General features: G+C 74.5%; 198 protein-coding genes, 2 pseudogenes and 2 riboswitches (2 of these 202 only partly in view). Of the genes and pseudogenes, 102 read left to right on the top strand and 98 right to left on the bottom strand.

Translation table 11 applies throughout. The features are described from left to right. From ACFXMG_RS05790 to ACFXMG_RS05770, 5 genes are all read right to left on the bottom strand, one after another. Positions 1 to 415, bottom strand: the start of a protein-coding gene (locus ACFXMG_RS05790; protein WP_383823952.1) for a cytochrome P450. Its footprint begins 899 nt before the window's first position; 415 of the gene's 1,314 nt are visible here — the first part of the coding sequence; it begins with the start codon at positions 413 to 415; its stop codon lies off the left edge, out of view. After that, positions 415 to 2,067 (bottom strand): FAD-dependent monooxygenase, encoded by a 1,653-nt coding sequence (locus ACFXMG_RS05785; protein WP_383823950.1) that lies wholly within the window; start codon positions 2,065 to 2,067, stop codon positions 415 to 417. The genes ACFXMG_RS05790 and ACFXMG_RS05785 overlap by 1 nt, the downstream gene beginning before the upstream one ends. An 88-nt stretch (positions 2,068 to 2,155) precedes the next feature. Next, positions 2,156 to 5,374 (bottom strand): ferritin-like domain-containing protein, encoded by a 3,219-nt coding sequence (locus ACFXMG_RS05780; protein ID WP_383823947.1) that lies wholly within the window; start codon positions 5,372 to 5,374, stop codon positions 2,156 to 2,158. Then, entirely contained in the window at positions 5,371 to 6,897 is a 1,527-nt protein-coding gene (locus ACFXMG_RS05775; protein ID WP_383823945.1) for a flavin monoamine oxidase family protein, read from the bottom strand. Before ACFXMG_RS05775 ends, ACFXMG_RS05780 begins: the two co-directional genes overlap by 4 nt. Before the next feature lie 251 nt (positions 6,898 to 7,148). After that, complete coding sequence (locus ACFXMG_RS05770; RefSeq protein ID WP_383823943.1) at positions 7,149 to 8,810, bottom strand: FAD-dependent monooxygenase; 1,662 nt, start codon at positions 8,808 to 8,810, stop codon at positions 7,149 to 7,151. 434 nt (positions 8,811 to 9,244) lie between these two features. Between ACFXMG_RS05770 and ACFXMG_RS05765 the strand changes: the two genes are divergently transcribed. Together ACFXMG_RS05765 and ACFXMG_RS05760 are read left to right on the top strand one after the other, a co-directional pair. After that, entirely contained in the window at positions 9,245 to 9,697 is a 453-nt protein-coding gene (locus ACFXMG_RS05765) for an SSI family serine proteinase inhibitor (protein WP_383823941.1), read from the top strand. Between the two features lie 238 nt (positions 9,698 to 9,935). Next, complete coding sequence (locus tag ACFXMG_RS05760; protein WP_383823939.1) at positions 9,936 to 12,005, top strand: SpoIIE family protein phosphatase; 2,070 nt, start codon at positions 9,936 to 9,938, stop codon at positions 12,003 to 12,005. A gap of 31 nt (positions 12,006 to 12,036) precedes the next feature. Here the strand turns inward: ACFXMG_RS05760 and ACFXMG_RS05755 are convergent, their stop codons facing one another. After that, a complete protein-coding gene (locus ACFXMG_RS05755; protein WP_383823936.1) occupies positions 12,037 to 12,672 on the bottom strand; it encodes a DinB family protein in 636 nt (211 codons plus the stop codon). A 169-nt stretch (positions 12,673 to 12,841) separates the two neighbouring features. After that, positions 12,842 to 13,336, bottom strand: coding sequence for an Lrp/AsnC family transcriptional regulator (locus tag ACFXMG_RS05750; RefSeq protein WP_383823933.1), 495 nt, complete (start codon positions 13,334 to 13,336; stop codon positions 12,842 to 12,844). Positions 13,337 to 13,697: 361 nt separating this feature from the next. On the opposite strand from ACFXMG_RS05750, the gene ACFXMG_RS05745 reads away from it, so the two are divergent. The 4 genes from ACFXMG_RS05745 to ACFXMG_RS05730 all read left to right on the top strand — a co-directional run bounded on the left by ACFXMG_RS05745 (position 13,698) and on the right by ACFXMG_RS05730 (position 18,020). Further along, a complete protein-coding gene (locus ACFXMG_RS05745) occupies positions 13,698 to 14,255 on the top strand; it encodes a heme-binding protein (protein ID WP_383823930.1) in 558 nt (185 codons plus the stop codon). A gap of 205 nt (positions 14,256 to 14,460) precedes the next feature. Beyond that, positions 14,461 to 15,087 carry an ankyrin repeat domain-containing protein gene (locus ACFXMG_RS05740; RefSeq protein ID WP_383823927.1) on the top strand — a complete coding sequence of 209 codons (627 nt, stop codon included), beginning with the start codon at positions 14,461 to 14,463 and terminating at the stop codon, positions 15,085 to 15,087. Positions 15,088 to 15,355: 268 nt separating this feature from the next. Then, positions 15,356 to 16,858: an FUSC family protein gene (locus ACFXMG_RS05735; RefSeq protein WP_383823924.1), complete on the top strand. Its 1,503-nt coding sequence runs from the start codon at positions 15,356 to 15,358 to the stop codon at positions 16,856 to 16,858. Positions 16,859 to 16,958: 100 nt separating this feature from the next. Further along, complete coding sequence (locus ACFXMG_RS05730) at positions 16,959 to 18,020, top strand: lactonase family protein (protein ID WP_383823921.1); 1,062 nt, start codon at positions 16,959 to 16,961, stop codon at positions 18,018 to 18,020. Between the two features lie 87 nt (positions 18,021 to 18,107). On the opposite strand, the gene ACFXMG_RS05725 is transcribed toward ACFXMG_RS05730, so the two are convergent. Beyond that, entirely contained in the window at positions 18,108 to 19,025 is a 918-nt protein-coding gene (locus tag ACFXMG_RS05725) for a sirohydrochlorin chelatase (RefSeq protein ID WP_383823918.1), read from the bottom strand. A 172-nt stretch (positions 19,026 to 19,197) separates the two neighbouring features. Beyond that, a complete protein-coding gene (locus ACFXMG_RS05720) occupies positions 19,198 to 20,193 on the bottom strand; it encodes an N-acetylglucosamine kinase (protein WP_383823915.1) in 996 nt (331 codons plus the stop codon). Positions 20,194 to 20,281: 88 nt separating this feature from the next. Between ACFXMG_RS05720 and ACFXMG_RS05715 the strand changes: the two genes are divergently transcribed. Beyond that, positions 20,282 to 20,959, top strand: coding sequence for a uracil-DNA glycosylase (locus ACFXMG_RS05715; RefSeq protein ID WP_383823912.1), 678 nt, complete (start codon positions 20,282 to 20,284; stop codon positions 20,957 to 20,959). 34 nt (positions 20,960 to 20,993) lie between these two features. Here ACFXMG_RS05715 and ACFXMG_RS05710 read toward each other — a convergent pair whose 3' ends face one another. Continuing rightward, a complete protein-coding gene (locus tag ACFXMG_RS05710; protein WP_383823909.1) occupies positions 20,994 to 22,076 on the bottom strand; it encodes a WD40/YVTN/BNR-like repeat-containing protein in 1,083 nt (360 codons plus the stop codon). 149 nt (positions 22,077 to 22,225) lie between these two features. Next, on the bottom strand, positions 22,226 to 23,305 hold the full coding sequence (locus ACFXMG_RS05705; protein ID WP_383823906.1) for an NADH:flavin oxidoreductase/NADH oxidase: 1,080 nt from the start codon (positions 23,303 to 23,305) through the stop codon (positions 22,226 to 22,228). 159 nt (positions 23,306 to 23,464) lie between these two features. On the opposite strand from ACFXMG_RS05705, the gene ACFXMG_RS05700 reads away from it, so the two are divergent. Beyond that, positions 23,465 to 23,857, top strand: coding sequence for an ArsR/SmtB family transcription factor (locus ACFXMG_RS05700; protein ID WP_383823903.1), 393 nt, complete (start codon positions 23,465 to 23,467; stop codon positions 23,855 to 23,857). On the opposite strand, the gene ACFXMG_RS05695 is transcribed toward ACFXMG_RS05700, so the two are convergent. Beyond that, positions 23,835 to 24,506, bottom strand: coding sequence for a DUF305 domain-containing protein (locus ACFXMG_RS05695; protein ID WP_383823900.1), 672 nt, complete (start codon positions 24,504 to 24,506; stop codon positions 23,835 to 23,837). The two genes, ACFXMG_RS05700 and ACFXMG_RS05695, sit on opposite strands and share 23 nt — an antisense overlap. A gap of 175 nt (positions 24,507 to 24,681) precedes the next feature. Here ACFXMG_RS05695 and ACFXMG_RS05690 point away from each other — a divergent pair, with 175 nt between their 5' ends. Beyond that, complete coding sequence (locus tag ACFXMG_RS05690) at positions 24,682 to 26,238, top strand: LVIVD repeat-containing protein (RefSeq protein WP_383823898.1); 1,557 nt, start codon at positions 24,682 to 24,684, stop codon at positions 26,236 to 26,238. A 10-nt stretch (positions 26,239 to 26,248) separates the two neighbouring features. On the opposite strand, the gene ACFXMG_RS05685 is transcribed toward ACFXMG_RS05690, so the two are convergent. The 4 genes from ACFXMG_RS05685 to ACFXMG_RS05670 form a co-directional block, all read right to left on the bottom strand. Then, positions 26,249 to 26,866 (bottom strand): TetR/AcrR family transcriptional regulator, encoded by a 618-nt coding sequence (locus tag ACFXMG_RS05685; protein ID WP_383823896.1) that lies wholly within the window; start codon positions 26,864 to 26,866, stop codon positions 26,249 to 26,251. A 133-nt stretch (positions 26,867 to 26,999) separates the two neighbouring features. Continuing rightward, on the bottom strand, positions 27,000 to 27,668 hold the full coding sequence (locus tag ACFXMG_RS05680; RefSeq protein WP_383823893.1) for a phosphatase PAP2 family protein: 669 nt from the start codon (positions 27,666 to 27,668) through the stop codon (positions 27,000 to 27,002). Positions 27,669 to 27,756: 88 nt separating this feature from the next. After that, complete coding sequence (locus ACFXMG_RS05675) at positions 27,757 to 28,701, bottom strand: M56 family metallopeptidase (protein WP_383823891.1); 945 nt, start codon at positions 28,699 to 28,701, stop codon at positions 27,757 to 27,759. Positions 28,702 to 28,812: 111 nt separating this feature from the next. Then, positions 28,813 to 29,430 (bottom strand): DUF5134 domain-containing protein, encoded by a 618-nt coding sequence (locus tag ACFXMG_RS05670; protein ID WP_383823888.1) that lies wholly within the window; start codon positions 29,428 to 29,430, stop codon positions 28,813 to 28,815. A gap of 170 nt (positions 29,431 to 29,600) precedes the next feature. Here ACFXMG_RS05670 and ACFXMG_RS05665 point away from each other — a divergent pair, with 170 nt between their 5' ends. The 6 genes from ACFXMG_RS05665 (at position 29,601) to ACFXMG_RS05640 (ending at position 34,990) form a co-directional block, all read left to right on the top strand. Then, on the top strand, positions 29,601 to 30,176 hold the full coding sequence (locus ACFXMG_RS05665; RefSeq protein WP_383823886.1) for a GNAT family N-acetyltransferase: 576 nt from the start codon (positions 29,601 to 29,603) through the stop codon (positions 30,174 to 30,176). Positions 30,177 to 30,332: 156 nt separating this feature from the next. Next, the gene (locus tag ACFXMG_RS05660) at positions 30,333 to 31,736 is read left to right on the top strand and encodes a DUF6421 family protein (RefSeq protein WP_383823883.1); all 1,404 of its coding nucleotides are present in this window, start codon (positions 30,333 to 30,335) and stop codon (positions 31,734 to 31,736) included. Between the two features lie 35 nt (positions 31,737 to 31,771). Further along, the gene (locus tag ACFXMG_RS05655; protein WP_383824011.1) at positions 31,772 to 32,530 is read left to right on the top strand and encodes an SDR family NAD(P)-dependent oxidoreductase; all 759 of its coding nucleotides are present in this window, start codon (positions 31,772 to 31,774) and stop codon (positions 32,528 to 32,530) included. Then, entirely contained in the window at positions 32,527 to 33,606 is a 1,080-nt protein-coding gene (locus ACFXMG_RS05650) for a threonine aldolase family protein (RefSeq protein ID WP_383824008.1), read from the top strand. The genes ACFXMG_RS05655 and ACFXMG_RS05650 overlap by 4 nt, the downstream gene beginning before the upstream one ends. A gap of 84 nt (positions 33,607 to 33,690) precedes the next feature. Beyond that, a complete protein-coding gene (locus ACFXMG_RS05645; protein WP_383823880.1) occupies positions 33,691 to 34,287 on the top strand; it encodes a transglutaminase family protein in 597 nt (198 codons plus the stop codon). A gap of 10 nt (positions 34,288 to 34,297) precedes the next feature. Then, entirely contained in the window at positions 34,298 to 34,990 is a 693-nt protein-coding gene (locus ACFXMG_RS05640) for a B3/4 domain-containing protein (RefSeq protein ID WP_383823877.1), read from the top strand. 42 nt (positions 34,991 to 35,032) lie between these two features. Here the strand turns inward: ACFXMG_RS05640 and ACFXMG_RS05635 are convergent, their stop codons facing one another. Next, entirely contained in the window at positions 35,033 to 35,758 is a 726-nt protein-coding gene (locus tag ACFXMG_RS05635) for a lysophospholipid acyltransferase family protein (protein ID WP_383823875.1), read from the bottom strand. 275 nt (positions 35,759 to 36,033) lie between these two features. On the opposite strand from ACFXMG_RS05635, the gene ACFXMG_RS05630 reads away from it, so the two are divergent. The 5 genes from ACFXMG_RS05630 (at position 36,034) to ACFXMG_RS05610 (ending at position 40,605) form a co-directional block, all read left to right on the top strand. After that, positions 36,034 to 36,402, top strand: coding sequence for a TlpA family protein disulfide reductase (locus ACFXMG_RS05630; RefSeq protein ID WP_383824006.1), 369 nt, complete (start codon positions 36,034 to 36,036; stop codon positions 36,400 to 36,402). 228 nt (positions 36,403 to 36,630) lie between these two features. After that, complete coding sequence (locus ACFXMG_RS05625; protein WP_383823873.1) at positions 36,631 to 37,155, top strand: flavin reductase family protein; 525 nt, start codon at positions 36,631 to 36,633, stop codon at positions 37,153 to 37,155. A gap of 198 nt (positions 37,156 to 37,353) precedes the next feature. Beyond that, positions 37,354 to 38,139: an electron transfer flavoprotein subunit beta/FixA family protein gene (locus tag ACFXMG_RS05620; protein WP_383823870.1), complete on the top strand. Its 786-nt coding sequence runs from the start codon at positions 37,354 to 37,356 to the stop codon at positions 38,137 to 38,139. Positions 38,140 to 38,195: 56 nt separating this feature from the next. Next, a complete protein-coding gene (locus ACFXMG_RS05615) occupies positions 38,196 to 39,158 on the top strand; it encodes an electron transfer flavoprotein subunit alpha/FixB family protein (RefSeq protein WP_383823867.1) in 963 nt (320 codons plus the stop codon). A 154-nt stretch (positions 39,159 to 39,312) separates the two neighbouring features. Beyond that, the gene (locus tag ACFXMG_RS05610; protein ID WP_383824670.1) at positions 39,313 to 40,605 is read left to right on the top strand and encodes a DUF6986 family protein; all 1,293 of its coding nucleotides are present in this window, start codon (positions 39,313 to 39,315) and stop codon (positions 40,603 to 40,605) included. A gap of 63 nt (positions 40,606 to 40,668) precedes the next feature. Here ACFXMG_RS05610 and ACFXMG_RS05605 read toward each other — a convergent pair whose 3' ends face one another. Continuing rightward, positions 40,669 to 41,718 carry a LacI family DNA-binding transcriptional regulator gene (locus ACFXMG_RS05605; protein ID WP_383824673.1) on the bottom strand — a complete coding sequence of 350 codons (1,050 nt, stop codon included), beginning with the start codon at positions 41,716 to 41,718 and terminating at the stop codon, positions 40,669 to 40,671. Positions 41,719 to 41,878: 160 nt separating this feature from the next. On the opposite strand from ACFXMG_RS05605, the gene ACFXMG_RS05600 reads away from it, so the two are divergent. Further along, a complete protein-coding gene (locus ACFXMG_RS05600; RefSeq protein ID WP_383824676.1) occupies positions 41,879 to 42,838 on the top strand; it encodes an ROK family protein in 960 nt (319 codons plus the stop codon). Positions 42,839 to 42,881: 43 nt separating this feature from the next. Here the strand turns inward: ACFXMG_RS05600 and ACFXMG_RS05595 are convergent, their stop codons facing one another. Next, positions 42,882 to 43,082 carry a hypothetical protein gene (locus ACFXMG_RS05595; RefSeq protein WP_383824678.1) on the bottom strand — a complete coding sequence of 67 codons (201 nt, stop codon included), beginning with the start codon at positions 43,080 to 43,082 and terminating at the stop codon, positions 42,882 to 42,884. Between the two features lie 139 nt (positions 43,083 to 43,221). Here ACFXMG_RS05595 and ACFXMG_RS05590 point away from each other — a divergent pair, with 139 nt between their 5' ends. Further along, complete coding sequence (locus ACFXMG_RS05590; protein WP_383824681.1) at positions 43,222 to 44,259, top strand: NUDIX domain-containing protein; 1,038 nt, start codon at positions 43,222 to 43,224, stop codon at positions 44,257 to 44,259. Positions 44,260 to 44,299: 40 nt separating this feature from the next. Here ACFXMG_RS05590 and ACFXMG_RS05585 read toward each other — a convergent pair whose 3' ends face one another. Together ACFXMG_RS05585 and ACFXMG_RS05580 are read right to left on the bottom strand one after the other, a co-directional pair. Next, positions 44,300 to 45,001 (bottom strand): MBL fold metallo-hydrolase, encoded by a 702-nt coding sequence (locus tag ACFXMG_RS05585; RefSeq protein ID WP_383824684.1) that lies wholly within the window; start codon positions 44,999 to 45,001, stop codon positions 44,300 to 44,302. Between the two features lie 134 nt (positions 45,002 to 45,135). Further along, the gene (locus ACFXMG_RS05580) at positions 45,136 to 46,503 is read right to left on the bottom strand and encodes a dipeptidase (RefSeq protein WP_383824687.1); all 1,368 of its coding nucleotides are present in this window, start codon (positions 46,501 to 46,503) and stop codon (positions 45,136 to 45,138) included. Between the two features lie 387 nt (positions 46,504 to 46,890). Here ACFXMG_RS05580 and ACFXMG_RS05575 point away from each other — a divergent pair, with 387 nt between their 5' ends. After that, positions 46,891 to 48,222, top strand: a complete 1,332-nt coding sequence (locus tag ACFXMG_RS05575; protein WP_383824806.1) for a geranylgeranyl reductase family protein — start codon at positions 46,891 to 46,893, stop codon at positions 48,220 to 48,222. 74 nt (positions 48,223 to 48,296) lie between these two features. Here the strand turns inward: ACFXMG_RS05575 and ACFXMG_RS05570 are convergent, their stop codons facing one another. Beyond that, positions 48,297 to 48,767 carry a nitroreductase/quinone reductase family protein gene (locus tag ACFXMG_RS05570; protein WP_383824690.1) on the bottom strand — a complete coding sequence of 157 codons (471 nt, stop codon included), beginning with the start codon at positions 48,765 to 48,767 and terminating at the stop codon, positions 48,297 to 48,299. A gap of 196 nt (positions 48,768 to 48,963) precedes the next feature. Between ACFXMG_RS05570 and ACFXMG_RS05565 the strand changes: the two genes are divergently transcribed. The 3 genes from ACFXMG_RS05565 (at position 48,964) to ACFXMG_RS05555 (ending at position 51,898) form a co-directional block, all read left to right on the top strand. Further along, the gene (locus ACFXMG_RS05565) at positions 48,964 to 49,680 is read left to right on the top strand and encodes a TetR/AcrR family transcriptional regulator (RefSeq protein WP_383824693.1); all 717 of its coding nucleotides are present in this window, start codon (positions 48,964 to 48,966) and stop codon (positions 49,678 to 49,680) included. Between the two features lie 170 nt (positions 49,681 to 49,850). Further along, the gene (locus tag ACFXMG_RS05560; protein ID WP_383824696.1) at positions 49,851 to 51,080 is read left to right on the top strand and encodes an ROK family protein; all 1,230 of its coding nucleotides are present in this window, start codon (positions 49,851 to 49,853) and stop codon (positions 51,078 to 51,080) included. 47 nt (positions 51,081 to 51,127) lie between these two features. Next, on the top strand, positions 51,128 to 51,898 hold the full coding sequence (locus tag ACFXMG_RS05555) for an SAM-dependent methyltransferase (protein WP_383824699.1): 771 nt from the start codon (positions 51,128 to 51,130) through the stop codon (positions 51,896 to 51,898). A gap of 71 nt (positions 51,899 to 51,969) precedes the next feature. Here the strand turns inward: ACFXMG_RS05555 and ACFXMG_RS05550 are convergent, their stop codons facing one another. Both ACFXMG_RS05550 and ACFXMG_RS05545 read right to left on the bottom strand, forming a co-directional pair. Next, on the bottom strand, positions 51,970 to 52,557 hold the full coding sequence (locus tag ACFXMG_RS05550; protein WP_383824702.1) for an ATP-binding protein: 588 nt from the start codon (positions 52,555 to 52,557) through the stop codon (positions 51,970 to 51,972). Positions 52,558 to 52,758: 201 nt separating this feature from the next. Then, entirely contained in the window at positions 52,759 to 53,076 is a 318-nt protein-coding gene (locus ACFXMG_RS05545) for a hypothetical protein (RefSeq protein ID WP_383824705.1), read from the bottom strand. 196 nt (positions 53,077 to 53,272) lie between these two features. On the opposite strand from ACFXMG_RS05545, the gene ACFXMG_RS05540 reads away from it, so the two are divergent. Then, positions 53,273 to 54,409 (top strand): PLP-dependent cysteine synthase family protein, encoded by a 1,137-nt coding sequence (locus tag ACFXMG_RS05540; RefSeq protein WP_383824708.1) that lies wholly within the window; start codon positions 53,273 to 53,275, stop codon positions 54,407 to 54,409. Here the strand turns inward: ACFXMG_RS05540 and ACFXMG_RS05535 are convergent. From ACFXMG_RS05535 to ACFXMG_RS05525, 3 genes are read right to left on the bottom strand one after another with little or no spacing between them, the layout of a single operon-like run. Continuing rightward, positions 54,366 to 54,869: an SRPBCC family protein gene (locus ACFXMG_RS05535; RefSeq protein ID WP_383824711.1), complete on the bottom strand. Its 504-nt coding sequence runs from the start codon at positions 54,867 to 54,869 to the stop codon at positions 54,366 to 54,368. The genes ACFXMG_RS05540 and ACFXMG_RS05535 overlap by 44 nt on opposite strands. Positions 54,870 to 54,919: 50 nt before the next feature. Further along, positions 54,920 to 55,378: an SRPBCC family protein gene (locus ACFXMG_RS05530; protein WP_383824714.1), complete on the bottom strand. Its 459-nt coding sequence runs from the start codon at positions 55,376 to 55,378 to the stop codon at positions 54,920 to 54,922. Then, positions 55,375 to 56,193, bottom strand: a complete 819-nt coding sequence (locus ACFXMG_RS05525; RefSeq protein WP_383824717.1) for a DeoR/GlpR family DNA-binding transcription regulator — start codon at positions 56,191 to 56,193, stop codon at positions 55,375 to 55,377. The genes ACFXMG_RS05530 and ACFXMG_RS05525 overlap by 4 nt, the downstream gene beginning before the upstream one ends. 135 nt (positions 56,194 to 56,328) lie before the next feature. Between ACFXMG_RS05525 and ACFXMG_RS05520 the strand changes: the two genes are divergently transcribed. Beyond that, positions 56,329 to 58,689: a hypothetical protein gene (locus tag ACFXMG_RS05520; RefSeq protein ID WP_383824719.1), complete on the top strand. Its 2,361-nt coding sequence runs from the start codon at positions 56,329 to 56,331 to the stop codon at positions 58,687 to 58,689. Here ACFXMG_RS05520 and ACFXMG_RS05515 read toward each other — a convergent pair. From ACFXMG_RS05515 to ACFXMG_RS05495, 5 genes are all read right to left on the bottom strand, one after another. Further along, positions 58,659 to 61,082 (bottom strand): right-handed parallel beta-helix repeat-containing protein, encoded by a 2,424-nt coding sequence (locus tag ACFXMG_RS05515; RefSeq protein ID WP_384900185.1) that lies wholly within the window; start codon positions 61,080 to 61,082, stop codon positions 58,659 to 58,661. The genes ACFXMG_RS05520 and ACFXMG_RS05515 overlap by 31 nt on opposite strands. A 166-nt stretch (positions 61,083 to 61,248) precedes the next feature. Then, positions 61,249 to 61,857, bottom strand: coding sequence for a hypothetical protein (locus ACFXMG_RS05510; protein WP_383824725.1), 609 nt, complete (start codon positions 61,855 to 61,857; stop codon positions 61,249 to 61,251). A gap of 142 nt (positions 61,858 to 61,999) precedes the next feature. Then, positions 62,000 to 62,824, bottom strand: coding sequence for an MOSC domain-containing protein (locus ACFXMG_RS05505; protein WP_383824728.1), 825 nt, complete (start codon positions 62,822 to 62,824; stop codon positions 62,000 to 62,002). A 53-nt stretch (positions 62,825 to 62,877) separates the two neighbouring features. Beyond that, entirely contained in the window at positions 62,878 to 63,408 is a 531-nt protein-coding gene (locus ACFXMG_RS05500; RefSeq protein ID WP_383824731.1) for a DUF6643 family protein, read from the bottom strand. A gap of 316 nt (positions 63,409 to 63,724) precedes the next feature. Continuing rightward, on the bottom strand, positions 63,725 to 64,945 hold the full coding sequence (locus ACFXMG_RS05495; protein ID WP_383824734.1) for a glycosyltransferase: 1,221 nt from the start codon (positions 64,943 to 64,945) through the stop codon (positions 63,725 to 63,727). A 58-nt stretch (positions 64,946 to 65,003) separates the two neighbouring features. On the opposite strand from ACFXMG_RS05495, the gene ACFXMG_RS05490 reads away from it, so the two are divergent. From ACFXMG_RS05490 to ACFXMG_RS05465, 6 genes are all read left to right on the top strand, one after another. Further along, positions 65,004 to 65,801: a glutamate racemase gene (locus ACFXMG_RS05490; RefSeq protein WP_383824736.1), complete on the top strand. Its 798-nt coding sequence runs from the start codon at positions 65,004 to 65,006 to the stop codon at positions 65,799 to 65,801. A 92-nt stretch (positions 65,802 to 65,893) separates the two neighbouring features. Continuing rightward, positions 65,894 to 66,454, top strand: coding sequence for a hypothetical protein (locus tag ACFXMG_RS05485; RefSeq protein WP_383824739.1), 561 nt, complete (start codon positions 65,894 to 65,896; stop codon positions 66,452 to 66,454). Between the two features lie 116 nt (positions 66,455 to 66,570). Then, positions 66,571 to 68,184: an apolipoprotein N-acyltransferase gene (gene lnt, locus ACFXMG_RS05480; RefSeq protein ID WP_383824742.1), complete on the top strand. Its 1,614-nt coding sequence runs from the start codon at positions 66,571 to 66,573 to the stop codon at positions 68,182 to 68,184. 40 nt (positions 68,185 to 68,224) lie between these two features. Further along, entirely contained in the window at positions 68,225 to 68,707 is a 483-nt protein-coding gene (locus tag ACFXMG_RS05475; RefSeq protein ID WP_383824745.1) for an NUDIX domain-containing protein, read from the top strand. Between the two features lie 55 nt (positions 68,708 to 68,762). Then, positions 68,763 to 69,629, top strand: a complete 867-nt coding sequence (locus ACFXMG_RS05470; RefSeq protein ID WP_383824748.1) for a 3-hydroxybutyrate dehydrogenase — start codon at positions 68,763 to 68,765, stop codon at positions 69,627 to 69,629. A gap of 85 nt (positions 69,630 to 69,714) precedes the next feature. Further along, positions 69,715 to 71,601: a helix-turn-helix domain-containing protein gene (locus ACFXMG_RS05465; protein WP_383824751.1), complete on the top strand. Its 1,887-nt coding sequence runs from the start codon at positions 69,715 to 69,717 to the stop codon at positions 71,599 to 71,601. A gap of 64 nt (positions 71,602 to 71,665) precedes the next feature. On the opposite strand, the gene ACFXMG_RS05460 is transcribed toward ACFXMG_RS05465, so the two are convergent. Next, positions 71,666 to 73,033 carry an MFS transporter gene (locus tag ACFXMG_RS05460; protein WP_383824755.1) on the bottom strand — a complete coding sequence of 456 codons (1,368 nt, stop codon included), beginning with the start codon at positions 73,031 to 73,033 and terminating at the stop codon, positions 71,666 to 71,668. A gap of 306 nt (positions 73,034 to 73,339) precedes the next feature. On the opposite strand from ACFXMG_RS05460, the gene ACFXMG_RS05455 reads away from it, so the two are divergent. The 4 genes from ACFXMG_RS05455 to ACFXMG_RS05440 all read left to right on the top strand — a co-directional run bounded on the left by ACFXMG_RS05455 (position 73,340) and on the right by ACFXMG_RS05440 (position 79,220). After that, a complete protein-coding gene (locus tag ACFXMG_RS05455) occupies positions 73,340 to 75,106 on the top strand; it encodes a CoA transferase (protein ID WP_383824758.1) in 1,767 nt (588 codons plus the stop codon). 334 nt (positions 75,107 to 75,440) lie between these two features. Continuing rightward, positions 75,441 to 77,162, top strand: a complete 1,722-nt coding sequence (locus ACFXMG_RS05450) for a class I adenylate-forming enzyme family protein (RefSeq protein WP_383824761.1) — start codon at positions 75,441 to 75,443, stop codon at positions 77,160 to 77,162. 160 nt (positions 77,163 to 77,322) lie between these two features. Further along, a complete protein-coding gene (locus tag ACFXMG_RS05445) occupies positions 77,323 to 78,579 on the top strand; it encodes a nucleotide sugar dehydrogenase (protein ID WP_383824764.1) in 1,257 nt (418 codons plus the stop codon). A gap of 116 nt (positions 78,580 to 78,695) precedes the next feature. Beyond that, positions 78,696 to 79,220 (top strand): EF-hand domain-containing protein, encoded by a 525-nt coding sequence (locus tag ACFXMG_RS05440; RefSeq protein WP_383824767.1) that lies wholly within the window; start codon positions 78,696 to 78,698, stop codon positions 79,218 to 79,220. A gap of 74 nt (positions 79,221 to 79,294) precedes the next feature. On the opposite strand, the gene ACFXMG_RS05435 is transcribed toward ACFXMG_RS05440, so the two are convergent. The 5 genes from ACFXMG_RS05435 to ACFXMG_RS05415 are packed head-to-tail and all read right to left on the bottom strand — an operon-like array spanning position 79,295 to position 85,184. After that, the gene (locus ACFXMG_RS05435) at positions 79,295 to 79,747 is read right to left on the bottom strand and encodes a DUF6917 domain-containing protein (protein ID WP_383824770.1); all 453 of its coding nucleotides are present in this window, start codon (positions 79,745 to 79,747) and stop codon (positions 79,295 to 79,297) included. Next, entirely contained in the window at positions 79,744 to 80,760 is a 1,017-nt protein-coding gene (locus ACFXMG_RS05430; protein ID WP_383824773.1) for a Gfo/Idh/MocA family protein, read from the bottom strand. Before ACFXMG_RS05430 ends, ACFXMG_RS05435 begins: the two co-directional genes overlap by 4 nt. Next, entirely contained in the window at positions 80,757 to 81,908 is a 1,152-nt protein-coding gene (locus tag ACFXMG_RS05425) for an Ldh family oxidoreductase (RefSeq protein ID WP_383824776.1), read from the bottom strand. Before ACFXMG_RS05425 ends, ACFXMG_RS05430 begins: the two co-directional genes overlap by 4 nt. After that, positions 81,905 to 84,163, bottom strand: coding sequence for a M20/M25/M40 family metallo-hydrolase (locus ACFXMG_RS05420; protein ID WP_383824779.1), 2,259 nt, complete (start codon positions 84,161 to 84,163; stop codon positions 81,905 to 81,907). Before ACFXMG_RS05420 ends, ACFXMG_RS05425 begins: the two co-directional genes overlap by 4 nt. Next, positions 84,147 to 85,184, bottom strand: a complete 1,038-nt coding sequence (locus ACFXMG_RS05415; protein WP_383824782.1) for a Gfo/Idh/MocA family protein — start codon at positions 85,182 to 85,184, stop codon at positions 84,147 to 84,149. Before ACFXMG_RS05415 ends, ACFXMG_RS05420 begins: the two co-directional genes overlap by 17 nt. Before the next feature lie 335 nt (positions 85,185 to 85,519). On the opposite strand from ACFXMG_RS05415, the gene ACFXMG_RS05410 reads away from it, so the two are divergent. From ACFXMG_RS05410 to ACFXMG_RS05365, 10 genes are all read left to right on the top strand, one after another. Beyond that, entirely contained in the window at positions 85,520 to 86,602 is a 1,083-nt protein-coding gene (locus tag ACFXMG_RS05410; protein WP_383824785.1) for a DegT/DnrJ/EryC1/StrS family aminotransferase, read from the top strand. Further along, positions 86,599 to 87,774 carry a DegT/DnrJ/EryC1/StrS family aminotransferase gene (locus tag ACFXMG_RS05405; protein WP_383824788.1) on the top strand — a complete coding sequence of 392 codons (1,176 nt, stop codon included), beginning with the start codon at positions 86,599 to 86,601 and terminating at the stop codon, positions 87,772 to 87,774. The genes ACFXMG_RS05410 and ACFXMG_RS05405 overlap by 4 nt, the downstream gene beginning before the upstream one ends. Positions 87,775 to 87,832: 58 nt before the next feature. Then, positions 87,833 to 89,185, top strand: coding sequence for a protoporphyrinogen/coproporphyrinogen oxidase (locus ACFXMG_RS05400; RefSeq protein WP_383824791.1), 1,353 nt, complete (start codon positions 87,833 to 87,835; stop codon positions 89,183 to 89,185). Further along, positions 89,182 to 90,795: an AMP-binding protein gene (locus ACFXMG_RS05395; RefSeq protein WP_383824794.1), complete on the top strand. Its 1,614-nt coding sequence runs from the start codon at positions 89,182 to 89,184 to the stop codon at positions 90,793 to 90,795. Before ACFXMG_RS05400 ends, ACFXMG_RS05395 begins: the two co-directional genes overlap by 4 nt. Then, on the top strand, positions 90,792 to 91,652 hold the full coding sequence (locus ACFXMG_RS05390) for a class I SAM-dependent methyltransferase (protein ID WP_383824797.1): 861 nt from the start codon (positions 90,792 to 90,794) through the stop codon (positions 91,650 to 91,652). The genes ACFXMG_RS05395 and ACFXMG_RS05390 overlap by 4 nt, the downstream gene beginning before the upstream one ends. Further along, positions 91,649 to 92,638 carry a UbiA family prenyltransferase gene (locus ACFXMG_RS05385; protein WP_383824800.1) on the top strand — a complete coding sequence of 330 codons (990 nt, stop codon included), beginning with the start codon at positions 91,649 to 91,651 and terminating at the stop codon, positions 92,636 to 92,638. The genes ACFXMG_RS05390 and ACFXMG_RS05385 overlap by 4 nt, the downstream gene beginning before the upstream one ends. A 186-nt stretch (positions 92,639 to 92,824) precedes the next feature. Next, positions 92,825 to 93,028 (top strand): cold-shock protein, encoded by a 204-nt coding sequence (locus tag ACFXMG_RS05380; RefSeq protein ID WP_007502648.1) that lies wholly within the window; start codon positions 92,825 to 92,827, stop codon positions 93,026 to 93,028. 91 nt (positions 93,029 to 93,119) lie between these two features. Next, a complete protein-coding gene (locus ACFXMG_RS05375; protein ID WP_384900170.1) occupies positions 93,120 to 94,841 on the top strand; it encodes a DEAD/DEAH box helicase in 1,722 nt (573 codons plus the stop codon). Between the two features lie 220 nt (positions 94,842 to 95,061). Further along, the gene (locus ACFXMG_RS05370) at positions 95,062 to 96,225 is read left to right on the top strand and encodes an ROK family protein (RefSeq protein ID WP_383830283.1); all 1,164 of its coding nucleotides are present in this window, start codon (positions 95,062 to 95,064) and stop codon (positions 96,223 to 96,225) included. Between the two features lie 132 nt (positions 96,226 to 96,357). After that, positions 96,358 to 98,271: a glycoside hydrolase family 5 protein gene (locus ACFXMG_RS05365; RefSeq protein WP_383830304.1), complete on the top strand. Its 1,914-nt coding sequence runs from the start codon at positions 96,358 to 96,360 to the stop codon at positions 98,269 to 98,271. 70 nt (positions 98,272 to 98,341) lie between these two features. Here ACFXMG_RS05365 and ligA read toward each other — a convergent pair whose 3' ends face one another. From ligA to ACFXMG_RS05350, 3 genes are all read right to left on the bottom strand, one after another. After that, on the bottom strand, positions 98,342 to 100,450 hold the full coding sequence (gene ligA, locus ACFXMG_RS05360; RefSeq protein ID WP_383830286.1) for an NAD-dependent DNA ligase LigA: 2,109 nt from the start codon (positions 100,448 to 100,450) through the stop codon (positions 98,342 to 98,344). 78 nt (positions 100,451 to 100,528) lie between these two features. Next, positions 100,529 to 101,533: a nucleotidyl transferase AbiEii/AbiGii toxin family protein gene (locus tag ACFXMG_RS05355; RefSeq protein ID WP_383830289.1), complete on the bottom strand. Its 1,005-nt coding sequence runs from the start codon at positions 101,531 to 101,533 to the stop codon at positions 100,529 to 100,531. A gap of 58 nt (positions 101,534 to 101,591) precedes the next feature. Further along, positions 101,592 to 102,254 (bottom strand): hypothetical protein, encoded by a 663-nt coding sequence (locus ACFXMG_RS05350; protein ID WP_383830292.1) that lies wholly within the window; start codon positions 102,252 to 102,254, stop codon positions 101,592 to 101,594. A gap of 146 nt (positions 102,255 to 102,400) precedes the next feature. Here ACFXMG_RS05350 and ACFXMG_RS05345 point away from each other — a divergent pair, with 146 nt between their 5' ends. Further along, a complete protein-coding gene (locus ACFXMG_RS05345) occupies positions 102,401 to 103,333 on the top strand; it encodes a hypothetical protein (RefSeq protein ID WP_383830295.1) in 933 nt (310 codons plus the stop codon). A gap of 61 nt (positions 103,334 to 103,394) precedes the next feature. Next, positions 103,395 to 107,705: a HEAT repeat domain-containing protein gene (locus ACFXMG_RS05340; protein ID WP_383830298.1), complete on the top strand. Its 4,311-nt coding sequence runs from the start codon at positions 103,395 to 103,397 to the stop codon at positions 107,703 to 107,705. A 121-nt stretch (positions 107,706 to 107,826) separates the two neighbouring features. Here the strand turns inward: ACFXMG_RS05340 and ACFXMG_RS05335 are convergent, their stop codons facing one another. From ACFXMG_RS05335 to ACFXMG_RS05320, 4 genes are all read right to left on the bottom strand, one after another. Further along, positions 107,827 to 108,615, bottom strand: a complete 789-nt coding sequence (locus ACFXMG_RS05335) for an ABC transporter permease (RefSeq protein ID WP_383830301.1) — start codon at positions 108,613 to 108,615, stop codon at positions 107,827 to 107,829. Then, a complete protein-coding gene (locus ACFXMG_RS05330) occupies positions 108,612 to 109,631 on the bottom strand; it encodes an ATP-binding cassette domain-containing protein (RefSeq protein WP_384339063.1) in 1,020 nt (339 codons plus the stop codon). The genes ACFXMG_RS05335 and ACFXMG_RS05330 overlap by 4 nt, the downstream gene beginning before the upstream one ends. 95 nt (positions 109,632 to 109,726) lie before the next feature. Beyond that, the gene (locus ACFXMG_RS05325; RefSeq protein ID WP_383827699.1) at positions 109,727 to 110,569 is read right to left on the bottom strand and encodes a DUF4097 domain-containing protein; all 843 of its coding nucleotides are present in this window, start codon (positions 110,567 to 110,569) and stop codon (positions 109,727 to 109,729) included. Between the two features lie 85 nt (positions 110,570 to 110,654). Next, positions 110,655 to 111,179, bottom strand: a complete 525-nt coding sequence (locus tag ACFXMG_RS05320; RefSeq protein ID WP_383827701.1) for a hypothetical protein — start codon at positions 111,177 to 111,179, stop codon at positions 110,655 to 110,657. 401 nt (positions 111,180 to 111,580) lie between these two features. Here ACFXMG_RS05320 and ACFXMG_RS05315 point away from each other — a divergent pair, with 401 nt between their 5' ends. The 5 genes from ACFXMG_RS05315 (at position 111,581) to ACFXMG_RS05295 (ending at position 115,736) form a co-directional block, all read left to right on the top strand. Next, complete coding sequence (locus ACFXMG_RS05315) at positions 111,581 to 112,660, top strand: chitinase (protein WP_383827703.1); 1,080 nt, start codon at positions 111,581 to 111,583, stop codon at positions 112,658 to 112,660. A 138-nt stretch (positions 112,661 to 112,798) separates the two neighbouring features. Then, entirely contained in the window at positions 112,799 to 114,208 is a 1,410-nt protein-coding gene (locus ACFXMG_RS05310; RefSeq protein WP_383827705.1) for an amidase, read from the top strand. Between the two features lie 105 nt (positions 114,209 to 114,313). Then, positions 114,314 to 115,138, top strand: a complete 825-nt coding sequence (locus tag ACFXMG_RS05305; RefSeq protein WP_384339061.1) for a hypothetical protein — start codon at positions 114,314 to 114,316, stop codon at positions 115,136 to 115,138. After that, positions 115,135 to 115,521 (top strand): hypothetical protein, encoded by a 387-nt coding sequence (locus ACFXMG_RS05300; RefSeq protein WP_384339059.1) that lies wholly within the window; start codon positions 115,135 to 115,137, stop codon positions 115,519 to 115,521. The genes ACFXMG_RS05305 and ACFXMG_RS05300 overlap by 4 nt, the downstream gene beginning before the upstream one ends. Next, positions 115,518 to 115,736, top strand: a complete 219-nt coding sequence (locus ACFXMG_RS05295) for a hypothetical protein (protein WP_383827709.1) — start codon at positions 115,518 to 115,520, stop codon at positions 115,734 to 115,736. The genes ACFXMG_RS05300 and ACFXMG_RS05295 overlap by 4 nt, the downstream gene beginning before the upstream one ends. A gap of 28 nt (positions 115,737 to 115,764) precedes the next feature. Here the strand turns inward: ACFXMG_RS05295 and ACFXMG_RS05290 are convergent, their stop codons facing one another. From ACFXMG_RS05290 to ACFXMG_RS05270, 5 genes are all read right to left on the bottom strand, one after another. Next, the gene (locus ACFXMG_RS05290; RefSeq protein ID WP_383827765.1) at positions 115,765 to 116,703 is read right to left on the bottom strand and encodes an ABC transporter ATP-binding protein; all 939 of its coding nucleotides are present in this window, start codon (positions 116,701 to 116,703) and stop codon (positions 115,765 to 115,767) included. A 62-nt stretch (positions 116,704 to 116,765) separates the two neighbouring features. Next, positions 116,766 to 117,809 (bottom strand): ABC transporter ATP-binding protein, encoded by a 1,044-nt coding sequence (locus ACFXMG_RS05285; RefSeq protein WP_383827711.1) that lies wholly within the window; start codon positions 117,807 to 117,809, stop codon positions 116,766 to 116,768. Continuing rightward, entirely contained in the window at positions 117,809 to 118,795 is a 987-nt protein-coding gene (locus ACFXMG_RS05280) for an ABC transporter permease (RefSeq protein ID WP_383827713.1), read from the bottom strand. The genes ACFXMG_RS05285 and ACFXMG_RS05280 overlap by 1 nt, the downstream gene beginning before the upstream one ends. Further along, entirely contained in the window at positions 118,792 to 119,724 is a 933-nt protein-coding gene (locus tag ACFXMG_RS05275; RefSeq protein ID WP_383827715.1) for an ABC transporter permease, read from the bottom strand. Before ACFXMG_RS05275 ends, ACFXMG_RS05280 begins: the two co-directional genes overlap by 4 nt. A gap of 14 nt (positions 119,725 to 119,738) precedes the next feature. Beyond that, complete coding sequence (locus ACFXMG_RS05270; RefSeq protein ID WP_383827717.1) at positions 119,739 to 121,490, bottom strand: ABC transporter substrate-binding protein; 1,752 nt, start codon at positions 121,488 to 121,490, stop codon at positions 119,739 to 119,741. Positions 121,491 to 121,685: 195 nt separating this feature from the next. On the opposite strand from ACFXMG_RS05270, the gene ACFXMG_RS05265 reads away from it, so the two are divergent. Next, the gene (locus ACFXMG_RS05265) at positions 121,686 to 122,963 is read left to right on the top strand and encodes an alpha/beta fold hydrolase (RefSeq protein WP_383827719.1); all 1,278 of its coding nucleotides are present in this window, start codon (positions 121,686 to 121,688) and stop codon (positions 122,961 to 122,963) included. A gap of 81 nt (positions 122,964 to 123,044) precedes the next feature. Beyond that, positions 123,045 to 124,058 (top strand): LacI family DNA-binding transcriptional regulator, encoded by a 1,014-nt coding sequence (locus ACFXMG_RS05260; protein WP_383827721.1) that lies wholly within the window; start codon positions 123,045 to 123,047, stop codon positions 124,056 to 124,058. A 51-nt stretch (positions 124,059 to 124,109) separates the two neighbouring features. Here ACFXMG_RS05260 and ACFXMG_RS05255 read toward each other — a convergent pair whose 3' ends face one another. From ACFXMG_RS05255 to ACFXMG_RS05245, 3 genes are all read right to left on the bottom strand, one after another. After that, entirely contained in the window at positions 124,110 to 124,361 is a 252-nt protein-coding gene (locus ACFXMG_RS05255; protein WP_383827723.1) for an EF-hand domain-containing protein, read from the bottom strand. Positions 124,362 to 124,922: 561 nt separating this feature from the next. Further along, a complete protein-coding gene (locus ACFXMG_RS05250; RefSeq protein ID WP_383827725.1) occupies positions 124,923 to 125,822 on the bottom strand; it encodes a DUF817 domain-containing protein in 900 nt (299 codons plus the stop codon). A 52-nt stretch (positions 125,823 to 125,874) separates the two neighbouring features. Continuing rightward, positions 125,875 to 126,588, bottom strand: coding sequence for a DUF2470 domain-containing protein (locus ACFXMG_RS05245; protein WP_383827727.1), 714 nt, complete (start codon positions 126,586 to 126,588; stop codon positions 125,875 to 125,877). 161 nt (positions 126,589 to 126,749) lie between these two features. Between ACFXMG_RS05245 and ACFXMG_RS05240 the strand changes: the two genes are divergently transcribed. Beyond that, entirely contained in the window at positions 126,750 to 130,142 is a 3,393-nt protein-coding gene (locus ACFXMG_RS05240; RefSeq protein ID WP_383827729.1) for a DUF4132 domain-containing protein, read from the top strand. A gap of 107 nt (positions 130,143 to 130,249) precedes the next feature. Beyond that, a complete protein-coding gene (locus tag ACFXMG_RS05235) occupies positions 130,250 to 132,046 on the top strand; it encodes a BCCT family transporter (protein ID WP_383827731.1) in 1,797 nt (598 codons plus the stop codon). 60 nt (positions 132,047 to 132,106) lie between these two features. Here the strand turns inward: ACFXMG_RS05235 and ACFXMG_RS05230 are convergent, their stop codons facing one another. From ACFXMG_RS05230 to ACFXMG_RS05205, 6 genes are all read right to left on the bottom strand, one after another. After that, positions 132,107 to 132,697 (bottom strand): TetR/AcrR family transcriptional regulator, encoded by a 591-nt coding sequence (locus ACFXMG_RS05230; RefSeq protein ID WP_383827733.1) that lies wholly within the window; start codon positions 132,695 to 132,697, stop codon positions 132,107 to 132,109. Between the two features lie 109 nt (positions 132,698 to 132,806). Next, complete coding sequence (locus ACFXMG_RS05225) at positions 132,807 to 133,052, bottom strand: metal-sensitive transcriptional regulator (RefSeq protein ID WP_383827767.1); 246 nt, start codon at positions 133,050 to 133,052, stop codon at positions 132,807 to 132,809. Between the two features lie 93 nt (positions 133,053 to 133,145). Further along, on the bottom strand, positions 133,146 to 134,033 hold the full coding sequence (locus ACFXMG_RS05220; RefSeq protein ID WP_383827735.1) for a sulfite exporter TauE/SafE family protein: 888 nt from the start codon (positions 134,031 to 134,033) through the stop codon (positions 133,146 to 133,148). Then, entirely contained in the window at positions 134,030 to 134,611 is a 582-nt protein-coding gene (locus ACFXMG_RS05215) for a rhodanese-like domain-containing protein (protein WP_383827736.1), read from the bottom strand. The genes ACFXMG_RS05220 and ACFXMG_RS05215 overlap by 4 nt, the downstream gene beginning before the upstream one ends. Positions 134,612 to 134,734: 123 nt before the next feature. Continuing rightward, a complete protein-coding gene (locus ACFXMG_RS05210; RefSeq protein WP_383827738.1) occupies positions 134,735 to 136,129 on the bottom strand; it encodes a rhodanese-like domain-containing protein in 1,395 nt (464 codons plus the stop codon). 257 nt (positions 136,130 to 136,386) lie between these two features. Next, positions 136,387 to 137,175, bottom strand: a complete 789-nt coding sequence (locus ACFXMG_RS05205) for an IclR family transcriptional regulator (protein WP_383827740.1) — start codon at positions 137,173 to 137,175, stop codon at positions 136,387 to 136,389. 157 nt (positions 137,176 to 137,332) lie between these two features. Between ACFXMG_RS05205 and bla the strand changes: the two genes are divergently transcribed. Further along, entirely contained in the window at positions 137,333 to 138,295 is a 963-nt protein-coding gene (bla, locus tag ACFXMG_RS05200; protein WP_383827742.1) for a class A beta-lactamase, read from the top strand. On the opposite strand, the gene ACFXMG_RS05195 is transcribed toward bla, so the two are convergent. Beyond that, positions 138,292 to 138,771 carry a GNAT family N-acetyltransferase gene (locus ACFXMG_RS05195; protein WP_383827744.1) on the bottom strand — a complete coding sequence of 160 codons (480 nt, stop codon included), beginning with the start codon at positions 138,769 to 138,771 and terminating at the stop codon, positions 138,292 to 138,294. The two genes, bla and ACFXMG_RS05195, sit on opposite strands and share 4 nt — an antisense overlap. A gap of 178 nt (positions 138,772 to 138,949) precedes the next feature. On the opposite strand from ACFXMG_RS05195, the gene ACFXMG_RS05190 reads away from it, so the two are divergent. The 10 genes from ACFXMG_RS05190 (at position 138,950) to ACFXMG_RS05145 (ending at position 150,750) form a co-directional block, all read left to right on the top strand. Next, positions 138,950 to 140,410, top strand: a complete 1,461-nt coding sequence (locus ACFXMG_RS05190; RefSeq protein WP_383827746.1) for a tetratricopeptide repeat protein — start codon at positions 138,950 to 138,952, stop codon at positions 140,408 to 140,410. 241 nt (positions 140,411 to 140,651) lie between these two features. Next, positions 140,652 to 143,000: a collagenase gene (locus ACFXMG_RS05185; protein ID WP_383827748.1), complete on the top strand. Its 2,349-nt coding sequence runs from the start codon at positions 140,652 to 140,654 to the stop codon at positions 142,998 to 143,000. Between the two features lie 105 nt (positions 143,001 to 143,105). After that, entirely contained in the window at positions 143,106 to 144,281 is a 1,176-nt protein-coding gene (locus tag ACFXMG_RS05180) for an NAD(P)/FAD-dependent oxidoreductase (RefSeq protein ID WP_383827750.1), read from the top strand. Next, positions 144,278 to 144,595, top strand: a complete 318-nt coding sequence (locus ACFXMG_RS05175) for a (2Fe-2S)-binding protein (RefSeq protein WP_169093358.1) — start codon at positions 144,278 to 144,280, stop codon at positions 144,593 to 144,595. The genes ACFXMG_RS05180 and ACFXMG_RS05175 overlap by 4 nt, the downstream gene beginning before the upstream one ends. Next, positions 144,576 to 145,970 carry an NAD(P)/FAD-dependent oxidoreductase gene (locus ACFXMG_RS05170; protein ID WP_383827752.1) on the top strand — a complete coding sequence of 465 codons (1,395 nt, stop codon included), beginning with the start codon at positions 144,576 to 144,578 and terminating at the stop codon, positions 145,968 to 145,970. The genes ACFXMG_RS05175 and ACFXMG_RS05170 overlap by 20 nt, the downstream gene beginning before the upstream one ends. Before the next feature lie 83 nt (positions 145,971 to 146,053). Then, on the top strand, positions 146,054 to 146,953 hold the full coding sequence (locus ACFXMG_RS05165) for a dihydrodipicolinate synthase family protein (protein ID WP_383827754.1): 900 nt from the start codon (positions 146,054 to 146,056) through the stop codon (positions 146,951 to 146,953). A 23-nt stretch (positions 146,954 to 146,976) separates the two neighbouring features. Next, on the top strand, positions 146,977 to 147,981 hold the full coding sequence (locus ACFXMG_RS05160; protein ID WP_383827756.1) for a proline racemase family protein: 1,005 nt from the start codon (positions 146,977 to 146,979) through the stop codon (positions 147,979 to 147,981). Next, the gene (locus tag ACFXMG_RS05155) at positions 147,978 to 149,024 is read left to right on the top strand and encodes a proline racemase family protein (RefSeq protein WP_383827758.1); all 1,047 of its coding nucleotides are present in this window, start codon (positions 147,978 to 147,980) and stop codon (positions 149,022 to 149,024) included. The genes ACFXMG_RS05160 and ACFXMG_RS05155 overlap by 4 nt, the downstream gene beginning before the upstream one ends. Next, positions 149,021 to 149,983, top strand: a complete 963-nt coding sequence (locus tag ACFXMG_RS05150; RefSeq protein WP_383827760.1) for an ornithine cyclodeaminase family protein — start codon at positions 149,021 to 149,023, stop codon at positions 149,981 to 149,983. Before ACFXMG_RS05155 ends, ACFXMG_RS05150 begins: the two co-directional genes overlap by 4 nt. Positions 149,984 to 150,033: 50 nt before the next feature. Then, positions 150,034 to 150,750, top strand: coding sequence for a GntR family transcriptional regulator (locus ACFXMG_RS05145; RefSeq protein ID WP_383827763.1), 717 nt, complete (start codon positions 150,034 to 150,036; stop codon positions 150,748 to 150,750). A gap of 73 nt (positions 150,751 to 150,823) precedes the next feature. Here the strand turns inward: ACFXMG_RS05145 and ACFXMG_RS05140 are convergent, their stop codons facing one another. Continuing rightward, on the bottom strand, positions 150,824 to 152,269 hold the full coding sequence (locus tag ACFXMG_RS05140) for a glyceraldehyde-3-phosphate dehydrogenase (RefSeq protein ID WP_383819113.1): 1,446 nt from the start codon (positions 152,267 to 152,269) through the stop codon (positions 150,824 to 150,826). 199 nt (positions 152,270 to 152,468) lie between these two features. Between ACFXMG_RS05140 and ACFXMG_RS05135 the strand changes: the two genes are divergently transcribed. Continuing rightward, complete coding sequence (locus ACFXMG_RS05135; protein ID WP_383819115.1) at positions 152,469 to 153,704, top strand: cytochrome P450; 1,236 nt, start codon at positions 152,469 to 152,471, stop codon at positions 153,702 to 153,704. Positions 153,705 to 153,715: 11 nt separating this feature from the next. Here the strand turns inward: ACFXMG_RS05135 and ACFXMG_RS05130 are convergent, their stop codons facing one another. Both ACFXMG_RS05130 and ACFXMG_RS05125 read right to left on the bottom strand, forming a co-directional pair. Next, the gene (locus tag ACFXMG_RS05130) at positions 153,716 to 154,753 is read right to left on the bottom strand and encodes a serine hydrolase domain-containing protein (protein ID WP_383819117.1); all 1,038 of its coding nucleotides are present in this window, start codon (positions 154,751 to 154,753) and stop codon (positions 153,716 to 153,718) included. Between the two features lie 109 nt (positions 154,754 to 154,862). Continuing rightward, positions 154,863 to 156,602, bottom strand: coding sequence for a VanW family protein (locus ACFXMG_RS05125; protein ID WP_383819119.1), 1,740 nt, complete (start codon positions 156,600 to 156,602; stop codon positions 154,863 to 154,865). 189 nt (positions 156,603 to 156,791) lie between these two features. On the opposite strand from ACFXMG_RS05125, the gene ACFXMG_RS05120 reads away from it, so the two are divergent. The 8 genes from ACFXMG_RS05120 (at position 156,792) to ACFXMG_RS05085 (ending at position 164,961) form a co-directional block, all read left to right on the top strand. Further along, complete coding sequence (locus tag ACFXMG_RS05120) at positions 156,792 to 157,649, top strand: IclR family transcriptional regulator (RefSeq protein WP_383819121.1); 858 nt, start codon at positions 156,792 to 156,794, stop codon at positions 157,647 to 157,649. 46 nt (positions 157,650 to 157,695) lie between these two features. Next, positions 157,696 to 158,025, top strand: a complete 330-nt coding sequence (locus tag ACFXMG_RS05115; protein WP_383819123.1) for a putative quinol monooxygenase — start codon at positions 157,696 to 157,698, stop codon at positions 158,023 to 158,025. 86 nt (positions 158,026 to 158,111) lie between these two features. Then, the gene (locus tag ACFXMG_RS05110) at positions 158,112 to 159,146 is read left to right on the top strand and encodes a LacI family DNA-binding transcriptional regulator (RefSeq protein ID WP_383819125.1); all 1,035 of its coding nucleotides are present in this window, start codon (positions 158,112 to 158,114) and stop codon (positions 159,144 to 159,146) included. 120 nt (positions 159,147 to 159,266) lie between these two features. Continuing rightward, positions 159,267 to 159,554, top strand: a complete 288-nt coding sequence (locus ACFXMG_RS05105; RefSeq protein WP_383819127.1) for a hypothetical protein — start codon at positions 159,267 to 159,269, stop codon at positions 159,552 to 159,554. A 71-nt stretch (positions 159,555 to 159,625) separates the two neighbouring features. After that, positions 159,626 to 160,696 carry a phosphatase PAP2 family protein gene (locus ACFXMG_RS05100; protein WP_383819129.1) on the top strand — a complete coding sequence of 357 codons (1,071 nt, stop codon included), beginning with the start codon at positions 159,626 to 159,628 and terminating at the stop codon, positions 160,694 to 160,696. Between the two features lie 43 nt (positions 160,697 to 160,739). After that, positions 160,740 to 162,959 (top strand): NADP-dependent isocitrate dehydrogenase, encoded by a 2,220-nt coding sequence (locus tag ACFXMG_RS05095; RefSeq protein ID WP_383819130.1) that lies wholly within the window; start codon positions 160,740 to 160,742, stop codon positions 162,957 to 162,959. 96 nt (positions 162,960 to 163,055) lie between these two features. Further along, positions 163,056 to 163,346 (top strand): hypothetical protein, encoded by a 291-nt coding sequence (locus ACFXMG_RS05090; RefSeq protein ID WP_383819131.1) that lies wholly within the window; start codon positions 163,056 to 163,058, stop codon positions 163,344 to 163,346. A 76-nt stretch (positions 163,347 to 163,422) separates the two neighbouring features. Further along, positions 163,423 to 164,961 carry a sigma-70 family RNA polymerase sigma factor gene (locus ACFXMG_RS05085; RefSeq protein ID WP_383819132.1) on the top strand — a complete coding sequence of 513 codons (1,539 nt, stop codon included), beginning with the start codon at positions 163,423 to 163,425 and terminating at the stop codon, positions 164,959 to 164,961. 7 nt (positions 164,962 to 164,968) lie between these two features. Here ACFXMG_RS05085 and ACFXMG_RS05080 read toward each other — a convergent pair whose 3' ends face one another. The 4 genes from ACFXMG_RS05080 to ACFXMG_RS05065 all read right to left on the bottom strand — a co-directional run bounded on the left by ACFXMG_RS05080 (position 164,969) and on the right by ACFXMG_RS05065 (position 169,014). Continuing rightward, complete coding sequence (locus ACFXMG_RS05080; protein WP_383819134.1) at positions 164,969 to 165,778, bottom strand: CAP domain-containing protein; 810 nt, start codon at positions 165,776 to 165,778, stop codon at positions 164,969 to 164,971. A 200-nt stretch (positions 165,779 to 165,978) separates the two neighbouring features. Beyond that, complete coding sequence (locus ACFXMG_RS05075; protein ID WP_383819135.1) at positions 165,979 to 166,932, bottom strand: universal stress protein; 954 nt, start codon at positions 166,930 to 166,932, stop codon at positions 165,979 to 165,981. 181 nt (positions 166,933 to 167,113) lie between these two features. Then, positions 167,114 to 168,397 carry an acyl-CoA dehydrogenase gene (locus ACFXMG_RS05070; RefSeq protein WP_383819137.1) on the bottom strand — a complete coding sequence of 428 codons (1,284 nt, stop codon included), beginning with the start codon at positions 168,395 to 168,397 and terminating at the stop codon, positions 167,114 to 167,116. Positions 168,398 to 168,558: 161 nt separating this feature from the next. Further along, a complete protein-coding gene (locus ACFXMG_RS05065; protein ID WP_351852514.1) occupies positions 168,559 to 169,014 on the bottom strand; it encodes an Rrf2 family transcriptional regulator in 456 nt (151 codons plus the stop codon). 557 nt (positions 169,015 to 169,571) lie between these two features. Here ACFXMG_RS05065 and ACFXMG_RS05060 point away from each other — a divergent pair. Together ACFXMG_RS05060 and ACFXMG_RS05055 are read left to right on the top strand one after the other, a co-directional pair. Beyond that, positions 169,572 to 169,694, top strand: coding sequence for a hypothetical protein (locus ACFXMG_RS05060; RefSeq protein WP_383819139.1), 123 nt, complete (start codon positions 169,572 to 169,574; stop codon positions 169,692 to 169,694). A 256-nt stretch (positions 169,695 to 169,950) separates the two neighbouring features. Continuing rightward, a complete protein-coding gene (locus tag ACFXMG_RS05055; RefSeq protein WP_383819141.1) occupies positions 169,951 to 170,832 on the top strand; it encodes a glutathione S-transferase C-terminal domain-containing protein in 882 nt (293 codons plus the stop codon). Positions 170,833 to 170,863: 31 nt separating this feature from the next. Here ACFXMG_RS05055 and ACFXMG_RS05050 read toward each other — a convergent pair whose 3' ends face one another. Next, the gene (locus ACFXMG_RS05050) at positions 170,864 to 171,904 is read right to left on the bottom strand and encodes an NAD-dependent epimerase/dehydratase family protein (RefSeq protein WP_383819143.1); all 1,041 of its coding nucleotides are present in this window, start codon (positions 171,902 to 171,904) and stop codon (positions 170,864 to 170,866) included. A gap of 142 nt (positions 171,905 to 172,046) precedes the next feature. Here ACFXMG_RS05050 and ACFXMG_RS05045 point away from each other — a divergent pair, with 142 nt between their 5' ends. Further along, positions 172,047 to 172,286, top strand: a complete 240-nt coding sequence (locus tag ACFXMG_RS05045; protein ID WP_383819144.1) for a DUF5133 domain-containing protein — start codon at positions 172,047 to 172,049, stop codon at positions 172,284 to 172,286. Positions 172,287 to 173,286: 1,000 nt separating this feature from the next. Here the strand turns inward: ACFXMG_RS05045 and ACFXMG_RS05040 are convergent. Then, positions 173,287 to 174,489, bottom strand: a complete 1,203-nt coding sequence (locus tag ACFXMG_RS05040; protein WP_383819146.1) for an MFS transporter — start codon at positions 174,487 to 174,489, stop codon at positions 173,287 to 173,289. A gap of 57 nt (positions 174,490 to 174,546) precedes the next feature. On the opposite strand from ACFXMG_RS05040, the gene ACFXMG_RS05035 reads away from it, so the two are divergent. Next, positions 174,547 to 175,119: a CGNR zinc finger domain-containing protein gene (locus tag ACFXMG_RS05035; RefSeq protein ID WP_383819148.1), complete on the top strand. Its 573-nt coding sequence runs from the start codon at positions 174,547 to 174,549 to the stop codon at positions 175,117 to 175,119. A gap of 56 nt (positions 175,120 to 175,175) precedes the next feature. Here the strand turns inward: ACFXMG_RS05035 and ACFXMG_RS05030 are convergent, their stop codons facing one another. Then, positions 175,176 to 176,435 carry a D-alanyl-D-alanine carboxypeptidase family protein gene (locus tag ACFXMG_RS05030; protein ID WP_383819150.1) on the bottom strand — a complete coding sequence of 420 codons (1,260 nt, stop codon included), beginning with the start codon at positions 176,433 to 176,435 and terminating at the stop codon, positions 175,176 to 175,178. 271 nt (positions 176,436 to 176,706) lie between these two features. Here ACFXMG_RS05030 and ACFXMG_RS05025 point away from each other — a divergent pair, with 271 nt between their 5' ends. Beyond that, entirely contained in the window at positions 176,707 to 177,990 is a 1,284-nt protein-coding gene (locus tag ACFXMG_RS05025; protein WP_383819151.1) for a cytochrome P450, read from the top strand. Positions 177,991 to 178,008: 18 nt separating this feature from the next. Here ACFXMG_RS05025 and ACFXMG_RS05020 read toward each other — a convergent pair whose 3' ends face one another. The 5 genes from ACFXMG_RS05020 to ACFXMG_RS05000 all read right to left on the bottom strand — a co-directional run bounded on the left by ACFXMG_RS05020 (position 178,009) and on the right by ACFXMG_RS05000 (position 182,827). Further along, positions 178,009 to 178,284: a hypothetical protein gene (locus ACFXMG_RS05020; protein WP_383819153.1), complete on the bottom strand. Its 276-nt coding sequence runs from the start codon at positions 178,282 to 178,284 to the stop codon at positions 178,009 to 178,011. Positions 178,285 to 178,346: 62 nt separating this feature from the next. Further along, on the bottom strand, positions 178,347 to 178,823 hold the full coding sequence (locus ACFXMG_RS05015) for an NUDIX domain-containing protein (RefSeq protein ID WP_383819155.1): 477 nt from the start codon (positions 178,821 to 178,823) through the stop codon (positions 178,347 to 178,349). Positions 178,824 to 178,893: 70 nt separating this feature from the next. Continuing rightward, the gene (locus tag ACFXMG_RS05010) at positions 178,894 to 179,922 is read right to left on the bottom strand and encodes an FAD-dependent oxidoreductase (protein ID WP_383819157.1); all 1,029 of its coding nucleotides are present in this window, start codon (positions 179,920 to 179,922) and stop codon (positions 178,894 to 178,896) included. Further along, complete coding sequence (locus ACFXMG_RS05005) at positions 179,919 to 181,340, bottom strand: FAD-dependent oxidoreductase (RefSeq protein ID WP_383819158.1); 1,422 nt, start codon at positions 181,338 to 181,340, stop codon at positions 179,919 to 179,921. Before ACFXMG_RS05005 ends, ACFXMG_RS05010 begins: the two co-directional genes overlap by 4 nt. Next, the gene (locus ACFXMG_RS05000) at positions 181,337 to 182,827 is read right to left on the bottom strand and encodes an FGGY family carbohydrate kinase (RefSeq protein WP_383819160.1); all 1,491 of its coding nucleotides are present in this window, start codon (positions 182,825 to 182,827) and stop codon (positions 181,337 to 181,339) included. The genes ACFXMG_RS05005 and ACFXMG_RS05000 overlap by 4 nt, the downstream gene beginning before the upstream one ends. Before the next feature lie 318 nt (positions 182,828 to 183,145). On the opposite strand from ACFXMG_RS05000, the gene ACFXMG_RS04995 reads away from it, so the two are divergent. Beyond that, on the top strand, positions 183,146 to 184,150 hold the full coding sequence (locus ACFXMG_RS04995) for a hypothetical protein (protein ID WP_383819162.1): 1,005 nt from the start codon (positions 183,146 to 183,148) through the stop codon (positions 184,148 to 184,150). 91 nt (positions 184,151 to 184,241) lie between these two features. After that, positions 184,242 to 185,774: an amino acid permease gene (locus ACFXMG_RS04990; RefSeq protein ID WP_383819164.1), complete on the top strand. Its 1,533-nt coding sequence runs from the start codon at positions 184,242 to 184,244 to the stop codon at positions 185,772 to 185,774. A 19-nt stretch (positions 185,775 to 185,793) separates the two neighbouring features. Here the strand turns inward: ACFXMG_RS04990 and ACFXMG_RS04985 are convergent, their stop codons facing one another. Continuing rightward, positions 185,794 to 186,693 carry a GntR family transcriptional regulator gene (locus ACFXMG_RS04985; protein WP_383819166.1) on the bottom strand — a complete coding sequence of 300 codons (900 nt, stop codon included), beginning with the start codon at positions 186,691 to 186,693 and terminating at the stop codon, positions 185,794 to 185,796. A gap of 281 nt (positions 186,694 to 186,974) precedes the next feature. Here ACFXMG_RS04985 and ACFXMG_RS04980 point away from each other — a divergent pair, with 281 nt between their 5' ends. Beyond that, a complete protein-coding gene (locus ACFXMG_RS04980) occupies positions 186,975 to 188,315 on the top strand; it encodes a DUF2252 domain-containing protein (protein ID WP_383819168.1) in 1,341 nt (446 codons plus the stop codon). A 73-nt stretch (positions 188,316 to 188,388) separates the two neighbouring features. Here ACFXMG_RS04980 and ACFXMG_RS04975 read toward each other — a convergent pair whose 3' ends face one another. From ACFXMG_RS04975 to ACFXMG_RS04960, 4 genes are all read right to left on the bottom strand, one after another. Next, on the bottom strand, positions 188,389 to 189,780 hold the full coding sequence (locus ACFXMG_RS04975; RefSeq protein ID WP_383819169.1) for an NAD(P)/FAD-dependent oxidoreductase: 1,392 nt from the start codon (positions 189,778 to 189,780) through the stop codon (positions 188,389 to 188,391). An 87-nt stretch (positions 189,781 to 189,867) separates the two neighbouring features. After that, positions 189,868 to 190,407: a PadR family transcriptional regulator gene (locus ACFXMG_RS04970; RefSeq protein ID WP_383819171.1), complete on the bottom strand. Its 540-nt coding sequence runs from the start codon at positions 190,405 to 190,407 to the stop codon at positions 189,868 to 189,870. A gap of 102 nt (positions 190,408 to 190,509) precedes the next feature. Beyond that, positions 190,510 to 192,534 carry an FAD-dependent oxidoreductase gene (locus ACFXMG_RS04965; protein WP_383819173.1) on the bottom strand — a complete coding sequence of 675 codons (2,025 nt, stop codon included), beginning with the start codon at positions 192,532 to 192,534 and terminating at the stop codon, positions 190,510 to 190,512. Between the two features lie 176 nt (positions 192,535 to 192,710). Then, complete coding sequence (locus ACFXMG_RS04960) at positions 192,711 to 193,712, bottom strand: helix-turn-helix domain-containing protein (RefSeq protein ID WP_383819175.1); 1,002 nt, start codon at positions 193,710 to 193,712, stop codon at positions 192,711 to 192,713. A gap of 147 nt (positions 193,713 to 193,859) precedes the next feature. Here ACFXMG_RS04960 and ACFXMG_RS04955 point away from each other — a divergent pair, with 147 nt between their 5' ends. Then, complete coding sequence (locus tag ACFXMG_RS04955) at positions 193,860 to 197,624, top strand: S8 family serine peptidase (protein ID WP_383819177.1); 3,765 nt, start codon at positions 193,860 to 193,862, stop codon at positions 197,622 to 197,624. Between the two features lie 71 nt (positions 197,625 to 197,695). Next, complete coding sequence (locus tag ACFXMG_RS04950) at positions 197,696 to 198,217, top strand: hypothetical protein (protein WP_383819179.1); 522 nt, start codon at positions 197,696 to 197,698, stop codon at positions 198,215 to 198,217. A gap of 45 nt (positions 198,218 to 198,262) precedes the next feature. On the opposite strand, the gene ACFXMG_RS04945 is transcribed toward ACFXMG_RS04950, so the two are convergent. The 8 genes from ACFXMG_RS04945 to ACFXMG_RS04910 form a co-directional block, all read right to left on the bottom strand. Beyond that, positions 198,263 to 199,105 carry an ATP-binding cassette domain-containing protein gene (locus ACFXMG_RS04945; RefSeq protein WP_383819180.1) on the bottom strand — a complete coding sequence of 281 codons (843 nt, stop codon included), beginning with the start codon at positions 199,103 to 199,105 and terminating at the stop codon, positions 198,263 to 198,265. Beyond that, entirely contained in the window at positions 199,102 to 199,851 is a 750-nt protein-coding gene (gene cbiQ, locus ACFXMG_RS04940) for a cobalt ECF transporter T component CbiQ (RefSeq protein ID WP_383819182.1), read from the bottom strand. The genes ACFXMG_RS04945 and cbiQ overlap by 4 nt, the downstream gene beginning before the upstream one ends. 6 nt (positions 199,852 to 199,857) lie before the next feature. Further along, on the bottom strand, positions 199,858 to 200,208 hold the full coding sequence (locus tag ACFXMG_RS04935) for an energy-coupling factor ABC transporter substrate-binding protein (protein WP_383819183.1): 351 nt from the start codon (positions 200,206 to 200,208) through the stop codon (positions 199,858 to 199,860). Then, complete coding sequence (locus tag ACFXMG_RS04930) at positions 200,208 to 200,903, bottom strand: energy-coupling factor ABC transporter permease (protein ID WP_383819185.1); 696 nt, start codon at positions 200,901 to 200,903, stop codon at positions 200,208 to 200,210. Before ACFXMG_RS04930 ends, ACFXMG_RS04935 begins: the two co-directional genes overlap by 1 nt. Before the next feature lie 28 nt (positions 200,904 to 200,931). Further along, a riboswitch (cobalamin riboswitch) is annotated at positions 200,932 to 201,154 on the bottom strand. 188 nt (positions 201,155 to 201,342) lie between these two features. Then, positions 201,343 to 201,783, bottom strand: a complete 441-nt coding sequence (locus ACFXMG_RS04925) for a PTS-dependent dihydroxyacetone kinase phosphotransferase subunit DhaM (protein WP_383819186.1) — start codon at positions 201,781 to 201,783, stop codon at positions 201,343 to 201,345. Beyond that, complete coding sequence (dhaL, locus tag ACFXMG_RS04920; protein ID WP_383819187.1) at positions 201,780 to 202,388, bottom strand: dihydroxyacetone kinase subunit DhaL; 609 nt, start codon at positions 202,386 to 202,388, stop codon at positions 201,780 to 201,782. The genes ACFXMG_RS04925 and dhaL overlap by 4 nt, the downstream gene beginning before the upstream one ends. A gap of 7 nt (positions 202,389 to 202,395) precedes the next feature. Further along, positions 202,396 to 203,388 carry a dihydroxyacetone kinase subunit DhaK gene (dhaK, locus tag ACFXMG_RS04915; RefSeq protein WP_383819189.1) on the bottom strand — a complete coding sequence of 331 codons (993 nt, stop codon included), beginning with the start codon at positions 203,386 to 203,388 and terminating at the stop codon, positions 202,396 to 202,398. A 126-nt stretch (positions 203,389 to 203,514) separates the two neighbouring features. Next, positions 203,515 to 204,198 (bottom strand): SMI1/KNR4 family protein, encoded by a 684-nt coding sequence (locus tag ACFXMG_RS04910; protein ID WP_383819191.1) that lies wholly within the window; start codon positions 204,196 to 204,198, stop codon positions 203,515 to 203,517. Positions 204,199 to 204,320: 122 nt separating this feature from the next. Between ACFXMG_RS04910 and ACFXMG_RS04905 the strand changes: the two genes are divergently transcribed. Then, a complete protein-coding gene (locus tag ACFXMG_RS04905; protein WP_383819192.1) occupies positions 204,321 to 204,617 on the top strand; it encodes a hypothetical protein in 297 nt (98 codons plus the stop codon). 7 nt (positions 204,618 to 204,624) lie between these two features. On the opposite strand, the gene ACFXMG_RS04900 is transcribed toward ACFXMG_RS04905, so the two are convergent. Then, positions 204,625 to 205,854 carry an MFS transporter gene (locus ACFXMG_RS04900; protein ID WP_383819194.1) on the bottom strand — a complete coding sequence of 410 codons (1,230 nt, stop codon included), beginning with the start codon at positions 205,852 to 205,854 and terminating at the stop codon, positions 204,625 to 204,627. 140 nt (positions 205,855 to 205,994) lie between these two features. Between ACFXMG_RS04900 and ACFXMG_RS04895 the strand changes: the two genes are divergently transcribed. The 3 genes and pseudogenes from ACFXMG_RS04895 to ACFXMG_RS04885 all read left to right on the top strand — a co-directional run bounded on the left by ACFXMG_RS04895 (position 205,995) and on the right by ACFXMG_RS04885 (position 208,671). Continuing rightward, positions 205,995 to 207,011, top strand: a complete 1,017-nt coding sequence (locus tag ACFXMG_RS04895; RefSeq protein ID WP_383819196.1) for an ArsR/SmtB family transcription factor — start codon at positions 205,995 to 205,997, stop codon at positions 207,009 to 207,011. A gap of 168 nt (positions 207,012 to 207,179) precedes the next feature. Beyond that, positions 207,180 to 208,412: pseudogene (locus tag ACFXMG_RS04890) on the top strand (alkyl/aryl-sulfatase); the annotation flags it as partial. Between the two features lie 112 nt (positions 208,413 to 208,524). Next, entirely contained in the window at positions 208,525 to 208,671 is a 147-nt protein-coding gene (locus ACFXMG_RS04885; RefSeq protein ID WP_383819237.1) for an alkyl sulfatase C-terminal domain-containing protein, read from the top strand. A gap of 75 nt (positions 208,672 to 208,746) precedes the next feature. Here ACFXMG_RS04885 and ACFXMG_RS04880 read toward each other — a convergent pair whose 3' ends face one another. Further along, the gene (locus tag ACFXMG_RS04880) at positions 208,747 to 209,298 is read right to left on the bottom strand and encodes an FcoT family thioesterase (RefSeq protein ID WP_383819198.1); all 552 of its coding nucleotides are present in this window, start codon (positions 209,296 to 209,298) and stop codon (positions 208,747 to 208,749) included. 262 nt (positions 209,299 to 209,560) lie between these two features. Between ACFXMG_RS04880 and ACFXMG_RS04875 the strand changes: the two genes are divergently transcribed. Continuing rightward, positions 209,561 to 210,379 (top strand): sulfite exporter TauE/SafE family protein, encoded by an 819-nt coding sequence (locus ACFXMG_RS04875; protein ID WP_383819200.1) that lies wholly within the window; start codon positions 209,561 to 209,563, stop codon positions 210,377 to 210,379. A gap of 51 nt (positions 210,380 to 210,430) precedes the next feature. Here the strand turns inward: ACFXMG_RS04875 and ACFXMG_RS04870 are convergent, their stop codons facing one another. The 6 genes and pseudogenes from ACFXMG_RS04870 to aceA all read right to left on the bottom strand — a co-directional run bounded on the left by ACFXMG_RS04870 (position 210,431) and on the right by aceA (position 219,821). Next, on the bottom strand, positions 210,431 to 212,329 hold the full coding sequence (locus tag ACFXMG_RS04870; RefSeq protein WP_383819201.1) for an MFS transporter: 1,899 nt from the start codon (positions 212,327 to 212,329) through the stop codon (positions 210,431 to 210,433). A gap of 201 nt (positions 212,330 to 212,530) precedes the next feature. After that, a pseudogene (locus ACFXMG_RS04865) lies at positions 212,531 to 212,881 on the bottom strand (acyl-CoA thioesterase); the annotation flags it as partial. A 185-nt stretch (positions 212,882 to 213,066) separates the two neighbouring features. Beyond that, positions 213,067 to 215,385 carry a 5-methyltetrahydropteroyltriglutamate--homocysteine S-methyltransferase gene (gene metE / locus ACFXMG_RS04860; protein WP_383819203.1) on the bottom strand — a complete coding sequence of 773 codons (2,319 nt, stop codon included), beginning with the start codon at positions 215,383 to 215,385 and terminating at the stop codon, positions 213,067 to 213,069. A gap of 184 nt (positions 215,386 to 215,569) precedes the next feature. Next, positions 215,570 to 215,719, bottom strand: a riboswitch (cobalamin riboswitch). Between the two features lie 215 nt (positions 215,720 to 215,934). Next, a complete protein-coding gene (locus ACFXMG_RS04855; RefSeq protein WP_383819205.1) occupies positions 215,935 to 216,831 on the bottom strand; it encodes a 3-hydroxybutyryl-CoA dehydrogenase in 897 nt (298 codons plus the stop codon). Continuing rightward, positions 216,828 to 218,420, bottom strand: a complete 1,593-nt coding sequence (gene aceB / locus ACFXMG_RS04850) for a malate synthase A (RefSeq protein WP_383819207.1) — start codon at positions 218,418 to 218,420, stop codon at positions 216,828 to 216,830. Before aceB ends, ACFXMG_RS04855 begins: the two co-directional genes overlap by 4 nt. 108 nt (positions 218,421 to 218,528) lie before the next feature. Further along, the gene (aceA, locus tag ACFXMG_RS04845) at positions 218,529 to 219,821 is read right to left on the bottom strand and encodes an isocitrate lyase (RefSeq protein WP_383819208.1); all 1,293 of its coding nucleotides are present in this window, start codon (positions 219,819 to 219,821) and stop codon (positions 218,529 to 218,531) included. Between the two features lie 382 nt (positions 219,822 to 220,203). Between aceA and ACFXMG_RS04840 the strand changes: the two genes are divergently transcribed. Then, complete coding sequence (locus tag ACFXMG_RS04840) at positions 220,204 to 221,610, top strand: short-chain fatty acyl-CoA regulator family protein (RefSeq protein ID WP_383819209.1); 1,407 nt, start codon at positions 220,204 to 220,206, stop codon at positions 221,608 to 221,610. A 25-nt stretch (positions 221,611 to 221,635) separates the two neighbouring features. Here ACFXMG_RS04840 and ACFXMG_RS04835 read toward each other — a convergent pair whose 3' ends face one another. Continuing rightward, the gene (locus ACFXMG_RS04835; RefSeq protein WP_383819210.1) at positions 221,636 to 222,070 is read right to left on the bottom strand and encodes a PPOX class F420-dependent oxidoreductase; all 435 of its coding nucleotides are present in this window, start codon (positions 222,068 to 222,070) and stop codon (positions 221,636 to 221,638) included. A gap of 140 nt (positions 222,071 to 222,210) precedes the next feature. Between ACFXMG_RS04835 and ACFXMG_RS04830 the strand changes: the two genes are divergently transcribed. The 6 genes from ACFXMG_RS04830 to ACFXMG_RS04805 all read left to right on the top strand — a co-directional run bounded on the left by ACFXMG_RS04830 (position 222,211) and on the right by ACFXMG_RS04805 (position 226,414). Next, entirely contained in the window at positions 222,211 to 222,546 is a 336-nt protein-coding gene (locus ACFXMG_RS04830) for an ArsR/SmtB family transcription factor (RefSeq protein WP_383819212.1), read from the top strand. After that, positions 222,546 to 223,181: a cation transporter gene (locus tag ACFXMG_RS04825; protein ID WP_383819239.1), complete on the top strand. Its 636-nt coding sequence runs from the start codon at positions 222,546 to 222,548 to the stop codon at positions 223,179 to 223,181. Before ACFXMG_RS04830 ends, ACFXMG_RS04825 begins: the two co-directional genes overlap by 1 nt. Before the next feature lie 200 nt (positions 223,182 to 223,381). After that, positions 223,382 to 223,915 carry a universal stress protein gene (locus tag ACFXMG_RS04820; RefSeq protein WP_383819213.1) on the top strand — a complete coding sequence of 178 codons (534 nt, stop codon included), beginning with the start codon at positions 223,382 to 223,384 and terminating at the stop codon, positions 223,913 to 223,915. A gap of 142 nt (positions 223,916 to 224,057) precedes the next feature. Then, positions 224,058 to 224,540 (top strand): SAV_915 family protein, encoded by a 483-nt coding sequence (locus tag ACFXMG_RS04815; protein ID WP_383819215.1) that lies wholly within the window; start codon positions 224,058 to 224,060, stop codon positions 224,538 to 224,540. Positions 224,541 to 224,549: 9 nt separating this feature from the next. Continuing rightward, entirely contained in the window at positions 224,550 to 225,908 is a 1,359-nt protein-coding gene (gene lysA / locus ACFXMG_RS04810; RefSeq protein WP_383819217.1) for a diaminopimelate decarboxylase, read from the top strand. Between the two features lie 170 nt (positions 225,909 to 226,078). After that, entirely contained in the window at positions 226,079 to 226,414 is a 336-nt protein-coding gene (locus ACFXMG_RS04805; RefSeq protein ID WP_383819241.1) for a YnfA family protein, read from the top strand. On the opposite strand, the gene ACFXMG_RS04800 is transcribed toward ACFXMG_RS04805, so the two are convergent. Further along, positions 226,389 to 226,679 (bottom strand): hypothetical protein, encoded by a 291-nt coding sequence (locus ACFXMG_RS04800; protein WP_383819219.1) that lies wholly within the window; start codon positions 226,677 to 226,679, stop codon positions 226,389 to 226,391. The genes ACFXMG_RS04805 and ACFXMG_RS04800 overlap by 26 nt on opposite strands. Before the next feature lie 52 nt (positions 226,680 to 226,731). Here ACFXMG_RS04800 and ACFXMG_RS04795 point away from each other — a divergent pair, with 52 nt between their 5' ends. Continuing rightward, positions 226,732 to 227,124: the 5' portion of a MerR family transcriptional regulator gene (locus ACFXMG_RS04795; RefSeq protein WP_383819221.1), read on the top strand. Its footprint extends 339 nt past the window's final position; 393 of the gene's 732 nt are visible here — the first part of the coding sequence; it begins with the start codon at positions 226,732 to 226,734; the stop codon falls past the right edge of the window.

Below are 227,124 nucleotides of genomic sequence, written 5' to 3'. Positions count from 1 at the left end.
CGAGCGGCCCGGCCAGCTCCTCGGCGATCTCCCGCACGGCCGGCCGCAGCCCGGCGACGGCCGCCGCCCCGAGCGGCGGGTTCACCCGGGCCCGCAGCCGGGTGTGCCGGGGCGGGTCGAGGAAGACCAGCCAGTTCTCGACCACCCGGCGCAGCGTCTCGTACCCCTCCGGGACCGGCGCCGCCCGCCCGGTCACCGGCGACCGCCGCCGGTACGCCCGCTCCGCCAGCACCCGCGCCACCTCGGCGTACCCGAAGAGGTACCAGGTGGTGGACCCGGCCCCGGCCCCGTCCGCGCCGCCGGAGGACCGCACCGCGTGGACGGGGTCCCGCTCGCGGTAGCGGCGGTAGACCGGATACGGATCGGCCAGGTCGAGCAGCGCCGGATCGAACGGCGGCAGGACGTCCACGCCCATCACCCACCCCCCTCCGGCGGCGGCGTCGCACCCACGTCGGTCCCGGCCCCGCGCACCAGGTCGGCGAGCCCGCCGGGATCGGCGGGCGGCCGGTGCCCCCGCCACGCGACGTGCCCGTCCGGGCGGACCAGCACGTACGGGTACCCGTACCGCCGCCGCACCTCCCCGCCGGCCGGGGCGCTCCATCCCCGCAACGGCACCCGCCGCTCGGCGAAGGCCCGTTCCAGGGCCTCCGCGCTGCCGGGCCCCGGGCGGAGGAGGGTGAACGCGGGGCCGAAGAGGTCCAGCGTGGACCGCCCGGGCGCCAGCCACACGTGCGGAGCCCGCCCGCCGGGCACGGCCGCCCGATGCCACACGGGGTCGTCGGCACCGTCCGTTCCGTGCAACTCATCGGGTCCGGCGAGGCCGTCGTCCGTGTCCGCCTCCGCGATCACCGGGGACCGGTAGCGGTGGGCGAAGTGGGCGTCGGGTGCGTCGAACTCCCGCCGGGGGTCCGACGCGGCGATCCGCCGGCCGAGGTCCGCGCGGGCCTCCTCGCCGCGCGGTGAGTCCTCCAGGAGCGCCCGCGTGAGGTTCCGGTCCAGGGTGCGGCGCAGATTGCGGTGGCTCTCCTCCAGTCCGGCGAGGGCGACGGGACGCCGTTCGGCCTCGTACGTGTCGAGGAGGTTCGGGCCCGCCCAGCCCGCCAGTTCGGCGGCGAGCTTCCAGCCGAGGTCGGCCGCGTCGCCGATCCCGGTGGCGAGCCCGAAGCCGCCCGAGGGGGAGAGGGTGTGCGCCGCGTCACCGGCGAGCAGGACCCTGCCGTCGCGGTAGTGGGCGGCGACCCGGTGAGTGAGGTGCCACTGCGTGTCCGACAGCACCTCCACCGGCACGTCCACGGCGAGCGCCCGGCGGACCACCCACAGCGCCTCGGCCGGACCCGGGGGGCAGGTCAGCCGGTACAGGTCCCGGCCGTCCATCGCCCGCAGCGGATAGCGCAGCCCGCCCGGCTCGGTCACGAAGTGGACCAGGGCCGCCCGCCCGCCGAGCCTGCCCGCGAGGCCCGGCGCCCGGAAGAGGACGTTCCGCAGGGTGCGGGTGGCGTGCCGCTCCGGCGCGGTGATCCCGCACGCCTTCCGCACCGGCGACGCCGCCCCGTCGCACGCCACCAGGTACCGGGCGCGCACCGTCGTCCGTACCCCCGCCGTGTCCGTCAGGGTGGCCCGCACCCGGTCGGGCGTCTGGTCGAAGCCGGTCAGCCGGGTCCCGAGCCGCACCGGGCCGTCCGGACGGACGCCCAGCCGCCGCGTCAGCAGCGGGACGAGCCAGTGCTGGGGGCAGATCGCCTCGGGCTCCGGCGTGTGCGCGGGCGGGCGCCGCTCGGCGACGGTGCCGAACCGCAGCCGGTGCAGCTCGTGCCCGCCGACCGCCGTCACCCAGGCGACGTCGAGGGTGTGCCCGGACGGCCAGCCCGCGTTCCGGATCGCGTCCGCCACGCCCCAGCGGCGGAACAGCTCCATCGCCCTCGGCCCCACGGTCGACACCTTGGGGTGGGTGACCCGCCCGTCCCCGGCCTCCGCCAGGACGAAGGAGACACCCCGCCGGGCCAGGTCGAGCCCGAGCGCGAGCCCCACCGGCCCGCCGCCCACGACCAGCACCTCCGTCTCCTCCACCGTCTCCCCCCGAGCCGCCCCGGACACCGCCCCGGACACCGGGCCAGGGACCTCCCCGCGCTCCGCCCTTCCCGTCACCGCCATCGGCTCAGCTCCTCCCCTCCGCCGCGAAGTACTCCGCGTACCAGGCCATCAGTTCGGGCACCTGGTCCGGGACGCCCGGGCACTCCCGGGCCATCGCCGCCAGGTGCCGGAAGCGCATCGCGAAACCGCGCCGGGCCACGTCCGGCCGGGCGATGTGCACGGGAGGCTCCTCCAGTTCGAAGGACGGGCCCGCCGTCCGCCCCCGCCATCCCGAGTCGAGCGTGACGAGGAGTTCGGCGAGCGGCCGCATCATCCCCGTCATCACGTCGATCGAGGCGTTCATCAGCCGGGACCGGCGCAGACTCGCGTCCGGGCTCTCCCCGAAGTGCTGGACCATCAGCTGGAGCATCAGGAAGTAGCTGCGGTTGAACAGCCGCAGCACCTGGAGGGCGTGCGCGTCGAGCACGGCGGCCCGCCCCGGATGGCCGGGGTCGGCCGTCGGGTTCCGCAGGGCGGGGTACGCGGGCTCCCAGGGCGCCCCCTGCCCCCCGGGCCCGTCGGCCCGTTCCGTCATGAGGAGTTCGGAGAGCCGCACGAAGGTCTCGTGGTGCGAAGGGCCGCCGTCGCCCGGCGCGTCGAGGACCCCGCCCTCGCCCTGCTCGGTGACGAAGTCGATCGCGAAGAGCGCGCTCGACAGGTCGTCCACCTCCAACTGGTAGTCCGGGTGGACGGAGTCGACGGCCGCCCCCAGGAAGAGGTGGTGCTCCCCGCCGCCCCTGCCCCGCTCCACCAGGAACAGGTCGGGCACCCGGGTCAGCCCGTCCCGGATCGCCGCGTACAGCTCGCTCGGCGACCCGAACGGCACCCCCGCGCGCGTACCCGCCCCCGGCGGGCCCGGGGGTGCCGTCCAGGTTCCCGTCGTGCCGCCCGCGAGCCGCTCGGGCCGCTCGATCGCGACGAACCGCTGGAGACTGCCCAGGTGCAGCGGCTCCAGGGCGAAGTCCAGCGGCAGCGGCAGCCGTCCCGGCGTCCCGAAGTCGATCGCCGGGACGTGGAAGGGCTCGCCCATCGCCATCAGGACGTTGTTGACGACCAGGAAGTGGATCATCTCCTCGCGGGCCACGTCGAGGAGGCTGTCCCGGATGCCCTTCGCCAGGGTCTCCCCGCCGTCCCCGCAGGCCAGCCGGAGCTGCCGGGGCGTCCACACCCCGCTGCGGACGTACGAGAACCCCGTCCCGTGCGTCGGGACCGTGTAGGCCGCGTACAGGTACTGGAGCGAGGTCGCCAGCTCCACCGTCACCGCCTGCCACAGCGCCGCGCGCAGCTGGGCCCGGGTCGTGATGCGCGGCTCCGCCGTGCGGCGCGGCGCCGGTGCCGCCGGGGCGTGCGGGAGCGCCGCCGCCGCGCCCCGGGAGCGCAGGTACGCGAGGAGGAGCCGCGCCTTGGGCAGCGTCAGGTCCCGGGTCGGCGGCATGTAGTAGGTGCGGTCCTTGTTCACCGGGTCGCACATCTGCCAGACGAGCTTCGCGTACGTCTCCACCTTGCAGCGGTCCGCCAGACTGAACACCTCGTCCCGCATGAACGGGAACAACTGCTCGTAGTACGCGAACACCTCGCGGTGCAGCAGGTCGAAGCCGACCTCGGACGGCAGGACCGCCTCCAGGTGCCAGTCGTCGGGCAGCACCCGCACGGCGGCGCTCCCCGCCCACGCCCAGAAGCCCAGCGCGTCGTCGTGGTCGTAACAGCCCGCCGCCGAGCCGGGCGCCGCCGCGTCGACCGGCGGCAGATCCCCGGGACCCGTCGCGAACAGCAGCCGCGCCGTGCCCGCCCGCGCCCCGGACACCGTGAACCAGCCGTGCCCCTCCGCGTCCGTGACCACCCGGCACGGGGCCCCGGCCGCCTCCGCCTCGGAGACCTTCCGGCCGGCCGTCCGCCCGGCCCGGAGCCGTACGATCTCGACGTCCCCGGTCCGGGCGAGCGGGCCCGACGCCGCCGGATCCAGCGGCAGGGCGCGCGGGTTGGGGTACTGGCGCACCTCCAGCGCCGCGAGCGGCCCGGGCCGGCCGCGCAGGAAGCTCCGCACCGGCACCTCGACCGCGTGCTCGTCGCCGCGCTCGGCGTCCGGATGCTCCAGGATCAGCCCCGCCTCGTCGGTGAGCACCACCGCCTCCCGCTCCCGCAGCACCACCCGGTCCGCGCCGCCCGCCCCGCCGGGGCGCACCACCACGAGCCCCTCCTCCCCGGCCCGGAGCACCGCCTCCTCCGACACCGCCGGTACGGTCGCCACCGCCCCGCCCCGGAACTCCCCGGGCAGCACGGCGACCGTCAGCCCCGACCCCGCCGTCCGCACCTCCAGCGCGGGCCCGCCGTCATCCGTCCCCACGCGCGCGTACGGCTCGTTGACGACCACCCCCTCGGGGCCGACCGCCACCGTCGACGGCCCCGGCCGCCCGTCCGGGCCGCCGCCGTCGGCCCCGTACGGGACGAGCAGCCGGCCCGCCGGATGGCTGCGCGGCTCCCCGGGGCTCCACGGGGCCACGACTCCCCGCAGCAGCCACCGCTGCGGAGCGTCCCCGTCCCCGGGCGCCCCTCCGTCCCCGGGCGGCCCGGCGGCCTCCAGGGTGAACTGGACCAGCAGCGCCCCGCCGTCCCGCTCCGCCACGGCCGCCCGCAGCGCCCGTACGGCGGGGGAGTCCACCGCCCCGGCCGGCCAGTCGAGCCCGTCGTCCGCCCCGGCCACGCACTGGTGGAGCGAGCGCGCCACCGGCCGGAAGCCCTGCCAGCGCGGCGGCATGAAACCGCTCACCCCGCCCAGGCAGACATAGCCGGCGTCGTGCGAACGGCCCTCGCGCCCGAACGCGAACCGGCCGCCCATCAGCGTCGCCGTCCACGCGGACGCCGGATCGACGTCGAAGACCCGCGCCCGGTTCACCGTCGTCCCCAGATAGGGGTTGTGATGGCCCCACAGGTCCACCGACCGGCCCACCAGCGGATCCGACGCGTCCACGCCCCCCGCCGTCCGCTCCACGCCGGTGACCCGGGCCTCCCACACCAGATGCCCGTTCCCGGAGAAGTGCCCGCCGCGCGCGCCCCGTTCCGCCAGGTGCGCGTGGTAGTCGGCCGCCGGGCCCGCCACCCCGAACGGCCCGGCGGGAGCGCCGCCGTCCGCCCCGCGCAGCGCCGTGTTCGAGGCCAGGTCCACCAGCCCGGACCGGGGCCCGGTGGGCAGCCGGGTCAGCGCCGTACCGGCGAAGTGCACCCGGGGCAGGTCGAAGACGCTCACGCCGCCTCCAGCCCGGCCGGCGCCGCCGCGCCCCGCCACCGCTCGCCCCGGCACGGCCCGTCCCGCCGCGCCTCGTCCCGCGCGATCAGCTCCACCGCCTCCAGGGCCGACTCCACCGCCCCCTCGATCCACGCCGGTTCCGTCGCGCAGTGCTCCCCGGCGAAGTACATCCGGCCCTGCGGGCGCAGCGCGCGCAGCCGCTGCTCCTCCCGGCCCGCCGGGTCCGCGCCCCAGCGGATCGTGCAGCCGCCGCGCGTCCACGGGTGGCCGCCCCAGGCCAGGCTCGCGACCCCGCGCACCATCCCGCGCCGCAGCAGCTGCGGATGCATCCGGCCCAGCTCCTCGACGACGGCCCGGTGCCGGACCGGCGCCGGCATCCCGCCGAGCACGTCGGCGTCCTCACCGATCGTGTAGCTGGCGAGCAGGGCCGCGCCCAGCGAGGGATCCCCCGCGCCCCCGGCCCGAGCCCCGGTCCCGGTCCCGCCCGCGTCTCCGGCCACGGCCACGGGCTCGTCGACTCCGGAGGTCGGGTAGTACGTCTGCCGGATCCGGCCGCCGCTGAAGGAGGCACCGCCCCGGATGCCCTCCCGCTCCCAGAACGGCTCCCGGCAGTGCACGGCGACCTTGGTGGCCGGGCAGTAGACGACCTCGCGGACGGCGGCGAGCTTGTCCTCGTCGAAGCCCGCCAGGGGCAGCTCGCGGAGCACCGAGAACGGCACCGTGCACAGCACGTAGTCGCAGCGCCGGACCCTCGCGGCCTCCCCGTCGCCGAGCCGCACGCGCACGTGGTCGGCGGCCAGCTCGAAACCGGTCGCCCGCTGCCCGAGCCAGATCGGCCCCCTTATCCGGGCGGCGAGCCGCTGCACGAGCTGGTCCATCCCGCAAGCGAGCCGCACGAGCCGGGGGCTCGTCTCGGTCAGGATGTCGTCGAGGAAGCCGTCCAGCCGGCTCCCGCAGCCGGCCCGGATCCCCGGATGGGCCGCGAACAGGCCGTGCACGTCGATCCGGTCCTTGCCGCCGCCCCGCAGATGGGGCGTCAGGTCGATCTCGTCCACCAGACCGAGCAGCCGCCCGCCGAGGTCGGCACGGAGCCCGTCCCGCAGCGCGGGCGGGGCGACCGCGTCGACGACCGCCGCGAGCCAGGCGCCGAACACCACGGTCTCCTCCCGGAACCCGGCCAGGTCCAGCGAGGCGCGCACCTCGGACACCAGGGCGCGCGGCGCGTCCTTCAGCCGTACGTACCCGCCGCCGGTCGCCAGGAAGGCGTTCTCCTCCGACAACAGCGTGCGGAAGGGCCGCACCTGGTCGGCGAGGCCGAGGTGGGCGACGTACCCCATGGTCCGGTGGTGCGCGGTGGGGATCCGCATCGCGCCCAACTCGACGAACGGGGCGCCCTCCTGCGCCCCGAAGCGGTGGGTGTGCACCCGCCCGCCGAGCCGCAGGCTCCCTTCGAGGACCTCGACGCGGAAGCCGAGCCGCTCCAGCTCGTAGGCGGCGACGAGCCCGGCCATCCCGGCCCCCACCACGGTCACCGTGCCGCCGGCGCACGGACGCCGGCGGCGGGCGGACGGCAGGGGCAGCGGCCCGGACGGAGAGAGGAACGGAGAGAGGAAGGGCGTTGGCGGGTCGGGCGGGGACTGCGGGGCAGGGGCGGCAGGGGCGGCAGGGGTGGCAGGGGTGGTGGGCATCAGGATCCGACTCCCGATCGGTTCGGCGCGCACGGTCTGGGACGAGGAGGCAGGAGCGAGGAGAGCGAAGGCGGGGCGGCGGGGCCTCAGGCCCGGCCGACGGCTCTCGCTCCGGCGGCGAGCGCCGCCAGGTACTCCCGCAGCCGGTCCACGCGACAGAGCGGGGCGACCAGCCCCACGTACCCGTCGGGCCGCACCAGCCGCAGCTCCGCCGGATCCCCGAGCCCCGCGGCCGCCTGCGCGTCCACGGGCGTCACGGACAGCAGCCGTACGGGGACGGGGAAGGCGGCGCAGGCCGCGCGCAGCGCCCCGAGGGTGACGGCGTCGGCCCGGCCCGCGTGCAGCACCAGCGTCCACGTCCGGTACGCGAGCAGCCCGTGCAGCCGCACCGCCCGCCCGGGGCCCGCCGCGCCGGGCGCGGGCTCCGCCGTCAGCACCGAGGCGTCGGGCATCCGGTCGCCCGCCCGCGCCCCCGAGCCCCGGCCGGCACCGGCCGCCTGCACGGAGAGCGGGCTGTCACGGTGGTGGCGCCGGAGATCGCTCAGCCGCAGGTCGAGGCGGCGCTGGAAGCCGGTCCTGGCCAGCGCGGCGGGCACGGTCGCGGTGAAGGCCCGGTGGCCGAGCGGCGGCAGCGGCAGCTCCATGAAGTTGAACCGCATCTCCCGGATGTACCGCAGCGCCAGGAGCCGCTGCTCCGCGTCGTACGTGTCGAGCAGTTCCTCCCCGGCCTGGCCCCGGTGCACGGCCGCGAGCTTCCACGCGAGGTTGTGGGCGCCGAGCACGCCCACGTTCATGCCGTGGCCGCCGACCGGCGCCCACGCGTGCGCCGCGTCCCCGGCGAGCAGACCGCGCCCGTCGCGCAGTCGGGCGGCGACCCGGTCGCTGAACCGGGCGCGGTTCAGCCAGCGCGACGGGGCGGGGGCGAGCCGCAGCCCGGGCATGCGGGCGGTCTCCGCGACCAGATCGCGCAGCTCGTCGAGGGTCGGGGCCGTCCCGAGCGAGGGGTCGGGGTCGTCGCGGAAGCAGAAGAAGCGGTAGCCGCCGTCGGGCAGCGGGAAGACCAGCAGCGCCCGGCGCGGGGCCAGGAAGATGTGCCCGCGCCCCGGCTCCTCGGCCAGCGGCCAGGTCGGCAGCGCGTTGCCCTGCACCACCTGGAGGCCGGTGCGGCGGCGGCCCTCGAAGGGGATCCCGAGCCGGTCCCGCACCACGCTGCGGGTGCCCTCGCAGCCGACGATCCACGGCGCCGCGCCCGACTCGACCCGCCCGTCCGCGTGCCGCAGCGTGTACTCGGCCCGGTCGTCGTGCACCTTGACGTCGGTGACCTCGGTGTTCCACTCGACGCGGGTGCCGAGCCCGGCCAGCTCCCCGGCCAGCAACCCCTCGATGACGTGCTGCTCGATGTTGAGCGGGCGGGCGAAGGCGGACCGCGCCCAGCCGGTGGTGAGCTCGCCCAGCGGCCTGCCCCGCGCGTGCACGGTCACCGCGCCGAGCTCCACCCCGTGCGCGTCCAGGACCGCGCCGACGCCCAGCGCGTCCAGCGCCTCCCGGGCCCGCGCCCACAGCACCAGCGCACGGGCCTCCCGCTTCGTCTCCGGCGCCCGGTCGACGATCCGGACCCCGAGGCCGAGCCGGCGCAGCCCGATCGCGAGCGTCAGCCCGACCGGACCCGCCCCCACCACACAGACGTCGACGTCGCCGCCCTCACCGTGACCGTGACCGCCCGTGTTCCCGCCCCTGTCCCGCTCCACGTGCCACACCCCTCCCGTTCGCGTTCCACGGACCAGGGTGCGCTCCGGAAGATCACCTTCACCAGGGCGTACGGAAGGGCGCCAGAGGCACGCGACCAGCGGCGATTACGCCCTGTGCAACCGATGGCCTGTTTGCGTGATCGAAGACGGAATCCAGCCGCCCTGCCCTTCCCGGGAACTCCCGGGAACTCCCGCGAACCCCCCGAGTTCCCCGCGAGCCAAGGCCCCGGCCGTCGCCACCCTGCCGGAATCGGCCACTCCGGAGACCGGCCGACCCGCCCGGCGCACCTCCCCCCGCGGCGACTTCACGCCGTCCGGACCCCCACCCCGGCGGCGAGTCCTCGCCACCACCCCGTCCGGGCCCCGTCCCGGCCCGGTCCCGACACCGCCGGGACGGGCGGTGACCGCCCGTGCCCGTGCATCGTTGACCCGGCATGAACACGCACACCCCCGCGGCCCTGCTGGCCGCCCTCCTGCTCGCCGCGCCCGCGGTCGGCGCGACCCCCACCCACGGCCCCGGCGCCCCCGCCCATGCCCCGGGCGACCCCGGCGGGACCACCGTCCAGCTCACCGTCACCGGCCCCGCCCCGGCCACCACCGCCCCGTCGCCCGACGACACCACCCGGCCCGCGCCCGCCCCGCGCACCGTCACCCTCCACTGCGACCCGGCCGGCGGAGACCACCCCCGCGCCGACGCCGCCTGCGCCGACCTGGACGCCTCCCAGGGGCGTGTCGAGCGCGACTCCGACACCGCGTGCATCCTCCTCTACGACCCCGTCGAGGTCCGCGCCGAAGGCGTTTGGCGGGGCAGGACGGTCTCGTTCACCCGCCAGTACGGCAACACCTGCGAACTCAACGCCCGCACCGGCGCCGTCTTCGCCTTCTGACCCACCGCCCGACGTCCTGCCCGACCGCCTGCCCGACCCCCTGCTCAAGGACGGCGACCAGCGGTGCGCAGCCGAACGGATGCGCCGCGCAAGCCCCCCGACGGCACCTCGGCTAGGGTGATTCGATAGGGATTGCCCCCCGGGGCCAGGTCGATGCGTAGGTCGATGCGTGGACGCTCATCAGTCGTCACCGAGCAGGGTTCCGCAGCCGCCGCGAGCGGCCGTCGGGGACGCGGGCGTGCTCCGGGAACTGCTGCCGATCGCCCTGTGGCGCGAGGACGCCGAGGGCCGCATCGTCGAGTGGTCGCTCGCCGCCCAGGACCTCCTCGGGCACCGCCCGGAGCACGTCCTCGGCCTCCCCGCCTCCCCGCTGCTCGTGCCCGACGCCAACCGGGAGCTCGCCGACCGGCTCACCCGCCGCGTCCAGGCCGGCGAGACCATGGTCGGCACCCTCCCGGTCCGCCACCGCGACGGGCACATGGTCCCCATGGAGATGTGGATCGTGCCCGCCGCCGACCCCACGGGCCGGCCCGGCGCGATGCTCATCGCCGTGGAGACCTCCGAGGTCCTGCGGATGCGGGAGAACCTCGCCGCCATGGAGAGCCTCTTCACCCAGTCGCCCATAGGGCTCGCCCTGCTCGGCCCGGACCTGCGGTTCCTGCGGGTCAACGACGCCCTGGCCCGGATGAACGGCGTGGCCGCCGCCGAACACGTCGGCCGCCGCCTCACCGAGGTCGTGCCCGGCGTCAACGCCGTCTCCCTGGAGTCCCTGATGCGGCAGGTCCTCGACTCCCGTACGCCCGTCATCGACGCCCGCCGGGTCGGCCGCACCCCCGCCGACCCCGGCCGCGACCACATCTGGTCCTGCTCCTACGCCCCCCTCATCGACCGCGGCACGCGCGCGGGCCCCGAGGCACCCGGCCGCGCCGCCCCCCACGGCCCCGCCTCCGACCCAGCCCCCGGCCGGTCCGGCGCCCCCCTCGGCCTCATCGCCTCCCTCGTCGACATCACCGAGAGCCAGGAGGCCCACATCGAGGTCGAGCGGGCCCGGCACCGCTTCGCCCTGCTCGCCGAGGCGGGCGCGCGCATCGGCACCACCCTCGACCTGCGGCAGACCGCCGAGGAGGTCGTCCGTTTCCTCGTGCCGCAGCTCTGCGACTCCGCCGATGTGCAGATGCTCGAAGCCGTCCTCGAACCCGACGACCCCGCCGCCTCCTCCCGAGGCGTGCTGCGCCGCATCGCCGCCGTCTTCCCCCAGCCGCTGCCGGCGAGCCCGCTCCTCGAAGCGGGCCAGACCTTCCAACTGCCCGTCGACTCCGCGTACGAGCGGCTCGTCCTCGACGGCCGGCCCACCTTCCTCACCGACGCCGACATCCCGGTCCTCTTCCCGGGCAAGGCCGCCGAGTCGCTCCGCGACTATCTGTCGACCCGGTTCGGCTCCGCCCGTACCGTGCCGCTCGTCGCCCGCGGCCAGGTGCTCGGCGCCGTCACCGTCACCCGTCTGAAGTCCCGCGAACCCTTCGACGACCAGGACGCGGTGCTCATCGACGAGGTCGTCGCCCGGGCCGCGCTGAACATCGACAACGCCCGCCTCTACACCACCCAGCGCGCCGCCGCCCTCGCCCTCCAGCGCAGCCTCACCAACAGCGCCCTGCCCGCCGTCACCGGCCTCGACCTCACCGGCCGCTACCTCCCGGCGAGCGCGCACGACGTCGGCGGCGACTGGTTCGACGTGATCGAGCTGCCCGACGGCCGCACCGGGCTCGTCATCGGCGACGTGATGGGGCACGGCATCCACGCCGCCGCCGTCATGGGCCAGCTCCGCACCGCCGTGCGGACCCTGGCCCGCCACGACATCCCGCCCACCGAGATGCTGCGCTCCCTGGACGCCGTCGTCGCCGACCTCGGCGAGGACACCATGGCGACCTGCCTGTACGCCGTGCACTCCCCGGCCACCGGCACCTGGACGATCGCCCGCGCCGGCCACCTCCCGCCCGCCGTGGTCACGCCCGAGGGCGAGGTCTCCTTCCTCCAGGGACCGCCGGGCACCCCGCTCGGCACCGGCGCGCACGACTTCGGCACCGAGGAACTCCCGCTGCCGCCCGGCGGACTGCTCGTGCTCTACACGGACGGGCTGATCGAGGCCCGGGACCGCGACCTCGACGAGGGCATGCGCCAGCTCGGCCTCGCCCTCGGCCGGGCCGACGGCACGCTGGACGAGGTGTGCGACGGCGTCCTCGCCCGGCTCCTCGTGGACCCGGCCCAGGACGACGTGGCCCTCGTCCTGGCCCGTACGAAGGCCGGCTGAACCGGCCGACCCGGCCGACCCGGCCGACCGGTCACACGGCCGCCGCGCCGCCGCTCCGGAGCCGGTACAGGTCGCGGAGGAGGGCGATCTCGGCGCCGTGGTGCAGGAGTTCCTGGTTGACCCACCAGACGATCTCCAGGAACGGCTCCTCCGCGTCGCTGCCGTGCGGGTAGGTGCAGTGCCCGACCGTGTCCAGGTCCTTGTCGTCGGCGGAGAGCAGCGCCGCACGCCACGCCTCCGCGGCCGTGTCGAAGCCGGCGATCGCCGAGGACGCGTCGCCGGCCGCGCGGTGGTCGTCGCGGGTCAGCGAACGGGTGCCGTTCGTGTGGTCGGCGCGGAGCGCGAGCTGCTCGCTCAGGTGGTCGAGCCGCCAGGCGAGCGTGGTGAACGGCGGCGGCACGGGATGCGGATACGGGGTGCTCTCCCGGCCCCACTCACCGGCGCCGCTCAGCAGCGCGCCGCCCGGCCCGGTCCAGCCGTCCCGCCGCCGCACCGACCAGCAGCAGGGCCCCGGCTCCCACAGGTACTCGGCGTCGGTCATCGCCTCCACCGGCACGTCCGTGCCGCTGCCGCTGTCCACCACGGGACCGGCCAGACGGCCCGTCAGCCGCTCCCGGGCGAAGTCGAACTGGGCGAGCAGGGGGACGAGTCGGTCGGGTATCGCCATGGGACGGCTCCGGTGCGCGGGGAGACAGGACGCCCGTACCCTGACACGCCACCCCCGGCCCCCGCACCCGGATAACGGCCGGGCCCGCCACGCCCCGAAGAGCAGCCGACACACCCGCCTGCCCGGCCAGTCAGCCTGCCCAGCCACCAGCCTGACCACCCGGCCCGCCCTACCGCCCCCCGCCGCGCCGCTCCCCGCCGCCCCGCCCCATCGACTCCACCAGCGGCAGCATGCGGTGGGGGACCCGCTCGCGCAGCGCGATCTCCGTGCGGGTGCGGACCACGCCTGGCAGTTGGATGAGCCGCTGGATGACGTCCTCCAGGTGGCCCGCGTCCCGGGCCACTACGCGCGTGAGCAGGTCGCCGCCCCCGGTGATGGAGAACGCCTCGACGATCTCCGGTACGGAGGCCAGCGCGTCGCCGACCTCGTCGAGATGGCCCTGCGTGACCTCCACGTGCACGAAGGCCAGGACCGGGTGCCCGAGCGCGGCGGGGGAGAGGACCGGGCCGGTGGCCGTGATCACCCCGTCCCGTTCGAGCCGGTCGATGCGCGCCTGCACGGTGCCCCGGGCGACGCCGAGGATGCGCGCGTACTCCCGCACACTGGTGCGCGGCTGCTCGATCAGGAGCCGCAGGATGCGCGTGTCGAGTTCGTCCACCGCCATGACGTGCCGGCCTCCCCGTGCCCGCCGGGACGGGGCCGCCCGGCGTGATGGTCCGTCCGGCAGGGCGATCCGCCGGAATGGTCCCGACTGTACCCAGCGGGGCGGCGGCGGTTCGGGAGGGGCTCGTACGGCACCCACCACGCGCGCGTACAGCCTCCCGGGCCGCGGCGGGGTCCTCCGATCGGCTGACCCCCCGGTCCGCCGGGCGGGGCCGCGCGACCATCCGCCGGGCCGACCGTACGGGCCCCGTACCGCGCCCAGGATGGAGTGCAGAGCGGGACGGCGAGACGGCCTCCCGGTCGTGCGGGCTGGTCTCCACCGGCCCGATCCCGCCCCGTAGCAGTCCGAGGAGTGACCGACCATGAAGCAGATCTCGAAGCGTGCCCGTGTCCTGACCGGTGGTGCGGCCCTGGTCGCCCTGGGCGCCGGCGCCTTCGGCACGGTCTCCGCGAACGCCGCCGCCCCGGCCGCCGCTCCCGCCGCCGTCGTCAAGGCCGACGCCAAGAAGAAGAACACCACCACCAGCACCCACCTGACGATCGACGCCGCCACCAAGGCCGCGCAGGCCGTCCTCGACGCCGCCGAGAAGGAGAACCAGCGCGTCTCCGTGGCCGTCGTCGACCGCAACGGCAACACCATCGTCACCCTGCGCGGCGACGGCGCGGGCCCGCAGTCCTACGAGTCGGCCGTGAAGAAGGCGTACACCGCCGTCTCCTGGAACGCCCCGACCACCGAGCTGGTCAAGCGCCTGGAGCAGGCCCCCAACCTCAAGGACATCCCCGGCACCCTCTTCCTCGGCGGCGGCGCCCCCGTCACCGCGAAGAACGCCCCGATCGCCGGCATCGGCGTCGCCGGCGCCCCCTCGGGCGACCTCGACCAGAAGTTCGCCCAGGCCGGCGTCGACGCCCTCGCGAAGTAACACCGCGGGGCTCCCCGAGTCCCCGACGGCGTCCGGACACGCCCGCCCGGACGCCGTCGGTCCCGTGGGGAACCACCTCCGACCACCACCCCTCTCTTCCTTCGCCACCCCTCTCTCCTTTCACCACCCCTCTCTCCCTTCACCACACCTCATCTCCCTTCACCACCCCTCCTCTCCGTTCGCCGCCGATCCCGAGGAGACCGCCGTGACCACCGCACCCCACCACCGGCTCCTCGCCGCCGCCCGCCGGGGCGACGCCGACGGCGTCCGCGCCGCCCTCGCCGAGGGCGCCGGGACCGAGGCGCGTGACGGGGAACTGCGCTCCCCGCTGCTGCTCGCCGTGATCGGCGACCACGTCGAGACCGCCCGCGCGCTCGTCGCCGCCGGCGCCGACGTCAACGCCCGGGACGCCCGGCACGACAGCCCCTGGCTGGCCACCGGCGCCACCGGCAGCGTGGCGATGCTGCGGGTGCTGCTCACGGCCGACCCCGCCCCCGACTTCCGGCTGACCAACCGTTTCGGCGGCACCAGCCTCATCCCCGCCGCCGAGCGCGGCCACGTGCCGTACGTCCGGGCCGTCCTGCGCGACACCCCGATCGACGTCGACCACGTCAACGACCTCGGCTGGACCGCACTCCTGGAGGCCGTCATCCTCGGCGACGGCGGCCCGGCCCACCAGAAGGTCGTCGCGCTGCTGCTCGCCGCCGGGGCCGACCCCGCGCTGGGCGACTCGTACGGCACCACCGCCCTGGAGCACGCCGAGCGGCGCGGCCACACCGCGCTCGCCGCCCTGCTGCGCCGCGCGCCCGCCGCTCCGGCCACCCTCGCCTGAGCTGGTCCGTCGGCCCACAGCTGGGTCAGCGTGACGCGCGAGGACCGGGCCAATGGCACAGTCTTCCGAGGCTGATTTGAGCCAAGCGCCCGGTCGGTGTTTCTCTTGTGTCCATCACACAGTTTCGGCGCCGCAGCGCCGGGACGGCGACGAGGCCGCCCCGGACGTCGGCGCCTTCGTCGTGTCCGTGCGCGCCCCACCACCCCGGGGGCAGGGCGCACGGCGGGCGAGCGGCAAGACGAGGGGGCGGCCGACCGCCGTGAAGAGGATGTTCGTGGCTCCTGATCCGGGGCTCCTCCGGCTCAGGACCGGATTGCGCGCCGTACTCGGCATCGCGCTCGCGGTGACCGTGGCGGAGCTGGCCGGTTTCTCGCTGACCGCGTCGATCACCGGGGGACTGGCGGCGCTGCTCGCCCTGTTCACCGTCACCGACGCCACCGTCCGCGGCCAGGCCGTCACCACCCTGCTGCTGCCGCTCGCCGGCTTCCCGGTCCTCGCGCTGGCCACCCTGCTGCACGACCACACCCTGCTGCGGGACGCGGCCTTCCTGCTGGTCGTCCTCGCCGGTGTCTACGCCCGGCGCTGGGGTCCGCGCGGCCACGCGCTCGGCATTTTCGCCTTCATGAACTTCTTCAGCACGCAGTTCCTGCACGCCGTGCCCGCCCAGCTCCCCGAGCTGTACGCGGCCGTGGGCATCGCCCTCGCGGCGGCCGGGGCCGTGCGCTTCGCGCTCTGGCCGATCGAGCGGCGCACCCCGCCGCCCGCCGTGCCCGCCCCGCTCCCCGGCACCGGCCTCGCCCGGATCACCACCCGGCAGGCCGTCCAGGCCACGGCCGCCTGCGCGGTGGCCCTCGGCATCGGCCAGGTGCTCTCCGAGGACCGCTGGTACTGGGCCGTCGGCACCACCTGGTGGATCTTCGTGAACACCGTCTCCCGGGGCGAGACCCTGGTCCGCGGCTTCCGCCGCTTCCTCGGCACCCTCCTCGGCATCGCCGTCGGCATGGTCGTCGCCATCCCCCTGCACGGCGCGCCGCTGCCCACCGCGCTCCTGGTGGCCGTCTGCGTCTTCGGGATCTTCTACACCGCGCCGCTCTCCTACAGCTGGATGATGCTCGCGGTCACCGTCATGGCCGGACTCCTCTACGGGCTCCTCGGCGTCCTCGACCCGGCGCTCCTCGTGCTCCGCCTGGAGGAGACCGTCGTCGGCGCGGTCTGCGCCGCCCTCGCGGTCCTGCTGATCCTCCCGGTGACCACCCACGCCATCAACGACGCCTGGATCCAGCGCGCCCTGCGCGCGGTCCACGCGGCGACCGCCGCCTCCGAGCGGCGGCTGTCCGGCGACGAGGAGGCCGACCCGAGCCCGCACGTCGCCGAGCTCGACCTGCTGCTCGGCCGGGTGCGGCTCTCCCTCGCCCCGCTCGTCCACCCGCTCAGCCCCTTCCGGGAGCGCAAGGGCCGCGCCCGCCAGGTCCTCGGCCTGCTCGACGAGTGCGCCGCCGAGGTGCGCGGGCTCGCGGCCGTCGCCGCGGACCCGGACGCCAGCCACGACGCCCGGCTCGCCGCCGCCTGCTGGCGGGTCGAGACGGCCGTCGAAGGACTCACCTCGCCCCGTACGCCGTCCCCCGCCCCCGCCCGGCAGGCCGCCGACCCCGAGACCGTGCCGCACCCGGCCCCCGCCGCCCTCGGCCACGTCAGCGGCCTGGAGCGGCTGCTCGCCGCCCTCGACGAGCCGCTCCGCACCCCGCCCGGCTCCCTCCTGGTCCGCTCCTGACACGGCCCGCGACCGGCTGATCGAACTTGGTCTAGACCGCCTGCTAACGTCGCCCGCAGACGGCCGGTCGCAGCGACCGGCCCAGCGGCAGGGAGGCGCCGTGGGCGGGACCGACGAGACACGTGGGCAGGGAGCGGGGCGGGTGCGGGCCTATCTCGGCTCCTTCACCTCGGCCGGCGGCCGCGGCGTGCTCGCCGCCGACGTAGACCCGGGCACCGGGGCGCTCACCGTCACCGGCTCCACCGACGCCGTCGCCGACCCCTCCTACCTCGCCCTCGCCGGCGGCGTCCTCTACGCCGTCTCCGAGACCGAGCCGGGCGCCGTCGCCGCCCTGGCCACCGCCGGGCCCGCGCCGCGCCCGCTCGGCGCCCCCGTGCCCGTCGACGGCTCGGGCCCCACCCACCTCGCCGTCGCCGCCGGGCACCTCCTCACCGCCAACTACACCTCCGGCAGCGTCAGCGTCCTGCCGCTGGCCGAGGACGGCACCCCCGGCCCCGCCACCGCTGTCCTCCACCACGAGGGCAGCGGCCCGGTGGCCGACCGGCAGGCCGGACCCCACGCCCACCAGGTGCTTCCCGACCCGAGCGGGCGCTGGGTGGTCAGCGTGGACCTCGGCACCGACTCGGTGCGCGTCTGCGCCCTCGACCCCGCCACCGGCGCCCTCCGCCTCCACGGCGAGACGACCCTGCGGCCCGGCTACGGCCCCCGCCACCTCGCCTTCCACCCGGCCGGCGGCCACCTGTACCTCGTCGGCGAGCTGGAGCCCGCCGTCACCGTCTGCCGCTGGGACGCCGAGCGGGGCGAGCTGACGCCGCTGGCGGAGATCCCGCTCGTCGACACGGACGGCGCGGGACCCGCGTACCCCTCCGCCGTCGTCGTGGCGCCGGACGGGCGGTTCCTGTGGGTCGCCGTGCGCGGCACCGACACCCTGGCCGTCCTCGTCCTCTCCCCGGCGGGCGACGAGGCGATCCGCTCCACCACCGTCTCCTGCGGCGGCTCCTGGCCCCGCGACCTGGCCCTCGACCCGTCCGGGCGGCGGCTGTACGCGGCAAACGAGCGGTCCGGCGACGTCACCTGGTTCGACGTCGACCCGGAGACCGGCACACCGGCCCGCGCCGGCTCCGTCGAGGCCCCCGCGGTCACCTGCGTCGTCTTCGGCTGACACTGCCCCTGGGAAGCCCCCGGAGATACGGAAGGGCCCGCACCGGTCGGTTCCGGTACGGGCCCTTTCCGCGCGGGTCCGGGGCGGTCAGAGCGCCGGGGCCGCGCCGTGCTGCGGGAGGCCGAGCACGGCCGCGTACTGCGAGAGGACGAGCTTGCCGATGGCCGGGTAGGCGCCCAGGGCCTCGGCGGCGGGGCAGCCCGCCTCCTTCGACGCCTCGTCGAGCAGGCCCTCGGCCAGCTCCGGGCCGATCAGGTACGGGGCGAGCGCCAGCTGCACCGCGCCCGCGTCGCGCAGCTGCTCGGCCACGGAGGCGATCGAGCCCTCCTGGTCGAGCGCGGCGGCCATCACCGGCACGGCGAGCCGGGCGGCGAGCAGCATGCCCGTGATGCCGGCGGCCTGCACGGCCTCCTCGCCGCCGACCGTGGCCAGGACGATGCCGTCCGCGGCGGTGGCGACGGTGAAGAGCCGGGCGCGGTCGGCGCGGGCGAGACCGGCCTCCGACAGGCGCACGTGCAGCGCCTCGGCGAGCAGCGGGTGCGGGCCGAGCACGTCGGTCAGCTCGGCGGTGTTCCCGCTGTCCATGATCGCCTGGCGGATCTGGCGCATCACGGCGCTGTCCGGGCCCGCGAGCAGCGGGACGACGATCGCGGCCGGGCCCTGCGGGGCCTCGACCTCGCGGCCGGCCGCCACGGCGATCCGGTACCGCTCCTCGCGCAGCTCCGCCGCGGCGGTCAGCACGCCGGCGAGCGTCGGGTACTCCCCGCCGTCGCCGTCCACGAATCCGATCGCGGCCTCCAGGCCGGGCAGCTCGGACCGGGCGATGCTCACCAGCTCGTCGGCCAGCGCGCGTATGGCGGCCGAGGGCGTGCCGGGGACGGCGAGCACCAGGGCGGGAGCGCCCTCGGGCGCCGCCGCCGGGTCGGGGCGACGGTGCCGCCCGGACGGGCGGGGGCGCGGCATTCGTACAGGCAGGCCGTTGGCGGGCCCAGTGGGGGAGCTCATGGCGCCGCATGCTACTGGCTTTGCGGACGGGAGCGTTCGGTGAGGTACGACCACGCGCCTTCTGCCCCTGTATGTCCGTCCCGGGGCGGGCCGGATCGTGGACCGGACGGTCGTTCGGTGCCGCCGCACGCCCTGGACCAGCGGCGATGCCGTCCGGGCCGGGCCGCAGGGGTCAGAGGATCCGCAGCAGCGCGGGGTCCTCGGGGAGCCCCTGGGCACCCGTGGCGAGCGCGGTGGCGAGCCCCACCGCCCCGTCGAGAGGATCCCCCGCAGGAGCGACGGCCCGGACCCCGGGAAGCCGTTCCGCGAGTGCCTCCCGGAGGGGTACGAGGAGCGGGTCGCCGATCCGGAAGAGGCCGCCGGTCAGCGCGAGCACGGCCTCCGGGTCCGGCGGGCAGGCCGCCCGGGCGGCGTCGGCGATGTGCTCCGCGGCCCGCTCCAGGATCCCGGCCGCGACCGGGTCGTCCGCCGCGCAGGCCGCGACCTCCGGGGCGAAGGCGGCCAGGACGGCCGGCCGGTCGGTGCGCGGGTAGAGCGCGGCGGGCAGCCCGGAGGCGGGGCCGTGCAGCTTCTCCGCGCGGGCCAGCAGCGCCGGCGAACCGCCGCGCCGTCCGTCGTACGCCCGCATCGCCGCCTCCAGGCCGGCCCGGCCGATCCAGGCGCCGCTGCCGCAGTCGCCCAGGAGGTGGCCCCAGCCGTCGGCCCGGCGCCAGCCGGTCAGGTCGGTGCCGAGGGCGATCAGGCCGGTGCCGCCCGCGACGACCGCGCCTGGCCGCGCGCCGAGCGCCCCGGCGTAGGCGGTGACGGCGTCGGCGGCGAGCACCGTCCCGCGCACCCCCCACGCCTCGGCGAACGCGCCCGGGAGGACGGCCCGCAGCTCCTCGCCGAGCGTGGCCATCCCGGCGGCGCCCACGGCGGCGGCGAGCACCGGACGCCCGTCGCCCGCTCGGGCCCGCAGCGCGGCGACGGCCGGGAGTGCCGACTCCAGGAAGTGGGCGGCGGAGATCCCGCCGGGTCCGGTGCGGACGGGGCCGGGCGCGGCCGCCCGGTCGAGCACCGTCCCGTCGGCGGCGCGGGCGAGGGCGACGCGCAGGCCGGAGCCGCCCGAGTCGATCCCGACGACCACCGCGTCCGCCGCTCCGCCGGTGCGTCCGCTCTCGGAGTCCACGCTGCAACCGTCCTCACCGGGTGGGGGTCTGGGGGCCGCAGTCTAGGGCCGGGGGCATTGTCGGTGTAGGCCGCTAGAGTGACGGACTGTGACTGCGAGACCGTTGAACGAACTGGTGGAGCCCGGTTGGGCCAAGGCCCTGGAGCCCGTCGAGGGCCGGGTGGCCGAGATGGGCGACTTCCTGCGCGGGGAGATCTCCGCGGGCCGGACCTATCTGCCGTCGGGGCCGAACGTACTGCGCGCCTTCCAGCAGCCGTTCGACGACGTGCGGGTCCTGATCGTCGGTCAGGACCCCTACCCCACGCCGGGGATGGCGATCGGCCTGAGCTTCGCGGTGGCCCCCGAGGTGCGGCAGCTGCCGGCGAGTCTCCTGAACATCTTCTGGGAGATGCACACCGACCTGGGCCACCCCCGCCCGTCCAACGGGGACCTCACCCCGTGGACCCGGCAGGGCGTCCTGCTGCTGAACAGGACGCTGACCACCTCCCCGCGCAACGCGGGCGCCCACCGGAACAAGGGCTGGGAGGAGGTCACCGAGCAGGCCATCCGGGCCCTCGCCGCCCGTGGCAAGCCGCTGGTGTCCATCCTCTGGGGCCGTGACGCGCGCAACGCCCGCCCGCTGCTGGGCAGTCTGCCCGCCGTCGAGTCGGCGCACCCGTCCCCCCGCTCCGCCGACCGGGGCTTCTTCGGCTCCCGTCCCTTCAGCCGGGCCAACGAGATGCTGGTCGCCCAGGGCGCCGAGCCGGTGGACTGGCTCCTGCCCTGAGCGCGGCCCCGACGGGTCCCGGGCGGCGGGGAGTTCAGACCACGGCCGCCCGGACGCACAGGACGTCCGGCAGATGGGACGCGAGCAGCCGCCAGCTGTCGCCGTCGTCGTCGGACGCGTACACCTCCCCGTTGCGGTTGCCGAAGTAGACGCCCGCCGGGTCGGCGTCGTCGGTGCACAGGGCGTCCCGCAGGACCGTGCCGTAGTGGTCGCCCTCGGGGAGTCCCTTCTGGAGGGGTTCCCAGGTGGTGCCGGCGTCCGTGGTGCGGTAGACGCGGCAGCGGTGGTCTGCCGGGACCCGGTCGGAGTCGGCGGTGATGGGGAAGACGTAGGCGGTGCCGGGGCGGTGCGGGTGCGCGGCGACGGCGAAGCCGAAGTCGGAGGGGAGCGGCCCGCCGATGTCCGTCCAGCTCTCGCCGGCGTCGTCGCTGCGGTAGACGCCCCAGTGGTTCTGGAGGTACAGCCGGTCCAGGTCGCCCGCGTCCTGCGCGATCTTGTGGACGCACTGGCCGAACTCCGGGTTCGGGTCGGGCAGGAAGACGGCGGAGACGCCGTCGTTGGAGGGCTTCCAGGTGGCGCCGCCGTCCCGGCTGCGGAAGACGCCGGCGGTGGAGACGGCCACGGTGACGGCGTCGGGGTCGCGCCGGTCGGTGACGACGGTGTGCACGGCCTCGCCCCCGCCGCCCGGCTCCCACTGGGAGCGGGTCGGGTGCTCCCACAGCGGCCGGACCAGGGCGAAGGACTCGCCGCCGTCGTCGGAGCGGAAGAGCGCGGCCGGTTCGGTGCCCGCGTAGACGACGCCGGGGGAGTGGCCGGGGGCCGGGTGGAGCTGCCAGACGCGCTCCAGGGAGGCGCCGGTGTCCTGGGGGAACTTGACGGCGGGCGCGGGCGGTTCGTTCCAGGTGCGGCCCAGGTCGTCGGAGTGGAAGACGGACGGGCCCCAGTGAGAACTGTCGCCGCCGACCAGCAGGCGGGGGGTGCCGGGCCGGGTGTCGATGGCCACCGAGTAGACGGCCTGGGCGGCGAAGTGGGGATCGTCGAACTCCCAGCGCCCGTCGTGCCTGCGGCCGATGAAGAGTCCCTTGCGGGTGCCTACGGTGAGAAGTACGTCGGGCATGGGGGCCCACCTCCAGGACGCCGTTGTCGCGGATACCGGCCAGTCTGCACCCGCCCACTGACAACGGCGCCCGAAGACACCCCGCGACCCTCCGGTCACGGGGTGTCTTCGGGTCCTCCCCAGGCGACGGCCCAGGTCGCCCCGCCGGGTCAGATCGCCCAGGCGTACTGCGGCGGCGCGGGGGTGGTGGCGCCGAGTTCGCGGGCGGCGCGGCGGGCCCAGGAGGCGTCGCGGAGCAGCTCGCGGCCGAGGAGGACCGCGTCGGCCTCGCCGTTGGCGAGGATCTTCTCGGCCTGCGCGGGCTCGGTGATGAGGCCGACGGCGGCGACCGGCAGCCCGGTCTCGGCCTTGACCCGGGCGGCGAAGGGCACCTGGTAGCCGGGGCCGACGGGGATCCGGGCGGGTCCGCCGTTGCCGCCGCTGGAGACGTCGAGCAGGTCGACGCCGTGCTCGCGCAGCAGCGCGGCGAAGCGGACGGTCTCGTCCGGGGTCCAGCCCGCCTCCTCCAGCCAGTCGGTGGCGGAGATCCGGAAGAAGACCGGCAGCTCCTCGGGCCAGACGGCACGGACCGCGTCCACGACCTCCAGGGCGAGCCGGGTGCGGTTCTCGAAGGAGCCGCCGTAGGCGTCGGTCCGGTGGTTGCTGTGCGGGGAGAGGAACTCGCCGATGAGGTAGCCGTGGGCGCCGTGCACCTCGACGACCTCGAAGCCGGCGTCCAGGGCGCGGCGGGCGGCGGCCGCGAACTGGTCCACGACCTCCCGGATGCCGTCCTCGGTCAGCTCGGTCGGCACCGGGTGGCGCTCGTCGAAGGGGGCCGGGCTCGGCGCGACGGGCTGCCACGCCTCCGCCTCCGGGGCGGGTCCGCGGCCGAGCCAGGGGCGCTGGGTGGCCGCCTTGCGCCCGGCGTGCCCGAGCTGGATGCCGGGGACGGTGCCGTGGGCCTTGAGGAAGGCGGAGATCCGGCGCAGGGCCTCGGTCTGGGTGTCGTTCCACAGGCCCAGGTCGGCGGGGCTGATCCGGCCCTCGGGCGACACGGCGGTGGCCTCGACCAGGATCAGGCCGGCGCCGCCCGTGGCGCGGGCCGCGTAGTGGGCGAAGTGCCAGTCGGTGGCGACGCCGGCGTTCGGCCCGAACACCTCCGCGGAGTACTGGCACATCGGGGCCATCCAGACGCGGTTCGGGACGGTCAGCGAGCGGAGGGTGTAGGGCTCGAAGAGGGCGGCGCTCATCGCGGACTCCGTTTCGGAACGGCCGGGTGCCGGACGGGTGGGGCCCGGCGGGATGCTCGTACGATACCCATCGTAGTACGGCGCCTGTCAAACTACGAGGATCCTCGTACAATGGAATCCGTCCCGGACCGACCCTCGGGAGAAAGTGGAGCCGCCGCCATGACGACCCCCGCCAGTCACCGCCTCCTGGAGCACCCCGCGCGCGAGGAGATCCGCCTGGAGTCCGTGCTGCACGCGCTGTCGGACCCCGTACGGCTCCGGATCGTGCGCGAACTGGCCGCGGCGGAGACCGAGTTGAGCTGCTCCTACTTCGTGCTCCCGGTCACCAAGTCGACCACCACCCACCACTTCCGGGTGCTCCGCGAGGCCGGCGTCATCCGGCAGGACTACCGCGGCACCGCCAAGCTCAACGGACTGCGCGGGGCCGACCTCGACGCCCTCTTCCCGGGCCTCCTCGACACCGTCCTGGCGGCCGCCGAGGCGGAAACCGCCCGCCAGGACGCGGCGGGCGGACCGGGGGCCGACCCGCTCACATCGACCGCATCCGGTTGATCTCGGCCGTCTGCTGCGCGATCACGTCGTTCGCCATCTCCTCCACCTGCACGTTGTTCCCCTGACCGAGCACCTCGGCCGCCATCGTCACGGCGCCCTCGTGGTGCGTCACCATCAGCGTCAGGAACAGCTCGTCGAAGGCCGCGCCCTTCGCCCCGCGCAGCTCCGCCAGCTGCGCCCCGGTCGCCATGCCCGGCATCGCGTGGTGGTCGTGCGCGCCCTGCTCCCGGGGCCCGCCGTTGTTCTCCAGCCACCCCTCCATGGCGCCGATCTCCGGCTGCTGCGCCGCCGCGATCCGCTCGGCCACCTTCCTGACCTGGGCCGAGCCCGCGCGCGTGGGGGCCAGCGCGGTCATCGTCAGGGCCTGGCGGTGGTGCACGACCATCATCTGCACGTACCGGAAGTCCGCGCCGTTCGGCCGCTCGTCGGGGAGCAGGCTCGCCGCCTCCTCCGGCGACACCCGCCGGGCCGGTTCGCCGGGCCTGCCCGGCACCACCACCTCGCCCGAGCCCGCCGAACCCGATCCGGAACTCGACGTCGTGGGCTTCGGCGCCGCGGCGCCGGACCCCGACTCGCAGGCGCCCAGGGCGAGTACGGCCAGAGTGGAGAGGGTCGCGGCGACGACGGCGCGCCGAGAGCGAATCAGCAACGGTACCTCCAGGGGGATTTGCGGGTACAGGGGGCGTTCCTAGCACTTCTTGCGGGGGAGTTGCCCAGGTTCCTCGATTACATCTGTGTTGCCATCTGTTGGGATGTCCACGCCAAGGAACATACTGCCGGGGTCCAGCACCGTTCAGCGTTGAACGGAAAACACGGAGGACGGAGTGACTTCGTTGCATACCCCGCACAGTCCGCGGTCCCGGATCAGACGCCTCGGCGCGGCCACCGCCGCCGCCGGCCTGCTGGCCGCGCTGCTCGCCACCGGAACGGCCACCGCCACCCCCGACCCCGGAGACGCGCCCGTCCAGGCCCCCGTCTCGGCGGAGCAGGCGGCCGAGGCACGGTCGGCCATCCAGAGCGGCGAGATACCCGGCGTCGACGAGATCGTCCGAACCGACAACATCGAACACCTCGCGAACGTGCCCAAGGACGCGCTCAAGAGCCTCAACACCGACCTGGCCTTCCAGGGCAGGTACGCCTTCGCCGCGAACTACGACGGCTTCCGGATCTTCGACATCGGCAACCCGAAGGCCCCGAAGACCGTCGCCCAGGTCCTCTGCCCCGGCTCCCAGAACGACATCTCGGTCTCCGGCGACCTCCTCTTCCTCTCCACCGACTCCTCCCGCAGCGACGACTCGTGCGCCAGCACGACGCAGCCCGCCTCGGTCAAGGACTCCTGGGAGGGCATGAAGGTCTTCGACATCAGCGACATCGCGAACCCGAAGTACGTCGCCTCCGTCGAGACGGCCTGCGGCTCCCACACCCACACGATCCTGCCGCAGCGCAAGGACGTGTACGTGTACGTCTCCTCCTACTCGCCCAACGCGGCGTTCCCCGACTGCCAGCCTCCGCACGACGGCCTCTCGGTCATCAAGGTGCCCCGCAAGGCGCCCGAGCAGGCCCGCGTCGTCGGCTTCCCCGTCCTCTTCCCCGGTGAGGGCCCGGACGGCGGCGGCAACCCCGGCGGCCCCACCAACCCGGGCGTCTCCAAGACCACCGGCTGCCACGACGTCACCGTGCTGCCGGGCAAGGACCTCGCCGCCGGCGCCTGCATGGGCGACGGCATCCTCTTCGACATCTCCGACCCCGAGCACCCCCGGGTGATCGACCAGGTCCAGGACAACGTCAACTTCGCGTTCTGGCACTCCGCGACCTTCAACCAGAAGGCGAACAAGGTCGTCTTCACCGACGAGCTCGGCGGCGGTGGCGGCGCCACCTGCAACGCGGCCGTCGGCCCGAACCGCGGCGCCAACGGCATCTACGACATCGTCGGCAAGGGCAAGCACCGCAAGCTGGTCTTCCGCAGCTACTACAAGATCCCGCGCCCCCAGGCCGACACCGAGAACTGCGTCGCCCACAACGGCTCGCTGATCCCGGTCAAGGGCAAGGACCTCATGGTCCAGGCGTGGTACCAGGGCGGCGTCTCGGTCTGGGACTTCACCGACTCCGCGCGCCCGAAGGAGATCGGCTACTTCGACCGCGGCCCGGTGTCCGCCACCACCCTCACCACCGGCGGCTCCTGGTCCGCGTACTACTACAACGGGTACGTCTACTCGAACGAGATCGCCCGGGGCCTCGACGTCCTGAAGATCTCCGACCGCCGCACCGACCCGGCGAAGCGGATCCGCATGGACGAGCTCAACGTCCAGACCCAGCCGGACTACTTCGACTACTTCGACGACCACGGCCACGGACACGGCCACGGTCACGACCGGGACTGACCCGGGCACGTCAGAGCATGCCGTCGGGCGGACCACCGTCCGGCGGCATGCCGCTCTCCCACGCCAGCCCGTACCGGTGGAACAGCTCCGCCCGCAGCCGGGCCATCGGCATCGGCGCGCCCGGCAGCAGCACCCCGACCACCGCGCCCATCAGCAGCGCCCGCAGCAGCGGATAGTCCCGGTCCACGTCCGCGGAGCCGTACCGCTCCACCGTGTCCCGGAGCAGGAACGCGAGCCGCTGCTGCTCCTCGCAGCGCACGAAGCCCTCGGCCTGGAGGATCCCGGCCATATGGGTCCGCATCAGGGTCGGCCGGTCCACCGCCAGCCCCAGGATCGCGTCGATCGCCCGCGCGAGCCGCTCCGCGCCGTCCTCCGTGCGCGGCTCGCGCTCCAGCGCCTCGGCGAGCGTGAGGTGCATCAGCCGGTGCACGGCCGACTGGAGCAACTGCCGCTTTCCGGGGAAGTAGTACGACACCAGACCGCGGGCCACTCCGGCCCGCTCGGCGATGTCGCCGAGGGTGGTGGCCTCGTAGCCGTGGAGCCCGACGAGGTCGACGGTCGCCGCCAGGATCCGCTCCCGGGAGCGTCGCCGAAGCTCTTCGTTGACCGACGGGCTACGCGGCGTCATGCTGGGCTCCTGCGTTGACTGGCTCGCGGCCAATATACTCAGCGTGGCCCGCCGCCCCCGCCCCTGTGGCGCGACGGCGGGGAGGCCGCCTTTCCTGGGCGACACGGGGGATCGTCCAGGAGGGGCGGCCTCGTCATGTCCCTTCCCCTCCATGGTCGCGCTCCCGGGCGGGAAGGGGCCTGCGGTCGAGACTCCGGCGGTACGTCACGATCGCGACGGCCACGCAGCACCACCCCATCAGCCAGCCGGCCAGCACGTCCGACGGCCAGTGCACGCCCAGGTAGATCCGGGTCCAGCCGACCCCGAGCACCGAGACCACCGCGAGCCCGGCGACCGTGCCCCAGCCCCGCCACGGCTCCCGCCCGACGACCGCGAGCACCCACAGCAGCAGCCCGCAGACCACCGCCGCCGTCATCGCGTGTCCCGAAGGGAAGGCCGCGAACGAGGCCGAGTCCACCGGGTCCCGCCAGACCGGCCGCTCCCGGCCGACCAGCGCCTTGGCCGCCTGTTGCACCCCGAGCGCGGCCAGCACGGTCCCGGCCACCCACAGGGCCAGGCGCCGGCGCCCGTACCGGGCGAGGACCAGGGCGACGGCGAAGGCCAGCACGCGCAGCGTCAACGGGTCCCACACCCAGTCGCTCAGCACCCGGTTGAGGCGGGTGAAGCCGGGATGGGCCAGGGCGCTGCGGTGCAGGGCCTCGTCGACCGCGCGGTCGAAGGAGAGCAGCGGGGACCAGCCGGCCACCACGAGCACGAGCAACAGCAGGGCGAGCGCCCCGGAGACCACGGCGGAAGTACGCATTCCACGATCCTGCCGGACCGGGCGCCGCGGACCGCCCCGCGCAACACCGGTCCGTGTGTGGGCTGTCGCACTCCGGGCCGCCACGGCGTCAGCCGAGGGCGGCGAGGCCGGGATAGAACGCGATCAGCACCGGGACGACCGGCACGAGGGCCGCGGTCGCCGTCAGGCGCAGGCGGTGGCCGGCGGGCAGTCGGGGCGCGGCGGTGAGCAGGCGGTCGACCCGTCGGGGGAGTCCGGACTCGGGGCCGGTGCCGGGCGGGGCGGCGAACACCCCGCGCTCCTCGTTCAGTTCCACCAGGGCGAGGGCGATGGTGAGCCGGCCGAAGCGGCGCGAGGCCACGTCGTCGGCGGCCAGTTCGACCAGCCGGTGCATCTCCTCGCGGAAGGCGGCGAAGACCGGGATGCCGGGGAAGCCGGCGGCGAGCGCGCCGGAGCAGTTGAGCAGCCAGTCGTGCCGGGCGCGGGCGTGCCCCTGCTCGTGGGCGAGGAGCGCGTCGAGCTGGCGGCCCTTCAGGCGGCGCAGCGCGGCGGTGGTGACGACGAGCCGCGGGGTGGTCCCTGGCAGCCACCAGGCGTCGGGGCGCTCGCCCTCCAGGACGACCAGCCGCCCGCCGTCCGGCTCCTCACCGGGCAGCTGCGGGGCGCGGACCTGGAGGTCGTCGCGGCGCTTGCGGCGGCGGGCGCGGGCCAGGCCGATCTCGCGCCCGAGCATGGCGCCCGACCAGAGGCCGCCGGCCGCGAGGACCACGGCCAGCACCGCGGACCAGGGGCCGCCGCCGGTGGAGAGCTCGTACGCGTCGATCACCGCGCGCGGCGCGGGCGCGAAGACCTGCCCGCGCACGGCCTGCCAGGCGGTGGCCGCGCTGAAGGTCATCGAGAGCGCGAAGCTGACCAGCACGGCGGCCACCACGCACTGCCACACCCACAGCGCGACGACCGGTTCTCGCTCCACCCAGTCGGCCCGGGCGAGCAGCCGGGGCGCGGTGAGAGCGGTCAGGACGCCGAGCAGGAGCAGCGCGAGGGAGACCCACATGCCGTCAGCCTATGAGGGGGGTGCTCCCCGGGGGTATGGCCTCACCCGGCAAGTGACGTACGCCACGGTTTCGACGCCCGCCGGGCCGAACGCCCGTGCGCGGCAAGGGACTCAGAGGGTGCACAGCATCGCCAGCATGGCAAGGCCCGTCGAGAGCCGGCACACCAGCGTCAGCTCCGGCCGCGTCGCCCACGCGGGCCCCCCGGCCCCCGCCGCCCCGGCCACGCGCGCGTGCGGGGCGCCCGGGACGAGCCGGGCGCCGGAGCGGAGCACGTACACCGTGTAGTAGAGGAGCAGCGCGCCGGTGAGCAGGGGTATGCCGCCCGCCATGGCCGTCGCCGCGTCGGTGCCCGCGCCCGCGCCCGTGCCGTGCGCCGTGTGCACCCCCCGCGCGCCGGTCGCGGCCGACGGGGCCATGGCGAGCGCCATGTAGACCATGGCGAGGGAGCCGACCGCGTGGTGCAGCCGGTGCCCGCCGCGGCGCGCCGCGAACAGGTCGGCCGCCGCGATCGCGCCGAACAGCGCCGCGTACACCGCCCAGCTCCAGGACGGCGTGCCGACGACCGCCGCGGGCAGCGCCATGGCGGCCATGCCGAAGCCCATCACGGCCTCCGCGCGCGCGGCCCGCCGCTCCTCCCCGGCGCAGGCCCGCGTCCGCAGCAGGCAGTACGCCCCGCTGGCCGCGCAGAGCACCACGAGCAGCCAGCCGGACAGGGCCGGTCCGTGCACGGCACACCTCCCCCTCGACGCGTACCCCCGGGGAGGGACTGCCCGCCGTGGCGTGCGGGCACGCAGGCGCACGGGCGCGCACGGGCGTACGAAAGGGGAGTGCGTGGGCGCGCGTTAGGCTCGGGAGGATCGCGTACGCCGATCACCGCGCCCGAGGGGAGCCCCGCACGATGGACACCGCCACGCCCGTTCCCGACACCGCCGAGAGCCGCCAGGACACCGGCACCGTCACCTACCGGCAGGCGGTGCTCGACGACGTGCCCGTCGTGGTGCCGCTCGTCGAGTCGGCCTACCGGGGCGACGCGAGCCGGGGCGGCTGGACCACCGAGGCGGACCTCCTGGACGGGCAGCGGACCGATCCGGAGGGCGTCGCCGCCGTGATCACCGCTCCCGGCAGCGTGCTGCTGCTGGTCGAGCGGGACGGCGAGACGGTCGCCTGCTGCCAGCTGGAGCACCGCGGCGAGGCCGCCTACTTCGGCATGTTCGCGGTCCGGCCCGAGCTCCAGGGCGCTGGGCTCGGCAAGCGGATCATCGCGGAGGCCGAGCGGCGGGTCCGCGAGCTGTGGGCGGCCCGCGAGATGCACATGACGGTGATCACCGCCCGGGAGGAGCTGATCGCCTGGTACGAGCGGCGCGGCTACCGGCGCACCGGCGAGACGAGCCCCTTCCCGTACGGCGACGAGCGCTTCGGCCTGCCCCTGCGGGACGACCTCCGCTTCGAGCTGCTGGTGAAGCCCCTGATCTGATCCTTCCGGCGGAAGCACCCGTTCACCCCCCGACCGACAGGAAAAAATGCGGTCGGTCGGGTGTCTCACGGGAGAATTTCTCTTGCACCACTTGCGGGGATCAGTCCTGCGTGGATACGGTTTCTTGACGCAAGGTTCTCCTGTGGAGGAAGAGGCATGACGGAAATTCTTGTGCAGGACGTGACCGGCGTGGGGACGGACGCCGCCCGCGTGATCGACCACCCTGCCTGGCCGGAGCTCAAGAACGCCGTGGAGGAGATCCGGGTCTGGCAGCGCGCCGACGGATCCGTGGACTTCGAGGCCGAGGGCGCGCCCGCCCGCTCCCTCGTCGAGCTGACCGTCGACCGGCTGGTGGCCGCCGTCGAGCAGCTCTCCCCGCTGGTGCCGCACGACGCCGCGTACCACCGCGCCCTCGTCGCCGACCTGCGGAAGTGGTCCGAGGGCGGGTTCGCCGTCCCGGACTTCCTGGACTCGCTGCTCGCCTTCCACCCGGCCGCCGGCCGCGCCGACGGCCTCCAGCACCTCGTGCTCTTCCCGATGTACACGCAGAACGGCAACCCGGACCGCAACTTCGAGGCCGTCGTGCTCCGCATGGTCTGGCCCGAGTGGCTCTCCGAGCTGGAGCGCACCCGCTACGACAACCCCGGCTTCTGCGGCATCACCTTCGAGGACTTCACCGCCGGGTACGACACCAACTCGGCCGTCCTCTTCCCGGAGACCGTCGCCGTGCGCGAGGTGCCCGAGCGCTTCACCTGGGGCGGCATCTTCTGCGACCGCGAGGCCGCGCGCTTCCGCAAGGTCACCGAGGCGGCCGTCGACACCCTGGGCGTCCGGCTCCCCGCGGACATCGCCACCATGCTCGGCGACCAGGCCCGCTGCGAGCAGGCGTTCGCGCTCTGGGACCTGGTCCACGACCGCGCCCACAGCCGCGGCGACCTGCCCTTCGACCCCTTCATGATCAAGCAGCGCCAGCCGTTCTGGATGTACGGCCTGGAGGAGCTCCGCTGCGACCTCACCGCCTTCAAGGAGGCCGTGAAGCTGGAGGGCGAGGGCAACGAACACGGGCGCGACGTGCAGTACGCCGTCCTCTTCGACCGGATGTTCCGCTTCCCGCTCACCGGCGACCGCGTCCGCAACTACGACGGTCTCGGCGGCCAACTCCTCTTCGCGTACCTCCACAAGAACGACGTGGTGCGCTGGACGGACAACGTCCTCACGATCGACTGGGACCGCGCCCCCGAGGTCACCAACCGCCTCTGCTCGGACATCGAGACGCTCTACCGCGACGGCATCGACCGCCCGAAGCTCGTCCACTGGTTCAAGGCGTACGAGTTCGTCTCCGGCTACCTCGCCCCGCACCCGGGCTCCAAGTGGGCCAAGGGCCCCGACGCCCTCGATCTCACCCTCCCGCCGCGTAAGCTCGTCGACGACGTGCTTCCCGACGAGTTTCCGCTCAGCATGTTCTTCGAGGCCCTCGCCAAGAAGCTGAAGGGCGTGATCGCCGGCACCAAGGGCATCACGGGCGCGGACGTCACGGGCACCGAGCGGATCGCCGCGTGAGCGAGACCCGCCAGGACACGGAGGAGACGGCACCCATGAACGCCGAGACGAACGGCGGACCCCTCGACGGGGCCGTCATCGCGGTGGCCGGCGCGGCCGGCCCCGCCGGCCGGGCGGCGCTGCTCCGCCTCGCCGGCGCCGGCGCGACCGTGGTCGCCGCCGACGCCGACCCCGCCCGCCTCGCCGAGGCCGTCGAGGCCGCCCGCCAGGTCCACGGCGCCAAGGTCATCGGCGACACCGTCGACCTCCTCGACCTCGACGCCACCCGCACCTGGGCGGACAAGACGGAGAAGGAGTTCGGGCGCGTCGACGGGCTCGTCCACCTCGTGGGCGGCTGGCGCGGCAGCTCCTCCTTCACCGAGACCGACCTCAAGGACTGGGACCTCCTGGAGAAGCTCCTGGTCCGCACCGTCCAGCACACCTCGCTCGCCTTCCACGACGCCCTGCTCCGCAGCGGCGGCCGCGGCCGCTACGCGCTGATCAGCCAGGTCGGCGCCCACAAGCCGCAGGCCGGGAACGCCGCGTACAACGCGGGCAAGGCCGCCGCGGAGGCGTGGACCCTGGCCATGGCGGACTCCTTCCGCAAGCTGGGGGGCGAGGACGGCCCCCAGGCCGCGGCTGCCATCCTGGTGATCAAGGCATTGGTGCACGACGCCATGCGCGCCGAACGCCCCAACGCGAAGTTCGCGGGCTTCACCGACGTGAAGGACCTGGCCGACGAGATCGCCGGCCTGTGGGAGCGGCCCGCCCAGGAAGTGAACGGACAGCGCCTGTGGCTGACCCCCGAGCCGTGACCGCCGCCCTCGGACACCGGACCGACGCCCGTCGTCACCACGACCCCTCGGTCCGGGGCTTCGCGAGCGACAACTACGCCGGCGTCCACCCCGAGATCCTCGCGGCGATCGCCCTCGCCAACGACGGCCACCAGGTCGCCTACGGCGAGGACGACTACACCGACCACCTCCAGCGGATCGTCCACAGCCACTTCGGCCCGCTGGCGGAGGCGTTCCCGGTCTTCAACGGCACCGGGTCGAACGTGACCGCCCTCCAGGCGCTCACCGACCGCTGGGGCGCCGTGATCTGCGCCGAGTCCGCCCACATCAACGTGGACGAGGGCGGCGCGCCGGAGCGCATGGGCGGCCTCAAGCTGCTCACCGTGCCCACCCCGGACGGCAAGCTCACCCCCGAGCTGATCGACCGGCAGGCGTGGGGCTGGGAGGACGAGCACCGGGCGATGCCCCAGGTCGTCTCGATCACCCAGAACACCGAGCTGGGCACCGTCTACACCGTGGACGAGGTCCGCGCCATCGTCGAGCACGCCCACTCCAAGGGCATGAAGGTGCATCTCGACGGCGCCCGCATAGCCAACGCGGCCGCCTCCCTCGACGTGCCGATGCGCGCCTTCACCAACGCGGTGGGCGTCGACGTCGTCTCGTACGGCGGCACCAAGAACGGCATGCTCTTCGGCGAGGCGGTGATCGTCCTCAACCCGGACGCCGTCAGCCACATGAAGCACCTGCGCAAGCTGTCCATGCAGCTCGCCTCCAAGATGCGCTTCCTGTCGGTGCAGCTGGAGGCGCTGCTCGCCAAGGACCTGTGGCTGCGCAACGCCCGGCACGCCAACGCGATGGCCCGCCGTCTCGCGGACGGCGTCCGCGCCCTGGACGGCGTGGAGATCCTCTACCCGGTGCAGGCCAACGCGGTCTTCGCGCGCCTCCCGCACGAGGTCAGCCGCAGGCTCCAGCAGCGCTTCCGCTTCTACTTCTGGGACGAGCGGGCCGGCGACGTGCGCTGGATGTGCTCCTTCGACACCACGGAGGACGACGTCGACGCCTTCCTCCAGGCCCTGAAGGAAGAGCTGGCGCGCTGAAGTCCCGAATATGGCCTTGAATGGTTATGCGGTCGAGTGGAAAGTCATTGACTCCGCTCGGTCGCATTTCTATGCTCGATCCCCATGGAGCTGATCCAGCAGAACCCCGACATCTCCGCCTACTTGGCCGCGAGCGAGGCGATCGACCACGGCCACCCGGTGGTCCAGGACATCGCCGACCGCCTCTGGAGCGAGTATCCGGACGCATACTCATACGCGGAAGCGGCGTACACGTTCGTACGCGACACCGTCCCGCACTCCGCCGACTCCGGCGACCTCCGCGTCACCTGGCGCGCCTCCGACGTCCTCGCCACCCGCAACGGCATCTGCGCCTCCAAGTCGCACGCCCTCGTCGCGCTGCTGCGCGCCCGGTCCATCCCCGCCGGCCTCTGCTACCAGCGGCTCACCGAGGAGGGCGCCGACCCGGTGGTCCACGGGCTCGTCGCCCTCAAGCTGCCGGGACGGGGCCGGTGGGACCGCCAGGATCCGCGGGGGAACAAGCCGGGCGTCGACGCCCAGTTCTCCCTGGAAGAGGAGCGGCTGGCCTGGCCCGTGCGCACGGAGTTCAGTGAAGTGGACTACCCGGTGCTCTATGCTGAACCTCATCCGGTCTTCCTGAGCGCCCTCCAGCAGGCCACCGACCGGCCCCACCTCTGGAAGCTGCTCCCCACCGAACTCTGAACGGCGAACCATGACCCCGACACTCACCGTCTCCGACGAGGTGCGCGCCCTCGTCCCCGGCTTCACCCACCTCGCCGTCGAGGCCCGCGGACTCGTCAACGGGCCCAGTGACGGAACCAGCTCGGCTCTGCTCGACGAGGCCGCCCGCCGGCTCGCCGCGCGCCTCGACGGCCGCACCCCGGACCAGGACCCGCACGTCGCCGCCTGGCGCGCCGCGTACACCGCCTTCGGGGCCAAGCCCTCGCGCACCCGCAACTCCGCCGAGGCGCTCGCCCGCCGCGCCCTCGCGGACGGCGGACTACCCCGCATCAACCGCCTCGTCGACGCCTACAACGCGATCAGCGTCGCCCACCTCATCCCCGTCGGCGGCGAGGACCTGAACCGGATCCAGGGCGGCATGCGGCTGGTCAGGGCCACCGGCGAGGAGGACTTCGTCACCATGGCGGGAGGGGAGGAGACCGTCGAGCACCCCGAGCCGGGCGAGATCGTCTGGTGCGACGAGCGGGGGGTCACCTGCCGCCGCTGGAACTGGCGCCAGGGACCGCGCACCCGCATCGACGACGACACCACCGACGCGCTCTTCCTGCTGGAGTCCCTCGCCCCCATGACCCGCGAGGAACTGCTCACGGCCGGGGCGGAGCTCGCCGAGGCGCTCCAGAAGGTCAGCCCCGGGGCGCGGATCACCGTCCGCGACCCCGAGTGACCGACTGACCGCTTGATCTATGGGGTGGCTGGGGCCCGGGGGTTACTTCCCCGCGGCCTTCAGCTGCTCCGGGGTCGGCGCCGTGCCGCCCAGGTGCGCGGGGATCCACCAGGTGTCCGTGGCGTCCTTCGGACGCACCGGATAAGCGCGCTGCGCGGCCTCCAGGAGCTCCTGGACGCGCTCGCGCAGCCGCCGGGTGATCGCCCCCGCGTACTGGTCGGCGGGGGCTTCCATCGGCTCCCCGACCCGGATCGTCACCGGGATGTGGGCCCGCTTGAAGTTCCGCGGCCGGCCCTTCGTCCAGATCCGCTGCGTCCCCCACAGGGCCATGGGGATCAGCGGCACCCCGGCCTCCTGCGCGAGCCGGGCCGCGCCCGACTTGAAGCTCTTCAGCGTGAAGGACTCCGAGATGGTCGCCTCGGGGAAGACGCCGATGATCTCGCCCGCCCGCAGCGACTCCAGGGCGTGCTGGTACGCGTGCTCGCCCTGGGAGCGGTCCACGGGGATGTGCTTCATCGCCCGCATCAGCGGCCCGGAGACCTTGTGCCGGAAGACCGACTCCTTCGCCATGAAGCGCACCAGCCGCTTCTGCGGCAGCGCGGCGAGGCCGTCGAAGATGAAGTCCAGGTAGCTGATGTGGTTGCTGACCAGGACGGCTCCGCCGGTCCGCGGGATGTGCTCCGAACCCTGTGTGTCGATCTTGAGGTCGAGCGCCTTGAACATGGTGAGCGCGGCGCCGACCACCGGTCGGTACACGAGTTCTGCCATGGGAGAGGACCCCTTCGTCTGTGCCTGTGGGAGGGCTCTCCCGGCGAAGTTACGCGGCCGTAGGTTTTCGGCTTTGGGGCAGATCGTGCCCCATGTGGGCCGCCGTGACCAGTCCAGGCGGCTTCGCACGGGGAGATTCTCGTCACTCGCGGTGGTCGTGGCGGGAATTCGACGGTGCCGTGCGACGCTGCTGGGGAGAGAAGGCGGAGAGAAGCACGCGCGAGCGAGGGAGCGGGATGACGGCGGACACCACCCGGGAGGCCCTGTCACCTGCGGTGACGGACGGCGCGGCGCCCACCCCGGAGCGACTCGGGCCCGAGCGTCTCGGCGCCACGCAGCGCCTCGGGCCGGAGGAGCTCGGCGGCGCCGAGCCGGGGGAGCGGGCCACGCTCGTCCAGTTCTCCAGCGCCTTCTGCCAGCCGTGCCGGGCCACCCGCCGGACCCTCGCCGGGGTCGCCGCCATGGTGCCCGGCGTCGCGCACGTGGAGATCGACGCCGAGGAGCACCTGGGCCTCGTCCGCGCCCTCGGGATCACCCGTACCCCCACCGTCCTCGTCCTCGACGCCGGCGGACGGGTCGTCCGCCGGGCCGCGGGACAGCCCCGCACGGCCGATGTCATCGCGGCCCTCGGTCACGCGCTGTGAGGCAGGACCCGGCGGCCGCCGCCTCCCTGACGCGGTGACACATCTCCCACATCCCGGTACGCACTTGACCGGGGCCGTCACCCGTCGTCACCCTGACGGAGTGACCGGTGACCTCCTTCTCTACGGCCGGGCCCATGTGGACCTGGGCCGCCATGCGAGCGCGCGCTGTCCGGGCGTCTGACGCCCCCCGGACCCCGCTCCATGCCGCCCCGCACGAAGGACAACTCCATGACGGTTTCGCCCGAGCTCCGTACCGTTCCCACGATCGGCGCCCCCAGGTCCGCCTCGCCCGACCTGCTGCGCTCCGTCTTCCGCCGCCACGCCGCCGGCGTCGCGGTGATCACCGCGCACGGTGAGCGCCCGGTCGGCTTCACCGCCACCTCGCTCAACTCCGTCGCCGCCGACCCTCCGCTGATCTCCTTCGGCGTGGGCACCGGCTCCTCCAGCTGGCCCGTCGTCGCCGAGGCCGAGCACATCGGCGTGCACATACTCGGCGAGCACCAGGAGGAGTTGGCGGGGACCTTCGCGCGCAGCGGCGCCGACCGGTTCGCCGAGCCGACCCGCTGGAGCCGCGGTCCCGAGGGCGTGCCCGTGCTCGACGGCGTACTGGCCTGGCTGGTCTGCCGCGTGGTGGCCCGGGTGCCGGCCGGCGACCACCGGATCGTGATAGCCCAGGCGGTAGCGGGGGACCCCGACGGCGCGGGCCGTCCCCTCCTCTACCACCATGGGCGCTTCAACGCTCTGCGCGACTGAGAGTTCCCGTGACGGCCGCGTTCCGCGCGTTGGCCAGATCACATTCCTGAGCGCTTGCTTACTGGTCACGAACTGGGTGTACTGACGAGTAATATCTGGTCGGGGCGTCCGGCGCCCCAACCGGAAACCCGCCCTTCAGGCGCCTATGCTGCGAGCAACAAGGCAGCCCAGTTATGACGATGCAGTAGGAGAGCCGGCGTGAGCTTGAGGATCGTTGTCTGTGTGAAGTACGTGCCGGACGCCACTGGCGACCGGAAGTTCGCCGACGACCTGACGGTCGACCGCGAGGACGTCGACGGTCTCCTGTCGGAGCTCGACGAGTACGCGGTCGAGCAGGCGCTTCAGATCGCCGAGAAGGCGGACGACGCCGAGGTCACCGTCCTCACCGTCGGCCCCGAGGACGCCAAGGACGCGCTGCGCAAGGCGCTGTCGATGGGCGCCGACAAGGCCGTCCACGTCGACGACGAGGACATCCACGGCTCCGACGTCATGGCCACCTCGCTGGTGCTCGCCAAGGCGATCGAGAAGACCGGCTACGACCTAGTCATCGCCGGCATGGCCTCCACCGACGGCACCATGGGCGTCCTCCCGGCGATCCTGGCCGAGCGCCTGGGCGTCCCGCAGGTCACCCTGCTCTCCGAGGTCGCGGTCGAGGGCGGCAAGGTGACGGGCCGCCGTGACGGCGACACCGCCTCCGAGACGCTGGAGGCATCCCTCCCGGCCGTCGTCTCCGTGACGGACCAGTCGGGCGAGGCGCGCTACCCGTCCTTCAAGGGCATCATGGCCGCCAAGAAGAAGCCGGTCGAGGAGCTGGAGCTCGACGACCTGGACATCGACGCGGACGAGGTCGGCCTGGAGGGCTCCTGGACCGCCGTCGACTCCGCCGACGAGCGTCCGGCGCGCACCGCGGGCACGATCGTCAAGGACGAGGGCGAGGGCGGCAAGCAGCTCGCCGAGTACCTCGCGAGCCAGAAGTTCATCTAAGGCTCCCGCGAGCCGTACCGACCGCCCCCTTTTCGTTCGCAGGAGATTGAAGTCCCATGGCTGAGATTCTCGTCTACGTCGACCACGTCGACGGAGCCGTCCGCAAGCCCACCCTGGAGCTGCTGACCCTCGCCCGCCGCATCGGCGAGCCGGTCGCCGTCGCCCTCGGCAACGCCGCCGCCGACACCGCCGCCGTCCTCGGCGAGCACGGTGCCACCCGCGTCCTGACCGCCGAGGCCGCCGAGTTCGGCGACTACCTGGTCGTCCCGAAGGTCGACGCCCTCCAGGCCGCGTACGACGCCGTGTCCCCGGCCGCCGTGCTCGTGCCGTCCTCCGCCGAGAACAAGGAGATCGCGGCCCGCCTCGCGGTCCGCATCGGCTCCGGCATCATCACCGACGCCGTGGACCTGGAGGCCGGTGACGAGGGCCCGGTCGCGACGCAGTCCGCGTTCGCCGCCTCCTTCACGACCAAGTCCCGTGTCTCCAAGGGCACCCCGGTCATCACGGTCAAGCCGAACTCCGCCCCGGTCGAGGCGGCCCCGGCCGCCGGCGCCGTCGAGGCCCTCGCGGTCTCCTTCGGCGAGCTGGCCACCGGCACCAAGGTGACCGCCCGCACCGCCCGCGAGTCGACCGGTCGCCCCGAGCTGACCGAGGCCGCGATCGTGGTCTCCGGCGGCCGTGGTGTCAACGGCGCCGAGAACTTCGCGATCATCGAGGCCCTCGCCGACTCGCTCGGCGCGGCCGTCGGCGCCTCGCGCGCCGCCGTCGACGCCGGCTGGTACCCGCACGCCAACCAGGTCGGCCAGACCGGCAAGTCGGTCTCCCCGCAGCTGTACATCGCCGCGGGCATCTCCGGCGCGATCCAGCACCGCGCCGGCATGCAGACCTCGAAGACCATCGTCGCCATCAACAAGGACGCCGAGGCCCCGATCTTCGACCTCGTCGACTACGGCGTGGTCGGCGACCTCTTCGACGTCGTCCCGGTCCTCACCCAGGAGGTCCAGGCCCGCAAGGGCTGACGATCAGCGCTTCCGCAGGTCCGGGGGCCGCACGGCGAGTTTCGCCGTGCGGCCCCCGGCCGTTTCGGACAACCATTGACGCAGGCCCGGCGGACTATTAACTTCGCTATGCGGATTGTTGATTCCGTGAAGCGGAAAAGAGGAGGAGACAGGGATGGGTCAGCAGGAGAAGGTGTCGACGAGCCTCGCGGGCGCGGTCAGCGAGGGCATCAGCTCCTCCCTCACCGCGGTGGACGCCGAGCTCGACCGCCGCTACCCGGGCGACCCCGGCACCCGCCAGCCCGTCCACACCGTCTACGTACCCGGCAACGTCTTCGACGCCGGCACCATCCGCTCCTGGGGCGACCAGGCCCTCGCCGCGCTCGACGAGCACGCCCCCGACGCCGCCTCCTTCGCCGCGGTCCTCGGCCTCTCCGACGACCTCGCCGAGGACGTGTACGCGCGCGTGCGCGCCAAGCTGGAGCGCGAGCCCATCGAGGACCTGCGCGTGGACTTCGAGGACGGCTACGCGGGCGCGGACGAGGACCAGGACGCGGCCCGCGCGGCGCGCCTGATCAACGAGGCGTACGCGAACGGCACGGCCGCCCCGTACATGGGCATCCGGATGAAGTGCATGGAGGCCGCCGTCCGCGACCGCGGCATCCGCACCACGGACGTCTTCCTCACCGGCCTCCTGGAGAACGGCGGCCTCCCCGACGGCCTCGTCCTCACCCTCCCGAAGGTCACCTACCCCGAGCAGGTCACGGCCTTCGTCCGCCTCCTCGAAGCCTTCGAGAAGGCCCACGGGCTCGACGCCGGCCGCCTCGGCTTCGAGATCCAGATCGAGACCAGTCAGTCCATCCTCGCCGCCGACGGCACCGCCGCCGTCGCCCGCATGATCGACGCCGCCGAGGGCCGCGCCACCGGCCTCCACTACGGCACCTTCGACTACAGCGCCTGCCTCGGCGTCTCCGCCGCCTACCAGGCCAGCGACCACCCGGCCGCCGACCACGCCAAGGCGATCATGCAGGTCGCCGCCGCGGGCACCGGCGTACGCGTCTCCGACGGCTCGACCAACGTCCTCCCGGTCGGCTCCACCGCCCACGTCCACGAGGCGTGGAAGCTGCACTACGGCCTCACCCGCCGCGCCCTGGCCCGCGCCTACTACCAGGGCTGGGACATGCACCCGGGCCACATCCCGACCCGCTACGCCGCTGTCTTCGCCTTCTACCGCGAGGGCTTCGAGACCGCCGCCAAGCGCCTCTCCGCGTACGCCAACCACGCGGGCGGCGACGTCATGGACGAGCCCGCCACCGCCAAGGCGCTCTCCTCCTACCTGCTGCGCGGCCTCCAGTGCGGCGCCCTCGACACCGCCGAGGTCGACGCTCTCACCGGCATGACCCGCGCCGCCCTGGAGCGCTTCGCCGCCCCGCGCCGAGGCGACCTCACGGCCAGCGCCGAGCACTGACCCTCCGCCGTCCGGGCCGCTCAGGCGGCCCGACGGTGTGTCAGGCGGTGTGTCGGGCGCTGGTCAGGCGGACGGCTGTGGAGGGATCTCGCCCGAGCCACGGGCGAGGAGCCGGGTCCCTATGACCACCTGGCGGGTCGCTCCGGCGGCCCCGTCCAGGCGCCGGAAGAGCTGCTCGGCGGCCTGTCGGCCGAGCGCCGCCGGATCCTGGGCGATGACCGTGACGCCGAGTACGTCGCCGAGCTCGATGTCGTCGAAGCCGACCAGCGCCACCTCGGGGCCCCCGCCGCGGGCGGTCCGCTCGGCGAGCACCCGGACGGCCGTGACGGTCACCCGGTTGTTGCCCGCGAAGAGCGCCGTCACCGGCTCGGGCCCGGACAGCATCCCGGCGAGCGCCGCCGCCACCCGCTCCGGATCCGTCGAGCCCGGCGCCACCCACCGCTCGTCGACCGGCAGCCCCGCGTCCTCCATCGCCGCGCGGTAGCCGCGCAGCCGCTCCGCCGCGGTGTGGATGCGCGGCCGGTCGCCGACGAAGCCGACGCGCCGGTGCCCGTGCGCGATCAGATGGGCGACGCCCTCCCGTGCCCCGCCGAAGCTGTCCGAGAGGACGGCGTCCGCGTCGATGAGCCCGGCCGGGCGGTCGGCGAAGACGGTGGCCACGCCGGCCCGGATCTCCGGCTCCAGATAGCGGTGGTCGTTCCCGGCGGGGATCACGATGAGCCCGTCCACCCGGCGCGCGCAGAGCGTCAGCGCCAGCTCCTGCTCGCGCTCGGGGTCCTCGGCGCTGGAGCCGTTGATCAGCAGCGTCCCGTGCGCCCGCGCGACCTCCTCCACGGCCCGGCTGAGCTGCCCGTAGAACGGGTCGGCCAGATCCTCCAGGACGAGCCCGATCGTCGCCGTCCGCCCCTTCCGCAGCACCCGCGCGCTGTCATTGCGGCGGAACCCGAGCACGTCGATCGCCTCACGGACCCGCCGCTCGGTCTCCGGCGTGACCCCCGGCTCCCCGTTGACGACCCGCGACACGGTCTTGAGCCCGACACCCGCCTGAGCGGCGACATCCTTCATCGTCGGCCGGTTGCCGTAGCGGGGCTCGGGTCGGTTGGTCTCGGCCACGGTGCGAACATCCTCCGTCGTGGGTGTGCCGGCAGCTGCCGTCCGGCGGATCGTGCACGTCCCGACCGAGCATAGAGCCTGGAAAACGTTGTCTCCGGGGGCCGGTCGATCCGGATGGGCGCCCCGAGGGCGGTCTTCGGTGGCGTGAGAACCTACCCGCATGCCTCCCGCCTTCAGCCCCGCCTCCGCTTCCGTCTCCGGGCCGGTGGCAGCGCTCGACATCGGCGGTACCAAGATCGCCGGGGCGCTGGTCGACGCCGACGGGCGCATCCTGGCCCGCGCCCAGCGGGCCACCCCGGCGCGAGAGGGCGCGGAGACGGTGCTGGGGGCGGTCGGGGCGGTGCTCGGCGCGCTCGCGTCGTCCCCGCTCTGGGGTTCGGCCGTCGCCGTGGGCATCGGGAGCGCGGGGCCCGTGGACGCCGCCCGGGGCACGGTCAGTCCCGTCAACGTGCCCGGCTGGCGCGACTTTCCGCTGGTCGACCGGGTGCGGCGGCTGGCCGACGGGCGGCCGGTCGCCCTCGTCGGCGACGGTGTCGCCATGACCGCCGCCGAGCACTGGCTCGGCTCCGCCCGTGGCCACGCCAACGCCCTCGGCCTGGTCGTCTCGACCGGCGTCGGCGGCGGCCTCGTCCTCGGCGGGCGTCTCCACCCGGGCCCCACCGGCAACGCGGGCCACATCGGTCACATCAGCGTCGACCTCGACGGCGACCCCTGCGCCTGCGGCGGCCGGGGCTGCGTCGAACGGCTCGCCAGCGGCCCCCACATCGCCCGCCGCGCCCTCGACGGGGGCTGGCGGCCGGGACCGGACGGCGACGCCTCCGCCGCCGCGGTGGCGGAGGCCGCGCGCGCCGGACACCCGGCGGCCGTCGCCGCCTTCGAACGGGCCGCCCGCGCGCTCGCGGCCGGGATCGCGGCCACCGCGCACCTGGTGGAGGTCGACATCGCGGTCGTCGGTGGGGGAGTCGCCGGCGCCGGCGACGTCCTCTTCGCCCCGCTCCGGCGCGCCCTCGCGGACTACGCCACGCTCTCCTTCGCCCGCGACCTCACGGTCGTGCCCGCCGCCACCGGCACCGACGCGGGCCTCCTGGGCGCCGCCGCCGCGGCACTCGCCGCCGTCTGACCAGGTACCCCCGCCGCCCCCGCCGCCCGACCGGGCGCCGCGCTCACTCCCGTACGGGAAAGGACACAGCCTCCGCCCGCTCCGGGGCGCGCTGTTCGACGACGACCAGGAAGGCGTCGGTCGCCAGGTCCATCACCACGCGGGCCGGGACCCCCTCGTCGCGACGCGCGCCCGCGTACTCCTCGGCGGGCCAGTGGCCGCGCGGCCCTCCCGCCGGAAACCGTTCCAGAACCGTACGGTCCATCTCCGCACCCCCTCGTGCTCGTCGTTGTTCAACGACATCCAGGCCCGAAGCGTTACGCATATGCCCGGACGTGTGTTCGTGGTTTCCGTGGCAGGGTGTTGCGGGCAAGCCACAGGGGGCCGTCGATGAGGGGGGAATCGTGATCGTCTGGATCAACGGTGCTTTCGGCGCGGGGAAGTCCAGCACCGCGCGCGAACTGGTCGGACTGATCCCGCACAGCACGCTGTACGACCCCGAGGCGACCGGCGACGCGCTGCGCCGGCTCCTCCCCGACAAACGCCTCGCCGAGGTGGACGACTACCAGGACCTGCCGATCTGGCGCCGCCTCGTCGTGGACACCGCCGCCGCCCTGCACGCCGAGGTGGGCGGAGTGCTCGTCGTCCCGATGACGCTGCTCCGCCAGGAGTACCGCGACGAGATCTTCGGCGGCCTCGCCGCCCGCAGGATCGACGTCCGGCATGTGCTCCTGGCACCGGAGGAAACGATCCTGCGGAGACGCATCGACGGACGCGCCGACTACGGCGACCCCGGCGTCGACGCCGACGTCCGCCGCTGGTGTCACGCCCACGTCCCGCCCTACCGCGAGGCCGTCGCCGGCTGGCTCGGCGCCGACGCCCACACCGTCGACACCTCGGCGCTCACCGTCGCCGAGACCGCCCGGGCCGTCGCCGACGCGGTCCAGGACGGACTCGCCGCGCCCTGCGGCATCGTCCAGACACCGGCTCCGACCCGCGAGACCCTCGCCGCCGGCGTCCTCCTCTTCGACGAGCGGGACCGCTTCCTGCTCGTCGACCCCACCTACAAGCCCGGTTGGGAGTTCCCCGGCGGCGTCGTCGAGGCCGGCGAACCGCCCGCCCGCGCCGGGATGCGCGAGGTCGCCGAGGAGATCGGCCTCGAACTCGACGCCGTGCCCCGGCTGCTCCTCGTCGACTGGGAACGGCCCCAGCCGCCCGGCTTCGGCGGCCTCCGGCTGCTCTTCGACGGCGGCAGGCTCGCCGCCCGCGACACCGCCCGGCTCCGCCTCCCCGGCGCCGAACTGCGCGCCTGGCGCTTCGTCACCGAGGAGGAGGCCGCCGACCTCCTGCCGCCCGTCCGGTACGACCGCCTCCGCTGGGCCCTGCGCGCGCGGGAGCGCGGCACCGTGCTCAACCTGGAGGCGGGCGTCCCGGTCGGCTGACGCCCGCTACCCGAGACGGGCCGCTACCCGAGACGGGCCGCTACCCGAGCCCGGCCGCTCCGGCGGCCGCGGCCGCCGACAGCAGCTTCGCCGTGTCCTCCGTCACCGCGGGCCCGTGCCCGCAGCACAGCACCGAAGGACGCAGCTCCGCCAGCCGCCGCAGTGAGTCCAGCGCGAGCGCGCGGTCCACGTGGAACACGCCGAAGGTCACCCCCCGCACCGTCGCCACGGTATCGCCCGCGAAGAGCACACCGTGGCGGGGGAGGTGGACGGCCATCGAGCCGGGGGTGTGGCCGGGGGTGTGGACCGCGACGGCGCCGTCGCCGAACCCGAGCTCCTCGCCGTCCTCGACCTCCCGGTCCACCCGGGTCGGGGGCGCCTCCGGGGTGGTCAGCCCGTGCTCCCAGAGCGGGCGCTCCCACTCCAGGAGGTCGGGCTCGGGCACCGGTAGCTCGCCGCGCACGTACGGCGCGTCGAGCCGGTGGGCGAGGATCTCGGCGCCGTGCCGGTCGGCCAGGTCCTCCGCCGCGCCCACGTGGTCGCGGTGGCCGTGGGTGAGGACGATGCGGGCCAGCCGGTCCGGATCGAGGCCGGCCTCCCGTATCGCGGTGGTCGTGGCGTCCGCCGATCCGGCCCAGCCGGCGTCCACGAGGGTCAGTTCGCTGTCGTCCCGCCAGAGGTACGCCTGCCCGATCGAGTAGTCGAGCAGATGCAGCCGCGGCGTGATCCTTCGGGCTTCCATACGGCGAACGTAAACGCCCGCCCCGCCCCACCGGGGCCTTCTACGCTCTCGGCGAGCTTCGCCCAACGCTGAACCCGCCGGAGCCGGTCGGGGTGTGAGCGGCTCCTGCCCCGGCCCCGGCGGGTGTCCCGGCGTCAGGCGCCGAGGCTGTCCGCGTAGTTCACCAGGAACAGCGCCTCGGCGATGGCGAGCCGCTCCAGCTCCTCCGGGGACACGGACTCGTTGACGGCGTGGATCTGCGCCTCCGGCTCGCTCAGGCCGATGAGCAGGATCTCCGACTCCGGGTAGAGCGTGGCCAGCGTGTTGCAGAGCGGGATCGAGCCGCCCATGCCGGCCGCCTGCATCTCCTGACCGGGGTACGCCACCCGCATCGCCTCGGCCATCGACGCGTACGCCGGGCTGGAGACGTCCGCCTGGAACGGCTGGCCCTGGCCGACCTGCTCCAGCGTCACGCGCGCGTTCCACGGCGTGTGCTTCTCGATGTGCGCGAAGAGCAGCTCGGTGGCCTTGGCCGCGTCCTGGCCCGGCGGCACCCGCAGGCTGATCTGGGCGCGGGCGGTCCGCGGGATCGACGGCGTCGCCCCGGCCACCGGGTGGCAGTCGATGCCGATGACGGTGACGGCCGGACGGGCCCAGATGCGGTCGGCGACCGTGCCCGCGCCCGGCAGCTCCACGCCCGGCAGCACCTTCGCGTCGGCGCGGAACTGCTCCTCCGGGTACTGGAGGCCGTCCCACACGGCGTCGGTCGGCAGATCGTCGATCACCGTCGACCCGTCCTCGCCGCGCAGCGAGTCGAGGACGCGGATGAGCGCGGCGAGCGCGTCGGGCGCGGCCCCGCCGAACTGGCCGGAGTGGAGGTTGCCCTCCAGGGTGTCGATCTGGACCCGGATCATCGTCATGCCGCGCAGCGTCGCGGTCACCGTCGGCAGGCCGACCCGGAAGTTGCCCGCGTCGCCGATCACGATGGTGTCGGCGGTCAACAGCTCGGGGTGCTGCTCGGCGTATCGCTCCAGGCCGCCGGTGCCCTGCTCCTCCGAGCCCTCGACGATCATCTTGACCGTCACCGGCACGCCGCCGTTGGCCTTGAGGGCCCGCAGCGCCAGCAGGTGCAGGATGAACCCGCCCTTGCAGTCGGCGGCGCCGCGCCCGTACCAGCGCCCGTCCTCGCGCTCGGTGAGCCGGAACGGCGGGGTCAGCCACGCCGATTCGTCCAGCTTCGGCTGCACGTCGTAGTGGGCGTACAGGAGGACCGTCGGCGCTCCGGCCGGGCCCGGCAGCACGCCGTACACCGACTGCGTGCCGTCCGGGGTGTCGAGCAGGGCCACGTCACGGAAGTCCTCGGCGCGCAGCGCGTCGGCGACCCAGTGCGCGGCGGCCTCGCACTCGCTGCGGGGCGCCACCGCCTCGTCCGCGACCGACTCGAAGGCGACCAGTTCCGTCAGCTCTGCCTTCGCGCGAGGCATCAGGGACCGGACGGTCTCGGCGATCGGATTCGGCGTCATGGGCACGCTCCTCGTGGGTGCGACGTTGGTGCTGAGGGGAGCGAACGGCGTATCGGGTGGTACGGCGATCGCACCGTCGATCCTACGACCGGGCTGCGGCCTACCGAGCCGTAGGATGCGTGAAGCAGACGCCGGTCGGATCAGGAGCAGAAGCACATCGTGAGCAGCGAGCACGCAGAGAACGCCGGTCCGGAGCCCATCGAGCCGCTCGCGCCCGGCGACCCGGCCCCGGCGGCCGAGCCGTCCACGGCGGCGGACGCGGTGACGGATGCGGCTGCGGATGCCGTGACGGACGTGACGGACGTGACGGCGGACGCGGACCTCGGCACGGACGTGGGCGCGGACCTCGGCACGGACGTCGGTACGGACGTCGGTACGGAGCTCGGCATGGACCTCGATCAGGAGCGGCCCGAGGTGTGGGACGTCGTGGTCGTCGGGGCCGGCCCGGCCGGCGCTTCGGCGGCGTACGCGGCGGCCGTCGCGGGCCGCCGGGTGCTGCTCCTGGAGAAGGCCGAACTGCCCCGGTACAAGACCTGCGGCGGCGGCATCATCGGCCCCTCCCGCGACTCGCTCCCGCCCGGCTTCGAACTCCCGCTCCAGGACCGCGTGCACGCGGTCACCTTCTCCCTCGACGGCCGCTTCGCCCGCACCCGCCGCTCGCGCCGGATGCTCTTCGGGCTCATCAACCGGCCCGAGTTCGACGCCCAGCTCGTCGAGCACGCGCAGAAGGCCGGCGCCCAGCTCCGCACGGGCGCGACGGTGAGCCGGGTGGAGCAGCACGGGCCCTCCGTGCCGGACCGGCGGACGGTCGCGGTGGTCCTCGCCGACGGCGAGCGGGTCCTCGCGCGCGCCGTGGTCGGCGCGGACGGCAGCGCCAGCCGCATAGGAGCCCATGTCGGGGTGAAGCTCGGCCAGGTCGACCTGGGTCTGGAGGCGGAGATCCCGGTGCCGCCGTCGGTGGCGGAGGACTGGAAGGGCCGAATCCTCATCGACTGGGGCCCGATGCCCGGCAGTTACGGCTGGGTCTTCCCGAAGGGCGACACCCTCACCGTCGGCGTCATCTCGGCGCGCGGCGAGGGCGCGGCCACCAAGCGGTACCTGGAGGACTTCGTCGCCCGGCTCGGCCTCGCCGGCTTCGAGCCCACGATCTCCTCCGGCCACCTCACCCGCTGCCGCACCGACGACTCCCCGCTCTCCCGCGGCCGGGTCCTGGTCTGCGGCGACGCGGCGGGCCTGCTGGAGCCGTGGACCCGCGAGGGCATCTCGTACGCGCTCCGCTCCGGCCGGCTCGCAGGCGAGTGGGCGGTGCGGGTCGCGGAGGCGGGCGACGCGGTGGACGCCCGCCGCCAGGCGCTGAACTACGCGTTCGCGATCAAGGCCGGGCTCGGCGTCGAGATGGCGGTCGGACGGCGCATGCTGGCCGTCTTCGAGCGCCGCCCGGGGCTGCTGCACGCGGTGATCACCGGCGTGCGGCCGGCCTGGAAGGCGTTCGCCGACATCACCCGGGGCTCGGCCACGCTCGGCGGCATGGTCCGCTCGAACGGTCTGGCCCGGCGGGCCATCGACGTCCTCGACAAGCGCATCGACACGGAGTCGGGCGTCGGCCCGGTCGGCCGGGGCGTGACCCGCAAGGACGACGAGGCCGAGGTGGCCGGGGAACCGGCCGAAGGCGCGACGGCGACCGGTACGAAGGACGGCGCGGCGGACGAGGTCTCCTGAGGGACCGGCGCGGCGCCGGAGCGGCGCCGGAGCGGTGAGGGTGGGCGGGACGGACCTCGGGTCCGTGCCCGCCCTCACGCGTTCGCGGCGGGCGTGATGCGGAAGACGGGGTGCTTGGGCGCGATGGCGCGCAGCTCCTCGTCGGTGGAGTCCGGGCCGACGCCGCCGAAGAAGATGCCGACCTCGGCCTTCCAGCGCTTGAGGTAGGCGCGCAGCACCACCACCTTGGCGTCGTCGGCGTCGACGACCTCGGTCGCGGTGAAGGGCTCCACCTGCTTGCCGAGGTGCAGCTCGCCGCCGCCGACGGCCCGCATGTTGCGGGTCCACTGGACGTGACCGCGCGGGGCGACGAGGTAGCGCTCGCCGTCGAGGGTGAGCACGTTCACCGGCGTGGTCCGCCAGGCGCCGCTCTTGCGCCCCCGGACGGCGAGGACCCGCGAGCCCCAGACGCTGATGCCCCGGCGGGTCAGCCAGGCGACGGAGCGGTTGACGACGTTGATGGTGAACCAGCCGGGCTTGATGACGTGGGCGGGGGTGGTGGACATCGGTGCCTCCGGGAGGGGTGACGGGCGGTACGGCGGGTGGGCTACTACCGCAGTGAGCGCCGCTCTCGATTCGTACCGCTTCCCTGAATCGTGAGCACTGCTCTCGCTTGAGAACAGTCTGCACGGATCGGCGCTCTCGAGCAAGAGCAGTGCTCTCATTTCAGTGCGCCGCTCCGAAACATGGCAGACTGCTCTCATGACCACCGTTCAAGGAGCCCGAGCCCGCGCCCGGATCGAGATCACCGCCGCCATCAAGGACGAGGCCCGCCGGCAGCTCGCCGCCGAGGGCGCCGCCAAGCTCTCGCTGCGCGCCGTCGCCCGCGAGCTCGGCATGGTCTCCTCGGCGCTCTACCGCTACTTCCCCAGCCGCGACGACCTGCTGACCGCGCTGATCATCGACGCGTACGACGCCGTCGGCGCCGCCGCGGAGGAGGGCCACGCCACCGCCGCCCGCACCGCGCCGCGCGACCACCTCGCCCAGTGGGCCGCCGTCTGCCGCGCCGTCCGCGCCTGGGCCGTCGCCCACCCCCACGAGTACGCCCTGATCTACGGCTCGCCGGTCCCCGGCTACACCGCCCCGCGGGACACGGTCGGCCCGGCCGCCCGCGTCGGTCTGCTCCTCGTGGCGACCGCGCGCGCCGCGTACCAGGACGAGGGCGTCGCGCTGCCCCCGCTGCCGGACAGCCTCACCCCCGAGGCGGAGCGGCTCGCCGCCGATCTGGCCCCGGACCTGCCGCCCGCGCTCGCCGTCGCCCTCGTCTTCGCGTGGGCGCAGCTCTTCGGCCTGGTCTCGTTCGAGGTGTTCGGCCAGTTCAACCGGGTCGTCGAGGACCGGGACGCCTTCTTCGCCACCGCCGCCGAACGCCTCGGCCGCGAGGTCGGCCTCCTCCCGCGCCCGAAGCCCCGCCACTGAGGCCCGGGGCTCGGTACCCGCAGGCGGCCGGCCCGGATTCCGGCACCGCGAGCCCCGGCCCGTCCGCCCCGCCCGTCCGCGACGGCGCCCGCGCCGCCCGCCCCGCGCCCGCCCCGCGCGCGGTCCGGCCGGTTCCGGCCGGTGGGGCCGATCATGGGAGACTCGGGGCCATGAACGGCAAGGCGACGACGACGCGTACTCGGCTGGACAGGGGGCGCAGCGCGCTCGGCCCCGCGCTGGAGCTGGTGCACACCGGACGGGCGCCGACGCGGGCCGTCCTCACCGCCGAGCTGGGCGTCACCCGCGCCACCGCCGGAGCCGTCGCCGCCGAGCTGGAGGCCCTCGGGCTCATCCGGGTCGACTCCAACCCCGGGGCCGCCGCCGGCTCCCAGGGGCGTCCCTCGCACCGGCTCGCCGTCGACGAGAAGGGGCCCGTGGCGCTCGCCGCGCAGGTCCACGCGGACGGCTTCCGGGCCGCGCTGATCGGCCTCGGCGGCACCCTCGTCGCCACCGTCCCCGGCTCGGTGACGGTCTCGGCCGACCCGGCGCAGGTCCTCGGCGCCGTCGTGGACGCGGGCGCCGCGCTGCTCCGGGAGACCGGGCGGCGCTGCGTCGGCGCCGGCCTCGCCGTGCCGTCCGCGATCGCCGAGCCCGACGGCACCGCGCTCAACCCGCTCCACCTCGCCTGGCCCGCCGGCGCGCCGGTCCGGGACATCTTCGCCGAGCGGATCCGGGACGCCGGCATCGAGGGCCCGGCCTTCACCGCCAACGACGTCAACCTCGCCGCGCTCGCCGAGCACCGGCACGGAGCCGGGCGCGGCGCCCGCGACCTGCTGTGCGTGGCCACCGGACACCGGGGCGTCGGCGGGGCGCTCGTCCTCGACGGGCGGCTCCACACGGGCAGTTCGGGCCTCGCCCTGGAGGTGGGGCACCTGACGGTCCATCCGGAGGGCCGCCCCTGCCACTGCGGCGGCCGCGGCTGCCTGGACGTCGAGACCGACCCGCTGGCCTTCCTCACGGTCGCGGGACGGGCGCCAGGACCCGAGGTGTCCCTGCTCCAGCAGGCCCGCGATCTGCTGCGCACCGCGCCGGACGACCCGGGGGTGCGGGCGGCGGTGGAGGAGCTGATCGACCGTCTCGGCCTGGGCCTCGCCGGTCTGGTGAACATCCTCAACCCGGACCGGATCATCCTCGGCGGGCTCCACCGCGAGCTGCTCGACGCCGACCCGGAGCGGCTCCGCGCGGTCGTCGCCGACCGCAGCCTGTGGGGCCGCAGCGGCGGCGTCCCGATCCTGCCCTGCACTCTGGACCACAACAGCCTGGTCGGCGCGGCCGAACTGGCCTGGCAGCCGGTCCTCGACGACCCCCTGGCCGCCCTGGGCGGCACGGCCAGGCGCTGAGGAAAAGGGGTGGGCGCGGGCGGCCCGGCCCGGTAACGTCCCTCTTCATGATCACTTCCGATGCCGAGCTCCCGCCCCGCCTGGGCAGCCTCACCTTCCACGGCCCGCTCTCCGACGAGCGGGCCGAGCGCCTCGTCCGCCGGATCGTCGACTCCGGCCCCGCCGACGTCCTCGACATCGGCTGCGGCTGGGGCGAGCTTCTCCTCCGCGTCCTCGACGCGGTGCCCGGGGCGAAGGGCATCGGCATCGACATCAACGCCGAGGACCTCGCGCGCGGCCGTACGCTCGCGGCGGAGCGCGGTCTCGCCGACCGGTCCGTCTTCGTCGAGGAGTCCGCGCGCGGCACCGACCGCGGCCCCGTCGACGCGATCCTCTGCCTCGGCTCCAGCCAGGCCCTGTGCGACCCGGAACTGCCCCACGACCCGGCGGAGGCGCTGCGCGAGCTGCGCCGGCTCGTCCGGCCCGGCGGCGTGGTGGTGCTCGGCGAGGGCTTCTGGGAGCGGACCCCGACCGAGGCGGAGCTCGCCGGGATGTGGCCCGGCGCGTCCACGGGCGACCACCTGCTGCTGGGGGAGCTCGTCGACCTGGCGATCGAGGCGGGCTTCCGTCCTGCCTGGATCGAGGCGGCGGGCCGCGACGAGTGGGAGACGTTCGAGTCCGGCTACCGGTACGACACGGAGCTGTGGCTCGCCGCCCACCCCGACCACCCGCTGGCCGCCGAGACCCGCGAGCGCGTCGACCGGCAGCGTTCCACCTGGCTCAACGGCTACCGCAACGTCCTCGGCATCGCCTACCTGACCCTGGTCGCCACGGCCTGACGCCAGGACCCCGAGGCCAGGAGCCCGACGCCAGGACCCTGACGTCAGGAGCCCGACGGCGGAACCCGCCCTCAGGCCCCGCACCCGGCGCTCGCCGCGAGCGCCGGGGCGTCCGCGGGCGCGCCGAGCGGGATCCCCGCCAGCCGGCTGTACGAGACGATCGGGGTCAGCGGCACCAGGTCGAACCCGAGGCCGTACCCGGCCTCGGCACCGGCCATGACCGGCCCGTCGACGCACGGCGGTGCCGTCAGGGTGAACCAGACGACCTTGCCGCTCGCGCCCCGCGGGCGGACGCCCCAGCTGTCGCTGAGCGCCCCGACGATGGCGAGGCCGCGGCCCGAGGTGGCGAGCGCGTCCGGCTCGTCCCAGAGGTCCTCGGCGGCCGACTCCGTCGGCACCGGGATCCGGGGGTCGTTGTCCCGGACCGAGACGGTCAGCCGGTCGAGCAGGAGTTCCAGCTCGACGGTGCACTCCTTGTCGGGCTGCGCATGGCGGTGCACATTGCTCAACAGCTCGGTCACTCCCAGTTGGACGGGATCGACCAGGTCGTCGAGGTTCCAATGGCGCAGATGGGCGGCGACGATCCTGCGGATCTGTCCGATCCGCGACGGCAGGGCCTGGAGCTCTACCGCGTAATACCTGCTCGGCTCGCTGATCACGGCTGCGACTCCCCGAAGTAGTCCTGAAGAAGACGGAGATTCGGATCTGTCATGCGGTACAGCAGGGTGGTGCACTGAGCGCAGTGTCACCACCGGTGAACCCTCAGTGAGGTGGTTCCAGCGTGAACCACCCGTCACCGCCCCGCAACCCGCCGCGAGCTTCCCCAGGTCAGCGCACCGGCGGCGCGATCAGGAGCACGCTCACCTGCCCCCGGCCGCCCGCCTGAGCGCGGCGAGGAACCGGCCCGCCTGTTCGGCGTCCCGGGCGTCGTCCTCCCCGGCGGCGTCCATCGTCAGCCGGTAGCGCGTGCCGTTCACCTTCGCCACCGTCTCGTCCGCCTTCGCGAACCACGGGCGCCCCACCCGCACCGCCTTGACGGGCGCGCTGTCGATCTCGGAGCCGTAACTCGTCAGCAGCGCGAGCCGGCCGTCCTCGATGCGGACCTCCCCGGCCCGGGTGAGCGAGCGCGGCCACCGCGCGATCCGTACGCCCCTGGCGCTGAACTCCGGTTCCGCCATGCCGTTCCACCCCTTCCGACGTGCCCGTCCCTCCCAGTGTGCCGGGCCGTCGGCGCGGGCACCAGAGACCCTCGTACACCTGCTCCCCAAGGCGTTCCTATGGAGCGTCAAAGAGATCGTTTGCCCAGGTGGGAGGGGTATCGTCGAGGGTGGGAAGCCAGGGTCCGACCCCGGCGGGACAGCGAGGAGAGAACCGTTGAGCACCATCCCCCGACCCCCTCAGGATGCGGCCGCCATCGCCACCGTGGACGTCGACCGCAGCGATCCGGCCTACCGCGCGTGGCTGAAGGAGGCCGTCCGCAAGGTCCAGGCCGACGCCAACCGCTCCGCCGACACCCACCTCCTGCGCTTCCCGCTCCCCGAGAAGTGGGGGATCGACCTGTACCTCAAGGACGAGTCCACCCACCCCACGGGCAGCCTCAAGCACCGGCTGGCCCGCTCGCTCTTCCTGTACGCGCTCTGCAACGGCTGGATCCGCCCCGGGAAGCCCGTCATCGAGGCGTCCAGCGGCTCGACGGCCGTCTCCGAGGCGTACTTCGCCAAGCTCATCGGCGTCCCCTTCGTCGCCGTGATGCCCCGCACGACCAGCCCCGAGAAGTGCCGGCTCATCGAATTCCACGGCGGGCAGTGCCACTTCGTCGACGACTCGCGCCGGATGTACGAGGAGGCCGCGGCGCTCGCGGCGCGCACCGGCGGCCACTACATGGACCAGTTCACCTACGCCGAGCGGGCCACCGACTGGCGGGGCAACAACAACATCGCCGAGTCGATCTACCAGCAGCTCCGGCTGGAGCGCTACCCGGAGCCGGCCTGGATCGTGGCCACCGCGGGCACCGGCGGCACCTCCGCCACCATCGCCCGCTACGTCCACTACACGCAGCAGGACACCCGGATCTGCGTCGCCGACCCGGAGAACTCGTGCTTCTTCGACGGCTGGGTGCACCACGACCCGGACGCCACCTCCGACTGCGGCTCCCGCATCGAGGGCATCGGCAGGCCCCGGATGGAGCCCAGCTTCGTGCCCGGCGCCGTCGACCGCATGATGAAGGTCCCGGACGCGGCGAGCGTCGCCGCCGTCCGCGCCCTGGAGACCGCGATCGGGCGGAAGGCCGGCGGCTCCACCGGCACCGGCCTGTGGAGCGCCTTCAAGATCGTCGCCGAGATGGTCGCCGAGGAGCGCACCGGCAGCGTCGTCACCCTCTTCTGCGACCCCGGCGACCGCTACCTGGACAAGTACTACTCGGACGCCTGGCTCGCCGAACAGGGCCTCGACATCGCCCCGTACACCGTCACGGTCGAGCGCTTCCTGGCGACGGGCGTCTGGCCGGAGTGAGCCGCCGGTCCAGCAGGGCCGCGGCCCGGCGGAAGGACAGGCCCAGGCCGGGCGACGCCAGCCGCAGTCCGGCGCGGAACGGGGCGGGGCCGTCGGCCGCCATCGTCCAGCGCAGCCGGGTCCCGGTGCCCTCCGGCGCCAGGGCCCACTCCTCGGCCAGCGCGGACACCGCGGGCGCGTTGGTGAGGTCGACCCGGTAGGCGTAGCGGAGGTCCGGCTCGGCGGCCAGGATGGTCTCCTCGAAGCGGATCCCGCCGCGCAGCCGGATCGTCCGGCGCGCGCCGTCGTCCAGCGGGACGGCCGAGGCGACCGGGGTGAACCAGGCGGGCAGGCTGCCCACTTCGACCGCTATCGAGCGGAAGACCGCCGGGGGCGGTGCCTGGAGCGTGGCCTCGAAGGCGAGGCGGACGGGGGCGACGGCGGTGAAGTCGAGCTCCACCGGCCGCAGTCGGCGTTGCATGGACAGGACCTCCCGGATCGAGTGGAAGAGGAAACCTAGCTGACGGAGCGTCAGGGCGAAAGCCTGTTCGGCGAAGGCGCGTCGAGCAGTCCGTCCAGCGCCCGGCCGAAGACGACCCGGCCCGCCCGCGCCAGCACCCCGTCGAAGGCCCGCGGCAGCCCGCGTACCGACAGCTCCTCGGTCCACACCACCCGGGAGCCCCCACCCTCCGCCGCCACCTCGATCTCGGCCCAACCCCGCACCAGCCGCCCGTACTTCGCCAGCCGGCACACCCCCGGCCGGTCCCCGCGCGGCGGCTCCCAGCGGACCACCTCCATCGGGTCGTCGAAGCCCAGCGGGCCCAGCCCGGTCCGCGCGGTGAACCGCGTCCCGGCCCCGCTCGGACCCGGAGTCAGGACCGTCGTACGCGTCAGCGGCACCTGCCGGCCGTGCGCCGGCCAGTCGGTCAGCCGCCGCCACGCCTCCTCCGGCGCCAGCGGCACCGAGCGCGCCACCCGGAACGGGCTCACGCAGCCGTCTCCCCGGCCACCAGCAGCCCCGGCACGTGCTCGGCGACCTCGGCCCGCACCTCCGCGGCCATGCCCCGGTCCGTCACCCAGGTGTCCACCTCGTCCAGCGTGCCGAACGAACTCAGGCCCACCGTCCCCCACTTGGTGTGGTCCGCGACCACCACCACCCGGCGCGCCGACCGGATCAGACACCCGTTGGTCTCCGCCTCCGCCAGGTTGGGCGTCGACAGGCCCGCCTCGACCGACAGGCCGTGCACCCCGAGGAAGAGCAGGTCGAAGTGGAGCGAGCGGACCGCCCGGTCCGCCACCGGCCCCACCAGCGCGTCCGACGGCGTCCGCACCCCGCCCGTCAGCACCACCGTCGGCGCCCGCCGGCCCTCGCCGGCCGTCTGGCGCGCCTCGTGGAAGACGTCCGCCACCCGGACCGAGTTCGTCACCACGGTCAGGTCCGGCACGTCGAGCAGGTGCCGCGCCAGCGCGTACGTCGTCGTCCCGCCGGACAGCGCGATCGCCGAACCCGGCAGCACCAGCGCCGCCGCCTCCCGCGCGATCTCGTCCTTCGCGCTCGGCTCCAGCACCGACTTCGCCTCGAACCCCGGCTCGTGCGTGCTCGGCTCCGTCACCGGCACCGCCCCGCCGTGCACCTTCGCGACCATGCCCTGCCGGGCCAGCGCGTCCAGGTCACGGCGGATCGTCATGTCCGAGACGCTGAGCCGCCGCGTCAGCTCGTTGACCCGTACGCCGCCGCGCCGCCGCACCTCGTCGAGGATCAGGGCGCGCCGCTGCTCCGCGAGGAGGTTCTGATTGTCAGTCACCGCCGGGGCCGGTCCTTCCGCAGGAGACGAGGGGATGGCTGTCGGATTCGGTGAGAGACCGTGCGCGGGCGCACGGTCGTCCGCGATCCTGGAGCCGACGTCGCATCCTCCCACTCACGAGAGGAAGACTCCTAAGTGTCCCCTGCCACACCCGCCCCGGAGCACGGGGGCGCGGCGCTCGAACTCCTCGTCCACGGAGTCGGCGGAGCCACCCCCCAGTCCATGCTCGACGACCCCAGGACCGTACGGATCACCGGCGACGAGACCGCCGCCGTGCACCGGCGCGCCGAGGACCTCGACGCCGAGGACCACCCCGAGCGGTACGCGGCCCGGCCGGTGCCGGAGGCGTACGTCTGGTCGAACCTGACCTCGGGCGACGGCGCCCGCGCCCTGTGGCTGCTGCTCCTGCCCTTCATGGTGGTCAACCTCGCGCACTGGATGCGCCCGCCCGCCCCCGGCCGCCCCGGCCTCGTCCGCCTCTACGGCGTCCTCGTCCGCCTCCTCGCCCTCAGCCTCACCGTGCTGCTCACCGCCGCCGTCTGCGAGGTCGCCCTCGACCTGACGGCCTGGCAGTGCGCCGGGACCGCCGCCTGCGCCGACGGGCGCGCCTGGCTCGGCTTCCTCTCCGCCGACCGGGGCGGCTGGTGGTCGGGCCCCGGCCGCCGGCTCGCCCTCGCCGCCGTCCTCCCGACCGCCCTCGTCGCCCTCCTCTGGTACCTCTCCCACCGCACGTGGAGCGCGTACGAGGCCCAGCGCCCGCCCACCGAGGACGACACCGCCACCCCCGCCCCCGTACCGTCCGAGGACCCGCGGCCCGCGCTCGGCCGGCCCGGATTCTGGTACGGGAGGCGGCTCGTCGCCCGGCTGCGCGCCGCGCACACCGCCGCCGGCTTCCTCACCGTGGCCGGCGCGCTGGCCGCCGCCCCCGCCCGGCAGGACACCGGTACCCTCGCCACCACCGGACTCGTCCTGCGAGCCGCCCTGGTGGGATGCGCCGTCCTGGTCCTCTGGTCGGTCTGCGGCCGGGGCCGCAGCGAACGCAGGCTCGACCAGCGCGTCGAGAGCGTCGTCTTCACCCGCCTGCCCACCCTCGCCCTCGCCCTGCTCGCGCTGACCGCCCTGCACACCGCGTGGGACCGGCCCGGCTGGAGCTCCGGCGGCAGCCTGCCGGGGAACGTGCTCTTCGGGGCGCTCACCCTCGCCCAGGGCGGCCTCGTCGTCGCCCTCGGCGCCGTCGCCCTGCTGCTCCAGCGGCCCCGGCGCGACCCGCGTACCGCCCTCGCCGGGCTCGGCGGGCCCGCCACCGCCATGCTGGCCTGCGCGCTGGGCGGGGTCATGTCCGGCGGCGTCGCCCAGTGGGTCGCGGACTGGCTCGACGGCTCCGCCACCCCCGGCAGCCGGACCAGCCCCCTCGTCGGACCGCCGGTCCTGCTCAGCTGGCAGGCGTCCGTCATCCCCGTCCTGCTCCTGCTGCTGCTCGTGCCCGCCGTCCTCCTCGGCGTCCGGACCCACCTCGCGACCCGCCGGCTGCGGGCCGCCGTCGAGGCCGACTACGCCGACGAGAGCCCCGATCCGGTCCGTACCGGCCAGATCGCCGCGAGCCGCGCCCGCGCCTCGCTCACCGACTCCGCCCCCGTCCTCATCGCCGTCGTCTCCGGTACGGCGCTGCTTCTGGGCGCCGCCTCGGTGGCCGGAGCCTGGGCCAGCGACCAGGTCCCCGGCCGTGCCTTCGCCGACGCCCACCCCGCGATCGCCGGTCTCGCGACCACCACCCAGGCGCTCGGCTCGTGGATGATCGGCTTCGGCTTCCTGCTCTTCGTCACCTGGGGCCGCCGCGCCTACCGCGACGCCTCGGCCCGCCGCACCATCGGCATCCTGTGGGACGTCGGCACCTTCTGGCCGCGCGCCGCCCACCCCTTCGCACCGCCCTGCTACGCGGAGCGGGCGGTGCCCGACCTCACCTGGCGGATGCGCTCCTGGACCCGGCACACCGGCGGCCGGCTCGTCATCTCCGGCCACTCCCAGGGCAGCGTCCTCGCCGCCGCGGCCGTCTGGCAACTGCCGTCCGGGACCCGCTCCCGGGTCGCGCTCCTCACCTACGGCTCCCCGCTGGAACGGCTCTACGGGCGCTGGTTCCCCGCCTACTTCGGCCCCGAGGCGCTGCGCGGACTCCACCGGGCCGTGCACTGCTGGACCAACCTGCACCGCGCCACCGACCCCATCGGCGGCCCGGTCCGCGTCCCGGCCGAGGACGGCCGCCCGGGCGTCGACGCCCCGGTGCTGCGCGACCCCGTCGCGTACGGACGCACCCGCGCCCACCCGCTGCCGGAACCGGTCCTCGGCCACTCCGACTACCAGGCCGACCCGGCCTTCGCCTGCTGCCGGGCCGCGCTCCTGGACCGCCTGCCACCCGCCCTGCCCCATCAGCGAGGTGCCGAGGAGACCCAGGATCAAGAGACCCCGGATCAGGGAAGGTCGGGCAGGTCCTCCGGATAGAGCAGGGTCAGGTCGTCCGTGCTCGCCTCGGCGAGCACGGCGACCCGGCCCGCGTGCCGCTCCACCATCGACTCGAAGGTCTGCCGCGCGGTCCGCCCGTTGCCGAACGCCGGGCCCTTCGGCAGCTTCTCGAAGTACGTGAGGAGGGCGTCGTCCGCGCCCTCCGCGAGCCGGTACTCGTGCTCGTCCGTCTGCTGCCGCACGATCCGCAGCAGCTCCTCCGGCGTGTAGTCGCCGAAGCTGATGGTCCGTGAAAAACGAGACGCCACACCGGGGTTGACGGTCAGGAACCGCTCCATCTCGGCCGTGTATCCGGCCACGATCACCACCACCGCGTCCCGATGGTCCTCCATCAGCTTCACGAGCGTGTCGATCGCCTCGCGCCCGAAGTCCCGGCCCGAGTCCTCCGGCGACAGCGCGTACGCCTCGTCCACGAAGAGCACCCCGCCGCGCGCGCGGTCGAACGCCTCCTGGGTGCGGATCGCGGTCGAGCCGATGTGCTCGCCGACCAGGTCGACCCGGGAGACCTCCACCAGATGCCCGCGCTCCAGCACGCCGAGCGAGGCGAGGATCTCCCCGTAGAGACGGGCGACGGTCGTCTTGCCGGTGCCGGGGTTGCCGGTGAAGACGAGATGGCGGCGGACCGAGGCGGCCTTCAGCCCGGCCTCCTGCCGCTTCCGGCCCACCTCGATCATGTTGGTGAGCGTCCGCACCTCGTGCTTGACGCTGTCCAGGCCGACCAGCGCGTCGAGCGCGCCGAGCACGTCATCCGAGGACCGGGGCTCGGGGACCGGGGCGGGCGCCGGCGCGGGGGCGGCCGTTGCGCCGGTACGCGGCGGGGGGAACGCGCCGAGCAGGCCGGGGGAGTGCTGGGCGGCCGTCAGGACCGGCGCCGCCACGGGCTCGGGCACCGGCGGGGTCCGTACGGCGCTCTCGTCGCCGGTGCAGTCCTCGACCACCGGCCCGTCCTCGGGGAACTCGTACCCCCCGCGCGCGCACCGCTCGGTCCGGCAGCGGCGCAGCACGGTCCGGCAGCCGTCCATGATGTGGAAGCCGTAGCCGCCGCTGCCGGTGACCCGGCAGCCGAGGAAGGTGCCGCGGCCTTCCGCCGAGACGTAGAACCCGGCCTCGGCGGGGGAGGTGACCACGCACCGCTCCACCGTGGGGTCGGCGCCCTTGGTGACGATGACGCCCGTCTGCACGGTGTCCACGGTGCAGTTGGCGAGGGTGCCGCCGCTGCCGTGGTCGCGGAACCACGCCCCGGTGGACGCCTCCTTGATCCGGCAGTCGTCGAGCTGGGCGGTGGCGCCGTCGCTCACCGACACGGCGGTGTTCCGCACCTGCGTGAGGTCGCTGTCCACGACGTCCACCCGGGAGCCCCGGTCCAGCACGAACAGCGCGTCCGGCACGTCGTGCACCCGGCACGCGTCGAGGACGGCGCTCGCCCCGTCGCTCACCCACACCGCCGGGTAGTCGCCGGTGCTGTCGTGGATCTCGCACTGGTGCGCGTCCACGCGCGTGCCGGGGTCCCACACGGACAGGCCGTTGCGCCCGAACCGGCGCACGGTGGACCGGGTGAGCGTGAGCACCGAGCGGGACCGCAGGTCCACCGCGTTCTCCGGCACGTCGTGGATGTCGCAGTCGGAGAGCGTCAGCACGGCGTCCGTGTCCAGGGTGACGCCGTCGGCGGAGGTGCGGTGCACGGAGGAGTCGACGAGGTGCGCGGTGGCGCGGCCCGCGATCTGGAGTCCGGCGCCCTTGATCTCGTACACCTCGCAGCCGATGCCCTCCAGGCCGCTGCCCTCGCCGGTGACGGCGATCCCGGCCCCGGAGGCGTGGTGCACCCGGCAGCGCTCCAGCCGGGGGTGCGCGCCGCCGCGCACGGAGACACCGGCCTGTCCGGCCGCGACGACCTCGCACTCCTCGAAGACCCCGCCCGCGCCGTCGACGGCGGCGATGCCGACGCCAGCCGGGTTGTCGACGGTGCAGCGCCGGACGGTCGGCCGGGCCTGCCCGCGTACCTCGATCCCGGCGGCGGAGCGCGTCATGATGCGCAGGTCGAGCAGTTCGGGCGTGCCGTCCTCGACGAGCAGCGCGGGCGCCGCCACGTCCTGGCCCTCGATGTGCAGGTCCTGCACGATGGCCGAGGCGCGCAACGTGAGCGGCACGCCGTCGGGCGGCGCGATCCGCACCGGGCCCGCTCCGTCCTCGGGTCCCCGCAGGGTGACCGCCCGGGTCACGACGAGGTTCTCGCGGTACGTGCCGGGCGCGACGGTGAGGACGTCGCCGTCACCGGCCGCTTCCAGCGCGGCGGCGAGGGAGGCGTACTCGCCCGTGCGGCGCCGCCACCGCGACGTTCCGGTGTGCGTCACCTGGACCGTGCCCTGTGCCATGGGTGTGCTCTGCCCCCGCCTCGTGCGATTGGATCCAGGATCCGGTCTCCTGGATGGTGGATCCGATGCCCCACCGTAGCGCGGACGGCGGCGCGGGGTTGACGGGTCGTCGAGCCGTACCCGTACGGGGCACGGAACGCGTGGTTCCAGGGAGGCGGGAAGGGGGTCAGCTGCCGGCGTCGGTGCGTCCCCAGTCGGGGCCGACGGACGCCCAGGCGCGGTCCAGGCGCGCGTACCGGCGGAAGCGCAGCCGCCGCATGACCAGCCGCCGGACGATCTCCACCCCGAGTCCGGCGAGGAGCGCGGCCGTCAGCCCGGCGATGAAGGCGTGGGCCCGGGCGGTGTCGCGGGCCAGCGGCGCGGCCACGGCCCGCCCGTCCCGGTCGGTCCAGAGCGTGAAGGAGTCGCCGGGCGAGGAGCTGCCCCGGGAGGTGGAGACCGTTCCCGTGCGGACGGTGCCGTCGGGGGCGGTCCAGCGGGCCACGACCGTGCGCCGGAACCGCTGTTCGGCCGCCTGGTCGGTCGACGCGGAGGCGTTCGGCGGCGTCGGGGCGGGCCGGAGCACCTGGGCGGTGGTCGCGGCGCGCCCCGCCTGCTGGGCGCGGACCGCGCGCTGGAGCGACTGCTGTGCGGAGGAGTGGGCCGTCCAGCCGGCCAGGGGCATGGCCACGCACAGCGTGACGGCGGCCACGAGTGCCACCCACGCCTCGACCAGGTCCGTCGTCCGGCGCAGGGGATTGCGTCGCCAGCGCCAGAGTCCGGTGACTGCGCGCATGTGCGGGAACCCCCTCGTTCGTCGCTCCTTGGACGAGTGTGCCTGCGGGGCGCCGGGTTCGCCTGTCGAGCGGGGTGCGGCGGGTCGCGGACCGGAGAGGGCGGAGAGGGCGGCAGGCGGGGGAGGGAGCGAGCCCCGGGGGTCAGTCGAGGATCTTCACCTGGTCGCCGACGCGGACGGTGCCGGGGTGCTCGGGGACGAGGTTCTGGCCGAAGACCAGCTTGCCGTTGAGCTTGCGGTGCCGGCCGAGCGTCCGCAGGGGCTCCTTGCCGCGCGCGGCGGTCGTCTGGTCGGTGGTGGTCACCACGCACCGCCCGCACGGCTTGACCACCCGGAAGGTCACCTCGCCCACGGCCAGCCGGGTCCAGCCGTCCTCCGCCCACGCCTCGGTGCCTTCGACGACCAGGTTGGGCCGGAAGCGGGTCATGGGCAGCGGGCCCTCGTCGGCGTGGTCGCCCTGCTCGATCAGCGCGTTGAGCGCGTCGAGGGAGCCGGTGGAGGTCACGAGGAGCGGGTAGCCGTCGGCGAGGCTGACGGTCTCGCCGGGGAGCGCGTACCCGGGCTCGATCGGCCGCCGGTGCTCGGGCGCGTCCAGGTGCACGAGGCGCGCGTCGGTCTCCAGGTAGGCGGAGAACCAGGCGGCGGCCGGCTCGCCGGCGGGCACCGTCTCCACGGCCTGGTCGAAGATCTCCATGGTCAGCGTCGCCGAGGGCTCCGGCACCGCGACCACCAGCGGCTCCAGGCCGGGCGCGGTCAGCCGCAGGCCGCCGTCCGGGAGGGGTTCGGCGGCGGCGAGGGCGAGCCGGGGGTGCCGGCGCTGGGTCATGACCGAGCCGTCGGCGTCGACGACCGCCCAGCGGCGGTCGTGCGCGAGGCCCCAGGGCTGCACCTCGGCCTCCGCGCGGTCGAGCGCGCGCAGGGCCTTCACCGGATGGATGTGGACGGAGCGGAGGACGGGATCAGTCATGGACTCATCCTGCCAGCCGCTCCGTCCCAGGTGGGACCGGGTCCGCGGGCCCGTCAGTAACCGCCGCCCTGGTAGGGGCGGTTGTACGGGTCGTGGTACTGCGCGGGGGCCGGGACCGGCGCCGGCGCGGGGCGCGGGGCGGCCGGGCGCATCGCCTCGTAGCCGGTGGCCATCGGGCGGGCCGGCTGCGGGACCGGTCCCCCCGGGTAGCCGCGCGGCGGCGCGGGCTGCTGCGGGATGTACGGCGTGGGCGCCGGCTGGAGCGGCGCGGGCGCCATCTGCGGGGCCTGCTGCGGATATCCGTAGCCGCCGCCGTGATAGGAGGGCGCCGGCTGGGGGGACGGCGCCGACGGGAGGGCGGGCAGGGCCGCCGGGAGCGCCGGCAGATAGGAGCCGGTCGGCGCGGGCGGCTGGTAACCGCCGGGAGCCGGGTAACCGACGGGGGCCTCGTACGCGGCGGGCACTCGGATCGGGGCGATCTGAGGCGTGCCCCGCTCCGCGACCAGGGAGTCGTAGATAGGGGTGTCCGGGAAGGACGGCGCGGTGTGGTAACCGCCTCCATAGCTGGAGCGGGGGGAGGTCATGGCACATAAGTTAAGCCCACGATCTGCCGATTGGGGAGCCTGCTCATCACCTTCTTTGACAGGGTTCTGACGGTCGCGGACCCCCAACCCGAGCGAACATGCCAAAAACGGGCACGGCGCTGTCCCGTGATCGCGTAAAACCCGAGCTGAGAGGGGGTTACCGGTGGGTCGGGCCGGTCGGTGCCCACCCTCCCCTCCGGTATGAAGAACAGATAAAGAAAAGGCGACCGGAAGGAGTGAAAGAAGTGATCTTGGGTACGTCGATTCGTCAATCCGACGCCCCGGGGCGAGTTGTACACGCGCCGAATTCGCCGCGTTACTCCCCGTGTCGGGAAGCGAATTCCCCGCCCCCCGCCGCCCGGCTTCCCGAGTAGACCCGCCCCTTCCAGGCCCCGCCGCGCCCACGGTAGTGCCGTACCGCCGAATCCACCGTCATCACCAGATAGAGGAAGGCCGTGCACGGCAGCAGCGGCGCCGTCCACACCGGCTGACGGTAGTAGCGGAGCATCGGTACGTACGTCCCCGTCATCACGGCCCAGGCCGCCCCGCCCGCCCACGCGGCCGCCGCGTCCCCGCCCGCGAGCCCCGCCACCAGCGCGGCGGGCGGCACCAGATAGACCAGCACCAGACCGGCGACCGTCCCGAGCAGCAGCACCGGGTGGTACCGGAGCTGGGCGTACGCGCTCCGCGTCACCATCCGCCACAGCTCCCCGAGCCCCGGATACGGACGCACCGAGTCGACCCGCTCCGCGAGCCCCAGCCAGATCCGGCCACCGGCCGCCCGCACCGCCCGCGCCAGCGACACGTCGTCGATCACCGCCGCGCGGATCACGTCAGGAACCCCGGCCGCCACGGCCGTCTCCGTCCGCAGCAGCACACACCCCCCGGCCGCCGCCGTCGCGCGCGGCCGCTCGGCGTTGATCCAGCGGAACGGGTAGAGCTGGGCGAAGAAGTAGACGAAGGCCGGGACCATCAGCCGCTCCCAGAAGCTCGCCACCCGCAGCCGCGCCATCTGCGAGACGAGGTCCCGGCCGTCGTCCAGCGCCGCCGCCACCAGCCGGCGCAGGCTGTCGGGCTCGTGGGCGATGTCCGCGTCCGTGAGGAGCAGGAACTGCGGCCCACGCGCGCGTGCCAGCTCCATCCCGTGCCGCAGCGCCCACAGCTTCCCCGTCCACCCCGGTCCGGGCTCACCCGGCGACACCACCGTCAGAGGCAGCCCGCCGTGACGCGCCGCCAGCTCACCGGCCAGCGCCCCCGTCCCGTCCGTGCTCCCGTCGTCGACGAGGATCACCTCGGCCCGCCCCGGATAGTCCTGGGCCAGCAGCGAGGGCAGACTCAGCGGCAGCACCCCGGCCTCGTCCCGCGCGGGCACCACCACCACGACACCCGGCCACTCCTCCTCCGCCGCCCCCACGCGCGCGTGGCCCCCGCCGGCCCTCGGCAGACGCTGGTCCGTGCGCCAGAAGAAGCCCTGGCCGAGCAGCAGCCAGACCCAGACGGCCAGGGAGGCGGACGCGAACCAGGCGAGGGTGCTCATTTGCCGCAGTCTGCCCCAGAAAGCCGGGGATGCAGGGCCCATCGGCTAGGGTGACCGGGTGAAGATCGCGCTCATGGACTCCGGGATCGGCCTCCTCGCGGCGGCCGCCGCGGTGCGCCGGCTCCGCCCGGACGCCGAGCTGCTGCTCTCCAACGACCCCGACGGCATGCCGTGGGGACCGCGTACCCCCGAGGACCTCACCGGACGCGCCCTCGGCGTGGCCCGCGCCGCCGCCGCCCACCGGCCCGACGCGCTGATCGTGGCCTGCAACACCGCCAGCGTCCACGCGCTCCCCGCCCTGCGCGCCGCCCTCGAACCGGCCGTCCCGGTCATCGGCACCGTCCCCGCGATCAAGCCGGCCGCCGCGGCCGGCGGCAAGGTCGCCATCTGGGCGACCCCCGCCACCACCGGCAGCCCCTACCAGCGCGGGCTCATCCGGGAGTTCGCCGCGGGCGCCGAGATCACCGAGGTGCCCTGCCCCGGCCTCGCCGACGCCGTCGAGCAGGCCGACCCCGAGGCCATCGACCGGACCGTCGCCGCCGCCGCCGCGCTCACCCCGCCCGACATCCGCGCCCTCGTCCTCGGCTGCACCCACTACGAACTCGTCGAGGACCGCATCCTCGCCGCCCTGGCCCCCCGCCGCCGCCCCGGGCTGCCGCCGGTCGTCTTCCACGGCTCCGCCGACGCCGTCGCCGCCCAGGCCCTGCGCCGCGTCGGCGCCGAACCGGCCCCCGCCGCGGCGCCGACCGGCACCCTCTCCGTCCTGCTCAGCGGCCGCCCCGGCCCCCTCCCGGCCGCCGCCCTCGCCTACGAGGCGGGACGACTCCTGGCCGCCGCCCCGGCCCCCTCCCTCTGAACCCTCATGAGCTCCCTAAGGCGTCGCTCCGGGTAGCCGCATGACTCCGCTCCGTCGCGCTGAAATGGACATATCCGGGTAATCTTTCCGGTATGAGGAAGGAATCCCGGCACGAGCGCACCAGCGGGCACCCCACCGCCGTCTGGACCGGCCGCGCGACCAACCGCTTCCAGTGGATCGCCGCCGTCGCCGGCGCCGCCTTCATGGCGCTCGGGATCACCCTCGCCGTCGAATCCCCCTGGACCTCCGGCATCGCCGCCCTCGCCATGGCCGTCTTCGGCTGCGTCGCCGCCGGACTCCTCGTCCTCTTCGGCACCCTCGCCTTCGTCCACGTGGAGGTCCGCGTCGACGACCGGGCCATGGAGGTCCGCTGCGGCCACATCGGCGTCCCGCGCCGCACCATCCCGCTCACCGAGGTCGTCGACGCCGACTACGCCCCCCGGGTCAACCCCCGCCACTGGGGAGGCTGGGGCTACCGCTGGCGCCCCGACCGGGGCACCGCCGTCGTCGTCCGCCGGGGCGAGGGCCTGGTGCTGCGCCTCGCCGACGGGCGGACCTTCACCGTCACCGTCGACGGCGCCGAGGGAGCCGTCGACTCGATCCGCGGCCACCTCCGCCACCCGGCCCCGCCCACGACCCCCGCCGGAACCTGACCGGCACGCGCGCGTACGGATGACGGATGGCACGGGCACGCGGACCCCGGCACGGGCCCCGGCCCCGCACCGTGCCGGACCAGGGGTCAACAGGCTCGCCCCGTACACTCCGCAGGGTGAGCGCCACCATCACCCCCGAGGCGGCCGGAGCCGCCGACGACGCCTCCGCGACCGACGACCCGCCGCGCCGCTTCGCGCGGGCCGCGCGGTTCGTCCGCCCCGGAACGGCCCTGCTCTCCGGTGTCCTGCTCTACCTGAGCTTCCCGCCGAGGCCCCTGTGGTGGCTCGCGCTGCCCGCCTTCGCGCTCCTCGGCTGGAGCCTGTACGGGCGCCGCCTCCGCGCGGGCTTCGGCCTCGGCTACCTCGCCGGCCTCGGCTTCCTCCTGCCGCTCCTCGTGTGGACCGGCGAAGAGGTCGGCGCGGTGCCGTGGCTGGCCCTCGCGGCCATCGAGGCCCTCTTCGTCGCCGCCGTCGGACTCGGCATCGCCGCCGTCTCCCGGCTGCCCTGGTGGCCGGTCTTCGCCGCCGGGGTGTGGATCCTCGGCGAGGCGGCACGCGCGCGCGTGCCCTTCGGCGGCTTCCCCTGGGGCAAGATCGCCTTCGGCCAGGCCGACGGCGTGTTCCTCCCCCTCGCCGCCGTCGGCGGCACCCCGGTGCTCGGCTTCGCCGTCGCCCTGTGCGGCTTCGGCCTCTACGAGGCGGTCCGTCTGGTCCGGCTCCACCGCGAGACCGGCGCGGTCCCGCGCGGGCCGCTCGCCGCCGCCGCGCTCTCCGTCCTCGTCCCCGTCACCGGCGCCTTCGCCGCCCTGCCGCTGGTCAGCGACGCCCCCGAGGACGGCACCGCCACCGTCGCCGCCATCCAGGGCAACGTGCCGCGCCTCGGTCTCGATTTCAACTCCCAGCGCCGCCAGGTCCTCGACAACCACGCCGCCCGCACCCGCGAGCTCGCCGCGGAGGTGAAGGCCGGGACGAAGCCCCAGCCGGACTTCGTGCTGTGGCCGGAGAACTCCTCCGACATCGACCCCTACGCCAACCCCGACGCCGCCGCCGTCATCGAGGGCGCCGTCGAGGCCGTCAAGGCCCCCACGGTCATCGGCGCCGTGATCGCCCCGCCCACCGGCAAGCTCCGCAACACCCTCATCCAGTGGGAACCCGGCCGCGGCCCCGTCGCCACCTACGACAAGCGGCACGTCCAGCCCTTCGGCGAGTACATCCCCATGCGGTCGGTCGTCCGCCTCTTCAACAGCAACGTGGACCGCGTCGCCCGCGACTTCGGCCCCGGCAGCGAGGTCGGCGTCTTCGACCTCGCCGGCACCAAGGTCGGCCTCGCCACCTGCTACGAGGCCGCCTTCGACTGGGCCGTCCGCGACACCGTCACCCACGGGGCGCAGCTGATCACCGTGCCGAGCAACAACGCCACCTTCGGCCGCAGCGAGATGACCTACCAGCAGCTCGCCATGTCCCGCGTGCGGGCCGTGGAGCACAGCCGCTCCGTCGTCGTCCCGGTCACCAGCGGCGTCAGCGCGGTGATCCGCCCGGACGGCGAGATCGTCTCCCGTACCGCCATGTTCACCCCCGACTACCTGGTCGAGGAGGTCCCCCTGCGCTCCAGCCAGACCCCCGCGACCCGGCTCGGCACCCTCCCGGAGGCCCTGCTCGCCGCCGTGGCGGCCGCCGGGCTCGGCTGGGCCGCGGCCCGTGCCGTACGGGCCCGCCGCGCGCGGTCCTGATCCCGGGGCCCGCCCGGAAAGATGATCTAGGGTCGAGCGCATGGCTACCCCTGACTTCATCCGAGAACTGCGCAAGACGGCCGGGCACCAGCTCCTCTTCCTGCCCGGGGTCAGCGCCGTCGTCTTCGACGACCGGGGCAGGGTCCTGCTGGGCCGCCGTGCCGACAACGGGGCGTGGGCCGTCATCGGCGGCATCGTCGAGCCTGGCGAGCAGCCCGCGGACTGCGCGGTCCGCGAGGTCGAGGAGGAGACCGGGGTCCGGTGCGTGCCCGAGCGGGTCCTCCTGGTCGAGACCCTGCGCAAGCCGGTCGTCTACGGCAACGGCGACATCTGCCAGTACATGGACGTGGCCTTCGCCTGCCGGGCCGTCGGCGGCGAGGCCCGCGTCAACGACGACGAGTCGATCGACGTCGGCTGGTTCGAGGTCGACGCCCTCCCCGAGATGAAGCGTTTCTCCATGCGGCGGATCGAGACGGCGCTCGCCGAGGGACCCACATGGTTCCGCACCACACAGAGCGGCTGAAGTATGGGCCGGACACACATCGGTGAGGTCCCGGCCCCTTCATAGGGTGCGGAGCATGAGCGCCCCCCTCACCGCCGTCGGCACCCCCGCGACCGGTACCGAAACGACCGGCACCGCCGCCTCCTCCGACCCGGCCGGGCTGCCGCGCCCGGCGGCCGTCGCCCTCGACCTCAGCGGCCGCACCGCGCTCGTCACCGGCGCGGCCGGCGGCATCGGGAGCGCCTGCGCCCTGCGGCTCGCGCGGGCGGGCGCCCGGGTCAGAGCCGTCGACCGGTCCGCAGAGGGCCTGGAGGAACTCGCCGCCCGTGCCGACGGCCTCCCGGGCGCCGTCGAACCCCGGCTCCTGGACCTCACCGACCTGGACGCGGCCGAGGAGGCCGCGGCCGGCGCCGACATCCTCGTCAACAACGCCGGCATCCAGCTCGTCCGCCCCCTCGAGACCTTCCCGCCCGAGGTCTTCCACACCGTCCTCACCGTGATGCTGGAGGCCCCCTTCCGGCTCATCCGGGGCGCCCTGCCCCACATGTACGCCCAGGGCTGGGGCCGCATCGTCAACCTCTCCTCCGTGCACGGGCTGCGCGCCTCCGCCTTCAAGTCGGCGTACGTGGCCGCCAAGCACGGCCTGGAAGGGCTCTCCAAGACCGCCGCCCTGGAAGGCGCCCCGCACGGCGTCACCTCCAACTGCGTCAGCCCCGGATACGTCCGCACCCCGCTCGTCGAGCGGCAGGTCGCCGACCAGGCGGCCGCCCACGGCATCCCCGAGGAACGCGTCCTCACCGAGGTCATGCTCAAGGACTCCGCGCTCAAGCGGCTCGTCGAACCCGAGGAGGTCGCCGAGGCCGTCCTCTACCTCTGCACCCCGCAGGCGTCCTTCATCACCGGCTCCTCCCTCACCCTCGACGGCGGCTGGACCGCGCACTAGCCGGCGCCGCCCCCGGCGCGAGTTGTCCACAGGAGTCGTCCACAGGGGTGGTGCGACCACACGTGCGCCAGGTATCCCTGTGTCCATGTCCCACGAACACGTCTCCTATCTGGAACTCCTCGCCCGGGGAGCCGCCACGGAGGCATACGACCGGCCCGTGCTCCTCGCCCGTGCGAGCGGCGCGGGCCCCGAGGCGCTGGCCGGGCTGGAGGAGGCCAAGCAGCTCGCCCTGCGCGTCCGCGCCGAGCTGGAGGGCCGGCGGCGGCGCGAGGCCGAGCTGTCCGCCCTCTTCGCCACGGCCCACGACCTCGCGGGACTCCGCGACCTCGACGCCGTCCTGCGCGCCATCGTCCAGCGCGCCCGCGCCCTCCTCGGCACCGAGGTCTCCTACCTCAGCCTCAACGACCCGGTGGCCGGCGACACCTACATGCGGGTCACCGAGGGCTCCGTCTCCGCCCGCTTCCAGCAGGTCCGGCTGGGCATGGGCGAAGGACTCGGCGGGCTCGTCGCACAGACCGCCCGCCCGTACGTCACCGACGACTACTTCGGCGACGCGCGCTTCCAGCACACCCGCACCATCGACACCGCGGTCCGCGACGAGGGCCTGGTCGCGATCCTCGGCGTGCCCCTCACCCTCGGCAGCCAGGTCATCGGCGTCCTCTTCGCCGCCGACCGCCGCGCCAGGGTCTTCGAGCGCGAGCAGGTCGCCCTCCTCGGCTCCTTCGCCGCCCACGCGGCCGTCGCCATCGACACCGCCAACCTGCTCGCCGAGACCCGCACCGCCCTCGCCGAGCTGGAGCGGGCCAACGACATCATCCGCGAGCACAGCGCCGTCATCGAGCGCGCCGCCGAGGTCCACGACCGGCTCTCCGAGCTGGTGCTGCGCGGCGGCGGCGTCCACGACGTCGCCGAGGCCGTCTCCGAGGTCCTCGGCGGCACCGTCGAGTTCACCGAGACCACCGACGGCGCCGCCCGCCGCTCCGGCGGACACGCGGTCCGCGACGGCGACGACTGGGTCGCCGCCGTCTCCGCCGGAGGCGAGCACCTGGGCGCGCTGGTCCTGCGCGGCCGCGCCCACCTCGACCCCGTCGACCTCCGCACCCTGGAGCGCGCCGCGCTCGTCACCTCCCTGCTCCTGCTCGCCCGCCGCTCCGCGGGCGAGGCCGAGCAGCGCGTCCGGGGCGAACTGCTCGACGACCTCCTCGACACCCCCGACCGCGACCGCCGCGTCCTGCGCGAGCGCGCCGCCCGCCTCCGCACCGACAGCGACGCGCCCCACGTGGTGCTCGCCGCCCGCATCGACCGGGCGGGCCCCGCCGCCGAGGCGCCCGGCCGGGAGAGCGCCGACCGGCAGCGCCTGTGGTCCGCCGCCTCCCACCTGGCCGCCACCCGCAGCGGCCTCGCCTCCGCCCGCGACGGGGGTACGGTCCTCCTGCTGCCGCTGGGCCCCGGCGAGGACGCCGCCGAACTCGCCCGCCAGACCGCCCGCCACCTCGGCGGCACCGTGCGCGAACCCGTCACCGTCGGCGCCTCCGCGCCGGTACGGGCACCGCTCGACCACCCGGACCAGGTGGCCGGCGCCTACGAGGAGGCCCGCCGCTGCCTCGACGCGCTCGGGCTGCTGCACCGCGCGGGGGAGGGCGCGGCGGCCGAGGACCTGGGCTTCCTCGGCCTGCTGCTCGCCGACGGGCGCGACATCGGCGGCTTCGTGGACCGCACGATAGGCCAGGTCGTCGCGTACGACGGCCGCCGCGGCACCGACCTGGTGCGCACCCTGGACGCCTACTTCGCCAGCGGCATGAGCCCGGCCCGTACCAAGGACGACCTGCACGTCCACGTCAACACCGTGGCCCAGCGGCTGGAGCGGGTGGGCCGGCTCCTCGGCCCGGACTGGCAGTCGCCGTCCCGCGCCCTGGAGATCCAGCTGGCGCTCCGCCTGCACGCCCTGTCCTCGGCCGTCTCCCGCGCCTGACACGGCGAAGGCCCCGCGCCCCCCTCCCGGGGCGCGGGGCCGGATCTCCGCTCGCGGGCGAGGGTCAGGCGTCGGCGCCGACGGGGGCCTTCGCGGCGCTCGGCTCGTCGGCCTCGGACAGGTCGGCGTTGCGGGTCTCCTTGGCGCAGGCGATGGCCACGATCGTGAGCAGCGCGGCGGCGATCACGTACAGGGCGATCGGGGTCGAGCTGCCGTGGTCGGCGAGGAGCGCGGTCGCGATCAGCGGAGCCGGGGCACCGGCCGCGACGGAGGAGAACTGGGCGCCGATCGAGGCACCGGAGTAGCGCACCCGGGTCGCGAACATCTCGGAGAAGAACGCGGCCTGCGGGGCGTACATCGCGCCGTGCAGGACCAGACCGACGGTCACGGCGAGCAGCAGGCTGCCGAAGGAACCCCGGTCGATGAGGGTGAAGAAGGGGAACATCCAGGCGCCGACGCCGACAGCGCCGATCAGGTACACCGGGCGGCGGCCGATCCGGTCGGAGAGCGCGCCCCAGAGCGGGATGACGGCGAAGTGCACGGCGGAGCCGATGAGGACGGCGTTGAGCGCGGTCTGCTTGGAGAGGCCGACGGAGGTGGTCGCGTAGACGAGGATGAAGGCGGTGATGACGTAGTAGGAGATGTTCTCCGCCATGCGGGCGCCCATCGCGATGAGGACGTCCTTCCAGTGGTGGCGCAGCACGGCGACGAGCGGCATCTTCTCGACCGCCGCGTCGGCCGCCTTGCGCTCCTCGGCGGCGGCGAGCGCCGCCTTGAAGACCGGGGACTCGTCGACGGAGAGCCGGATCCACAGACCGACCATCACCAGCACCCCGGAGAGCAGGAACGGGATCCGCCAGCCCCACGAGGTGAACGCGGACTCGGACATCAGCGCGGTCAGCGCCGACAGCACACCGGTCGCGAGCAGCTGGCCGGCCGGGGCGCCGGTCTGCGGCCACGACGCCCAGAAGCCGCGCCGCTTGGCGTCGCCGTGCTCCGACACCAGCAGCACGGCCCCGCCCCACTCGCCGCCGAGCGCGAAGCCCTGCACCAGCCGCAGCGCCGTGAGCAGCAGCGGAGCGGCCGACCCCACCGTCGCGTGGGTCGGCAGCAGACCGATCGCGAAGGTCGCCCCGCCCATCAGCAGCAGGCTCAGCACCAGCAGCTTCTTCCGCCCGAGCCGGTCCCCGTAGTGCCCGAACACCAGCGCGCCGAGCGGCCGGGCGGCGAACCCGACGGCGTAGGTGAGGAAGGAGAGCAGCGTGCCGACGAGCGGATCCGACTCGGGGAAGAACAGCTTGTTGAACATGAGCGCCGCGGCGGAGCCATATAGGAAGAAGTCGTACCACTCGATCGTGGTGCCGATCAGGCTGGCGGCGACGATGCGCTTCAGCGATCCGGGCGGCGTCGGAGCGGTTCTTGCGGCGGCCATGTGCACCACTTCCAGGCAGGTACGGGGGACGTTCCGGTGTCGCCACACCGTAGAAACACGCAGGTCACCGGCGTATGTGGTGGGACACCATAGTTCCGGTCCGCGTGATGCGCGGGGCCACCATGCGAGGCCGCCCCCGGCCCCGGAGCGCGCCCGGACAGCCTTGCGAGCGCTGCCACTTGGGGATGAAGCGGTGCCGACGCCGTGCCCCCGGCCGCCCTCCCGCTGTTCTCACCCGGAGGAAAGATCGTTTCGAGCGGGGAGAGGGACGGCGATGCGTCGAGGCGGGGAAGGCGGTCGGCGTACGTGAGCCTGTCCGAGGAGGCCGGGACCAGGGCGCCGTCCGCGCCGGCCCGTACCGCCCGCACGGTGGCCGAGGAACTGATCGGCCGCACGCTCGCCGCCCTGCCCGGCGGCCCTGTCGACCGCCCCTCGTGGACCGTCGGCGGCGCCGGACCCGTCGGCATCGACGCGGGCGACGAGCGCGCCGCCCAGGCCGCCTGCGGCGTCATGCACGTGCACGGCCGCGCCACCGGAGCCCCCGCCCCCCTCGCCGCGGAGTACGTCTCCACCGTGACCGGCGTCCTCGCCGCACAGGGCGTCACGGCGTCCCTGCTCGCCCGCGCCCAGGGCCGCCCCCCGCTGCGCACCGGCACCTCCCTCGCCCAGGGCGCGCTCCTCACCGTCACCCAGTACCTCGCCGCCGCCACCGCCCCGGACGACGACCCGCCGCCGCCCGGGAGCCCCACCGGGCTCGCGACGCTCGTCACCGCCGACGGCGCCCGCGTCGAGATCGAGACGCTCGACCCCACGGCCTGGGCCGGATTCTGGACCCGATTAGGGGTGCCGCCCCGCACGGCCGGACGCGGCTGGCTGCCCTTCCAGTCCCGCTTCGGCACGGCGGTCTGCCCCCTGCCCCCGGAACTCCCCGCCGCCATCCTGGCCCACCCCCTGGAAGCCGTACGCCACGCAGGAGCCACGCACGGCGTGTCGGTCGTCGCGGTGGGGGAGACGCCGACGCCGCCACCCGGCCTCGCCCCCTGGACCCTCGAACCCGCCCACGCCGGCCACCGCCCCTTCGCGCCGACGCCCGCGACCGTGCCCCTCGGGGACGTACTGCCGCTGGCCGGCGTCCGCGTCGTCGAGTCGGCCCGCCGCGTCCAGGGGCCCATGGCCGGACACGTCCTGCGGATGCTCGGCGCCGACGTCGTTCGGGTCGAACCCCCCGGCGGGGACCCCCAGCGCGCCCTGCCCCCGGTCGCCGGAGGCTGCTCTGTCCGCTTCTCCGCGCTCAACCACGGCAAGACCGTCGTCGAGGCCGACCTCACCACCCGGCAGGGCCGGGACACCGTCGGCGAGCTGGCCTCCCGCGCCGACGTCTTCCTGCACAACTGGGCCCCCGGCAAGGACCGCGCGCTCGGCCTGGACGCCGACGCGCTGCACGCCCTCAACCCCCGCCTCGTGTACGCCTCCGCCTCCGGCTTCGGCACCGCCCTCGGCCCCGTCCCGCCGATCGGCACCGACTACCTCGCCCAGGTGCACGGCGGCCTCGCCGCCGCCCTCCGCCCCGCGGGCGAGCCACCGGCCCCCTCCCTGATGACCGTCACCGACGTCCTCGGCGGACTGGTCCTCGCCCAGGCCGTACTCGCCGGACTCCTCGCCCGGCAGCGGACCCACCGGGGCTGCCGGGCCGAGTCCTCGCTGCTCTCCGCGGCCGCCCTGGTCCCCCGCCCCGACCGGCGCGTCACCCTCTCCCCGCTCGACCACCCGCTGCCCACCGCCGACGGCCTGCTCTACCTGGGCGCCGAAGCGCGGTCCAGGCCCGGCGAGGTCGCCCGGACGATCGGCGCCCCCGACGCCGCCACGGTGGGGGAGCGGCTCAGGAGCCGTACGACGGACGCGTGGCTGGCCGAACTCCGGGCGGCGGGACTGCCGTCCGTCGCCGTCCGCACCGACCTGGCCGCCCTCGCCGCCGACCCCGCCTTCGCCCGGGCCGTCCTCCCGCCGGACGAGCACCTGCCGTACGCCCGCCCCGCCTCGCCCTGGACCTTCACCGAGGAGCCCTCCGCATGAGGCGACCCGCCCCGCGAGGCCGCCGCCCCTCGCCGCGCGAGGCCGGGCACCCCGTCCCGGGCCGAAGGCCGATACCCGGACGACGGGCGACCGCGTCCGCGTCCGCGACGCCGACCGCGTCCGCGTCCGCCCGTCCGCTCTGACGGAACCCGCCGGCCCCCGCCTCACGACGCCGCCGTGAGGCCGAGGACCACCCCTGCCCCGACCCCCGGGGCACGGGTGCGCCTCCACGAGCCCACGGGCCCCCGCCCACACCCCCGCACCTCCACCCCGCACCCCGGGTGAGCCCGCGCTGCGCGCGGCCCGCCCCGTCCGACCCCGAAGGCGGAACCCGATGACCGCGACGTACGACACCGCGCGGGAGGCCCCCTGGCGCTCCCGGAACGGTCTGGAGCTGCCCGACCGGGTGCCGCGCGCCGACCGCAAGGCGTGGGAGGCCCGGGGCCTGTGCCCCGACGCGGACCTCTTCACCCTCTTCCGCAGGAACGCCCTGGCCTTCCCGGACCGCGAGGCCGTCGTGGACGGACGGGGCACCCTCACCTACGGCGAGCTGTACGCCGAAGTGCTCCGCGTCGCGGCCCTGTTCGCGGAGGCGGGGCTCGGCGCCCGGGACGTGATCGCGCTCCGGCTGCCCAACGAACGCCTCGCCGTGGCCGCGGAGTTGGCCGTCTACGCCCTCGGCGCGGTCGCCCTGCCCTATCCGCTCGGCGGAGGCGTCCGGGACACCCGTACGCTCCTGGCCCGGTCCAGGGCGGCCGGAGCCGTCCTCAGCGCACCCGAGGACATCGAGGCGGCCGCCGAACTCCCGTGGTTGCGGGCCCTGTTCGCGACGACGCCCGACGCGCCCGCGCACGTACGCCGGCTCGACGGCGCCACGCCCGGTGGGGCGTTCCGGCCGGCCGGACTTCCTGCCGAAGCCACCGCCCCGGCGCGGCTGCTCGTGTCCTCCGGGTCCGAGACCGAGCCGAAGATGGTCGCCTACAGCCACCAGGCCATGGCCGGCGGCCGGGCCGCGTACGCGCGGGCGCTCACCGGCTTCCCGGCCGAACCGCCACGTCTTCTCGTCCTCGTCCCGCTGGCCTCCTCATACGGCTCGCTGGGCGTCCCGGTCGCGCTCGCCGCGCTCGGGGCGACCCTGATCGTGCGCGAGCGCTTCGACGCCCGCGAGGCGCTCCGGGCGGTGGTCGACCACCGGCCCACCCACGTCTTTGGGGTGCCGACCATGCTGCGGCGGATGGCCGACCTCCCCCGGCTGTCGGGCGAGGACACCTCGTGCCTGCGGGCCGTCGTCTCCAGCGGCGCCGCGCTGCCCGCCTCCACCGCGACCGCCTGCCGCGAACGCTTCGGCGTGCCGGTCGTCACCGTGTACGGCTCCTCGGACGGCGTCAACTGTCACACCGTCACTCCGTCCGGGGACAGCGCGGGCACTCCCGACCCGGCCGTGGCCGCCTTCCGGATCGTCCGGTCCGACGGCACTCCCGCCGCCACCGGGGAGCCGGGCGAGATCCAGGCCAAGGGCCCCATGACACCGCTCTGTTACGCGGGCGCCCCCGAACTCGACGCCCGCTACCGCACCTCCACCGGCTGGGTCCGCTCCGGCGACCTCGGCGTCCTGGACGCGGCGGGGCGGCTGAGAGTGCTCGGCCGGCTCAAGAACGTGGTGATCCGCGGCGGTTACACCATCAGTCCGGCCGAGGTGGAGAACGAGCTCGGCGCCGACCCCCGCATCGCCGAGGCCGTGTGCGTGCCCGTGCCGGACGAGGAGTTCGGGGAGCGGCTGTGCGCGTGCGTACGGCCCGTCCCGGGAGCGCCCGCGCCGCTCCTGGGCGCCGTGACCGCGTTCCTCGAAGCCCGGGGACTGGAGCGGCGCAAGCTCCCCGAGTACCTGCTGGTGCTCGACCGGGTCCCGCTGCGCCCCACCGGGAAGGTCTGCCGCCGCACCCTCGCCGCGTGGGCCGAGGCCGCCCTGGGCGCCACCGCGCGGCCCGGCGCGACGGTCCGCGTGAACACAGAGGCAGACGATTTCACTCATGCGGGGGAAAGAGCGGATAAATAGCGCGGAAGCCCAGAATTGCATGCAATCCTGTTACTGCAAACGGAATTTCTGATTCAACTTCCTTCGCGGTGTGCGTACTCGACAGCCGTCCACGGCCCGTCGTCGCTTCGACCGACGAGGTCCGAACGCGAGGAGAAGCAGCGGAATCATGGGGGGACGCATGTTCACAGAAGTCGCCGTGGTCGGTCTCGGCTACGTCGGCCTCCCGCTGGCCCGCCGGGCCTGCGAGGCGGGGCTGGCGACCGTCGGCTACGACATCGCCGCCGACGTCGTCGAGGGGCTGGACCGGGGGCACTCCCACATCGAGGACATCCCCGACGAGGACATCGAGGCGATGCGCGCCGCCGGCTTCCGGGCCGGCACCGACCCCGCGATCCTCTCCGGCGCCCACACCGTCGTCATCTGCGTGCCCACCGGACTCACCGCGTCCGGCGAACCGGACCTGTCCTCGCTGACCTCGGCGGTCCGCACCGTCGCCCGCCACCTGGAACCCGGCGTGCTGGTCTGCGTCGAGTCCACCAGCCACCCGGGCACCACGGAGGAGATCGTCCGGCCCCTCCTCGAAGCGCACGGACTGCGCGTCGGCGAGGACTTCCACCTGGCGTACTCCCCCGAGCGCATCGACCCCGGCAACCGCCGCTACAGCCTGCGCACCACGCCCAAGGTCGTCAGCGGCTGTACGAAGCTCTGCGCCAAGCACGCCACCGCCTTCTACGAACGGCTCGTGGACGAGGTCGTCGTCGCCGCCGGGACCCGGGAGGCGGAGATGGCCAAGCTCCTGGAGAACGCCTACCGGTACGTCAACATCGCCCTCGTCGACGAGGTCGCCGTCTACTGCGACCGGGTCGGCATCGACATCTGGGACGTGCTGCGCTGCGCGAACACCAAACCCTTCGGGTTCTCGGCGTTCCGCCCCGGCCCCGGCGTCGGCGGGCACTGCATCCCCGTCGACCCCCGCTACCTGATGACCCACGCCGCCGAACAGGGCTTCACCTTCCACACCCTGGGCGCCGCCCGCGCCGTCCTCGACGCGATGCCCGACCACGTCGCCGGCCGCGCCCGCGACCTGCTCGTCGCCGCCGGGAAGGACCCCGCCGAGGCCCGCGTGACCCTGCTCGGCGTCGCCTACAAGGCCGACATCTCCGACACCAGGGAGTCACCCGCCTACGCCGTGGCCCGCGCGCTCGGGGCCCTCGGCACCCGGCTCACCTACCACGACCCGTACGTCGGACGCTTCGAGGTGGACGGCGTCCCCGTCCCCCGGCAGCGCTCCCGCGAACAGGCCCTCACCGGCAGCGATCTGGTGGTGCTTCTCCAGGAGCACGCCGAGTACCGCTCCGCCGACTGGGACTCCGCCGCCTGCCCCGTCCTGGACACCCGGGGCACGGCGGAGGGCCGACGCGTGGTGCGGCTCTGACGCCGCGCCACGCCCCACAGACCTCCGGCCCGGCCGCGTACGCGCCACGGGCCGCGGGAAAGGCCGCCCGGACACCCGTCCGGACGGCACACATGAAGAAATAAGGAGAACACCTCATGACCATCGCCCAGGAGCGTCTGTCGAAGCGTTTCGACAAGTGGGACGTGAACGGTGACGGCGTGCTGGAGACCTCGGACTTCGTCACCGAGGCCGCCAACATCGCCACCGCCTTCGGCCAGACCCCCGAGTCGGCGAAGGGCTCCCAGCTGCGAGACGGCTTCATCGCGATGTTCGAGCTCCTCGCCGACAAGGCGGGCGCCCCGGCGCAGGGCCCGATCAACCGCGCGCAGTTCCTCCAGGCCGCCGGTGAGGTCGTCGACGGTGGCGCCGCCACCTTCAACCCGGTCCTCGGCCCGGTCACCAAGGGCATCGTCGCCCTCGCGGACAGCGACGGCGACGGCGTCATCGACGAGGCCGAGTTCGCCGTCTGGCTGAAGGCGGTCGGCGTCAGCGAGAAGGAGGGCCGCTCGGCCTTCCAGCAGATCGACACCGACGGCAGCGGCACGCTGTCCGAGGACGAGCTGCTGACCGCGGTGCGTCGCTTCCACACCGGTGAGCTCGACGTCGAACTCCTCGGCTGAGCCCTCACCTCCGGTGAAAGCGGCTGGCCGGCACCCCTCAGGGGGAGCCGGCCGGCCTTTCCGTGCGGGCGCGCCTAGTCGGCCGGCGCGAAGACCACCTCGGTCTCCGGCGCCAGCGCCAGCGACCGGCCGGTCAGCAGCCGGGGCGCGTGGATCACGATGTTGTAGTGATTGGGCAGATGGCAGCCGTCGAAGCCGAGCACGGCGCCGACCGGCTCCCCGCCGATCAGCACCGTGTCGCCCCGGTCGAGGACACCGCCGTTCTCCAGCTCCACGAACCCGAGGAAGCCGACCCGGTCCACCCGGGAACCCGGCACGTCGCTCCACCGGTCGGTCGTCAGCAGCTCGTGCACCTCGCCCCGGCGCACACAGCGGGCCGCGAACGGCTCCAGGGTCATGCCCCGGTCCGTCCGCTCGTGCAGCAGCACCTTGACCAGGGTCCCGCGCACCGCGCGCTTGGCGCCGTTCTCGTGCCGGCCGGCGTCGAGCGAGGACGGGGAGGGAGCGGGGGAGGGGATGGCGGTCATCGGGGCTCCGGTCGGGGGGTGAGGTGCGGTTCCCGGGCGGCGCGCGGTGCCGGGAGGCCGGGCGTGGCCTCCGCCGCGTAGACGGCGGCGACCAGTTCGAGCGCGGCCAGGCCGCCGTCGACGGCCCGGGACGGGTCGGGCAGGTCACGGAGCCCGGCGACGTCGCGCAGGACGCCCTCGTACTCGTGCCACAGCGACTCCTTGAAGGCGGGGCGGCCGTCTAGCATGTCCGCCGACAGCTCGGTGCCGTCGTCGAGCCGTACCACCACGTCCTTGACCTCACCCGGGTACGACCAGTCCAGCTCCACGAGGCCCCGGCCGCCCGGACCGGCCAGCTCGATCACGGCCTGGCGGTCGGTCCCGGCCGCGTCCCGGGTCACGTCCACGGCGACGACCTCCGAAGGGGTCTCGCCGAGCAACAGGCGCACCAGGTCGAAGGCGTTCGGGCCGTTGTCCGCGACGCAGCCGCCGCCGCAGCGGGCCGGGTCCAGGTACCAGGTGTCCGCGCCGATGTGCTCCTCGATCCGCTCCAGGTACCGCACCCGTACGGACTCCACCCGCACCGGCGCGTCCGGCGCGGGCAGCCGGCGCAGCAGGGAGAGGACCTGGTCGTTGTAGCGGCGGTGGAAGGCCGTGAACACCGGGACGCCGTACCTGCGGGACAGCGCGGCCAGGCGCCGCCCGTCCGCCGCGTCCAGGGCGAGGGGCTTCTCCACGCAGACCGGGACACCGGCCCGCAGCGCATCCGCGCACACCTCGGCGTGCGCGTGGTTGGGCACGGCGACGACCAGGGCGTCCAGCGGACCGGCGGCGAGCAGTTCCCGGTGGTCGGTGTGGCAGGCGACCCGGCCCCGGAACGGGGCCAGGGCCTCCTCGCGCAGGTCGCAGACGGCGGCCAGCTCCCACTCGGGCATCCGCTCGGCGGCGGCCAGGTAGAAGCGGGAGATCACGCCGAGCCCGGCGATGCCCAGACGGAGCGGTCGCGGAGGTGCCTGCCCGGCGGTCGGCGTCATCGGTCGTCCTCCGGGGCGATCGGGAGCCGGAGGCCGAGGGCGGTCAGTTCGGCGTGGAGCGTGGCCGAGAGCGGGACGCCGGACGCGCGCCGCTGCTCGGCGCGTTCGCCCTCCGGGTGGCCGGGATAGCAGACCGGTCCCTGGCCCGGCAGCGGAGGACAGTCCAGGACCGTGCCGAACATCTCGCGGGCGTCGCCGTCGAAGCCGTCGCGGAGCGCGCCGGGAGCGATGGCCAGGACGAGGAAGCCGATGTCGTCGTCGCTGCCGCCCGGTCGGCCGTCGCCCTCCAGGGCGGCGGGGTTGGGGCCGGTGGCGGCTCCGGGCAGCACGGCGGCCAGCAGCTCCACCGCGAGGCCCAGCCCGAACCCCTTGAAGGCGCCGGTGGCGGGGGTGCCGCCGAGCCAGCCCAGCCACGCCTCGCCCCGGTCGTACGCGGCGGCGTCCCGCACCGGGCGCCCGGCGTCGTCGGTGAGCCAGCCCTCCGGGGCCTCCCGCCCGTCCCGGGCGGCCGTGCGGACGCGGCCGGTCGGGACGACGGTGGTGCTCATGTCCAGGACGAACGGGCGCCCCTCCAGCGCCGGGGCCGCCACGCTCAGCGGGTTGGTCCCCAGCAGGGCGGCGGCGCCGAGCGGCGGCCGGGCGATGCGCTGGCCGCCGCAGTTGGAGGCCACCACGCCGATCATGCCCCGGTCGGCGGCGCGCTTCGCGTGGACGCCCGCGCAGCCGAAGTGGGTGGCGCCCCGTACGGACACGAGCCCGATGCCGCTGCGCGCCGCGCGCTCGATCGCGAGGTCCATCGCCTCGGAGGCGGCCCACAGGCCGAGCGCCCGGCGGTGGTCCAGGACCACGCAGGCTCCCAGGTCGCGCAGGACGAGCGGTTCGGCGACGGGATCGGCGCCGCCGGACTCCAGGAGCGGCCGGTAGAGGCGGCCCAGGTTGAACACGCCGTGCGAGTCCATGCCGGTCAGGTCGCCGTAGCAGAGCGCCTCGGCGGCGAGCCGGGCCCGGGCCTCGGGGACTCCGAGCCGGGCGAAACAGGCGGCGGTCTCGTCGAGCAGCGTCCCGTACGCGACGGTCACCTGCCTCCCGTCTCCGGGCTCCGGGCCGGCGCTCCGGGGTGCGGCGCCGTCGGACAGCGTGGACGTCATGCGGTTCCTGCTTTCTCGGTAGGTACCGGTAAGGGGCGGTGCTCCGCTCCGTACCGGACGTCTTCGGCGAAGACGGTCAACAGCGCGGCCGTACGGGCCGCGAACGCTTCGAGGTCGGCCAGGTCGACGAACTCGCCCGCCGCGTGGGCCCGGTTGGCGTCCAGCGAGCCGGGTCCGAACACGGTGGTGAAGGCGGACTCGACGCCGTCCAACCAGATCGCGTCACAGGTGAACCCCGGCTCGTCGTCGGGCCACCGGGCGATGCCCGCCCGGGCCAACAGCTCCTCACCCCAGGAGGGTTGGGCGCCGAGCGCGGGCAGGCCGCGCTTCTCCCACTCCAGGCGGGTGATCCGGGCCGCGTCGGAGGCGGTCCGGGCGAAGAGCGGGATGCCGGAGAAGCGGGCGGTGAACTCCCGCAGCCCCTCGTCGAGGGCCCGGGCGAGCGCGCGCTCGGCGGCGGCGCCCGCCTCGGCGGTGGCGTAGGCCAGGTTCAGCAGCAGACTGCCGGTGCCGTGGACCTTGTTGTGCAGCGTGCCGGTGTGCAGCCCCGCCACGCAGACCGTGGGCGGCGGTCCGCCTGCGGGCGCCGGGCCGAGGGCGGCGGCGAGGTGCTGGGCGAGGAAGCCCAGCAGGACGGTGGCGTTGTGCCCGGCCCCGGGCCGGTCGTCGACGGCGTCCTCGCCGTCGACCGAGACGCGGGCAGTGGCGGCGGCGGTCGCGCGGGGCAGGTGGCGCAGCCCCGTCGGCTCGCAGAACACGTTGAGCCGGCCGACGTACCCCGCCTCGACGAGCGGCCGGGTGCCGAACGTGCCCAGCGCCCCGCCCTCCTCGCCCGCGACCGCCTGCACCAGCACCGTGACGTCCCGGCCGATCGCCGGGCAGCTCTCGACGGCGGCGGCGACACCGGCGAGCAGCGCCACCGCCGGACCCTTCGCGTCGACGGCACCCCTGCCGTGGAACCGGATGCCGTCGTACGTGGGGGGCTCGCCGCCCGCGACGGTGTCCAGGTGCACGTTGAACATCACTGTGCGCTCCCGGGGCCGTTCGGGCCCCAGCCGCAGCACCAGGCTCGGCTGGCTCGCCAGGAACGACGGGTCGGCGGCCGCGCGCCGGACGGGCCGCGGGGTGTCGTCGCGCAGCACCGCCTCGGGGGCGGGGGCGCCGAGGCGTACCACCTCGAAGCCGAGCCTGGCCGCCGCCGTGGCGTAGGCGTGCAGGGCGGCCGTCAGGTGGTGGGGCGCGCCGGGGGCGGTCTCCAGGGGGCCCGCGGTGGGGGTGTGCAGCAGGTGCAGCAGCAGCCCCGTGTCGACGCCCGCCGGGCGGGGCCGCGCGGGGACCCGGTCGGGGGCGGTGGCGGGGGAGGGGACGGCGGGTGAGGGGGTGGGGGACGGGGTGGGCGGCGGGGGGATGTGCAGGGCGGCCAGGCGGCGGGCCGCCCGGACGAACGGGCCTGCCGTGTCGGTGCCTTCGCCCCAGACGCCCGCGTGCGGGATCACGGCGAGGTGGGGTTCGAGGGAGTACGCGCCCCGGTAGCCGTGCTCCTCCAGCAGGCGTACGCAGTCGGCGACGCGGGCGACGCCCTCGCCGGGCAGGGTGTAGACGGCCTCGCCCGGACGGGTGCCGGGCAGCGCGTCCTTGACGTGGACGTGGGCGACGTACGGCAGCAGGCTTTCGAGGAGGGCGTGGGCGTCGTAGCCGTACGGCACCCCGTTCCCGATATCGAAGAGGACGCGCAGCGCCGGGCTGTCCACCTCGGCGAGCATCCGGAGCATGCGGGAGGCGTCGGATCCCGCCCAGCCCGCGCAGTTCTCGTGGAGGAGTTCGACGCCGAGCCGCTCCGCGCGGCGGGCCAGCCGGCGCATGCGGTCGATCGCCTCGGCCGCCCACTCCTCCTCGGGCAGTCCGCCGTCGGTCCACGACATGACGCGCAGGCTGCGGCAGCCGAGGACCCGGCCGTGTTCGGCGAGCCGGTCCAGTTCGTCCAGGTCGGCGGTGACGGGGCCGGTGACGGGGCGGGCCCAGTTGCCGATCCGGGAGTCGAGGCAGACCACCCCGAGGCCCGCCGCGTGCAGCCGTGAGGCGGCCTCGCGCACGGCCGGTGCGGACAGATCGGCGAGGGCGGTGCCGTCGAGGCTGCGCAGCTCCAGGGCGGACCAGCCCAGCTCTTGGGCGACGGCGATCTGCTCGGTCAGGCCGGGGGCGGCCTCGTCGCCGATGCCGGTGATCCGGCCGGTGAGGTCAACGGGCCGCGACACGGGGCGCCTCCTCGGACCGTTCGTCGGTGGTGGCGTTCGCGTTCGCGCAGTGGCGCTTGGCCGCGTCGAGGAGTCGGACCACGTCGGTGTGCAGGGTGAAGTCCTCCGTCCACGTGGGGTCTTCGGCCGGGGCGGTGGCGAACCGGGTGTAGGTCCGGTGCAGGAAGGCGGTCAGCGCGTCGTCCCGGAAGACCTCGCGCCGTCCGTCGACGTCGAGCTGGACGTGGTCATCGGCGTCGCTCGGGGCGAAGTGGGCGACGGCAGTGCCGTGTTCGAAGGTGAGGGCGACGCGGCGCTCCCGTACCGGTGCGGTGAGGTCGGAGTGGATGCGGGTCCGCACGCCGTTCGCGTGGAGCAGTTCGAGGAGCGCGGAGCCCAGGCCGGGGCGGACGGTCTCGCCGATCCGCAGGTCGGTCAGCCGGGCGCCGGTCGTCTCGGCCGGGCCCGCCAGCGACAGGACCAGGCCGAGGGAGTGCGGCAACTCCACGTCGAACGCCGTGGGATGCCCGTCGTCGACGCGGAGCGAGCGGGTGAAGCGCGGCTTGTGCTGGGTGACGTCGACGCGCAGCAGCCGCCCCTGCCCGCCGGAGCCGATCAGCGCCCGGAGCCGGTCGGCGAGGCCGGAGGCGGGCCAGTGTGCCACCACCGCGAGGCGCAGCCCGTACCGGGCCCGCAACTCCGCGATGGCGGCCCGCTCCTGAGGGCCGACGGCGAGCGGCTTCTCCACGATCATGTCGCGGTAGCCCGCGGCGCACAGCTCCGCGAGCACGGCGAGCCGGGTGGCGGGCGGGGTGCAGACGTGGACCACGGCGCGGTCCGGGGGCAGCAGTGCGCGGGCCGCGGCCGGCGTCGGCGTGACGGTGACGCCGTCCGGCACGGGGGCCCGTTCGCCGGGCCGGGGGTCGACGGCCACGACCGGCCCCCGCCAGAGGTCGGGCGAGCGGTCCCGGGCGGCGCGCAGGGCCCGCAGGTGCAACCCGGAGCCGGCACGGCCCAGTCCGACGATCAGGGGCTGCCTCATACGGTTGTTCCATTCGGTGATTCGGGCGGGATGCAGCGAAGAATGTCTCCGTCCCGTGCGACCCCGGTCAAGGAAATCGGAGGCATGGTCACCGGGAAGTATGAATTTCCATTGAGGATTCGTGACTCCAATCTTCGTACTGTTACGCTCGCTCGGCAGGCTTTCAGGGCGGTCATCGACCCGCCCCTCATCCCTCTCGGGCCTTTCATCCGGCCCCAGTTGACGCCGACGTCCCGTCGGCCGAGAAGAATTGTTTCCGCGTGACGCGATCCAGCATTCCCTTTTTCTCCCAGGCCAGGACGTTCGAAAAGATCTGGCCGGATCTCCGCGCCGGAGTGGACGAGATTTTCGCCGACGGCAAGTTCTCGCATTCCCGCCAGGTCGGCCGTCTGGAAAAAGCCCTCGCGCAGTACACCGGGGCCCGCCATGTGATCGGGGTGAACAGCGGGACCGACGCACTGGTCCTGCTCCTCCAGGCGTGCGGACTGCGCCCGGGGGACCGCGTCCTGGTCCCCGCGTACTCCTTCGTCGCCACCGCCAGCTCCGTCGTCCTGGCCGGCGGGCGGCCCGTCTTCACGGACATCGACCCGGACACGTACGCCATGAGCCCCGGGACCATCCGCGACGAGGCGGCGGACGGCGCCCGGTTCGTGCTGCCCGTGCACCTCTTCTCCCGCATGGCCGGCATGGCGGCGCTCTCCGCGTACGCCGCCGACCGGGGGCTGACGCTCCTGGAGGACAGCGCCGAGGGCATCGGCATGCGGCAGGACGGCGTCCACGCCGGACTCCACGGACGCGGCGGCGTGCTGTCCTTCTTCCCCAGCAAGACGCTGGGCGCGCTCGGCGACGCCGGCGCCGTCCTCACCGACGACGCGGACCTCGCCGAGCACGTGGCCGCGCTCCGGCACCACGGCCGCACCGGGCGCACCCTCGCCCACTTCCCCGGCATCTCCAACGAGACCGTGCACATCGGCCACAACAGCAAGATGGACGACCTCCAGGCCGCCGTCCTGCTCGCCAAACTGGGCGTCCTCGACGAGGACATCCGCCACCGCGCCGTCCTGGCCCGCCGCTACGACGAGGGGCTGCGGGGCTCGCCCGGCATCACCCGGCTGCCCGCCGTCACCGGCGCCCCCGACGAGGTCTTCTACGTCTACCTCATCGAGACCGACCGGCGCGACGAACTCGTCGCCCACCTCCACGACCAGGGCATCGGCACCGAGACGTACTACCCCCGGCCGCTGCACCTCCAGCCCTGCTTCGCGGAACTCGGCCACCGGCCCGGCGACTTCCCCGTCGCCGAGGCCGCCTCCCGCCGCGCCCTCGCCCTGCCGCTCTACGCCGATCTCACCGAGGCCGAGGTGGACCGCGTCTGCGCGGCCGTCCGCGCGTTCCACACCGGGAAGGTGCCCGCATGACCACCACCAGCGACCGGAGCACCGGACCCGCCACCACCCCAGGCGACCGCGTCCCTTTCTTCCCGCCCGACCTCTTCCACGAGGACCGCGACACCCTCCTGCGGCTCCTCCACGAGATCGGCACCGGAGCCGACCAGAAGTTCATCCTGGGCGACCACACCCGCCGCTTCGAGGACGCCCTGCGCGACCGCCTCGGCGCCACCGACGTCGTCGCCTGCTCCAGCGGCACCTCCGCCCTCCACCTGATCCTCACCGCCCTCGGCATCGGCCCCGGGGACGAGGTCGTCGTACCGGCCTTCGGCTGCGCCCCGCTCGCCGCCGCCGTCCTCCACGCCGGCGCCGTCCCCGTCTTCGCCGACATCGACCCGCGCACGCTCACCCTCGACCCGGCCGACGCCGAGGCCCGGATCACCGCCCGCACCAAGGCGCTGATGCCAGCCCACATGTTCTCCGTCATGGCCGACATGCCCCGCTTCACGGCCCTCGCGGCCGAGCGCGGCCTGCGGCTGATCGAGGACTCCGCCGTCGCCCAGGGAGCCGTCCTCGACGGCACCCCCGCCGGACTGTGGGGCGACGCCGGGCTGTACTCCTTCGTCCAGGTCAAGTCCTTCGGGATGCCCGGCGAGGGCGGCGCCGTCGTCACCCGGGACGCGGAGACCGGCCGCACCGTGCGGATGCTCCGCAACCACGGCCAGGACGGCGTCACGCGCGGCCTGCACCACGTGATCGGCGTCAACAGCCGCTTCGACGAGATCCAGGCCGCCTTCCAGCTGCACCGGCTCTCCGGCCTCACCGCCCGCCTCGACCGACGCGCCCGGATCGCCGCCCACTACACCGAACACCTCGCCGGCCTGCCCGGCATCACCACCCCGCCACCGGGCACCGACGGCCGCTGCTACTACGTCTACACCCTCCTCGCCGACGACCGGGACGCCCTGCGCGACCACCTCTCCGCCGAAGGCGTCGACACCCACGTCTACTACCCGAGGACCCTGCCCGAGCAGACCGCCTTCGCCCCCGTCGCCGCCGGCCGGCCGGGACCCGGCCTGCCGCACGCCCAGGACGCCGCCCGCCGCCACCTCTCCCTGCCGGTCCACCACCGGCTCAGCGACGCCCAGGTCGAGCACGTCACCGACGCCGTCCGCGCCCACGCCCTGCGTATCCGCCGGTGACCGCACCGCCCAGGACGGGCCGTGCCACCACCCCCAGCCCCGCACGGAGTACCCCCGCATGACCCCTGACCTCGACATCGCCGTCATCGGCTCCGGACTCGCCGGACTCGCCGCCGCCCACGAACTCCGCCGCAACGGGCACGAGGTGTGCGTCTTCGAGGCCGCCGACGCGCCCGGCGGCCGGATGCGCAGCCTCCGCCGCGACGGCTACCTCATCGACACCGGGGCCGAGCAGATCTCCGCCCAGGGCTACCGCGCCACCTGGCAGCTCGTCCGCCGGGCCGGCCTCACCCCCGACGACGTGCCCCGCATCGGCCGCCCCATGGCCGTCTGGCGCGACGGCCGGCCGCACAACGGCGTCGGCGAACCCCGCGCCGTCCTCACCGGCGCCGGACTCGTGCCCGCCGCCCGGCCCTCACTCGCCCGCTTCCTCGCCTGGAGCGGACGCCACCGCGCCGAACTCGACCACGACCACCCCGAGACCACCCCGCTCGGCTCCGACACCATCGCCGCCGCCGCCCGCCGCTACCACCCCGACCTCCACGACCACCTGCTCCAGCCGCTCTCCTCCGCCTTCTTCGGCTGGGACTCCGCACGCAGCTCCGCCGCCCCCCTGGTCGGCCTCCTCCTCGCCGTCGGGCCCGTCTCCGCGTGGCGCACGTACCGGGGCGGCATGGACCTCCTCGCCACCCGCCTCGCCGAACGGCTCGACACCCGCTACGGCCAGCCCGTCGACGAGGTCACCGACCACGGGACCCACGCCCGGCTCACCGTCGGCGGCGCCACCCTCACCGCCCGCGCCGTGGTCCTCGCCGTGCCCGCCCCCGTCGCCGTACGCCTCACCGGCGGCGCCCACACCGCCGACGCCGGCTACCCGGCCGCCTCCACCTACCGGCCCATGTTCAAGGTCAGCTGCGCCCTCGACCGGCCCCTCGCCCCACGCGGCGGCGCCTACGCGCTGCTCACCCCCGCGTGCGAGGAACCCCTGCTCTCCTGCGTCATCGCCGACCACCTCAAGTGCCCCGACCGGGCACCCGCCGGGCGCGGCCTCGTCAGCCTGCTCGCCTCACCCCGCCACATCCCCGAACTCGCCGGAGCGAGCGAGGACGAGGCCGCCCGCAGGCTCACCGCCGCCGCCGAACGCTACGTACCCGGCCTCGGCGCCGCCCTCACCGCCACCCACGTCCACCACTGGCCCGAGGCCATGCCCGAGCTCACCCCCCGCGCCCTCGCCGTCCGCGCCGCGTTCCTGCGCCGCCCGGCCCGCGCCGTCGAGTACGCCGGGGACTGGGTCGCCGCCCGGCCCTCCAGCGAGGGCGCCGCCCGCTCCGGCGCGCTCGCCGCCGCCCGTGTCCTCGCCCACCTCGCCCCGCACCGGGGCCGTACCGCCCGGCAGGAGACCGCCGCATGACCCCCCACGACCTGGGCACCCTCTTCGACGAGCTCGCCGACGCCGGCACCCCCACCCGCTACCACCTCGACCGCCCCTTCGACCTCGCCCCCTCGCCCACCGGCAACGGCGCCACCGAATGGACCGTCCCGGAACTCGCCCTGCTCGTCCAGGAGACCGCCGGCGCGCTCGCCGCCGCCGGAGCCGGCCCCGGCGAACGCGTCGCCATCGTCAAGGCGAACCACTGGGACTACGACCTGATCGCCTGCGCCGCCATCCGCACCGGCGCCGTCCCCGTCAAGCTCTCCGACCACCTCGCGCCCGAGGTCCTCCGCGTCCTCCTGGACCGCTGCGCCCCCCGCGTCCTCGTCACCGACCTCGACGTCCTCGGCCGCGACCCGGCGGCGGACCTCGCCGCGACGGCCCGCACCACCCTCGTCCTCGGCCCCCGAGGCGACCTCCCCGACGGCACCGTCCACCTCGACGAGCTGCGCGGCCACGCCGACCCCGGACCGCACCCCCGCGACGACGACGACCCCCTCGTCGTCGTCCACACCAGCGGCACCACCGGCGTACCGAAACTGGTCTCCCACACCACCCGCACCCTGATCCACCACCTCGCCCGCTTCGAGACGCTGCCGACCCCGCGCATCGGCCTGCGCCGCAACGACAGCCTCTTCAACGCCAGCTCCTACGCCCACGGCCGCACCATCTGCTGGACCGCCGTCGCCCCCGTCCGCGGACCCCGGCACATCTCCTTCGCCTCCGAAGGACGGCCCGAGACCGCCGACCTGCTGCTGCGCGCCCATCCGCCGACCGTCGTCGAAGCCCTCCCCGCCCGCTACGTACGGCTGCGCCCGCTGACCCGCCGCCTGGACAACCCCTTCCGGGACGTACGGACCTACATCAGCACCTACGACGCCGTGCACCCCCCGGTCGTCCGCTCCTACCTCCAGGCCAGCACGCGGCGCCGGCCCCTGTGGATGCAGGGCTGGGGGCAGAGCGAGACCGGGCCCCTGACCTTCGCCTTCCACACCCGGAAGTCCGTCGCCCGGGCCGCCGACGGCGCCGCGACGACCGTCCGCGACCTCGGACGCCCTGTCCCCCTCAAGACCCGCCTCAAGGTCGTCGACCCCGTCACCTTCCTCCCGGTGCCCGCCGGCACCCCCGGACTCGTCCTGTGCCGCACCAAGGCGCTCGCCCCGGACTACCCCGGCGAGCGGGAGCGCTGGGAGGCCAAGCGGCACGGCGACTGGTGGAACACCGGGGACATCGGGACCCTCGCCCGCGACGGCAGCGTCCGGCTCCTCGACCGGGAGGTCGACCACCTCCCCGGATTCAGCTGCCTCCAGGCCGAGGACATGCTGGAGGACCTGCTCCCCGAGGCGCTGGAGTGCGTCGTCCTCGCCCGGACCGGCGCCTACCCGCTGCCCGTCGTCGTCACCGAGGACGGCACCCTCGACCCCGCGCACTGGAAGCGGGCCGCGGACGCCCTCCCGGCGCTCGCCGAACCCGCCGCGGTCGCCTGGGACGACGTCCCCCGCACCGGCACCGGGAAGGTGCGCCGCACGGCCCTGCTCGAACGGCTGACGGGCAGCACCGAGACCTGCGGCACAGGCCGCTGGACATGACCGCGCGCCCCTCCGTGCCGCCCCCGGCCACCCCGGGCCCGAGCGGCTACGTCTTCGACAACGACAGCCCGCACAGCGACCGCCACCACGCCTCCCTCGAAGAGGCGCTCGACCCCCTCACCCTCGGCCACCTCCGCGAGGCGGGCGTGGCCCCCGGGATGCGCTGCCTGGAGATCGGCGCCGGAGCCGGCAGCGTCTCGCGCGGCCTGCTCCGGCTGGTCTCGCCCGGCGGCACCGTCACCGCCACCGACATCAAGCCCGGCCGGATCGCGCCGGAGACCGGACTGACCGTCCTCGCCCACGACGTCGTCACGGACCCGCTGCCCCGGGGCGCGTACGACGTCGTCGTCGCCCGGCTCGTCCTCCAGCACCTGCCCGAGCGGCAGGCGGTGCTGCGGCGGCTGGCCGACGCGCTCGTGCCCGGCGGACTCCTCCAGATCGACGAGTTCGACGCCGGACACGAACCGTGCCTCCTCGCCCCCACCCCGGACGACGCCCGGCTGTACGAACGGTTCACCACGGCCAAGACGACGCTGATGCGCGCGGGCGGCGGCGATCCCACCTGGGGCCGCCGGGCGGCGGCCGCGCTGCGCGAGACGGGCCTGACCGGCCTCCGGATCCGGCCGCACGTGCTGCTGCGCGCCCCCGGAACGCCCGCGCTCGGCCTCCAGCTCCACCACCTCGCCCACCTCGCGCCCCGGCTCCTCGACAGCGGCTTCACCCCCGCCGACCTGGACCGGCTCGGCGCGATGATGCGCGACCCCGGGTTCGCCGCCGCGACCGGCGTCCTCTACTCCGTGCAGGGCCGCCGCCCCGCCCGTACCCCCCTCTCCACCACAAGCCCCGAGGCGACATGACCGACTCCACGCTCACGACCACCACCGCGCCCGCCGGGCCCCCCGCGCCGGCGCCCACCCCGGACGGCCGGCTCCGCACCTACGCGCGCCTCGGCAAGCTCGACGTCTACGACTACTACCTGGGCACCTTCATCGCCCTGTCGGCCGTGCTGCTGCCCGCCGGCGCGCTCACCGGGCGGACGGCCGCGCTCTTCGGCGTCTTCCTCGTCGGGCAGGTCTTCCTGCTCATGGCGATGACCGCCTTCGACGACGTCACGGGCTTCCGCGACGGCAGCGACATCACCAATTACGGCCCCGACCACCCGCTGCGCAACGTGCAGCGCAAGCCGCTGGTGGCGGGCGCGCTGACGGTGCCCGAGGCACTGCGCTTCGCCTGGGCCAGCGCCGTCCTGGCGGCCCTGCTGTTCGGGGTGACCGCGGTGCTCGCGCCGCACCGGCCGGCGTGGACCGCGATCGGGCTCGTCGTGCTGTGGGTGGTGACGTTGCAGTACTCGTACGGGGTCAAGCTCAGCTACCACGGTTTCCAGGAGCTGTACCTGGTCGCCCTGGGCTTCGCGCTCGTGATCCTCCCGTACGGCATGGTCACCGGGCAGGCCACCGGCTTCCTGCTGGTCCAGGCGGTGCTCTTCGGCTTCGGCCCGCTGATGTTCGGGGTGTACTCCAACACCAACGACGTCGAGGGCGACCGGTCCGTGGGGCGTCCCACCGTCGCCGCCCTGGTCTCGGAGCGGGGCAACGCCCGCTTCATCGGCGCGCTGTCCCTCGCCGAGTTCCTGACCATCGCCGTCGCGAGCCTGACGGGCATCGCCCCCTGGTGGTTCGTCCTGGTGATGCTGCCGGCCTCCCTGCTGCGGCTGCGGCAGTACCTGCTCGGCTTCCGGGCCGGCGACATCATGCGGGCCCGGCGCACCGGCTTCGCGGTGCACCGGCTCGGCGTCGTCCTGATGATCGTGGCGAATCTGCTGGCGGCCGTCATGGCCGAGTGACGGCGTCCGACACGCCGACACGCCGGAAGATCAGAATGCACCCTCCGGACCGTGCTAAGCTGGACTTGTTGCAGTTGTGGTACCCATGAACCTATGTGCGCCTGACCGGAATGCTTTTCCGCGGGCGCATATTTCGTTTTTTCCGGCATCTCCGGATGGGGCCTCTGCCTACAGAAGGAGAAGGTCATGGCACAGGGAACCGTGAAGTGGTTCAACTCGGAAAAGGGCTTCGGCTTCATCGAGCAGGACGGTGGCGGTCCGGACGTGTTCGCCCACTACTCGAACATCGCCACCCAGGGCTTCCGTGAGCTCCAGGAGGGCCAGCGGGTCTCCTTCGACGTCACGCAGGGTCAGAAGGGCCCGCAGGCGGAGAACATCGTCCCCGCCTGATAGCCGGACGCTAGTCCGTACGCTCACCGGGGTCCGCACCTTTGTGGTGCGGACCCCGGTTTGTGCTGTTCGAAGAAAGGCAGAAAATTCTATGTCCCGCAGGCCCCGGAAGTCGAACAAGCGAGCTTCCGCCGCTCCGGTTCCGGCTCCTTCCTCCGCGTCGTCCAGTGAATTCCGGATGCCGGAGAGCGCGACGCCCGCCCTCCCCGCCGTGGAGGAGTTCGCGAGCCTCGACATGCCCGCGGGACTGCTGGCGACCCTCACCGCGCAGGGCGTGACCACGCCCTTCCCCATCCAGGGCGCCACCCTGCCCGACTCGCTCGCCGGCCGTGACGTGCTGGCGCGCGGACGGACCGGTTCCGGCAAGACCCTCGCCTTCGGCCTCGCGCTGCTGGCCCGTACGGCCGGACGGCGGGCCGAGTCCAAGGCGCCGCTCGCGCTGGTCCTGGTGCCCACCCGTGAGCTCGCGCAGCAGGTCACGGACTCCCTCGCCCCGTACGCGACCGCGGTGAACCTGCGGATGGCGACCGTCGTCGGCGGGCTCTCGATCACCAAGCAGGCGGCCACGCTGCGGCGCGGCGTCGAGGTGGTCGTGGCGAGCCCCGGCCGCCTCAACGACCTCGTCGAGCGGGGCGACTGCGTCCTTGACGACGTCCGCATCACGGTGCTGGACGAAGCCGACCAGATGACCGACATGGGCTTCCTGCCGCAGATCACGAAGCTGATCAAGCAGGTGCGGGACGACGGGCAGCGGATGCTCTTCTCCGCCACCCTGGACCGCAACATCGACCAGCTGGTCCGGCGCTTCCTCACCGACCCCGTCGTGCACTCCGTCGACCCGTCCGCGGGCGCGGTGACCACGATGGAGCACCACGTGCTCCACGTGCAGGACGTGACCGACAAGAAGGCCGTCACCACCCGCATCGCGGCCCGCGACGGCCGGGTCATCCTCTTCCTCGACACCAAGCGGTCGGCGGACCGGCTCGCCAAGCGGCTCCTGTCCGTGGGCGTCCGCGCGGCGGCTCTGCACGGCGGCCGTACGCAGCCGCAGCGCAACCGCACCCTGGAGCAGTTCAAGACCGGCCAGGTCACGGCGCTGGTCGCGACGAACGTCGCGGCCCGCGGCATCCACATCGACGACCTCGACCTGGTCGTGAACGTCGACCCGCCGGGCGACCACAAGGACTACCTCCACCGCGGCGGGCGCACCGCCCGGGCCGGCGGCTCCGGCAGCGTCGTGACGCTGGTCCTGCCCGAGGAGAAGCACGAGGTCACCCGGCTGATGCGGGACGCGGGCATCCAGCCCCGGACGACGCGCCTGCGGTCCAGCGACGAGGAGCTGGCCACCCTGACGGGCGCCCGCGAGCCGTCCGGTGTCGCCGTCACCATCGAGGTGCCCCAGCAGGCGGCCCCGGCGGCCTCCCGCGGCGGCCGCAAGCCGGCCGGCGAGGGCGGCGCGCGTCCGTCCCGCCGACGCCGCGGTGGCGGTGGCGGTGGCGGTGGCGGTGGCGCGAGCGCTGCCGCGTCGGCCGACGCGTCCTCCAAGAGCGGCGCCGGCGGCTCCGGCCGCCGGACCGCGGCCGGCGCGAAGACCACGGGCGGCGCCTCCGCGAGTGGCGGCGGTACGTCCGGCGGCGGTCGCGCGTCCGCGACCGGCGGTCGCGCCGCCGCGGCCGGTGGGCGCGGCACCGCCCGGCGTACGGGATCCGGCGGCGCGTCCGCCAAGGGCGAGGGCGCGGCCGCTTCCGCGCGCGGCGGCGACCGGCGTCCGCGCCGGCGTACCTCCTCGCAGGGCGGTACGTCGGAGCGCTGACGGGCCTCGCCCCGCTCCACGATCCGTGTCCGGCCGGTCCCCCCGTCGTGGGGGACCGGCCGGACGCATGTGGTGACGGCGTGCCGGAGGCAGGGCGGAAGTCACGGGTGTTCCAAGGGAGTTGGAAGGCTACTGGTGCGTAAGTGACCCGACAGTAGGGTCGGTTCGGGTGTGAAATCAATACTGGACTAAGTTATTTATTCGCCGGTACGTTGCCGCCGTGTTCCCGAGCCACGCACCACCCCCACTCGTCACCGCGCCGGCCGAGGCGTCGGTGCTTGCCCTGCTGCTCGCCGAGGGGCCGTTGAGCCGGGTCGAACTGGCGCGCCGTACCGGGCTGTCGTCGACGGCCGTGACCAAGGCGGCCCGGCCGCTCATCGACGACGGCTACCTGCACGAACTTCCGCCCGAGCGGACCGCGCCGGGTGCCGGACGGCCCGTCAATCCGCTGGCGGTGACGGCGGATCGGGCGTTCTTCGCCGGGGTCAAGATCAGCGCCGACGCGCTCTACGGCGCGGTTTGCGACCTGCGGGCCGGCATGCGGGTCACCGCCGGCCGTAGCCTCGGCGAGGACCGGGGCCCGGTGGCCGTGAGCGCGCTGATCCGGGAGCTCGTGGACGAACTCCTCGGCATGCGGCCCGAGTTCCGTGACCGTACCCGGCATCTCGGCATCGCCGTCTCCGGCGATGTGGACCGCGCCGCCGGGCGGGTGCGCTACTCGGTGCTTCCCGGCTGGCAGGACGTGCCGCTCGCCGACACGATGGCGCGGGCCACCGGTCTGGCCGTAGTCGTGGAGAACGACGTGAAGGCCCTCACCGCCGCCGAGCACTGGTTCGGCGAGGGCATCGGCACCGAGTACTTCGCGCTGGTCACCATCGGCGCGGGCATCGGATCCGGACTGGTCGTCGACGGGCGGCTGATCACCGGCGCCTACGGGGTCGCGGGCGAGATGGGGCACATCAGCATCGACCCGGCAGGACCCCGGTGCCACTGCGGTCAGGTGGGCTGCGTGGAGGCGATCGCCTCCACCGGCGCCGTCCTCGCCGCCGTGCGCGCCGGAACGGGCCGCCACGACCTCGACTTCGACGCCGCCGTGCGGCTCGCCCGCGAGGGCGACCCCGTCGCCCGGGTGGTCTTCGCCCGCGCCGGGCGTGCCATCGGCACCGGCATCGGGATCCTGGTCAACCTGCTCGGACCCGAGCGCGTCGTCGTCACCGGCGAAGGTCTGGAGACCTACGACCTCTTCGGGGAGCACATCAAGGACTCCTACGCGGAGCACTGCTTCAAGGGCGCTGCCCGGTGCCCGCTGACGCTGCGTCCGCTCCCGTGGGAGGAGTGGGCGAGAGGCGCCGCCGTCCTCGGCATCGAGGCGCTCTTCCCGTAGATCGCGCACCCGTCCCGTACCTCCTCACACCCTCACCCCACTCCTCCCGGAGGGACCACCGTGCTCTTCACCGGACCCCCACCCGCCGCGGCGGGCGCCGCACGGACGCGTAGCCGTGCCCGTACCCGTGCCCTGCCCGCGCTCCTGGCCGCCGCGGCGCTCCTCGCCGTCGCCGTCCCCGGCGCCACCGCGGCTCCCGAGCCCGCTGCCCTCGCCCCCGTGACAGCGGCTCCCCAGACGGGCGCGCGGCTCGCCGCCTCCTGGACCGCGCCGCTCTCCACCCGCGACCGGTACGTCGTCGACGCCGACGGCGACCGCTTCAAGCTCAAGTCCGGCAACTGGGCTGGTGCGCAGGGTACGTGGGAGGGGAGCGGCGACGTCGGTGACCCGGCCAACCATCAGGCCGACCAGATGTCCCACAACCTTCCGCTCGGCCTGGACCGGACCCCGATCGACCGCATCCTCGCCGACTTCCACGCCCTCGGCCTCAACAGCATCCGGCTGCCCTTCGCCAACGCGCTCGTCCACGACACCACTCCGGTGCCGGACGCGGCCGTCGCCGCCAACCCGCAGCTGAGGGGCAAGACCCCGCTCCAGATCATGGACGCCGTGATCGCCGAACTCACCGACGACGGCTTCGCGGTCATCCTCAACAACCACACCACCAGCTACCGCTTCTGCTGCGCCCTCGACGGCAACGAGCGCTGGAACAGCGGCCAGACCACCCGCCAGTGGATCGACGACTGGGTGTTCCTGGCCGAGCGCTACCAGGACAACCAGCGGGTCGTCGGCGCGGACCTGCGCAACGAGGTCCGCCGCGACACCTGGAACGACCCCAACTGGGGCTGGGGGAACGACCACGACCTGAACCAGGCGTACGAGCAGGCCGGCAACGAGATCCTCCAGGCCGACCCGGACCTCCTCATCGTCATGGAGGGCATCAACTGGCAGGGCATCCCGACGGACTTGACCCCGCACGGCCGTCCCACCCTCACCCCCGTCGCCACCCTCTCCAACACCCTGATCCGCTCCGACAAGCTCGTGTACGCGGCCCACTTCTACGGCTACACCGGCCCGAACCACTCCGGCGCCACCGGCATGGGCGAGACCACGGACCCGCGCTACGAGGACCTCACCCCCGAGCAGCTGGTCCAGGTCGTCGACGACCAGGCGCTCTTCGTCACGCGCTCGGGCCAGCACTTCACCGCCCCCGTGTGGATCAGCGAGTTCGGCGCCGGCGGGCGGGGCGACCTGGACGCGAGGGAGCACGACTGGTTCACCCGCTTCACCGACATTCTGGTGCGCAACGACAGCGACTTCGCGATCTGGCCGCTGGTCGGCTGGACCGGCGCCGACGGCAGGCCGCAGGACACCTGGGCCCTGATCAGCTACAGCAGGACCGGCGAGCGCCTCAGTCTGCTGGAGCCCGGCGACTGGCGCACCCCGGACTGGAACCGGCTCGTCGGCGAGCCCGCCAGGTCCGGCCCGATCCCGCAGGCCCCCCGCTGGAACATGCTCAACCTCGACCACACCGACTACAACGTCTCCTCGACCATGCTGGCCGCTCCCGACTGGTCGCCCGGCAACCGCAAGGCCAACTGCCCTGACACCCAACGCCTCGTCGGCCTCGGCAGGAGTTCGAGCCGGGGTCTGTGCACGGACGCGGGCCAGCCCGCCAAGGCCCCCGGGGCGTGGACGGTCGTCACCGACGAGCGGTACGTCACCGGCGGCGACTGGGCGAGCGGCTACAACAAGCTCCAGTGCCCCGCCCGCACCTTCGCCGTCGGCTACAGCGTGAAGGACGACGCCATGGCCGCCCTCCTCTGCGCCCCCGCCGCGACCGCCCTGCCCACCACGGGCCGCGTCCTCTGGTTCGACCGGGGCGACAACCGGCCCGCCACCGGGGGCTCGAACCGCAGCGACTGGGCGCCCGGCTCCTACAAGGGCCAGTGCGGCGACCACGAGTACGTCGCCGGCGTCGCCTTCACCTGGAAGTGGCTCCACTACGGCGTCCCGGACGCCCTGCTGTGCCGGCCGCTGGTCTGACGCCCACCCGGGCTCCAGGGCGGGTGCCTCGCCCTGGAGCGCCGGATCGTCCGCGGAGTGTGCGGGCCGGTCAGGCGAGGTAGTCGGCGACGAGTGCGGCGAACGCCTCCGGGGTGAGGACCGCGACCCCGAGCTTCTCGGCGGCGACCGCCTTCGAGCTGGGCTTGCCCGTGGGGGAGGGGGCGGAGACGAGGTAGGTGGTCTTGCCGTTGACTCCGCTGCCCGCCCGGCCTCCGGCCCGCTCGATCAGTTCGTTCATCTGCGAGCGGCCGAAGCCGTCCAGCCGGCCGGTCATCTTGCCGGTGACGACGACGGTGCTGCCGGTGAGGGGACCCGCAGTGGGTGCAGAGCTCTCTTCGCTGTCCGCCGCGTCCGTTCCCGCAGCTCCCGCCGGTCGGCCGGGCTGCTCGGGTTCCGTCATGTTCACGCCCGCCGCGATCAGCTTGTCGACGACGGGGGCGAGGGCGGCGAGCTCGGCGACGACCACAGGGGCCTTCTCCGGGCCGATGCCCTCGACGGCGAGGAGGTCCTCGGCGCTCGCGGCGCGGATCGCCTCCATCGTGCCGAAGTGGGCGGCGAGCCGCCGCGACATGCGGCGGCCGGTGCCCCGGATGCCGAGGGCGCAGAAGACCCGGCTCAGCGGGCGGCTGCGGGCCAGCTCGAACTGCTCGACCAGCTTCGCGCCGCGCCGGGCGCTGCCGGCGGCGGCCGTCAGCTGCTCCTCGGTGAGGGTGAACAGGTCGGCCACGTCGGTGACCAGGCCCGCGTCGATCAGGGCCTTCACATAGGTCTTGCCGAGCCCGTCGATGTCGAGGACGTCGCGCCCGGCCGCGTACTCGACGAGCGGGGCGAGCGCGCAGCCCGCGCCCTTCGCGCACCGCCAGCGCTCCTGGCTCTTGTCGATCTCGCCCCCGCAGTTCGGGCAGGCGGCCGGCAGCGGGACCGGGACGGCGTCCTCGGGGCGCAGCTCGACGACGGGCGCCTGGACGCGCGGGATGATGTCGCCCGCCTTGTAGACGGTCACCGTGTCGCCGAGGTGGAGGCCGCGGCGGGCGATGTCCGCCGGGTTGTGCAGGGTGGCGCGCGAGACGGTGGAGCCGTCGATCTCGACCGCGTCCAGGAGCGCGGTGGGCGCGAGGACGCCCGTGCGGCCGACCTCCCAGACGACGTCCCGCAGGACCGTCTGCCGCTCCACCGCCGACAGCTTGTACGCGATGGCCCAGTACGGGAACCGGCTCCCGAGCCCCGCCTCGGCCTGTTCGGCGGCGCTGTTCGCCTTCACGACCACACCGTCGATGCCGAACGGGAGCCCCGCGCGCAGCGCGCCGATCGCGTCGACCCGGGCCTGGGCCTCGGCGACGGTGCTCACGACGTGCAGTCCGGCCGGTGTGTCGGCGGTCGTCGTGACCCCCGCGGCGGCGACGGCCGCCAGGACCTCGGCGTGCGTCGCCCCGGCGGGCAGAAACGATCCGCCATCGAGGTCGACGGCTCCGTACGCCCAGAACGACATCTCCAGCCGGTACGGGCGGTCCTTGGCGCGCAGGGTCCCCGCGACCGCGTTCCGCGGGTTCGCGAAGGGCGCGCCGCCGTGGGCCGCGCGCACCTCCTGGGCCGTCTCGAACTGCTCCTGGGTGAAGAGCACTTCGCCCCGCACCTCGAACGTCACCGGCTCCGCGAGCCGCTCCGGCAGTCCGGCGACGGAGCCGACGACGTGGCTGACGTCCTCGCCGTGCGTGCCGTCGCCTCGGGTGATGACCTGGACGAGTCTCCCGTCCCGGTACCTGGCGGCGATCGCCGCCCCGTCGAGCTTCGGCTCGACGGTGAACCCGCCCTCCACGTCCCGCCCGAGCCGCCGCCGCAGCGAGGCGTCCCAGGCGATCAGCTGCTCGGGACCGAAGACGTTGTCCAGGCTGAGCAGGCGCGTGGTGTGCGCGACGTCGCCCTCCGGCGCGGCGCCGTCGGCGACGAGACCCGTCGGCGACTCCGGCGCCTCGCCGGGGTGCGCCGCCTCCCACGCCAGCACGGCCAGGCGCAGCGCGTCGTACGAGGCGTCGTCCAGCGGGCTGTTCTCGCCCGCGTAGTAGGCGCCGGACGCGGCGCGCAGCCGGTCGAGCGCGTCCTCGTACGAGGCGGGGCTGGACAGGACGAGGTACGCCTCAACGGCGGGAATCGCGGTCATGGATCCATCTTGGCGTGAGGGTCTGACAATGCCCTTTCGGTGAGGCGTGGGCAGCCGGGGTGGGGCGCGGACGCTCCGTCAGGGGGCGAACGTCGGGGCCAGTGCGGTCAGCAGGCGGGTGGTCAGTTCCTCGCGGAAGGAGCGTCCGGACGCCGGCCCGGCGGCGGCGCGGTGGTCGTCGGGGAAGGCGTCCCAGTCGACCTGGCGGAGCGCCTGTTCGAACAGGGTGAGGTCCAGCGGCACGTCGAAGCCGCCGGGCCACTCGCCGGAGTCCTTCAGGACGGTCTCCAGGAGGGGGAGGCGCAGGGCGCCGCTCTCGGCGAGGAGGACGGCGTCGTACAGGTCCTTGGCCTGGGGGTACGTGTCGGAGAGCAGCCAGAGGAGTTTCCACGCGAGGGAGAGCTCCCGGTCCGCCGCCAGGACCCGCACCCCGGCCACCTCGGCCGGACGGGGCGGCGACGGGAGGCGCTCGTGGAAGACGAAGTCGAGCTGGACCTGGCCGCCGGGCAGGCCGGGGGCCGTCCAGGGGAGGACGAGGCGGTGGCCGGGGACGCGTTCGTACGTCCAGATGTACTCGGTCACGGCGCCCGCGTCGTCGATGGCGATGCCCGTGTCGAGGGTACGGGCCAGCCGCTCGGCGGCCTCGGCGATGCCGGCCAGCATGGCGCGCGTACGGGGCTCCTCGATGCGCCAGGTCTCGGGGACGACGACGAAGTCGATGTCCTTCGGCGGGCGGGCGTCCTCCCCGAACCACGCGGACATCAGCATGCTGCCGCGCAGCACGAGCGAGTCCGCCCACGCCGACCCGGCGACCGCCGCGAGCACCAGGTCGAGCGCGGAGGCGCGGGCCGCCTGCCAGCGGGCGCGCAGCTCCGGGTCCTCGATGACGTCGTCCGTGGGGCGGAACGCCTCGCGGAAGTGCTTGAGGGCGGGGTCGAAGGCCCGGTGCCGGACGGCGGCCTGGCCGACGCCCGCGGTCAGGGTGCCGGGGCGCCCGAGGTCGCGCCGCCGGCGTTCGGCGGCCGGCTCACCGGCCGTTCCGGGGCCGTCCGGGATGGGTTCCGTCCAGGTCGGGTCGGTCATGCCGTCTCCTCCGGGTGGCGCGGGCCCGCTGGGGTGGTGCGGGAGTGTGGGTTGGTTGTCAGGGTGTGCGGGGGTGTGGGCCGGTTGTCGGGGTGTGCGGGGGGTGGGCGGCGGCCGGTTCCAGCCAGCCCTCGTCCAGGGAGAGGTCGCTGTCGGAGAGGACCCGTTCCCGTTCCTCGTCGACCACGTCGTAGCCGGACGCGAGCAGTGCGGCGAGCAGGGCGTCGCAGGCGCGGAGCGCCGCCGGTGCCGGTCCGGGGTGCCGCTGGGTGACGAAGCGTTCGTGGCGGCCGCCGGGCCCCGGGAGGGCGCGGCGGGCGTTCCACGACACGTGCGCTCCGTGGGGGACGACGAGCGCCGCGAGCGCGGCACGGTCGTACGGCGACGGCAGCGCCAGCTTGAGGTGGTGCTCGTGGTACCCGCCGCCCGGTCCCGCCGGCTCCGCGCTCCACGGGACGGTCTCCACCTTGACCCGTACCGGCGTGAACCCGGCCGCCCGAAGGGCGGCCACGAGTGCCGGATGTCCCGTCCGGTCGGGCAGCGTCAGCATCGGCTGCACCGGGGTACGGCCCCGGGCCAGGACGATGGTCGTGAGCTTGAGGCCCTGGCGCGCGGCCCACGCCTCCAGCCGGGCCCGTTCGGCCTCGCTCCCGCACCTCACGGTGACGTGCGTCTCGTACGGCCCCGGGGTGTCCCTGGCGGCCTCGTCCCTCGCGTCCACGGGGAACCCCCCTTCTCCTGGCGGGGCGAGTGTGCCAGACGGGGCGCCGCCGCCTCATCCCGATATCCGGGCGGGGCCCCGGCGGTGCGGGCCGGTCGGGCATGCGGCAGGATACGGCGCGGGAGGGGATTTGAATGCGTTCAGAAATGACGTCGGGGGTTCGGGGCGGGCTCCACGCGCGCGTGCGGGACCGGTTCGGTGATGTGCTCCTGACCTCGACGGCGGTGCTCCTCGTCGAAGCCGTGACCGGACTGCTCGTGTACCACGTCTGGACCGAGTCGCTGGAGAACCCGGGCCACCCGCAGAACTCGATGGGGCTGTTGCTGCTGATGCTGGCCGCGCCGTTCGCCGTGCTGGCGGTGGGGATCTTCGCGCTGGCGGTGTCGGCCGCGCTGGTGTGCCCGATGCTGGCCGGGGCCGCGTGGCTCGGGCGCCGGTGCTCGGGCCGTGAGGCGTGGTGGTGGGTTCCGGTGACGGCGGGAGCCGTGGCCGCGGTGGTGGGTGCGGCGGGGGCTCTGTTGATGGCGGCCGGGGTTCGGGCGGCCCTCGTCGGTGGGGCGGTGGTGACGGTGGTTCTCGCCGTGCCCGCCCTGGTCGCGCGTCTGCCGCTGAGGCTCGACCGCCCGCGGCTTCCGGGGCGCGCGCTCGTCGGGCGGCTGGTGATGGGTGGGACGCTCGCCGTCGTCACCGCCTGGGCCGTTTCGGGAGCCGTCCTGTGGGCCGGAGTCGCGTACGAGCCTCCGCGGCTGAGCGCCGAACGGATCGAGGGGACCTGGTCCGACGGCAAGGGCGGCACCTTGACGTTCGCGGCGGACGGCAGGGTCACCGCCGACGGCGTCCAGACCTACGACGACGGGGACTTCTTCGCACCGGTGGCGCGCGGGTGCAGCGGTACCGGCACGTGGACGTACCACCCGGGCGACGACGCGAGGTCGCAGGGGATCTCGGTCGCGGTCGACGGCTGCGAGCAGGAGTGGTGGAGCGTCTACGGGAGTCCGGAGCACCCGAAGATCTTCGTCTCCATCGGGGACCCCGACGCGTGGAACCTCTACGTGCTGCGCAAGGGCGGCGGGGGCTGATGTGGGGGAGGGCGACCGGGGTGCCGAGTGGTGCGTCCGGTGCGGATCGTACGATCCGGGCGTGAGTCCGACGCCGCACACCCAGCCCAGCCCCGACCCCCGTGTGAGCCCCGACCTCTGTGTGAGCCCCGACCTCTGTGTGAGCCCCGAGGCGGCGCTCGCTCTCGCCGGTGGCGGCGGGCCGCCGGCCGGGTGGCGGGCGTGGCCCGCCGAGGTGCTGGTGCCGCCGGTGCGGGTGGCGCTGCTGCGGGCGGAGCTCGTACGGGATCCGGCGGTGCTGCGGCACGAGGAACGCGGGGAGGCGCTGTACCAGGCCGTGCGGGGTGTGCAGGCCGAGGGTCTCGCGCAGGTGGCGGCGCTCGTCGGGGAGTTGGCCGGCAGTGGGGACGCCGTCCTGGAGGGGGAGGCGCTGCGGCTCGCTCGGGAGGGGCTGCGGGCGGGGCCGCGGGCGCGGGCGGGGGGCCTCGCGCCCGCGTTCGTACGCGAGGTGCTGCTGGGGCTGCTGCGCTCCGGAGCCGACTCCGTGGTGAACGGCGCGCTCGCCGAACTCGCCGAACCCTGGGCCTCGGTCGAGCCGCTGCCCGCCGCGCCGCTCGCCGGGCTGCTGCGGCCGGGGACCGCCGATGCCGCGCTCGCCACCGCCGTCGCCCACGGGCACGGCGAGCTGCTGTGGCGGGCCGCGGGGAACCGGGACGGGGCACCCGGCGTACGGAGGCGGGCGTTGGCCCTCTACGGCGAGACCGCGCGGCGCGGCGACGTGCCCGCGATTCTGGACCTCGCAGGGGAGGACCCGCTGCTCCTCGGCGGGCCCGCGACGGACTGCCTGCGCGCGATGCACCGGCGCGGCCACTTCGTCACCGACCCGGACGTCCCGGCCGTGCTGGCCCTCGCGCTCACCGACCACACGATCCCGGCCCGTGCCGTGGCGACCGTCCTCTTCACCGCCCGGCGCACCGTGCTGCGCCTGCTGGTCGACACCGCGCCGGACGACCCGGAGTGGCCGCGCCGGCTCGACCTCCTCGTCGCGCTGGACGCGCAGGGGGTCGGGGGCCTGCCGGCGGCCGCGGAGATCGCCCGCGTCCTGCCGGCCGCGGCCCGCCCGGGCCCCTTCCTGCGGGCCCTCCGCGCCCTCCGCGACCCCGCGACCGAGGCCGCCGTCCTCGACGCCCTCCCACACGCGCCCGCCGACGCGCTCGACGCGCTGGAGGCGGTGGGCGGGGAGCGGACGGTACGTGTCCTGGGCGCCGCTCTCGGGCTGGATTCTGGTCCGGGGGCTGAAGGGGTGGGGGCAGAAGGGGTTGGGGCTGACGGGGTGGGGGTTGAAGGGGCGGGGGCCGGCGGCACGCCTGAACCTGGCCGCGTGGAGCGCGCTGTGCGGGGCTTCCGGAAACAGGCGCTGGAGCTGGTGTGGCTGCTGGCCACGGAACCGGGGGTCCGGCGGCAGCTGATCCTGCGGGCCGACGGGGCCGAGCTGCCCGCGCGGATGGCCGCCGGGCTCGGCGGGCCGGACGAGAGTGAACTCGCCCTGCTCGCGTCCCACTTGGATCCGGACCGGCCCGTCGACGCCCTGTGCAGGCTCGCCGCGCATGCCGGTCCTGGCCTCCTGCCCGTCCTCGCCGACCTGCTGCTCCGCATCGCCGGGGAGGCGGCCGCCGCATGGGAGCCGGGGGGTTCGGGACCCGTACCCGAGGCGGAGCCGGTCGTGCCGCAGGAGGCCGTGGACGCCTTGGAGGCCCTCGGGCGGCGGCTGCACGCGCGCGGCCGGATCCGGCCCGTGTGCCTGCTGGACGTCCGGCCCGTCGAGGCCGCCGGACCGGCGCTCGTCACCGACGTGGTCCTCGGGCTGCTGGACCGGCCCGAGCTCACGCCGGGCGAACAGGCCGTGCTGCTGCGGGTGTTGCTGGACCTTCCGCACGCGCCGCACGGCACGATCCGGCCCCGCGTACACTCCCTCCTGCGGCACCCCGACCGGCACGTGCGCAAGCACGTCATCGCCCTCCTCGCGCGGGACGCCACCGGCGACGGCGTCGCGGCGGTGTCGGCGACGCTCCTCGCGCTGACCGGGCCCGACCGGGACCCCCAGACCGTACGCCGCACGCTGGGCGCCCTCGGCGACGCCGGGGCCCGCTGGGCGTCGGACGCGATCGCCGCCTGCCTCGACCACCCCACCATGAACGTCCGCAAGACGGCCGCCCGCGCCCTCGCCACCGCCGGGGCCGCCCGCGCCGTACCCCACCTCCTGCGCCGCCTCGGGCACGACGACAACCCCGGCCTGCGCGAGCTGCTCCTCGACGCCCTTCGTGCCCTCCTCGGCGACACCCTCCCCGCCACGATCACGGCGGCGGCAGCCGTCGCCCCGGACGCCCGCGCCCGCGAACGCCTCCTCGCCGTGCTCTCCGACGAGTCGGCGCCTGAGCAGCCCGAGGCCGAGGCCGAGGCCGATCTCCGCGTGCTTGTGGAGGAGGGCTGGGATCCGGAGGCTGCCCTGCGCCTCGTCGAACACCTCGCGCACGGCCATCTTCCGGTCAATCTGCGGGAGTTGCGCCCCTACCTCCCCGACTGGCTCGGCCTCGCCGCCACTTCGGAGCGGGCGCGGCGGGCCGTGTTCGGCGTGCTGCCGGGCGGGATCTGCCCCGCTCCGTGGGCCGTGCACGAGCGCGGGACGTTCGTCCGGCATGTCACCGTCCTTCTGGACGGGCTGGCGGAGGCGGAAGGGGCCGTGCGGGACGGCCTCATCGAGATCCTGGAGGCGGTCGCCACCCGGGGAGTCGGTGCCGAAATTGCCTCCAGGGTAAGGGACTTGACCCCTCGGGCTCCGGGAAGCCGCTCTGTCCTGCCGCTGCTGCGCCTCGCCGGTGCCGTCGTCGTGCGTGCCGACCTCGATCGTGAACTTGCCGCCGCCGCACTGGCGGACGACCCGGATTCCGCTCGCGCGCGGTTGCTGCGAGAGGCGTTCGGAGTGGTGGGACGGGAGGGCGTCCGGCCTGGTTGGTACGGCGAACTCGCCGCTGCTGTGCGCAGTGTGGCGGGGCTCGCCGCGTACCGGGAGCGGGGTGTCGATGCCGGGTCGCGTGAGCTGCTCGCCGCGCTCGTCGACGTACAGGCTGAGGGCACTGAGGAGGTGCGGAGCGCGCTCGTCGACTGGATGGCGGAGCTTCAGCCCCTGGGTGCTCCGCCGTGGACGCTCGCGGAGGACGCCCGCGTCGCGTCCTCCGTGCCGAGGAACGTCCACCCCGCCGACCTCGACCAGCCCCGGTCCGGCGTCCAGCGGGAGCGGCTGCTCGCTCTTCTTGCCTCCGAGGACGCGCAGGCGCGGAACAGGGCCGCGCGGACGCTGCTCGCCTGGCCCGAGCCGGAGGCGCGTGCGGCCGTGCTCGACGCGTATCTGGGCGGCCGGATCGACGCGCCCGCCGAGCGCACACTCCTGGCCGCACTGGGCCGCGCGCTGGCGGAGGTCGATCCCCAGTGCCTGATCGGCGGCGAGGAGGGCGTACGGCTCGACCGGGTGGCCCGACTCGCCGTCACCGGTGGCCGGACCGATCAACTCCCGCTCTTGCTGCCCGTGTTGCTGCACCTGTGGGAGCACGGCCCGGAGGGGGCGCGGAGGGATGCGTTCACCGCGCTGCGGCTGCTGCCCGCCGACTTCCTGGCCGGGCACCTGGAGAGTCGGCTCGCCACGGGAGCCACGGACACGCTGGGGCTGCTCGCCGACCGCCGGCTGCTGCGCACCCCCGTGCTGGAGCGGCTGAGCGAGCGGCACCCCGAGGCGCAGCTCGTCCTCGTCGACGGTCCGCTGCACGGGCCGGAAGCCGCCGAACGGCGGGCGGCGGCGCTCCGTACCCTGCGCGAACGGGCCCCGCGACCGCTCGTGTCGTCGCCCGTGCTCGCGTACGAGGAGCTGGTCGCGCTGCTGCGGTCGCCCGAGCCCCGGCGGGTCCGGCGCGCCCTGGCTCATCTGACCGAGCACGCCGCCACGCTCGAAGTGGCGCGATTCGAGGGGGTGTTGCGGGAGTTGCTGACCCATTCCGAGACCGGCGTACGGCTGCACGCGCACCGGACCTCGCGGGCGCTGCTCGACCGGGACACCCATCTGCGACTGACGGAGGTGCTGCTCGACGACGCGCGGCCCGACGTGGTGCGCGCCGCTGTCCGCGTGCTGTCGCAGGCGGGCTGGCGGCCGGCGGTTCCCGCGTTCGTGGGGCTGCTCGACCACGGGCAGGTCACCGTGCGGCGGTCGGCGGAGGAGGCCGTCCTGCGCGCCGGACCGGAGGCCGTACCCGCGCTGCGGCGGGCCGCCTCGCACGCCCGCCCGGACCGGCGGGCCGGCTACGAGCGGCTGCTCGCGCAGGTCCGGGAGGAGGAGCGGCGGTAGGTGACGGCGGCTGGAACGCGGCGGGGGCGGCGTACGCCGACGGGTGTCGGGCACGCCGCCCTCGGGGCGGGAAGGAGGCAGGGGGAGGGGGCAGGGGGGGAGGGAGCAGGGGGAGGGTGGGTCAGGAGGGGTCGCGGTTGAAGGTCGACTTCGACCAGACGTAGCCGAGGACCGTGAGGCCCACGCACCAGGCGACGGCGATCCAGCCGTTGTGGCCGATCTCGGTGCCGAGGAGGAGGCCGCGGAGGGTCTCGATGGCGGGGGTGAAGGGCTGGTACTCGGCGATCGGCTGGAACCAGCCCGGCATGGAGTCGATCGGGACGAACGCGCTGGAGATCAGGGGGAGCACGACCAGCGGGAGGGCGTTGTTGGAGGCGGCCTCCGCGTTGGGGCTGACCAGGCCCATGCCGACGGCGATCCAGGTGAGGGCGAAGGCGATGAGGGCCGTCATGCCGAAGGCGGCGAGCCATTCGAGGGCGGTGGCGTCGGTGGAGCGGAAGCCGATGGCGACGGCGACGGCGCCGACGAGGAGCACGCTCATGAGGCACTGGAGGACGCTGCCGACGACGTGCCCGACGAGGATCGACGGGCGGTGGATCGCCATCGTCCGGAAGCGGGCGATGATGCCCTCGGTCATGTCGTTGGAGACGGAGACCGCGGTCCCCACCACCGTGCCGCCGACGGTCATCATGAGGATGCCGGGGACCACGTAGGCGATGTACGTGGCGCGGTCCGCGCCTCCGCCCATGCCGGCGCTCATCACGTCACCGAAGACGTAGACGAAGAGCAGCAGCATCATCACCGGGGTGAGCAGCAGGTTGAGGGTGAGGGAGGGGTAGCGGCGGGCGTGCAGGAGGTTCCGCCGGAGCATCGTGGACGAGTCGCGGGCGGCGAGGGAGAAGGCGCTCATCGGGCGGACTCCTGGTTCTGGGTCGGCTGGTCGGTGACGGTGGAGCCGGTGAGGGCGAAGAAGACGTCGTCGAGATCGGGGGTGTGCACGGTGAGTTCGTCGGCCTCGATGCCCGTGGAGTCCAGCCAGTCGAGGATGGAGCGCAGTTCGCGCTGGCTGCCGCCGCTGGGGATCTGGAGCGCCAGGGCCTCGTCGTCGCGGGTGGCCACCTGGAGGGTCGTCACGGCGGTCTGGTAGACGACCGGGTCGGTGAAGCGGAGGCGGATGTGGCCGCCGGGGATCTGGCGCTTGAGGGCGTCGGCGGTGCCTTCGGCGACGATCTTTCCGCCGTTGAGGACGGCGATGCGGTCGGCGAGTTCGTCGGCTTCTTCGAGGTACTGGGTGGTGAGGAAGACGGTGACGCCGTCGGCGACGAGTTCGCGGATGATCTGCCACATGTTGTGGCGGGAGCGGGGGTCGAGGCCGGTGGTGGGTTCGTCGAGGAAGATGATGCGGGGGTTGCCGACGAGGGTCATGGCGATGTCGAGGCGGCGTTTCATGCCGCCGGAGTAGGTGGAGGCGGGCTTCTTGGCCGCCTCCACGAGGTCGAAGCGGGCGAGGAGTTCGGCGGCGACCTTGCGGCCTTCCTGCTGGGGGAGGTGGTGGAGGTCGGCCATGAGGAGCATGTTCTCCTCGCCGGTGATGAGGCCGTCGACGGCGGAGAACTGTCCGGTGACGCCGATGGCGGCGCGGACCTTGTGGGCGTCGGTGGCCAGGTCGTGGCCGGCGACGGCCGCCTGCCCGTCGTCGGCGGTCACGAGGGTGGAGAGGATCTTCACGGCGGTGGTCTTGCCCGCGCCGTTCGGACCGAGCAGGGCGAAGACGGAGCCGGCCGGGATGTGGAAGTCGATGCCGTCGAGGACGACCTTGTCGCCGTACGCCTTGCGCAGACCGGTGGCGGTGATGGCGGCGGGTGCGGGCCGGCCGTCGCCCTGGCTCGGCAGGGGAGTGGGCATGGGCATGACAGAAGAAGGCATGGGGGCCTCCGATCGAAGGCTGAGGAGGGAAGGGGAGGGGAGGGAGGGGGAGGGAGCTGTAGGGGAGATGTGCGGGGAGGTCGTGCGTGCGGGCGTCAGGCGCGGGCGCGGCGGATGTCGATGTTGCCGTGGCGGGTGCGGGCGCGGACCTTGACCGTCTCCTCGGTCTCCTCCGGCGCGTCGGATGCGGTGAGCCCGTTGCGTACCTGGCCGGAGACCGAGACGGCGTCGAGCCATGCGGCGGTGCCCTCGCGGACGCCGATGTCGATGGCGCCGTAGTTCGTCTCCACCTGGACGGTGCCCCGGGTGATCTCGCCGATCCGGACGGTGCCGTGGGCGGTCGTGGCGGTCACCGAGTCCTCGGCGCGGTCGACCGTGATGTCACCGTGGGCGCCGCTCACCCGGAGTTCGCCGGTGACGGCGCCGACGATCGTGGTGCCGTGCGAGTTCTTGAGGACGGCGGGGCCGTCGACCAGGCCGACGCGCATGCTGCCGGAGCTGGTGGTGATCTCGGCCGCGCCCTCGACGCGGTCCACGATGATCGACCCGTGCGAGGCGGTGAGGTGCAGCGGGCCGGTGGTGTCGAGCCGGGCGTCGCCGGACGAGGTCTTCACCCGGACCTCGCCGAGCCGGCCCTCGCCGAGGATCTGGGTCCAGGCGCCGTCGAGCTCGACCCGCGAGCCCGTCGGCAGCTCGACCGTCACGTCGACGACGCCGGTGCGGCCGAACAGGTTCGACTTGGGCGTCCGCACGGTCAGTGTGCCGTTGGCGTACGACACCTCGGTCTGGTCGGCGGTCCGCACGTCCAGGTCCTTCTTCGGGTTGCGCGGCACCACCTGGACGACGGTGTCCGCGCGGTCCCCGGCGATGAACTGGATGGAACCGGCCTCCACGCGGGCCATGGCCGAGATCGCTGCGGGAGTGTCGAAAGAAGGCATGGCTGTCCCGTCCTCTTGAGTCTCTGGAGCGTCCCTGCTGGTGGGACGTGGTGTGGGTGGGGAGGGTGCTGGGCAGGGGGCTGGGCTAGCGGACCCAGCCCGTGATGCTCTGTCCGACGGTCCTGGGCTTCTCCGCCGTACGTGGTCTGGCGCCGCCGCCCTCGACCGCCGAGGACACCGCCCGGACCAGCCAGGCGTTGACCGACAGCCCCTCGCGGCTCGCGGCCTCCTCGGCCCGTACCTTGAGGTGGGCCGGCAGGCGCAGGTTCACCCGGGCGACCGCGCCCTCGTCCCCTTCGGGGGTGGCGGGGGCCAGGAGCGGCTCGGCGGGCGCCGTCGGCTCCGCCGATGCCGCGCCGCTGTCGGCGGGCGGGCGCGTCACCACGAAGTCGGGGTCGAGGCCCCGGAGCCGTACGTCGACCGAGCCGGGGGCGAGCTCTCGGGTGATCTCGTCCGTCGCGGCGGAGAGCACGTTGAGCATGGTCAGACGGGCCGCCGACTCCAGGGGCGCGGTGAGCCGGTCGGCCAGCTCGCGTGCCGCGTCGCCACCGGCTTCGGCGGCCACCGCGAGTTCGCGGCGGAGGCTGTCGACATACGGGGTGAGGTCCATGACGTCATCATGGCACCATCGTGGCGCCACATGCAACCCCTGGTGGTGTCATGTGGCACCGGATGGTGCCGCGCGGTGCCATGGGTGGCGGCGGGTGGTGCCATGTGGCGCCATCTGGCGCCAGGTGGTGCCACCTGGTGTCGGAGTGGCGTCGCGTGGCGTCGCGGGGTGCTGCGGGGTGCGATACGGCGCCCTGCGGTGCCGGGTTACGGGGCGGCCGCGCCGTCTCGCGCAGCCAGTCTGCTCCGGCGGCGAGCGGGTCCACGCCCACCCGCACGAACAAGCTCCCGCATCAACTCCCATCAACGTAGGGGTGGTTGACGGTAGGTCTGGACCAATCTACGGTCTGCTGGAGCGCGCGCCACGCACCGGACCGACCCCCCACGTCCCAAGGAGCACGCATGCCAGGCTCACGGATCGTCCGCGCCCTCGGAGCGGGCCTCATCGCCCTGCTCGCCGCCGTCGCCACCGCCCCCGCGCAGGCCGTCGCGGGCCCCGGCCCCTCGGCCACGGCCGCGGCTGCCGACACCTGCGCCCTGAAGCCCCGTCCCACCGGGAAGGTGCTCCAGGGGTACTGGGAGAACTGGGACGGCGCCGCCAACGGCGTCCACCCGCCCTTCGGGTGGGCCCCGATCGACGACCCCCGGTTCGCCGCCCACGGGTACAACGTCATCAACGCCGCCTTCCCCGTGATCCGTTCGGACGGAACGGTGCTGTGGGAGGACGGCATGGACAACACCGTGAAGGTGTCCACCCCGGCCGAGATGTGCCGGGCGAAGGCCGCGGGCGCGACCCTCCTCATGTCCATCGGCGGCGCCGCCGCCGGCATCGATCTCAGCTCGCCCGCCGTCGCCGACCGCTTCGTCGCGACGATCGTGCCGATCCTCCAGCGGTACAACTTCGACGGCATCGACATCGACATCGAGACCGGTCTCGTCGGCAGCGGCAGCATCACCACCCTCTCGGCCTCGCAGGCCAACCTCGTCCGCATCATCGACGGCGTCCTCGCCCGCATGCCCGCCGGCTTCGGCCTGACCATGGCGCCCGAGACCGCCTACGTCACCGGCGGCAGCGTCGCGTACGGCTCGATCTGGGGGGCGTACCTCCCGATCATCAAGAAGTACGCCGACAACGGGCGCCTGTGGTGGCTGAACATGCAGTACTACAACGGCAGCATGTACGGCTGTTCCGGCGACTCCTACTCCGCCGGGACCGTCGCCGGCTTCACCGCCCAGACCGACTGCCTCGACCGCGGCCTGGTCATCCAGGGCACCACCATCCGCGTCCCCTACGACAAGCAGGTGCCCGGCCTGCCCGCCCAGCCGGGCGCGGGCGGCGGCTACATGGCGCCCTCCCTCGTCGCCCAGGCGTGGAACCACTACGGCGGGCGCCTCAAGGGCCTGATGACCTGGTCGGCGAACTGGGACGGCTCGAAGGGCTGGACCTTCGGCGACAACGTCAAGCGGCTCCAGGGGCGTTAGCCCCGCCCGGAGCGGTCGGTCTCCCGCCCGCTCCGACCGTGCTCGGACCGCGTTCCGACCGCGCTCGGCCCTCGCGTGTTACCCGTGGGTACGCCATGATGGCGGTATCCATCCACGACTCCGGGGGCTGAGGCAGCGGTGACTTTCGAGAAGCGGAACACGGTGCACGCCTTCCGGGACGACTCCCTCGGCGAGCACGACGCCGTCGGCCTCGCGGCGGCGATCCGGCGGCGCGAGGTGAGCCCCGCCGAGGCCGCCCGGGACGCGGCCGCCCGCCTGCGGGCGGTCGCGGAGCTGCACGCGGTGGAGACCCCGCTCGACCCGCCGGCGCTCGGCGGCGGCCACGGCGGGGCCTTCGCCGGAGTCCCCACCCTCGTCAAGGACAACACCGACTACGCGGGCCTCCCCACCGGCCACGGCAGCGCCGCCTTCACCCCCCGGCCGGCCCGCCGGCACGCGCCCTTCGTCCGGCAGCTGCTCAGCACCGGCGTCACCGTCCTCGGCAAGACCCGGCTCCCCGAGTTCGGCTTCAGCCCGGCCACCGAGTACGAGCACGCCGAGCCCGTCCGCAACCCCTGGGCCACGGACCACTCCGCGGGCGGGTCCTCCGGCGGCGCCGCCGCGCTCGTCGCCTCCGGAGCCGTACCCCTCGCCCACGCCAACGACGGCGGCGGCTCCATCCGGATCCCCGCCGCCTGCTGCGGACTCGTCGGCCTCAAGCCCACCCGGGGCCGGGTCGCGGGCAACGAGCAGAGCCGCCGGCTGCCCGTCGACATCGTGTCCGACGGCGTCGTCACCCGTACCGTCCGCGACTCCGCCGTCTTCCTCGCCGCCGCCGAGCGCTACCGGCGCAACCCCAAGCTGCCGCCCGTCGGCCTCGTCGAGGGCCCCTCGGACCGGCGGCTGCGGATCGGCTTCCTGCTCGACTCGCCCAACGGCGTCCGCTGCGACGACAACACCCGCGCCGCCGTCACCGACACCGCCGCCACCCTCCGGTCCCTCGGCCACACCGTCGAACCGGTGGCGATGGACTTCGACCCCCGCTTCACCGGCGACTTCCTCACCTACTGGGGCATGCTCTCCTTCCTCCTCGGCGCCACCGGCCGCACCTTCGGACCGGACTTCGACCGCCACCGCATGGACGGGCTGAGCCGCGGACTGCGCGAGGAGTACGTGAAGCGGTGGCGGGACACCCCGGGCGTCGTGCGGCGGCTGCGGCGGACCAAGGAGGCGTACGCGGCGGCCCTGCGCGGTCTCGACCTCGTCCTCACTCCGGTCCTGGCCCACACCACGCCCCCCATCGGGCACCTCAGCCCCACCGTCCCGTACGCCGTCCTGGTCGAGCGGATCCTCGCGTACGTGGCGTACACCCCGGTCGACAACGTCGTGGGCACCCCGTCGCTCTCGCTGCCCAGCGCCCGCGCGACGGCCGACGGCCTCCCCATCGGCGTCCTCCTCTCCGGCCGCCCCGGCAGCGAACGCACCCTCCTGGAGGCGGCGTTCGCCCTGGAGGCGGAGCGCCCCTTCCGGCGGATCCAGGACGCCTGAGACGCGGCGCGACGCGGTCTGACTCCTCCTGCCGAGCGGGTGACGGGCCGGGGGCCGGCGGAGGTTCGCCCCGGTCGCGGGCGCCGGGCGGCGCAGAGTGGGGGCATGGATGTCGAGCAGTTGACCGGGGAGCTGTACGGGCTGCGGCCGTCCGAGTTCACGGCCGCCCGGGACGCGTATGTCGCCGAGGCGCGGCGGGCGAAGGACACGGCGGCGGCGAAGGCGATCGCGGCGCTGCGGCGGCCGCCGCTCGCCGTCTGGGCGGCGAACCTGCTGGCCCGCGAACGGCCCCAGGAGGCCGAGCGGTTCCTCGCCCTGGGAGAGGCCCTGCGCGAGGCCCACCAGTCGCTCGACGGCGAGCGGCTCCGGGAGGCGGTCGGGCAGCGGCACCAGCTCGTCGCCGCGCTCGCCCGCACCACCGCCGGGCTGGCCGAGGAGGCGGGCCAGCCGCTGAGCGACCCGGTGCAGCGCGAGGTCGAACAGATCCTCCACGCCGTACTCGCCCACCCGGACGCCGCCGGCCCCTGGTCCGCCGGACGCCTCGCCACCGCCCCCGAAGCCGCCGTCGACTTCACCGCCGTGACCCCGCCCGCGCCGCCGAAACCCCCGGCCGGACGCCGACCGAAGGAACTGGCCAGGGCCAGGGCCGCCGCCCAGGAAGCCCGAACGACCGCGACCCGCCACGAGCGGCAGCACGACACGGCCCGCAAGGCGCACCAGACCGCGAAAGCCGCCGCCGAGAAGGCCGCCGACCGCCTGCGCCGGGCCGAGCACGACCTGGAGGAGGCCCGGCGGGCCGCCGCCGCGGCGGAGCACGCAGCGAGCGAGGCCGATACGGGCCTCCGGTCCGCCGAGCGCGCCATGGGCGAGGCCCGCGAGGCGGCCGAACAGGCGGAGGCGGAGGTCCGGCGCCACGAGCGGGACGATTGACCCGCGAACGCGGCGGCGCCGTCGCGGTGGCGGCCGACCGTCTGCGCTGGGTCGAGCGAGACCTGGAGGGGGCCCGGCGGGCCGCCGCCGCGACGGAGCAGGCCGCGAGCGAGGCCGATACGGACCTCCGGTCCGCCGAGCGCGCCATGGGCGAGGCCCGCAAGGCGCAGGAGACCGCGAAAGCCGCCGCCGCGGTGGCGGCCGACCGCCTCTGCCGGGTCGAGCACGATCTGGAGGAGGCCCGGAAGGCCGCGAACGCGGCGGAGCACGCAGCGAGCGAGGCCGATACGGGCCTCCGGTCCGCCGAGCGCGCTCTGGGCGAGGCTCGCGCGGCGGCCGAAGAGGCGGAGGCGGAGGTCCGGCGGCAGGAGCGGGACGATTGACCCGCGAACGCGGCGGCGCCGTCGCGGTGGCGGCCGACCGCCTGCGCTGGGTCGAGCGCGACCTGGAGGAGGCCCGGAAGGCCGCCACCGCGACGGAGCAGGCCGCGAGGGAGGCTGATACGCACCTCCGGTCCGCCGAGCGCGCCGTGGCCGAGGCCCGCGCGGCGGCCGAGCAGGCCGAGGCGGAGGTCCGGCTCCACGCGGGGGACGCGTGACCCGTCCCCTGCGTGGGTCCGCAGGTGGCTACGTATCCGGCTGTTCCGGGAAGTGGCAGGCGACCTCGCGGGGGTCGCCTGGGGCTAGGGGGCGTAGGGGTGGGGGCTCGGTGCGGCAGAGTTGTTGGGCTTTGGGGCAGCGGGGGTGGAAGGTGCAGCCGGGTGGGGGTGCGGCGGGGCTTGGAGGGTCGCCTAGGAGGGTGATGCGTTCCCTGGCGCGTTCGGCCGCCGGGTCCGGGAGGGGGACGGCGGAGAGCAGGGCCCGGGTGTAGGGGTGCGCGGGGGACGCGTACACCCGGTCCTTGGGGCCGATCTCGACGATCCGGCCGAGGTACATGACGGCGACGCGGTCGCAGACGCGCTTCACCACCGACAGGTCGTGGGCGATGAACAGGTAGGCGAGGCCCAGTTCGGCCTGGAGCCGTTCCATGAGGTTGACGATCTGCGCCTGCACGGAGACGTCGAGCGCCGAGACGGGTTCGTCCGCGACGACGAGGCGGGGGCCCGTCGCGAGCGCGCGGGCGATGCCGATGCGCTGCGCCTGGCCGCCGGAGAACTCGTGCGGGCGGCGGTCGGCGTGCTCGGGGATGAGCCCGACCAGCTCCATCAGCTCCACCGCCCGCTTGCGGGCCTCCTCCGCCGAACTCCCCTGCACCAGAAGGGGATCGGCGATGATCCGGGCCACCGACTGCCGGGGGTTGAGGGAGGAGTGCGGGTCCTGGAAGACCATCTGGATCTCGCGGCGGAGCGGTTTGAGGGCCCGCTGCGAGAGGTGGGCGATGGACCGGCCCTCGTACTCGACGGAGCCGGCGGTCGGCTCCAGGAGCCGGACGATCATCCGGCCGGTGGTCGACTTGCCGCAGCCGGACTCGCCGACCAGGCCGAGGGTCTCGCCGGCCGCCAGGTCGAAGCCGACCCCGTCGACGGCCCGCACCGGCGAGGAGCGGCGCCGGCCCGGGAAGGTCATGGCGAGGTCCCGTACCCGCAGCAACGGCGGCGCGGGATCCGTACCGGGGGGAGCGGTGATGGTCACGGGGCGGTCCCTTCGTACGCGGGAGCGGGAGTAGTAGGGGAAGCGGAAGCCCGTACGGCCGGGAAGGCCGCGAAGTGGCAGGCTGCGGTGTGGCCTTCCGGCCCGCCCAGCACCGGCCGTTCGTCGGCGCACCGCTCCCGCTCCTCCGCGCTCCCGGTCGCCGCGCGGGCGCAGCGGGGCGCGAAGGCGCAGCCGGGCGCCGGGTCGAGGAGGGACGGCGGGCTGCCGGGGATGGCGCGGAGGGGTACGTCGTCGGGGTCGTCGAGCCGGGGGAGGGAGTCGAGCAGCCCGCGGGTGTACGGGTGCGCGGGGGCGGCGAACAGGGCGTCCACCGGGGCCTGTTCGGCGGCCCGTCCGCCGTACATGACGAGCACCTCGTGGGCGACGCGGGCCACCACGCCCAGGTCGTGGGTGATCATGACGACGGAGAGGCGGCGTTCCTGCTGGAGCCGGGCGATCAGGTCGAGGATCTGGGCCTGGACGGTGACGTCGAGCGCGGTGGTCGGCTCGTCGGCGATGAGCAGGTCCGGTTCGCAGACCAGCGCCATCGCGATCATGACCCGCTGGCGCATGCCGCCGGAGAACTGGTGGGGGTACTCGCCCACCCTCCGCTTCGGCTCGGGTATGCCGACCTCGGCGAGCGCCTCGACGGCGCGGGCGCGGGCGGCGGCCCGCCGGGTGCCGAAGTGGACGCGGTGGTGCTCGGCGATCTGCTCGCCGACCGTGTAGTAGGGGTGGAGGCTGGAGAGCGGGTCCTGGAAGATCATCGCCATCCGCCGGCCGCGCAGCCGGTTGAGCTCCCGGTCGGGCAGGCCGACGAGTTCGCGTCCGTCGAGGGCGACGGAGCCGGTGACCTCGGCGCCGGTGTGCAGGCCCATGACGGCGAGCGAGGTCACGGACTTGCCGGAGCCGGACTCGCCGACGATGCCGAGGGTGCGCCCGTGCGGCACGTCGAAGGAGAGGGAGTCCACGGCCCGGACGGGGCCGCGCGGGGTCGGGAAGGTGACGCTGAGGTCCCGTACGGACAGGAGGGCGGCCATCAGTACCTCACTCGCGGGTCGACGACGGCGTACAGCAGGTCCACGGCCAGGTTGGCGACGACGATGAAGGTGGCGGCGAGCAGCGTCACCCCGAGGATGACGGGCTGGTCGCCGGTGGTGAGGGCGCCGTAGAAGAGGCGTCCGATGCCGGGGAGTCCGAAGAGGGACTCGGTGATGACGGCGCCGGCGAGGAGTCCGCCGAGGTCCATGCCGAAGATGGTGAGGACCGGCGTCATCCCGGCCCGCAGGCCGTGCTTGACGACGACCGTGCGGCGCGGGAGGCCCTTGGCGCGGGCGGTGCGGATGTACGGCTCCGCCATGGACTCGATCATCGCGCCGCGGCTCTGCCGGGCGTACATCGCCGCGTACAGGACCGCGAGCGCCAGCCACGGCAGGAGCAGGTTGGAGGCCCAGGACAGCGGGTCGGAGGTGAAGGGGACGTACTGCGGGTAGGGCAGCAGTCCGGTGAGCCGGATCAGCCCGTAGATGAGGAGGACGGAGGTGAAGTAGACGGGCAGGGAGGCGGCGGCGACCGCGCCGATCATCAGGGCCCGGTCGGTGAGGGTGTCCTTGCGGAGCGCCGCCGTGACGCCGGCCGACAGGCCGAGGATCAGCCAGAGGACGGCGGCTCCGGCGGCGAGCGAGGCGGAGACCGGGAGGCGGTCGACGAGCAGGTCCCAGACGTTCTCGCTGTTCTCGTAGGAGTAGCCGAGGCAGGGGAAGTCGCAGTGCAGGGCGTACTGCCCGGTGCCCATGGTCCGGCCCGTGAAGACGCCGGTGACGAAGTCGGCGAACTGGCGCCAGATCGGCTGGTCGAGGCCCATGTGGGCGCGGATCGCCTCCAGGCGCTCGTCGCTGCACGCCTTGCCGCAGGCGGCCGCGGCCGGGTCGGAGGGCAGGACGTAGAAGATGGTGAAGGTGACGGCGGCGATGGCGAGGAGGACGCCGAGCACGCCGAGGAGCCGGCGGCCGAGGTAGAGGATCACGTACGGCTCCCCCGGGGGTCGAGGACGTCGCGCAGCGCGTCGCCGAGGAGGGTGAAGGCCAGCACGGTGAGGAAGAGGCAGAAGCTCGGGACGAGGAAGTACATGGGGTCCGTGTCGTAGTAGGCGACGCCCTCGGCGATCATCTGGCCCCAGGACGGGGTCGGCGGGCGGACCCCGACGCCGAGGTAGCTCAGGGCCGCCTCGGTGGCGATCATGCCGGGTACCATCAGCGTGGTGTAGGCGATGACCGGCCCGGCGACGCCGGGGAGGATGTCGCGGGCGAGGATCCGCCAGGGGCCGGAGCCGCCGACGCGGGCGGCGTCGACGTACTCGCGGTGCTTGAGGGAGAGGGTCTGGCCGCGGACGACCCGGGCGACGCCGGGCCAGCCGAAGAGGCCGATGACGAGGATCATGAGCAGCATCCGGTCGACGTCCCGGGCCACCGACATCATCGCGATCATGAAGATGAGGGAGGGGAAGGACATCGTGAGGTCCATCAGCCGGGACAGCACGGTGTCGGTGCGGCCGCCGAAGTAGCCGGCCGCGATGCCGGCGGTGGTGCCGGCGAGGACGACGATCGCGGTGGCGGCGAAGGCGATGAGCAGGGAGACCTGGGCGCCGTGCACGACCCGGGCGAACAGGTCGCGGCCGGTGACGGGTTCGACGCCGAGCCAGTGCTCGGCGGAGACGCCGCCGAGCGGCCCGATCGGCAGTCCGCCGAGGTACGGGTCGACGGCGGACTTGTCGAACTCCTCCGGGCCCCAGCCGCCGAGCGCGCTGATCAGCGGGGCGGCGACGGTCATCACCGCGAAGAGGGCGACGACGGCGAGGGAGACCTTGAGGGAGGCCCGGCGGCGCAGTTCCGCGCGGACGAGCCGCCAGGCCCCGCCGCCCTCGTGCACCGGGGGTGGGGTGGTGGTCGTGGTCATGGGGGCGGCGTCCTTCAGTCCGTGCTCTTGGACGGGTCCTTGAGGCCGACCGTCGCGTAGTCGATCTGGCCGCCGTAGGAGGTGTGGCCGAAGGCGCCGGCGATGTTGGTGCCGAGGACGAGGGGGCGGCGCTTGACGGCGCCGGGGGCGACGGGGGCCTTGGCGAGGATCTGCCCGTCGAGCTCCTGCCACGCCTTGTTGGCGGCGGCGCCGTCGGCCAGGGCGGCGATCTCGTCCATCCGCTTCATGGTGGCGTCGTCGCGGAAGAGGGAGTGGTTGCCGGAGTTGCCCTTCTCCTTGATGGAGCGCCCGTCGAAGACGAAGGGCAGGAAGGTGGAGCCGGACGGGAAGTCGGGACACCAGCCGGTGTAGACGAGGTCGGTACGGCTCTTGGTGTCGCCGATGGTGTCGTAGAAGGCGGACGGGTCGACGGTCTCGATGGTCACCTTGATGCCGGCCCGCCCCAGGGACTGCTGGACGGCCTCGCCGATGGCCTTGTCGTTGACGTTCACGGTGACGCTGGTCGAGAAGCCGTCCGGCTTCCCGGCCTCCTTGAGCAACTGCTTGGCCATGTCGGGGTCGCCGGCGAGCGGGATCTTCAGGGTGTCGGGCTGCTTGCCGCCGGTGAAGAGCGCGCCGGGCATGGCGGCGGTGGACGCCTCGGTGAGGGCGGGGCCGCCGGCGGCGGTGACGATCGCCTCGCGGTCGAGGGCGTACTGCACGGCCTGGCGCACCTTGACGTCGTCGAAGGGGGCGCGGCCGGTGTGCATCTGGAGCATCTCGTTGCAGGTGCTGGACTCGGCGAGGAGCCGGGCCTTGACCTCGGGCTTCGTCAGCACCTTCGAGGTGGACTCGGGGCGCAGGGCGGCCCACGGGACGGAGGAGGCGTCGGCGCCGGCCGAGGCGATGAGGCGGTCGTCGACCTGGTTGCCCTTGAGGCCCATGGTGACGACGATCCTGTCCGGGTACGCCTTGCGGACGGAGTCGGTCTTCGGATCCCAGTGGGTGTTGCGGACCAGGACCATCTGCTTGTCGCGGGCGTACGTCTCGATCTTGTACGGCCCCGAGGAGAACGGGCGGTTGTCGTACTGGGGGCCCTTGTCCTGCTTCGGCGGCACCGGGGCGAAGGTCGGCAGGGTCGCGGCGAAGGGGAACTCGGCGAAGGCCGTGTGGAGTTCGAAGACGATCGTGCGCGCGTCGGGGGTCTTCACCGAGTCCAGATGCCGGCCCGTGGCGGGGCCCTGGTAGCCCTTGGCTCCGGCCAGGTAGCGGGCCGCGTAGTCGGGGCCGCCGGGCAGGTCGGGGGAGAAGGACCGTTCGACGTTGTGCTTGATGTCCTGGGCGGTGATCGGGGTGCCGTCCTCGTACTTGAGGCCGGGCTTGAGGCGGAAGGTCCAGGTCTTCGCCCCGTTGGAGGGGGTGCCGAGGTCCTCGGCGAGGTCGGGGACCAGCTCGCTGCCCTTGGCGCCGGGCTCGGCCTTGTAGGTGACGAGGGTGCGGTAGAGCAGCCGGGTGCCGAAGTCCATGTCGGGCATGACCCAGTTGCGCGCCGGGTCGAGGTGGGTGAAGTCCTGGTTGGACAGGACCCTGAGGGTGCCGCCCTTCTGCGGGGTGCCGCCGAGGATCGCGCCGGCGTTGGCGGCGGCGGGGTTCTTCCGCTCGGGGCCGCCGGCCGTGCGGCCGGACGAGCCGTCGGAACAGGCCGCGAGGCCGAGGGTCAGGGTCGACACCAGGGCGATGGCCAGGGTGCGGGTGCGCTTGTTCATGGGGTCACTCCGAGGAAGAGCGGAAGAGAGGACGAGCCGAAGAGGACGTGCCGAAGAGACGGCGAGCGGAAGGGCGGCCGGACATCAGAGCGGCCGGAATGTGACCCGTAACATAGTAATGTGAAATTGCACTGACAAGGTGTGGAGTCCCCCCAGGCCCGTCCGTTACCCATCCGTGTCCCTTCAGGAGCCCCCGTGCACCCCGCCTACGCCACCACCGACCACACCTTCACCGTCCCCCTCGACCACGCCCGCCCCGACGGCCCCACCCTGGAGGTCTTCGCCCGCGAAGTCGCCGACCCCGCCCGCGCCGGCGAGGAACTGCCCTGGCTGCTCTACCTCCAGGGCGGCCCCGGCGGTAAGTCCCCGCGCCCCACCGCCGGTTCGCCCGGCTGGCTGCCCCACGCCCTCAAGACCCACCGGGTCCTCCTGCTCGACCAGCGCGGCACCGGCCGCTCCACCCCCGTCACCGCCCGCGAGGCCGCCCGCTTCGGCGACGCGGAACGCCTCGCCGCCCACCTCGGCCACTTCCGCGCGGACGCGATCGTCGACGACGCCGAGCTCATACGCCGCCGCCTCTGCGGCGACACCCCCTGGGAGACCCTCGGCCAGAGCTACGGCGGCTTCCTCACCCTCACCTACCTGTCCAGGGCACCCCAAGGGCTCCGCGCCTGCTACGTCGCCGGCGGCCTGCCCGGACTCACCGCCACCGCCGACGACGTCTACGCCCGCACCTACCCCCGGGTCCGCGACCGCTGCCGGGAGTACTACGCCCGCTACCCCGAGGACGCCGGCCGCCTCCGCCGCGTCGCCGCCCTCCTCGACTCCGGCGACGTCCGGCTTCCCGACGGCGACCGCCTCACCGTCCGCCGGCTGCGCACCCTCGGCCTCGTCCTCGGCATGGGCGACGGCTTCGAACGCCTCCACTGGCTCCTCGACGAGGCCCTCGGCGCCGACGGCGCGCCCAGCGCCACCTTCCTCCACCAGGTCATGACGCTCACCGGCCACATCGACGCCCCGCTCTTCGCCGTCCTCCAGGAGAGCCTGTACGGACAGGGGGCCGGGCCCACCGGCTGGGCCGCCGACCGCGCGCTCGCCGACCACCCGGAGTTCGCGGACGAGTTCACCGAGAGCGCCGGGACCCCGCTGCTCACCGGTGAGATGATGTACCCCTGGATGTTCCGGGAGATCGCCGGGCTGCGGCCCTTCGCCGAGGCCGCCGACCTGCTCGCCGCCCGCGCCGACTGGGCCCCGCTCTACGACCTCGGGCGCCTCGCCGCCAACGAGGTGCCGCTCGCCGCCGTCGTCTACCACGACGACATGTACGTGGACGCCGGTCTCTCCCTCGACACCGCGCGCCGGATCGGGTCCACCCGCGTCTGGGTCACCAACGAGTGGGAGCACGACGGGCTCACCGCCTCCGGCGGCCGGGTCCTCGCCCGGCTGATGGAGATGGCCGCCGGGCGGGCCTGAACACCGCTCCGACCACCCTGTTTGCGCGAGAACTGCAACGGACTGTCGTTCTCTTGCGGAGCTTGCGCTAGCCTTGCGCGCATGACGCGACGACTTGCTCAGGTGGCGAAGAAGGTGGGGGTCAGCGAGGCGACGGTCAGCCGGGTCCTCAACGGCAAGCCCGGGGTGTCCGAGGCGACCCGGCAGTCCGTCCTCACCGCCCTGGACGTGCTCGGGTACGAGCGGCCCACGCAGCTCAGAGGCGAGCGGGCCCGGCTCGTCGGGCTCGTCCTGCCCGAGCTCCAGAACCCCATCTTCCCCGCCTTCGCCGAGGTCATCGGAGGCGCGCTCGCCCAGCAGGGGCTCACCCCCGTGCTCTGCACCCAGACCAAGGGCGGCGTCTCCGAGGCCGACTACGTGGACCTCCTCCTCCAGCAGCAGGTCTCCGGCGTGGTCTTCGCCGGCGGGCTCTTCGCGCAGGCCGACGCCCCGCACGACCACTACCACCAGCTGCACGAGCGCAACATCCCGGTCGTCCTCATCAACGCCTCCATCGAGGGCCTGGACTTCCCCTGCGTCTCCTGCGACGACGCCGTCGCCGTCGAGCAGGCGTGGCGCCACCTCGCCTCGCTCGGCCACGAGCGGATCGGCCTGCTGCTCGGCCCCGCCGACCACGTGCCCTCCCGCCGCAAGCTCCAGGCCGCGCGGGCCGTCGCCGAGGCGGCCGGCACCCCGCTCCCCGACGAGCACGTCGTCCGCTCGATCTTCTCCCTGGAAGGCGGCCAGGCCGCCGCGAACCGCCTGTTCGAACAGGGCGTCACCGGCATCGTCTGCGCCAGCGACCCGCTCGCCCTCGGCGCCATCCGGGCCGCCCGCCGGCGCGGACTCCTCGTCCCCGGCGACGTCTCCGTGATCGGCTTCGACGACTCGGCGTTCATGAACTGCACCGAGCCGCCGCTCTCCACCGTCCGCCAGCCCATCGAGGCCATGGGCCGCGCCGCCGTCGAGCTGCTCTGCGCCCAGATCCAGGGCGTCCACTCGCACCCGGGCGAGCTGCTCTTCGAGCCCGAGCTCGTGGTGCGCGGCTCGACCGCCCCGCCGTCGCCCCGCCCGTAGCGGAGCCCGTACCGCTCCCTTCCCTGGTCCTGACCCCGGGGCGCGGGACTCTCACCAACCGAAGCGGCGGTCCACGACGGCGGCGAACTCCTCGAAGGTGAGGACGCGGTCGCCGTTCTGGTCGCACGCGTCGAACAGGGCGGCGGACGCGTCGTCGCCGCCCACGCCCCAGAAGGGGATCACCCCCCGCGCCGCCAGGGTGGGCCCCTTCTCCCGCAGGGCGAGGATGACCTCGGTACGGGTCAGCGTGCCGTCGTGGTCGAGGTCGAGCGCGTCGAACAGGACGCGGGCCTTGTCGCTCATGGCAGGTCCTTCGGTCGGTCGTGGCGGCTTCGTGTGAGGGAGGACGCTCCGTCCGCCGTACGGGTTGCCTAGGCTCTGTCCCATGGCGAATCCCTCCACCACCGAGCTGCTGGTCCTGCACGCCGTACGGCTGCGGGGCATGACCACAGAGAAGGAGGCCGCGGACCGCTTCGGCCTCGACGCGGACACGGTCGGCGAGCTGCTGCTCGACCTCCAGGCGTACGGGAGAGTGACGCGTAGCGGCTTCGCCGGCACGACCGGCTGGAGCCTCACCGACCGGGGCCGGGCGGAGGGCGAGCGGCTGCTCGCCGAGGAGCTGGCCGGGACCGGCTACGGCCCCTTCGTCCGGGAGCGGTACGAGACCTTCCTCGCGTACAACGCCCGCTGCCTCACCGCCTGCACCGACTGGCAGCTGCGGCCCGACGGCAGCGGGCGGCTCGCCGTCAACACCCACGGCGACCCGGAGTGGGACCGGCGCGTCCTCGACGAACTGACCGTCCTCGGCGGGGTGATCGACACCCTCTCCGCCGAACTGGGCGCCCTGCTGCCCCGCCTCGGCGGCTACGGCGAGCGCTTCACCGGCGCGCTCGCCCGGGTGCGGCGCGGCGAGCTGTCCTGGGTGGACCGGCCGCGCGCCGACTCCTGCCACACGGTGTGGATGGAGCTCCACGAGGACCTGCTCGCGACCCTCGGCATCCGCCGGGGCGAGGAGCCCGTCCCGTAGGCCAGGACGAAGGTGACGGTGATCAGCAGCGCCCAGGCGCCGAACTTGGCGACCGAGACGGGCTGCCAGCCGTCGAGCTGGTCGGGATAGCTCCAGGCGCCGACGTAGGTGGCGGCGTTCTCGGCGATCCAGAGGAAGAAGCCGATGAGGACGAAGGACAGGGCCAGCGGCATCCGGTGGTCCTGTTCGCCGACGCGGAAGCGGACCCAGGTGCCGGCGGTGGCGAGGAGCAGCAGCGCGGCGAGCACCCAGCGGGCGTCGGGCAGCCAGTGGTGGCTGAAGAAGTTGAGGTAGACCGCTCCGGCGAGGACCGCCATGATCCGGGGCCGGTAGCCGGTCAGGCGCAGGTCGAGCAGGCGCCAGGCGCGGCAGACGTAGCTGCCGACGGCCGCGTACAGGAAGCCGCCGTAGAGGGGGACGCCGCCGAACTTGGCGACCGCGTCCTCCGGGTAACTCCAGGAGCCCATGCGGACCTTGACCAGCTCGAAGAGCAGGCCGATCAGGTGGCAGACGGCGATGACCGCGACGTCCCGCCCGCTGTCCCAGCCGAGCCGCCAGGCCAGGACGGTGAGCACGATCCCGTAGCCGAGGAGCAGGTCGTAGCGGGCGACGGGCAGGTCGGGCAGGAGCGTCGAGACCGCGATGCCGCCGATGAGCGCGACGGCGAAGGCGCAGCAGCGCGCCTCCAGGAGGGCGAAGCGCAGGAGCTGGCGGAGGCCGTGCGTGATCTGGTCCATGCGGGAGGGGACGCCCTCGTCCGTGTGTGCGGTTTCCGGGCCGCAGGACGGCTCAGTGGGGGTTGTGGTGGTGGGCGCAGCGGGGTGCGGTGAGCAGCCGGCGGACCATGTCGCCGGCCTCCGCCGCGTCGCGTGCCTCGCCGGGGAAGAGGAGGCGGAGGTCGCAGTGGCCCTCGCCGTACTCGCAGCGCAGCGACACGGCGTGCCGGTCCATGGCGAGCGGGAGCGCGCGGACGACGCCGTGGGGGAGGCGGGATCCGGCCAGGACGACGAGCTCGGAGACGAGGTCGGCGTGGGCGTCGGCGAGGTGGGTGAGGAGCGCGGCCTCTTCGAGGGCGAGCGGGTCGGGGGCGGCGAGGGTGTACGCGCCGGGGGCGACCTCCTCGGTCCCGGTGCCCGTCCGGAGCGTGACGCGGGTGAGGTCGAGGCGGAGAGAGCCCAGGTCACCGGGGGTGGCGGGGGCGAGGCGGCCGGTGAGGGCGACCCGGGCGCGGACCCGGTCGCGGAGCGGCGTCGGGGCGATGTCGGTGAGGTCGATCCGGGCGTCGAGCGCGCCGAGCGGGGAGCGGGCGAGGTGGTCGGTGAGCGGGGTGTCGGCGGGCGGGTGGAGGGTGATCCGGCCGCGCGCGCCGACGGTGTGCGCGCCGAGGAGGTCGTAGGTCTGCCCGTCCAGGGTGAGCGAGAGGGAGATGGCCCGGGCCAGGACGGAGCGGACCTGCTCCGCGGCGGTCTGCTGGGGCAGGACGGGGGAGGGGGCGACGCTCACGGTGACTCTCCTCGGTCGATTTTAGGTAAGGCTAACCTAACCATCCCCTGGTCGGTGGTGTCCAGGACCCTTCCCACCGGAGGGATTTCCGGCGATGTCGGTCACCCCCGCTACTGTGCTGACCACTGATCGACTGATCGACGAGCAATGCGGGAGGGGCCGTGCGCCGCAGGGAGCACGCCGGGGACGGTGCGGGCAAGTTCACGACGATCGGTAAGGGGGAGGCACCCGGATTCACGCCCTTCCGGCGCGACGAGTCCGTCTTCGTCCTGCCCGAGGCGTGGAAGCGGAACCTCCGGCCGCGCCGCGGCGGCACCCCCGTGACGGTCGCCCCACCGGCCACCGAGGCTCCCGCCCGGCTCGCCGACTGGCGTGTCCGTGCCACCGTCGAGATCGACCGCGCCCTCGACTCCGGGCGCGGAGACGCCGAGTTGACCGCCGCCGCCCGCGCCCACGACGCCGGAAGCCCCGACCCCGTCGGCGCCGCCGTCCTCGCCGCCCTCCTTCCCCCGGAGGCCCAGCGGACCACCGTCGCCGACGCCTGGGCCGTCACCCACGGGCTGCCCTTCGCCGCCGTCGCCGCCGTCGAGCACCTCGAATGCCGCCGCATCCGGCTCCAGGACGGAGTCGTCGGCGGCGTCTGCCCCGCCCGCGAGGACGACGCGCAGTGGCAGTCGGGGGAGCCCCACACCCTCCTGGAGCGGGTCCGCGCCCTCCTCGCCGTCACCGACGACGCGACCTACGCCTCCGCCGTCGCCGCCCTCGCCCGCCACCGCACCACGCCCCGCCGCCGCGTCGCCGTCTCCTTCCTGGTGCCCACCGAGCGCGCCTGGACCGACGAGTGCCTCGCCGACCCCGCCACCCGCGAGCATGTCCAGCTCCCGGTGCGGGACATGCTCGTCTGCTCCGTCACCGCCGACCAGACCGCCGCCTACGGAGGCCGCGTCGACCTCGGCTGGCGCGGCTGGAAGACGCCCACCGTCGCCACCGTCGCGGACGGCGCCGGAGTCGCCGTGGCCCCCTTCCTCATCGCCGAGACCGACCGCCAGTACCTCGGCACCGACGAACTCAAGGCGTTCGCCGCCGCCCTCGCCCAACTCCCCTCCGACGAGGCGTTCCAGGGCCTCCTCGACCGCGTCGGTGACAAGCACGTCCGCGCCGAACTGGCCGCGGCCGCCCGCCGCTTCCCCGTCCGCGCCCTCCGGCTGCTCGCCCTCGCCGCCCGGGAGACCACCCCCGACAGCGCCCTGGTCCGCCGGATGCTCGCCGGACACGTCGCCGCCCACCGCCCGCTCGCCCTCGCCGTCCTGCCCGAACTGCCCGCCGAGGCCGCCGAGGTCGTCGAGCCGCTGACCCGCGCCCAGGACACCACGCACGACGCCGCCGCGGCCGACCTCCCCGCCCTCCTGACCAGCCCCCCGTGGACCGTACGCCGCCCGGCCGCCACGCCCCGCGTCGTCACCGGCGTCACCGCACCGGACGGCACCCGGACCGTCTGGCGGGACGGGGAACGGCGCGCCTGGGCCACCGCCGAGTCCTGGGTGACCGGCTGGCAGCCGTACGAGCCCCTGGACGTCCTCGTCGACAAGCTCTTCGACGGCCGCCTGCACAACTGGCACACCGTCGGCGTCCTCGTGAACGGCCCCGCCGACCGCGTCCGCCCCTACCTCGCCGACTGGGACGGCATGGAGCACTGCTACGACGGCGCCGAGGTCTTCAAGCCGCTCGTCGCCGCCCACGAGGCCGCCGCCCTGCCGCCGCTCCTGCGCATGGCCCCCCAGTACCCCACCGCCATGTCCGAGGTGCTGCTGCCCTACCTCGACGTCCGCGTCGCCCGGCTGATGGCGACCTGGCTGCACCGCCTCAAGACCGCCGGCCACACCGCCCGCGTCTGGCTGCTCCGCCACGGCACCGACGCCGCCCGCCTCCTCGTGCCCGACGCCGTCGGCGCCGCGGGGCCCGAGCGGACCGCCGCCGAGGGCGCCCTCCGCGCGATCGTCGCCGCCCACGGCCCCGACGGAGTCCGCACCGCAGCCAAGGAGTACGGCGACGAGACCGTCGAGGCCGTCGAGGAACTGCTCGCCACCGACCCGCTGGTGACCGCGCTGCCCGCCCGGATGCCCCAGTTCCCCGCCTGGATCGACCCCCGCGTCCTGCCCCGCGTCCGGCTCACGACCGGCGCCACCCTCCCCGTCCCCGCCGTCGCCCACCTGCTCACCATGCTCTCCGTCTCCAAGCCGGGCGCCCCCTACCCCGGCCTCGCCGAGATCCGCGCGCTGTGCACGCCGGAGTCGCTCGCCGCGTTCGCCTGGGGCCTCTTCGAGGAGTGGCGGGTCGTCGGCCAGCCGCCCAAGGAGGCGTGGACCCTGCACACCCTCGGCTGGTTCGGCGACGACGACACCGTCCGCACCCTCACCCCCGTCATCCGCGCCTGGCCCGGCGAGGGGGCCCACCACCGGGCAGTCGAAGGACTCGGCGTGCTCGCCGCCATCGGCACCGACAGCGCCCTCCTCCACCTCCACGGCATCTCCCAGCGCGTCCGGTTCAAGGCGCTGAAACTGCGCGCCCAGGAGAAGATCGCCGAGGTCGCCGACGAACTCGGCCTCACCGCCGAACAGCTCGCCGACCGGCTCGTGCCCGACCTCGGACTCGACGCCGACGGCGGCACGGTCGTCGACTACGGCACCCGCCGCTTCACCGTCGGCTTCGACGAGGCCCTCAAGCCCTTCGTCGACGACGGCGAGGGCCGCCGCCTCAAGGACCTCCCCAAGCCCGGCGCCCGCGACGAGACCGAACGCGCCACCGCCGAGCGCAAGCGCTTCCTCGCCCTCAAGAAGGACGTCCGCGCGATCGCCGCCGACCAGGTCCGCCGCCTGGAGGCCGCCATGGTCGACGGCCGCTCCTGGACCGGCTCCGAGTTCCGGCAGCTGTTCGTCGAGCACCCCCTCGTCCGGCACCTCGCCCGCCGCCTCGTCTGGAGTGCCGAACAGGACGGCACCGCCACCGCCTTCCGGATCGCCGAGCACGGCACGTACGCCGACGCCGACGGCACCCTCCTCACCGTCGCCGACGACGCCACCGTCACCCTCCCGCACCCCCTCCTCCTCACCGGCGCGCTCGGCGTCTGGGCCGAACTCCTCGCCGATCACGAGATCGTCCAGCCCTTCCCGCAGCTCGGCCGGCCGCTCCACACCGCCACCGGGGAGGAGGCGGCGGGCGCCCGCCTCACCCGCTTCGAGGGCGTCACCGTCCCCGTCGGCCGGCTCCTCGGGCTCCAGAAGCGCGGCTGGGACCGGGGCACCCCGCAGGACGCCGGTGTCGAGCGCTGGTTCTCCCGCCGCCTCGCCCCCGAGCGCCACCTCGTCATCGAGCTCGAACCGGGCATCGCCGTCGGCGTGATCGACGAGTTCCCCGACCAGACCCTCCGTACCGTCTGGCTCGACACCCACCCCGGCGACCACTGGCCGAGCCGCACCTACCCGCTGCGGTTCGCCGACCTCGACCCGGTGACCGTCTCCGAACTCCTCACCGACCTCACCGAACTGACCTCCTGAGATCGCGGCCCGGGGGCCTGTTGGTCCGCCGGGTTCGGTCCCCTTTGTGGTACTGCCTTACTAGGACATAAGAGGTTTGTCCCGTCAGGCGGGGAAAGGGGCAGTACATGGCGAAGATCGGACAGGATCCGGAAGAACGAGGAGAAGGCAAGGACGGGACGGGGCGGGGCGCCCTGCCGGTGACGGCGGACCTGCCCGACCTCCGCGGCCGTCACCCCGCCCGTACCGACCCCGTCGTCTTCGGCGTCACCGCCGTCCTCACCCTCGCGTTCGTCGTCTGGGGCGCGACGGCCACGGACAGCCTGGAGTCCGTCTCCAGCAGCCTCCTCGACGGCCTGATCCGGGACGGCGGCTGGGCGTTCATGCTGGCGGCCTCCGGCTTCGTCGTCTTCGCGCTGTGGCTGGCGATCAGCAGGTACGGCCGGATCACCCTCGGACAGGAGGGCGAGGGGCCGGAGTTCCGCACGGTCTCGTGGATCGCCATGATGTTCAGCGCCGGTATGGGCATCGGCCTGATGTTCTACGGCGTGAGCGAGCCCCTCGCCCACTACGGCACCCCGCCGCCCGGCACGTCCCCCGCGGACTCGGCCGAGCGGATGCAGACGGCGATGGCCACCACGCTCTTCCACTGGACGCTCCACCCGTGGGCGATCTACGCCGTCGTCGGACTCGCCATCGCCTACTCGACCTTCCGCCGCCGGCGCCGCCAGACGATCAGCGCCGTCTTCGTCCCGCTGATGGGCGAGCGCCGGGCCTTCGGCGGACCCGGCCGGTTCATCGACATCCTCGCCATCTTCGCCACCCTGTTCGGCTCGGCGGCCTCGCTCGGCCTCGGCGCGCTCCAGATCGGCAGCGGCGTGGAGGAGCTGGGCTGGATGGAGAAGACCGGGACCGGCCTGCTCGTCGGCATCATCGCCGTGCTCACCCTGGCCTTCGTGCTGTCGGCGATCTCCGGCGTCGAGAAGGGCATCCAGTGGCTCTCCAACACCAACATGGTGCTGGCGCTGCTGCTCGCCGTCTTCGTCTTCGTCGCCGGACCCACGATCATCGTCCTCGACCTGCTGCCGACCTCGATCGCCGCGTACATCGGCGACCTGCCCCAGCTGGCCGGCCGCACCGAGGCCACCAGCGGCGAGAACATCCATGACTGGCTGGGCAGCTGGACGGTCTTCTACTGGGCGTGGTGGATCTCCTGGACGCCGTTCGTCGGCATGTTCATCGCCCGCATCAGCCGGGGCCGGACGATCCGCCAGTTCATCGGCGGCGTCATCCTCGTGCCCAGCGCGGTCAGCCTGGTCTGGTTCGCGGTCTTCGGCGGCACGGCGATGCGGCTGACCGAGCAGGGCGAGCTGGCGGGCGAGACGACGCCGGAGGGCCAGCTCTTCGGACTGCTCCAGGAGTTCCCGCTGACGGGCGTGATGAGCCTGCTGGTGATGGTCCTCGTCGGCATCTTCTTCGTCTCCGGCGCGGACGCGGCGTCCATCGTCATGGGCACCCTCTCGCAGCGCGGCGCGATGGAGCCGACCCGCCCGGTGGTGGTCTTCTGGGGCGTGGTCACCGGAGCCGTCGCCGCGATCATGCTGCTCATCGGCGACGGCCAGGGCGACGCGCTGGCGGGCCTCCAGAACCTGACGATCCTGGTCGCCGCCCCGTTCGTCCTCGTCATGATCGGCATGTGCGTGGCGCTCATGCGGGACCTGCGCGAGGACCCGCTGATCGTGCGCGGGCGGGTCGGCGAGGAGGTCGTCGGCGACGCGGTGATCGCCGGACACGAGAAGTACGACGGCGACTTCGAGCTCCGTATCGGCCCGGGAGCGACGGACGGCACTGCGGGCGGCACGGAGGGCGGCACCACCGGCGGGGCGGCCCCGGCGCCGCCGACGGCCGGGCCGGGGCCCCGCTGACCCCGCCTCGGCTCAGGGGCCGACCGAGTCAGGGGCCGACCGAGTCAGGGGCCGACCGAGTCAGGGGCCGACCGAGCGCCAGATCCGGTCGGGCAGGATGCGGGCGGCCTCTTCGAGGTCGACGTCGCCGAGGGTGAGCCAGCGGCGGGCCATGCCGATGACCGGGCCCAGGACGAGGGTCTCGATGACCGGCGTCGGGAGGTCGGCGAGCCCGCCCGCCTTGCGGTGCCCGTCGAGCCAGTGCTCGATCGGGGTGAGCCGCGCCTCCTGGTTGTCGCGGATCTCGGCGGCGCGCGCCGCGCCCTCCTGGTCCGCGAAGGGGGAGTGCAGGAGGCGGGCGGCGGCCGGCTGGGTGCGGACGAAGTCCAGATACGTCCGGATGACCGCCTCGATGCCGGAGCGGGCGTCCTGATGGGCGGTCAGGGCGGTGGCGAGTTCCCCGAGGAGGCGGCCGAGCCAGCGCAGGGCGAGGGAGCTGATCACCCCGTGGAGGTTGCCGAAGTGGTGGTAGACGCTGCCGGTGCTGACGCCGCTGACCCGGGTCAGGGCGGAGACGGTGAGCCCCGCCTCCCCCTCGCGCGCGTAGAGGTCGAGCGCGGCGTCGAGGACGCGCTCGACGGTGACTTCTCCGCGCTGCTGCTTCCGGCTCATCGAGCGGGGTGCCCCTTCGGTCGCGTGCCATCCCTGGCCTGGTTCTTTCCGTACCAGGTCAGCATAGGAGGCGCGGGGGCCGCCGGACCCCGTCGCGCGGTCCGAGGGCTCAGGCCAGAGCCAGGAAGAGCTTCTCCAGCTCCGCCTCCGTCATGGGCGCCGAGTCCGCCGCGCCGTCGGACAGGCACTGCCGCATCCCGCTGGCCACGATCTTGAACCCGGCCCGGTCCAGGGCCCGGGAGACGGCGGCGAGCTGGGTCACGACCTCCTTGCAGTCGCGGCCCGACTCGACCATCGCGATCACCCCGGCCAGCTGTCCCTGGGCCCGCCGCAGGCGGTTGAGCACCGGCGCCATCGCCTCTTCGTCGACCTGCACGGCCGTCCTCCTTCGTGGTCTCACCCTCTTATGCCAGGATACCCCCCAGGGTATGAAATCGGGCGGTGGCGGCTACTCGCGGGCCGTCACGGTACGGCTCCGAGTACGGGTACGACTCCGAGTACGGGTACGGCGGACGAGCCCCGCCGCCGACCCCGCCGTCGCGAGGGCGCCCAGGACCGCCCAGGTGGCCGGGTGGGTCCAGATGCCGGGGTCGAGCTGCTGCGTGAGGACGAAGACGCCCATCACGACGACGAACCAGCCGAAGGCCCTGCGCAGCGCGGCCTGCGGGATCCGGCCGGCGATCCGCCCGCCGGCGAGACTGCCGACGACCGCCAGGGCGGTCACCGTCAGCGTCAGGCCCCAGTCGATGGAGACGCCGTCCAGGTGCCCGGCGAGCCCGGCGAAGGACTTCATGGCGATGACCAGGAGCGAGGTGCCGACCGCGATGCCCATCGGCAGCCCGCCGAGCAGGGCGAGCGCCGGGACGACCAGGAAGCCGCCGCCCGAGCCGACCAGGCCGGTCACCGCGCCCACGACGAGCCCCTCGACCGCGATGTGGGCGAGCGGCAGGTCGCCGTGACGGGCCTTCGGCGCGCCGGTGCGCCGGGGTGTGCGCAGCATGGCGTAGGCCGTGGCGAGCATCATCAGCGCGAAGGCGATGAGCAGCGCGGTTCCGGGAATGTACGCGGCGAGGCGTCCGCCGCCGTACGCGCCCGCCATGCTGAACGCGCCGAAGAGGAGACCGGTCCGCCAGCGCACCCGCCGGGCCCGCGCGTGCGGGACGAGCGCGGCGAGGCTGGTGACGCCCACGACGAAGAGGGAGGCGGCGATGGCCGCCTTGGTGTCCTGCCCGGCCAGGTAGACCAGGATCGGCACGGTGAGGATGGAGCCCCCGCCGCCCAGGACGCCGAGGCTGACGCCGACCAGGAGGGAGGCCGCCACGATCAGGGCGGTCACCGGGTGCTCCGCAGCTCCGCGATCATGGTGCGGACGTCGGTGCGCGGGCCGCGGTTGTAGGGCAGCTTGGAGAGCAGGACGCCGAGGGCGCAGGAGTTGCTGAGGGCGGCGTAGGTGAGCCCGGCGCCGATGGCCGTACCGACGAGGTGGACGCCGGGGACGGCGATGCCCGCGAGACCGGTGACGAGGACGACCGAACCCGCGACGAGGCGGACCTGACGCTCCATGTCCCACCGCTCGGGGCCCCGCTCGACCGGCGCCCCGGCCGCCTCCCAGGCCACCATCCCGCCGTCGAGCACCCGCAGGTTCGGCAGCCCCGCCTGCGCGAGCGCCTGCTCCGCCTCCCGCGCCCGCTGCCCCGAACGGCACACCAGCACGACCTCCTCGTCCAGGTGCGCGAGCAGCTCGGAGCGGTGCTCGCGGAGGGTGTTCAGCGGGACGTTGTACGAGCCCGGGATGTGCGTCGTCCGGAACTCGCCGGGCGTGCGGACGTCGAGCAGGCGCGGCGCCCTGCCCTCCTGGACGAGGCGGTGCAGGACGGCGGGGGAGAGGGAGGAGGAGGGGGAGGTGGTGCTCATGGTGCGGTGGTTCCGTTCGTGAGGGGCGTCACCGGGCGCGACGGTGCGACGGTGCGCGAGGCCCGGGTTCGGGGAGGGGACGGGATGAGATGAGGTGCGGGTACGAGTAGGGCGGGGGAGGTGTCAGACCTCGGCCGGGCTCTCCGCCGCCGTCAGGGCCCAGGCCGCGTAGCCGCCGAGGATGTCGGAGACGTCCTGGAAGCCGCGCCGGCGCAGCAGGCTGGCGGCGATGGAGGAGCGGTGGCCGCCCGCGCAGTGCAGGACGAGGGGGCGGTCGGCGGGGAGTTCGCCGGTGCGGTGGGGGAGTTCGTTGAGGGGGATGTGGACGGCCGCGTCGAGGAAGCCGTTCGCCTCCCGCTCGCCGCAGGTGCGCACGTCCACGACGAACGGCGGCCGCTCCCCGGCGAGGGCGGCCCGCAGGCGGGCGGCGGTGACCCGGCTCGCCGGGGCGACCTCGCCGGCCAGGGCCTCCATGGCCGCTTCCGGCTCGGGGAGGTAGCCCTCGGCGCGGTCGAAGCCGACGCGGGCGAGGCGGGTGACGACCTCCTCCTCGCGCCGCTCCGGGGCGAGGACGACGAGCCGGTCGGCGGGGTCGAGGACGGTCCCGGCCTGTTCGGCGAACCGCCCGTCGGCCGGCACGTTCACCGCGCCCCGCAGGTGCCCGGCCGCGAACTCCTGGGGGTCGCGGGCGTCGACCACGACCGCCCCGGCCGCCCGCAGCCCGGCGAACTCGTCGAGCGTCAGGGCCCGCGCGGCGGTGGCGGAGTCGTAAAGACCGCGGTCCTTGCGGTTGAGGTCGGCGTCGTAGGCGAAGTAGCCGGGGGCGGGCGGCTGTCCGGCGGTGACGAGGGCGACGAAGTCCTCGCGGGGCATGGGCGCGCAGGCGTAGTTGGTGGCCCGCTGCGCGCCGATGGTGGAGGACTTCTCGGTGGAGAGGTTCTTGCCGCAGGACGAGCCGGCGCCGTGGGCGGGGAAGACGCGGACCTGGTCGGGCAGGGCCATGAGCTTGTTCTGGACGGTGTCGTGGAGCATCGCGCCGAGCTCCTCGGCGGTGACGCCGACGGAGGCGAGGAGGTCGGGCCGGCCGACGTCGCCGATGAAGAGCGCGTCACCGGTCAGGACCCCGTACGGGACCTCGTCCCCGGCGTGCTCGTACACCAGGACGCTGATCGACTCGGGCGTGTGGCCCGGGGTCTCCATGACCTCCAGGACGACGTCCCCGAGGACGATCCGCTCGCCCTCCGCCAGCTTGCGGATGGGGTACTCGGTCTCGGCGCGGCGGCCGTAGCCGATCCAGGCGCCGGTGCTGTCGGCCAGCTCCAGGTGGCCGGCGACGAAGTCGGCGTGGAAGTGGGTGTTGATGACCCCGGCCACGGTGAACCCGTGCGCGGCGGCGTCCGCGAGGTACTCGGAGACGTCCCGGCGGGGGTCGACGACCACCGCCTGCCCCGTCCGCTCGTCGGCGATGAGGTACGAGGCGTGGGACAGACAGTCGAGGTAGTACTGGGCGAAGAACACGGCGAGCCTCCCGCAAGCGTCTGGATACCCCCCTGGGTATGAACGAGTCCGACCGTACGGGGCTGTCCCGCGCCGCGTCAAATACCCCCCTGGGTATTCAGCGTCACAGGGGTCAGGTCTGGAGACGGATACGGGTAGGGGTATCCTGACCTGCGGTGTGTGACCTGGGGTGGGCATCAGAAAGGGGCGCCGCCGATCTCTCGGCGACGCCCCTTACGTCTCCTCTCCGCGGGATCACGAGCCCGCGGACCCCCCGGTCAAGGTTCGTGACTGTGCGCGGCCACCGCGAACGTCTGGGAGATGAGCACCTGTTCCGCGCGCTGCTGGAGCAGGTCCGCGAGCCCGCGCAGCCGCGCGCCCTCCGCCGCCGGGATCGACAGCGCCACCGCCGCCGTCTCCGCGCCCACGGTGATCGGCACCGCCGCGCACGCCGTACCGACCGCGTACTCCTGGTACTCCAGGACCGGCAGCCGCCGGGGCAGGACGCTGAGCCGCCGCTCGAAGTCGCGCCGCACCTGGACCGTGTGCGGGGTGAGCGCCGTCACCGGGTGGCGGCTCAGGTGGTCGCCGCGCTGGTCGGGCTCCAGTTGGAGCAGCAGGCTCTGGCCGGCGGCGTGGGCATGGGCCGTCGCCTGGAAGTCGGCCCACTCCGTGACCGGTGGCCGGGCCGGATTGTCCGAGACGGCGCCGACCTCGATCTCGCCGTCCCGGTACTGGACGAAGTACACGGCCGCGTCGAGGTCCAGGCTGAGGGTGTTCACCCATGCCTGGATCCTGAGCGCCGGCTCGTGGACGGCGGTGCCCGCGTCCCGGCGCAGCGGCGAGACGAGCCGGTAGACACCGTTGTCGTGATGGACGAGCCCCTCGTGGACCAGGGTCCGCAGCAGGTGGTACGCCGTCGGCAGCGGCAGCAGCGCCTCGCGGGCCAGCTGTTTGGCGCTGCCCGTACCGCCGCGTCTCTCCAGCTCGTCCAGCAGTCGTACGGCCCGGCGCACCGACTGGATCAGGGTCGGTGCCGAGCCGCTTTCCCCCTCGCGATAGACCATGCGTGTCCTTTCGAAGCCCCCGGAGCACTGTGCTCCGGGTCCATGATCGGACAGTGAACCCCGAATCACATACCGTCAGGTAGCCGGGGGTGTCGGAACCGCGCCCGGCGCCCCCGCGTGGTGCACTGCGGAAGCGATTTCCTTCGAAGGGACGTTCGTGCAATCCCAGAACACCGGCGCCTCGCGCCGGACCGCCCTCGCCCTCGGCGCCGGTACGGCGCTCACCGCCGCGCTCGGCCTCACCGCCGCCGGCCCCGCCCAGGCGTTAACCACCCCCGCGACCACCCCGGCAACCACCCCCGCGTCGAGCCCCCGGGAGCGGCGGGCCACCGCCCGCCTCCGCGCCCTGGAGGAGCGGTACGGCGCCCGGCTCGGCGTTCACGCCCACGATGTGCGCACCGGCCGCACCCTCGCCCACCGGGACCGCGAGACCTTCCCGATGTGCTCGCTCTTCAAGACCCTCGCCGCCGCGGCCGTCCTGCGCGACCTCGACCACGACGGCAGCTTCCTCGCCCACCGGATCCACTACACGGACGACTACGTCACGCGCTCCGGCTGGTCCCCGAAGACCGGGCTGAAGCACAACATCGCCAACGGCATGACCGTCGCCGAACTCTGCGACGCCACGATCCGCTACAGCGACAACACCGCCGCCAACCTCCTCCTGCGCGAGCTGGGCGGCCCCACCGCGATCACCCGCTTCGCCCGCTCGATCGGCGACCCGGCCACCCGGCTCGACCGCTGGGAGCCCGAGCTGAACTCCGCCGAGCCCTGGCGGGACACCGACACCACCACCCCGCGCGCCATCGCCCGCACCTACGGCCGGCTCGTCCTCGGCCGGGTCCTGGCACCGGCCGACCGCGCGCTCCTCACCGACTGGCTGCTCCGCAACACGACCAGCTCCACCCGGCTCCGCAAGGGCCTGCCGGCGGACTGGACGGTCGCGGACAAGACCGGCGGCGGCGACTACGGCACCAACAACAACGCCGGGATCGCCTGGCCGCCGGACGGCGGCCCCCTCCTCATCGCCGTCCTCACCACCCGGCCGGACAAGGCGGCCAAGGGCGTGGACGAACTGGTGGCCGCCGCCGCGGCGGTCGTCGCGGACGAACTCCGCTAGCGGACCGGGGCCCCGGGGGCCATGTCGTACGTGATCCACATCGTGCGCGTGGCCACCTGGTCGTACTTGGCGCGGGCGCGGTGGTTGTCGTCGGCCGTGATCCAGCGGACGACGCTCCAGCCGCGCTCCGCGCCGATCCCGCGCAGCGCGGCGAGCAGCAGCTCGGCCGCGCCGGTCCCGCGGCTCGCCGGGTCCACGAACAGGTCGTCGAGCCAGCCGCCCACCGACGCGGACAGCGGCCGCGCGAACGCCCGGAAGTGCGCCAGCCCGACGAGCCGCCCGTCAGCGCCCTCCGCGACCAGCCCCTCCACCTCGTGGCCGGGGTCGTGGATCCAGGACCAGACGAGCCGCGCGGCCTCCTCGGTCTGCTCGACCCGGTAGAACTCGGCGTACCCCCGGTACAGGGCACGCCACTGGTCGAAGTCCTCCTCCCGCACGGGACGGACCTGGACGGCGTCGGCGTCGGCGACGGACATGAACGCTCACTCTCCTCACGCACCGCGCCCTGCGGTGCAGGAGCCAGTGGATCACGCCGCAGGATCCCGGGGCGCGGCACGCGGGAGCCTGGTGCGGCGGAGTGGCGCCGGGTGAGGTGGGGCACGCTCCCGGTGGCAGCCCCGAAGCACCGTAGAGCGACCGAGGTGAGGATCCGCGTTGGCGACCGACCGCTATGGCAACACCCTGCACGCCTGCACGTCCGAGGGGGCGGCGCATCTGGACCGGGCCGTCGAGGCCCTGCTCTTCTTCCGGCCCGAGGTGGCCACGGCCGTCGAGGACGCGCTCGCGGCGAGCCCCGAGTCGCCGGACGCGCAGGCGTTCGCCGCGTACCTGGGGGTGCTCGGGACCGAGCCCGCCGGGGCCGCCGAGGCCCGGGTGCTCTTCGAGTGCCGGCGGGACGGGCGGGACGACGGCGCGCTGCCCGTGCGGGAGCGGCTGCATCTGGCGGCCGCGCGCGCCTGTCTCGACGGTGATCTGCACGGGGCGGGCGACCTGCTGGAGGAGTTGAGCCTCGGGTATCCGAGGGACGCGCTGGCGCTCTTCGCGGGGCATCAGCTGGACTTCCTGACCGGGGACGCCGTCCGGCTGCGGGACCGGATCGGCGGCGCGCTGTCGGCGTGGGGGAGGGCCGACGAGCACCGGGGGCCGCTGCTCGGCATGTACGCCTTCGGGCTGGAGGAGTCCGGCCACTACCGGCGCGCCGAGGAGACCGGTCTGGCGGCGGTCGAGCGGCACCCGAGGGACGTGTGGGCGGTGCACGCCGTCACCCACACCTACGAGATGCAGGGCCGCGTCGCGGAGGGCGTCGCCTTCCTCGACGCGCGCGCGGCCGACTGGGCGCGCGGCAACTACCTGACCGTGCACAACTGGTGGCACTACGCCCTGTACGCCCTGGAGGCGGGCGCGGAGGAGACCGCGCTGCGCGTCTACGACGCGGCCGTCCACCACGAGGAGTCGGCGGGGCTCGCCATGGAACTCCTGGACGCCGCCGCGCTGTTGTGGCGGCTGCGGCTCGCCGGGCGGGAGGAGCCGGACCGCTGGGCGCGGCTCGCCGACGCCTGGGCGGGGCGGGCCGATCCGCCGTTCTACGCCTTCAACGACGCCCACGCGGTGATGGCGTACGTGGGAGCGGGCCGGATCGCGGAGGCGGAGGCGCTGGTGGCCGACCGCAGGCGGTGGCTGGCGGACGGCGAAGGGGACAGGACCCGGCGGGTCCTGTCCAACCACGCGATGACGGCCGAGGTCGGACTCCCGGTCTGCGAGGCGCTGGTGGCGCACGGGCGCGGTGACCACGCCGCCGTGGTGGAGCTGCTGTGGCCGGTACGGCGCCGGCTCCAGGTCTTCGGTGGCAGCCACGCCCAGCGGGACGCCGTACAGCGGACGCTCCTGGAGTCGGCGCTCGCCGCCGGGGAGCACGACCGGGCGCGGCTGCTGCTGAGCGAGCGGGACGGGCTGCGGCCGGACAGCCCGTACAACTGGCTGGGGAGGGCGCGGCTGGCCGACGCGATCGGCGACGCGGCCCTCGCGGCGACGGCGCGGGAGCGGGCGGAGGGCGCGGCGAAGGGGATGGGGCCGACGGCGCCCGGGCTCGGTCACGTGGCGAACTCCCTGGTCTGACCATCGGGTTCGGGCCCCGGGGGAGGGGCCGGTGAAGGGGCCGGGCGGCCGCCTTCCCCCCGTTCCCTTCACGGAGGCGGCCGCCCGGCATCGCAACTGACGCGTGCACAGGGGTTGTCAGTGCAATTTCACATTACTATGTTACACCTCGCACGGCAGACGGATGTCCCTCCGTCACCTCGCGTTCAGCTCCCACTGATCGGCCGCGCACCCCCCCCGTAACCCCCCTTCAGGAGACCTCGTGTCCCAGCACAGAGTCGTGCGCTCCTCCCTCCTCGCCACCGCGATCGCGGTGACCCTCGTGGCCTCCGCCGGCCAGGCCGCCACCCAGGCCGCCGAGGTTCCCGCCGTCGCCAGCGCTGTCGCGCCCACCTCCGCCGCCCCGAACCCCTTCGACGAGGTGGAACGATTCGCCCAGGCCCGTACGGCCGCGTCCGCCCCGGCCCCCGCCCCCGGCGGCACCGGCGACACGGAGGCCCGCGTCCCCGGCCAGGCGACGAAGGACGCCCAGCCCGCCGCCCAGCGGCAGAGCCTCCGGGCCGCGCCCGCCGCCACCCTCGCCGGTGTCCCCTGCACCCTCGACGGCGTCACCGGTCTCTCCCCGGCCGCCTTCGCCGACTTCCTCGCCGACCCCGCCGTCACCGCCGACGGCTGTCTCAACGGGCTCATCTGGAGCTGGGACGCCCGCCTCGCCCCGGTCATGTCCGACGCCCACGTCCAGGCCGTCGCCGAGCGCATATCCGCCCTGGCCGCCTCCCACGACGGCCGGAACTCCTCCCACCTGGAGGAGATGTTCACCTATCTGCACGCGGTCGCCTATCACGACTTCGCGCGCACCGAGATCGACCTCACCGACGCCCCGACCGTCGACGCCATCCGCCGCGCCATCGCCGCCTTCGGCTCCGCGGCCCGCACCTTCGACGCCACCGCGACCAACGCCCGCACCCTCCGCGAGGCCCTCTACGCGGGCAGCGCCCCGGGCCTGCGCCACCACCAGCTCGGTCTCATCACCAAGGTCCTCGCCACCATGGACGCGGCGCACACCGCGACGAACCAGGACCCGGCCTGGGCGGGCGCCGCCCTCGCCGGACTCTCCGTCAACTACCTGGGCGTCTACGCGGGCAACCAGGACGCCGCCTTCCACGCCGCCGTGACCGCCGACCCCGCCTACCGCGCCGCCTTCAAGGCGTTCGCCGGACACACCCACCTCAAGGGCACCGCCAACGCCTGGGTCGTCCGCGACGCGATCCTCGAATACGGCCGCTTCGGCGAGATCGCCGCGCTCCGGACCGGCGTCGTCGCCGACCTCGACGCCCTCTACCGCCCCGTCGAGTCCGCCTGGGGCTACGGCAGCCGGCCCTGGGCCCAGCTCGTCTCCTGGCTGAACTTCTACGAGGCGTGCGCCCCGTACGGCGTCTGCAAGACCGACATCGAGGCCCGGATCTTCCCGTACACCTACACCTACGACAACGGCGCCCTCAAGGTCCGCACCGGCCTCGACCGGGCCACCGTCGACCAGCTCTACTACGCGAGCAAGCAGGTCAAGGCGCAGTTCCACCGGGTCGTCGGCACCGAGCAGCCGCTGGCCGGCGACACCAACACCGCCCTGAACATCGTCCTGTACGGCTCGCGCGCCGACTACGAGGTCTACCACCCGGTGCTGACCGGCTACGACACGGACAACGGCGGCGTCTACATCGAGAAGGGGGCCACCTTCTACACCTACCAGCGGCGCGTGCCGCAGGACTCCCGGCTCACCCTGGAGGAGCTGTTCCGCCACGAGTACACCCACTACCTCAACGGGCGGTGGGCGGTCCCCGGCACCTTCGGCCAGGGCCCCTGGTACCAGGGCGACCGGACCACCTTCATGGACGAGGGCACGGCCGAGTTCTTCGACGGCGCCACCCGCGACGACGGCATCGCCGTCCGCAAGTCCCTGGTCCAGGGGATCATCGACGACACGGCGGGCGGCGGCCCCCGGATGACCGTCCGGCAGATCCTGCACGCCACCTACTCCGGCGACGGCTTCCGCTTCTACAACTACTCCGGCACCTTCTTCGAGTACCTGTGGACCGAGCGCCCCTCGCTGCTCCGCGAGATGTACGACCGCCTGCGCGCGGACGACGTCGCGGGGTACGACGCCTGGCGCGAGCGGCTCAGCTCGGACGCCGCCCTCCAGCAGGCGTACGACCGCTTCCTGGACGCCCGGATCGCCGAGGTCGACCGGCTCTTCGTCCCGAACACCGTTTACACCGCCAACGGTCACCTGAAGGACTGGGACGTGGCCGCCGTCCGCTCCGCCTTCGCCGCCGCCACCCAGAACACCCCCGACTGCGTCGAGGCGGGCGAGTACGGCAAGCGCCGCTTCGTCTGCACCGGCCGGATCACCGCCAACCTGAGCGACGCCAACAACCCCGACAAGGTCTTCAAGGACATGTCCGAGACCGTCGACTACTTCATCCTCGACCGGGCCGGCGCCGCCTCCAACAACCTGGCCGACATGAACTGTTCCTTCGGCCAGGTCGACATCTGGAGCAGCCGGGTCGCCGGCACCTCCGGCTTCCGCTGTGAGGGCCCGCTGCGCAGCTGACGGCACCGCCGTCCGCACCGGCTGGACAGCCGGGTGCCAGAACCGCCAGGTGCCCGGACCCGAAAGGGTCTGGGCACCGTCAAAAGAATGTGACATATTACTGCCGTGCCCAACAGACACTCCCCGGACGTCGTGATCATCGGCGCCGGCGTCGTCGGAGCCGCCTGCGCCTACTACGCGGCCCGCTCCGGTCTCACCGTCGCCGTGGTCGACCGCGGTCCCGTCGCGGGCGGCACCACCGGCGCCGGGGAAGGCAACCTGCTCGTCTCCGACAAGGAGGCGGGCCCCGAGCTCGACCTCGCGCTGCTGTCCACGAGACTCTGGCGCGAACTCTCCGCGACACTCCCGCCGGAGACCGAGTACGAGCCCAAGGGCGGGCTCGTCGTGGCGCCCGACGAGCCCGCCCTCAAGGCCCTCCGCGCCTTCGCGGAGGGCCAGCGGACGGCCGGCGTCACCGCCACCGAGATCCCCGCCGACCGGCTCGCCGACCTCGAACCGCACCTCGCCCCCGGCCTGGCCGGCGGCTTCCACTACCCGCAGGACGCCCAGGTCCAGCCCGCGCAGGCCGCCGCCCGGCTGCTCGCCGCCTCCGGCGCCGAGCTCCACCTGGGCGAGCAGGTCACCGCCATCCTCCGCGGCCCGGCCGGAGCCGTACGCGGCGTCCGCACCGCCCGCGGCGACCTCCTGGCCCCCGCCGTCGTCAACGCCGCCGGCACCTGGGGAGGCGAGGTCGCCCGGCTCGCCGGCGTCCCCCTCCCGGTCCTGCCCCGCCGCGGCTTCGTCCTCGTCACCGAACCCCTCCCGCGGATCGTCCGCCACAAGGTCTACGCCGCCGACTACATCGCCGATGTGGCCAGCGGCTCCGCCGCCCTCCAGTCCTCCGCCGTCGTCGAGGGCACCCCCGGCGGGCCCGTCCTCATCGGCGCCACCCGCGAACGCGTCGGCTTCGACCGCTCGCTCTCCACCGAGGCGCTGCGCCGGCTCGCCGCCCAGGCCGCCGCGCTCTTCCCGGTCCTCGCCGGGGTCCAGGTGCTCCGCGCCTACCACGGCTTCCGCCCCTACCTCCCCGACCACCTCCCGGCGATCGGCGCCGACCCGCGCGTCCCCGGCCTCCACCACGCCTGCGGCCACGAGGGGGCGGGCATCGGCCTCGCCCCCGCCACCGGCGTGCTCATGGCCGCCGCCCTCACCGGCGCCGAACCCCCGCTCGACCCCGCCCCGTTCCGCCCCGAGCGCGACTACGGCCCCGCGGACGTCCCGAACCAGGAGCAGCAGAGTTGAGCCGCCGCACCCCGCGCGCCCTCGTCGGAGGCGCGCCGCAGGAGACCTTCACCTTCCGCTTCGACGGGCGGGACATCCCGGCCGCCGCCGGGCAGACGGTCGCCGCCGCCCTCTGGGGCGCGGGCGTCCTCGCCTGGCGCACCACCCGGCACGGCGGCGAACCCCGCGGCGCCTTCTGCGGGATCGGCCAGTGCTTCGACTGCCTCGTCACCGTCGACGGCACCCCCAACCGCCGCGCCTGCCTCGTCCCCGCCCGCCCCGGCGGCCTCGTCACCAGCCAGGAGGGAACCGGCCATGACGACCTCGCCGTCTGACCCCCGACCCGCGCCCGTCGATCTCGCCGTCGTCGGTGCCGGGCCCGCCGGGCTCGCCGCCGCCGTCACCGCCGCCTCGCTCGGCCTCGCCGTCGCGCTGCTCGACGCCGGGAGCCGCCCCGGCGGCCAGTACTACCGGCACCCCGCCCCCGGCCTCGGAGCCACCCGCCCCGAGGCCCTGCACCACGACTGGGCCGCCTTCGCGGGCCGCGAGGCCGAACTGCGCGCCCACGAACGCGCGGGCCGCGTGCGGTATCTGGCGGAGCATCAAGTGTGGAGCGTCACCGGGTCCGGCGACGACTGGACCGTGCACGCCCGGACCGACGACGCCGGGGCGGAGCCCGTACGCGCCCGTGCGGTGCTGCTCGCCACCGGGGCGTACGAGCGCCAACTGCCCTTCCCCGGCTGGACCCTGCCCGGCGTCGTCGGTGCCGGGGGAGCGCAGGCCATGCTGAAGAGCGGGCTCGTGCTGCCCGGCCGCCGCGTCGTCGTCGCGGGCAGCGGGCCCCTGCTGCTCGCCGTCGCCGCCTCGCTGGCCGCCGCCGGCGCCCGGGTGCCCGCCGTCGTCGAGGCCACCGGGTACGGCGCGTACGCCCGCCACACCGGCACCCTGCTCCGCAACCCCGCCAAACTCGCCGAAGGCGCCCTCTACGGCGGCGCGTTGCTGCGCCACCATGTCCGGCCGCTGCTCCGGCACGCCGTCGTCGAGGCGCACGGCACCGACCGGGTCGAGGCGGTGACCGTCGCCCGGCTCGACCGCGACTGGCGGCCCGTGCCCGGCACCGGGCGGCGCGTCCCCTGCGACGCGCTCGCCGTCGGCCACGGACTGGTCCCCGAACTCTCCCTCGCCACCGCCCTCGGCTGCGCCACCCGCACCGCCGCCGACGGCACCGCCGCCCTCGTCCTCACCCCCGGGCTGCGCACCTCCGTGCCCGGCGTCTGGGCCGCGGGCGAGACCGGCGGCGTCGGCGGCGCACAACTCGCCCTGACCGAGGGCGAGATCGCCGCCCGCACCATCGCGGGCCGGGCCGTGCCCACCGCCCTGGCGCGGCGCCGCGAGCGGCTGCGGGCCTTCGCCGACGCCATGGGCGCCGCCCACCGGCCGGGCGCCGGCTGGACCGGCTGGCTCCGCGAGGAGACGGCGGTCTGCCGCTGCGAGGAGGTGCCCGCCGGGCGGATCCGCGAGGCCGTGGACGAGCTGGGCGCCACCGACGCCCGCACGGTCAAGCTGCTGACCCGCGCCGGGATGGGCTGGTGCCAGGGCCGGATGTGCGGCCCGGCCGTGTCCGCGCTCGCCGGCGGAACGGCTCCCGACCGGCGCCCGCTCGCCTGCCCCGTACGCCTCGGACAGCTCGCCGGACTTCCCGCCGAGTAGTCCGATCTCCAGGGCCGCCGCACTCTTGTGGCCGGCCCACACCCCCTAGTAAAATGTCACACACTACAAAGGAGTACGTCACGATGACCGACACCCGCACCCGCCCCTGGCACGGCATCATGGTCGCCACCACCCTGCCGCTGCGCGAGGACCTCTCCGTCGACCTCGACGCCTACGCCGAGCACGTCCACTGGCTCATCGCCAACGGCTGCGACGGCGTCGTGCCCAACGGCTCGCTCGGCGAGTACCAGACCCTTACCGACGCCGAGCGCGCCGCGGTCGTCCACACCGCCGTCGCGGCCGCGGGCGACGGCTCCCGCGTCATGGCCGGCGTCGCCGCCTACGGCTCCGCCGAGTCCCGCCGCTGGGCCGAGCAGGCCGCCGAGGCCGGCGCCGGCTCCGTCCTCCTCCTGCCGCCCAACGCCTACCGGGCCCCCGAGGACGCCGTCCGCGCCCACTACGCCGAGGTCGCCGAGGCCGGACTGCCGATCGTCGCCTACAACAACCCCATCGACACCAAGGTCGACCTCACCCCGGCCCTCCTCGCCCGCCTCCACGCCGACGGGCACATCGTCGCCGTCAAGGAGTTCAGCGGCGACGTCCGCCGCGCCTACGAGATCGCCGAGCTCGCCCCCGGACTCGACCTCCTCATCGGCGCCGACGACGTCCTCCTGGAGCTCGCCATCGCGGGCGCCGTCGGCTGGATCGCCGGCTACCCCAACGCCCTCCCGCAGTCCGCGGCCACCCTCTACCGCGCCGCCGTCGCCGGCGACCTCACCACCGCGCTCCCGCTCTACAAGGCGCTGCACAGCCTCTACCGCTGGGACTCCAAGACCGAGTTCGTCCAGGCCATCAAGCTCTCCATGGACCTCGCCGGCCGGCCCGGCGGCCCCACCCGCGCCCCGCGCCTGCCGCTCACCGGCGCCGTCGAGGCCGGCGTCCGCGCCGCCACCGAGAAGGTCCTGGCCGAGGGCCTCCGCTAGCCCGAGGGAGAGAACACCAGCCCATGCGCACCCGACACGTCTACCACGCGGTGGACTCCCACACCGAGGGCATGCCCACCCGGGTCATCACCGGCGGAGCGGGGGTGATCCCCGGCGCCACCATGGCCGAGAAGCGACTGCACTTCATCGAGCACCGCGACGACCTGCGCACCCTGCTCATGTACGAGCCGCGCGGCCACGCCGCCATGAGCGGCGCCATCCTCCAGCCCCCGACCCGCCCCGACGCCGACTACGGAGTCCTCTTCATCGAGGTCTCCGGCCTGCTCCCGATGTGCGGCCACGGCACCATCGGCGTCGCCACCGTCCTCGTCGAGACCGGCATGGTCCCGGTCACCGAACCGGTCACCACCGTCCGCCTCGACACCCCGGCCGGCCTCGTCTCCGTCGACGTCCGCGTCGAGGACGGCGCCGCCCGCTCCGTCACCCTCACCAACGTCCCCGCCTTCAGCGTCGGACTCGACCTCAAGACCGAGGTCCCCGGCTACGGCACCGTCACCTACGACCTCGCCTACGGCGGCAACTTCTACGCCTTCGTGGAACTCGACGCCCTCGGCCTCCCCTTCGACCGCGCCCACAAGCAGGAACTGCTCACCGCGGGACTCGCGATCATGGACGCGATCAACGCCGGCGACGACCGGCCCGTCCACCCGGAGGACCCGGGCGTCGCCGGGGTCAAGCACGTCTACCTCGCCGCCCCCGGCTCCGACGCGACGCGCTCCCGGCACGCCATGGCCATCCACCCCGGCTGGTTCGACCGCTCCCCGTGCGGCACCGGCACCAGCGCCCGGATGGCCCAGCTGCACGCGCGCGGAGAGCTGCCCCTGGACACCGACTTCGTCAACGAGTCGTTCATCGGCACCGAGTTCACCGGACGGCTCGTCGCCGAGACCACCGTCGGCGGCCGGCCCGCCGTCGTCCCGACCGTCACCGGACGGGCCTGGATCACCGGCACCGCCCAGTACTTCCTCGACCCCACCGACCCCTTCCCGGCCGGATTCCTGCTGTGACCACCCTCCCCGCGGACGGGATCCGCGTCACCGACTACCACACCGCCGGCGAGCCCTTCCGGATCGTCGCCGACGGCCTGCCGCCCGCCCCCGGCGACACCGTCGCCGAGCGGTGCGCCACCGCCATCGGCTCCGGCGGCTCCGGCACCGCCCCCCGCCCCGGCCCCCTGGACGCGCTGCGCCGCTTCCTCGTCCAGGAACCGCGCGGCCACGAGGGCATGTACGGCGGATTCGTCGTCCCGCCCGACGACGACGGCGCCCACCTCGGCGTCCTCTTCTGGCACAAGGACGGCTTCTCCACCGCCTGCGGGCACGGCACCATCGCGCTGGCCGCCTGGGCCGTCGACACCGGCCGCGTCCCGGCCGGCGACGGCGACCGGGACGTCCCGGTCCGCGTCGACGTGCCCTCCGGCCGGGTCACCGCCACCGTCCACCGGTCCGGCGGCCGCACCACCGGCGTCACCTTCCGGAACGTGCCCGCCCGGGTCACCGCCCGCAAGGTGCCCGTCGCCACCGGCCTCGGCATCGTCGAGGTCGACCTCGCCCATGCCGGCGCCTGCTACGCCTCCGTCTCCGCCCGCGACCTCGGGCTCACCGTCGACAAGGCGTCCCTGCCCGACCTCGCCCGGGTCGGCCGGGAGATCCGCACCGCGCTCGCCGGCCACCCCGCCACCTGGCACCCCGACGGGCCGCTGCTCTCCGGCGTCTACGGCGTGATCCTCCACGAGGAGCTGCCCGACACCCCCGAAGGGCCGCGCCAGCGGAACGTCACCGTCTTCGCCGACGGCCAGATCGACCGCTCCCCGTGCGGCTCGGGCACCTCCGCCCGGCTCGCCCTCCTCACCGACGAGGGCCGCCTGAAGGAGGGTCAGGTCCTCACCCACGAGTCCATCGCCGGCACGGTCTTCACCGGCCGAGCCGTCCCCGGCGGCGACCCCGCCGACGGCCTCGTCACCGAGGTCACCGGCACCGCCCACCGCACCGGCGAGACGCACTTCACGCTCGACCCGGACGACACCCTCGGCGCGGGGTTCCTCCTGTGACCGCGACGAGCCCCGGCACCGGCTCCCCGCTCCCGTACCTCGACGCCGCCGCCGTCACCCGGCTCCTCGCCCCGGCGGCGGCCGTCGAGGCCCTCGCCGACGTCCTGCGGGAAGGACTCGACCCCGAGACCTGCCCGGCGCGCTCCGCCGTCCCCGTCCCGGCCGGCGAACTGCTGCTCATGCCCGCCGCCGCCGGGAGCTGGGCCGGGGTGAAGATCGCCGGGGTGGCGCCCGGCAACGCCGCCCTCGGGCTGCCCCGCATCACCGGCAGCTACCTCCTCCTCGACGGGGCCACCCTCCAGCCCCGCGCCCTGCTCGACGGCGCCGCGCTCACCGCGCTGCGCACCCCCGCCGTCTCCGCCCTGGCGGTCCGTCACCTCACGTCCGAGGAACGGCCGTTGAGACTGGTGATGTTCGGCTCGGGACCCCAGGCGTACGGGCACGTGGACGCGCTCCTCGCGGTGCGGAAGCTCGCCTCCGTCACCGTCGTCGGCCGCGACCCCGGGCGGGCCGCCGCCCTCGCCGCGTACGCCCGGGGGATCGGCGTCCCCGAGGCCCGTACGGGCACGGCGGAGGAGGTGGCGGAGGCGGACCTGGTGGTGTGCTGCACCACCGCCCGCGAGCCCCTGTTCGACGGGCGGCGGGTGGCGCCCGGGGCGGTGGTCGTCGCGGTCGGCTCGCACGAGCCGGACGCCCGGGAGACCGACACCGCCCTGGTCCGCCGCTCCGAGGTCTGGGTCGAGGCGCGGTCGGCGGCCCTGCGGGAGGCCGGTGACCTGCTGATCCCTGAGGCGGAGGGGGCGATCGGGCCCGGTCACCTCACCGGCACCCTCGCCGATCTCGTCCGGGGGCCGGCGCTGCCCGCCCCGGGATCCGCGCCCCGCCTCTTCAAGAGCGTGGGCATGGCCTGGCAGGATCTCGCCGTGGCCGTCGCGGTCCACCGGGCGGCCACCGGCTGAGCAACGTGACATTGTACGCTGGGCGCCTGCGGATTCTCGGAGGATACGGCGTGGGTGACCTGAAGCAGCACAGTCTCATCAAGGCCCAGGAGCGGCTACGCGACCAGGTGGGCCACGCACTGCGCGCGGCCCTCACGGCCGGTGAGCTCAAGCCCGGGACCGTCTACTCGGCCCCGGGCCTCGCGGCCGAACTCGGCGTGTCCGCCACTCCGGTGCGCGAGGCCATGCTCGACCTGGCCCGCGAGGGCCTCGTCGAGCCGGTCCGCAACAAGGGCTTCCGGATCACCGAGGTCAGCGAGCGCGAACTCGACCAGTGCACCGAACTGCGCATGCTCATCGAGGTGCCCACGGTCGGCCGGGTCACCGAGACCGCGACGCCCGAACAACTGGAGGCGCTGCGCCCGCTGGCGGAGGAGATCGTCGTCAACGCCCGCGCGCACAACCTCATCGGCTACCTGGAGGCCGACCGGCAGTTCCACCTCACCCTCCTCGGCCTGTGCGGCAACGACCGGCTGGTGGAGACGGTGGGCGACCTGCGCAAGCGCTCCCGCCTCTACGGACTGACGGGGCTGGACGAGGCGGGCAAGCTGGTCAGCTCCGCCGAGGAGCACGTCGAACTGCTCGACCTGATGATCGCCCGCGACCGGGCGGGCGCGGAGGCGTGCATGATGCGCCACCTCGGCCACGTCCGCTCGCTCTGGGCCGAGGCCCGGGACGAGCCGGTCGCGCCGGCGACCGGCGCCCTGCGCTCCGTACGGAAGAAGTGACCTCACGCGAACGGCGCGCCGCCCTCCCCTCGGGGAGCGCGGCGCGCCGTTCGCGTACGGGCGCGGGCGGGGATCAGACCGCCGGAGCCGGGAAGGTCGGGTACTCGACGCCCGAGACGTGCTGGACGACGCGGATGACCTGGCAGGAGTAGCCGAACTCGTTGTCGTACCACAGGTACAGGATCGCGTTGTCGCCGTCGACCTTGGTCGCGCCGGCGTCCACGATGGAGGCGTGGCGCGAGCCGACGAAGTCCATCGAGACGGCGTCGGGAGCCGTGGTGAAGTCGATCTGGCGCTTCAGCGGCGAGTGCAGCGAGACGTCGCGCAGGTACTCCAGCACCTCGTCGCGGGTGGTCTCGCGGCCCAGGCGCAGGCTGAGGATGGCGATCGAGACGTCCGGGACGGGGACGCGGATCGAGCTGCCCGTGATCGGGGCCTTCAGCTCCGGCAGCGCCTTGGCGACGGCCGAGGCGGCACCGGTCTCGGTGATCACCATGTTGAGCGGCGCGGAACGGCCGCGGCGGTCGGCCTTGTGGTAGTTGTCCAGCAGGTTCTGGTCGTTCGTGAACGAGTGGACGGTCTCCACGTGACCGCGCAGCACGCCGTACTCGTCGTCCATCGCCTTGAGCGGCGGGACGATGGCGTTGGTGGTGCAGGAGGCGCAGGACAGGATCTTCTCGTCCGGCTTGATCGTGTCGTGGTTGACACCGTGCACGATGTTCGGCACGTCGCCCTTGCCGGGCGCGGTCAGGACGACCTTGTCGATGCCGGGGCGCAGGTGCTTGGAGAGGCCCTGGCGGTCCCGCCACTTGCCGGTGTTGTCGATCAGGATGGCGTTCTCGATGCCGTACGCCGTGTAGTCGACCTCGGAGGGGTCGTTGGCGTAGATGACCTTGATCGTGTTGCCGTTGGCGACGATGGTGCTGTTCGCCTCGTCGACGGTGATCGTGCCCTGGAACTGGCCGTGGATCGAGTCCCGGCGCAGCAGGGAGGCGCGCTTGACGAGGTCGGCCTCGCCGCCGCCGCGCACGACGATGGCGCGCAGGCGCAGGCCGTTGCCCGAACCGGCCTTCTCGATGAGGAGGCGGGCGACGAGGCGGCCGATGCGGCCGAAGCCGTACAGGACGACGTCCCGGCCGTCACGGCGCTCGATCTTGTTCGCACCGGTGGCGCCGGCGACGGCCTCCGCGGTGAACTCCTCGACCGTCAGGCCGCGCGAGTCGGCCTTGTACTCGGCGGCGAGCATGCCGATGTCGATCTGCGAGGGGCCGAGGTCGAGCGTGGTGAGCGTCTTCAGGAAAGGCAGCGTCTCGGTGACCGAGAGCTCCTCGCCGGCGATCTGGCGGGCGAAGCGGTGCGTCTTGAGGATGCTGACGACCGACTTGTTCACCAGGGAGCGGCTGTGAACGAGGACGGTGACGTCCTGCTCACGGTGCAGCTTCCCGATGATCGGGATCATCGACTCCGCGATCTCCTCACGGTTCTTCCAGCTGGTGAACGAGTCATCATTGACAGTCACAAGATTTATCTTTCGAGCTAGACGGCGCTCATATGGTAACCCGGGGTTGCTTCGGCCCGGCAAGGGGGCCCGAACGGGTGTCCGCGACCTCACACCCCCGGACCATCCGTTCTCGGCCAAGCGGCCGGAGACCGCCCTGTCGCCGCCGCGCCGGTCCCCCCACGCTGGGAGCCGACCGACGCCGACGAAGGGAACCGCCGTGACGCACCCCGCCGAACCGATCGTCCTCGACCCCGCCGGAGCCGACCCGCACGCCGAGCACGCCCGGCTGCGCGCCCGCGGTCCGGCCACCCCCGTCGACGTCCTCGGCGTCCGTGCCTGGTCCGTCTCCGACCCGGCTCTCCTGAAGCGGCTCCTCACCAGCCCCGACGTCTCCAAGGACGCCCGCCGCCACTGGCCGGGCTTCGAGGACGCCCTGCCCACCTGGCCGCTCGCCCTCTGGGTCGCCGTCCGCAACATGTTCACCGCGTACGGCTCCGACCACGCCAGGCTCCGCCGGATCGTCGCCCCCGCCTTCGCCGCCCGCCGGGTCGCCGCCCTGCGCGAGGACGTCGGGACGATCGTCACCGGACTCCTCGACGCGCTCGCGGCCGTCCCCGCCGGAACCGTCGTCGACCTGCGCGAACGCCTCGCCTACCCGCTGCCGATCGCCGTCATCAGCACCCTCCTCGGCGTCCCCGAGAAGGACCGCGAAGCCTTCCGCACCCTCGTCGACGGCGTCTTCGACACGACCCTCGACACCGCCGCCGCCCAGGCCAACACGGAACGGCTCTACGCACTCTTCCACCGGTTCATCGCCGCCCGGCGCGCCGCCCCCGGCGACGACATGACCTCCCTGCTCCTCGCCGCCCGCGACGAGGAGGGCGACGGTTCCCGCCTCGGCGAGGAGGAACTCGCCGACACCCTCCTCCTCATGATCAGCGCCGGCTACGAGACCACCGTCAACGTCATCGACCAGGCCGTCACCGCCCTGCTCACCCACCCGGAGCAGCTCGCCCACGTCCGCGCCGGGCGCGTCGGCTGGGACGACGTCGTCGAGGAGACCCTCCGCCACGAACCCGCCGTCAAACACCTGCCGCTGCGCTACGCCGTCACCGACATCCCGCTCCCCGACGGCCAGGTCATCGCCGAGGGCGAGGCCATCCTCGCCTCGTACGCCGCCGCCAACCGCCACCCCGACTGGCACGGCCCCACCGCCGACGCCTTCGACGTCACCCGCGCCACCAAGGAGCACCTCGCCTTCGGCCACGGCGTCCACTTCTGCCTCGGCGCGCCCCTCGCCCGCCTGGAGGTCGCCACCGCCCTCAGCGCGCTCTTCGCCCGCTTCCCCGAGCTGACGCTCGCCGTCCCGGCGGACACCCTCGAACGGATGCCGTCCCTCATCACCAACGGCCATCGGAGGCTCCCGGTCCTCCTCGGCCCGGCCGCCTCCTGAGGGTCGCCGGCTCACGCGAAGGCGTGGGCCCGGAACTCCTCGCGGACCCGCGCCAGCGGAGCCGGGTCCCGGGTCACGTACAGGCGGTTGGTAAGGAGGACCGCCCAGCGGGCGCGGGCGGGGGAGACCCACATCGCGGTGCCGGTGAAGCCGAAGTGGGCCCACACGTCGTCGGCGGGGGCGGTGCCGGGGGCCGGGTGCCAGAGGAGGCCGCGCGGCGGGTCGAGCGCGCCCGTGCCGACCCGGAGGGAGGCGGCCGTCCAGGCGGGGGAGAAGGTCCCCGGCGGCGGGGACAGGACCGCGCGCAGGAAGCGGCCCGTGTCGCCGGCCGTGGTGAACACGCCCGCGATCCCACACGCCCCGCCGAGCAGCCGGGCGGAGAAGTCGTGGACCGTGCCCTTCAGGTGGCGGCCGGCCTCCTCGTCGTACTCCGTCGGCGCGCAGCGCGCCGCGGCCTCCGGCGGCAGCGGGCCGTAGCGCGTCTCGCGCATGCCCAGCGGGCCCCAGACGCGCTCCCCGGCGAGCCCGGCCAGCGGCCGGCCCGTCAGGTGCTCGGCGAGCCAGCCGAGGACCAGCGCCGCCCGGTCGGTGTAGGCGACGGCCGCGCCCGGCGGGTGCCGCAGCGGCTCGGCGAGGACCCCGTCCCGCACGTCCTGCGGGTCGGAGCCGTACAGGAAGCGCAGGTTGGCCCGGAGCGGCATCCCGGCCGTGTGGGTGAGGAGATGGCGCGCGGTGACCTGGCCCACCGGACGTCCGGCCGCGGCGGGCCAGAAGGTGCCCAGCGGCGCCGACAGGTCGAGCTTCCCGGCGTCGACCAGGGTGCCGGTCACCGCCCAGACGGTGAGGATCTTGGTGAGGCTGGCCACGTCGAAGAGGGTGTCCGGGCGGACCGGTTCCTCGGGCCTGGCCGGGTCGAGCACCCCGACCGCGCCGGCGGAGCGGGTGCCCGACGGATCCCCGACCGCCCACACGGCTCCCGGGCACACGCCGTCGCGGACCGCTCCGGCCAGCAGCCGGGCGAAGGGGGGAACCTCGCTGCGCTCTGCCACCGCACGCCTCCGGCCGGGTCCGGTGCGGCCCGGGGCGGCCGCGCCCAGGCATGCATGCCCGGAAGGGTGCCCGAGGACACCCTTCCGGTCGGCGGGGCCGGGCGGGCCGTCAGTTGCAGACGACCTCGTCGCGCGGGGTGTAGTGGGTCTTGAAGGTCTGCCGGTCGACCTCCTCGCCGCCGTTCTTGAAGACGCGGTCGACGGAGATGTCGAAGCCCTCCAGCGGCGCCTGCGGCACGCACTTCTCGCCGGTGGCCTCCCGCTTCGCGGGCTTGGTCACGTTGGTGCGCGGACCGGCCACCGCCTCGACGGAGTCGTACTTCTTGGTGCCGTAGAAGGTGATGGTCACCGAGGAGTCGGTGGCGCTCGCCGCGATGTAGATCGGCTTGCCCGAGTCGTTCCGGAAGCGCTGGTCCAGGCTGCCCCACGCGACGGTGGCCTCGCGGCCGGCCGGGTAGCGCTCGATGTAGAAGGAGTGGGCGCCGTACTCGACCGGCTGCACGCCCGCGAAGAAGACGGCGTTGAAGACGGTGGTCGCCACGGCCGAGACACCGCCGCCGGGCGCCTCCTGGTAGCGGCCGTCGAGGATCATCGTGCCGTCGACGAAACCGTTCTCCTCGGTGCGCTCGCCGACCGTCTCGTTGAAGCTCCACACCGCGCCGGGCTGCACGAGCGAGCCGTTGATCAGCTCGGCGGCGCGGCCGATGTTCACCGTCCGGTAGGGGGCGGTGGGGAAGTTCACGGTGAAGGTCGACATCTGCTCCTTGATGCCGAGCGAGGCGAGGTTCGCGGAGCTCACCTGCGGCTGGGTGACCTTGGTCGCCACCGGCGCGGTACGGGCCGCCTGGCCGGTACGGGTGAGCAGCGGGTCCACGGCGGTGCCGAGCGCCTTCGCGGTGACCTCGCGGCCCTCGCGGCCCTCCTTCACGACGACGACCTTGCCGTCCCGGACGCCGAGGGTGCCCTCCACGGGCGCGCCCGTCATGGCGGCGAGCGGGCGGGCCACGTCCGGGTCGCGCAGCAGCGCGGCGGAGTCGAGGGAGCCGCTGAGCCGGCCGTTCTCGTTCTTCACCGTCAGGTGGTCGCTGAGGGTCTCGGCGGAGATGGCGAGCCGCTGGTCGCCCACGGTGAGCGTCACCGGGCCGGAGACGGCGGGCTTCGCGTACGCGTCGAGGAAGCGGGTCAGCTCGGTTCCGGCCAGCTTGGGCTGGGTCACCGACACCGGCAGGGTCACGGCGGAGGCGCCGGGGGCGGACGGGTAGGCGGCCCGCAGGGCCTCGGCGGCCTTGGCGGTGTCCAGCTTCTGCCCGGCGACGGGCCGGGTGGAGACGGCTTCGCCGTCGCGGAAGGAGACCGAGCCCTCCTTGACGGCCCGGTCGTTCTTCTTCGCCAGCGCGGCGACGGCCGCGTCGGTCCTGGCCGCGTCGTGGGCGAGGACCGGCTCGATCGCGCGGTCGCCGGAGGAGAAGAGGCGGCCGATGACGGTGAACGGGTCGCGGGACGGGTCGGCGGCGAGCTCGGCCGTCGCCTCCGCGTCGACCGTCAGCCCGGCGGACGCCGGGGTCACGCTCTCGGTGCGCTCGCCGACCTTCACGGCGATCGGCGCGGTCCACGCCGCCGGGGCCTGCGCCCGCAGGCGCTCGGCGGCCTCGGCCTTGCTCAGGCCGCCTATGTCGATGCCCTCGACGCGGGTGCCGGCGGATATGTCGTCGCCGGTGGTCACCAGACCGGCCACGTAGAGCCCGCCCGCCGCGACGGCGACGACGCCCGTCGCGATCGCGGCCGTCCGCCACCGTGGGCGGTTCCCGGCAGCGGGCGTCGGGGCATGGTCGGTCCTGGGGCGGGGCACACGCTCTCCCGGGGCATCGGGGACAAGGGGAACCCCACGACGGTACGCCGAAAGAGTGTCAAATGCACATAAAGCATGGCTGACCTGCGGAGATACCCCCTCGAAACCGGGCCGCCACACACGGTGCGCGCCCGCCCCGCGAGGGCGGTGCCCCGGCCTCCAGGCGGCCCTCGTCGCTACCCTGGCGGGATGCCCTCCGCCGCCCCGCCCCCGACTCCCGAGCCCTCCGCCGAGCCGTCCGCCGCCGAGCGGTCCGCCGCTGTGCCGGTCGCCGCCGAGTCCTCCGCCGCACCGCACACGGCCGCCGCCGGGCCGCGGTCGGTGGAGCGGGCGTTGGAGCTGCTGGACCTGGTCGCGGACGCCGGGCGGCCCGTGGGGGCCAAGGGGCTCGCCCGGGTGCTCGGCTGCTCGCTCTCGACCGTGTACCACCTGGCCGGGCCGCTGCTCGCGCGCGGGCACCTCGTGCGGACCGCCGAGGGGTACGCGCCCGGGCCGCGCGTCCCGGCGCTGCACCGGGCGCACCTCCGCCACCACGGCCTCGGCGCGTCCACCGGCGAGCTGCTGGGGCGGCTGCGGCGGGCGACCGGCGCGGAGGCGTACCACACGGCCTACCGCGACGGGCTGATCACCGTCGTCGACACCACCGCGCCCGTCACCGACACCGCCCACCCCTTCGCCCCGGGCCCGGAGGCCCGCGCGCACGCCACCGCGCACGGCAAGGCGCTGCTCGCCGCGCTGCCGCGCGCCCGGCGCCGCCGCTATCTCGCCGAGCACGGCATGGCCCGCTTCACCGAGCGGACCCTCACCGACGCCGAACGGTTCGAGGCCGAGATGGCCACGGTCCGGGGGCAGGGCTACGCCGTCTCCGTGGGCGAGGCGGACCTCGCGTACACCTGTCTCGCGGTCGCCGTGCCCGACCGCGGCGACGGCATCGTGCACGCCCTCTCCGTCTCCCTGCCCACCGCGGACTTCGCCCGCCGCCAGGGCGCCGTCCGCGCCGCCCTCGTCCGCGCGGTGCCGGAGTTTCCGGCCCTGCCGGAATCCTGAACCGGCCGCCTGGCCCGCGCCCGGCCGCCGGGCGCAGTCTGACGGCATGATCTTCATCGCCGTCCGTTTCACCGTCCGCCCCGACCGCGCCGAGCAGTGGCTCGACCTGACCGCCGACTTCACCCGCGCCACCCGCGCGGAGCCGGGCAACCTCTTCTTCGACTGGTCGCGTTCCGTCGACGACCCGAACGTCTTCACCCTCCTGGAGGGCTTCGCCGACGACGAGGCGGGCGCCGTCCACGTCGCCTCAGACCACTTCGCCGCCGGGCTCGCGGCCATGGCCGGAGCCGTCGCCGCCACCCCCGAGATCATCAACGTCCGCACGGAGCAGCCGGGCTGGGGCCCGATGGCGGAGCTCGCGCCCACCGGCGCCTGATCCCGCCGGCCGCCGCCCGCCCGCCTGATAGGTTCGCCGCACAGTACGGGCGGGCGGTGTCCCGGGGCCGAGGGGAGAAGCGGCGCATGGCGGTGAGCGGGCGGCAGACCGGCAGGCCCACCCTGGAGGAGGTCGCGGCCAGGGCCGGAGTCGGCCGGGGCACGGTCTCCCGGGTCATCAACGGCTCCCCGAAGGTGAGCGAACAGGCCAAGGCGGCCGTCGAGAAGGCCGTCGCCGAACTCGGCTACGTCCCCAACCGGGCCGCCCGCGCCCTCGCCGGCAGCCGCACCGACGCCATCGCCCTCGTCGTCCCCGAGACCGAGGCCCGGCTCTTCGCCGAACCGTACTTCCTCGACATCATCCGCGGCGTCAGCGGCGAACTCGCCGCCGCCGACAAGCAGTTGCTGCTCACCCTGATCCGCAGCGACCAGGAGCGGCAGCGCTTCGAGCAGTACCTCGCCGCCCAGCGCGTCGACGGCGTCCTGCTCGTCTCCGTGCACGCCGACGACCCGCTGCCCGACCAGGTCCGCGCCCTCGGCCTGCCCGCCGTGCTCAACGGCCGCCGCCACGCGGACGAGCCCGTCGCCTTCGTCGACTCCGACAACACCGGCGCGGGCCGCACCGCCGTTGCCCACCTCGCCGCGCGCGGCCGCACGCGCATCGCCACGATCACCGGCCCCCTCGACATGTACGGCGCCCGCTGCCGCCTCGACGGCTACCGCGAGGGCCTGGCCGAGGCCGGGCTCACCGCCGACGAGGCCCTCGTCGCCACCGGCGACTTCACCGAGGAGGGCGGCCGCCGCGCCATGCGCGCACTCCTGGACCGCGCCCCGGACCTGGACGCCGTCTTCGCCGCCTCCGACGTGATGGCGGCCGGCGCCCGGGCCGTCCTGCGCGAGGCCGGCCGCCGGGTCCCCGAGGACGTCGCCCTGGTCGGCGTCGACGACTCCGCCGTCGCCCGCCTCATGGACCCGCCGCTCACCAGCGTCCGCCAGCCCATCGAGGAGATGGGCCGCAGCATGGCGCGGCTGCTGCTGGCCGAGATCGCCTGCCCGAGCGAGCCCGACGACCAGCCCCGGCAGATGCTCCCCACCGAGCTCGTCGTCCGCACCTCCTCCTGAGGCCCCGCCCCGAGGCCCCGTCCTGAGACGCCGCCCCGAGGCCCCGCCCCGTTCACCCGGCCGTGGCATGATCGCGTCACTGTCGTCGGCAGCGGGCCGGCGACCACCCGGGGGACCGCCATGGACTGGTACATCCTGCCCGGAGCGTTCGCGCTCCTCCTCGCCGCCGGCGGCGTCGCCACCCTGCGCACCGGCTTCGTCCTGCCCTGGCTCCGCCGCAGGGTCCAGCGGGTCGCCGTCTACGGCTGGGCCCAGCTGATCATGGCCGGATCCTTCGCCCTCCAGAGCGCCGCCGGATTCGCCGGCGATCCCGCCGCCCGGTCGGCGGTCGGCATCGTCGCCCTCCTCGCCCTGCTCGCCGCCCTCGTCCTCCTCCTCGTCGCCCAACTCGCCCCCGGCCGGGACTGAATCCACGCCCCGGCGTGTCGTTCGGGTGATCCCAGCAGGCGGCCCGGCCGCGCATGGGTTCGAATCGGGTCATGGCTTCCTACGACAGGCGCATAGGCGGGTCCCCGAGGCCGCCCAAGGCCGGTGAGACCTGGTGGTACGCCGCCGTGGCCGGCGAGGCCGCGGACTCCTTCAGCACCCGCGTCCGCACCCGGACCCGCCGTGCCTGCCTCGGGGCCGTCCTGCTCCTCACCGTCGTCTACGCGGGCCTCGTGCTCACCGCGACCGGCCGCCGCTGGGGGGACGCCGCCGTCACCGGCCGGCGGGCCGACACCCGCGTCGCCGCCTTCGTCCGCGACCACCCCTCGCTGGCCGGGGCCGCCACCCTCTCCCTCGTCCTCGCCTGCCTCGTCCTGGTCGGCCTCGGCGTGCTGCGCAGGCGGTTCGCGCTCACCGGCGCCGCCGCCGGAGCGGTCGCCGTCGCCGTCGCCACCGCCGGACTCCTCCAGCTGTACGCCCCCCGCCCCCGGCCCGGCGAAGGAGCCGGGGCGCTCGCGCCCAGCGGCTTCCCCAGCGCCACCGCCACCCTCGCCTTCGGGGTCGCCTTCGCCCTCGTCCTGGTCGTGCCCCGGCGCTCCCGGGGGATCGTCGTCGGCGCCGCCACCCTGTGGGCCGTCGCCCTCGGCGCGTACTCCATCGCCGCCGGCGACCACCGCCCCGGCGACGTCATCGCCGCCGCCCTGCTCGCCCTCGCCGTCCAGTGCGGCCTGATCGCCCTCCTCGCCCGCCGCGGCAAGGTCCGCCCCGGCACCCGGCGCGGCACGACCGCGCGCGGCCTCCCGGTGACCCTGCCGCTCGCGCTGGTCGCCGCCGGCGGGCTCGCGGCCGGGATCCTGCTCCTCGGCGACACCCTCGGACTGCCCGCCACCGCCCCGTACGACCCCGACGAGCTCCGCCTCGCCCACCGCTGCGGCCAGGCCCTCGCCGCCGGTGTCGGCGCCGCCGCCGGACTTGCCCTGCTGGTCCTCGTCCGCCACGTCGACCTGGACGGCGGCCCGGCCTCGTACCGCCTCGGAGGCCCCTTCGTGGAGGACTCCGGAGCCCCCGACCAAGGTGAGCTCGTGGGCCCCTTTACGGAGAACCACGATCACGAGATATCTTGATGTCGAGCAATCTCGCATACGCAGACGTGGAGCGGAGCACCTGGTGACTGACTCGACCATCATCTACACCCACACCGACGAGGCGCCTGCCCTGGCGACGTACTCGTTCCTGCCCGTGATCCAGGCGTATGCCTCCACGGCCGGCGTCACGGTCGAGACGCGTGACATCTCGCTCGCGGGCCGCATCGTCGCGAGCTTCCCCGAGTTCCTGGAGGAGGGGCAGCGCATCGGCGACGCCCTCGCCGAGCTCGGCGAGCTGGCCAAGACGCCCGAGGCCAACATCATCAAGCTGCCGAACGTCTCGGCCTCGATCCCGCAGCTGAAGGCCGCGATCGCCGAGCTCCAGGCCCAGGGCTACGCCCTCCCGGACTACCCGGACGACGCGCGCACGGAGCAGGACAAGGACGTCCGCGCCCGTTACGACAAGATCAAGGGCTCGGCCGTCAACCCGGTCCTGCGCGAGGGCAACTCCGACCGCCGCGCGCCCGGCTCGGTCAAGAACTACGCCAAGAACCACCCGCACCGCATGGGTGTCTGGACCGCCGACTCGAAGACCAACGTCGCCACCATGGCCGACAACGACTTCGCCTCCACGGAGAAGTCCGTCGTCATCGGCAAGGACGACACCCTGCGCTTCGAGTTCACCGCCGCCGACGGCACCACCTCCGAGCTGCGCGAGCCGCTCAAGGTCATCGCCGGCGAGGTCCTCGACGCCGCCGTCATGCGCGCCGCCGCCCTGCGCACCTTCCTCAGCGAGCAGGTCGCCCGCGCCAAGGCCGAGGACGTGCTCTTCTCCGTGCACCTCAAGGCCACGATGATGAAGGTCTCCGACCCGATCGTCTTCGGCCACGTCGTCCGCGCCTTCTTCCCGAAGACCTTCGCCCAGTACGGCGAGGTCCTCGCGGGCGCCGGCCTCTCCGCCAACGACGGCCTCGGCACCGTACTCAAGGGCCTGGAGGCCCTCCCGGACGGCGCCGAGATCAAGGCGTCCTTCGACGCCGAGCTCGCCGACGGCCCGGCCCTCGCCATGGTCGACTCCGACAAGGGCATCACCAACCTGCACGTGCCGTCCGACGTCATCGTCGACGCCTCGATGCCGGCCATGATCCGCACCTCCGGCCACATGTGGGGCCCGGACGGCCAGGAGGCCGACACCCTCGCGGTCCTCCCGGACCACAGCTACTCCGGCGTCTACCAGGCCGTCATCGAGGACTGCCGCGCCCACGGCGCCTTCGACCCGGCCACCATGGGCTCCGTCCCGAACGTCGGCCTCATGGCGCAGAAGGCCGAGGAGTACGGCTCCCACGACAAGACCTTCGAGCTCGCCGAGGCCGGCACCGTCCGCCTCGTCGACTCCGAGGGCACCGTCCTCCTGGAGCAGGAGGTCGCCGAGGGCGACATCTTCCGCGCCTGCCAGACCAAGGACCTCCCGATCCAGGACTGGGTCAAGCTCGCCGTCACCCGCGCCCGCGCCACCGGCGACCCGGCCGTCTTCTGGCTCGACGCCGCCCGCTCGCACGACGCGCAGCTGATCGCCAAGGTCGAGCGCTACCTCCCGGAGCACGACACCGAGGGCCTGGAGATCAAGATCCTCTCCCCGGTCGAGGCGACCAAGTTCTCCCTGGAGCGCATCCGCCGCGGCGAGAACACCATCTCCGTCACCGGCAACGTCCTGCGCGACTACCTGACCGACCTCTTCCCCATCCTGGAGCTGGGCACCAGCGCCAAGATGCTGTCGGTCGTCCCGCTGATGGCGGGCGGCGGCCTCTTCGAGACCGGCGCCGGCGGCTCCGCCCCGAAGCACGTCCAGCAGCTCGTCAAGGAGAACTACCTCCGCTGGGACTCCCTCGGCGAGTTCTTCGCGCTGGCCGCCTCCTTCGAGCACCTGGCCACCACCACGGGCAACGCCCGCGCCCAGGTCCTCGCGGACACCCTGGACCGCGCCACCGGCACCTTCCTCAACGAGGACAAGTCGCCGACCCGTCGCCTCGGCGGCATCGACAACCGCGGCAGCCACTTCTACCTGTCCCTGTACTGGGCCCAGGAGCTGGCGCGGCAGACCGAGGACGCCGAGCTCGCCAAGGCGTTCGCCCCGCTCGCCGAGACCCTCGCGGCGAACGAGACGAAGATCGTCGACGAGCTGAACGCCGTCCAGGGCTCCCCGGCCGAGATCGGCGGCTACTACCAGCCCGACCCGGCCGAGGCCGCGGCCGTGATGCGCCCGTCCGCCACGTTCAACGAGGCCGTCGCGTCCCTCGCCTGATCCGGCACCCGACGCGTACCGCCCCGGCCGGAACGATTCCGGCCGGGGCGGTCCGGTCGGTGGCGGATACGCCATCCGGGTGTGACCCTGGAGGGCATGAGCTGGGCATCTTGGACGACCGCCGGTGTCTACACCGGGCGTGGTGGGGTGCTGACCGTCGAAGGCGGAATCGTCACGGGCGACCTGACCGTGCACACGACCTTCGTCGACGGTGAAGCACGCGTGGCCGTGCAGTACAGCGGCGCCTCCGACTGGTTCACCATGTCGGGAAGTCCCGTCCCCTGTTCCTCGGAGGAGGAGAGCCGTGAACTCCACGACGCCGTCGTGGAGGCCGTGAGGGAGGGCGACGGGGCCACCGTCCCACGCCTGCCCCATCCGACCGGCTAGAAAAAGTGTTATCCCTACCCGGCCCCAGGGTCTCCGGCAGGACGGGGACTCCTCCGGGCACAAGGGAGCACCATCCATGCACAGCGACGAGCAGCGCACCACCGCCCTGGTGGAGGCGGCGCGCGCGGGCGACCCGCACGCCAGGGACGAACTGGTACGCGCCTGCCTGCCGCTCGTCCACAACGTGGTGGGGCGCGCCCTCGACGGACACGCCGACACCGACGACATCGTGCAGGAGACCCTGGTCCGCGCCCTCGACGGGCTGCCCGGGCTCCGCGACCCCGAGCGCTTCCGCTCCTGGCTCGTCGCCATCGCCATGAACGGCGTCCGCCGCCGCTGGCGGGAACGCCGGCAGGCCCCCGTGCCCGGCCTCGACCGGGCCGTCGACCTCGCCGACCCGGCCGGCGACTTCACCGACCTCACCATCCTCCGCCTCGGCCTCACCGGCCAGCGCCGCGACGTCGCCCGCGCCACCCGCTGGCTCGACGAGGACGACCGCGAACTGCTCTCCCTGTGGTGGCTGGAGGCCGCCGGAGAACTCACCCGCCCCGAACTCGCCGAGGCGCTCGGCCTGCCCCCGGCCCACACCGCCGTCCGCGTCCAGCGGATGAAGGAGCGCCTGGAGACCGGCCGGGCCGTCGTCGGCGCCCTCGACGCCGACCCCCGCTGCCCCGACCTCGCCGCCGCCCTCGCCCCCTGGGACGGCCGCCCCTCCCCGCTGTGGCGCAAACGCATAGCCCGCCACCTCCGCGAGTGCACCGCCTGCGCCACCGGCCGCGCCCGCCGGGGCCTCGCCCCCGTCGAGGGCCTCCTCGTCGGCATCGGCCTCGTCCCGCCCGTCGCCGCCCTCCTCGACGCGGGCACCGCCCCGGCCCTCGCGGCGGAGCCCGTCGGCATGACGCTGCCGCCCGCCCCGGCGGGCCTCCCCGACGCCGACCCCGCCCTCCCCGGTGCCGACGCCGCGCCGTCCTGGGCGTTCAGCCGCCGCGCCGGTACCGCCGGCGTCGCCGCCGTCGCCGTCCTCGGGGTGCTCGTACTCACTCTCCCCCAACAGTCCGAGACCCCGCCCGAGCCCCGCAAGCCCGCCGCCGCACCCCCCGCCACCACCCCGGCACCGACACCCCCGCCGACCCCCGCGCCGAGCACCGCCACGGCCACCCGCCCGGCCCCCACGCCGAAGCCCACCACCGCCGCGCCCACCCCCACCCGCACCACCGCACCGCCCCCCGCCGACCCGGGGGAGCAGGTGACCGAACTGGTCAACCGGCTGCGGGCGGACGCCGGTTGCGCCCCGCTGCGCACCGATCCCCGGCTGACGGCCGCCGCCCGCGCCTACGCCCGGGACATGACGGCCCGCGGCTACTACGACCACGCCAGCCCCGAGGGCGAGTTCGCCGACACCCGGATCACCGAGGCCGGCTACCGCTGGTCGGCGTGGGCGGAGAACCTGGCCCAGGGACAGCCGGACCCGGCCGCCGTCGTCGACAGCTGGCGGAGCGACGATCCCCACGCGCGCAACCTGCTCGACTGCGCCTACCGCGACACCGGCGTGGCCGCCGTCCCCGGCCCGAGCGGCACCGTCTGGGTCCAGAAGCTGGCGGCGCCCGCGAACTGACGGGGCGTCAGCCCTTGGTGCCGAAGTCCTGCACCCACCACGGCCCGTCGGCGGTGAGGGACACGCCGACGCCGATGTCACGGAACGCGCAGTTGAGGATGTTCGCCCGGTGCGCCGGGCTGTCCATCCAGTCGTCCATCGCCAGCGCCGGGGTCTTCGGCCCCTTGTGGATGTTCTCGCCCCACGCCGACCAGTCGTAGCCGGTGGCGCTGATCCGGTCGCCGCCGTCCCGCCCCTCGGGGTTGTCGTGGGCGTAGAAGTCGCGGGCCGCCATGTCGTCGGCGTGCCCCTGGGCGGCCCTGGCCAGCCGGGTCTCGGCGCGCAGCGGGTCGCAACCGGCCTTGTCCCGCTCGGCGTTGGCGAGGGCGACGACCTCCTGGACGAAGCGGGAGGCGCGGGCCGGTGCCGCCACCGGGGCGGCGAGGACGGCCCCCGTCTGCGGCGCGAGCCCGTCGCCCCGGCGGGCCGCTTGGTCCTCCTGGGGCTCGGCGCGGGCCTGGGGCGAGGTGGGGGCGGAGGGAGGAGGAGTGGGGGGTGGGGCCTGGGGGGCGGGGGGCCTGGCCGCGCGGGGGGCGGGAGCGGTGGGTGGGGTGGCCGCGTACAGACCGAGGAGGACGGTGACGACGGCGGCGGTCGTGCCCGTGGCGAGCACGGTCGCGGAGAAGGTCGGGCGGGGGAGCGCGCGGCGGCGGAGCGGGCCGCCGCGGCGGTGGCGGCCGGACGGGGGTGTGGCGGGGTGGGGGTGAGGCGAGGAGGGGAGGTCGGGGGGTTCGGGGGGGTTGGACGGGGCGGGATCGGGGGGGCCTTCGTGCCGCATGGGGTTCCGTTCTCCTGGCTGCGCCGCCGTTCGGGCCGGGGCTCGGGGCGAGCCCGCGGGGCGACGGGGTCAAGGCTTTCCGCGCGCCGCCGCCCCGACACCCCGTGTCAACCCGGAGGGTCAACTCCGCGTGTCAACCCGCCGTGCCGGCTTGACGCGGCGGCCGTACGGGTGCACTCGGCCCGGCCTCAGCCTCGGCCTCAGCCCAGGGGGATCACCGCCACCGGGCAGGGCGCCAGGTGGAGCGCCGCGTGCGCCACGGAGCCGATCCGCTGGCCCAGCGCGCCGCGCTTGGCACGGCGGCCGACCACGAGCAGTTGCGCGGCGCCGGAGGTGGTGAGCAGGACCTGTCCGGCGCTGCCCAGTTCGACGTGTTCGGTCACCGGCACGTGCGGGTACCGCTCGCGCCAGGGCGCGAGGGCCTCGCGGAGCGCCTTCTCCTCGAAGGGCACCAGCCCGCCGGCGTCGTCCGCCAGCCGCATCGAGGCCGGGCTGAACGCGTACAGCGGCGGCAGGCTCCAGGCGCGCACCGCGCGGATCGCGGCGCCCCGGGCGTCGGCCGTCTCGAAGGCGAACCGCAGCACCGCCTCGCTGTCCTCGGGGCTGCCCTGCTGGCCCACCAGGATCTCGCCCGTGGGCGGTTCGTCCGCCCGGTCGTCGTGGGCGCGGACCGACACGACCGGACGGGTCGCGGCGGCGATGACCTGCTGGCCGTACGAGCCGAGCAGGAACCCGGCCACCGCCCCGTGCCCGCGCGAGCCGATGACCAGCATCTCGGCCTCGTCGAGCGTGTCGAGCAGCGCGGCGACCGGCGTGTCGGTGAGGACCTCGGAGGTGACCGCCACCTCCGGGTGCCGTCCCGCGATCTCCTCGGCGGCCTCGCGCACCACCTGTTCGGCGGCCCGCTCCTGCGTCGCGCGGTCCTGGACGAGCGGCAGGTCGAGCGGCTCCCACCGCCAGGCGTGAGCGAGCCGCAGCGGGAGACGCCGGTGCCCGGCCTCCCGCGCCGCCCACTCGGCGGCGGCCAGGCTCTCCGGCGAACCGTCCACCCCGGCCACGATCTCCCGGCCCGCGCGGTGCTCGGGGGCCTTGCCGGTGTCGTCGGCTCCGGTCTGGTGGGCCTCTGCTCCGGACTGGTGGGCCTCGCGACTCATGTGACGTCCTCCCTGGTCGTGACGGAACGGGCCCGGCCCGGCGGCCGGTCCCTCCTCACCTCCAGCTTGGGCCCATCGGCCGTCCCGGATGAGGGTCCGAGGTCCCGACATGCCGGTCCTTCCGTCCCCGGACCTTTCTTGAACATGTTCAAGACGGCGTGGCAGTGTGGCCCGGGGTGGGTCAGGCGCTGCGGGCGAGGCGGGTGTGGGTGTTGTTGAGGTAGTGGTCGCCGATGTCGCGCAGGCGGTGGGCGGGGCGCGTACGGGCGGTGAGGGCGCGGGCGTTGCGCCAGAAGCGGTCGAAGCCGGGGCCGCCGCCTCCGGCGCCCGGGGCGGCGGGCGGGGCGCCCTCGACGAGTTCCAGGATCCGGGTGGTCAGCTGGACCGCCGCCCGGCCGGTGACGGTCTCGGCGGCGGCGACCAGGACGGCGAGGTCGGCGCGGTCCTCGAAGCCGAGCGTCCAGCCGGCGCGCAGGCCGCGGGTGAGGGCGTCGGTGGCGCGTTCGGCGACGGCGGCGGCGGTGTGCGCGGCGGTCGCCAGCTCGCCGTAGGAGAGCAGGAGGTACGGGTCGTCCCCCTGGTCCGGCAGTCCGCCGGCGGGCGCGGCGTCGCGGGACGCGCGGTCCGGCTCCGGGGCGACCGCCCGGTTCACGTCCCGGGCCTCGGCGAGCGCCCCCTCCGCGATGCCGAGCGCCACGTGCACGAGCAGCAGCCGCAGCACCAGCGGGGCGAGCGCGGTGAAGGGGGCCACCGCGTGCTCGTCGGCGGGCAGGGTCCCGAGGACCCGCGTCCGGGGGACGGGCACGTGGTCGAAGACGACCGTGCCGGCGCCGGTCAGCCGCTGCCCGACCCGGTCGGCCGCCGCCTCGGTGAACACCCCCGGGTGCGCCGGGTCCACGAGCACGACCAGCAGGTCGCCGGTGCCCGCCGGGCGGGCGGCGACGACGAGCCGGTCGGCGACGGTCACGGCGGAGTCGAACGCCCGCCGCCCGTCGAGCAGCCAGCCGCCCCGGTCGGCGCGGGTGAGCGTGAGGCCGGGCGCCGCGCCCGACGGCGGGGGCTCGGTCGCCCCGGCGAGCAGCCAGCCCTCGGCCGCCGTGCGGGCGTCGAGGCGCGGGAAGGTTTCGGCGGCCCGGCCCGACGGGCCGGCGAGGAAGCGGCTGGTCCACGACAGGGCGTAGTGGTGGGCGAGGAGTTCGCCGACCGAGCTGTCGGCGGCGGAGAGCTCCCGTACGGCCGAACACGCGGTGCGCAGGTCGGCCCCGTGATCGCCGCCGCCGAGCGCGGGGTCCGCCGCCGTCAGGAAGGCGGGCAGCCCGGCCTCCTGGAGCCGTTCGACCTCGTCACAGGGGGCCTTGCCGGCCCGGTCGCGGGCGTGCGCGTCGACGGCCAGGTCGTCGGCGAGTTCCCGGACGACCCGTCGCCAGAGCGTGTCGTCCCTAGGCGTCGTCTGCTGCGTGCTCATCCCACCCCACCCGTCCTCCCGTAATCCCACCGGATCACTAGGGATAGTGGCAGAGGGGGAGCCGCGGGCCCAAGAGGCGTCCGAGATGTGGATGGGGGTGTTTCGGTGGGTGAGATGTAGTCAAGTCACCGCAGGTGGCAGGGGGTTGGAGCTGTCACTGCTCACGGGTTGGTCCATGCCTCCGGGTCGTCCGCGCGCGCCGCGATCCCGGCGGGCAGCTCCGCCGACGCGACCTCCGCGAGGGAGACGCCCAGCACCTCGCGGACGCTGGCCCGCAGCGCGATCCACAGCGGCAGCAGCGACTCGGCGGGGCCCGTATAGGCCAGGTCCGGCGGGCGTTCGCCGCGCACCGACACCAGCGGGCCGTCCACGCAGCGGATGACGTCCGCGACCGAGATCGTCTCGGCGGGCCGCGCGAGCCAGTAGCCGCCCCGCCCGCCGCGCTGGCTCTCCACGAGCCCGCCCTTGCGCATGTCGCCGAGGATCCCCTCCAGGAACTTGTGCGAGATGCCCTGCCCCTCGGCGATCGCCTCGGCCTTCAACGGCCCCGCGTCCCGGGCCGCCGCGAGCTGGAGGGCGGCCCGCACGGCGTAGTCGGCCCTGGCTGAAATGCGCATGCGGCGCATTATTCCGTACGACTCCGAGGCGCGCCGGACGGCGGCCCCCGGGGCCCCGCCTCCGCCGGTGCGGGGCCCGGCCGCGCCTCCCCGCCGGACGGCGCGCGGTCGTCGGCCCGGGGCGGGAACGCCTTCGGTGCGGGGTGGGAACGTCGTTCGGTGCGGGTCGGGAGCGCCTTTGGTGCGGGTCGGGAACGCCTTCGGCCCGGGGTGGGAACGCCTTCGGCATGGGACAGGAACGTCCTTCGGTGAGGGGCGGGAACGCCTTTGGTGCGGGTCGGGAACGCCTTCGGCCCGGGGTGGGAACGCCTTCGGCATGGGACAGGAACGTCCTTCGGTGAGGGGCGGGAGCGCCTTTGGTTCGGGTCGGGAACGCCTTCGGCTCGGGTTGGGAACGCCCTTCGGTGCGGGGTGGGAGCGCCCTTCGACCCGGGGCGGGAGCGTCCTTCGGTGCGGGTCGGGAGCGCCTTCGGCAGTCCTGTCCGCGCCCTTGACGGCGTCCGCCGGCCGCCCGACACTCGCATCAGGGAAATCCGAGCGGACGGGTAGGGAACCACATGGGACACGGCGACGCGCTCCGCGGCCGGCCGGCCCGGCTCCTGCCGCGCCCCCTGCCCCGCTCGCTGCCCCTCACCTCGCGCCGCCACATCGACCTGCTGCGGGTGTGCGGCGCGACCTGACCGCGCCCGGTCACCGCGTCCGGTTGTCGCGCCCCCGTTGAGTCGAGGGTCGAGGGGCGAGCCCTTCCCTCCGTACCGCCGTACTGACTGACGTACCGCGTGTCCTGCCGCACCGCGGCGTACCGCCCTACCTCGCCGTCACGCCGCCCAACCGCCCTACCGCCTTCCCGTCACTCTGCTGCCGCCGCACGGGCGTTCCCGCATGCCATGGAGCCGTCCCGCCCGGACCCAGCACCGAGCAAACCCTGGGAGCACCATGCCCGTCGTCGTCCCGTCCTCGCTGCTGCCCGCCTCCGCCGTGCCCGCGTTCCGCGGCCGGATCGGCCGCTCCGCCGACAGCGGCCACTACGCCGTGCCGCACCGCTACCGCCTCCACGTCGCCCCGGCCGACCCCGACTGTCTGAGCATCGCCGTCACCCACGGACTCCTCGGCCTCGACGAGGCGCTGCCGCTGCGGCTCCTCCCCGAGGTGCCCGACACCCCGGACGGCTCGTACACCGTGCTGCGCCCCCTCTACGAGGCCAGCGCCCACCTCTACACCGGCCCGGCCGCCGCGCCCGTCCTCGGTGACGTCTGGACCGGACGGATCGTCAGCACGCACGTCCCCGACATCCTCCGCGACCTCGCCCTCCGCTTCCGGGGCGACGGGCCGGACCTCCTGCCGGAGGAGCACCGTGAGGAGATCGCCGCGCTCGCCGCGCTCTGCGCGGACGGCGTCCACCGGGCGGCGCAGCGCGCCGGGGAGCTCGGCCTCGACCCGGAGGCCGGCGCGCGGCGGGAGGCGGAGGAGGCCCTCGGCACGCTCTTCGCCGCGCTCGGCGGCCTCGACGCCCGGCTCACCACGCACCCGTACGTCCTCGGGCACGCCCCGACCCTCGCCGACGTGCACGTCTGGGGCGCCCTCGTCCAGCTGGACACCGTGCACCGCTGGCACCTGGACGCCGCCGCCCTGCACCGCGTCGCCGGTCACCGCGCGCTCTGGGCGTACGCCCAGAGGCTCGCCGCGCACCCGGCGTTCGCCCGCCACCTCGACGTGGAGGCCGTCCTGCGCCGCCACCGCGCCCACTGCCGGGGCCGGGAGGCGGCCGGCGCGGCGATCCGGATCGTCGACTGGGGCGCGGCGGGTGGCGGTCGGTGAGGGGGGAGGGTAGGGGGCGGCCGATCGGGGCTCAGGCGGCGGCGCGGCGGCCCGCCAGGGGGGCCGTGTCGTCGCCCGCGCCGGAGCGGACACCGCGCAGGAACGCCTCCAGGGCCTCCACGGAGGTGGCCTCCGGCTGCCAGTCGAGCTCCTGGCGCGCCCGGTCCGTGGACATCACGGGGAGGTGGCGCAGGAGGTCGAAGAGGCCGGGCGAGGCGGGCGCGAGGCGCAGGTGCCAGGCCGCCGCGAGGGCGCCCCGCACGGCGCCCGCCGGGACCTTCACCGGCCGGGCCCCGAACATCTCGCCGAGCAGCGCCGCGTCCACCACCGGCTCGGCCGCCAGGTTGAACGCGCCCCGCACGTCCCGCAGCACCGCACGGACGTAGGCGTCGGCGGCGTCGTCGGTGTGCAGGACCTGGAAGCGCAGGCCCGCCGGTTCCGGAAGCAGCGGCAGCAGGTCGGGGCGGACCATCCGGCCGGGCACGAACCGGCCCGCGAAGAGCCGCCGCTGCTCGCTCGCCGCCTCCTCCTTGAACAGGAACGCGGGCCGCATGCGTACCACCCGGGTCTGGGGGTGGTCGCGCTCGAAGGTGTCCAGGACCCGTTCCAGGTACGCCTTCTCCTGGCTGTAGGCCGCGCCCGGCCAGCCGTGCGTGGGCCACGCCTCGGAGACGGGCGCGCCGCTCTCCGGGCCGGGGGAGTAGGCCCCGACCGAGGAGGCGACGACCAGCGCGGGCACGCGCGCCGCCGCGACCGCGTCGCAGACCCGCAGGGCGCCCAGCACGTTGGTGTTCCAGGTCGTCACGGGGTCGTGCGTCGGGCCGAAGCGCCACGCGAGGTGCACGACGGCGTCGGCGTCGGCCATGTGCTGGGCGAGCCGGGGCCCGTCGCCGTCCAGGGACAGGTCGACGGTGTCCCACTCGACGCCCGGGAGGTCGAGCCCGGGCCTGCGGCGGGCCAGCCCGAGCACGGAACCGACTCCCGGCTCGCGCCTCAGTGCCCGCACCACGCTGGTGCCCACGTTGCCGGTGGCGCCGGTGACGACCACCCTCAGTCGCGTACTCGGGTTCATGTCTTCGACCCTCCGCCCATCGGGCGACCCGCGCACGTCGACCATGGGAGCATTACGGAGCGTGAGCGTGCGGGTCGCGCGCGTGGCCGGTCGCGAGCACCATGGAGCGACGCACGAGACAGGGGCCATCACGGAGGAACCCATGCTGCTGCCCGACCGGAACACCGTCGAACGGCTCCTCCGGCACTACCGCGCCCAGGAACAGAGCGTCCTCGCCGGCCCCTGCGACCTCTCCGTCCGCCGCCGCTTCGAAGACACCGCCTACACCCTCTGCGTCCTCATGGGCGTCCGCTCCACCCCCGAAGCCCTCCAAGCCGCCGAACGCTACATAGCCCCACCCACCCCACCCGTACCGGACCGGCGACCCCGCACGCCGGCGTAGGGGCGTGCACGCGCGCGTGGGGGCCTGCGGCGGGGCGTAGGGGAGTGCTGACGCGGCGCACATCGCTGCCGCGAGCAAGCGGGACCAGTGGAGGGAGCGGGTCGCGACGGGCCCCGCCACGACAGAGGCGCTCCGCACTGCCGAACGCTACGTAGCCCTCCGATCCGACCCGTGACTGGCTGGCGGCCGCGCACTCCCGGCGTGGGGCCTCGCAGGCGCGGGTGGGGGCCCGCGGCCCCGTGTAGGGGAGTGCCGACGCGGCGCAAGCCGCAGCCGCGAGCAGCAGAGCCGAGGGGACGGACCGGGTCGCCACCGGCCGCACCACGGCCGAGGCGCTCCGTGCCGCCGAGCGCTACGTCGTCCCTCCGGCCCCATCTGTGGCCGACCGCCGGCCCCGCACCCCGGCGTAGGGCCGCACGCGCGCGTGGGCCCCACGGCCCGGCGCGTAGGGGGAGCGCCGAGGCCGCGCACGCCGCTGCCGTGAGCGCCAGCGCCGCCGGGAGCGACCGGGTCGCTACCGGCTCTGCCACCGCCGAGGCCCTCCGACGCACTCCCGCGTAGGGGCATGCCGACGCGGCGCACGCCGCTGCCGTGAGGAGCAGCTCCGAGGGGAGGGAGCGGGTCGCCACCGGCCCGCCAGGTCCGAGGTGCTCTGCGCCGCCGAGCGCTACGGCGCCCCTGCGGTCCACCCGTGACCGGGTGGCGGCCCCGCACCCCGGCATAGGCGCACACGCCCGCGCGTGTGCGCCGCGACAGCCCTGCGTATGGGCGTGCCGACGCGGCGGACGCCGCTGCCGCGAGGAGCAGCGCCGAGGGGACGGACCGGGTCGCCACCGGCCCCGCCACCGCCGAGGCGCTTCGCGCCGCCGAGCGCTAGCCGCCCCCCGCGTAGGGGCGTACCGACGCGGGGGGCGCACCGCCGCCGCGAGCAGCAGCGCCGCCGGGAGGGACCGGGTCGCCGTCGGCCGCGCCACCGCCGAGGTGCTTGCGCCGCCGGGCGCTACGTCGTTCCTGCGGCCCCGCCCGTGGCTGGCCGGCGGGTCCGCGCCCCCGCGTAGGGGAGTGCCGAGGCCGCGCAGGCCGCCGCCGCTAGCAGTAGGGCTGAGGGGAGGGAGCGGGTCGCTACCTGACCCGCTGCCGCTGCGCCCAGTGCGAAGCTGGTGATTTTCAGGCTGGCTCCGGTGGTGAAGACGTGGTTTCGCAGTTGTCGGGGTGTCTCGTTGTGCCGGACGGTGAACAGGGCGGTGAGTTGCGGGCCTTCCGCGGCTCCTGCCGCCGCGAACGCCACCGTCAGGGCGACCGGGCCGGCCGTGGTGGCCAGCGTCCACGCGCCCGCCTGCACCAGGGCCCCGCACCAGAGGATCGTCCCTGGCGGCGCCAATCGCGGGAGTCGGGCGTGCAGTGCGGTCGCCAGCAGCGCGGATGCCGCCGTGACGGAGAGCAGCAGGGCCCCCTGGCCGGAACCGCCCAGCGTTCGCGCTCCGAGCGCCGGGACGCAGGCGGCGACCATGCCCTGTCCGGCCGCGCAGCCTACCGAGGTGAGGGTTGCGCGCAGCAACGGCCGTCGTCCGAACACCGCCCACGCCCCGTCCGTGGCCGCTCTTTTTGAGGTTCCGTCCTCTGGGTCGGCCGGGGGCAGCGTCCAGGCGACGGGTGCGGCCGTCGCTACCAGGGCCGCCGCGAGGGCGACCGCCGTCGGCGTGCCGAGGAGGAGTGCGGCGCTTCCCGCGAGCGCCGGGCCGGCGAGTGCCGCGAGGGAGAAGGTGAGCGCGTCGAGGGCGTGGAGGCGCGGCATCCGGTCAGCGGGCGCGAGCCGCGGCAGCTGTGCGGTCCAGCCGCCTGAGAGTGCCGGGCCCACCAGGCCCGTGACCACCGCGAGCAGCGCCGTCACGCCGAACGGCAGCCTGCCGAGGCCGAGCAGGATTGCTCCGAGCCCCGTCGCGTAGAGGAGGAGGGCGGCCGCCAGGAGGCGTCCCGGCCGTCGTGACCGGTCGAGGAGCGTCCCCAGGGCCGGGCCGCCCACCGCCGCGGCGACCGTGACGCACGCGAGGAGTGCGGCGGCCTCGGACGTCGATCCGGCTACGGCGAAGCCGGCGAGCGCCAGGGCGGGGCCGGACATCTCGTCACCGGTCCGGGCCGCGAGCGCCCCCGCCAGATGACCGGCGACGGACGGACGGCGAGGGCTTCCGCTTCGGCTGCGCATGGCGCCCGAACGTACCGACGTAACTCAAAGTCTCGCAATATGCGTTACATTCGGGCGATGCCCGTCCTCCCCGACCGGTCCACCCGGCACTCCACCCTCGCCATGGCCCTGCGCACCGCCGCCCTCGTCAACGCCCTGGTCGACCCGGCGGCCGGGCCCAAGGAGATCGCCGCCGTACTCCTCGCGCACGGCGAACCCGCGCCGGTCGCCGTGACCGCCGAGGACGTCACGGGGATGCGGGCCGCGGCCGTGCACCTGAGGGAGGTCTTCGCCGCCCGCTCCGCCGACGAGGCCGCTGCTCTCCTCAACACCCTGCTCGCCGCCCACACCGGCCCTCTCCGCCTCACCTCGCACGGCGGCACCGCCCCCTGGCATCCCCACACGGACGTCGACGACGACGCGCCCTGGACGCCGTGGCTCCTCGCCTCCGGAAGCCTGGCCCTCACCGTCCTGCTCTGGGACCGGCAGGCCCCGCCCGGCCGGACCTGCGCCGCCGCGACCTGCGGGGACGTGTTCGTCGCCCACGGCAGCGGGCCCGAGCGCCGCTACTGCTCCCGCCGGTGCGCCACCCGGGAGCGGGTGGCCGCCCACCGCCGCGCGCACACGCCGACGGCCCCCGCGACGGACTGAACGTCCGGCCGGGGCCGTCGGCGTGGGGCGGTCCTCGGGGGCCGTGCTCCGGTGGGTCAGAGGCGGGGTGCGCGGCGTCGCCAGGCCCAGAGGGCGAGGGCCGCCGCGCAGGCGGAGGCCACGAGGGACAGGGGGAGCGTTACCGAGCGGGGCGCGCCGGCGGGTTCCCCGGGGGCGGGGTGGGAGGCCGAGGCGCCCAGGGCGGCGGCTGGTGCGCCGGCGCCGCCGCGTACGGAGACGGCGCGGGCGTCCGTCCGTTCGTCCTGAGGGGACTTCGGGGGGAGCAGTGAGCCGACCGGCTGGACCTTGCCCGCCGCCTCGAAGCCCCAGTCGAGGAGGGAGCGCGCCTCCTCGTACACGGCGAGACCGCCGCCCGACTGCGGGTTCATCACCGACACGACCAGCGTCCGGTCACCCCGGCGGGCGGCGGCCACGAGGGTGTTGCCCGCGTTGCTCGTATAGCCGTTCTTGATCCCGATGAGCCCCGGGTAGCGGCCCACGCCGTCCGCGCCGGTGAGGAGACGGTTGGTGTTCGCGATGCCGTACGACCACGAGCCCGCCGGGAAGTCCGCGTACGCCGTCGAGCAGTAGCGGGTGAACTCCGGATCGTGGACGCCCGCCCGGCCGAAGACCGCCAGGTCGTACGCGGACGACACCTGGCCCGGCGCGTCGTACCCGTCCGGGGAGACGACGTGCGTGTCCAGGGCGCCCAGCGACCGGGCCTTCTCCTGCATCTGGCGGGCCATCGACTCCCAGCCGCCGCTCATCGACGCGAGGACGTGCACGGCGTCGTTGCCCGAACTGAGGAAGACGCCGTTCCACAGGTCGGAGACCCGGTACGTGTACCCCTCCTTCACCCCGACCAGGCTGCTGCCCTCGCCGATCCCCGTCAGCTCCTCGTCGGCCACCGTGTGCCGCGCGGACGCCTCGTGGTGCGGGAGCGCCGTCAGCGCGAACAGCGCCTTCAGCGTGCTGGCGGGCGGCAGCTTGCGGTGCGCCGCGCGGGCCGCGAGCACCTCGCCCGTCCCGGCGTCGGCCACCACCCAGGACAGCGCCGAGGGCGTCGGCAGCTCCGGCGCGCCGGCCAGCGGCTGCACCTGCGTCCCCGCCCTGTCGAGCCGCGCCCGGTCCACGAACCGCCGCGCGGGAGGCGTCGGTTCGCCGACGGATCCCGGCCCGAGGACCGGGGCGGCCGCCGGGGCGCGGGGCGGGGTCGCGGCGGTGGCCACGGGGCCGGAGAGCACGGGGGCGGAGAGCACGAGCAGCATCGCGGCGGAGCCCGCGGCGGCATGGCGAAGGGCTGACGTGACGATCATTCAGCCACCGTAGGAAGCAGGTGCGGGCCGCGCAGGGCGGAGTGCGCCACCCGGCCTACAGAACGCGACACCCAGCGGCGCGTCGTGCGGCCGGGCGGGTGGTCGTGGATGCCGTGCCGCTCCGCCAGGCGGGTGAAGAGGTGCCCCGGCCCTCGTGGGTGTGGGGTGCCGGTGGGCGGCAACTAGGTGTAAGTGCAGGCACGTTGAGCCTAGGATGCGGGCTGCCGTCCGGCCTCCCGGCCGGTGGTCCCGCACGTCGTCAGGAGTGGACATGGACGCACACCCCGGAGCCGCCGACGACCGCGCCCCGGCGCCGGAGCCGTACCGCCTCGACCCGGCCGGCGTCTGCCCGCACGCCGTCAACGCGCGCCTGCGCGCGCGGGGAGCCGTCGCCCCGGTGCTGCTGCCCGGCGACATCGAGGGCATGGTCGTCCTCGGCCACGACGCCCTGCGGGACTTCCTCGCCGACCCCGACGTCGCCAAGGGACCCCAGCACTTCACCGCGCTCGCCGAGGGCCGCATCCCCGAGGGCTGGCCGCTGCGCACCTTCGCCACCGTCCCCGGCATGACCACCGCCGACGGCGCCGACCACCGCCGCCTGCGCGCCCTCGTCAGCAGCGCCTTCACCGCCCGCCGCGTCGAGGAGCTGCGCCCGCGCGTGGAGGCGCTGACGAGGGGTCTGCTCGACGGGCTCGAGAAGGCGGCGGATGAGGGTGGCGGACGCGGGGACGGTGTCGTCGACCTGCGGCGTCACTACGCCCTCCCGCTCCCGCTCGGCGTCATCGGTGAACTCTTCGGCGTCGACCCCGCCCACCACGACCGGCTGCACCACCTCTCCAGCCTCGTCGTGGCCACCGACACCGAGCCCGCGCAGGCCGTCGCCGCCAACCGGGAGCTCGTCGAACTGCTCGGCGCCATCGCCGCGGCCAAGGCGGCGGCGCCCGGCGACGACCTCACCAGCGCCCTGATCGCCGCCCGCGACGAGGGCGGCGACCGGCTCTCCCAGCAGGAGCTCATCGGCACCCTGCTGCTCATGATCATCGCGGGTCACGAGACCACCCTCAACCTCGTCACCAACGCCGTCCGCGCCCTGTGCGCCCACCGCGAGCAGCTCGCCCTCGTCCTGGAGGGCCGGGCGACCTGGGCCGACGTCGTGGAGGAGACTCTGCGCTGGGACAGCCCCGTCAGCTACTTCCCGTTCCGCTACCCCACCCGCGATCTGACGGTCGGCGGCACCCTGATCCCCCGGGGCACCCCCGTCCTCGCCGGCTACTCGGCGGCGGGCCGCGACACCGACGCGCACGGCCCGGACGCCGACCGCTTCGACCTCGCGCGGACGGTGACGGCCAAGCATCTGTCCCTGGGTCACGGCCCCCACTACTGCCTGGGCGCCCCGCTCGCCCGTATGGAGGCGGCCGTCGCGCTCGAAGCGCTCTTCACCCGTTTTCCCGGGCTCGACGTCGCCGTCCCCGAGGACGGACTCACCCGCCACTCCGGCTTCGTCGGCAACAGCGTCCGCGCCCTCCCGGTCCGGCTCGGCCGTCCGGCGAGCTGACGGCACCGCCCGCGCCGGTCAGGCGCGCCGGCCCCGGTCCGCCGGACGGCCGGCCGGCGCGCCGGCGGGTGACGCGGGGGAGGTGCGCAGGGTGGAGACGAGGCGCAGCAGCCGGTCCTCGTTCCCGGCGAGGCCCGCCGCGCGCAGGGCCTCGTCGGCCTCCGCCATGGGGTTCGTCAGCATCACGCCCGCGTACGGGGCGAGGGACGGATCCGTCAGCACGGCCTGGGTGGATTCGAGGAGGCGCAGGTACGCCTGGGCCGCGGCGCGCTCGGTGGCGGTGATGGTGGTCATGTCGGGCTCCCTCTCGACGGCTTGACGCACCCCACCCTCTCGCACGGGTCTGACAATGGCCCTCAGGCCCGCCCGCGCACCCGCGTGACAAGCCGCTCCAGGAACTCCCGCTGCCCCTTGACCAGCAGCGGAGCGGCTTCCTCCGGCGTGTGCCAGCCCACTCGGTCCAGCTCCGGGAACTCCGCCTGGACGCCCGAACGGGGCGGCCACTCCATGGTGAACGTACCCGGCACGACCGCCGCCGGATCGAGGTCGCCTTCCACCGCCCACACGGTGACGGTCTTTCCGCCTGCCTGCCGCACCTCCCCGAGCCCGAACCACTCGCCGTCCGGCACCGGCACCCCCAGCTCCTCCAGGAACTCCCGCCGCGCCGCGTCCTCCGGCGCCTCGTCAGCCCCGTACTCCCCCTTGGGCACCGACCACGCGCCCTCCTCCCGCCGCGCCCAGAACGGCCCGCCCATGTGCCCGATCAGCACCTCGATCCCGCCACCCCCGACACGCCGGAAGACCAGCACCCCCGCACTCCGTGAAGCCGCCATGGCGTCAGTCTGACGGAGGCGGGGACGGCCCGCAGGGGGAGAAAGCCCGGCGGGCCGCCCCCCGCCTCGGTCAAACCTCCGCAGCCCCCACCAGCCCCGGTGACGAGTCCCCTCCGACGAGGTGCGCCAGTACGGCCCCGGCCACCGCCCGCCCCTCGGCGGCGGCCCGCACCGCAGGGACGCCGCCGCGCAGCAGACCCCCCGCCGCGAAGACCCCGGGTACACCGGTCCGCAACGCCGCGTCCACCAGCGGCCCCCGGGTGACGGGGTCGAGAGGCAGTCCGCCCGCACGGGCCAGCTCGTGTTCAGGGATCCAGTCACCGGTCAGTACGAGCGTGTCGCAGGCCAGCGTCCGGGCCCGCGCGCGGCCTGTCGGCCCGTCTGTCGCCCCGTCCGTTCTCCGGATCGTCACCCCGGCGAGTCGGCCCCGGCCGGTCAGTTCCGTCACCACCGTGTGCGTGAGGACCGGGACGCGCAGGTCGCCGCCGATCGCCGCGCGGGGGCCCTCGCAGAGCACGGCGGCTACCGCGACGCCCGCGTGGCGGAGCAGCCTGACGGCGTGTTCGGCCAGGGGGCCGGCGCCGACGACGACGGCGCGTCGGCCGATGGGTTCCGGGCGGTGGCCGAAAAGGGACACCGTTCGGAGGAGTTCGCCGGTGGTCAGGATGCCCTGGGGGCGGGTGCCCGGGAGGAGGCGCGCCGGGCGGGCGCGTTCGCGGGCGCCTGTGGTCAGGACGATCGCCCGTGCCTCGATCGTGGCGAGGCCGGTCGGGGCGGTCGTCTCCAGGGCGAGCGGGGCCGCCCAGCCGGTGACCGACACGCCGGTACGCAGGACGGCCCCGGCCCGGCGCGCCGCGCGCACCGCCCGTCGGGCGTAGCCCTGGCCGTCCAGGGCCCGGCCTCGCGGGTCCGCGCCGAACCCGGGGTGGGCGCAGAGGCGCGGCAGGCCGCCCGCGTTCGGCTCCCGCTCCAGGATCTCGACCCGTCCGGCGCCCGCCGCCGCGAGCCGTGCCGCAGCCGCCAGCCCCGCCGGGCCCGCGCCGACGACCAGCACGTCGACGGCGCGGGCCGCCCGTTCCTCCCGTGGCCCCCGGTTCACCGCGCCCCGGCCCCCTTCCCGTACTCCTCGAACAGGGCGCGCAGCGCCGGCCGGCAGTGGCTGCCCTGGCAGCGGCCGGCCCCGGCACGGGTGCGGCGGCGCAGGCCGTCCAGGGCGGCGGGCGGGACGGGCGAGGTGAGCGCGGCGCGCAGTTCGCCGCGGGTGACGTGTTCGCAATGGCAGACGACCGTCCCGAGTTCGGGGTCGCGGGCGACGGCGGCCGCGTCCCGGTAGGGGCGCGGGAACGCCTCGCCGAGGTTCGGCATCCGGACCGGGGCGAGGGGCCGCTCCGGGCCGGTCCGCAGTCCGCACTCGGAGAGCAGGCCGAGGACGTGTTCGGCGAGGGCGAGGGAGGCGGACAGGCCGGTGGAGCGGATCCCGCCGACCGTGACGTACCGCAGCGCCGGGTGGGCGGCGCACCGGTAGTCCTCCTGGCCGGTGGCGGCCCGCAGCCCCGCGTACGCGGCCGTCACCTCCTCCTCCACGAGCGCGGGCACGATCCGGGCGCCCTGCGCCCGCAGCCCGGCGAGGCCCTCGGCGGTGGTGCCGGTCGCGGTCCGGTCGTCGAGGTCCTCGGCGGTGGGGCCGAGCAGGACGTTCCCGTACACGGTGGGCGCGACGAGAACCCCCTTGCCGAGGGGGCCGGGGACGGGCAGCAGGATGTGCCGCACGAGCGCGCGGGCGAACTTGTCGTAGACGAGCAGCTGTCCCCGGCGGGGCGTGACCGTGAAGTCCCGGACGCCGAGCAGCGCGTCGAAGCGGTCGGCGTGGAGCCCGCAGGCGTTGACGAGGAACCGGGCGGTGAGCGGCCCGCGCGTGGTGGTCAGCCGGTGGGGCGCGCCGGGGCCGCCGGCCGCCACGGCCGTGACCTGGCAGCCGAGCAGCAGGTCGACGCCGTTCAGCAGCGCCTGCGTGGCGTAGGCGAGGGTGGTGGACCACGGGCAGATCAGCGACTCGCCCGGCACGGCCAGCGCACCGAGCGCCCCGCCGCCGAGGTGGGGCTCGCGGTGGCGGAGTTCGGCCGCGTCGACGATCCGGGTGGCGTGGTGCCCGTTACGGGCCGCCTTGGTGGCGAGTCCGGGCAGCGCGGCCAGCTGCTCCTCGTCCCAGGCGACGAGGAGCGCGCCGACCGGCTCGACGGGAATACCGACTTCAGCGGCGTAGCCGGACAGCAGCCGGTGCCCCGCCCGGACCAGCCCCGCCTCCAGAGTGCCCGGGCCGGCGTCGAATCCGGTGTGAAGGATCCCGGTATTGGCCTTGGAAGTGCCCTCCCCGACGTCGTCCCCCGCCTCGACCATCGCCACCCGCAGCCGATACCGCGCCAGGGCACGCGCGATCGCACACCCCACCACCCCGGCCCCCACGACGACCACGTCATACCCAGCGCCCGGCAACGACCCCCGCCGACTGACCCTCACGCCGACCCCTGAGGGCCGCCCCCGGAGTCCGTACCACCCGCACTCCCCACCCCGCGCCGCGCCAACAGCACCCGCACCTCCTCCCGGAACCGCCCCAGCCGGTCCGCCGCCTCGTCCGCCGAGATGGCGGGCTCGTAGACGGCGGAGGGCTTCCATGGCGGTACGGCCTCCGGGACGGTGAGGCTCGGGTTGTGGCCGAGGTGGGCCAGGGTGGCGGTGCCCAGGGCTGTGGCGTCGGGGTGGGGGGAGACCTCTACGGGTAGTTGGAGGAGGTCGGCCTGGGTTTGCATGAGGAGGGTCGAGCGGGTCAGGCCGCCGTCGGTGCGGAGGGCGTCCAGGGGGGTGCCTCGGTCGGTGGCGGCCGCTTCGGCTACTTCTACGACCTGTGCGGCGATGCCTTCCACCAGGGCCCGCACCAGGTGGCCGCGGGTCGTGTCGAGGCCCAGGCCGGTGAGGGTGCCGCGTGCTTCTCCCCGCCACCAGGGGGCGGCCAGGCCCGCGAGTGCGGGCACGAAGGTGACGCCGCCGGTGTCGGGTACCGAGCCGCCGACCGCGTCCAGGTCGCGCGCGCCGGTGAGGACGCCGAGGTCCGTGAGCCAGCGGACGGCGGACGCGACCGTGTACACCTGTCCGTCGAGGCAGTGCTCGGTACGTCCCCGCAGCCGCCACGCCACGCAGCCGACGAGGCCCGTCGTGGGGCGGGATGGGACGGGGCCGGTGCGGGCGAGGAGGAACGCCCCCGTGCCGTACGTGCACTTGGCGGCGCCCGGCGCGGTGGCGCTCTGGGCGAGGAGGGCGGCCTGCTGGTCGACGACGAGCCCGGTCAGCGGCAGTCGCGCTCCGAACGCCGTCGTGGTGCCGACCGGTTCGTCGCAGTCGACGATCCGGGGGAGGCGCTCACCTCCGAGGCCGTAGAGGTCGAGGGCCGGTGCCGACCAGGCGACGGCCGCCGGGTCGAGGACGCCCGTACGGCCCGCGGTGGCCACGTCCGTGACGAACGCGCCCGTCAGCCGGTGCACCAGCCACGCGTCGCTCGTCGTCACCACCCCGGCGCCGGTCGCGTGCCGACGGATCCAAGCCATCTTGGGCGCGGCGAAGTAGGGATCGACCGGGATCCCGGTGAGTTCCCTCAACTCTGCGTGGTGGGGGGCTAGTTCTGCGCAGATTTCGGACGCCCTCCGGTCCTGCCAGACCAGCGCGTCCGTGAGCGGGGCGCCGGTGGCGGGGTCCCACGCGAGGACCGTCTCGCCCTGGTTCGCGAGGCCCACCGCGACCACCGGGACGCCCGCGTCGGCGAGCGCCGCGCGGCCCGCCGCGACCACGGAGCCGTACAGCTCGGAGGGGCCGACCTCGACTCTGCCGCCCGGCAGATAGCGGGGCCGTACCGGCGCCGTGCCGGTGCCCAGGATCCCGCGGTCCGGGCACACGACGAGTGCCTTCGTGCCGGAGGTGCCTTGGTCGACGGCGAGTACGGGGCCGCCCGTCATGTACCTGCTCCCGTCGTGAGTGCGCGCCGGCGGAAAGGGGTCAGGCTGGCGGGTGGGCGGCGGGCCGTCAACCCTGTCCTCGTGAGCGTGTCAGGTCGCCCTCCGTTACCTGACGGTAGTTCAAATTCTATCACTGGCCTGATAGTTGCGGTCACGGGGAACATCCGGACGGTCACCTTCGGTCGCGCCTATAGTGAGCGCCGCTCTCCGACCGACCGCGCCCGACCGAGGACCGATGACCACGCCCACCGCCCCACCCACCGGCCCACCCGCCGCGCCACCCGACGCCTCACCCGTCACCCCACCCACCGCCCGCTGATGACCGGACACGGCTTCCGGCCCGTCTTCCACCCGGCGGGGCACGACCACGCCCTGCGCCACGCGCTCCAGGACCTGCGCACCGGCCGCTGGGGCGCGATGGCGCGGCTGCTCGAAGACGCCGGCGATCCGGCCGGGGCCGACCACTGGGACGGGTGGACCCGTCGTACGCAGATCCTCGCCACCGTCGCCGCCGGAAGCGACGTCGTCCACGCCTGGCGCACCGAACAGCCGGGGAGCGGAGCCGCCGCCGTGATGCACGGCCGGGTCGCGGTCGAGCGCGCCGTCCGCGCCCACCGCACCGGGCACGCCCGCACCGGCGCCCTCTGGCAGGAGGCGTGGACCGCCTGCGCCGAGGCCGCCGAACGCGCCCCCGCCGACCCCGTGCCCTGGATCGGCCTCCTCGCGCTCGCCGCGCTCGACGCCCGCCGGCACACCGCCGAGCACCGCGTCCGCCCGCCCGCGCCGATGCTGCCGCCCGGCCCCTGGGGGCTGCTCGCGGAGGCCGAGAAGCGGGACCCGTACAACCGCGAGGCGTACCACCGCATGCTCCAGTTCGTGTACGCGCGCAGCGACGGCCCGCTCTCCGAGGCCGTCAACTACGCCCAGTGGGCGGCCTCTTCGGCCCCGCGCGGTTCCGCCCTGCACGCCCTGCCCCTCTACGTCAGGGTCGAGCGCTACCGGCGCGACCGCGGCCACGAACACGCCCTGGACCTGCACTGGGTCGGCGAGGACGCGGTGCGCGAGGCCCGGCGGGCGATGGACACCTGGTTCCTCTTCTGCGCCGTGCCGGAGGCGTCCCAGCTGGACCTCAACCACCTCGCGCACGCCCTCTTCGGCGCGCTGCGCTTCGCCGACGCGGCGCGCGTCTTCGAGGCCCTCGGGCCGTACTACACCACCCTGCCCTGGGCCCACCGCACCCCGCACCCGGCCGACCGCGCCCTCGCCGAGGAGGTCTTCCTGCGCGCCCGCGCCCGCTGTCTCGGCCCCGGACCTCTCCCGTAACGGCTCCCCGCCTCCGTACCCGTACCGCTTCCGCCATCCCCGTACCGCTTCCCCCGTCCCCGTACCCGCATCCCGCCCGGAGGTTCCCCGCATGTCCCGCACCGCCGCCCCGGACGCGCCGGGCAAGCAGCCGGCAGCCCTGCCCGACGAGGAGGCGCGGCTGCGCGAGCTGGGGTACCAGCCGGTGCTCGCGCGCCGGATGGGCGGCTTCGGCAACTTCGCCATCAGCTTCTCGGTCATCTCCGTGCTCTCCGGCTGCATGACCCTGTACGGCTTCGGGCTCGGCACCGGCGGCCCCGCCGTCATGCTCTGGGGCTGGGCCGGCGTCGGCCTCTTCGTGCTCTGCGTCGGGCTCGCGCTCGCCGAGGTCACCAGCGCCTACCCGACCTCCGGGGCGCTGTACTACATGGCCGACCGGCTCGGCGGGCGCCGCTGGGGCTGGTACACCGGCTGGCTGAACCTCCTCGGTCTGCTCGGCGCCATCGCCGGCATCGACTACGGCGCGGCCCTCTTCACCGGCGCGTTCCTCAACCTCCAGTGGGGTTTCGCCCCCACCCCCGGCTCCACCTTCCTGATCTTCCTGGCGATCCTGCTGCTCCACGCCGTCCTCAACCTCTTCGGGGTGCGCCTCGTCAGCGTCCTCAACTCGATCAGCGTCTGGTGGCACCTCGCGGGCGTCGCGGTCATCGTCGGCGCGCTCGCGATCGTCCCCGACCGCCACCAGTCGGCCGGCTTCGTCTTCACCGAGTTCGTCAACGACACCGGCTGGGCCAACCCGTTCTACGTCGCGGCGATCGGCCTGCTCCTCGCCCAGTACACCTTCTCCGGGTACGACGCCTCGGCCCATCTCTCCGAGGAGACGGCGAACGCGTCCGTCACGGCGGCCAAGGGCATCGTGCGCGCCATCTGGGTCTCCTGGATCGCCGGGTTCGCGCTCCTCGCCGGACTCACCTTCGCCATCCAGGACTACGCCGGGACCGTGGGCAGCGAGACGGGCGTCCCGCCCGCGCAGATCCTGCTCGACGCGCTCGGCACCGGCGGCGCCACCGCCCTGCTCCTCGTCGTCATCGTCGCCCAACTCTTCTGCGGCAACGCGGAGGTGGCCGCCGCGAGCCGCATGGTCTTCGCCTTCAGCCGCGACAACGCCCTTCCCGCGTCCGCGACCTGGCGGAAGGTCAGCCGCCGCACCCAGACCCCGGTGCCGGCCGTCTGGCTCTCCGTCGGCGCCGCCGCCGTGCTCGCGCTGCCCTCGCTGTACTCGGCGACCGCGTACGGCGCGGTCACCGCGATCAACGTCATCGGCATCACGCCCGCCTACGCCATCCCGATCCTGCTGCGGCTGCGGGCCGGGCGCGACTTCACGCCCGGCCCGTGGAGCCTCGGCCGCTGGAGCAGGCCGATCGGCTGGGTCGCGGTCGGCTGGGTCGCGGTGGTGACCGTCCTCTTCTGCCTGCCCCAGAAGAGCCCGGTGACCGTCGACACCATGAACTACGCGGTGATCGCCCTCGCCGTCGTCCTGTTCCTGGCGACCGTCTGGTGGTACGTCGCCCGCCGCTCGTACGGCACGCCGACCCCGTACGGCAGCGCCCGCGAGGAGGCGGAGATCGCGGACGGCATCGTCTGAGCCCGCGAGCGGGCCTGCCTCAGAGGCTGTACTCGTACGTCCAGGCCGCCTCCTGGGCCGAGAAGTCGATGTCCGTGACCTCCAGGACGTGCCCGTGCTGGTCGCTCACCACCCGGTGGACGCTCAGCCGGGCCGCGCCGCCGGCCGTCGTCCCCGCGGCGCCGGGCGGGACCCGGACCGACTCCCGGTGGGTGGCCCGCAGGCCCGCCTGGTGCATCCAGTGGTACAGCAGCCGCAGGTCCGGCTGGTGCACGCAGTAGCGGGCCCGCCGGTAGCGGGCCAGCTGCGGGATCTCGTCCAGCGCGGCCCGGGAGAACCACGACACCGCCCGCTGGAGCTCGGGCCCCTGCGGGGCCAGCACCCGGTGGCGGTGCACCAGCGTCGGCTCGCCCGGCGCCAGGTGCAGGCGCGGGGCGAGCGCCGTCGGCGGCGGCTCCCAGCCGAGGGAGGCCCGCACCAGGGCCTCCGCCGCGCGCGGCCCGCCCGGGAAGACCGGGCGCGCGGCGGTCGGTGCCGCCCGGGGTGCCGGAGGCGGCGCCCCGCCGCGCTCCGGCCCGCCCGCGGCGAAGGTGCCGCGCCGGTCGGTGACCACGAGCCGCTCCTCGCGCAGCAGTTGCAGCGCGCTGCGGACGGTCTGCCGGTTGACGTGGTACCGCTGCGCCAGCGACCGTTCCGAGGGCAGCCGCCCGCCGGGCGCCAACGCCCGCCGGACGAGATCGTCCCGCAGCGCCGAGGCGACCCGCAGATAGCGGGGAACCTCCCCTTCGGGCGGCTCGGGCGAGGGGGGCTCGGACAGCGGGGGCCCGGACGACGGGGGCCCGGACGGCGGAGGACCGGACGCCGAGGGCCCTGACGGCGAGGGCTCGGAGTACGGGTGTCCGGAGTGCGGGGGTCCCGACAGCGGGGGTTCTGCGTGCAAGGGCCCGGACTCCGGGAGGTCGGGCCCCGGGAGGTCGGGCCTCGGGAGGTCGGACCTTGGCGGTTCGGACCTTGGGGGTTCGGAATCGGGTACGGCCATGATCAACCCCTTCTTCGCTCAGCGTGATCGCGTGGGCCGGATGGGTGATCAATTCCTATCATTGGTCTAAACCAGTTCGCTAGAGCGGCCGTGCAGAGTGGCCGAAACCCGCGTCGCACCCTGTAATGGGGACCAGGCGACAGGGCCGGTCCCGACCGGCGGTGGAACAGGGGTGAGGCCGGATGACGACGCCCTCGGAGCGCGCTGAACGGGGCCGCGCGGCCCGCAAGCGGGTCCCGCGCTCCTCGCACGGACGCTGGATACCGAGCTCCCAGCGCCCCGACCCGCTGACCGTCCTGGAGCGCCAGGCCGCCGACCGGCTGCCCGACCTCGCCCCCGTACGGTACGGACGGATGGCCGCGTCCCCCTTCGCGTTCCTGCGCGGCGCCGCCGCCGTCATGGCCGCCGACCTCGGCGCCACCCGCAACACCGGCCTCACCGTCCAGCTCTGCGGCGACGCCCACCTCCTCAACTTCGGCGTCTACGCCTCACCCGAACGGACGCTCCTCTTCGACGTCAACGACTTCGACGAGACCCTGCCCGGCCCCTTCGAGTGGGACGTCAAGCGGCTCGCCGCCAGCGTCACCGTCGCCGCCCTCCAGAACGGCAGCCCGCGCCCCAAGGCCCACCGCGCCGCGCTCGTCGCCGCGGAGTCGTACCGCACGACCATGCGCCGCCTCGCCGCCCTCGGGGAACTCACCGTCTGGTACGAGCGGATCGACGCCGAGGAGGTCGCCGCCCTCGTCCGCCCCCGGGAGCGCGAACGCGTCTCCCGCGGCCTCGCCAAGGCCCGCCGCCGCACCAGCCTCCAGGCCCTCGACAAGCTCACCGCCCGGGACGGCGACGGCGGCCGTCACCTCGCCGAGGACCCGCCGCTCCTGGAGCGCGTCGCCGACCTCGACCGGGTCGGGCTCGGCAAGATCTTCAGCGACTACCGCAGCTCGCTCTCCGAGGAGCGCCGCCTCCTCCTCGACCGCTACACCTTCCGCGACGCCGCCCGCAAGGTCGTCGGCGTCGGCAGCGTCGGCACCCGCTGCTTCGTCGTCCTCCTGGAGGGCCGCGACGGCGCCGACCCGCTCATCCTCCAGATCAAGGAGGCCGGCCGCTCGGTCCTGGAGGCGTACCTCGCGCCCACCGCCTACCCCCACCAGGGGCGGCGCGTCGTCTGCGGCCAGCGCCTCACCCAGGCCGCCAGCGACATCTTCCTCGGCTGGATGACCGGACCCGAGCAACGCCACTTCTACTGGCGCCAGTTGCGCGACATGAAGGGCTCGGCCGAGGTCGAGTCGATGACCCCCGCCCTGCTGCGGGAGTACGCCGGGCTGTGCGGGCGCGCCCTCGCCCGCGCCCACGCCCGCTCCGGCGACCGCGTCGCCATCGCCGCGTACCTCGGCTCCTCGGACGTCTTCGACCGCGCGGTGGCCGACTTCTCCCTCGCCTACGCCGGGCAGAACGCCGACGACTACGCGAGCCTCGGCGCCGCGATCGCCGCCGGCATGATCACGGCGGCCCCGGGCATCTGACCGCCCGGAGCCGCCGGGAGCCGCCCGGAGCCGCGCCCAGCCCCCGCCGTCCTCGGCGTCCTCGCCGCCCCCGTCAGGTGTCCTGGCGCAGCGGCGGACCCGCCGGGGTCCGCGGGACCGGCGAGAAGAGTGCCGCGCGGACCATCGACGGGGCGAAGAGGCTGGTCAGCGGGGCCGTCAGGGTCAGCACCGCCCGGTAGGGCTCTCCGACCACCGGGTCGCCCGCCGCGCGCTCCTGGACGCGGGCCAGATACCAGCCGGTGACCGGGTCCAGCGCCTTCGGGCGGGCCGCGTCGCCCCGTGCTCCCGGCATCTGCTTGTCCGCGCCCGAAGAGATGTCCCACGCCTGCCGGGACGCGTCGAGGAGCGCCCGCTGCACCCGGCGGGTGGTCGGGACCCGCCGCGTGTCCGCCAGCGCCCGGCGCAACGCGACGGCGGCGAGCGCCGCCGTCGCCATGCCCTGCCCGTAGATCGGGTTGAACGAGCACAGCGCGTCGCCGGTCGCGAGGAATCCGGCCGGCCGGCGGCCCGGACGGTCGTACCGGCGGCGGATGTTCGCGGTCTGCCGGAAGCCGTGCACCGGCGTGACGGGCTCCGCGGCGGCCAGCCACTCGCCGAGCACCGGATGCGGCATTCGCTCCGCGAACTCCTCGAACGCCCCTGGTTCCGTGGGCGGTTCGTCCCCGCGCAGCCCCGAGAAGGTCACCATGTGGTGGCCGTCGCCGAGCGGCACGATCACTCCGCCGTACGGCTGCCGCGGGCCCGGCACGATGTAGTAGCCGAGCGCGTCCGTGTCGGGCACCGCGTCCGTCGCCTTGTACACCCGCGAGGCGTACGCGAGTCCGGTGTCCAGGGTCTCTTCGTGCGGCGCCTCGGCGCCGATCGCGGCCAGCCAGTCCGCCGCCTTCGTCGACCGGCCGGAGGCGTCCACCACCAGATCTGCGGAGAGGGTACGGGGCTCCCGCGCGCCGTCCGCGCCGCGCTCCCGCAGCCGTACGCCCGTCACCCGCGCGGCCGTACCGGTCAGGCCCAACGTCTCGGTGCCCTCTATGAGCTCGATCCGCGGGTCGGCGAGCACCCGCCGCCGCACCAGCCACTCCAGCTGGGGGCGCGGGCCGCTGTAGAAGTGCTCGGACGCGGGCAGGCGGGTGAACCACTGGCCGGACTGCCACTGGACCATGTCCGTCGGCATGCCCACCTGCGGCGCGCCCAGCTCCCTCAGCTCGTCCATGAAGCCGGGCAGCAGCTCGTCGAGCGCCCGCTGTCCGCCCCTGACGAGCACGTGCAGATGCCGCCCCTGCGGCACCCCCGGCCGCGCGTCCGGCCCCTCCGGCACCCGGTCGCGCTCGACCACCGTGACCCGCTCCGCGTGCTCCGCGAGCGCCCGCGCCGCCAGCAGCCCGGCGAGACTCCCCCCGATGACCACGGCGTGCCGCGCTCCCCGCCGCCCCAAGTCGTCCCCCATACCCGCCCCTTCATGTCGTGGACCATGACCCGCTACCGACCAGTATCCACGGCGACACCCGGGCGGACGGGTTCGCGGCCCCGACCCTCAGTCCTCCGGCCCCAGTTCGGCGAGTGCCGCCGTCAGCCACTCCACCCAGAAGCGCTCCAGGTCGATGCCGCCGCGGAGGACCAGGTGGCGCAGGCGGTCGGGTTCGGTGGTGCGGCGGTCGGCGGGGAAGTCGCGCCGCTCGATGACGAGGTACTCGTCCAGTTGGGCGCGGTGGAGGGTGAGATGGCGGTCGAGCTCGGCCCGCAGGCCGGCCGAGCCGACCACCGCCGCGGCCCGCATCCGCAGGAGCAGCGCGGAGCGCAGCGGCTTCGGGTCCTCGGCCGCGCCGACCCACTCCCGCAGGAACTCCCGCCCGGCGGGCAGCACTTCGTACTCCTTGCGCTGCCCGCGCACCGGCACCGGGGAGGGCAGGGCGCGGATCTGCCCCGCCTCCTCCAGCCGCCCCAGCTCCCGGTAGATCTGCTGGTGCGTGGCCGACCAGAAGTAGCCGATCGACTTGTCGAACCGGCGCGTCAGTTCGAGGCCGGAGGACGGCTTCTCGAGCAGCGCGGTGAGGATCGCGTGCGGGAGGGACATGCTCGCATCCTAGGCTCGGCCGGCCACGCTGATCACGGGGCGGAGGTCACAGGGCGGAGGACACGGCGTGGACCCCACCGAGTGGGCGTCACGGCGTGGACGTCACAGCGTCGCGGCCAGGCGCGTGCCCTGGTCGATCGCGCGCTTCGCGTCCAGTTCGGCGGCGACGTCGGCCCCGCCGATGAGGTGCGCCGTGCGGCCGGCGGCGACCAGCTCCTCGTACAGGCCCCGGCGGGGCTCCTGGCCGGAGCAGAGGACGATCGTGTCCACGGGCAGCAGCTGCCGCTCGCCGTCGACGGTGAGGTGCAGGCCCTCGTCGTCGATCCGGTCGTAGGTGACGCCCGCGACCATGGCGACGCCCCGGTGCTTGAGCTCGGTGCGGTGGATCCAGCCGGTGGTCTTGCCGAGCCCGGCGCCGACCTTGGTGGTCTTGCGCTGGAGCAGGTGGACCTGGCGCGGCGGCGCGTTCCGCTCAGGCACGCGCAGCCCGCCCCGGTTCTCGTACGAGGTGTCGACGCCCCACTGGCGGAAGTAGGTCTCGGGGTCCTGGCTCGCGCCCTCGCCGCCGTCGGTCAGGAACTCGGCGACGTCGAAGCCGATGCCGCCGGCGCCGATGACGGCCACCCGCTCGCCGACCGGGGCGCCGTCGCGGAGCACGTCGAGGTAGCTGAGGACGCTCGGGTGGTCCTGGCCCTCGATGCCGGGGTCGCGGGGGGTGACGCCGGTGGCGACGACGACCTCGTCGAAGCCGTCGAGGTCGGCGGCGGAGACATGGGTGTCGAGGCGGACGTCGATGCCGTGCTCGGCGAGCTGGACGCGGAAGTAGCGCAGCGTCTCGTCGAACTCCTCCTTGCCGGGGATCCGCTTGGCGACGTTCAGCTGGCCGCCGATCTCGGAGGCGGCGTCGAAGAGGGTCACGGCGTGGCCGCGCTCGGCCGCCGAGACGGCGCAGGAGAGGCCGGCCGGACCGGCGCCGACGACGGCGACGCGCTTGGCGAGCCGGGTGGGGGAGAGGACCAGCTCGGTCTCGTGGCAGGCGCGCGGGTTGACCAGGCAGGAGGTGATCTTGAGGTTGAAGGTGTGGTCCAGGCACGCCTGGTTGCAGCCGATGCAGGTGTTGATGGTCTCGGAGCGGCCTGCTGCCGCCTTGTTCACGAAGGCGGGGTCGGCGAGGAAGGGCCGGGCGAGCGAGACGAGGTCGGCGCGGCCGTCGGCCAGGATCTCCTCCGCGACCTCGGGGGTGTTGATGCGGTTGCTGGTGACGAGCGGCACCGACACCGCGCCCATCAGCTTCTTCGTCACCCAGGTGTAGGCGCCGCGCGGGACGGAGGTGGCGATGGTGGGGATGCGGGCCTCGTGCCAGCCGATGCCGGTGTTGATGATCGTGGCACCGGCCGCCTCGATCTCCTTGGCGAGCCGGACGACCTCCTCCAGCGTGGAGCCGCCGGGGACGAGGTCCAGCATCGAGAGCCGGTAGACGATGATGAAGTCGGCGCCGACGCGCTCGCGGATCCGGCGCACGATCTCCAGCGGGAAGCGGACCCGGTTCTCGTAGGAGCCGCCCCAGCGGTCGGTGCGCTGGTTGGTCGCGGCGGCGATGAACTCGTTGATGAGGTAGCCCTCGGAGCCCATCACCTCGACGCCGTCGTAGCCGGCCTCGCGGGCCAGCTCGGCGCAGCGCGCGTAGTCCTCGACGGTCTGTTCGACCTCCGCCTCGGTCAGCTCGTTCGGTACGAAGGGGCTGATCGGCGCCTGGATCGCGCTCGGGGCCACCAGGCCGGGGTGGTAGGCGTACCGCCCGAAGTGGAGGATCTGCATCGCGATCCGGCCGCCCTCGCCGTGCACCGCGTCGGTGATCAGCCGGTGCTCGGCGACCTCCTCGGCGGTGGTCAGCTTGGCGCCGCCGTCCCAGGGCCGCCCGGCCTCGTTGGGGGCGATGCCCCCGGTGACGATGAGGCCGGCGCCGCCGCGGGCCCGCTCGGCGTAGAAGGCGGCCATCCGCTCGAAGCCGTGCTCGGTCTCCTCCAGGCCGACGTGCATCGAGCCCATGATCACCCGGTTGGGCAGGGTGGTGAAGCCGAGGTCGAGCGGGCTGAGCAGATGCGGGTACGGGGTCGTCGCGGTCACGGGGCGCCTCCTCGCGCAGGGATCGTCGCACCCTGTTGTAGGTGACGCGCCCACCCTTATGCAACTAGTTGCAGAAGGTTGGGGGTGTGATGGTTACTACTCGGTACGAGCGAGGCGGGCACGACGGCGGGCACGACGGCGGGCCCGGCGACGGCTCCTGCCGGCCCCCACGCCTCTCACCTCCCCGCCGCCGGCGGCGATCCCCCGATCCACCCCAGCTCGTACGCGCGCCACCCCAGCTGGATCCGGGTGGTCGCCCCCGCCAGGTCCATCAGCCCCTTCACCCGCCGCTTCACCGTGCGCAGGCCCAGCCGCAGCTGCTTGCCGATGCTCGCGTCGGTCATGCCGACCAGCAGCAGGGCGAGGATCCGCAGGTCCGTCGCGTCGGGCCCGGCCGGCTCGTCCTCGACCAGCTCGCCGCCGCGCCCGAGCTGGACCGGCAGCGCCTGCCGCCAGACCCGCTCGAAGACGTTCATCAGCAGGTCGAGCACCCCGCTCGCGTGGACCACCAGCGCCGTCGGCTCGAAGCCGTGGTCGCCCAGCGGCACCATCGCCAGCGCCCGGTCGGCCACCACCAGCTTGGTCGGGACCTTCTCGACCAGCCGGACCTCCTGCCGGCGCCCGAGCCCCAGGGCCAGTTCGGTGAGCTGGCCCGGCAGCGCCAGCGCCTCCCGCTCCAGCACCACCCGGTAGGCGACACCACGGGCCACGGCCGCGTCCTCGACCGGGTTCTCCGTCGGCGCCACGGCGACCGGCGCGCCGGTGACCAGCACGCACAGCTCCTCCGCCACGCCCATCTGCAACTGGAGGAACCGGTGCGCGACCGCGCTCGCCCCCGTCACCACCTCCACCAGGTCGTGCACCGCGGGCTCCGCCGCCTCCGACCGGTAGGCGTCCGCCAGCAGCGCCGCCGTCCGCTCCGCCCCGTCGAGCACCTGCCGCTGCCGGGTGAGCAGCGCGCCCAGCGCGACCCCGGGCGGAGCCGGTACCCACCGCCCCGCCCCGGCGTGCGGCCGGGCCGCGAGCCCCTGCTCCTCCAGCGCGCGCAGCGCCTCGGTCACGGCGGTCTCCCCGAGCCCGAGGCGCTGCGCGAGTCCCGCCGGTCCGGCGCCGCCGAGCCGGACGAGGGCGCGGTACGCCGCCTCCTGCGTGTCGTCGAGTCCGATCGCTGCGAACATGCGCGACCCCCTTTCCGGAGGGTCTCCTTCCACGGCGCCCGTGGCGGGAAACGGTCGCGGCACCTTCCCGCCTCTCCTCGCTGTTCCGCCCCTCCCGTGCCCTTTGCCAAGGTGTCGCCACCGCACAGCAACGATCAAGGGAGAACGATGCGCCCGATATCGCGTACGGCCCTGGGGGCGGCGACCGCCGCCGTCCTGGCCGTCACCGCGCTGACGCCCTCCGTGGCCGCCCGACCGGCGTCCACCGCCCCCGGCGACAGACCCCTCGTCGGCACGCCGGAAGCCGCCCGGCACGAGGGCGGCCCCGTGACCGTCACCCTCGTGACCGGCGACCGTGTCCTGGTGGCCGCGGACGGCACCGGCCGCGCCGCCGCGACGGCGCTGCCCCGCGAGGACGGCACCGTCCCGCTCCTGGAGACCCGCCACTCCGGCGGGGACCTGTACGTCTACCCGGACGGCGCCGCGGGACCGCTCGCCGCCGACCGCGTCGACGAGGAACTCTTCAACGTCACCGGCCTCATCCGGCAGGGCTACGACGACGCCCGCACCACCGCCCTGCCGCTGATCGCCGTCTACGACTCCTCCGTCGACGTCGCCCGCGCCGTCCCCGCCTCCCCGCGCGGCGCCGCCCGCGGCCCCGTCCTCACGGCGGCCCACGGCGTGGCGCTCCAGGCCGACAAGGAGAAGGCCGCCGCCTTCTGGGCCGACATCACCTCGCCCCGCTCCCGCGCCGGCGCCGACGTCCGGAAGCTCTGGCTGGACCGCAAGGTCGAGGCGACGCTCGAACAGTCCACCGCCCAGGTCGGCGCCGACCTCGCCTGGGCCGCCGGCTACGACGGCGCGGGCACCAAGGTGGCCGTCCTCGACACCGGCGCCGACACCGAACACCCGGACCTCAAGGGCCGGATCACCGCCTCCCGCAACTTCACCGACTCGAAGGACGCCACCGATCGCCAGGGCCACGGCACCCACACCAGCTCCACCGTGGGCGGCTCCGGCGCGGCGAGCGACGGCAGGAACAAGGGCGTCGCGCCGGGCGCGGAACTCCTCAACGGCAAGGTCCTCAACGACGGCGGCTCCGGCGCCACGTCCTGGATCATCGCGGGCATGCAGTGGGCCGTCGACAACGGCGCCGACGTCGTCTCCATGAGCCTCGGCGACCCCACCCCCACCGACTGCACCGACCCGATGAGCGCCGCCACCGAGCAGCTCGCCCGGTCCTCCGACGCCCTGTTCGTCGTCGCCGCCGGAAACACGGGACCGGGACTGAACACCGTCTCCTCGCCCGGCTGCGCCCCCAGCGTCCTCACCGTCGGAGCCGTCGACCGCGACGACTCCACCGCCCCCTTCTCCAGCCGCGGCCCGACCCCCGTCACCCACACCCTCAAGCCCGAGATCGCCGCCCCCGGCGTCGGCATCTCCGCCGCCGCCGCGGGCGGACGCGGGGTGTACGCCTACCGCGCGATGTCCGGTACGTCGATGGCCACCCCGCACGTCGCCGGAGCCGCCGCCATCCTCAGGCAGCGGCACCCCGACTGGACGCCCCAGGAGATCAAGGCGGCCCTCGTCTCCTCGGCGAAGGCCGACATCCCCGGCGACGCCCGCGAGACCGGCGGAGGCCGGCTCGACGTCAAGGCGGCCCTCGACGCGACGGTGCTCGGCGCGCCCGCCGTCCAGGGCGGCTCCTTCGCCTGGCCGCAGAGCACCGCCGACCGCACCACGGTCACCCTCCCGTACACCAACACGGGCGACCGGCCGGTGACGCTCGACCTGGACCTCCAGCGCGTGACCGGCAACGACGGCTCCCGCGTCCGCTCCCGGATCGCGCGCCTCGGCACGGACCGCGTCACCGTCCCCGCCGGAGCCACCGTCCAGGTCCCGCTCAGGCTGGACCCGGCCGCACGCCTGGACGCCGCCCAGTACGGCGACCTCACCGGCCGCGTCCTCGCCACCGCCGACGGCGTCCGCGTCTCCACCCCCTTCTCCCTGTACGTGGAGCCCCGCACCGTCACCCTGCGGGTGAAGACCCTCGACCGGCTCGGCCGCCCGGCCTCGGGCGCCTCCGCGCTCGACGTCGTCAGCACCGACACCGCCACCGGTGAGCGCCGCTACCACCAGGGCGCGGCGGAGCAGACGTACCGGCTGCGCCCCGGCAGCTACTTCCTGTCCTCCTTCGTCGTCACCCCCGACAGCGGCGAGGGCGCCAGGCTCGCCGACTCGATCACCTACCTGAGCCGCCCGCAGATCGAGCTGACGAAGGACACCACCGTCGTCCTCGACGCCCGCCGGGCCCACCGGCTGAAGCCGCGGACCGACCGCCCGACCGAGGTGCGCAGCGGGATGCTGAGCTTCTCGCGGTCCTGGGACGACACCTGGGGACACGCCGGGACCCTCTCCGGCGGCCGTACCGTCCGCGGCTACTACGCCTCCGTCGACGGCCGGGCGCGCGACGGGGACTTCACGTTCACGAGCTACTGGCGGGCCGCGGCGCCGCTGCTCTCCGAGTTCGCCGTCGCCGGTGGCGAACGCCTTCACCCCATCACCGCCTCGGCGGGCTCCGTCAACCTCGACGGCAAGGGCCAGGCGCCCCTCGTCGACGCGGGGACCGGCACGCCGGCCGAACTCGCCGCCGCCGGGGTCCAGGGCAGGATCGCCCTGGTCCGGATCGCGGACGGCGCGACGAGCGTCTCCCTCCAGGCCCACCACGCCAAGGCCGCCGGCGCCAAGGCCGTCCTCGCCCACCGCGCCGCCCCCGGCCGCTGGCAGCCCGCCATCGGCGCCACCACCGAACTCCCGGTCCTCGCCGTCGAGTCCGCCGAGGCCGGCGCCCTGCTGGACCGGCTGGCGAAGGGCGAGGTCGCGCTCCGCTGGAAGGGCGTCGCCCAGAGCCCGTACACGTACACCCTCGCCTTCCCGGAGCGCGGCGAGATCGACGAGGACCGCACGTACCGCGTCGACGACGACCGGCTCGGCCGGACCACGTCCACGTACCACTCCATGGGCGTCGCCGCCGACTACATCGACGCCGTGCTGGCCGCCCGGCCGGACGGCTCGCGGGTCCTGGTGCCCTTCGACAGCGTCGCGGTGCCCGGCACCCGTACCGACTTCCACAGCCCCGGCGACACCACCTGGCAGCGTTACCTCTCCAGCAGCTTCCCCTGGGGCGAGTCCATGGTCGCGGCGCCGCGCGCCTACAAGGCGGGGGAGCGACGCGCCGAGCACTGGTACGACGGCGTCATCGCCCCCCGCGCGCCGATCGACGCCGCCGGTGAGCCCCGGCTCGCCGCCGAGCGCCAGGGCGACCTGATCGGCGTCGCCACCGGGATGTGGGGCGACGGCACCCGCCACGCCGAGGCCGGATCGTTCGGCGACATCGGCAACCTGAAGCTGCGCCGCGACGGGCAGCAGATCGGTAGCTCCATCTATCCGTACGGCGTCTTCGACGTCCCGGCGGAGGAAGGCGCGTACGAACTGGAGCAGTTCATCCAGAAGATCAGCGCGCCGGCCAAGGTCTGGCAGCGGTCGACGGCGGTCAGCACCGTCTGGCGCTTCCGCTCCGCACGGGACGAGAACGTCTACTCCCAGCCCGTCCCGCTCCTCTTCCCGCGCCTCGGGCTGCCCGAGGACGGAGCCAAGACGCTCGCCGCGCGGTCCGGGCAGAGGATCACCCTGAGGGCGACCGGCCACGGCGGCTACACCCCCGCCGCCCTGGTCTCCGCCTCCCTGTCGTACTCGTACGACGGCGGCGCGACCTGGACCGAGGCCCCCGTCACCCGGCGCGACGGCACGTGGACCGCGACCCTGGACCACACCGGAGCCGGCGGCAAGCAGGTCACGCTGCGGGCCGAACTGGCCGACGCGAACGGCAACTCCGTCCGCCAGACGGTCACCCGCGCCTACGACGTGCGCTGACCCGGAGGCCCCGCCGGACGTCCCCCCTCCCGGGCGGACGCCCGGCGGGGCCCGCGCCTAGGGTGAGCCGCATGGGAGGGACACTCACCCACGAGGGCAGCGCCTTCGTGAACTTCCGGCACCACACCTTCGCCGAGCGGTACGCGCACGCGTACCGCTGGGCCGACGTGAAGCGCTTCCGCCTCCCCGACCCCTCCGCCACCGACCGCGACCTCCTCGCCGCGCTCATCGCCCACGAGCAGTTCCGGGACGACTACGCGGGCGGAGGCGTGGACCCCGACGGCATCCGGCACGGCGAGTACTGGCTCCGCCTCGTCACCCCCGAGGCGTACGAGCGGATCGACCGGGAGCGGGCCGCCCGGCTCCTGGAGACCTGGGCCGGGCAGCACGGCCCCGTCCCCGGCTCGCTCGCCGAGGCCCTGCGCCGCGAGGTGTACGACGCGCTGGCGGAGGCGGACGCCGTCCACCACCTCACGGGGCTCGGGGAGGACGCGTACCACGACTGGGCGAGCGTCCACGGCGAGTTCCACGAACTCGTCCTCGTCGACCGCCGGGCCGGACGGCTCACCCTCGTCGTCGCCGCCGACGACTGAAGCCGCCCCTCTGAAGCCGCCCCTCAGCCCACCTGACCAAGGCCCTCAACCCACCTGACCGAGCAGCGCGTCCAGGTCCTCCGCCGTGCGCGGAGCCGGTACGCCCTCCGGGAGCAGACCCTGCGCGCGGAGCAGGCGACCGACCGGGACCGCCCACGGGCGGCGCAGCCGGGCCGCCGCGAGCAGGGCGTCGTCGGCGAGCAGTTCGGCGGCCGGGCCGGTGCGCAGACCGGCCGGGGAGAGGACGGCGGCCTCGTCGGCCCAGCGCAGCGCCAGGTCCACGTCGTGCGTGGCCATGACCACGGTGGTCCCCGCCGCCCGCAGCCGCTCCAGGGTCTCCAGGAGGCGTTCCTGCCCGTGCGGGTCGAGGCCCGCCGTCGGCTCGTCCATGATCAGGACCCGGGGGCGCATCGCGACCGCGCCCGCGATCGCCGCCCGCTTCCGCTGCCCGTAGGAGAGCAGGTGCGTCGGCCGGTCCGCGAGCGCCGTGATGTCCAGCGCCTCCAGCGCCTCGGCCACCCGGAGCCGTACCTCCTCCTCCGGCAGCCCCAGGTTCATCGGCCCGAAGGACACGTCCTGCGCCACCGAGGCGGCGAAGAGCTGGTCGTCCGGGTCCTGCACCACCAGCTGCACCGAGGTCCGCAGCCGCGTCAGCCCCTTCCGGTCGTACGCCACCTCCGTACCGTCCAGGAGCAGTGCCCCCTCCCCGCAGCGCAGCCCGCCGCTCAGCAGCCGCAGCAGCGTCGTCTTCCCGCCGCCGTTGCGCCCGAGCAGCGCGACCGCCCGGCCCTCCGCCACCGCGAACCCGACATCCGTGAGGACGGCCGGCCCGTCCTCGTACGCGAAACCCGCGCGCACCAGCTCCACGACCGGGGTGGGGGGCGTCATGGCAGGAACCTTTCCAGTACGAGGGTGAGGGCGACGAGCCCCGCGAGGAGACCGCCCGTCGCCGCGAGGAACGGGCGGGAGACCGGCGCCTCGGGCAGCAGCACCCGCAGCGTCCCGTCGTAGCCGCGCCCGGCGAGGCCGGTCTGGAGCCGCTGCGCCCGGTCGAAGGCGCGGACGAAGGAGGTCGCGCCGAGCCCGGCCAGCGACCGCCACACGGCCGCCCGGGTCGTCGCCCCGAGCCGCGCCGCCTGCGCCTGCCGCACCTTGGCCTGCGCGTCGAGCAGCAGGAACACGATCCGGTACATCACCAGGGCCACGTCCACCACGGGCGCCGGCACCCCGGCCCGCACCAGGCGCGGCAGCACGTCCGACACCGGCGTGGTGAAGGCGAACAGCAGCACCCCCAGCGAGGCCGAGGCCGTCCGCAGCAGCAACTCCCCGGCGTGCACGGGCCCGTCCGGAGCCCAGGACACCGCGCCCCCCGGCCCGCCCACCGCGAACAGCAGCGGGACGGCACCGGTGACGCAGAAGCCCAGCGGGATCCGGAAGGCCCGCCACAGCTGCCGGCCCGGCACACCGGCCGGACCGAGCAGCACGGCGAGGGTGGCCGCCGCGACCAGGACCGCGCCCGGCCACGGCGGCAGACACACCGCGCAGAGGGTCAGGCCGAAACCGAGCGCGGCCTTCTCCGCCGGATGGCGGCGGCGCCAGCGACTGGCGTGCGCCGCCGCGTCGATCGGCAGCACCGGCGGCTACGCGTCCGCGTCCGCGGCCCGCGCCCCGCTCTCCGGGCCCGCCGCCGCGCGCTCCTCGCCCTGTCTCCGGCCGCGCCGCAGCCCGAAGTAGTACGCGAGCACACCGGCGCCCAGTGCTGCCTGGAGGGCGAACAGCGCCGACTCGATCTCGCCGGACGGCGGCTCGTACAGGGGGCTGAACCACGGCTCGTAGTCCGGCTTGATCTCGGTGATCGCCGTCTCGGCCTCCGCGTCGGCGCCGGCGAACGGCTCCTCCTTGTGGTCGCCGAGACCGAGCGCCAGCGGCAGCACCGCCAGCAGCGCCACGAGCCCCAGCAGCAGGGCGTTGATCTTCGTGTTCCGGCTCATCACGCCGCCGCCTCCTCGCGTCGCTTCGACTCCGGCCGGGCGAGCACGCCCAGCCGCAGCAGGTCTCCCTTGCTGGACTGCTGGAGCAGCCGCATCACCAGGACGGTCAGCAGCCCCTCGCTCACGGCGAGCGGGATCTGCGTCACCGCGAAGATGGAGCCGAACTTCGCCAGCGAACCGGCGATGCCGCTGCCCGGGTCGGGGAACGCGACGGCAAGCTGGACGCTGGTCACGCAGTACGTGGACAGGTCCGCGACGAACGCGCCGAAGAAGACGCTCACCATCAGCGGCGCACCGGACCGCTTCAGCAGCACGTACGTGCCGTAGCCCGCCCAGGGGCCGACGATCGCCATCGAGAAGACGTTCGCCCCCAGGGTGGTCAGCCCGCCGTGGGCGAGCAGCAGCGCCTGGAAGAGCAGCGTGATGGTGCCGAGCACCGCCATGATCGGCGGCCGGAACAGGATCGCGCCCAGTCCCGTGCCCGTCGGGTGGGAGCAACTGCCGGTGACGGAAGGCAGTTTGAGCGCGGAAAGAACGAACGTGAAGGCGCCGGAGGCGCCGAGCAGCAGGGTGGACTCGGGGTTGGCGCGCACCTCGCGGGTGAGCGCGCGGACGCCGTGGACGACGAACGGGGCCGATGCGACGCCCCAGGCGGCCGCATGAACAGGGGGCAGATACCCCTCGGCGATATGCATGATCGGGAGACCCTCTCCAGCACCTCGTGGATGGACAACGCGCCCTGGCCGGTCTCCTGGCTGACGGTAGTGACGTCCGACTCCGCCTTCCCACCCCACGACGGTCTCCCGCGGTGGGGCAGTGGCTTCCCCTGAGGGACGGAGCCTGACCTCCCGATCACAGTGGCGAGGGCCGCACCGGTACTGCACCGGTTTCCCGAACACCAAGGCGCTGTGACATTAGTGTGTTGACCTGCTTCATCACAATGCGGGGTCGGTCACGTGCGCTGTGGAGTTCCGCGCGGGGCGGCTTCGCCGGGGCCGTTGCCGGGCCTGTTGTCGGGCCCGGTGTCAGACCCCCGCACTAGCGTGGACATGTCCTAGTGCGTTGCTGCTACTCGGACCGGGGCGCCCCCGGCGGCGTGGAACCCAGCCGGGGCGCCCCTTCCGTCGAGCGGCCTCAGACCTTGCGGTAGGTGTACGCCTCCGAGGCCGCGGCCGCCACCGCGTCGAGACCGGCGCCGGTGCTCGCCGTCACCAGCGCGGCCACCGCGCCCTCCACGAAGGGGGCGTCCACGAGCCGCGTCCCCTCCGGCAGTTCGTCGCCCTCCGCGAGCAGCGCCTTCACGGTGAGGACCGCGCTGCCCAGGTCCACCAGGACGGCCACCCCGGCCCCCGCGTCCACGGCCTTCGCGGCCGACGCGATCAGCTCGGCGCTGGTGCCGAGCCCCCCGTCGGGGCCTCCGCCCGCCGCCGCGACCGGCGCCAGGTCGCCGCCACCGGCGAGCCCCCGGGCCAGCTCCGCGACCGCCGCCGCGACGGCCGCGCTGTGCGAGACCAGCACGATCCCGACCCTGCCCTTGTTCTCGCTGTTCTCGCTGTTCTCGCTGTTCTCGCTCATGCGGCCGCCACCTCCTCCAGGGCGGCGAACAGCAGGGCCGAGGAGGTCGCCCCCGGGTCCTGGTGCCCGACCGACCGCTCGCCCAGATAGCTCGCCCGGCCCTTGCGGGCGCGCAGCGGGACGGTCGCGAGGGCACCCTCGTCGGCCGCGGTCCGCGCCGCGGCGAAGGACGCGCGCAGCGCGGCCACCGCCGGAGTCAGCGCGTCCAGCATCGTCTTGTCGCCCGGTACGGCCCCGCCGAGCTGCCCGACCGCCGCGACTCCGGCGGCCAGCGCGTCCGCGAGCTCCTCCCGCGTCACCTCCCCGCTGTCGCCGAGGGCCTTCCCGGCCCGCCGCAGCAGCGTCCCGTACAGCGGGCCGGAGGCGCCGCCCACCGTCGAGATGAGCTGCCGTCCGGCGGCCGTCAGGACCGCGCCCGGCGTCGCGGGCGGCTCCTTCGCCAGGGTCTCGGCGACGGCGGAGAAACCCCGCTTCAGATTGGCCCCGTGGTCCGCGTCGCCGATCGCCGAGTCCAGTTCGGTGAGGCGGTCGGCCTCGCGCTCCACGGCCCCGGCCGCCGCCACCATCCACCGCACCGCGACATCGGCGCCGTACGTCTGCGTCATCGCCCGCTCACCGGCCCCAGCGCAGCGCGGCCGTCGCCACCGGCGCGTCCCACAACCGCAGCAGCTCCTCGTCGGCCGCGCACACGGTCACCGAGCAGCCCGCCATGTCGAGCGAGGTCACGTAGTTCCCGACCAGCGTGCGCGCCACCGGCACCCGCCGGGCGTCCAGGACGCGCCGCACCTCCGCGTTGAACCCGTACAGCTCAAGGAGCGGCGTCCCGCCCATCCCGTTCACCAGCAGCAGGACGGGATCCGAGGGCCGCAGGTCGTCGAGGACCGCGTCGACGGCGACCTCGGCGATCTCCCGCGCGGTCATCATCCCGCGCCGCTCCCGCCCCGGCTCGCCGTGGATGCCGACGCCCAACTCCAGCTCCCCGGGCGGCAGATCAAAGGTGGGGCTGCCCTTCGCGGGCGTGGTGCAGGCGCTCAGCGCGACCCCGAACGACCGCGACCGCGCGACCACCCGCCGGGCCACCGCCTCCACCCGCTCCAGCGGCGCGCCCTCGTCGGCGGCCGCCCCGGCCAGCTTCTCCACGAAGAGCGTCGCCCCGGTCCCGCGCCGCCCCGCCGTGAACAGGCTGTCGGTGACGGCCACGTCGTCGTCGACGAGGACCTTCGCGACCTGGATCCCCTCGTCCTCGGCGAGCTCGGCGGCCATGTCGAAGTTGAGGACGTCCCCGGTGTAGTTCTTCACCACGAACAACACCCCCGCGCCACTGTCCACGGCGGCGGCGGCGCGCACCATCTGATCCGGCACGGGCGACGTGTACACCTCCCCGGGACAGGCCGCGTCCAGCATCCCCGGCCCCACGAACCCCGCGTGCAACGGCTCGTGCCCCGACCCGCCCCCCGACACCAGCGCCACCTTCCCCGCCACCGGCGCGTCCCGCCGCACCACCACCCGCCGCTCGACGTCCACCGTCAGCTCAGGATGCGCGGCGGCCAGCCCCCGCAGCCCATCGGCGACGACGGTCTCGGGCACGTTGATCAGCATCTTCACGGAACCTCCAGGGTTGTCGCGGGCCGGACACCGACGCCGCGTCGACGTCCCTGACGAGACGTCAGTCGGCCCTTGGGCGAACCGGCCTTCGCGCATGCGCGTCATGAGGTCATTATCGACGCGGCGTCACGGACGCGCATGCGCTCCGCGAGGGCTGAGGGGGCGCCAGCCGTCCTGTTCGTACGCGGGGTCGGGGTCGAACCAGCCCAGGCCGTCGCCCGTGGGGGACAGGTGGGGCAGCATGCCCAGGGTGCGGGTGGGGCGGGCCTCGGCGAGAGCGGCGGCGCCGTCCTCCAGCCACTCGGCCAGGCCGCAGCCCAGGGGCTCCAGCTCGTGGGCGTCGGCCCACGTGCCGAGCAGGCCCGTCTCCAGATCCAGGTACGTGCCGTCCAGCATCGTGTGCTGGGCGGACGCGGTGACCGGGACGTACCGCGCCGACGCGTCGCCCGCGTACGCCGACAGCGGGGAGGCGTGCGCGTCGAGGACGTGCCGGAGCGGCAGCCACGCCTGGCCGTCCGGCATGAAGTCGACCGCGTTCGCCCGCCGGTGCCAGGGATCGCCCTCACCCAGAGGAGGGAGCGGCTGCTCCCCGAACTCCTCCAGGTCGGCGCCGCGCACGCCGTCGTGCCGCAAGTAGAGCGCGCGGAGCCCGTCCGGGAAGCGCACCCCGAGGGCCCGCTCCGCCTCCGCGATCCGCTCAGGCGCGGCAGCGGGCCGCAGCAGCTCGTACGACGCGGGCGCGTGCCGGCTCAGCCACGCCTCGTACCGGCTCCATGCGGCTTCGATCCGTGCGGGCTCACTCGTCGTCATGTCCCTTGTGTCCTCTGTCAGTTGTACGTGATGCGGTGGGCGTCCCGGCGAGGAGTGGCGTGTTCCGGGCTCGGGTGCAGGGAACCACCTTCTCCTCGGAGGGCGTGGACGGGGGGTGGGCGATGCGTGACGCGACGCGCGGGCGGAAGCTGGTGCCCGTGGTGCAGGCGGTCATCGGGGTCGGGGGGTTCGGCGGCGGCATCGGCCTCTTCGCGTGGCTGGTCGCGGAGCGGGACGTGCCCTATGTCCTCGGTCTGGTGGTGGGCTGGTTGGTGATGATGGTCACCGCCGTCACGATCCTGATGCTGGAGTCGCGCGTGCGGGCCTCCGGCGGAGAGGGCTCCAGGGCGGGGGGCGAGCCGGGCGATCCGGCCGGCGACGGTGACGGCGGCGGCTGTGGGGGGTGCGGAGGGGCGTGACCCTCGCCTAGTGGTGGGGAGTCCGGGGAGTCCGGGGAGTCCGGGGTGTGTCGGCCACCGCCCACCGGACGGTCGCGGGCATGGCGAGTGCGGCGGCGGCGAAGAGTGCCGCCAGGGCCGTCCAGCCGGCGAGGCCGTGGGGGAGGACGAGGAGGGTCAGCAGGCCGGGGCCGAGTGCTGCCGAGAGGGACACGCCTGTCTGGTAGACGCCCTGGTAGGCGCCCTGGGCGTGTGGGGGAGCGAGGTCGTAGGAGAGGGTCCAGCTGCCCGCCTGCGAGGTGACCTCGCCCAGGGTGAGGAGGACGACGGCGGCCACCAGGACGGCGGCGGCCGTGCCGGGCGAGCGGTGCGCGGCGTACGCCGCCGTCACGCACGCGGCCGCCACGAGCAGGCCGCCCCGGCGGAAGGCGCGCGCCGCGCGCGACGGGCCCGTGACGTCGCGGGCCGCCCTGACCTGGAGGACGACCACGAGGGCGGTGTTGACGACCAGCAGCCCGCCGACGAGGGAGGCCGGTGCGCCGGTGTGGCCGAGCAGCCAGAGCGGCAGCGCCACTTCGAGGACGACGTACAGGGTGTTCACGATCGCGTTGAGCGCCGTGACGGCGAGGTAGGGCAGGTCCCGCAGAGGGTGGGCAGGGGGTGCGGCCTCGGCCGCGCGGCCTGTGCCGCGGCCCGTGGCCACGATCCTGCGGAGGGGGAGGAGCGCGAGGAGGAACGCGGCCGCCGTGACGCAGAGCGCCGCCCGGTAGGCGAGGTCGCCGCCGAAGACCGGCACGAGCGCGCCGAGAGCCGCGCCCGCCCCGATCCCCACGTTGTTGACTGCGCGCAGCAGCGCGAGGGCGCGGGTGCGGGTGGCGGAGGGGAGCGCCTCGGCGTACAGGGCGCCGCGCGCCGTCGCGTTGGCGCGGCCGCCGGCTGTGACGAGGCAGGCCAGGACGAGGAAGACCGGGAAGGCACCGGCGAGGGTGTACGCGGCCACCGCGGCCGCCTGGAGGACGTGCAGCCACGTCAGCACGCGCCGGGCCCCCCACCGGTCGCAGGCCCGCCCGGCCGGGATCGTGGCGAGGACCCCCACCAGCCCCGCCACCGTCAGCGCGACCCCGACCCGCGAGGCGGCGTACCCCAGCCCGAGCGTGAACCACAGCGTCGCGACGGAAAGAAACAGCCCGTTCCCCACCGCGTTCACCGCCAACAGCCCCGCGAGCCGCCGGACGACGGGGTCCCGGGCCAGCCGCACGGGCGGCGGTGGGGCTGGAACTGGAGCTGGAGCTGAGGCAGGGGCAGGAGCAGGGGCCGGGGAGGGGTGACGAGAAGCGGGCATGGGTGTCAGCACACGTCGCCCGTGCCGTGCGCGGAATGGATTTACCCTGGGGCTTAATGATTCGGTTCCGGCTCGGTGTGGCCGATCTCGCGGCGACCTCCTTCGCCTACTCACCGTTGCAGGAGACCGTCCTCAGCCTGCGCATGTGGACCCCGCACGCCCAGCGGTTCCCCACCCTCCGCCCGTCGTTCGGCGCCCTCCGCCCCGCCTTCGAGCGACTCGACCACTCGCTCCTCACCTCCCTGGTCGCTCGCCGGCGGTACTGGGTCCCCGACTTCCTCACGCCGCGGCCCGCCGGGCCCGTACCCGACGTGCGGCGTGAGTTCGCCGTGCTGCGGGCCACCGACCCGGCGGAGGTCCGGGCGGGGCTGGAGCAGACGTTCCCGCCGTTGGGGGAGCCCGTACCGGAGAGGCTGGCCGGGGGGCTGGACGATCCGGGCGGGCTGCTCGCGGAGATCGCGGCCGCGCTGGAGGAGTACTGGGAGACCTGTCTGCGGCCCTCCTGGTGGCCGAGGGCGCGGGTGGTCCTGGAGGCGGACGTCGTCCACCGGGCGCGCGTGCTGGCCGAGGGCGGCGCGGACGCGCTGTTCGCCGGGATCAGCACCCGCCTCTCCTGGAGCGCGGACATGCTCGTCATCACCCGCGACGGGCCGTGGCCCTCACCCCCGGACGACATCGCGGTCGACGGGCGCCGCCTGCTGCTGACCCCGAGCTGCTTCGCCGACGGCGTCTCCACCATGCTCAGCTCCGCCGCGCCACCGCACATCGTGTACGGCGCCCGGGGCCTCGCCACCCTCGCCGAGCAGGCTCCGCCCGCCGCCCCGCGCGCGCTGGAACGGCTCCTCGGCGCGCCCCGCGCCCGCCTGCTGACCGCGCTGTCCGAGCCCGCCTCCACCACCGAGCTCGCGCACCGCCTCGGCGTCACCCCCGCCGCCGTCAGCCAGCACCTGTCCGTGCTCCGCGCGAGCCACCTCGTGGAGCGGACCCGCCACGGCCGGCACGTCCTCTACCGGCGGAGCCCCCTCGGCGCCGCGCTCTGCTCGCCCCGTACCGACGGCGAACTCCGCTTCTGACCGACACACCGAGGGCACACCCACCACACCCACCCCGCCCACACCCGGCGGACATAACGCCGCGTTCCCGACATGCACCCGAGCGGGTGTGATGTTCAGATGGGGCCATGCACGCCGTGCCGGGGGCTCCTCGCCACGCGTGTCGAACCCCGCTGAACGGAGTGAGAGATGACGGCCCTCCCCTTCGAGGACACCACCGACTTCGAGAACGCGGACCGGGGGTTCATCGACGCCCTGTCCCCGGCGGTCGTGACCGGCGCGGACGGCCGTGTCGTGTACGACAACGACGCGTACGCGTTCCTCAAGGCGGAGTGCCCCGACACGGCGCACCCCAGCCTGTGGCGCCAGGCCCAGCTCTGCGCCCGCCAGGGGCTGTACGAGGTGACCGAGGGGATCTACCAGATCCGCGGACTGGACATCTCCAACATGACGCTCGTCGAGGGCGAACGCGGCGTGATCGTCATCGACCCGCTGCTCAGCACGGAGACCGCCGCCGCGGGCCTGGCCCTGTACCGCGAGCACCGCGGCGACCGCCCGGTCACCGCCATGATCTACACCCACTCGCACGGCGACCACTTCGGCGGCTCCCGCGGCGTCCTGCCGCGCGGCACCGAGGAGGGCGTGCCGATCCTGGCTCCCGTCGGATTCCTGGAGCACGCGGTCAGCGAGAACGTGTACGCGGGCAACGCGATGACGCGCCGCGCGGTCCTCATGTACGGCAACTCGCTGCCGAAGTCCCCCGAGGGCCAGGTCAGCGCCGGTCTGGGCATGGCGGCGTCCGAGGGCACCATCTCCCTGATCCCGCCGACCGTGGACATCACGGAGACCGGCCAGGAGGAGACGCTCGACGGAGTCCGGATCGTCTTCCAGCTCACCCCGGGCACCGAGGCGCCCGCCGAGATGAACTTCCTCTTCCCCGACCACCGTGCCCTGTGCCTGGCTGAGAACGCCACGCACAACATGCACAACATCCTGACCCTGCGCGGCGCCGTCGTCCGCGACGCCCGCATCTGGGCCCGCTACCTCGACGAGGCCGTCGAGTACTTCGGCGACGGCTACGACGTCGCGTTCGCCTCCCACCACTGGCCCACCTGGGGGCGGGAGAACGTCGTCGCCTTCCTCACCGCCCAGCGCGACCTCTACGCCTACATGCACGACCAGACGCTGCGCATGCTGAACGCCGGCCTCAGCGGCCCGGAGATCGCCGAGGAGATCCAGCTCCCGCCCGGCCTGGAGAAGTCCTGGCACGCGCGCGGCTATTACGGCTCCCTCTCCCACAACGTCAAGGCGATCTACCAGCGTTACCTCGGCTGGTTCGACGGCAACGTCGCCCATCTGTGGGAGCACCCGCCCGTCGAACTCGCCCAGCGGTACGTCGAGTCGATGGGCGGCCCCGAACCGACCCTGACGAAGGCGCGCGCGTACGTGGAGGACGGAGACCTCCGCTTCGCCGCCACCCTCCCACCGCTCCACCCCGGCGGCCCAGCAGCCCCAGGCCCAGCCGGCCCTCACCCTGACCCTCACCAAGCCCCAACTCCTCGGCGTCCTCGCGGGCAAGGGCCTCGACGGCGTCACGACGACCGGGGACCCGGCCCTCCTCGCCCGCCTCTTCTCGTACGTCACCCAGCCCGACCCGGCCTTCCCGATCGTCACCCCCTGACCCGAGGGGCCTACGCCAGGCCGGGTCACGAGGAGGCCGGGGTCATGAGGAGGCAGGGTCACGCGGAGGCAGGGCTCAGGCCGGTGGGTTCGTCACCGCGAGCCTCACCTCTCCGTGGCACCGGCCTCCGTGCGCGTCGCTGAACCGGCACACCGTGTCGAGCAGGATGAGCGGCCCGCTGCGCCCCGCCCTCTGCCGCACGGCGACGAGCCGCACCTCGCCCCGGAAGTCCTGGCTGCGCATCGCGCGCGGGTAGCGGCTGCGCATGTCGAGGATCAGGATGTGCGGCAACTGCCGTTCCCAGTAGTGGTCCATCGTCCACTCGCTGAACGGGCTGAGGACCCGGTCCCGTACCGTCGCGGCGAGCGTGTAGTACGCGAGCTGGTTGAAGCAGATGTTGAACTCCACCGCGTTGAAGTGCCCGGTGTCGGCGATGTAGCAGGACTCGGGGATGGTGAACGTCCCGTGGCCGGTGAGCAACTGCCCGCCGCTCCCGCCCGGTTCCAGCGAGGCGTCCCGCAGATAGCGGCAGTTCGGTTTGTACGGCGCGAGCACGCGCTCCAGGAGAGGGCGGTCGTCGCCGTCCGGACCGGGTGCGGACGGGCCTCGCGGGGCAGGGTCTGCCATGCCAGTGATGATCACGCACCCAGCGTGGTGGCACCGGCGGACCCGGGTCCTGACGACATGCCGGGGGCCGACAAGTTGCCAAAAGTCGGCTCATTCCCACGCGCCGGGCGCCCCCTCCGTGCCTTCCGTCCCCACTCCCCGGCCTCGGAGTGCGGTGCCGCTCGGAGGACCCCACGAACCACGAGCAGCGGGCCGGTGGCTTTCCCCGAAGCTGTGGGGCCATAGTGGCGGGTGGGGCGTGTGACCGGCGACGATGCCACGTATGACCGCCGCACAGACCTCCCTCGCCCCGCTCCGCCCGACGCACTCCCTGCCCGTCGTGTTCGGCGCGGGGGCGGCCATCGGCGTGCTGGGCGGGATGATCGGGCTGGGCGGGGCGGAGTTCCGGCTGCCCCTGTTGATCAGCCTGTTCGGGTTCGCCGCGCTCTCCGCCGTCATCCTGAACAAGGCGATGAGCCTGGTCGTGGTCCTGGCCGCGCTGCCCGCCCGCCTGACGGCCGTGTCCGCGTCCGAGCTGGCGACGCACTGGCCCGTGGCGGTCAACCTGCTCGCCGGAAGCCTCCTGGGCGCCTGGGCCGGAGCCTCCTGGGCGGTACGGATGCGCTCCTCGACGCTCTACAAGGTGCTTGCCGCGCTGATGGTGCTGATGGCCGGGGCGCTGCTCTTCACGCACTTCGCCACGCTCGGGACGCTCGACCTGCCGCCGTGGGCGCAGGTGCCGCTGGGTGTCGTGGCCGGGTTCGGGATCGGGGTGGTCGCGGCCGTCATGGGCGTGGCCGGCGGCGAGCTGCTGATCCCGACGATCGTGCTGCTCTTCGGGCAGGGCATCAAGACCGCCGGAAGCCTCTCGCTGCTGGTGTCGCTGCCGACGATGCTCGTCGCCTTCGCCCGCTACAGCCGTGACGGCAGCTTCGCGGTGCTGGGCGCCAACCGCCGGTTCGCCCTGGTCATGGTCGCCGGGTCGATCGCGGGCGCGGTGCTCGGCGGGCTGCTGCTCGGCGTGTTCCCGGACGTGGTCCTCATCCCCGCCCTGGCCGCGATCCTGCTGCTCTCCGCCGTCAAGCTCGCCCGTCACGACTGACCCCGTCACGACTGACCCCGTCACGACTGACCCCGCGCGCGGCCGGGACCGTCAGTAGTGGGGCCCCATGGACATGAGCAGCGCCCCGACGCCGATGCTGACCAGCCCCGGGGCCAGCACGTAGCCGACGCGCGCCCGGGTGTCGACGCCGGGAGGCGACGTCAGAGCGGCGGCGACAACGGTCTGCCGCCACAGGAAGGCGACGAGCACGAGGAGAGGTGCCGTGGGCAGGACGATGTGCTGGCCCGTGAAGTGGGGGACGGCCCCGCCGACGCCCGCGATCCCGAGGACGCCGAGGGGCACGGCGAGCGCGTCGGCGCGGGCTCCGATGCGGCCCGGGTGGTCGCGTACCAGGGTTCCCACTCCGATCGCGGCGACCGCGGCGAAGGGGATCGCGGCGAGCATCCCCCAGCGCCAGGTCAGGCCCATGGGGAAGAGCCAGCCCGCCAGCAGGGCGAGTGCCGTGCCCGTCCCCGTGACCAGGACGTAGGTCCCGAACGCCGTGCGGAGTTCCCGGGCGTCCGCGAACAGGCCGGACACGAGGAGCGCGGCGCAGGACGAGACCAGCGCGGCGAAGACCCCCGCCAGGACGCGGGCGCCGATCAGCATGTCGGCGTTGGGCGCGGTGCCGGCGAGCGCCGCCGCCACCGCGAACCCCGCCAGGCCGATGATCAGCGCTCTTCTGCGGCCCAGGGCGTCCGCGATGCGCGCACCGAACGGCAGGAGGACGAGGAAGGCGAGCGCGTAGCCAGTGGTCAGCACGTCCAGATAGACGGTGGAGGACACCCTTACGGAATCGGGGAGTTCCAGGTCGGTGTGGAAGTTCCAGCCCGTCGCCGCTATGCCGGAGATCGACGCGTCCACCAGCACGACCAGCTGCGCCAGCGCGAGCGCCAGCAGGCCCCACCAGCGCCTCCCGCGCGGGACCGCCAGGTCGGCCGGGACCGTCGGGTCGGCCGGGCGGGCAGGAGCCGTCGGGGTGTACGCGGGCGGCGCGGCGGCCGGGCGGACGCGCGGGTCCTGCGGGGCGGCGGGCGCGCCGGCCGGTACGGAGGGGGCGTAGTCCAGCAGGTGGGCGGCGCGGCGGCCGAGCTGGGCCAGTACCGTGCCCGGCAGCCACTCGCCGTCCTGGGCGGTCGCCGTGTGGGCGGCCACCTCGTGCGGGGTGGGCCGCTTCGCCGGGTCCTTGTGCAGGCAGGCGCGTACGAGCCCGACGAGGGAATCCGGTACGCCGGTCAGGTCCGGCTCCTCCTCGGCGATCCGGAAGAGGTGGGCGTTCAGGCCGGACTCGGCGGCGCCGAAGAGGAGGCGGCCGGTGGCGGCGTACACGAGGACGGCGCCCAGGCAGAACACGTCGGACGCCGGGGTGAGTTCGAGGCCGCGGACCTGCTCCGGCGACATGAAGCCGGGCGAGCCGATGAGCATGCCGGTGCGGGTGTGCAGGCTGTCCCCGGCCAGGCTGTCCATCGCCCGCGCGATGCCGAAGTCGATGACGCGCGGTCCGTCCACGGTGACCAGGACGTTCGACGGCTTGAGGTCGCGGTGGATCAGGCCCGCGTCGTGCACCGCTCGGAGGGCGAGGGCCAGGCGGTGGCCGAGGACCCGCACCGAGTGCTCGGGCAGCGGCCCGAAGTCCTCGGACACGACGGTGGTCAGGTCGGGGCCGGGGATGTACTGGGTCGCCACCCACGGCACGGCGGCGTCGGTGTCGGCGTCCAGGACGTCGGCCGTCCACGCCCCGCCGACCCGGCGGGCGGCGGCCACCTCGCGCGCGAACCGCCTCCGGAACTCGGCGTGCTGGGCGTGCTCGGCCTGCACGACCTTGACGGCGACGGTACGTCCCAGGTCGGAGCGGCCCAGGTACACCAGCCCCATGCCGCCCGCGCCGAGGCGGGCGATGAGCCGGTACGGGCCTATGCGTGCGGGGTCGTCCCCCGTCAGCTGTTCCACGGTGGAAAGGCCAGCCCTTCAGGTTTCGGTCGTCCAGGCCGCGCTGCGTGGCCCTGCGGTGCCCCCGGGAGGGGTGCGGAGCCCAACATAGAACAGGATTCCAATCCACGGACAACTCATGGGCAGTTGAAGATCGGATCGGTGAACCGCCAAGGCCGGTGCGGACGTTCAGCCGAGGCCGGGGAGGGAGACGTCGAGCGCGGGCACGGGGCGGGGGGTGCCGTCGGCGTCGACGGCGACGAAGGTCAGGAAGGCGGTGGCGACCTCGGTCGCCGGGCCGGAGTGGTTCCAGCGCTCGGCGGTCACCCGGATCCCGACCGTCATGGAGGTCCGCCCGGCGCGTTCGAGTCCGGCCTCGACGCTGAGCAGGTCCCCGGCCTTCACGGGGGCGAGGAAGGTCATCCGGTCGACCGAGACGGTGACGGCGGGCCCGTCGGCGTGCCGTCCGGCAGCCGCGGCCGCCGCGTCGTCGATGAGCTTCATCATGACGCCGCCGTGGATGGTGCCGTACAGGTTGGTGTCGTGCTCGCTCATGATGTGGGCGAGCACCACCCGCGAGTCGTCGGGGGTCTTGACGGGGCGGGAGTCGGGGGCGGGGCTGACGACGGTGGGATCGGCCACGTCGACCTCTCCTTCATGAGATGGGGGTACGGGGAGCGGTGGAGCGAGCTCGGGCGGCTCACCGGCGGCCGGCCGCGAGGGGTGTCCTCACGGCCGGCCGCGTCGTCGGGGGCGGCTCAGGACGCGGAGAGCTCGGCGCGGACGGTCAGGGCCGCGGCGACGAGGTGCTCCAGGGAGGCGCGGGTCTCGGCCCACCCGCGGGTCTTCAGGCCGCAGTCGGGATTGACCCAGAGACGCTCGGCGGGGATGGCCTCGAGCCCCGCGCGGAGCAGCTCCGTGGCCTCCTCGGTGCCCGGGACGCGCGGGGAGTGGATGTCCCAGACGCCGGGGCCCGCCTCGCGCGGGTAGCCGTGGGCGGCGAGTTCGCGGGCGACCTGCATGTGGGAGCGGGCGGCCTCCAGGCTGATGACGTCGGCGTCGAGGTCGTCGATGGCCTGGACGATGTCGCCGAACTCGGCGTAGCACATGTGGGTGTGGATCTGGGTGTCCGGCCGCACCCCGCCGGTGGTGAGGCGGAAGGCTTCGGTCGCCCAGGCGAGGTACCGCCCGTGGTCGGCCCCGCGCAGCGGCAGGGTCTCGCGCAGCGCCGGTTCGTCCACCTGGATCACCGAGGTGCCGGCGGCCTCCAGGTCCTGGACCTCGTCCCGCAGGGCGAGGGCGACCTGGCGGGCGGTGTCGGCGAGCGGCTGGTCGTCGCGGACGAAGGACCAGGCGAGCATGGTGACGGGCCCGGTGAGCATGCCCTTGACGGGCTTGGCGGTGAGGGACTGGGCGTACGTGGTCCAGCGCACCGTCATCGGCCGGGGCCGGGAGATGTCGCCGGCGAGGATCGGCGGGCGGACGTAGCGGGTGCCGTACGACTGCACCCAGCCGTGCCGCGTGGCGAGGTAGCCGTCGAGCTGCTCGGCGAAGTACTGCACCATGTCGTTGCGTTCGGGCTCGCCGTGCACCAGGACGTCGAGGCCGGTCTTCTCCTGGAAGGAGACGACCTCCTGGATCTCCGCCCGGATGCGCTCCTCGTACCCCTCGGTGCCGATCCGTCCGGCGCGCAGGTCCGCGCGGGCGGTGCGCAGCGCGGCGGTCTGCGGGAAGGACCCGATGGTGGTCGTGGGCAGCAGGGGCAGTCCGAGGTGGGCCCGCTGGGCGGCGGCCCGCTGCGCGTAGGGCTGGGAGCGCCGCCCGTCGGCGTCGGTGACGGCCTCGGTGCGGGCGCGGACGGCCGGGTCCCGGGTGATCGGGGACTCGGCGCGGGAGGCGAGCGCGGCCCGGTTGGCGGCGAGTTCGCCCGCGATGGCGTCGGTGCCCTGGGAGAGGCCGCGGGCGAGGGTGACGAGCTCCGTCGTCTTCTGGCGGGCGAAGGAGAGCCAGCGCAGGACCTGCGGGTCGATGTCGTGCTCGGCCGCCGCGTCGAGCGGCACGTGGAGCAGGGAGCAGGAGGCGGAGACGTCGACGTGTCCGGCGAGGCCGAGCAGGGTGCCGAGGGTGGTGAGCGACCGCTGGAGGTCGTCGACCCAGACGTTGCGTCCGTCGACCACCCCGGCGACGAGCCGCTTGCCGGGCAGTCCGCCGGCGGCGGCGAGCCCGTCGAGGTTGGCGGCGGCGGGTCCGGTGAAGTCGAGGGCGAGTCCCTCGACGGGGGCCTCGGCGAGCACCGGGAGGGCGTCGCCGAGCCGGTCGAAGTAGGAGGCCACGAGGAGCTTCGGCCGGTCCTCGGCGGTGCCCAGGTAGCGGTAGGCCCGGGCGGCGGCGTCCAGTTCGGCGGGCGTCCGGTCCTGCACGAGCGCGGGCTCGTCGATCTGGACCCACCGCGCCCCGGCCGCCCGCAGGTCGGCGAGGACCTCGGCGTAGACGGGCAGCAGGCGGTCCAGGAGGGTCAGCGGCTCGAAGTCCGCCGCCACCCCGGGGGCGGGCTTGGCCAGCAGGAGGTAGGTGACCGGCCCCACCAGGACCGGGCGGGCGTCCAGGCCGAGCGCGAGCGCCTCCCCGAGCTCGGCGACCTGCTGGGAGGGGTCGGCGGCGAAGACGGTGTCCGGGCCCAGCTCCGGGACGAGATAGTGGTAGTTCGTGTCGAACCACTTGGTCATCTCCAGCGGGGCGACCTCCTGGGTGCCGCGCGCCATGGCGAAGTAGCCGTCCGTGGCGTCGGCCGCCACGGCGTCCCGGTGGCGGGCGGGGACCGCGCCGACCATGACGGTCGTGTCGAGGACGTGGTCGTAGTACGAGAAGTCGCCGGTCGGCACCTCGGTGATGCCGGCCTGGGCGAGCTGCCGCCAGTTCGCGCGGCGCAGACCGGCGGCGGTGGCGTGGAGGGCGTCGGCGGTGATCCGGCCCTTCCAGTACCCCTCGATCGCCTTCTTGAGCTCACGGTCACCGCCCTGACGGGGGTAGCCGTACACGGTCGCCCGTGGGGCCGCGGCTGCGGACTTCGTGGTCACGGAGATCTCCTTCGCGAGATGGATCCCTGAGGTCCGGAGACCGTCGAAGGCGCGAGGAGAGACCAGAGGCGGGCGGGTGCGCCCGTGCGCGCAGGGGCACGGCGGTCCGTCCGTATGGTCGCCGACCCGCCCTCGAGGTCACCGGATGGCCGCGCGCGGAACGGTCCGCGTGCGGGCAACGGGCAGGTCTTCGGACTCGCGGGCACGCCCTCCTCGTGGAGGCCACCTACTGGCCGTCGCTTCCCAGGCCCTCTCCGGGCCCAGTGCGTATGACGGCGGTCGTTCCCGCTCACCGCTGCGGGGCAGTCCCGGATTCCCACCGGGTTCCCTCTTACGACGCATCCCGCCTGGCGGACGGGGCGAACCAGCTGCGGACGCCACCCTACGCGGCCCGGCGCCCCTCGCCGAGGAGGAATCCCGGATCGTGGAGGGTGAGATGAGACACCGCTGCCTCTCTCGGTGGGCGGGTGGCCTCCACACCACCCGCCCACCCGCCGCCGCGGGGCCGGTCCGGACCCTCACCGGCCGGACCCCGCGCCTCCCGGGCCCTCAGCCCCGGGGCACCGGGTGCTCGCCGGCCACCCGGTCGTACGTGTGGAACCCGCGCCCGGACTTCCGGCCGAGCAGCCCCGCCTCCACCATGCGAAGCAGCAGCGGCGGGGGAGCGTGGAGCGGTTCCTTGAACTCCTCGTAGAGCGCCTCGGCGATGGCCGCGAGGGTGTCGAGGCCGATGAGGTCGGCGAGCCGGAGCGGGCCCATCGGGTGGGCGCAGCCGAGCTCCATGCCGCGGTCGACGTCGGCGGGGGAGGCGAACCCCGATTCGGTCATCCGGATCGCCGACAGGAGGTACGGCACGAGCAGCGAGTTGACCACGAAGCCGGCCCGGTCGCCGGACCGCACCACGGACTTCCCGAGCGTCCCGGTCACGAAGTCCGTCACCTCCGCGACGACGTCGGGCGCCGTGCGGAGCGTGGTGACGACCTCGACGAGGGGCAGGACGGGGACGGGGTTGAAGAAGTGGAGGCCGACGACGCGGTCCACGCGGCCGGTGGCCCTGGCCAGGCGCATCACGGGCAGGGACGAGGTGTTGGTCGCGAGGATCGCCGCCGGGTCGGTGACGGTCTTGTCGAGTGCGGTGAAGACCTCCGTCTTGACCGCGGCGTCCTCGGCCACGGCCTCCACGACGAGCTGCCGGTCGGCCAGGTCCGCGAGGTCGGCCGTGGCGGTGATCCGGCCCAAAGCGCTCTCCGCCGAGAGCCGGTCGAGCTTCCCGCGCTGGACGGCCCGCTCCAGGGAGACGGCGATCCGTTCGCGGGCGGCGTCGGCGGCCGGCCGGTCCACCTCGCACAGGACGGTGGGGAGTCCGGCCCGGGCGCAGACCTCGGCGATCCCGGCCCCCATCAGGCCGCCGCCGACGACACCCACGCGCCGGATGACCCCGCTCACGACCGGGGCTCCGTGACGCGGACGAGGTGGCGCGCGTAGGCGGACGGGGTGAAGAACGAGGGCAGTTCGGTGGCGAGGGCCGACTCCTCGAAGAGCGTGCGGACGTCCTCCAGGGGCGCCCCGGGCCGGTCGGCGGCGAGGGCGCCGAGTTCCCGGTCGAGCAGGGCGAGGACGGTCGTCCGGTCGACGACGCGGTGGCGGAGCCACTGCCAGATCTGGACGCGGGCGATCTCGGCGGTGGCGGCGTCCTCCATGAGCCCGTCCAGGGCGACGGCGCCCTGGCCGCGCAGCCAGGCGTCGAAGTACCGCAGGGTGACGGAGATGTTGGTCCGCAGCCCCTCCCCGGTGGGCGGGCCGCTGATCCGGCGGACGGAGAGCAGGTCGGGCGCGGCGGGCGCCACGTCCTCGCGCGTGCGGTGGATCTGGTCGGGCCGGTCGCCGAGGACGCCGTCGAAGACCGCCCGGCAGGTGGGGACGAGCCCCGGGTGGGCGACCCAGGAGCCGTCGAAGCCGTCCTCGGCCTCGCGTTCCTTGTCGAGCCGCACCGTCGCCAGGGCCGCCGCGTTCGCGTCCGGATCCCGGCTCGGGACCTGGGCCGCCATGCCGCCGATGGCGTGCGCGCCGCGCTTGTGGCAGGTGCGGACGAGGAGTTCGGTGTACGCGCGCATGAAGGGGGCGGTCATGGTGACCTTGGCGCGGTCGGGGAGCAGGAAGTCGGTGCGGTGGCCGAAGGTCTTGATGAGGCTGAACAGGTAGTCCCAGCGGCCCGCGTTGAGCCCGGAGGCGTGCTCGCGGAGCTCGTACAGGATCTCCTCCATCTCGAACGCGGCGGTGATCGTCTCGATGAGGACGGTGGCCCGGACGGTCCCCCGGGGGATGCCGAGGAGTTCCTGGGCGAGGACGAAGACGTCGTTCCACAGACACGCCTCGTAGTGGTTCTCCAGCTTGGGGAGGTAGAAGTACGGGCCCCGGCCGGCGTCGATCTGGAGCCGGGCGCAGTGGTAGAAGTACAGGCCGAAGTCGACGAGGGAGGCGGGCAGGGGGCGCCCGTCGTATTCCAGGTGGTGCTCCTCGAGGTGCCAGCCGCGCGGCCGCACGACGATGGTGGCGGGGTCCGGGCCGAGGCGGTACTCCTTGCCCTCGGGGCTCGTGAAGTCGACGCGGCGCCGGATCGCGTCGAGCAGGACGAGCTGCCCGCCGACCACGTTCTCCCAGGTGGGCGCGGTGGCGTCCTCGAAGTCGGCCATCCAGACCCGCGCGCCGGAGTTGAGGGCGTTGACGGCCATCCGGCGGTCGGCGGGCGGCCCGGTGATCTCGACCCTGCGGTCGGCGAGTCCGGGCGCGGGTGGTGCGACCCGCCACGAGGGGTCGTCGCGCACGGCGGCGGTCGCGACCGGGAAGCCGAGCGGGGTGCCGGTGGCGAGCCGGATCGCCCGCCGGCGCCGCTCCTTCAGGAGCCAGGCGCGGCGGTCGGCGAAGGCGGCGACGAGCCGGCCGAGGAAGTCGAGCGCGCCGGGGGTGAGGATCTCCTCATGGCGTTCGCCCGCGGCGGCGAGGACACGGACACGGGGCGGTGCGCTGACGGTCATGGAACTCTCCTGATGCTGCGGGCGAGGGTGGACGGGAGAGGCGGGGGAGGGAGAGGGGGGAGGGAGAGGGGGCGGGTGGCCGGGCGCGGCGCCCGCCCCGTACGGCTGCTAGTGGAACTGCTCCTCTTCGGTGGAGCCGGCCAGCGCCGTGGTCGAGGAGGCGGGGTTGACCGCCGTGGAGACCAGGTCGAAGTAGCCGGTGCCGACCTCGCGCTGGTGCTTGACCGCCGTGAACCCCTGCGCCTGCGCGGCGAACTCGCGCTCCTGGAGTTCGACGTACGCGGTCATGCCGTGCTCGGCGTAGCCCCGGGCGAGGTCGAACATGCCGTGGTTGAGAGAGTGGAAGCCGGCCAGCGTGATGAACTGGAACTTGTATCCCATGGCGCCGAGTTCGCGCTGGAACTTGGCGATCTGGTCGTCGTCCAGGGCCGCCTTCCAGTTGAAGGACGGCGAGCAGTTGTACGCCAGCATCTGGTCCGGGTGCTCGCGGTGGATCGCCTCGGCGAACTCGCGGGCCTGCGCGAGGTCCGGGGTGCCGGTCTCGACCCAGATCAGGTCGGCGTACGGGGCGTAGGCGAGGCCGCGGGCGATGACCGGCTCCATGCCGTTCCGGACGCGGTAGAAGCCCTCGGCCGTCCGCTCGCCGGTCGCGAACCGCGCGTCGCGCTCGTCGACGTCGCTGGTCAGCAGGTTCGCGGCGAGGGCGTCGGTGCGGGCGATGACCAGCGTCGGGACGTCCGCGATGTCGGCCGCGAGCCGGGCCGCGTTGAGGGTGCGGACGTGCTGGGAGGTCGGGACGAGGACCTTGCCGCCGAGGTGGCCGCACTTCTTCTCGGAGGCCAGCTGGTCCTCGTAGTGGATGCCCGCAGCGCCGGCCGCGATCATCGCCTTCGTGAGCTCGAAGGCGTTCAGCGGCCCGCCGAAGCCGGCCTCGGCGTCGGCGACGATCGGCGCGAGCCAGTCCCTGCCCCCGTCGGCCGAGGCTCCGCCCTCCGCGGTGGCGATCTGGTCGGCGCGCAGCAGCGCGTTGTTGATCCGTCGGACCACCTGGGGGACGGAGTTGACCGGGTAGAGGCTCTGGTCGGGGTACGTGTGCCCGGCCTGGTTCGCGTCGGCGGCGACCTGCCAGCCGGACAGGTAGATCGCCTGGAGCCCGGCCCGGACCTGCTGCACGGCCTGACCGCCGGTCAGCGCGCCCAGCGCGTGGACGTAGTCCAGCTCGTGCAGCTGCCGCCACAGCCGCTCGGCGCCGCGCCGGGCGAGGGTGTGCTCCTCGCGGACGCTGCCGGAGAGGCGGACGACGTCCTCGGCGGAGTACGTGCGCTCGATCCCCTTCCAGCGCGGGTCCGTCGCCCAGCGCCCGGCCAGGTCCTCCGCCGTCCGCTTCCTGGTGTCCGTCATGTCGTCGACCGTCTCCTCGGGTCTGCCGTGCTTGCCAACTCGTCCACGAGAGCGGGTGGGCAAGCACGGCACTGGGTGTCTTCTCGGGGGTTGCGGCCCACCGGCGCCCGGCCGGCGCGGAGATGAGCAATCAGGCCGACCCGGGCTCGTCCGCCGGGATGGTCGATGTCAGGGCATGAATCGAGTTCCGCGTCCGAACCGGGTCCACCGGGTCTGGTGGGCCGCACTCAGACTCTGGCACTGGCACCCAGTGCCATCAATCGTGGACGCGTGCCAATTTCTGCGAAGGCGCGCGCCGCCTTTTGCCAAGGTTGCGAAGCCCCAGGGCGCACCGGATCCGCGTACGCTGTGCCGGACGCGGAGACCGATCGGGAGGGCGACGGTGGCCAGGACGTACGCGGGGGCTCGGCTGCGCAGGCTGCGCGAGGAGCGGGGGATGAGCCAGGCGGCCCTGGCCCGCACGCTCGCGATCTCGCCGAGCTACCTCAACCAGATGGAACACGACGCGCGGCCCCTCACGGTGCCGGTACTGCTCCGCCTCACCGAGGCGTTCGGCGTCGACCCGGGCTTCTTCTCCGAGCGGGACACCGGGCGGCTCCTCGCCGACCTGCGCGAGTCCCTCGCCGGCGAGCTCGCGGCCTCCCGCGTCTCCGCCTCCGACCTCGCCGACATCGCCTCCCGGATGCCCGCCGTCGCCGAGGTCCTCGTCGGACTCGGCCGCCGCAACCAGCAGCTGGCCGAGCGGCTCTCCGGCGCCTCCGACCCGCGCGCGGCCGACCCCGACCTCCCGCGCTCACCGCACGAGGAGATCCGCGACTTCTTCTACCGCCGCCAGAACTACCTCCACGAAGCGGACCGCGCCGCCGAGACGCTCGCCGCCGAGATCGGCATCCGCCCCGGCGACGTCCTGCGCGCCCTGACCGCCCGGCTCTCCGACGCCCACGGCGTCCGCCTGTCGTCCGAGACCGCCGAGGGACTGCACCACTACGAGCCCGGCACCCGTACGCTCCACCTCGCCCCGAGCCTGCGCCCCGGACAGCGGGCCTTCCGCATGGCCACCCAGCTCGCCCTCCTGGAGTACGGCGACGGGCTCGACGGCCGGGCCTCGGAGGACTTCGAGCCGGGCACCCCCGCGCACCGGCTGGCCCGCATCGGCGTCGCCCACTACTTCGCGGGCGCGCTCATCCTCCCGTACACCGCCTTCCACACCGCGGCGGAGGAGGTCCGCTACGACATCGAGCGGCTCACCGACCACTTCGGGCTCGGCTACGAGACGATCTGCCACCGCCTGAGCACGCTCCAGCGGCCCCGGCTGCGCGGCGTCCCGTTCAGCTTCGTCCGCGTCGACCGCGCCGGGAACATGTCCAAGCGGCAGTCCGCCACCGGCTTCCACTTCTCCCGCGCCGGCGGCACCTGCCCGCTGTGGAACGTGTACGAGGCGTTCGCCGCGCCCGGCCGCATCCAGGTCCAGGTCGCCGCGATGCCGGACGGGCAGCGGTACCTCTGGACCGCGCGCACCGTCACCCGTCACGGCGCGGGGTGGGGAGCCCCCGGCAAGACCTTCGCCATCGGCCTGGGCTGCGAACTCCGCCACGCCCACCGGCTCGTCTACTCCGACGGCCTGGACCTGGACAACGCGGCGGCGGCCACCCCCATCGGCATGGGCTGCCGCGTCTGCGAACGCCTCGACTGCCCGCAGCGGGCGGCTCCGCCCCTCGGCCGCCCCCTCAGGATCGACCAGAACACCAGCACCTTCGTGCCGTACCCGGTCGCCGACCCGTCAGCTTGAGCCCAGGGCTGTCAGTCTGAGCCCGTCACTCGCCGGCCGGGGCCCGGCCGACCCGGGTGGCGCTGCCGAGGATCTTGGTCGGGGTGATGCGGACGACCACGCGGACCTCCTCCGGCGGGGCCTCCAGGTACTCCTGGCCGCCGCCCGGGCCGACGTACTCCTCGGCGAGGCGGACGGCCACCGCGCGGCCGGTGTCCTCGGTGAGGGCGGCGGTGCCGCGTATCTCGACGTACAGGTCCGTGTCGGCGGGGTCGAAGACGGTCAGGCCGACGCGCGGGTCGCGGAGCATGTTCCGCGCCTTGCGGCGGCCCTGGGTGGTGGAGATCAGCAGCTCGTCGCCGTCGCGGCTCACCCAGACCACGGAACTCTGCGGCCCGCCGTCGGGGTTGAGGGTGGCGAGGACGGCCGGGATCGGAGCGTCGAGCAGGGCACGTACGGTGTCGTTCATCTCAAGGGACATGACGGCGAGCGTAATCGGGTGATCCACTTCGGGCACCGGAATACCGCCCCGGCGCGGGCGCCACGTGACCGCGATCCACGTGACCGCGCCGCCATCAATCCACGATTCCCTGAATTCAGGATTCGCTGTACTGTCGTCGCATGCTGACGCTCGCCACCGACATCGAGGCGCTCGCGCGGTTCGGCCGCGCCCTGGCCGACCCGATCCGCTGCCGTATCCTGCTCAAGCTGCAACAGGGCCCCGGCTATCCCTCGGAGTTCGCCGACGACCTGGGGATCTCCCGAACCCGCCTGTCGAACCACCTCGCGTGTCTGCGGGACTGCGGCCTGGTCGTGGCGGTCCCCGACGGGCGCCGCACCCGGTACGAACTCGCCGACGCCCGCCTCGGGCACGCGCTCGGCGACCTGCGCTCCGTGGTCCTCGCGGTGGAGGCCGACAAGACGTGCGCGGACGCCGAGACGAAGGGCTGCTGCTGATGAGCGTCATGTCCCTGGGTCCCTCGCCCGCCCGGAGGGACGCCCTGGCGCGGCGCATACGGTTCCTCGTCGCCGCGACGATCACCTACAACGTGATCGAGGCGGTCGTCGCGATCACCGCCGGGACGATCGCCTCGTCCACCGCGCTCATCGGCTTCGGCCTGGACTCGGTGATCGAGGTGTCCTCCGCCGCCGCGGTCGCCTGGCAGTTCTCCGCCCGCGACCACGCCGTGCGCGAGGCACGCGAGAAGACGACGCTGCGGATCATCGCCGTCTCCTTCTTCGCCCTCGCCGCGTACGTCGGCATCGACGCCGTCCGTGCCCTCGCCGGGACCGGCGAGGCGGACACCTCCGTGCCGGGCATCGTGATCGCCGCGCTCTCGCTCGCGATCATGCCGTTCCTGTCCGCCGCGCAGCGCAGGGCGGGCCGCGAACTCGGCTCCGCGTCCGCGGTCGCCGACTCGAAGCAGACCCTCCTCTGCACCTACCTGTCCGCGGTGCTGCTGGCCGGCCTCCTCCTCAACGCCACGCTCGGCTGGTCCTGGGCCGATCCGATCGCCGCCCTCGTCATCGCCGCCATCGCCGTCAAGGAAGGCGTCGACGCCTGGCAGGGCAAGGGCTGCGCCTGCTGCTGAGGGTCCGGAGGAGGTGACGGCCGGCGGGCCGCCCCGGCGAGGTGAGGGGGAGAGCGCGGCCCGTACGCGCGCGCGTGCCCGGCGCTTCCGCGTCAGGGATGCGTCAGGCACACCCGGGCGCCATGGCCCGCCGGCCGTCCTCGGGCGTATGCAGGGAGCACAGCTGTCCGCATGCGTGTACGACGAGGAGTGAGGGAGCCATGAGCGGTGCCGAGGACCGGCGCGTCGTGGTCGGGGTGAGCGGTTCGATGGCCTGCCTGGCGGCCCTGCACCGGGCCGTGGACGAGGCGCGTCGTACGAGCGCCGCGCTCGTCGCGGTCCTGGCCTGGCAGCCGCCGGACGGCGGGACGGCCCAGCGGCACGTCGTGTCGCCGCCCGCGATCGACTTCCGCCGCGCCGCCGAGGACCGGCTCCTTGAGACCATCGACGCCGCGTTCGGCAGCGCGGGCCCCGGCGTGCCCTGGCAGGGCGTGGTCGCCCGGGGCCTGCCCGGCCCCGCGCTGGTCGAGTCGGCCGACCGCGCCGGCGACCTCCTGGTGGTCGGCGCGGGGCGGCGCGGCGGGCTCCGGCGGCTGCTGGGCCCGTCGGTCGTCCGGTACTGCGTCACCCACGCCGACTGCCCGGTCCTGGCCGTCCCGCCCTCGCCCCTCCTGGACGACCTCGCCGACGCGCACCGCCGCCTCACCCCGTGGCGCCGCTTCGACACCCGCGGGCTGACGGAGGACACCCCCTGACTGGCGTCCGCCGGACGTCAGGAGCGCGTTACGGCTCCGGCGCATCCCGTCAAGCGCCCGTCAGTGAGGTGGCCGGGGCCCGGTGCGGCGGGCATAGCTTCGTCCTGGAACTTCCGCGAACCGTACGTAGAGGGGCGTTGTCATGACTGAAGTCGAGCATTCCGAGGATCCCGAGCCTTCCGAACGCGTCCCGGCCGGACCTCCGCTGCTCGTCCCCGTCCGGTCGGGACCCACGGGCTGGAGCGCCCGGCTCTTCCGTACGCCCCGGGGCGACCGCACGGCCGTCGGATTCACCTCCGCCGCCGCGCTCGCCGCCACGCTCGGCCCGGACCACGACCACGTCAGGCTCGCCGAGCCCGCCCTGCGCGCGCTCGTCGCGCCCTTGGGCGTCACCTCCCTCGTCGTCGACCCGCAGCTCTCCGCACCGGCGGTCTCGAAGCAGCGAGGCGAGGACCGCGGCGAGGACCGGGGCGAGGGCCGGGGCGAGGGCCGGGACGACGAGGGCCGGGGCGAGGGCAGGGGCGACGAGGGCTCCTGGCGGACCTGGGACCCCGACCACGTGGGCGTCCTACGGGTGGCGGGCGCCGCCGCCCTCGTCTCGTGCATCGACCTTTTGATCGGCTGAGGAGGCGCCATGTCCGTATCACTCACCTCACCCCTGGTGCCGCCGCCCGCAGCGGACGACACCGACGACACCGACGGGCTGGCCGTCTGGCCGCGCTCCGCCCGCCCCGCGCACGGCGGGGACGTCACCGTCGCCGGCGTGTCCCTCGCCGAGACCGCCGGCCGCTTCGGCACCCCCGCCTACGTCCTGGACGAGGACGAGGTCCGCGAGCGCTGCCGCACCTACCGCACGGCGTTCCCCGAGGCCGACGTCGTCTACGCCGCCAAGGCGTTCCTCTGCCGCGCCATGGCCCACTGGGTCCGCGAGGAGGACCTGGGCCTGGACGTGTGCTCGGCCGGAGAGCTCATGCTCGCCGTCACCACCGGCTTCCCGCCCGAGCGGATCGTGCTCCACGGCAATGCCAAGAGCCCCGAGGACCTCGGCACCGCCGTACGCCTCGGGGTCGGGCGGATCGTCGTCGACAGCACCTCCGAGATCGCGCGCCTCGCCGCCCTCGTCCCGCACGGCTCCCGCCAGCGGGTCATGCTGCGCGTCGTCCCCGGCATCGACGCGGGCGGACACGCCAAGGTGCGGACCGGCACGGAGGACCAGAAGTTCGGGCTGTCCCTCCAGGACGGCTCCGCGCAGCAGGCCGTCGCCCGGGTGCTCGGGCAGACCCGCCTCGAACTCGTCGGCCTGCACTGCCACATCGGCTCGCAGATCACCACCGTCGAGCCGTACGCGGCGGCGGTGCGGCGCATGGTCGGCCTCATGGCGCGGATCCGCGACGAGCACGGCGTGGAGCTGCCGCAGCTGGACATCGGCGGCGGGCACGGCGTCGCGTACCGGCCCGGCGAGGACAGCCTCGACGTGCCGCGGCTCGCCCGGCGCGTCCGGGACGAACTCCGCGACGCCTGCGCCGAGACGGGGCTGCCCGTGCCCCGGCTCACCATCGAGCCGGGACGCGCGGTCGTCGCCCCCGCCGGCGTCTGCGTCTACCGGGTCCTCGCCGTCAAACGCACCGGGACGCACACCTTCGTCGCCGTCGACGGCGGCATGAGCGACAACCCCCGGCCCGCGCTGTACGGCGTGCGGTACGCGCCCCGGCTCATCGGCCGGCACACCACGGCCGCGCCCCGCCTCGTCACCGTCGTCGGCCGCCACTGCGAGGCCGGGGACATCCTCGCGGACGGGGTCCCGCTGCCCGAGGACGTCCACCCCGGCGACCTGCTCGCCGTCCCGGTCGCCGGCGCCTACCACCTGTCCATGGCCTCCGGCTACAACATGGTCGGCCGACCCCCCGTCGTCGCCGTGAAGGACGGCACCGCGCGCACGCTCGTCCGCCGCGAGTCCCTGGACGACCTGAACCGCCGCGACGTCGGCCTGTAGGAGAAGGGGTACGCGTACGAGTACGGGGACGAGTGCGGGTACCGGTACGGGTACGGGCCCGGGGCTCGTACCCGTACCTCCGGCCGACGCTCTAGGGTCGGGGCATGACCCGGGCGCGCGGATCCCGCGCCCGCGCCCCGCCCCCCTCCCGGACCAGGAAGCCCCTCACCGTGCTCGTCGCCCGCTCCATCGCCCTGTTCGCCGTCGCCGCCCTGTTCGAGATCGGGGGCGCCTGGCTCGTCTGGCAGGGCCTGCGCGAGCACAAGGGGTGGATCTGGATCGGCGCCGGCGTCATCGCGCTCGGCCTGTACGGCGTCGTCGCCACCTTCCAGAGCGACGACAACTTCGGGCGCATCCTCGCCGCGTACGGCGGCGTCTTCGTCGCCGGCTCGATCGCCTGGGGCATGGTCGCCGACGGCTACCGCCCCGACCGCTTCGACGTCATCGGCGCCCTGATCTGCCTCGCCGGCATGGGCGTCATCATGTACGCCCCGCGCGGCCACTGAGCAGCCGGTCCACCTCGGCCTCCGCCTCCTCGTACCCCGCGTCGGCGATGCGCTGGAGCTCGCGCGGATCACGCGCGGCGACCGCCCGCCGGGTCAGCAGGAACCCGGCTCGGGACGACCCCTCGTCCAGCAGCCCGCTCAGCGCGTCCACGTCGCCGGACGCGTCGGCGAGGTCGGCGAGCCGGTCCAGGGCCTTCTCGTTCCCGGCGTCGGCCAGCTCGCGCAGGGTCTCCCGGTCCACTTCATCCCCATGGTTCTCGTTCATGCGGCCATGGTGCGACCCTGCCCCAGGGGCAAGGTCAAGGGACGATGGCGGGGTGATCACCATCGGACAGCTGGCCGGGTACGTCGGGGTCTCGATCAAGACCGTCCGCGTCTACCACGCCAAGGGACTGCTCCCCGAACCCGGCCGTGACGCCTCGGGCTACCGGCGGTACGACGCGGACGCCGTCGTCGACCTCGTCAAGATCCGCACCCTCGCGGAGGCGGGCGTCCCCCTGGCCCGGATTCGTGAGCTGAGAGCCGCCGACGAGGCGGAGTTCGAGCGGGCGCTGGGCGAGGTCGAGGACGGCCTCACCGCCCGCATCCGCGAGCTGCGCGCCACCCGGGACCGGCTGCGCCGCCTCGCGGCGGGGAGGCTGTCCCCGCTGCCCGCCGAGGTCGTGGCGCATCTGGAGCGGCTGGCCGGCTGGGGGTTCACCGCGCGCTGG

It is taken from the genome of Streptomyces sp. NPDC059201 (assembly GCF_042754585.1).
Lineage (GTDB): Bacteria > Actinomycetota > Actinomycetes > Streptomycetales > Streptomycetaceae > Streptomyces.
This window is presented reverse-complemented; position numbering and strand designations above follow the sequence as displayed.

Coding starts and splice junctions, on each gene's coding strand:
- ACFXMG_RS05765 (WP_383823941.1), top strand. CDS start 9,245: ATGAACACGCACACCCCCGCGGCCCTGCTGGCCGCCCTCCTGCTCGCC.
- ACFXMG_RS05755 (WP_383823936.1), bottom strand. CDS start 12,672: ATGGCGATACCCGACCGACTCGTCCCCCTGCTCGCCCAGTTCGACTTC.
- ACFXMG_RS05750 (WP_383823933.1), bottom strand. CDS start 13,336: ATGGCGGTGGACGAACTCGACACGCGCATCCTGCGGCTCCTGATCGAG.
- ACFXMG_RS05745 (WP_383823930.1), top strand. CDS start 13,698: ATGAAGCAGATCTCGAAGCGTGCCCGTGTCCTGACCGGTGGTGCGGCC.
- ACFXMG_RS05735 (WP_383823924.1), top strand. CDS start 15,356: ATGTTCGTGGCTCCTGATCCGGGGCTCCTCCGGCTCAGGACCGGATTG.
- ACFXMG_RS05725 (WP_383823918.1), bottom strand. CDS start 19,025: ATGAGCTCCCCCACTGGGCCCGCCAACGGCCTGCCTGTACGAATGCCG.
- ACFXMG_RS05710 (WP_383823909.1), bottom strand. CDS start 22,076: ATGCCCGACGTACTTCTCACCGTAGGCACCCGCAAGGGACTCTTCATC.
- ACFXMG_RS05705 (WP_383823906.1), bottom strand. CDS start 23,305: ATGAGCGCCGCCCTCTTCGAGCCCTACACCCTCCGCTCGCTGACCGTC.
- ACFXMG_RS05700 (WP_383823903.1), top strand. CDS start 23,465: ATGACGACCCCCGCCAGTCACCGCCTCCTGGAGCACCCCGCGCGCGAG.
- ACFXMG_RS05685 (WP_383823896.1), bottom strand. CDS start 26,866: ATGACGCCGCGTAGCCCGTCGGTCAACGAAGAGCTTCGGCGACGCTCC.
- ACFXMG_RS05680 (WP_383823893.1), bottom strand. CDS start 27,668: ATGCGTACTTCCGCCGTGGTCTCCGGGGCGCTCGCCCTGCTGTTGCTC.
- ACFXMG_RS05675 (WP_383823891.1), bottom strand. CDS start 28,701: ATGTGGGTCTCCCTCGCGCTGCTCCTGCTCGGCGTCCTGACCGCTCTC.
- ACFXMG_RS05665 (WP_383823886.1), top strand. CDS start 29,601: ATGGACACCGCCACGCCCGTTCCCGACACCGCCGAGAGCCGCCAGGAC.
- ACFXMG_RS05660 (WP_383823883.1), top strand. CDS start 30,333: ATGACGGAAATTCTTGTGCAGGACGTGACCGGCGTGGGGACGGACGCC.
- ACFXMG_RS05655 (WP_383824011.1), top strand. CDS start 31,772: ATGAACGCCGAGACGAACGGCGGACCCCTCGACGGGGCCGTCATCGCG.
- ACFXMG_RS05645 (WP_383823880.1), top strand. CDS start 33,691: ATGGAGCTGATCCAGCAGAACCCCGACATCTCCGCCTACTTGGCCGCG.
- ACFXMG_RS05640 (WP_383823877.1), top strand. CDS start 34,298: ATGACCCCGACACTCACCGTCTCCGACGAGGTGCGCGCCCTCGTCCCC.
- ACFXMG_RS05635 (WP_383823875.1), bottom strand. CDS start 35,758: ATGGCAGAACTCGTGTACCGACCGGTGGTCGGCGCCGCGCTCACCATG.
- ACFXMG_RS05625 (WP_383823873.1), top strand. CDS start 36,631: ATGACGGTTTCGCCCGAGCTCCGTACCGTTCCCACGATCGGCGCCCCC.
- ACFXMG_RS05615 (WP_383823867.1), top strand. CDS start 38,196: ATGGCTGAGATTCTCGTCTACGTCGACCACGTCGACGGAGCCGTCCGC.
- ACFXMG_RS05610 (WP_383824670.1), top strand. CDS start 39,313: ATGGGTCAGCAGGAGAAGGTGTCGACGAGCCTCGCGGGCGCGGTCAGC.
- ACFXMG_RS05600 (WP_383824676.1), top strand. CDS start 41,879: ATGCCTCCCGCCTTCAGCCCCGCCTCCGCTTCCGTCTCCGGGCCGGTG.
- ACFXMG_RS05595 (WP_383824678.1), bottom strand. CDS start 43,082: ATGGACCGTACGGTTCTGGAACGGTTTCCGGCGGGAGGGCCGCGCGGC.
- ACFXMG_RS05585 (WP_383824684.1), bottom strand. CDS start 45,001: ATGGAAGCCCGAAGGATCACGCCGCGGCTGCATCTGCTCGACTACTCG.
- ACFXMG_RS05580 (WP_383824687.1), bottom strand. CDS start 46,503: ATGACGCCGAATCCGATCGCCGAGACCGTCCGGTCCCTGATGCCTCGC.
- ACFXMG_RS05575 (WP_383824806.1), top strand. CDS start 46,891: ATGGACCTCGATCAGGAGCGGCCCGAGGTGTGGGACGTCGTGGTCGTC.
- ACFXMG_RS05570 (WP_383824690.1), bottom strand. CDS start 48,767: ATGTCCACCACCCCCGCCCACGTCATCAAGCCCGGCTGGTTCACCATC.
- ACFXMG_RS05565 (WP_383824693.1), top strand. CDS start 48,964: ATGACCACCGTTCAAGGAGCCCGAGCCCGCGCCCGGATCGAGATCACC.
- ACFXMG_RS05560 (WP_383824696.1), top strand. CDS start 49,851: ATGAACGGCAAGGCGACGACGACGCGTACTCGGCTGGACAGGGGGCGC.
- ACFXMG_RS05555 (WP_383824699.1), top strand. CDS start 51,128: ATGATCACTTCCGATGCCGAGCTCCCGCCCCGCCTGGGCAGCCTCACC.
- ACFXMG_RS05545 (WP_383824705.1), bottom strand. CDS start 53,076: ATGGCGGAACCGGAGTTCAGCGCCAGGGGCGTACGGATCGCGCGGTGG.
- ACFXMG_RS05535 (WP_383824711.1), bottom strand. CDS start 54,869: ATGCAACGCCGACTGCGGCCGGTGGAGCTCGACTTCACCGCCGTCGCC.
- ACFXMG_RS05515 (WP_384900185.1), bottom strand. CDS start 61,082: ATGGCACAGGGCACGGTCCAGGTGACGCACACCGGAACGTCGCGGTGG.
- ACFXMG_RS05510 (WP_383824725.1), bottom strand. CDS start 61,857: ATGCGCGCAGTCACCGGACTCTGGCGCTGGCGACGCAATCCCCTGCGC.
- ACFXMG_RS05505 (WP_383824728.1), bottom strand. CDS start 62,824: ATGACTGATCCCGTCCTCCGCTCCGTCCACATCCATCCGGTGAAGGCC.
- ACFXMG_RS05500 (WP_383824731.1), bottom strand. CDS start 63,408: ATGACCTCCCCCCGCTCCAGCTATGGAGGCGGTTACCACACCGCGCCG.
- ACFXMG_RS05495 (WP_383824734.1), bottom strand. CDS start 64,945: ATGAGCACCCTCGCCTGGTTCGCGTCCGCCTCCCTGGCCGTCTGGGTC.
- ACFXMG_RS05485 (WP_383824739.1), top strand. CDS start 65,894: ATGAGGAAGGAATCCCGGCACGAGCGCACCAGCGGGCACCCCACCGCC.
- ACFXMG_RS05475 (WP_383824745.1), top strand. CDS start 68,225: ATGGCTACCCCTGACTTCATCCGAGAACTGCGCAAGACGGCCGGGCAC.
- ACFXMG_RS05470 (WP_383824748.1), top strand. CDS start 68,763: ATGAGCGCCCCCCTCACCGCCGTCGGCACCCCCGCGACCGGTACCGAA.
- ACFXMG_RS05465 (WP_383824751.1), top strand. CDS start 69,715: ATGTCCCACGAACACGTCTCCTATCTGGAACTCCTCGCCCGGGGAGCC.
- ACFXMG_RS05460 (WP_383824755.1), bottom strand. CDS start 73,033: ATGGCCGCCGCAAGAACCGCTCCGACGCCGCCCGGATCGCTGAAGCGC.
- ACFXMG_RS05450 (WP_383824761.1), top strand. CDS start 75,441: ATGACCGCGACGTACGACACCGCGCGGGAGGCCCCCTGGCGCTCCCGG.
- ACFXMG_RS05445 (WP_383824764.1), top strand. CDS start 77,323: ATGTTCACAGAAGTCGCCGTGGTCGGTCTCGGCTACGTCGGCCTCCCG.
- ACFXMG_RS05440 (WP_383824767.1), top strand. CDS start 78,696: ATGACCATCGCCCAGGAGCGTCTGTCGAAGCGTTTCGACAAGTGGGAC.
- ACFXMG_RS05435 (WP_383824770.1), bottom strand. CDS start 79,747: ATGACCGCCATCCCCTCCCCCGCTCCCTCCCCGTCCTCGCTCGACGCC.
- ACFXMG_RS05430 (WP_383824773.1), bottom strand. CDS start 80,760: ATGACGCCGACCGCCGGGCAGGCACCTCCGCGACCGCTCCGTCTGGGC.
- ACFXMG_RS05425 (WP_383824776.1), bottom strand. CDS start 81,908: ATGACGTCCACGCTGTCCGACGGCGCCGCACCCCGGAGCGCCGGCCCG.
- ACFXMG_RS05415 (WP_383824782.1), bottom strand. CDS start 85,184: ATGAGGCAGCCCCTGATCGTCGGACTGGGCCGTGCCGGCTCCGGGTTG.
- ACFXMG_RS05405 (WP_383824788.1), top strand. CDS start 86,599: ATGACCACCACCAGCGACCGGAGCACCGGACCCGCCACCACCCCAGGC.
- ACFXMG_RS05400 (WP_383824791.1), top strand. CDS start 87,833: ATGACCCCTGACCTCGACATCGCCGTCATCGGCTCCGGACTCGCCGGA.
- ACFXMG_RS05395 (WP_383824794.1), top strand. CDS start 89,182: ATGACCCCCCACGACCTGGGCACCCTCTTCGACGAGCTCGCCGACGCC.
- ACFXMG_RS05390 (WP_383824797.1), top strand. CDS start 90,792: ATGACCGCGCGCCCCTCCGTGCCGCCCCCGGCCACCCCGGGCCCGAGC.
- ACFXMG_RS05385 (WP_383824800.1), top strand. CDS start 91,649: ATGACCGACTCCACGCTCACGACCACCACCGCGCCCGCCGGGCCCCCC.
- ACFXMG_RS05380 (WP_007502648.1), top strand. CDS start 92,825: ATGGCACAGGGAACCGTGAAGTGGTTCAACTCGGAAAAGGGCTTCGGC.
- ACFXMG_RS05375 (WP_384900170.1), top strand. CDS start 93,120: ATGTCCCGCAGGCCCCGGAAGTCGAACAAGCGAGCTTCCGCCGCTCCG.
- ligA (WP_383830286.1), bottom strand. CDS start 100,450: ATGACCGCGATTCCCGCCGTTGAGGCGTACCTCGTCCTGTCCAGCCCC.
- ACFXMG_RS05355 (WP_383830289.1), bottom strand. CDS start 101,533: ATGACCGACCCGACCTGGACGGAACCCATCCCGGACGGCCCCGGAACG.
- ACFXMG_RS05345 (WP_383830295.1), top strand. CDS start 102,401: ATGACGTCGGGGGTTCGGGGCGGGCTCCACGCGCGCGTGCGGGACCGG.
- ACFXMG_RS05335 (WP_383830301.1), bottom strand. CDS start 108,615: ATGAGCGCCTTCTCCCTCGCCGCCCGCGACTCGTCCACGATGCTCCGG.
- ACFXMG_RS05330 (WP_384339063.1), bottom strand. CDS start 109,631: ATGCCTTCTTCTGTCATGCCCATGCCCACTCCCCTGCCGAGCCAGGGC.
- ACFXMG_RS05325 (WP_383827699.1), bottom strand. CDS start 110,569: ATGCCTTCTTTCGACACTCCCGCAGCGATCTCGGCCATGGCCCGCGTG.
- ACFXMG_RS05320 (WP_383827701.1), bottom strand. CDS start 111,179: ATGGACCTCACCCCGTATGTCGACAGCCTCCGCCGCGAACTCGCGGTG.
- ACFXMG_RS05315 (WP_383827703.1), top strand. CDS start 111,581: ATGCCAGGCTCACGGATCGTCCGCGCCCTCGGAGCGGGCCTCATCGCC.
- ACFXMG_RS05305 (WP_384339061.1), top strand. CDS start 114,314: ATGGATGTCGAGCAGTTGACCGGGGAGCTGTACGGGCTGCGGCCGTCC.
- ACFXMG_RS05290 (WP_383827765.1), bottom strand. CDS start 116,703: ATGACCTTCCCGGGCCGGCGCCGCTCCTCGCCGGTGCGGGCCGTCGAC.
- ACFXMG_RS05285 (WP_383827711.1), bottom strand. CDS start 117,809: ATGGCCGCCCTCCTGTCCGTACGGGACCTCAGCGTCACCTTCCCGACC.
- ACFXMG_RS05275 (WP_383827715.1), bottom strand. CDS start 119,724: ATGACCACGACCACCACCCCACCCCCGGTGCACGAGGGCGGCGGGGCC.
- ACFXMG_RS05270 (WP_383827717.1), bottom strand. CDS start 121,490: ATGAACAAGCGCACCCGCACCCTGGCCATCGCCCTGGTGTCGACCCTG.
- ACFXMG_RS05260 (WP_383827721.1), top strand. CDS start 123,045: ATGACGCGACGACTTGCTCAGGTGGCGAAGAAGGTGGGGGTCAGCGAG.
- ACFXMG_RS05255 (WP_383827723.1), bottom strand. CDS start 124,361: ATGAGCGACAAGGCCCGCGTCCTGTTCGACGCGCTCGACCTCGACCAC.
- ACFXMG_RS05250 (WP_383827725.1), bottom strand. CDS start 125,822: ATGGACCAGATCACGCACGGCCTCCGCCAGCTCCTGCGCTTCGCCCTC.
- ACFXMG_RS05235 (WP_383827731.1), top strand. CDS start 130,250: ATGGCGAAGATCGGACAGGATCCGGAAGAACGAGGAGAAGGCAAGGAC.
- ACFXMG_RS05230 (WP_383827733.1), bottom strand. CDS start 132,697: ATGAGCCGGAAGCAGCAGCGCGGAGAAGTCACCGTCGAGCGCGTCCTC.
- ACFXMG_RS05225 (WP_383827767.1), bottom strand. CDS start 133,052: ATGGCGCCGGTGCTCAACCGCCTGCGGCGGGCCCAGGGACAGCTGGCC.
- ACFXMG_RS05215 (WP_383827736.1), bottom strand. CDS start 134,611: ATGAGCACCACCTCCCCCTCCTCCTCCCTCTCCCCCGCCGTCCTGCAC.
- ACFXMG_RS05205 (WP_383827740.1), bottom strand. CDS start 137,175: ATGGTCTATCGCGAGGGGGAAAGCGGCTCGGCACCGACCCTGATCCAG.
- ACFXMG_RS05195 (WP_383827744.1), bottom strand. CDS start 138,771: ATGTCCGTCGCCGACGCCGACGCCGTCCAGGTCCGTCCCGTGCGGGAG.
- ACFXMG_RS05170 (WP_383827752.1), top strand. CDS start 144,576: ATGACGACCTCGCCGTCTGACCCCCGACCCGCGCCCGTCGATCTCGCC.
- ACFXMG_RS05165 (WP_383827754.1), top strand. CDS start 146,054: ATGACCGACACCCGCACCCGCCCCTGGCACGGCATCATGGTCGCCACC.
- ACFXMG_RS05160 (WP_383827756.1), top strand. CDS start 146,977: ATGCGCACCCGACACGTCTACCACGCGGTGGACTCCCACACCGAGGGC.
- ACFXMG_RS05120 (WP_383819121.1), top strand. CDS start 156,792: ATGCCCTCCGCCGCCCCGCCCCCGACTCCCGAGCCCTCCGCCGAGCCG.
- ACFXMG_RS05115 (WP_383819123.1), top strand. CDS start 157,696: ATGATCTTCATCGCCGTCCGTTTCACCGTCCGCCCCGACCGCGCCGAG.
- ACFXMG_RS05110 (WP_383819125.1), top strand. CDS start 158,112: ATGGCGGTGAGCGGGCGGCAGACCGGCAGGCCCACCCTGGAGGAGGTC.
- ACFXMG_RS05105 (WP_383819127.1), top strand. CDS start 159,267: ATGGACTGGTACATCCTGCCCGGAGCGTTCGCGCTCCTCCTCGCCGCC.
- ACFXMG_RS05100 (WP_383819129.1), top strand. CDS start 159,626: ATGGCTTCCTACGACAGGCGCATAGGCGGGTCCCCGAGGCCGCCCAAG.
- ACFXMG_RS05090 (WP_383819131.1), top strand. CDS start 163,056: ATGAGCTGGGCATCTTGGACGACCGCCGGTGTCTACACCGGGCGTGGT.
- ACFXMG_RS05085 (WP_383819132.1), top strand. CDS start 163,423: ATGCACAGCGACGAGCAGCGCACCACCGCCCTGGTGGAGGCGGCGCGC.
- ACFXMG_RS05080 (WP_383819134.1), bottom strand. CDS start 165,778: ATGCGGCACGAAGGCCCCCCCGATCCCGCCCCGTCCAACCCCCCCGAA.
- ACFXMG_RS05075 (WP_383819135.1), bottom strand. CDS start 166,932: ATGAGTCGCGAGGCCCACCAGTCCGGAGCAGAGGCCCACCAGACCGGA.
- ACFXMG_RS05070 (WP_383819137.1), bottom strand. CDS start 168,397: ATGAGCACGCAGCAGACGACGCCTAGGGACGACACGCTCTGGCGACGG.
- ACFXMG_RS05065 (WP_351852514.1), bottom strand. CDS start 169,014: ATGCGCATTTCAGCCAGGGCCGACTACGCCGTGCGGGCCGCCCTCCAG.
- ACFXMG_RS05060 (WP_383819139.1), top strand. CDS start 169,572: ATGGGACACGGCGACGCGCTCCGCGGCCGGCCGGCCCGGCTCCTGCCG.
- ACFXMG_RS05055 (WP_383819141.1), top strand. CDS start 169,951: ATGCCCGTCGTCGTCCCGTCCTCGCTGCTGCCCGCCTCCGCCGTGCCC.
- ACFXMG_RS05050 (WP_383819143.1), bottom strand. CDS start 171,904: ATGAACCCGAGTACGCGACTGAGGGTGGTCGTCACCGGCGCCACCGGC.
- ACFXMG_RS05045 (WP_383819144.1), top strand. CDS start 172,047: ATGCTGCTGCCCGACCGGAACACCGTCGAACGGCTCCTCCGGCACTAC.
- ACFXMG_RS05040 (WP_383819146.1), bottom strand. CDS start 174,489: ATGCGCAGCCGAAGCGGAAGCCCTCGCCGTCCGTCCGTCGCCGGTCAT.
- ACFXMG_RS05035 (WP_383819148.1), top strand. CDS start 174,547: ATGCCCGTCCTCCCCGACCGGTCCACCCGGCACTCCACCCTCGCCATG.
- ACFXMG_RS05030 (WP_383819150.1), bottom strand. CDS start 176,435: ATGATCGTCACGTCAGCCCTTCGCCATGCCGCCGCGGGCTCCGCCGCG.
- ACFXMG_RS05025 (WP_383819151.1), top strand. CDS start 176,707: ATGGACGCACACCCCGGAGCCGCCGACGACCGCGCCCCGGCGCCGGAG.
- ACFXMG_RS05020 (WP_383819153.1), bottom strand. CDS start 178,284: ATGACCACCATCACCGCCACCGAGCGCGCCGCGGCCCAGGCGTACCTG.
- ACFXMG_RS05015 (WP_383819155.1), bottom strand. CDS start 178,823: ATGGCGGCTTCACGGAGTGCGGGGGTGCTGGTCTTCCGGCGTGTCGGG.
- ACFXMG_RS05000 (WP_383819160.1), bottom strand. CDS start 182,827: ATGACGGGCGGCCCCGTACTCGCCGTCGACCAAGGCACCTCCGGCACG.
- ACFXMG_RS04995 (WP_383819162.1), top strand. CDS start 183,146: ATGACCGGACACGGCTTCCGGCCCGTCTTCCACCCGGCGGGGCACGAC.
- ACFXMG_RS04990 (WP_383819164.1), top strand. CDS start 184,242: ATGTCCCGCACCGCCGCCCCGGACGCGCCGGGCAAGCAGCCGGCAGCC.
- ACFXMG_RS04980 (WP_383819168.1), top strand. CDS start 186,975: ATGACGACGCCCTCGGAGCGCGCTGAACGGGGCCGCGCGGCCCGCAAG.
- ACFXMG_RS04975 (WP_383819169.1), bottom strand. CDS start 189,780: ATGGGGGACGACTTGGGGCGGCGGGGAGCGCGGCACGCCGTGGTCATC.
- ACFXMG_RS04970 (WP_383819171.1), bottom strand. CDS start 190,407: ATGTCCCTCCCGCACGCGATCCTCACCGCGCTGCTCGAGAAGCCGTCC.
- ACFXMG_RS04960 (WP_383819175.1), bottom strand. CDS start 193,712: ATGTTCGCAGCGATCGGACTCGACGACACGCAGGAGGCGGCGTACCGC.
- ACFXMG_RS04955 (WP_383819177.1), top strand. CDS start 193,860: ATGCGCCCGATATCGCGTACGGCCCTGGGGGCGGCGACCGCCGCCGTC.
- ACFXMG_RS04950 (WP_383819179.1), top strand. CDS start 197,696: ATGGGAGGGACACTCACCCACGAGGGCAGCGCCTTCGTGAACTTCCGG.
- ACFXMG_RS04945 (WP_383819180.1), bottom strand. CDS start 199,105: ATGACGCCCCCCACCCCGGTCGTGGAGCTGGTGCGCGCGGGTTTCGCG.
- ACFXMG_RS04935 (WP_383819183.1), bottom strand. CDS start 200,208: ATGAGCCGGAACACGAAGATCAACGCCCTGCTGCTGGGGCTCGTGGCG.
- ACFXMG_RS04930 (WP_383819185.1), bottom strand. CDS start 200,903: ATGCATATCGCCGAGGGGTATCTGCCCCCTGTTCATGCGGCCGCCTGG.
- ACFXMG_RS04925 (WP_383819186.1), bottom strand. CDS start 201,783: ATGAGCGAGAACAGCGAGAACAGCGAGAACAGCGAGAACAAGGGCAGG.
- dhaL (WP_383819187.1), bottom strand. CDS start 202,388: ATGACGCAGACGTACGGCGCCGATGTCGCGGTGCGGTGGATGGTGGCG.
- ACFXMG_RS04910 (WP_383819191.1), bottom strand. CDS start 204,198: ATGACGACGAGTGAGCCCGCACGGATCGAAGCCGCATGGAGCCGGTAC.
- ACFXMG_RS04905 (WP_383819192.1), top strand. CDS start 204,321: ATGCGTGACGCGACGCGCGGGCGGAAGCTGGTGCCCGTGGTGCAGGCG.
- ACFXMG_RS04895 (WP_383819196.1), top strand. CDS start 205,995: ATGATTCGGTTCCGGCTCGGTGTGGCCGATCTCGCGGCGACCTCCTTC.
- ACFXMG_RS04880 (WP_383819198.1), bottom strand. CDS start 209,298: ATGGCAGACCCTGCCCCGCGAGGCCCGTCCGCACCCGGTCCGGACGGC.
- ACFXMG_RS04875 (WP_383819200.1), top strand. CDS start 209,561: ATGACCGCCGCACAGACCTCCCTCGCCCCGCTCCGCCCGACGCACTCC.
- aceB (WP_383819207.1), bottom strand. CDS start 218,420: ATGACCGTCAGCGCACCGCCCCGTGTCCGTGTCCTCGCCGCCGCGGGC.
- aceA (WP_383819208.1), bottom strand. CDS start 219,821: ATGACGGACACCAGGAAGCGGACGGCGGAGGACCTGGCCGGGCGCTGG.
- ACFXMG_RS04835 (WP_383819210.1), bottom strand. CDS start 222,070: ATGTCCCTTGAGATGAACGACACCGTACGTGCCCTGCTCGACGCTCCG.
- ACFXMG_RS04830 (WP_383819212.1), top strand. CDS start 222,211: ATGCTGACGCTCGCCACCGACATCGAGGCGCTCGCGCGGTTCGGCCGC.
- ACFXMG_RS04825 (WP_383819239.1), top strand. CDS start 222,546: ATGAGCGTCATGTCCCTGGGTCCCTCGCCCGCCCGGAGGGACGCCCTG.
- ACFXMG_RS04820 (WP_383819213.1), top strand. CDS start 223,382: ATGAGCGGTGCCGAGGACCGGCGCGTCGTGGTCGGGGTGAGCGGTTCG.
- ACFXMG_RS04815 (WP_383819215.1), top strand. CDS start 224,058: ATGACTGAAGTCGAGCATTCCGAGGATCCCGAGCCTTCCGAACGCGTC.
- lysA (WP_383819217.1), top strand. CDS start 224,550: ATGTCCGTATCACTCACCTCACCCCTGGTGCCGCCGCCCGCAGCGGAC.
- ACFXMG_RS04800 (WP_383819219.1), bottom strand. CDS start 226,679: ATGAACGAGAACCATGGGGATGAAGTGGACCGGGAGACCCTGCGCGAG.